Consider the following 229,611-nt stretch of genomic DNA (forward strand, 5'->3'; position numbering starts at 1 on the left):
TCGGACTATATGTCGTGAACACTCTGTTCACGCTGGGATATTTCATTCCTCAGAATATCCTCCTGATCGGGGATAACTACACAGCCCAGCAGGCCTCCTCAATCAGGGCGACTTGGTTAGCGCTGCATTTCCCCCGCGTTGTCATTGCCGCGGCGGTGCCGGTCTACGCACTTCTCGCTATCATCCGGCGGGCAGAGGAAAGATCGCAAGAGCGTTCATAACGCCCTTCGCCTCCTACCCCTCTCGGCTAACAAAGGTCTACCTGCTGTGGACCCAACGGTGGCGCGCCAGCGGCACCGTTTTGGCATGATGACAACCCTGTAAACAGGCGATCACCTTGGGACTTTCTGCAAGTCAAAGGAGCGATCTGCAAGTCATCACTCGTGGAACAGATCGGTGAAACCAGCCACGGTTGGATAGACCCATTACAAACCAAGGAGCTATCACAATGTCCAATCTCAAAGCCATCCTCGCCGGTTTCGGCCTTGCAGCAATCACGTCGCTTCCTGTCGCCGCCCAGGACCGCTTCCCCGATCAAATGGTGCGCACACCAGTGGAAGATATCAATTGGCAGCCTTTGTTCCCAGGGGTCGAGGCCTATACGCTCTACGGTGGCCTTGATCAGGGCACGCCGACGGTCTTCGTCTCCCGCACGGACCCCGGGCAATCTATGGCAATCCCGCACACGCATTCAGACGGGTATTGGGGCTTCATTCTCGCCGGCAAACATCAGCATTGGGAACTGTCTGAACCCGATCAGGGGCCGATCCTCACCGCAGGATCAAGCTGGTACCAACCCGCCGATGTCCCCCATGCAGACCTTTGCGTCGGACCGGAGCCATGCATCACGCTCGTGATGTTCGACCAACAGGCCGATTTCATCCCGGCCCAATAGCACACAGATGGCCGCGTTCGTCCCGCCGATCACGGGAACGCGGCCTGCCATCGTCAGTCTCATATGCGCTCTGCCTACGCTACGAACTGAGCCCAAGCGCATTGGTGATCGCTAGATCCCGTTTTGCCGCAAGAGCCATGAGCCGCAGCCCCTAGCTGGCAGCCGCGCGCAGCACTTCCCTGAGGTAGGCAGCCTCCGCCGGATCATAGGCGTTGCCCTCTTCATCAACCAAATCATGGAACCAGATCGACCGATCCGCCACGCCGCCATGCTGCGCCACAAGGTCCGCCGGCCACGGAAGGTTCGTCTGCGTCCGCCCCTTGACGAACCCCCATTGAAAGCACCCGATATTCCGCGTCTGAAAGACAGTCAGCTGATCGTCGATCTTGCTGCCAACAGGCCGCGCCATCCACTCCGTGCACAGCATCGGGCGGTCAAACTCCGCAAGATAGGCGATAAAGCGCTCCACATTCTGATTGTCCCAATAGGCATGGAACGTCACGATATCCGACAGCGCCAGCGCCGCCTGATCGATCTCGGTCTGATAAGGCGCGTCGGTTGACCCCGGCAAAGGCGTCACCCACGCCGCCACGGTCAACGGCTGCACGGGGTTTTCCGCCCGCGCCCACCTGAAACAATCCTTCATCAGCGCAAAGCTCCGCGCCGAAAAGTCAGGCCTGTAAGTGTCCGATGCATCAGGCCCGAAAACCATGCGATTGCCCGGCTCGTTATACAAATCCCAGAAAAGCACACGGCGATCCGCAGCATGTGCGCGCATGATATCGCGGACGTAGCCCTCAAATCCCGCCCATTCAGAGCCATCAAGCAAGGCCGCCCGCCCCGGGCTGGCAACCGCGCGGCTGTTATGAACGTTGGGGATCGGGTCTGGCTGCGGGCCGTAAGTCGGCTCCGCCCCACCAAATCCGCAATCGTCAAAGAAACAAGGCACAGTCGAAAGGCCCAGCGCGTGCGCCGTCTCCAGCACCCAATCGAGCCGCTCTAATAGTCCGGCGCGGTCATGCTTCCAGACAAGATAATGCAAATTGACCCGCAGCGCGTTGAAGCCAAAACCTGCCGCCCAGCCCAACTCACGCCTGATCGTTTCTTTGTCGAAAGTATCCTCGTGCCACACCTCGAGGAAATTCACCGCCGTGGACGGTAGAAAGTTGAAACCACAGATCCAGCCGGTGTCCTGCCACCAATCTTGCGCTCTCTGGGGCGTCCATCTTGTCACGGCAATTCCTCCTTCAAGGTGGAACGCCAGCCCGCCGGAACGGGCTGGCGTCAGGTCTTAGCGGTCCAGAAGATCCTGCACTTCGGCCTCTGCATCAGCCAGCGCCATGTCGACAGACTTGCCGGTGAGCCAGATCGCCTGAAGCTCGCGGTTCAGCACGTCCTGAATGGCGCCATAGCGCTCGCTCGGTGGCGTGTCGCGGGCGATGGCGGCGGTGCCGGTGTACTCATCTCGGTGCGGCAGGGTCGCATAGTCGGCGCTTTCCAGAACCGAATTGCGTACAGCCATGTGGCCGGTACGGGCCCAGTCGATGTTGTGGTCGTTGATAAAGGCCAGAACCTTCAGCGCAGCCGCATAGGCTTCCGCGTCATTTGCCTTCAGGCTGGCAGGGATCGCCCACATATGGCTGTCGGCCCATGTTGCGCCGGTGTCGAACAGCGTCGGGAAGTCGGCAACATAGTAATTGTCGAGCGCGACCTCTTCTTTCGCGGCTTCCGCGTCATAGAAGTCAACAACCCAAGTACCGTTGACGAGAATCGCCGCTTCACCATTGAGGAAGGCCTGCTGGCTATCCGCATAGTTCAGCTGCGGGTTGGCCACGCCTGCGTCAAACAGCTGGGTGATTGCCGTAACGGCATTGCGGGCCGCGTCGTTGTCGATGGTGGCGGTGTCGCCGTCAAAGATGTTCGCGTCCTGCTGCCACATCAGCGCCAGCGTCAAACGCACCCCAATCGGGAACTGCGCAAAGTCGGCGGCGAGGTAGTCCTGCCCGGTTGCCTCTTTCACCTGCTGCGCATGCGCGAGCAGCTCTTCCGGCGAGGACGGCAGAACAGGCTTGCCGTTTTCAACCAGCCCAGCTTCCGCCATCAGGTCCATGTTGACGTGCCAGAGGTTCGCGTGGAAATCCATCGGCACACCGTAGATGCCGCCGTTGAAGCTGACCGCATCCAGCGCCGCCGGCGCCCAATCAGCCGTGTCGATACCTGCAGCCGCAAGATCGTCAGACAGGTCAGCCAAAGCGCCCAATCCGGCAAACTCGGGGATCCGGTGCCGGTGCATCACATGCACATCCGGCGGCGTGCCGCCCGCATAGGCAGCTTTGATCTGGTCATAGTAGTTGCCCCAATCGGTCGGCAGCGTATTGACCGTTACGTCATCAATCTCGGCGCTTGCCGCGTTGATGATCGACTGGATGATGCAAGCCTCACCAACGCTCGCCTTGGTGTCGGTTCCGGCGTCTTCACACGCACCGAAAAAACGGCCCAACGTCACTTCTTGGGCCATCGCGCCGGTGGCGATGGTGGCAGCCGCAGCCGCCGTCATAAGCACATATTTCATGGTATCCTCCCTGGATTGTGCAGATTAGCCCTTGCTTCCCCCGACGGTCATGGCTTGCACCACATACCGTTGGAAAATCAGGAACATGAGAACAACCGGAAGCGAGGCGATAACACCCGAGGCCATGACACGGCCCAGCCCTTCCGATTGCGCGAAATTCGATTGAATGCTGGCAAGCCCCAGCGTGATGGTGAAAAATTCCTGCCGCTGCGCGCTGACCAGCGGCCAGAGGTAGTCGTTCCACGCATACAGGAATGTCAGGATCGCCAGCGTCATCATCGCAGGCCGCGCCAACGGCAACATGATGTACCAGAAAATCTGCATCCAGCTAACGCCATCAAGCCGCGCGGCTTCTTCGATATCCTGCGGGATCGCTCTGAAGAATTGCATCATCAGAAAGACCCCGATCGGCACGGCCATGCGCGGCAGGATCAGCGCGTGATAGCTGTTGTGCCAGCCAAAATCAGCAAACATCGTGTAAAGTGGAATGAACACCGCCTGCTCCGGCACCATCAGCCCGACCAGACACAGCACCGTAATCGTCCGCTTGAACGGGAAGTCCAACCGCGCCAGCACATAGCCCGCAGTTGTCGAAACAAGCAGCACACCCGCTGTCATCCCCGCCGCCACGATGAGCGAATTCAGGAACCAAACCGGCGTCTGTCCAAAGGCAAACAGTGCGGCGTAGTTTTCCGCTGTGAACGGGATCGGCACCAACCCAAAGAATGTGGTCGAGGTTGTCCGCGCCAGCAATTCGTTCGGCTGGAACGATAGCGACACCATCCAGATCGTCGGCACCAGCCACAAAAAGGCAGGAATACCTAGCGCCATGACGAGCCATGCGTAATGCCGGTTCATTCCGTGTCCTCCCGCCCCAGCACAAATTGCAGGAACGAAAACCCGCCCATGATCACGAAGAGGAACACCGCCATCGCGCTCGCCCGCCCCAACTCGCTGTCGCGGAACGCGGTCTGGTAGATGTACCGCACCAGCACTTGCGTCGTGTCATTCGGCCCGCCCTGCGTCATCAGATGCGCCTGCCCGAACACTTGGAATTGCAAGATCACCTGAAGAACGACCACCAGCGTGATCGTGCGCTTGAGGTTCGGCAGCGTGATGAACCAAAACGCCTTCGCGCCAGTCGCATTGTCGAGCGCAGCGGCCTCGTAAAGGTCTTTAGAGATATCCTGTAAACCCGCGAGGAACAGGATCATCGCAATGCCAAGGCTCCACCAAATCGTCGTGATGACAATCGCCGCCATCGCAAACCGCTCATCGGTGAGCCAGACGATTGGTGAGCCGCCAAACACATCCGTGACATTGGCAATCAACCCTTGGCGTGGCGAGAACATGATCTGCCAGATCAGCGTCACCACCGTGACGGAGAGGATCTGACTCAGGAAGAAAACCGTACGATAGACCGTCATCGCCTTGGTTTCGCGGTTCAACGCCGCCGCCAGCAGCAAGGCGATGACCGTGACACCCGGCACCGTCCACGCAACAAAAACCAGCGTATTGCCAACCGTCGGCCAGAACCGGCGGTCATACCAACGGCCCCCTTCGCCGGGATGAAATCCGGGTAGGACAAAGAACAGGACAGACGCCATCGCCAAGGCAATGGACGTCACCCTGCTCACCCGACTCATCCGGCGAAGGAAGATCGACGCACCAAGGCCAACCAGCCCCAGCAGTTGCAGCGCGGGGTTGGCGATTGCCCCCCACTCGATATTCCGGCCCCACATAACACGCTCGTAATTACGCAGGCCGACGAATTCTTTCGCATCTGGATTGAATGCCACCGCCAGCAGGTTCCAATCGTGCAGCGATATCCAGACGCCACGGAAGAAGGGATAGACAAGAAACAGCGCATAGGTCAGCAGGAACGGCAACAGCAGCACAAATGCTGCCTGCCTCTCCGTCATTCGACGCCGCGTTCTCTGTACTAGAGCCATTTCCCCTCCTCCAACGACGGGCGCGAATCTCACCCAATCGTTGCTAAAATTTATTAGCAATATTTATTAGCGGGATGCAAGTGTGTAGTGTGTCCCCATGAACGACCACACCGACAGCCCCGCTCCGCGCGTCACGATGAAAGACATCGCCCTCAAGGCAGGCGTGTCACAATCCACCGTGTCCTTTGTCCTCAACGGGCAGGAGAACATGCGCATCAGCGAAGAAACCCGCAAACGGGTGACAGACGCCGTGGCCGAGCTGGGCTACCGCCCACGCGGTGCGGGTCGCCCACCGAACGATACCGGCGTACGGGTGATCGGCCTGATGTTCGACGAGATCGCCACCAGCCCCTTCGCCGCGATCTCCATCGAGGGCGTTCAGGAAGCCGCTTGGAAGGAAAACGTCATCGTCGAGGTCGTCATGACCGGCGGCAACAAGGATTACGAGGCATCTGTCCTGCGCAAATGGGCAGCAGACCGTGTCGAAGGCGTCGTCTACGGCTCGATACTCACCCGCGAAGTCACACCCTCCGACATCCTCGCCAAGCACCGTGCCGTCCTGCTCAATTGCTACGATGCGCGCGGGCTTTTCCCCTCCGTGGTGCCCGCCGAACGCCGCGGCGGTCAATCTGCAACCCAGATGTTGATCGAGACAGGCCACCGCAAAATCGCTTTCATCACCGGCGAGAACTGGATGGAAGCCTCCGATCAGCGTCTCGAAGGCTACGAACGCGCCTTGCGAAACGCCAAGATTCCGATTGATCCGAACCTGATAGTCGAAGGCAACTTCCTCCCCAGTGGCGGACGCACCGCAACCCTGCGCCTCCTTGATGGCCCCGTGCGCCCTGATGCGATCTTCTGCGCAAACGATCTGATGGCCGTGGGTTGCTACGAGGCCCTCAAAGAACGCGGCGAAACGGTCGGCGAATCCATCGCCGTAATGGGCTATGACGATCAGGAAATCGCCCAACACCTCTCTCCGGCGCTCTCAACCGTCCTGCTGCCACATCGCGAAATGGGCAGCTGGTGCGCGCAGTTTCTCCTCGCACCCGCGGCAGAGCAAATCACCCATACACGGATGGAATGCCCCGTCGTCGTCAGGCACTCGCATACCAACGCCTGACACCGCCCGATCCGGCGACAAACCCTCCGCAGCGGGGCCACAGAGGCTGGCCGACCCCACGTCAAATACTACCTTTGGATATATGAAGAACCAAAGGAGGTATATTTTCGTGGATTTGTTCCAGAATTTCCATAAGGTTAATGAGCAATTCGGACCCCAATAATTCTAGATGCCCAAGACCCCAATTTCAGCCCACGGTGAGAAGAACCAAATCGAACTCGATGTCAGCATAGATGGTCGCACCGAAAAAATCGCTTGCGATACGCTGGTCATCGCGTGCGAACCGCGCAACCTGCGCACCAAGATCTCCTATTCCGATGATGAGGTCGCGCTCCTGAGTAGCCTCCATAACTTCACCTTCCACACGTCACTTCTGAAGGTGAAGGTCAAAGACAGGCAGATGAAGCATGGCGTAATTTTCGCGGCCGAACCGCTGTCCAAAATGCGCGGTCACATCTACGGCTTCCGCAACGAAACGGCAAAGTCCCTCGGCTTGGATTTCGCCAATTCCGTCGAGTATAACTGGGTCACAGTCTACCAGCTTTTCGGAGAAACAACGACACCTCCAACCGAGGATGACTTCCGTAAGCTGCTCGCAGAAGAGATCGCGCAGCTCAGCTGGTGGCCCTTCGAGCGCAGCTGCGATGGCCTCCAAGAGACGGTCCTGACCCCGTATTTCGACCATTTCCACGGCGATCAACTGGTGAACCAAAACCCTTGGAACTGGCACAAGATTCAAGGCGATAACAACACGATCTACGTCCACGCCGCGACCTGCTTCGAGTCCGTCGTCCACTGTTGGTATTACATCAACTGGCTCTTCGAAGGGCATGATGGCGGGCGCGCCATCTTCCCCGAGGACAAATCAACGTCCATCGTCATCCTTGGCGCCGGTCCTAGCGGCCTGCTCACGGCAGAAGCGCTCAAGCACCGCCATTACACAAATGTCAGGGTGCTCGAAAACACCAACCGCATCGGTGGCAAAACCCACACCGTGCCGGTCAAGCAGTACGGCAACTTGGGTAAAGCAACCACGCTCTATTGCGAATTGGGCACCTGCTACCTCTCTCCCCATTACGATAAATTCGTCAAAAAGATGCACCATTATCTGGATGGCAACACCCAGATCGGCTTCGGCGGTGAAGACGGCACCTTCCGTGGCATCCTGACCGAAGGTCAGTTCAGCGAGCATTTCCGTAAGACCTACGACCCCCCAAAGATGATGCCCTTCCCCAAATATGTCCTCTACAAAGCGGCCGACTGGCTGAATGTCAGCCCGAGCCACACAACGGTCATCGAAGACGCAATCAAAGCCGCAGCCGTGAATTACGAGCGCCTTTACTGGGAGTACTTTGACGAGGCATGGTTTAGTGGCCCGCACTACCCAATGCCCGCAGAACCGCCAGCCGATTTCCTGCGTGACTACGGCCACAAGTCCTTCGAGCAGTTCCTTATCGAAAACCACATGGGCGTTCTTCTGGGGATCATGCAATACGCCTACTCGGTTCAGGGCTATGGCACATTGAACGACATCCCCGCCTATTACGGTCTGTTGTGGATCACACCCGATATCATTGCCAAAGCGCAGGCTGGCGACGGGAAAACCACGCTGATCACCGCATGGTCGCGCGGCTGGGGCGATCTGTGGGAGCAGATGAGCGCCCATCTGGATATCACGCTGAACGCCGAGACGACGCACATTAGAAGGCATGCGCATGGACAAGCGTGAAACCATCATCGTCGCCGCCGATATCGTGGGCTACTCGCGCCTCGTCGCGCAAAGCGAGGAAAGCACCATCATGCGGATGCGCGCCCTCTATGACGAGGTAATCTCTCCGGCGATTACCTCTGCAGGTGGCCGCGTGATCAAGAACCTTGGCGATGGACTTCTTGTGGAGGCCAATTCAGCCGCAGCCGCGCTTGCAGCCTCGCGCCAAATTCAGGAGAACGTGACCAAGGCCCAAGAAACCATCCCCAGCGACGAGCGGATCAGATACCGCATCGGGATCAACGCAGGCAGCGCTTATTTCACGGAGGACGATGTCTTTGGCGATGTCATCAACATCGCCGCGCGCCTCGAAAGCCTCGCCAGACCGGGAGAAATTTGCGTCTCGCAAGCCGTCTACGCCCAGTTGAGCGACGATCAAACCACCCCGCTGCTTCCTCTCGGTCCACAATTTGTCCGCAATATTCCGGTGCCGGTCGAGGCATGGCGCCTCCCCAGTCCCGAAAAAGACGCCGCCGCGCCCGAACAAACCGGCAGCCACACAGCGCCAACGATTGCGGTTCTCCCATTCGAGGCGTCCTTTACGAACGAAGATCTTCGGTTCTTGGGCGACGGGCTGGCGGAGGAGCTGACAACCCAGCTCTCGCGCTTCCGCTTTCTGTTTGTCATCGCCCGCAACTCGGCCTTCACCTTCCGCGATCGGCAGAACGACCTTCAATCCGTCGCCCGCGAGCTTGGCGTTTCCTATCTGGTCACGGGCCGCGTGCGCACCGCAGGATCTCGGGTCAGGGTGCATGTGGATCTTATCGACGGCAAAACCGGTGCGCAGGTCTGGGCAGACAGGCTGGACAGCGAGATCGAGGATTTATTTGAACTGCAAGACGAGCTGACGCGGGCAACCCTCAGCAATGTCGTTCCCGAGTTGGGCGCAAACGAGCGGGCATTATCCCTGAAAAAGCCAACCGAAAGCCTTAACGCTTGGGGCCTCTGCCAGCGCGGTATGTCCGAACAATTCAAATACACCGACCAAGGCGTCACCGACGCTTTCAAACTGTTTACTGAGGCCATCGAAGCCGACCCGAAATTTGCCCTCCCCTATGCCCTTCTGGCGCGGTGGCATGTCGCCCAAGTCACCACGGGGCGTAGCGAAAATATTCCACTCGAAATCCAGAAAGGCTACGCCCGCGCAACCGAGGCGTTGCAGCTCGACGACCGGCTTGAAGACGCCCACGCAGCCCTCGGCGCGATCCTCGGCATCATGGGGCAGGATGTCGAGGCGTTGAAATCTCTCGATCGCGCCGAAGCGCTCAACGGTTACAGCCCCTATGTGTTCTATACGCGCACCTATGTGCATCTCTTTCAGGCGCAAATTGACTGCGCCGCGATGGAAAAGGCCGCCCTCGGGGCGATCCGCGTCAGCCCAAAAGACCCCATCGCTTGGGCGCAATATTTCATGCTCGGCACAGCCCGCTGGAACTATGATCTCCGCAATCCCGCCGATGGCACACAAGACGCGCTAGATCAGGCGTGTAGCTACTCGAACTGCGAGTTCTTCGTCTACATGATCGCAGCCAAATTCCATGTCCGTTTCGGTGACATTACCGTCGCGCGCCATTATCTCGAACGCGCTCTGGCAAAGAAGAAAGACCTCAGCCTCAAAATGTGGCGTACTTTCTTCCCCTTCCGCGCATGGCCCGCAATGATCGCGGAGACAGAACCCGAGCTTGAAACACTCGTCAGCTTCAGTCTGCCGCGCGAATAGCTGGGCCTTTCGCCCTGTGCGGCCGGTCACCCCTCACGCATCGGCGCGGAGCGCTCGATGATCCAGTTCAGAAACATCTGCGACCCGTAGCTGATCGGCCCCTCGGCGCAGGTCACATAAATCGCCTGATCCGTCCGCTTATCGAGCGGTAACGACCTTACAAGCCGCCCGTCCGCCAGATAAGGCGCCGCAAAAAAACCTGACATCAGCGCATGCCCCATGCCATGAGCCGCCAGTTCCAACGCCGCAATACTCTGATCCACCGTCAGCGCAGGCGTACGCGCAGGCGGCTGCACCTTCTCTTGGCGGAAAAACTGCTGCCAGTTATCCGCCACGCCAATCACCTCGATCAACGGCGCATCTTGCAGTGCTTCCAGCGAGTTCCCTTCGGGTCGCAAATCCGGGTGGCACACCGGAATGACCGGATCACGACAGAGCAACACAGCCCGCTGCCCCGCCCACTCCCCATTGCCAAAGCGGATCTCGATATCCAACTGGGTCGATTGAATGGCGCTGGCCCATGTCCCCATATGCAGCTGGATATTCACCTCCGGATGGTGCGCACGGAAATCGGGCAGCTGTTTCAGCAGCCACACCTGCGCAAATGTCGGCAAACAGCGGATGCGCACCGGCCGCGTATCCTTCGCGCCAAATGTATTTTGCGTACCAAGCCGCAGCGTCTCGAACGCCTTGATGACCCACGGCAGATACAATTCTCCCATTGTGGTCAGTTCCATCGGCCGCTTCTTGCGGGAAAACAACTCATACCCCAGATGCTCTTCAAGCGATCTGAGCTGATGGCTCACAGCGGCAGGTGTCAGCCCCAACTCGCCACCCGCGCTGGAGAAGTTGCCCGTCCGCGCCGCCGCTTCAAAAGCCCGCAGCCATGGCAAAGGGGGGAAGTCACTCATATCGCTGCCTCACATTTCAAATTTTTCCACACTTATATCAAAAAATTATTTTCTTAAGGAATGCCAGTTCTTCGTGGCAAAAACGCCACCAGAGGCTGATGAGGACAGCATGGAACACTTCGATTACATCATCGTCGGCGCAGGGTCCGCAGGCTGCGTTCTGGCCGAAAGGCTCAGCGCTTCGGGCCGCCATAAAGTGCTCGTTCTCGAAGCAGGCGGCCCCGGTCGCTCGCCGTGGATCAGCCTGCCGTTGGGCTACGGCAAGTCCTTCTACGACCCAAAGGTCAACTGGCAGTACGAGACAGAACCCGAAGAAACACTGGCTGGTCGCCGCAGCTACTGGCCGCGCGGCAAGGTCGTTGGCGGCTCCGGCGCGATCAATGCAATGGTCTATGCGCGCGGGCTTCCAAATGATTTTGAGGATTGGGAAGCAGCAGGCGCCACCGGCTGGGGCTGGGAAACCGTCCGCCAAACCTATGAGGCCATCGAAACCCGTGTCGCCGCAGACGGAACGCGCAGCGGCTCCGGCCCCCTCCATGTGCAGGACGTCTCCGATCAAATCCACCGCGCCAACCGCCATTTCTTCGCAGCAACGGCGGAACTTGGCCTGCCCCGCACCGATGACATCAACGGTCCAAACAACGAAGGCGCAGCCGTCTACCAGATCAACACCAGCGGCGGTCGCCGGATGCATTCGGCGCGCGCGTTTCTAAAACCCGCCCTCAAGCGCCCCAATGTCACGCTGATAACCGGCGTGCTGGTCGAACGCATCGTTTTTGAGGGCACCCGCGCGGTCGCCGTGCAGGCCACCAAAGGCGGGCGCAGCATGACGCTAAAGGCTGGCCGCGAGATCATCCTCTCCGCAGGCTCCGTCACCTCGCCACGCCTGTTGCAGCTGTCCGGGATCGGCCCCGCAAACCTGCTCAAGTCTCACGGCATCATGCCGCTGCTGGATGCCCCGCAGGTTGGCGGCAACCTGCAAGACCACCTTGGCATCAACTATTATTTCCGCGCCACCGAACCCACGCTGAACAACGTCCTGCGCCCGTTCACCGGCAAACTGCGCGTGGCGCTGCAATACGCCCTCACGCGGCGCGGCCCGCTGGCCCTTTCGGTCAACCAATGCGGCGGCTATTTCCGCTCCGATCCAAGCCTGCCCCACCCCGACCAGCAGCTCTATTTCAACCCCGTAACCTATACCACGTCGCCGGATGGCAAGCGCACCGTGGTGCAGCCCGATGCCTTCGCTGGTTTCATCATCAGCTTCCAGCCTTCCCGCCCCACCAGCCGTGGCCGCATCGACATCAGCAGCGCCGATCCGTCCGCAGCGCCCAGCATCCGCCCGAATTCACTCGCCACCGAGGAAGACCGCGCGCAGGTGATCGCAGGCGGCCGCCTTTGCCAGCGCTACATGGCGACCGCCGCGCTGCAAGGCTTGGCGGATGGCCCCGTCGGCCCCGATCTCCGGCAGATGGATGACGCCACCATCCTCGAGGATTTCCGCGAGCGCTGCGGCACCGTCTACCACCCGATCGGCACCTGCCGCATGGGGTCTGACGCGCATCAATCTGTCGTTGATCCACAGCTGCGAGTGCATGGCATCCACGGCCTTCGCGTCATAGATGCGTCCGTCTTCCCCAATCTCACCTCGGCCAACACCAACGCGCCGACCATGATGTTGGCGCACCGCGCCGCCGACCTGATACTGGAGGCCCAATGAGCACACCCTATTCAATGTCCGGCGCGGTGCCGGTCGCCAATGACCGCAGCCAGCATGACACCGGCCCCCGCATCCAACGGATCGAAACCTTCTGCACGCCCCTGATCGGCTTCGTCCGCGTCACCGCCGAGGATGGCACGACAGGCTGGGGGCAGGTTTCCACCTACAGCAGCGATCTGACCTGCGAGATTCTTCACCGTCAGGTGGCCCCATGGGCACTCGGGCGCGGCATGGATGCGCTTGAGGATGTCATTTCAGAGATCCCGCTGCGCGAACACAAATTCCCCGGCACCTATCTGCGCCGTGCGATGGCCGGCCTTGATACCGCCGTCTGGGACTGGCGTGGCAAGGTCGCTGAACAGCCCGTCGCCGTGGTCATGGGCGGCACCGCTGGCCCGCTCCGCGCCTACGCGTCCTCCATGCGCCGCGACATTACGCCGGAGGATGAAGCAGACCGCCTGAAAAAGCTGCGCGATACCTTCGGCTTTCATGCCTTCAAAGTGCGCGTCGGTGCCGAATGCGGCCAAGACCGCGACGAATGGGAAGGCCGGACCGAGGCGATAATCCCCACTATCCGCAAGGCGATGGGGCCAGATGCCGCCCTCTTGGTTGACGGCAATTCCGGCTTCGGCCCCGCCCGCGCGATCGCGGTGGGCCGGATGCTCGAAGCCAATGGCTACGAACATTTCGAAGAACCCTGCCCCTATTGGGAACTGGAACAAACAGCCGAAGTGACCCGCGCCCTGTCGATCAACGTCGCGGGCGGCGAGCAGGATTGGGATTTGCAGCAATGGAAACGCATCATCGCCATGCGCGCGGTTGATATCATCCAACCCGATGTCCTCTATCTCGGCGGCATGACCCGCAGCATGGAGGTCGCTCGCATGGGCCACGCGGCGGGCCTGCCCTGCACCCCGCATGCGGCAAACCTGTCGCTGGTGACGATGTTCACCATGCACCTGCTGCGGGCCGTTCCCAATCCGGGCCTTTACCTTGAGTTCTCGATTGAGGGTGATGACTATTACCCTTGGCAGCGGGAGCTGTTCCTCAACGATCCCTTCATCATCACCAACGGTCAGGCCACCGTGACCGATGCCCCTGGCTGGGGCGTCGAAATCAATCCCGAGTGGCTCGCCAAATCCGCCTATAAATGCAGCGAGGTTTCCGCATGACATCCATACAGCTTGCACAAGATTACCTGAACGGCACCTCCCTCGATCTCCCGAACGGGCATTTCATCGACGGCAGGTTCGTCTCCGGCAACGGCCAGCAGATGGAAAGCTTCGATCCCGGTCTGGGCAGCGCCTTCGCCACCTTCGCCATCGGCGGCGCGGACGAGATCGACGCTGCCCTCACCAGTTCCCGCAAAGCGTTTGAGATGTGGCGGCGGGTCAAGCCCTCTGAGCGCACAGCGATCCTTCTGAAATGCGCCACCGCGCTGCGGGCAAATGCCGACCGCCTTGCCGTGATCGAAACCGTCGACAGCGGCAAAACATTGAGCGAGGCGATGGGCGACGTCCAAGGCTCCGCCCGCCTGTTCGAATACTACGCTGGCGCGGCGGATAAGCTTGATGGCCGCTCCGTCAATCTCGGCCCCGACTACACCGCCTTCACCCGTCGCGAGCCGGTCGGCGTCACCGCGCATATCATCCCGTGGAACTACCCCACCTCCACCTTCGCCCGTGGCGTCGCACCCGCCTTGGCCGCTGGCTGCACCGTTGTCGCGAAGCCCGCTGAAACCACGCCGTTCACCGCGCTCGTCATGGCCCAAATCTTGACCGAGGCAGGCGTCCCCGAAGGCGTGATCAACGTTGTCACTGGTCTGGGCCGCGACGCAGGCGATGCGCTGGTGCGAGATCCGCGCGTCAACCATATCACTTTCACCGGCTCGGTGGGCACAGGCATCGCCGTCACCCAAGCCGCCGCCCCCAACATCACCCGCCTGACCCTCGAACTGGGCGGCAAATCCCCCCTCGTTGCCTTTGCCGACGCTGATCTCGAAGCCGTCGCCGCAAACGCCGCCTCAGCCATCTTCTCCAACGCAGGCCAAATTTGCTCCGCTGGTTCGCGCCTTATTATCGAGCGCAGCATGCGTGACGACCTGATGGATCTGCTCCGTGAAAAGGCCGCGGCCGTTACCTATGGGCACGGACTCCGTGACCTGAACATGGGCGCGATCAATTCCGACCTGCACCTTGGCCGGATCGTGTCTCATGTGGATGCCGCCAAAGCGCGCGGCTGCAACATCATCGCAGGCGGCGCAGTCACCCACGACCCCGAAACCGGCAAAGGTTGGTTCTTCGAGCCGACCGTCATCGCCGATCTCGCCGCCGACGATCCCGCCGTGCAGCAAGAGATCTTCGGCCCCGTCCTCTCCGTCCAGCTCTTCGATACCGAGGATCAGGCGATCCAGCTCGCCAACGGCACCGATTTCGGCCTGATGGCCAGCGTTTTCACCCGCGACGTCGGCCGCGCCCTGCGCATGGCGCAAGAGATCGACAGCGGCCAAGTCACCGTGAATGATTATTGGGCTGGCGGCGTGGAACTCCCGTTCGGTGGCAACCATAAATCCGGCTATGGCCGCGAAAAGGGCATCGAAGGGCTCGACGCCTACACAACCAGCAAAGCCGTCACCATCAAGAATTCCTGAGGCAAAGCGCCGATGGCGGATGCGGGGTCATTGACCCCGCGCCCTAGCCCGTAAACATCTCCCGATAGGTATCGCGCAGAATGTTCTTTTGCACTTTGCCCATCGTATTGCGCGGCAATTCATCCACAAGGATCAATTTGCGCGGATGCTTGAACCGCGCCAGCGACTGGCGCACCGCCTCCATCATCGCCTCGGTATCGGGCTGCGCTCCGCGCTCCGGCACCACAATGCCCAAGACCGTCTCCCCGAAATCAGGATGCGGAACCCCCACAACAGCGCTTTCCAGCACACCCGGCTGCTCATCCAGCACCAGCTCGATCTCTTTGGGGTAAATGTTGTAGCCGCCCGAAATGATCAGGTCTTTGTTCCGTCCCACGATGTGAACATAGCCATCCGCGTCAATCCTGCCGAGATCACCAGTGATGAAGAACCCGTCATCGCGCAGTTCCGCGGCGGTCTTTTCCGGCATCTGCCAGTATCCTTTAAAGACATTCGGCCCCCGCACCTCGATCTGCCCCACCTCGCCATCGGGCAAGGTCGCGCCATCCGCGGGGGTCGTGATCTTCAGCTCCACTCCCGGCAGCGGGAAGCCAACCGTCCCCGCCCGCCGCTCCCCGTCATAGGGGTTGGAGGTGTTCATATTGGTTTCGGTCATCCCGTACCGTTCAAGAATACGATGCCCCGTCCGCCCCTCGAACTGCACATGCGTCTCCGCCAAGAGCGGCGCCGAGCCCGAAACGAAGAGCCGCATATGCGCTGTCAGTTCCTTGGTGAACCGCGCGTCGTCCAGCAGGCGGGTGTAAAAGGTCGGCACACCCATCATCGTCGTCGCGCGTGGCAGCAGGGCAATAACCTGCTCAATGTCGAATTTTGGCAAGAAGATCATGCTTCCACCGGCAATAAGCGTCACATTTGTTGCAACAAAAAGCCCATGCGTGTGGAAAATTGGCAAGGCATGCAACAGCACATCATCCGCCGTGAAGCGCCATTCGCGCACCAAAGTCTCCGCGTTGGACAGCAGATTGCCCTGCGTCAGCATCGCGCCCTTGGAGCGCCCCGTCGTCCCCGAGGTGTAAAGGAAAGCCGCCAGATCATCGACCGTCCGATCAACGGTCGCGAAATGTGGCGGCATCAGCGCGGCCTGCTCCGACAGCGAGCCTGATCCATCCGCGTTCAGCGTCTCCAACCGTGCGTCCTGCGCTTTTGCGACGGGCGCGAGGGTCTTTTCACTGCTGCCATCACAAACGACCAGCTTGGCACCGCTGTTTTCGATGAAATAAGTCAGCTCGTCGACCGTATAAGCCGTGTTCAACGGCAAAAACACCAACCCCGCCTGCGCACATGCGGCATAAAGCGCCAGCGCCTCGGGTGATTTCTGGATCTGCGCCGCAACGCGGTCGCCTACCTCCAGCCCGATCTGCGTCATCGTATGCGCATACCGCGCCGCCATTTCCAAAAACGCCTGATAGGTCAGCTCAGAACCGTCAGCCAGATGCAGGAACGGATCGGTCTTTCCCGCATGCGCGCCAAAGAGGGTGTCATAGAGAGGGTTTGCCATCTGATTGCCTTTCCTAGACTTGGCTTGGTGCGCTGGCACCGGCGATTTTCGTCACCTCGGCCGTTGCGAGGACGGCATTAGTGGTCGCGTATCGCTCATGGTTCTGCGCGACAGCGTTAAGGTCATAAAGGTAGTTCACCATCGTGCCGCCCGAGTGCGCCCGCCCCTTGTCAGAGGCATCGGCCTCCGCATGCACCGCATGGACCTTTGCCCCGTTCCCAAGGTGAAAGCGTGCCACAGGGTCAAAGGGCAATCCGCCCCTACCCTTCGCGTGCAAAAGGTAGTGCGCCGCCATCTGCCGCATCGCTTCCGGTGCGTTAACTGGCATTTCCAGCCCTTCCTGCTTCGCCCACGCCGCAAGGCCCGGGATCGGCGAGAGTGTCACGAATGTGGTCAGCCCGCGCAGATCGGCAGACAGGTCCGCGGCCACCTGCTTGATCAGCGAGTTGCCGAACGAAATACTGGCCAACCCCCGCTGGCAGTTGGAAATCGAATAAAACACCGCCGTATCCGCATCCGCAGCGGCCATCGGCGCGCGATCCTCCGCCAAGAGGTTCTGGATCGACCCCGGTATCCCCTTGGTCAGCGCCACTTCGACAAAGATCAAAGGCTCATCAGGCATCGAAGGATGGAAGAAGGCAAAGCACCTCCTGTCGCTCGGCTCCAGCCTGCGCCGCAGATCATCCCAAGAGGCAATCGCATGCACGGCTTCGTAGGCAATGATCTTCTCCAGGATATGCGCCGGACTTTCCCAACTGATCGGCCGCAGCACCAGAAAGCCGCGATTGAACCACGAGGCGAAGAGATGCCGAAAATCCAGATCAAGCGCCGCCAATTGCGGCTCCTTCGCCCCCAGCCGCAACAACTCAGCCCGCATCCGAACAAGCTGCCCAGTCGCGCCTGGCACACGGTTCAGCCGCCGGATCAGTTCCTGCCGCTGTGGTTCGGTCGCTTCCGCATAGGCGCGGTAACTTTCCTTTGACGGGGCGCGCTCATAGGCATCCAGCGTTGTGCGCACCAGCTCCGGATTAATATCCATCCCCTCCGCCACTGTACGAAAGAAGGCGAGCTTTTCCCCGTCGCCGAGGTCTTCGAACCGCGAGAGTATCTCCCCCGCCAGCGCCAGCCCCGAGGTTTCGCCCGCAGACCCGACCAGTTCCTCTGCCAGCTCCGCCAAGGGTCGGCTCCCCAACTCGACCGGCGCCGCCCTGCGGTAGCGCCGCTCGAAAACGGTGGACAAGAGATCGGCAAGGATCGTCATATCGCCGTTCCCATCACCAGATTAGGCAGCCACGTCGCCAATCCGGGGAAGATGCACAGCAGGACAATCGCCAGCACCATGCAGGCCACGAAGGGCAAGGAGCCGAGCAAAATGGTCCGCAACGAGATATCCGGTGCGATGCCGTTGATAACGTACAAGTTCAGGCCAACCGGCGGCGAGATCAGGCCGATCTCCATGTTGATGGTCAGCACCACCGCAAACCAGATCGGGTCAAACCCAGCCGTGGTGATGATCGGCAGCAGAATCGGCGCCGCCATCAGGATTACCGCAACCGGCGGCAGGAAGAATCCCGCCACCAACAGGAACACATTCACCGCCCCCATCAGCACCCAGCGGTTCACGTCCAGCGTGCCGATCCACTCGGCGATTGACTGGGTGATGAACAGCGACGACAGCATGAAGGAGAAAACCCCCGCCGCTGCAATGATAAACAGGATCATCACCGATTCCTTGGTGCTGTCGCGCAGGACAACCCACAGGTCTTTCGGGTTCCACAGCTTGTAGATGATCATCGCGATCAACAAGCACAGCAATGCACCCACAGCAGCCGTTTCCGACGGCGTCGCGATCCCGCCATACATCGCGTAAAGCACACCAATGATAATCGCGAGGAAGGGCAGCACGCGCGGCAAGATCTCGAACCGCTCCGCCCAGGTATAGCTGCCCGCGCCCAGCGTCGCTGCATCACCCGAACGCCAAGTGGAGTAAAGCGACCACGCCATGAACAGGCCCACAAGCATCAATCCGGGGATCACACCAGCAAGAAACAGACGCCCAATCGAGGTTTCCGTGGCAATCCCGTAAACGATCATCGTGACCGACGGCGGGATCAAGATACCCAGCGTGCCACCAGCGGCAATCGAGCCAGCGGCCACGCCATCAGGGTATCCCCGCTTGCGCATCTCTGGGATGCCCATCTTGCCGATGGCCGCACAGGTCGCGGGCGACGAGCCCGACATCGCGGCAAACAGCGCGCAGGCACCAAGGTTCGAGACAACAAGCCCGCCGGGGATCCGCGTCAGCCAGCGCTCAAGCGCTTCGTACAAGTCCGCGCCCGCCCGCGTCGAGGCGATAGATGCCCCCATGATGATAAACATCGGGATCGATAGCAGCGCGAAATTATCCAGCTTTCCGAAAAGGATTTCGGGCATCAGTTCCACTGACCGCATGCCATCAAAGGCAAACAGGAAAAGACCCGAGACGATCAACAAACCGATGGCAACCGAAACACCGGAAAAGAGCACGACAATAGTTGCAATAGCGACAATTGCGCCAAGAAGTAGCGGGTCCATCAGTTGTCCTCCAGACCGAAAGGCCGATCCACACCGAGGATCACGGCAACGAGGTCAGCGATAAGTTGCAAAAGGAGAAGCGCGAAGCCGATTGGCAACGAGAGGTAAGGCTTCCACAAGCGAACACCCCACACCGTGTCCGAGCGCCAGTTTCGCTCATAGGCGAGGTGCCAGAATTCATAAGCGTACCACAGCATCACCACGACAACCGCGATTGACATGAGCGAGGTCAGCACACTCATCCAAAACCGCGCCCGCGACCGCAGCATCAGCGGTACAAGATCAACGTTCACATGGCCCCGCAACCGCTGCACATAGGGCAAGCCAATGAGCGTCGCCCCGACCATAAGGTAAATCACCGCTTCCGTCTGCCAAATGGTCGAGCCATTCAGGACGAAGCGCACAAAAATCATCTGTACAGTAATCGCGACGGCCGAAACGATCATCGCGGCGGAGGCCCATCCGGCCAAGGTTGATATCGCAGCAACGCTCCTGAGGAACAGATTATCCCCCGTCTGCGCTTCGGCTGCTGAACTGTGCCCAGCCATGGCAATCTCCAATGTTCTTGCAGTTTCATTGGCCGCGCCGTTCGGGCGTCGGCGTCATCAGAACGGGCGGCCGGATCATCTCCGGCCGCCGCGCTTGGATCACTCCACAGCGAGCGCCAGATCAAGCAGCGCCTGACCTTCGGGATAGTCCTCCACGAAGGATGCGTAGGACGTCTCGGCAGCAATTGCGCGCCATGCCGCGAAATCTTCCGCAGACATTTCCGCAATCTCCACACCGGCGTCCGCAAAGACTTGCGCAGATGCCGCATCTTCACCGATTGCTTCTTCCAGATAGAAGGCCTGCGCCTTCGCAGATGCGGCCATCAAGGCTTCCTGCTGCTCGGCAGTCAGGCCATCAAAGGTCGACAGGTTCATCAACAGCGGCTGATACATGAACCACAGCGCCGAGTCCCCCGCAGGGGTGTAGCACGAAACCTGCTCGTAGATCCGATAGGACACGAAGGACGAAGACGACGTGTTTGCCGCATCCAGAACGCCAGTCTGCATCGCGTTGTAGATCTCCGAGGACGCCATCGACGCAATCGATGCGCCAGCGCCCGCCAGCATCTGCTCGAACGCGCGGCCCGCCGCGCGGGTCTGCAATCCGGCAACGTCATCCGGTCCGGTGATACAGCCGTTCACACCGGCAAAGCCACCAGCCAAATAGCCGTGCACCAACACTTTAACGTCATCACCTGCCATGATCTCTTCCAAGGCATCCATGAACGGCGATTCAACCAGACGCGCCGCATGGTTATGGTTTCGCACCAAACCCGGCATAAGGGTAAGATTATAGGCCGGCTGTTGGCCGCCGGCATAGCTCAGCGGCAGGATCGTCATGTCAAGCTGTCCACGGCTGACGGGCGTGTACTGCTCGCGAGCGCGGAACAGCGATTGCGACGGGTAGATCGTGATTTCAAGATCGACGCCAGCCGCGGCAACCTCATCCGCAACCATCTGCGCCACTTTGTGGCGCACGTCCTGAGTCGACCATTGATGCGAAAGACGCAGCTCTGCAGCCTGCACCGCTCCTGCCATCAGCGCCACGGCGGCTGCTGTCATAAGTGTCTTCTTCATTTCTTCCTCCCTTTGATTGAGTCCGATTCGGCACCGGATCGCATCCTTAATTGACTTTTTTGTATCTCAGGTCAATATTTTTGTATACAATATGAGATGCATTGCACAGATTCTCTCGGAGCGGTATAGGCAATTCATGGAACGCAAACGCGCAGATATCATCGCGGAAGAGCTCGAAGGCATGATCTTCGACGGCACTTTCGAAAATGGCGACCGGCTGGATGAAGTCCAACTGGCCGAGCGGTTCTCCGTATCGCGCACGCCGGTCCGTGAAGCGCTGCAAAAGCTCACGCAATCCGGCCTAGCGGAGCAAATTCCCCGCCGTGGCGTGTTTGTGCGTCAGCCTGGGCCGCTGGAATTGATCGAGATGTTCGAGGTAATGGCCGAGCTTGAAGCCGTCTGCGCCCGCCTCGCCGCCACCCGCATATCGGATGAAGCCATCGCCGAACTGCACGCTGCCAATATGCGCTGCAATCAAGCGGTCGAGGCCCAAGACGCCGACCGCTACTACCGCGAGAACGAGCAGTTTCACGGGATTTTGTACAAGCAGTCGGGCAATCGCTTCTTGGAGCAGGAATGCCTTCGCCTGCACCGCCGCTTGCAACCCTTCCGGCGGCTTCAACTGCGGCTTCGGGGCCGCATGCGCCAGTCAATGACAGAACATGAGGCCGTCTTCAAAGCGCTCGAAGCGGGCGATGGCGAGCGCGCTTCCGCCGCGATCCGCGATCACGTCGCGGTTCAGGGCGAGAAGTTCCATCACCTGATTGCAAACCTCAAGCCCGCCGTGAGCTAGGTTCCAGCGGCTCAGTACGCCGCCGTTACAATCATCTCGACCTTCAGATCAGGCCGCGCGAGCTTTGCTTCGCCACAGGCGCGAGCCGGCGCATGGCCTTCCGGCACCCATGCATCCCACACCGCGTTCATCTCGGCAAAATCCGCCATATCCGCAAGCCAGATCACCACCTGAAGCATCTGTTCCGGCGACGATCCTGCCTTTTCCAACAGCGCTTCGATACGGCCAATGCAGTCACGGGTCTGCTCGGCAACGGTCGCGCCTTCACCCACCTGCCCGCAGAGATAAGCAACGCCGTTATGCTTGACGATCTTGCTCATACGCTGGCCGGTTTCGATCCGTTCGATCATTCTTTTCTCTCCTATTCCGCCGCATCGCTGCACGGCGCATCCATCGCGGCCAGTTCCCCCAGCGTCACCGGCTTCAGCGGTGGCCTGATACGATAATATCCTGTTTCATCGGGGCTTTTACGGTTCTCTTCTGCCAGAATGCCCGTAACCGTCAAGCCGCAATAGCGCCCCTGGCACGGCCCCATTCCAGCGCGACCAAAAGCTTTGGTCTGGTTCGGGCCAAGGCATCCGATCTTCGCGTACCCCCTGATATCCCCTGCGGTGACTTCCTCACAGCGGCAAACGATTGTCGCATCGCTGGGCGAAAGCGCCTCCGCAAAAGGCGGGTATGCCGCATCGAGGAACGGGCGCACCGCCCCTGCCTGCGCCAATTTCGCCTGAAAAGGGACCGCCGCCGCATCACAGTCCGCTTGTGACAGCTTACCAATATCCGCCGCGACCTTCAGCGCCGCGATCCGGCCCGCCACTTCCGCGACTTCAGCGCCGCCGATGCCTGCGCCATCTCCGGCGATATAAACACCCTCAACCCCCGTCGCGCCACAGCCGTCAACGACCGGCGCAAAACACTTCTGCTGCGGGTTCCAGCGATGCGGTACATTGAGCGACCGCGCCGCCTGCTGGTTCGGCACAACACCATGATGCAGCATCACCGTGTCACAAGCGATCCTATGGCGACGCCCCTTCGCGCTGAACGCAACAGCCTCCGCTTGGCCCTCTCCGTCGATCCGCAGATCTGTCACACCACGATAGCGCGGCACGTCGGCCTTGCGTATCTCGGCCAACAATTTCGCGCCCTTCAGCAGGTATCGCCAGCCGCGCAACGCGCCGAATAAATGCGCCTGCGCCGTAATGAAATCCCGCATCGTCTGCGTCTCGATCAGGGCTAGCGGCGGCGTCCCCGCCCGCACCATTTGCGCCGCGATCAGGTACAGGAGCGGGCCAGAGCCGGCCAGCACCGCGCGGCGGGCGATAATCCCCGATTGCTTGAGCAGGATCTGCCCTGCCCCTGCCGTCATCACCCCCGGCAACGTCCAGCCAGGTATCGGCATCGGCCGCTCCAACGCACCCGTTGCTAGCAAAATGCGCGCGCCGGTGATCTGCGCGGCTTTGCCGCCTTGCGTATAAGAAACGTAAAAACCGTCCTCAATCGCCCAAGCAACAGCACCCGCAATATGCGTGATACCCGCCTGCGAAAGCCCATCCGTCAGGCGTTTGCCATGCAGGTAATCCGGCCCAAGGATCCGCGCTCGAGCGGCGCTGACCTTCTCTACGTCACGGAAAATCTGCCCGCCCGCGCGGGGCTGCTCGTCCAGCACCACAACCGAAAGCCCGCGCTCGGCCGCCTCTTTTGCGGCCGCCATGCCCGCAGGCCCTGCACCGATGATTATCAGGTCATAGCTCTGCATCGTCACCTCCGGCTGCATGGGCAGGGCGCGCAATCTCCATCCCGTCCGCAACTTCCAGCATGCAGGCCTGTCGCGTCACGCCATCAATCTCCACAAGGCAGTCAAAACACGCGCCCATCATGCAAAACGGCGCACGCGGCGCGCCTGACACTGGCGTCTGCCGGAACACATGCACCCCTGCCGCCAGCAACGCGGCGGCAAGGTTGGCCCCCTCGGTCAGCTCCAGTGGCTGCCCGTCAAAGACGATCCGGACCTTCGGCCCCCCATCAAGCTCAAGAAACGGCAAATCGGTCTTCACTGAACACCTCCAGATCAGGCGCCGCCTCGGTGCCTTCCAGCCATTCCGGCAACAGGCGCGCATGGGCCGCCGCAAGCGTGATCCCGCTATGGCAGGTTACAAGATAGGCCCCCGGCAGCTCCGCGCTTTCTTGGTAGATCGGCAACCCGTCGGGCGAAAGCACCCGCAGCGCCCCCCAACTGCGCACCAGTTGCGCCTTGGCGAGCGCCGGATAGGCCGCAATCGCATCCGCCGCGAGCCCCGATAGCCCCGATTGGGTCACGCGGTCGTCCGTTCCGACTTCTTCATTCGTTGCGCCAATCTGGATACCACCTTCATCCACCTGCCGCGCGATCAGCGAGGGGCGGTTGATCAGCTTCGGCATTTTTTCGGTGATCAGCACCTGCCCCCGCTGCGGCCGGATCGGTGCCTTAAAGCCCAGCTTCGGCCCAAGCACCGCCGCGCCCAGCCCCACAGACAGGATCACTTTCGCCGCTTGCAGAACAGTTCCATCACTGCATGTGACACGGAAGCTGTCCGGCTTCGTCACGTCGGTGACGGTCTTGCCGTTCAACACCTGCCCACCCATGCGGCGCACATCATCCGCCAGCGCCGCCAGCAGCTTCAGCGGGTTCGCATGCCCGTCCTGATGGTGCAGAATAGCGCCTACCACCTTCGGCCCGATATGCGGCTCTTCCTTGCGCAAGGCGTTGTGACCCAAAACCTCGTAAGGGTAATCGCCGCCCAGCTGCTCTTTCAAAACTTCATATTTCGCCACCGTTTCCTGCAAACTCTCTTCCGAGAAATGCAGATCATACCCGCCGCGCTGCTCCAACGGCACGGCTTTGCCGGTATTGCTTCCCAGCTCATTGGCAAAATCGGCCCAGATCGCTGCGGATTCCTGCGACCAACGCGCATAGCGCGGCTGTTTCATCCCCTTGGACTGCACCCAGACAAGCCCGAAATTCCCGCGGCTGGCCCGAAACGACCCGTCATCCCCGTCGATCACGATGACACGCTTGCCGCGTTTCAGCAGACCCCACGCAACGGAGAGGCCGACAACACCGCCACCGATGATCGCATAATCCGCTTCCATCGTGCTCTCTCTCCGGTTGGGGTTTCATAAAAACAGGGCGGCAAACACCGCCGCCCTGCCCTGTTCAAATGGCTTACTGGGCCAGTTGGTCAAGGATGCCCTGACCCCACTCGGCGCCCACATCCTGCAACACTTCCGGCCAGACCTCGGCACGGACCTTGCCAGCCATCGCGGCCATCTCGGCGTCAGAAAGTTCCACGATGGTCGCGCCCAGCTCGTCTGCGAGGCGCTGCTCCCACTTGCCCTGATCGGCCTCTGCCACGGTCCAGCGCTGCGCTTCGAAATCAGCCGCAGCCGCCTTAAGCGCCGCTTGATCGTCGGCATCCATCGCCGCCAGCGACTCGTTGGAGATGATCATGTACCACACCTCGAAGTGTGTATTAGCGGGGATATAGGCCTTGGTCACGTCGCGGAACGAGGCGTAGTAGCCTTCCGCACCGGAGCCGATCACGCCATCAACAACGCCGGTCTGAATCGCGGTAAACGCTTCCGAGAACGGGATCGGCGCAGGGATATAGCCAAGCGCTTCGCCGGTCAGCTGGAAGGATTTGATGCCCGGCACGCGCACCTTGATGCCGTTGGACTGCGACGGATCACCCGGGTTCACCGGATCGGTGTTCAGGGAGATACCGCCAAAGTACACAGGGTACGCCGCCAGCATGGTGATGTCCTGCTCGGAATACAGTTCTGCCATCACGTTGCGCACAGGGCCGTTCGGGCCATAGGCGGCGCGCGCCTCATCCCAGCTGTTAGCAAGGTAAGGGAAAGAGCTGATCTGCATACGACGGTCAGCCGCCGTGGCTGCAGGCTGCGTTGCCATGTCAATCGCACCAACGCTGACGCGCTCTTGCACGGTCGTGTAATCGCCCAGCGCCGAGGCGGGGAAGATTTCGATATTCACGTCGCCGCCTGTGGCTTCGGCCACCGTGGCCGAGAAGGCACGCAGTTCCACGTCAATGGTGGCGTCCTGCGGGCGCACATGGCTCATCTTGAGGTCTTGTGCGCTGGCCATACCGGAAAGCGCGATCAGCGCTGCGGCAGCGGTGCCGGTCAAGAAATGTTTCATTTGGGTTTCCTCCGTTGGATTAACTTGGTTTGGATTAGTAGCCGAACAGGCGCGGCAGATAGAGCGACAGGTCGGGCCAGAGAGATGTCAGAAAGACGACAGGCACATAGCCGGTCACGATCAGGACCATTGCAGGCGGGATCACTTTTGTGACCTTCACCTTGCCGATCCGCGCGCCCAGATACAGGATCGAGGCATAGGGCGGCGTGACCCCGCCCATCGCGGTATTGACGCCCATGATGGCGGCAAATTGCACAGGGCTCACCCCGATCGCATTCATCAAGGGCAGCAACAGCGGCGCAATCAGAATGATCGCGGTCACGTCATTGACCACCATGCCCACAAGGAACAGCAGAATGTTGATCAGGATCAGCAGCAGAACCTTGTTTTCGGTGATTTCAAAGATTGAGCTGACAAGATTTTGCGGGATGCTTTCGTAAACGAACATCTGCCCGAGGATCATCGAGAACAGGATCATGATCATGATCGCGCCCACCGCCGTCGCGGCTTCCTTTCCCGCAAACAGGAAGTTCTCCCAGCGCAAACCCTTGTAGATGAAAAAGCCCACAGGGATCGCATAGATCACCGCCAATGCGGCGGCCTCCGTCGGGGTCATCACCCCGCCATAAATCCCGCCGAGGATCATCACCGGCATCAACAGCGCGGGCGTCGCGTTGAAGCCCCGCTTCGCCACTTCGCTCGACAGTTCCTTGAAGGTCGGCTTCTCGTCGAGCTTCAGGTCGAACTTGCGCGACATGAACAGGTTCACCACCGAGAAATTGAACATGATGAACAGCCCCGGCCCCAGCGTGGCAAGGAAACAGGCAAGGATCGACGTATCCGTCACCCAGCCATAAACGATCATCGTCACCGACGGCGGGATCAATAGCCCGAGGATCGACGAGTTGGCGATCAAGGCAGTCGCATATTCACGCGGATAGCCGCGCTTCTCCATTTCCGGGATCAACAGCGGACCGATAGCGGCAATACCCGTCAGGCCAGAGCCCGAGATCGCACCGATCACCGCGCAAGACACCGCCGCAACCACGCCCAATCCGCCCCTGATATGGCCGATAAAGGCGTTCACAAACCGCAAGAGCGAGGCCGCAATCCCGCTTTCCGACATTATCGTTCCCGCCAGCACAAAGAGCGGAATCGCCAGCAAAACCGGATTCCCCATCTGCTGGAAGCCCCAGAGCATCATGCCCTTCATCGTCACGTCACCGATGAAATACATCACCATCAGCGCGGCGCCAAAGCAATACGGCAGCGGCACGCCCAAGGTCAGCGTCAGCACCAGAACGGCAATTGCCAGTAGCGCGATCTCAATCATTGGGCATTTCCTTTCGCCAGATCACGCACATGCCCCAGCAGGTGCCACGCAGTGTAGACCATCATCAGCGTCAGCCCGATCACCAGCGCCACGTCAGAGTAAAATGTCGGGATGTAGAGCGTCGGGCTTTCCTTCCAGACCCGCCACGCATAGCGCGTGTAGTCCCACGCCCATGACAGCAGCCACAGCCCAACGATCAGACTTATGACCTCGCCGATAATCGCCAGCACCTTGTGCTGCACATCCGTCGTAAGCCAGATTTCCAGCACATTCGCGCGGATATGGGTGTTCTCGCGCGAGGCATTGATCGCGCCGAACATATAGAGCCACAGCGTCGGATAGAGCATCGTCTCTTCCAGCCCCATTACGGGGATCTGTAAGACGTAGCGCGTGATCACCTGCACGAACTGTCCCAACGCGACAATAAGGATCAGCGCGGTCAGCAAAAATTTCGAGAATGTATCCATGTCCCCCCCGTGGCGGCGATCGTCCGCACGCCATGCATCAACGAAACAGTGCCTTGATCATAAAATCAATTTGATAATATCTTTGATCCCATCAATTGGATTTATACCCATGCATCTTTCCCTTCGACAGCTCACCACCTTTCGCGAGGTCATGCGCTCAGGCTCGATCAGTCAGGCCGCACGCAGCGTCGGGCGCACGCAGCCTGCGGTTTCGACGATGATACAAACACTTGAGGCACAACTTGGCTTCGCCCTGTTCGATCGGACCCAAGGCAAACTGACCCCAACACCCGAGGCCCGTTTCTTTCTGGAAGAATGCGAAGACATCCTCGCCCGCGTCGAACGCACCGAACGCACCCTCCAGCGCATCAGCGCACTCGATTCCGGCAAGTTGCGCATCGCTTGTCATCCGGCGGCATCGAGCGTGTTTCTTCCCCGCCTGCTGACCGACTTTCTACGCGACAAAGAGGCGCTCGACGTCTCGCTCATCATGCGCTCCTCCGACCTGATCGAAGAACTCGTCGCTTCCCAGCAGTTCGATATAGGCTTTTCAGAAACCCCCGCGCCCCGCGCCTCGATCCGGCAAACCGATTTCGAGCTTGAATGCGTCTGCATCCTGCCTGCCGATGATCCCTTGGCACAGGCCGAATTCGTCACCCCCGCCCATCTTGATGGTCGCCCGATGGCGGTGCTGTTTGATGAGCACCAAACAGCCCTGCAAACCGAAGCCGCCTTCAAGGCAACCGGCCACCACTTCAATAAGCGGCTGGAATTACGGACCTTTCTCCCCGGACTTCAGTTCGTCAGCGCGGGGCTGTGCGTGATGATCAGCGATATGATAACCGCCTATAGCCATCTGCTTCAGGCGCCCGACCCAAAACCCCTCGCGATCCGGCGCTTCAGCCCAAAAATCTCCAACAGCGTGTCGATCCTGACACCGGCTTTCGCGACCCAGTCTTTGGTCAGCGCGGCCTTCATCACCAAGCTCGAAGCCGAGGTCCGCAAGATGCAGAGCGATATCGCCAAAGCGCTCGATGCCTGACACGAGCGCTCACGCAGCGCTCTCCGCCTCCGGCAATTGCGCCAGCAACCATGACCGAAACCGCAGCGCCTCCGGTTTCTCCGCATTGACCGACAGGTAATACCCCTCCTGACCGGCAATCGCGCCCTCATGCGCCCGCACCAACACGCCAGTTTCCACCGCATGTTTCGCCAAAAGCGCACTGACCAAGGCCACGCCGTTGCCATGCGCGGCCAGTTGCAGCGCCATCCCGTAGCTATCGACAAAGATCTCAGGCCGCATCACGCGGCCCATCTCCGCGCCCCACGCCCGCCATCCGCTCGATGTCCCCACCGCCTCGATCAGCGGCAACTCTTCCAGTGGGCCTTCCAGATCGGGCGATTTCAGCGCCACAAGCCGGTCAGGCTTGAGCCGTTCCGCATTGCCGCCAACTTGTTTTGCCGATCCAAAGCGGATCTCCACATCCGCCCGCGCATTGTGAAAATCATCCGGCCAGATCGCGCTCAAGAACCGCACCTGCACCTCTGGGTTCAACGCGGTGAACTCCGGCAGGCGGGGCGAGATAACCCATTGCGCGATACTGATCGATGCCGCGACCGTCAGCAGCCGGTCCACCGGCCCCGCATCATATACTTCCGTTGCATCCGCCAGCGTGCCCAGCGCCGCTTCCACCTGCGGCAACAGCCGCCGCCCGTGATCTGTCAGCGAAAGACCCCGCGCATGACGGGTGAACAGCGCCACCCCAAGCCGTGTTTCCAGCGCCTTGACCTGCTGGCTCACCGCCGATTGCGTCATCGCAATCTCTTCCGCCGCAGCGGTAAAGCTCAGGCGTCGCCCCGCCGCCTCAAAAGCGCGGAACCATGTCAGGGGAGGAAGGGATTTCGCCATGATAGAAGTAAGCCATTAGTATTCGTAATACCTAAGCGCTGAATTACTTCGTTTGTCAAAAAAATTGCAGCACCGGATAACGGCAAGGCGACGAATAGGAGAACAGAATGCTGCCCGAAATCCGTAAAATCGTGACCTATGACGAAGAGGTTCTGATCGAAGGCTTCCGCGCCGCCGACAAACCGTGGCGGATGTTCGCGGTGGCCGCTGTTGTGCGCAACCCGTGGGCTGGCCGCTACGTCGAAGACCTGAAGCCCGAAATTCAGGTCTATGGCCCTATCCTCGGCGAAATGATGACCGACCGGATGATCGCCCTCGCTGGCAGCGGCGAGGCGATCGAAGCCTATGGCAAAGCCGCTGTCGTCGGAATTGACGGCGAGATCGAACATGCCTCCGGCCTGATCCATACCCTGCGTTTCGGCAATTTCTACCGCGAGGCCGTGGGCGCCAAATCTTACCTCGCCTTCACCAATACGCGCGGTGGCGCCAACACCCCGATCATGGTGCCTTTGATGGACAAGAACGACGCTGGCCGCCGCTCGCATTACCTGACCATCCAATTCGCCATTCCCGATGCTCCGCGCAATGACGAGATCGTCGTCGTCCTCGGCGGCGCGACAGGCGGCCGCCCGCACCACCGCATCGGTGATCGCTATCAGGATTTGAAGGATCTCGGGCATGATCTGGACAACCCGGCAGCGGTCTGAGGCCGTAGGCCAGCCCGCCATCAACACGGGCAGCGGCCAGCCGGTTTTGCTGATCCACGGCGTTGGCCTGCGGGCCGAGGCGTGGAACCCGCAAATCGACGCACTGGCGGTGCGATATCACGTCACCGCCGTTGATCTGTTAGGCCACGGCGCTGCGCCCCTGCCCTCAAACCCGTTGGCGCTGGTCGATTACACCGATGCGATCGCGGCAGGCATAACCGCGCCCGCGCTCGTCATCGGCCATTCGATGGGCGCGATGGTCGTCCTCGATCTCGCCACCCGCTACCCGCATCTCGTGCGTGGTGTCGCCGCCCTGAACGCCGTTTTCGAACGCCCGCCAGAGGCCGCCCGCGCCGTAAAGGCCCGCGCCGCGCAGCTTGACGGTATCACCACCGCCGATCCCGAAGGCACGCTCCAACGTTGGTTCGGCAGCACCACTTCGCCCGAACGCACAGCTTGCCAAGATTGGCTCACCAGCGTCGATCCCGCCGCCTACCGCGCCGCCTACCGCGTCTTTGCGCAAGCGAACGGCCCCTCCCGCAGGACACTACAGTCATTGCACTGCCCCACCCTTTTTATGACCGGCGCGGACGAGCCGAACTCAACCCCCGCCATGTCGCAGGCCATGGCCGATCTCGCCCCACATGGGCGCGCACTGATCCTTGATGATGCCGCCCATATGATGCCGATGACTCATGCTGCGCAGGTCAGCGCCGCCCTTCTGGCCTTCGCGGAAGAGGTGTTGCCATGACGCAGCTTGATCCCCGCGCCCTGCGCAGCGCCTTTGGCAGCTTCATGACCGGCGTCACCGTCGTCACCAGCCGTGATCCCTCGGGCAAGCCGGTCGGCTTCACCGCCAATTCCTTTTCTTCCGTCTCGCTCGACCCGCCGCTTCTGCTGGTCTGCCCCGGCAAGTTCCTATCCTCCTACGAGGCCTTCGCCCAATGCAGCCACTTCACCGTGAATATTCTGGCAGAGGGTCAGGAGGAGGTGTCCAACACCTTCGCAGGCTACAAAGGCGACCGCTTCGCCAAGGTGCCGCACCACTTTGATCTGCATGACATGCCGCTGAACGAAGGCGCTCTGGCGCAGTTCTCCTGCACCACCAATCAATCCATCCCGATGGGCGATCACGCCATCCTGATCGGCGAGGTCAAGGATTTCACCCATAACGATGGGCTCGGCCTCGGTTATGCGGGCGGCAAATATTTCAGCCTCGGCCTCGAACGCGCAGCACTTGCCCCAGCGGCGGGCGAGGTCGTCTACGGCGCCATTATCGAACAGGATGCGCACATCCTTCTGGAAGAAACGGCTACCGGCTTCCGCCCGCCGCAGATCACCAGCCAGAGTCGCGGCAACCTGCGCGATGACCTGCATAAAGCGCTACAGGCGCAAGGCGTCACCGCCGAGGTCGAAGCCGCCTATTCCGTTTTTGACGATACCAAAACCCGCACCCATTACGCCTATTTCCTCGCCACCGCCGCGTCGATCTCCGCCGAGTGCCCGCTGGTCAAAATCCCAACCCGCAGCCTCCCCTCGCTGCGCTACACGCATCCGTCAATCGGCCAGATGATGACCCGCTACGAGATCGAATCCCGCACCCGCAGTTTTACCCTGTACCTCGGCAATACCGAGGCAGGCGACGTTCACAGTTTACAAACAAGGACCTGATCGATGGAGTTTTCGCTTTTCGCCCATATGGAGCGCATGACACCGAACCGCTCTCATGAACAGCTCAACGCCGATTTCATCGAACTGTGCAAAATGGCCGACGATGGCGGCATGCGCGCAGTCTGGACAGGCGAACATCACGGGATGGATTTCACCATAACACCCAACCCGCTTCTGCCGCTGATCAACATCGCCAACCACACCAAGAACCTGCGCCTTGGCACCGGCACGGTGATCGCCCCATTCTGGCACCCGATCAAACTGGCGGGCGAAGCCGCGTCCGCTGACCTGATCACCGGCGGCCGGATCGAGCTTGGCATCGCACGCGGCGCGTATTCCTATGAATATGAGCGCCTGATGCCCGGTCTTGATGCATGGGAAGCAGGCCAACGCATGCGCGAAATGGCCCCATTGCTGCCCAAGCTCTGGGCCGGCGATTGCGCCCATGAGGGCGAGTTCTTCAGCTTCCCTGCCACCACCTCTGCGCCCAAGCCCCTGCAAGAGAACGGCCCACCGATCTGGATCGCGGCCCGCGATCCCAACAGCCACGAATTCGGCGTCCATAACGGCTTCAACATTCAGGTCACGCCGCTCTGGCAGGGCATGGAAGAGATCGAAACCCTGATGAGCCGCTTCAATGCCGCCTGCGACAGCTACTCCGGCCCGCGCCCGAAGATCATGCTGCTGCACCACACCTATGTCGGCAAGGACGACGCCGATGTCGCCCACGCTGCGCAGGAATTGTCCCAGTGGTACTGCTATTTCGGCGCATGGTTCCAGAACAAGCGCCCCGTTTCACAAGGGCTCATTCAGGAACTCACTGCCGATGAAATGGCCGCCAACACCATGATGGCCCCCGAAAACCTCCACCGTGACTTGACGATAGGCACCGCACAGGATGTGATCGACCAGATCAAACGCTACGAAGACTTGGGCTATGACGAGTTTTCGTTCTGGAACGACAACGGTATGAGCTTCGAGCGCAAGCGCGACAACCTCGCCCGCTTCATCGACGACGTCATGCCCGCCTTTCAATGAGGACACCAATGAGCCAGAAACCACATTACCAGCTCTTTATCGACGGCGCGTGGGTCGATGGCGCAGACGGTCAGGTCATGTCCTCGCAAAACCCCGCCACCGGCACGGATTGGGCCACCTTCGCCTGCGCCGCGCCTTCGGATGTGGAACGCGCCATCTCCGCCGCGCGGCGGGCGCTCGGTGATCCCGCATGGCGCGACATCACCCAAACCCAGCGCGGCAAGCTGCTCTATCGTCTTGCTGACCTGATCGAAAGAAACGCCCAGCATATCGGCGCGATCGAGACGACAGACAGCGGCAAGCTGCTGGCAGAAACGGCGACCCAATCCGCCTATGTCGCGGATTATTACCGTTATTATGCGGGCCTCGCTGACAAGATAGAAGGCGCTGTCCTGCCGATCGACAAGCCTGATATGCATGTCTTCACCCGCCGCGAACCGATCGGCGTGGTCGTGGCGATCGTGCCGTGGAACGCGCAGATGTTCCTCACCGCCACCAAGCTCGGCCCTGCCTTGGCCGCTGGCTGCACCGTGGCCCTGAAAGCATCAGAGATCGCGCCAGCGCCGATGCTCGAATTCGCCAAACTGATAGAGGAGGCAGGCTTCCCGCCCGGTGTCGTGTCAGTCATCACAGGCGACGCCGAAAACTGCGCAATCCCCCTCACCCGCCACCCCGATGTCGACCGCATCGCCTTCACCGGCGGCCCCGAAACCGCCCGCCATGTGGTCCGCAATTCCGCCGAGAACTTCGCGGTCACGACGCTGGAACTTGGCGGCAAATCCCCGATCATCGTGTTCGAGGATGCCGATCTCGATGGCGCCGCAAACGGGCTGATCGCTGGCAATTTCGGTGCCTCCGGCCAAAGCTGCGTCGCCGGGACGCGCGGCTTGGTGCACCGCTCCATCCTTGAAAAGCTCGCCACCCTGATCGAAGAAAAGATGCAAGGCGTGGTGATTGGCGATCCACTATCATCCGACACCCATATCGGACCGCTCTGCACACAGGCCCAAATCGCCAAGATCGAAAGCACCCTTGCCGCAGCCACGGCAGGCGGCGCGCGCATCCGCTTTGGCGGCACCCCGCTGGACCGCCCCGGCAATTTCATGGCACCAACGCTCGTCGAATGCGCCGACACCAGCACCGAAACGCTGAAGATCGAGATGTTCGGCCCCGTGATGTCGCTCCTGCCCTTCGATACCGAGGAAGAAGCCATCGCCATCGCCAACAGCACCCCGTTCGGGCTTGGCTCCGGCGTTTTCACGCAAAATGTCGCGCGGGCGCATCGGGTGTCGGCACGGCTCAAGGCCGGTATCTGCTGGGTGAACACCTACCGCGCGGTGTCCCCCATCGCGCCCTTCGGTGGCTTCGATCAATCCGGCTACGGGCGCGAGGCAGGGCAGGAAGCAATCCTTGATTACACCCGCACCAAAACCACTTGGATCAACACATCCGACAAGCCGATGGCCAATCCGTTTGTCATGCGGTGATCGCTGGCGCCGTGGTGCGCCAGCCCCTCACGCCGCCGCGCGCGCCGCCTGCACCCACTGATCCAGCGCCACAATCTCATCCGCGCTCAGCCGCAGCCCCAGCTTGTTGCGCCGCCAGACCACGTCATCGGCGCTGCGGGCGTATTCCTTGTCCATCAGCCAGCGCACTTCCGCCTCTGTCAGCGTCGCGCCAAAATCCTCGCCCAGATCAGCCACCGTGGTGGCCGCGCCCAGAATATCCCGCGCCTCGGTGCCATAGGCGCGCACCAGCCGCCGCGCCCAACGCGCGGTCAGAAACGGGTAACTTGCCCGCAATTCCGCGATCAAGGCGTCAACCCCATCCACCGGAAAGTCCCCACCCGGCAGCGGCACACCCGCCGTCCACGGGCCTTTCGCAACGTCCAACTCACCCGCGATCTTTTCCAACGCGCTTTCGGCTAGGCGCCGGTAAGTGGTGATCTTGCCGCCAAAAATATTCAGCACCGGCGCCCCCGCGCTGCGATCCACCTTCAGCGTATAGTCCCGCGTCGCCGCCGTCGCGCTGCTCGCCCCGTCGTCATAGAGCGGCCGCACACCAGAATAAGTCCAAACGACATCATCGCGCGTCAGCGTCTGGCGGAAATACTGATTGGCAAAATTCAACAGATAGTCCTGCTCCGCCTCGGTGCAGACAGGTTTCTCCGACGGGTCACTGTGCTCCGCATCCGTGGTGCCGATGAGGGTAAAATCCGTCTCGTAGGGGATGGCAAAGATGATCCGCCCGTCGGTTCCTTGAAAGAAGTAGCATTTCTCGTGATCATAAAGCCGCTTCGTCACAATGTGACTGCCCCGCACTAGCCGGACCCCTTCGCGCGAATTTAGCCCGATCTTGCTCTGAATCACATCGCCCACCCACGGCCCTGCGGCATTCACCACCATCCGCGCGCGGACCTGCCGCACCGCGCCCGTCTCCGTGTCGCGTGTCTCGACATGCCAAATGCCGTTCTCGCTCCGCGCCGAGGTCACTTCCGTCCGCACCAGCACTTCAGCGCCCCGCGCCTCCGCATCCCGCGCATTGAGCACAACCAGCCGCGAATCCTCGATCCAGCAATCGGAATACTCGTAGGCCGTCTCGAACCGTGCTTCCAGCGGTGCGCCTTCTGGCGCGGCCTTGAGCTTCAGCGTCGCTGTGGGGGGCAAGATCTTCCGCCCGCCCAGATGATCGTAGAGGAATAAGCCAAGCCGGATCAGCCATGCGGGCCTGCGCCCCTTCATCCACGGCATGATCACGCCCAGCAGCTTGGAGGTCGGCGTATCGGATTCAAACCGCATGTCCTTGTGATACGGCAGCACGAAGCGCATCGGCCAACTGATATGCGGCATCGCGCTCAGCAAAACCTCCCGCTCGATCAGCGCCTCCCGCACCAAGCGGAACTCGAAATACTCCAGATAGCGCAACCCGCCGTGAAACAGCTTGGTTGATGCCGAGGAGGTTGCCGAGGCGAGGTCGTTCTTCTCTGCCAGCGTCACCGACAGCCCCCGCCCCGCCGCATCCCGCGCGATGCCGCAGCCATTGATCCCGCCACCAATGACAAAAAGATCACGAATATCCGTCTCAGCCGATGAATTCACGCGCGCCTCCAGCACCGTTTTCGCAGCGTCTTTCTCAAATTACGAAGCAAAACGCAATCAATTTATGTTCGTTTAAGTTCTCTTTGGCGCATTTCGCGCGATTTCGCAGACCGAAAACTTTACTTCGCGCATATTCGCTGCAACAGTCGCGCGGCAAACGGTCAGGAGCCCCCATGTCACAATCCTTCCGGCAACCGGAAATCCTCGAAATTGCCCGCCGCGAAGGCAAAGTCACCGTCGAAGGGCTCGCCGCGCATTTCGGTGTCACCTTGCAAACCATCCGGCGTGACCTCAGCGACCTTGCCGAAGCAGGCCGCCTTGAGCGGGTCCACGGCGGCGCGGTGCTTTCTTCTGGCACCGCCAATATCGGCTACGCTGAACGCCGCGCCCTGAACAAGGACGCCAAACGCGCCATCGCCCGCGCCTGTGCGTCCGAGGTGCCCAACAACTGCTCGCTGTTCCTCAATATCGGCACCTCGACGGAGGCCGTGGCAGAGGCGCTTCTGGATCACCAGAACCTGCTCGTCGTCACCAATAACATGAACGTCGCCACGATCCTCGCTGCCAACCAAAGCTGCGATGTCATCGTCACCGGCGGCCAACTGCGCCGCGCCGATGGTGGTCTGGTCGGCAACCTCGCCGCCGAGACGATCCGCCAGTTCAAATTCGATCTCGCCGTGATCGGCTGCTCCGCCCTCGACAAAGAAGGCGATCTTCTCGATTTCGACATTCAGGAAGTCACCGTCAGCCAGACGATCCTGCGCCAATCGCGCAAGACCCTCCTCGTGGCCGATCACACCAAGTTCACCCGCAGCGCCCCTGCGCGGATCGCCTCGCTGGCCGATCTCGACACGCTGTTCACCGATGCCCCCCTGCCCGCGCCTTTGGCGCAGTCCTGCCGGTCATGGGGCACCCGGGTGGTGATTACCCCCTAGCTATTCCGCGTTGTGGCAGGCCACCCGCGCCGCGCCGATCCCGCGCATTTCAGGCTGTTGCTTCTTGCAGATATCGGTCGCCATCGGGCAACGCGGGTGAAACGCACAGCCGCTCGGTGGGTTGATCGCATCGGGAATCTCCCCTTTCGGCGGCTCTACTTCGCGGCCAAACCCGTCCATCTTGGGGGCCGCATCAAACAACATTTGCGTATAGGGGTGGCGCGGCGTTGCAAACAGTTCGTCCCGTGGCGCCTCCTCTACCAAGCGGCCCAGATACAGCACCCCGATCACATCAGCCATGTGCTGCACAACCGTCAGGTCATGGCTGATGAACACATAGGTGAGGCCGTATTCCTCGCGCAGATCGCTCATCAGGTTCAACACCTGCGCCTGCACCGAGACATCCAGCGCCGATGTCGGTTCATCGCACACGATCACACGCGGTTCCGAGGCCAGCGCCCGCGCGATACAAATCCGCTGCCGCTGCCCGCCCGAAAATTCGTGCGGAAATTTCTCCGCATCCTCAGCCGAAAGGCCGACCTGCTCCAACAACCGCTCCGCCACGCCCGCCGTTGGTTTCTTCCGCACGGCGAGCGGCTCAACGATAATATCACGCACCCGCCAACGGGGATTGAGCGATGCATAGGGATCTTGAAAGATCATCTGGATATCGCTGCGCACGCGCTCGATCCGCGCCGCATCCTGTTCAGAGGCAAGGTCGATACCGTCGATCTCCACCGCCCCCGTGCTCGGGTTCAAAAGCCCGACAATCATCTTCCCGATCGTCGATTTTCCGGAGCCGCTTTCACCCACAAGCGCATAGACGGACTTCTCCGCCACATCGAAACTCACATCCGCTACAGCCGTCAAATGTCGCTTCGGCAGGCGCTCCACCACGCGGTTCAGCCACGGCTTCGACACATCGAAAACCCGCCCCAGCCCTTGAATGCGGATCAATGGCATCATGCCTCTTGCTCCTTCCTGGCGTCCAGCGGGAACCAGCACGCAGCGCGCCCCGCCCCATCCGAAATATGTGGCCCTGGGTTCATCCGGCATTTGTCCTGCGCATAATCACACCGTGGATGAAACGCACAGCCGTCCGGCAAGTTGCCCAAACGCGGCATTGATCCCGGAATTTGCCGCAACCGCCGGCGTCCTTGGCTCGCCAATGGCGTCGACGCCATCAGGCCTGCGGTATAGGGATGCGACGCCCGCGTCAGCACCTCCCGCACCGGCCCCAGTTCGGCCAAACGCCCCGCATACATCACCGCCACGCGGTCTGCGGCCTCGGCGATCACGCCCATGTCATGCGTCACAAGCATCACCGCAACGCCACGCTCGCGGCACAACCGCTTCAACAACGCAATGATCTGCGCCTGCACCGAAACATCAAGCGCCGTGGTCGGTTCGTCGGCAATGACCAGCTCCGGCTCGGCGCATAGCGCCAAGGCAATCACGACGCGCTGCCGCATCCCGCCTGAGAACTCATGCGGATAACTATCGATCCTGTCCCGCGCAGCCGGAATGCCCACTTCCTCAAGCCCCGCGATCGCCCGCTCCCGCGCCTCGGCGGCAGTGACTGGCAGATGTTCGAGGATCGTCTCGGTCAATTGATCGCCAATTGTCAGCAACGGGTTGAGCGATGTCAGCGGATCCTGAAAAATCATCCCGATCCGCCGCCCCCGCAGCTTCCGCATCGGCGCGCCACTCAGCCCGTCAATGCGCGTGTCGCCAAGCCATATTTCTCCGCCAGTGATGCGTGCGGGGCGGTCCAGCAGGCCGATCACCGCATTGCCGGTCATTGACTTGCCCGCGCCACTTTCCCCCACAACACCAAGGATTTCACCCCGCGCGATATCGTAGCTCACCCCGTCCACAGGGCGCAGTACACCGCGGCGGGTCGGAATTTCGACCACAAGATCGCGTACCGAAAGAACCGTCTCGCTCATTATCTCAGCCTCGGGTTCAAAGCGTCGCGCAACCAGTCTCCCAACAGGTTGACCGACAGCGCCAGCGCCAACAGCGTCGCCGCTGGGAATAGCAAAATCCACCACTCACCCGAGAACAGGAATCCCTGCCCGATACGGATCAACGTCCCCAACGATGGCTGGGTCGGTGGCGCGCCCACGCCGAGGAATGACAGCGTCGCCTCCGCGATGATCGCCAACGCAAGGCTGATCGTCGCGATCACCAGCACAGGGTTCAGCACGTTGGGCAGGATATGGCGCAGCATGATCGCAAGCGGCGCGCGGCCAATCAGGCGGGCCGCCTGCACATATTCCTTGTTCTTCTCAACGAGCGTCGCGCCCCGCACCACCCGCGCGAACTGCACCCAGTCACTCAGTCCGATGGCGAGGATCAGCACCCAAATCGCCATCTGGTCGCGGTATTCAGGTGGCGTAATCCCCTTCGCGATCCCGAAGATCAGCATCGCCACAAGGATCGCCGGAAAGGTCAGCTGCACGTCTGCCACCCGCATGATGACCGTTTCGGTCCAGCCACCCAGATAGCCGGCCAGCAGGCCCAGCACCACGCCCAGCACAAGCGCCAGCATCACCGCCGCAAAACCCACAAACAGCGAAATGCGCATGCCAAACAGGATCGTGGAGAACACATCCCGCCCCTGATCGTCGGTGCCAAGCCAGAAGGTTTCGCCGGTAAAGGCGTTCGGCTCCATCGGCGGGGTGAACCCGTTCATCAGGTTCAGCGTCGCTGGGTTGAACGGATCAAACGGCGCTATCAACGGCGCGAAAACCGCCGCCAGCACCATCAGCAAGACCACGCCAGCCGAGGCCAAGGCCACCGGCGCATGGCGGAAAGAATAGACGAAATCACTTTGCCAGATTTCTGCCAGCCGCCGCCGCATTGGGGAGGACGTCGTTCCACTCATTTTCCCGCACCTCCCGAACGATCCACCCGCAAGCGCGGATCAATGGCAAAATACAGCAGATCAACAATCAAGTTGATCCCCACAAACATCACCGAAATCAGCATCAGATAAGCCGCCATCACGGGGATATCGACGAACTGGATCGCATTGATGAACAGCAACCCAACCCCCGGCCACTGAAAGACCGTCTCGGTAATGATCGCAAAGGCGATGATCGAACCAAGCTGAAGGCCGGTGATCGTAATAACCGGGACCAGCGTGTTCTTCAGCGCATGGCGGAAATTCACCGCCCGCTCCCGCAGCCCCCGCGCCCGCGCAAACCGGATGTAATCCTGCCGCAGCACTTCCAGCATCTCGGTGCGAACAAGCCGCATGATCAGCGTCATTTGATAAAGCCCCAGCGTGATCGACGGCAGGATCAGCGCCTTCAGGCCCGACAACGTCAAGAAGCCGGTCGTCCACCCGCCAACATCCACCACCTCGCCGCGCCCAAAGCTGGGCAGCCAGCCCAGTTCCACTGAGAACAAGTAAATCAGCAATATCCCGATCAGGAAGGTCGGCAATGATACCCCGACCAAACTGAGCGTCATGATCACACTGGCCGAAAATCCGCGTCGTCGGATAGCGGTAAAGACGCCAAGCCCGATCCCCATCACCAGCGCCATCATCCCCGAAACCGCTGCCAGCTCCAGCGTTGCGGGCGCGCGTTCCATTAGGATCTCCGATACGGGCCGCCCTTGCCGGTAACTCAAGCCAAAGTTGCCCTGTGCCGCTTCTTGCAAGAAACGCCAGTACTGAACGGGAAACGGCAGATCGAGCCCCAGCCTATCGCGCAGCCGCTCGATATCAGCCTGCGTGCGCTCCTGCCCAAGCATGTTATCGACCGGATCACCGACGTAACGGAACATTGCAAAGGCAACCAATCCAACGATCAGCAGCACGATCGCTGATTGGAAAACGCGTCTGAGAACATAGGCGAGCATGGGACCCCGAATGGTTGCCCGCCCGCGCGGGTTTTACGGCCGCGCGGGCGGGTTAAACACAAAGAGAGACGGCGCCTCAGCGCCGCCCCATCCTTATCAGTTCATGGTGAAGAACTTCATCTTCGGATCGTCTTCCGGGCTCACTTCGATGCCCACGGCATCGGTCATACCCCAGTTCAGCACCTGATGGTGGATCGGGATATAGAGCTGGTCGTCCTGAACATGATCCCAGATCGCCTGAATGGTAGCGTTACGGGCGTCCAGATCCGTTTCCGAAGCAAGGCTCTGGATCATCGCATCCACCTCGGCATTCGCGTAGCCAGTACCGTTCCAGCTGCCGCGCTCGTCGCCACGGGTATGAACAAGGAAGTTGAAGATGTACTCGGAGTCATATGTCGGCACACCCCAGCCCAGCATGTAGAAGTCCGTCTGATCATTGGTGATGAGCGGGAAGTGCTGCGCCTTCGGCTTCGCATCGAGGTTCACGGTGATGCCGATCTGCGCCAACATACCAACCGTGGCCTGACAGATCGCCTCATCGTTGATGTAGCGGTCATTCGGGCAGTCCAGCTGGATCGAGAAACCGTCCTCATACCCCGCCTCGGCCATCAACGCCGTCGCCGCTTCAATATCGGTTTTCGACGCGGCATCCATTTCGGCGGTCCAGCCGTTCACGAAGGGCGGCGCGATCATACCAGCCGGCTCCGACTGGCCGCGCATCACCACCTGCTTGATGGCATCGCGGTTGATCGCCATGCTCATCGCGCGGCGTACCCGCACATCGGCCAGCGGGTTCGCACCTTCAACGTTGTCGTTGGCGATGTCATCCGCGCCTTGGTTCATCCCGAAGAAGATCACGCGGTTTTGCGGTGCGGTCTTCACGGTCAGCCCGTCAGTGCTTGCAACACGGTCAAGGTCTTGCACCGGCACGTCTTGAATGAAGTCCACTTCACCCGACAACAGCGCCGCAACGCGGGTCGCAGCGTTCTGGATCGGGGTGTAGACGATTTCCGTCACTTCGAGCGGGAACTCCCCCATGCCCCAGTAGTCGGGGTTCTGGGTCAGCACCGTCTTTACGTCCGGCTCACGGCTAACAAGCATATACGGGCCGGTGCCGTTGGTGTTGGTTGAGGCATAGGTCGTCTCGCCACCTTCAACATCCTGCACATCAACAGCGCCATTGGCCTCGGCCCAGCCGCTGTCCATCATGAACAGGTTCGTCAGGTTGGACGAAAGGATCGGGTTCGGACCATCCGTCACGATCTCAACCGTGTAATCATCCGCCGCCCGCACTTCGACGATCGACGTCAGCAATTCTTTCATGTCCGAGTTCTCGGACTTCGCGCGATTGATCGAGAACACAACGTCCTCGGCAGTGAAATCCGCGCCGTCATGGTACTTCACGCCTTGGCGGAGGTTAAAGACCCAGACATTCGGATCATCAGCGGAAGGCGCCCAATCGGTCGCCAATGCGGGCTGGAACTGTCCGGCCATATCACGAATGATCAGCGGCTCGTAAATCTGGTGGGCAAGCGTATGGGTCGGCCCTTCGTTCTGCGCATGCGGGTCCAGCGTCAGCGAATCGCCCGCGCGCGCCCAGCGCAACGTTTCAGCCGATGCGCCCACGGCTGTCGTGGCAAGCAAAGCCACTGCAAGTAAACCTGTGCGTGTTTTCATTAAATCGTCTCCCCTGGTGAAGGCCATTTTTTTGACCAATTGGACAGCAAGGTAATCAGCCCTGCATATGGGTCAACCCATCTTCATGAAAACCAGACGCATTTCGCCTCTGCACAACGCTATAGAACGCAGCGTCACATATTCAGAATGCTCATGCAGGTTGCGCCAACCCCCTCAATCCACTGATTTTTCAACTCACAGGCGCTACAATGAAGCTCAACTCAAAGGTGCAAATAGCAGCCTCCCCAGCGCCTCCCGCGTTGGAGACGCCGCCAATTATTTCGCAAATCACTCTATTGGTTTCGCTCCGCGTAGTGAGGCAAGGATCACTTTGGTTCCAAGCCCCGCTCGACACCAAGACGGTCCGCGCCCTCTGCGTCAGCCGCCCTTCAAACGGTTCATCAGGTACACTTCTGCCCCCGGCGGGATCGGGACATGCCGGCCAACATGGATCTCTCCATCCACCGCGACGGATACCCCTTGTGCGATGATCGGCTCCAGCGCCGGATGCGCCGCTACCAGCGCATCCAACATTTCTCCGATGGTTTCGGCTTCAACCTCAACGACGAGCTCATCACCCACGAAGCGGCGCATACCGGACCAAAGGTTCACCTCAACCATTCCGCTGCGCCTTCATCGCGGCAAGAACGCTCGGCGGGTTCATCGGCAAGTCACGCAACCGCGTGCCAGTGGCCGAATGGATCGCATTGGCAATTGCCGGCAGTGGCGGCGCGATGCCTGTCTCGCCAACCCCGCGTACCCCGAACGGGTGGCCCGGGTTCGGCACTTCCACGATCACCGTGTCGATCATCGGCAGGTCAGAGGCCACAGGCACGCGATAATCGAGGAACACGCTGTTTTGCAGCCGCCCGTCATCGCCATAGACATAGCCCTCATTGAGCGCCCAGCCGATGCCCTGCGCCGCGCCGCCCTGATACTGCCCTTCCACATAGGCAGGGTGGATCGCGCGGCCCGCATCCTGCACCACCAGATAGCGCAGCACCGTCGTCCGGCCGGTTTCGGGGTCCACTTCCACATCGACCACATGGCAGCCGAAGCTCGCGCCATAGCCGCTCAGGTTGCCCTCGTGGTGGCCCGAAATCGGGCCGCCGGTATCGCCCATGTTGCCCGCAATCTCGGCGATGCTCATCGGCGGGAATTTACCTGCATTTGGCCCTGCGGGTCTTACAGCGCCGTCCACCCATTCAACGGCTTCAGGGTCGATCCCCCATTCCACCGCCGCACGGCGGCACATTTCCTTGATCGCCGCGTTGCTGGCTTCCACTGCGGCCTTGCCGGTGGCAAAGGTCGCGCGGCTGCCGTGGGTCGGCTCGTTGACGCCCAGCGCGCCGGTTTCAACGATGTTCACCCGCACGTTCTCGTAGGGGATGCCAAACGTCTCCGCCGTCATCAGCGCAATCGAGGCACGGCTGCCACCGATATCGGGCGTACCGGCAGAAACCGTCACCGTCCCGTCCTCCGAAAGCGCCACCGTCACGGACGTCTCGCCGCCGTGGTTGAACCAGAAGCCCGCCGCCACGCCGCGCCCTTGGTTCGGGCCAAGCGGTGCAGAAAGGTTCGGATGTGCCTTCGCGGCTTCGAGCGTTTCCACAAGGCCGATTTTCTTGAATTTCGGCCCGTAGCTCGATTTGTCGCCTTCCCGCACGGCGTTCTTGAGGCGCATCTCCAGCGGATCAAGGCCCAGTTCACGGCACATCTCGTCGATCAGGCTCTCCACCGCGAACGCCGCCATCGGCGATCCCGGTGCGCGGTAGGCCGCAGCCTTCGGGCGGTTCGCCAGCACATCATAGCCGATATGCATGACCGCCGGCATTTTGTACGGCGCAAAGGCACAATCCAGCGCCATATCCACCGGCGCTCCCCAGAACGCGCCACCCTGCATGCGGAATTCCACATGCCCTGCGGTCAGCATCCCGTCCTTGCTCATGCCGATCTTCACATCCATAGAGGCCGAGGCAGTCGGCCCCGTCGCCCGCAGCACTTCCGAACGGCTCATCACGATCTTCACAGGGCGGCCACCCGCCTTGCGGCTCAGCGCCAGCGACAGTGGCTCCATAAAGATCGTCGTCTTGCCGCCAAAGCCGCCACCGATCTCCGATGGCGTCACCCGCAGTTGCGACTTTTCAAGGCCCAGAACATCGGCACACATCTTGCGAATGTACCACTGCCCCTGCGTGCATACCCACATCTCGCCCTTGCCATCGGCACCAAGCTGCCCGAGGCAGGCATGCGGCTCGATATACCCCTGATGGGTGGCTTCGGTCTTGTAAGTCTTTTCCATCACCAGATCGGCAGCCGCAAATCCGGCCTCCAGATCGCCGCGCCCGTTCTCGAAATACCGCACCACGTTCGGCGGCATCCCTTCGGGTACGCTGGGCAGCGCCGCCCCTTCGCGGATCACCACCGCATCAGGCTTGATCGCTTCGTCCACGTCCACCACATGCGGCAGAACCTCGTACTCGACCTCGATCAACCGCGCGGCTTCCTCGGCCCGCAGCTTCGATGTGGCAGCAACGGCAGCAACGGCATGGCCGTCATAAAGCGCCTTCTCGCCCGCCATGGTGTTTTCTTGCAGGTCCCACTCGTCGCCGGTCAGGCCGGTGGGGAAATCGGCGCGCGTCACCACCGCTTTGACGCCGGTAAGCGCCTCGGCCTTCGAGGTGTCGATCTTCACGATCCGCGCATGTGCATGCGGCGAGCGGACAACAGCGCCCCACAGCATACCAGGTGCAGAGATATCCGCGCCGTAACGGGCGCGGCCAGTGACCTTGTCCAGCCCGTCAGGGCGATCAGGACGTGTACCAACAAGCCGATACTGGTTGAATTCGTCTTTCGCCATCACACTGCCTCCTGCCGCATTTCGGCTGCCGCATCCATCACGGCCCGCACGATCTTGTCATAGCCCGTGCACCGGCACAGGTTGCCCGCCAGCCAATAGCGGACTTCGGTTTCGGTCGGGTCGGGGTTCTTCTCCAAAAGCGCCTTCGCCGCAACGAGGAACCCCGGCGTGCAAAAGCCGCATTGCAGCGCCGCATGTTCAATGAACTTGCGCTGTAGCGGGTGCAACTCATGGCCCTCTGCCATCCCCTCGACAGTGCCGATCTCGCGGCCCTCGGCCTCGATCCCCAACACGAGGCACGAGCAAACAAGCGTGCCGTCCAGAGTCACCGAACAGGCGCCGCAATCGCCAGTGCCGCAGCCTTCTTTGGTGCCGGTCAGGTCCAGCTGGTCGCGCAAACAGTCGAGCAACGTCTCGCGCGGATCGGCAAGAAACTCAACCCTGTCGCCATTGACAGTGGTGCTAACGTGGATCTTGCTCATACCTTCTCTCCTTTCGCGCGGGCATAGGCCACCAGCGCCACGCGCCGTGCCAATACGCCCACAACTTCCGTTCTGAATTCGGTGGTGCCGCGCTTATCGCTGATCGGGCTTGCCGCCGCGCTCACCGCTGCCGCCAGCGCCGCAAGCGCCGCGTCATCGAGCGTGCTGCCGATGATCGCGTCAGCGGCGTCCTTCACCAGCCGGATCGTCGGCGCCACCGCGCCGATGGCAACCCGCGCTTCGGTCACGGTATCGCCCTCAACCCGCAGGTTAATCGCACAGCCAGCCACCGCGATGTCCATCTCGGTCCGTGGGATAAAGCGCTGATAGGCATCACCGCCCCCCGCGCCACGCGCCGGAAGGCGCACTGCGGCAATCACTTCGCCCTTGGCCAGCGTTGTCTTGCCGGGGCCTGCGGGGATTTCTTCGATCGGCACCACGCGGCTGCCCGAGGGGCCAACGATCTTCGCCACAGCACCAGCCGCCACCAATCCGGGCACTCCGTCCGCCGCAGGCGAGCCGTTGCACAGGTTGCCAGTGAGCGTCGCCCGCCCCTGTACCTGCGTTGAACCAACAAGCTCCATACCTTCCACAACACCGGGCCAATCGGCACAAAGCGCCTCATGCGCACCAAGCCGCGCGCCAGCCACGGCGACGCCGATTTCCCAGCTGCCATCCTCGAGGCGGGTAATATCATTGACGCCCGCGATGTGCTTGAGATCAATCAGATCGTCCGGCGTCACAATCCCCGCGCGCATCTGCACCAGCACATCGGTGCCACCGGCCATGAACCGCGTGACGCCTTCGGCCTTTTCCGCGATTGCGGCAGCTTCTTCGAATGACTTTGCTGCGTGATACCGCATCGTCTCTCCTATCGCTAAATCTTCTGCGGCTACCAGCAGCGGTACCGCCTCGCCTCCTGATGGGGCAGCTAGAGCACCCCATTTCGCGGTCAATAAATCCACTCTCGCAGAACTCCGCAACCGCTTCCAGCGACAACGGACGGTTTCTCGGCGTCAATTTCACCAAAAACCCGATTTCCCCCACATATCGCCCAACCAAACACGCCACCGCACCCTTTGAAAAGCCCCTCGCATTAGCCTTCAGCAATAACGGACCGCTTGCCATACGCCCGGTTCCGGTGTTGATGATCTCATGCGTATCGCCAAGGCCCCTTCAATCCTCGAAACCGTCGCCATTTCGGCCCTGCTGATGGCGACCGTGGCGCTTTCGATCGATGTGTTGCTCCCCGCCCTCGGCCCGATGGCGACCGAGCTGGGCGTAGATGCGGGCAACAGCCGGCAATTGATCATCACATTCGTCTTTCTCGGCCTTGCGGCGGGACAGCTGGTTTTCGGGCCACTCTCCGATAGCATCGGTCGTCGCCCCGCCATCGCTATCGGCGTCGGGCTGTTTGCCCTCGGCGGCCTAACATGCGCGCTTGCACAAAGCTTCGAGATGCTCCTCGCAGGGCGTTTCTTGCAAGGCATCGGCGCAGCCGGCCCGCGCTTGGTGACGACAGCGATGATCCGCGACCGTTACTCGGGGCGCGAAATGGCGCGTATCATGTCCTTCGTGATCGGCATTTTCATTCTGGTCCCGGTGATCGGCCCGTCAATTGGCCAAGCGCTGTTGCTCTTCCTGCCGTGGCGTGGCCTGTTCAACCTGTTGTCGGTGGTCACGGTGCTCGGGGTTGTCTGGCTTTACTTGCGCCAGCCCGAAACCCTCGTCGCCCCGCGCTCCTTCCGCCTCACACCCATCCTGCGCGCCTTTGTCGAGGTGCTGCGGGACCGCTGCGCCATGGCCTACAGCTTCGCCAGCGGGCTGTGCTACGGGGCCATCATGGGCTACGTCAACTCTTCACAACAGGTGTTTCAGGAGTTTTACAGCGCGGGCGCGCTCTACTCGGTCCTGTTCGGGATCGGCGGCGCCTTCATCGCATTGGCGACGATCTCCAACTCCCGCCTCCTCACCTATTTCGGGATGGAGCAAGTCTGCCGTGCCGCGATGCTCCTGCTTGTTGCGCTCAGCCTTGGCTTCCTCGCGCTGCTCTTCAACACGCCGCAACCGCCGCTTTGGCAATTCATGGCGTTCACCGCGCTCGCGATGTTCTTCCTTGGCCTGACCTTCGGCAATATCCAAGCCATCGCGCTGGAAAACCTCGGCCATATCGCCGGCCTGGCCACGGCCATCTTCGCGACGATCTCGACCCTCAGCGGCATGGCCGTCGCCAGCATCATCGGCCTCAATTTCAACATGACCCTCTTCCCTATTATCTTCGGCTACCTCGGCGCGGGCGTCTTCGCCTATCTCTTGATGGTCTGGGTCGCCCCTTCCGCGAAGCTCGGCGCAGAAGTCTAATCGGGCGTTCTCAGTCCTCCAGCGGCTCCAGCAACTCCGGCCCGCTGGCGCGGTTGGAGTTCACCGCCTTGCCCACCCGATAGGTCCGCACCACTCCCTCGGAAGGGGGCTGCATCAACAGTGCCGCGCCGTGACCCTCCTCGCCCAGCCACTTGCCCCAATCGCCTTCCTCCAAAATCACCGGACTGCGGTGATGGATGCGGGCAATCTCGCCCGTGGCTTCGGTCGTCACTACCGCACAGGTCGTCAGGCGTTGCCCGTCGCCCTCCCAATCCTGCCAAATACCGGCAAAGACCATCGGCGCCCCATCCGCCCGCTGCACGAACCACGGCAGCTTCTCACCGCCATCCGGCCGCTCCCATTCATAAAACCCCGCCGCAGGGATCAAACACCGCCGCGCACGGCACGCCGCCTTAAAGGCAGGCTTCTCGGCAATCGTCTCCGCCCGCGCGTTGATCAATAACGGCCCGCCATTCGCCGCCTTGTACCAATGCGGGATAAACCCCCAGCGCATCGGCCGCAGCCGCCGCACCGTTGTCTCCGATGTCACCACCGCCACCGATACCGTGGGGCAGACGTTATAATTCGGCACATCGGGTAAATCATTCGCCATCGCCGCGCCAAAAAGCTGCGCCATCGCGTCATGCGGCAAAAGCGTCGCCATCCGCCCGCACATCTACTTGCGCCACGCTTTGCACGCGATCTCGATCCGCGCATCCATCATCGACATCTCTTTCATGATATCCCGCCGCCGCGTCCGGTCGCCGGTTTCCCTCAGCTCTTCCCTGAGCTTCTGCAATTCCCGCGACAACGAGACAAACTCCGGCACAGCGCCGTTTTCCTTCACCAAACGGTGCAACAGCGCATTCTCTGGGTCGTCGCACTCCGGCAGCGGCTTGCCCGCGCCGGGCAAGTCGTCAAAATCGCCGCGCGCCTCGGACTCGGCAATACGGGCATTGATCAGGTCAATCAGCGGATGGTCCATGCATCAATTCTAAACCAGCCTGCGCGCAAAAGAAACGCCCCCGCCGTTGCCAGCGGAGGCGTTATTGATAAGGTGCGACCCTTAGTTGCCGATCACCGTGATCCGCCCGTCCGTGTAGGGCGTGTAGGGTGCATTCTCGGCCATGTATTCCGCCGTCACATCGGCCAAATCAGGGCCAAAGTCATAGGCGTTCATCGCATCGCGGAACATCGCGTAACCATCACCGCCATTGCGCACATAGTTGTTGGACACCACGCCATAGGTCGCCGCCATATCAATCGGCGCACCGCCAACCATGACATCGCTCACGCGCGCGCCCGGCTCCTGCGAGAGGTCAACCGTAAACGAAATCCCCGCCACTTGCGGGAAGCGCCCAGCGCCGTCCTCTACTTCGCTCACGCCATTCTCAAGCGCTGCGACGATGGTTTCGCCCGTCACTTCGAATGTCGCCAGCGTGTTCTGGAACGGCAGCACAGTCAGCACCTCGCCCATCGTCACTTCGCCCGCGTCGATCGAGGCACGGATACCGCCACCGTTCTGGATGGCCACCTGCACGCCCTGATCGGCCACACGCGCCAGCATCGCATCGGCAATCAGGTTACCCGCCGCGCATTCCATCGCACGGCACACCGAACGGTCGCCCTCAATGGCATCAGCAGCTTCCGCCACAACCATGTTGCGGATCTCGTCCAGCGGCTGCGCCAGTTCAGCAATCCGCGCAACGGTATCGCTGTCCTCGGCAACCTCGGCATCCATGATCAGCGGCCCGCCTGCGGCGCTAACGATCTCACCCGCGTCATCAAAGACCACATTCAACTCGCCCAAGAACTTGCCATAGGCATAGGCCGAGATGATCGCGGTATTACCCACCATGGTCGGGTATGGGCCTTCCGCGTCCTCGTCATTGCTGTTGAGGTAGGTGTTCGAATGCCCGCCCACGATCACATCAACGCCGGTCGTATTGGCGGCAACTTCCTGATCCACGCCGTAACCAGAATGCGAAAGTACCACGATCTTGTTCACGCCCATCGCGGTGAGCTTATCCACTTCGCCCTGCACTGCCGCCGCCGGATCCGTGAAGGATACATTCGGTCCGGGGCTTGCCAGCTCGTCGGTATCTTCCGGCGTCAGGCCGATCATGCCGATCTTCTCGCCGCCGACTTCGACCACAGCCGATTTCTGCAAGGCACCGGCAAGCAATTCCTCACCGTCGAAATCCGCGTTCGACATCAGCACCGGAAAGTTCACGCTGTCCATGAAGCCGCGCAGCACTTCCGGCCCGTCGTCAAACTCGTGGTTGCCCACGGTCATGCCGTCATAGCCGAGCTTGTTCATGAACTCGGCCACCATCGCGCCCTTGTAATAAGTGTAGAACAGCGTGCCTTGGAACTGGTCGCCGCCATCGACAAGGATCGAGTTTTCGGCCCGCGCGCGCGCCTCTTCCACGGCGGTCACAAGCCGCGCCGTCCCGCCAAAACACTCGCCCGCCGCGTTGTCTTCGGCAGAGCAGCCGGAGTCGAATCGGCTGATCGGCTCGAATCGGGCATGGAAGTCATTGGTGTGCAAAATCGTCAGCGAGAAATCCGCCGCAGCAGCCCCCGCCGTCAGCGCCAATGCAGCGCCCGTCGTCATCAAAGTTCTCATCATTTTGGAATCCCCCAGTTGGAATGCGCACAGCTTACGCGGTTTTACTGTTCGGTCAATTTTAACCTAAGGGTAAACTATACGCATGTTTCGTAACGTTTTGTTAACGTTGCTGCAGGTGCGATATGCATAAGTTGTGCATCAGTTGTGCATGGATTGTGCATCGCTGTTTTTACCCGATCTTGACCGCAGCGCTGCATGGCGGCATCAGGGGGCATGCTGATTTACAAGATATTCCGCGCGCCCGAATGGGCTGCACTTCAGGCCCAAGGCGAGACGCTCGGCGCCCCAATCGACGTGACCGATGGCTACGTCCATTTCTCCACCGCCGAACAGGCCGCAGAAACCGCTGCCAAGCATTTTGCAGGCGAGGACGGACTGGTTCTTTTGGCGCTCGACAGCGCGGCACTCGGTGACGATCTGCGCTGGGAACCATCGCGCGGCGGGGCGCTCTTTCCGCATCTCTATCGGCCCTTGCAGATGGCCGATATCCTCTGGAGCATGCCGCTCCCGCTCGTTGATGGGCAGCACCAATTTCCGAAAGACATGGCATGAGAGCGCTCGAAAATATCGGCCTGAAATTCCTGCGCAGCGTCGACCCTGAAAAGGCGCATGGCCTCGCGCTGACCGCGCTACAAACGGGCCTCGGCCCGCGCTCCGGCCCCGTCACATCGCCACGCCTTCGCACGCAGTTTTGCGGCATGGACCTGCCCAACCCCATCGGCCTCGCCGCCGGATTTGACAAGAATGCCAACGCCTTGGCCCCACTCGCGCGCTGCGGCTTCGGCTTTGTCGAGGTGGGCGCCGCCACCCCGCGCCCGCAACCGGGCAACCCCAAGCCGCGCCTGTTCCGGCTCTCTGAGGATCAAGCCGCGATCAACCGTTTCGGCTTCAACAATGACGGGATGGAGGCCATCGCCGCGCGTCTCGCCAAGCGGCCCGCGGGCAGCATCGTCGGCCTCAATCTCGGCGCCAACAAGGACAGCGCCGACCGCGCATCCGACTTCGCCAAGGTACTCGCCTGCTGCGGCCCGCATATTGATTTCGCAACGGTGAATGTCTCCTCCCCCAACACCGAGAAGCTACGCGATCTTCAAGGCGCTGCCGCGCTTTCCGCGCTCCTCGCCGGTGTGATGGAGGCCAACGCCGGTCTGATGAAACCTTTACCTATTTTCCTCAAAATCGCCCCTGATCTCGATGATCGGGAGCTGGCCGAGATCGCCACCGTAGCCGAACAATCCGGCCTCGCTGCCATCATCGCGACCAACACCACGCTGTCCCGCGAAGGCCTCTCTTCGCCGCACCGCAGCGAAACCGGCGGCCTCTCCGGCCAGCCCCTATACACAAAGTCCACCCGCGTTCTTGCAAAGCTGGCGGGCCAGACAAGCCTTCCCCTGATTGGGGTCGGCGGCGTAGCAACGGCAGAGCAAGCCTACGCCAAGATCCGCGCCGGCGCCTCGGCGGTGCAGCTCTATACCGGCCTTGTCTATGGCGGCATCAGCCTCGCCAATGACATCGCCCAAGGCCTCGACGCGCTGCTCAAGCGCGATGGTTACGAAAACGTTAACGCCGCGGTCGGCACAGATCGGGAGCAATGGCTGTGACAACCATCTGGCACAATCCCCGCTGTTCTAAGTCCCGCCAGACCCTCACCCTGCTGGAGGAGAACGGCCACATCCCGACCATCCGGCTCTACCTGAATGACACCCCCACAAAGGCCGAGATCGAGGCCGTACTCGCCGAACTGGGGCTATCCCCGTCAGACCTGCTACGCAAAGGCGAAAAGCTCTATAAAGAGCTGCAACTCTCCGGTGCCAGCGAGGATCAGATCCTTGCTTCAATGGTCGAACATCCGGTTCTGATCGAACGCCCGATCGTGCTCCACAACGGTCGCGCCGCCATTGGCCGCCCGCCCGAACAGGTTCTCGCGCTGTTCAGCTAGCAGCGACAGAGGCCTCTAGCGCCCGATAGCGCCACGCAAGCGTACAAGCCCGCGCCACGAAACTGATCATCAGCGCCGCCCACAGCCCCGTATTGCCCAGCGACGGGACCAACGCAGCCGCACTGATCGCGTAGATGAAGGTGGAAACCAGCATCATGTTTCGCATGTCCCTTGTCCGCGTCGCCCCGATGAAAATACCGTCCAAGATCCACGCCGCGAACCCCACCAGAGGCGCGGCAATCATCCACGGCAAATAGGCCCGCGCCGCAGCACGCACCGCGTCCGCCGTGGTCATAATGTCAACGATCCAGCCCCCCAATACCGCGAAGCCAATCGCCAGCATCAGGCCCGTCAAACCGGCCCAAAACGCGCTGAGCAGTGCCGCCCGCCGCAGCCGCTGCCGGTTCCGTTGTCCCAGCGCTTGGCCCACCAGCGTCTCGGCTGCAAAGGCAAAGCCGTCCAAGCCGTATGAGGTGATATAGAGGAATTGCAACAGCACTTGGTTCGCCGCCAAGGTCACATCGCCAAAGTCGGATGCGAGGAACAAAAAACTGATGAAGATGCCCTGTAACAGCACGGATCGGAACAGGATGTCCCCGTTCACCCGCCACATCTGCCCCAGCTTGTCTCGCGCGAAAAGCACCGCAGGATCTGCCCACCCCTTCGGCGTAAAGACCTCCCGCGCGAACCAAAGCCCCAGGAGAACGCCACTCCATTCCGCAATCACGGTCGCCGCCGCGACCCCACCGACGGAAAGTCCCAACCCAAGCACAAAGACAAAATCCAAGAGGATATTCAGCCCATTCATGGCAACTTGCAGCACCAGAACGGCGCGTGTCCGTTCTTGCGCGATCAGCCATCCGGTCAGACCGTAAACAGCAATCGCCGCCGGCGCTGACCACACACGAATAGAAAGATACTCCCGTGCAAGGCTTTCAACCTCGTCGCTGGCTGGGGCCAGCCAGAAGGCCGCTGAAAATAACAGCGATTGCAGCAGGATAATCACCGCCCCTGCCGCACCAGCAAAGAGCAGCGCCCGCAGCAGTAACGCACGCACCTCCACCGCGTCGGCCCGCCCAATGGCCTGCGCGGCGAGGCCCGTCGTGCCCATCCGCAGAAAGCCGAAAATCCAGTAAAGGCCGGAAAGGATGATCGCGCCGATCCCAACCGCGCCAATCGGCGCCGCTTCTCCCAACTGCCCGATCACGCCGGTGTCCACGGCGCCCAATATTGGCACCGTCGCATTAGAGAGCACAATCGGCAGGGCAATAGTTAGCACACGGCGGTGCGTGAGTTTATCGGGCATCCCGTTCCGGCATCAGAAAATGCCCCGTCGCCTGCGCAAACAGCCGCGAGCGGTTATCCTGCCACCCCTCGACATGCACGCTCGCATAGCGCCGCCCAGAGCGGTTCACTCGCGCCCGCGCATAGGCATCGCGCGGCAGGCCCGCACGCAGGTAGTCAACGGTAAAATCGATGGTTTTCGGCATACGCGGCAGATGGTCGCCCACAGGCAAACCTTTATTCTCGGGGCTCTCCATCTCCTCCCACAGCAGCTGCCATGACAGCTCGATAATCGCAGATATTTCGAGGAATGAGGCCGTCGCACCGCCATGTAAGGCAGGCAGCATGGGGTTGCCGATCAAGGACTCGCGATAGGGCAAAACCGCAGTCAGTTCGTCGCCGTGGCGCTCGAATTCTATGCCCATGAACTGCACATAAGGAACCGCCTCAACCAAGCGTCGCAGCGCTTTGTCCCGCCGTTCCTTGACCACCTGCACCGGTTCTGGCCTTTTCATCGCGGCATCCTCCGTTCCACGCTAAAGGTCGCGGCAACCGTCGCAACTGGCGTTTCACCTTCGCCGTCATGCGCAGTTGCCCTGACAAAAGCCACGCTTTGTGTCACATGATAGCATTCTGCGCGGGCGATGATGTCCTTCCCCACCGTGGCAGGGCGCATATAATCGATGCGCAAATCCAGCGTCGCCGTGCCGGTGACGGCCTCAGGGTGGATCAACACGGCAGTCCCACAGCAGGTATCCATCAAAGCCGAAACAGCGCCTCCGGCAATAACCCCTGTATCCGGCTGGCCCACAAGCTCTTCGCGATACGGCATCCACATTTCACAAACATTGCCTTCGAGGCTCACAAGCTCAAGGCCCAGCGCCCGTGAAAACGGCAGCGCCGAGACGAACTGTCCGGCAATCTTTAATTTACGCGCGTCATCCATAGTGGTCATCTGCATCCTCCGCGCGGCAAACTCGCTCCTCACCCGTTTGGCTGCAAGTGCTAATTCGGTGTCAGCAATCTCGGGTCACCATAAAACGCGCCGCGAAACGTAGGTGAGGAGGTGAAGAAAGGGTTAACATCCATCGTGCAAAAGAGCGGCCTGATGACTTTTGCAACTCGCGCGTTTAACAGCTTCGACATGCTGCCCCGCGCGGTGACATCATCGTTCAAAAGCACTTCTCGGTTGAAGCTCAGGCGCCTCGCAGCTACCTTCCCGCTTAGTCAATATGAGGACCAGATGGAAACTGAGCGCCTGTCATTCAAAGAAATGTGCGAACGGTTTGACGTAACCCCCCGCACTTTGCGCTATTACGAGTACATTGAACTTCTCACTCCGGAACGAAAAGGCCGCAGCCGCTTCTACGGCCCGAAAGAAATCGCGCGGATGACCCTGATCCTACGCGGCAGACGGTTCGGTTTTCAGCTTGAGGAAATCCGCCAATGGCTCCTGATCTATGAAAGCGAAGGAACCGAAGCCCAGATGCAGAAATGGATTGAACTCGCGGACAGGCAGATCACCCAACTCGAAGATGAAAAGACACAGCTCGAACAAACACTTGCCGAGCTGAAAAACCTCCGCGACCAGACCCTCCGCACTCTCTCGTGACCCTATGAAAGACTACTGACGCGACGTTACGCTTACGTCAACGTCAATTGTAAGTTTTACTCTCCCCCAAGGCGACTACCTGTCACTGTCCAAGGGAGGTTTACCAATGAGCGAAGAGACTTTCACAATCAGTGAATTGTGCGATGCCTTCGACGTAACCACCCGCACCTTGCGGTTTTACGAGTCAAAAGAACTCCTTTCGCCAGCGAGAATCGGTCAGAAGCGTATCTACTCCCGCAAAGATCGTGCTCGGCTGAAACTGATCCTGCGGGGCAAGCGCTTCGGGTTCTCGCTCGAAGAAATCCGACAATTGCTTGAGCTATACCATAGGGGTGATCAGCAACTGACTCAACTCGAGCAAACTTACGAGCTTGCCACCCAACACCTTAAAGAGATGGAAGAAAAGCGCACCGAACTGGATCTCGCCATTGAAGACCTGCACCAGCAAATGCGCTGGTGCGAAGACCGGATCGCCACCCTCAAGAAAGGTTCCGCGGCTTAACTGCCGTTTGTTTCGACGGAGATTACCCGATGCCATCCTACACTGCCCCGATCAAAGACCTTCAATTCGTGCTGCACGATGTCTTGAAAATCAGTGAGCAGCCGATCGACGGCTTTGACGAACTCGACCGCGACTTCACCGCTGCTGTCCTCGAAGAAGCTGGCAAGCTCGCCAGCGAAGTCTTGGCGCCGCTCAACGCCGTTGGTGATACCGAAGGCTGTACCCTCGAAAACGGCACGGTTCGTACGCCGACGGGCTTCAAAGCCGCCTTCGATCAAATGCGCTCCGGTGGCTGGACCTCTGTTGACTGTGATCCAGCCTATGGCGGGCAGGGCCTGCCCTATGCCCTCCACACAGCGACGCAAGAGCCTCAGGTTTCGGCCAACATGGCATTCAACATGTACCAAGGCCTCACCCATGGCGCCTACTCCGCCATTTGGTGGCACGGATCGGAGGCGCAAAAACAGACCTATCTGCCCAGGCTCACAACCTGCGAATGGACCGGCACCATGAACCTTACCGAGCCGCATTGCGGCACGGATTTGGGCCTCATGCGAACAAAAGCAGAGCCGCACGATGACGGAACTTACCGGATCACAGGCCAAAAGATCTTCATTTCGGCAGGGGATCATGACCTCGCCGAAAACATCATCCACCTCGTGCTCGCCAAGATCCCCGATGGGCCGGACGGCATTAAAGGCGTATCTCTCTTCATCGTTCCCAAATTCCTCGTCAATGAGGATGGCAGCTTGGGTGATCGCAACGCGGTTTCTGTTGGCAAGCTGGAAAAGAAGATGGGCATTCACGGCAACGCGACCTGCGTGATGAACTATGATGGTGCGACGGGCTTCCTCGTTGGCGAAGCACATAAAGGCATGCGGGCCATGTTCACCATGATGAACGAAGCCCGCCTCGGTGTAGGTCTGCAAGGCTACGCCCAAGCCGAAGCGGCCTATCAAAATGCTTTGATTTACGCGAAAGAACGTCTGCAAGGGCGCGATGTCATGGGCGCGAAAAACCCGGACGGCCCTGCCGACCCTCTGATCGTTCACCCTGATATTCGTCGCAATCTGATGGAGCAGAAAAGCTTCATCGAAGGTGCGCGCGCACTAACCGTTTGGGGTGCCTATCTCATTGATCGCGCACACCGCCTAAATGACGAGGCAGCAGACGGCCTGATTTCGCTCCTCACCCCAGTCATCAAAGGCTTTCAGACTGACCTCGGCTTCCAAAGTTGCGTGCAAGCACAGCAAGTTTATGGCGGGCACGGCTATATTGAGGAAACCGGCATGTCCCAGTTCGCCCGCGATGCCCGTATCGCCATGATTTACGAGGGTGCAAACGGCATTCAGGCGCTCGATCTGGTCGGCCGGAAGCTCGCACAAAGCGGCGGCAAACACATCATGGCCTTCTTTGAACTGGTCAAAACGGAGTGCAAATCCCACGCAGATGATCCACGCATGGAGCCTTTCGTTGAACCGCTTAAGACAGCCTCCAAACAACTCCAGCAAGCCGCCGCATATTTTATGCAAGCGGGCATGAAGAACCCGAACAATGCGCTGGCCGGCTCATACGACTTTATGCATTTGATGGGCCACGTCTGCCTTGGCCTGATGTGGACGCAGATGGCTAAAGCCGCCTACAGCGCCCTTGATAGTGGCGAAGAGGATACTGATTTCTTTAATGCCAAGATCAAAACCGGCCAGTTCTACATGGCACGCCAGCTTCCCGCATGCGCGGCACATCTCGCCCGTATTGAAAGCGGCGCTGAAACAGTCATGGGTCTGGAGGAGGCCCAGTTCTAAGGGCCAATCCATCAGAGCGAAAAGGAAAAGGTGACCACATGCCAAAACGCTTTCGACTGACCAGACGCTTCCCCGTGGCGATGACCGAGGACGGCTACCGGCGTTTGAAGCGCTTTGCAGAGGAAACGGGACTCGAAGAGGGTGAGGCACTGTCTTTTCTTTTCGAGAACTTCAACAGCGTGATCAACGAAGACACCTTCTCCCACCGGCTCAACCTGTTTTTGCGTGAGATCGAGGCGCGCAAGAAATGATCCACCTCGACCAAATACCTTGGGTGGGGCTAGAGGGCGTTTTGGCCCCGCAAACCCAACTAACGCACTGGCACTGTACCCGAAATTCTCATCCCCCGGCGCGAAGGAACGAAGATGACTGACGCATTCATTTACGACGCTGTTAGAACCCCGCGTGGAAAAGGTCGCAAAGACGGCAGCTTGCACGAGGTAACGTCCGTCAGGCTCAGCGCCCAAGTGCTCGACGCACTTCGCGAGCGCAACAACCTCGACGGCCATGCGGTCGAAGATGTCATTTGGGGCAATGTCACGCAGGTTGGTGAGCAAGGCGGCTGTCTCGCACGCTCCGCCGTTCTCGCTTCTCAACTGGATGAATCCATCCCAGGCCTCGCGATCAATCGCTTCTGTGCCTCGGGGATGGAGGCCGTCAATCTTGCCGCAAACCAGATCAAAGGCGGCGGCGGTGAGGCCTATATCGCTGGCGGCGTAGAGATGATGGGCCGCGTTGCGATGGGCTCGGACGGCGCTGCGATCGCCGTGGACCCGTCCCTCGCGATGGAAACGTACTTCGTCCCGCAAGGCATTTCCGCTGATATAATTGCAACCGAATACGGGTTTTCACGCGATGATGCCGATGCCTTGGCGGTAGAGAGCCAGAAGCGCGCCAAAGCAGCGTGGGATGATGGCCGGTTCGCGCGGTCCATCATCACCGTCAAGGACATCAACGGCCTACCGATCCTAGATCATGATGAATACATGCGACCGGAGACGGACATGCAAACATTAGGCGCTCTCAAAGCCTCCTTCCGCGAAATGGGCGAGGTCATGCCCGGTTTCGACAAGGTCGCGCTGATGAAATACCCCCATCTTGAGCGAATCAACCATATCCACCACGCGGGCAATTCCTCTGGCATCGTCGACGGCGCGGCGGGGCTCTTGATCGGCAGCAAAGAGTTCGGCGAAAAGTTCGGCCTAAAGCCCCGCGCCCGCATCCGCGCAACCGCCAAGATCGGCACAGATCCAACAATCATGCTTACTGGCCCCGTCCCCGTGACCGAGAAAATCCTCGCCGACAATGGCATGGCCATCTCAGATATCGACCTATTCGAAGTGAATGAGGCATTCGCATCCGTGGTGCTGCGCTTCATGCAGGCCTTCGATGTCGATCCCTCTTTGGTTAACGTCAACGGAGGCTCGATCGCTATGGGTCATCCCTTGGGCGCGACTGGCGCAATCATCCTTGGCACCCTGCTCGACGAGATGGAACGCAGCGACAAAGAGGTCGGGCTCGCAACCCTCTGCATCGCATCCGGCATGGGTGCCGCGACCATCATTGAACGCGTGTAATCCGGTGGCATCGGCACACCTTCGCGCCAAACGATCAATCCCGATTTTAGGGCAGCACACCGCGCCTTTTTTCGGAAAAGGAGACACAAATGCCTGATTTTTCAATGACCACTGACGGTGACGGCATTGCCACCATCACTTGGGATGTCCCCAACAAATCAATGAACGTCCTCTGCCTTGAGGGATGGGACGAGCTAGACACATTGGTTACATCCGCGCTCGAGGATCAGAACACCAAAGGCATCATCATCACCTCTGGCAAGAAGGACTTCGCCGGAGGTATGGACTTGAATGTCATTGCCAAGATGAAAGACAGCGCGGGCGATGATCCGGCCGCGGGTTTGATGCAGGGTTTGATGAAGTCCCATGCCATCCTTCGCAAGATTGAACGCGCGGGAATGGACCCCAAAACCAACAAAGGCGGTAAACCTATTGTCGCAGCCCTCCCTGGAACCGCTCTTGGCATCGGTCTTGAAATTCCCCTTGCCTGCCATTTCATCATCGCCGCAGATAATCCAAAAGCCAAGATCGGCTTACCAGAGATTAAGGTTGGCATCTTTCCCGGCATGGGTGGCACCACGCGCCTCGTTCGGAAAATGGGCGCAATGGCAGCCTCTCCGATCCTGCTTGAAGGCAAGCTCTTCTCACCGCAAAAAGCTGTTTCGGCAGGCTTGATCAACGAATGCGTTCCCCCTGAAAAGCTGCTTGAGAGGGCAAAGGAATGGATCTTGGCAGCGTCAGACTCAGACCTGCTCAAACCTTGGGATGCCAAAGGATACAAAATACCGGGTGGTGCGCCTTATCATCCAGCAGGCTTTATGACCTTTGTCGGCGCCAATGCGATGGTTCACGGTCAGACCCAAGGCGTTTACCCCGCCGCCAAGGCTTTGCTTTCGGCAGTTTATGAGGGTGCGCTTGTCCCCTTTGATACCGCATTAAAGATCGAGGCCCGCTGGTTCACCCATGTTCTGATGAACCCAAGCTCCTCTGCGATGATCCGCTCGCTGTTTGTGTCAAAAGGCGCTTTGGAAAAAGGCGCGAACCGGCCCGAGGCCCCAAATCAATCCGTTTCGAAACTCGGTGTGTTGGGCGCAGGCATGATGGGTGCAGGTATTGCCCTCGTCGCAGCACAGGCTGGGATCGAGGTTATCCTCCTCGATCAAACCGTCGAAGCGGCCGAGAAAGGCAAAAGCTACAGCACCAGCTACATGGACAAAGGGATCAGCCGGAGAAAGTCGACGCTAGAGCAGAAAGAGGCGCTCTTGGCACGCATTACGCCCACGTCAGACGCCAACACCCTTTCTGAGTGTGATTTGATTATCGAGGCCGTCTTCGAAGACCCTTCAGTTAAGGCGGAGATCACCAAGCGGGTGGAAGCTATCATCAGTCCCGATTGCATCTTCGCAACAAACACCTCGACACTGCCAATTACCGAACTAGCAGGCGCAAGTGAGCGACCCGAAAATTTCGTCGGAATTCACTTCTTCTCGCCGGTTGAGAAGATGCTGCTGGTGGAAATCATCAAAGGCAAAAAGACAGGCAATCGCGCTATCGCCAAGGCATTGGATTTTGTTCGCCAAATTCGAAAAACCCCGATCGTGGTGAACGATGCGCGCTTCTTCTACGCAAATCGCTGCATTATTCCCTACCTCAACGAGGGCATCAGAATGGTGCGAGAAGGCGTGGAACCGGCCCTGATCGAAAATGCGGCAAAGCTCGTCGGCATGCCGCTTGGCCCTCTTCAGCTTGTTGATGAAACCTCAATCGACCTTGGCGTGAAGATCGCCAAAGCGACGCGCAGCGCGCTAGGCGATGCATATCCCGATCAACAAGTCGACGACGTTCTGTTCTGGCTGGCTGAACAGGGGCGGTTGGGCAGAAAGTCTGCAGCAGGCTTCTATAGCTATGACGAAAAAGGCAAGCGCACTGGTCTTTGGGAAGGCCTGAAAAACAGGTTTGTTCCCCTCGACGAGCAGCCCGACCTTCAGTCTGTACAGGAACGCCTGTTGTTTGCCCAAGTGTTGGAGGCCGTGCGCGCACTGGAGGATGGCGTGCTTACGGATGTGAGGGAAGGCGATGTGGGCGCTATTCTGGGCTGGGGCTTTGCACCTTGGTCCGGTGGCCCATTCAGCTGGCTCGACATCATCGGCGCGCCCTATGCCGTCGAAAGATGCCAAGCCCTATCTCAGGAACACGGGGCGAGATTTGCGGTCCCCGAATTGCTGCAACAAATGGCGGATAAAGGCACACAATTCTACTCAACAGGTGCAGGGGAGAAAATCGCCTCCTAATGCACCGAAATCGTAGATGACAAATTTGACCTCGAAACCAAGTTCCGAGGTTGAGTTTTATGTTCTCAGTTTTGGCTCAAAGTATTGAGAGCATTTGTCTGGCAGCCTATACACACACTCAATATGTGGGCACTCTGCCCCAAAGCGCCCCGAAAGCACAGTAACGCATCAAGGACTTCATCGGAGAAAAGTCACGGATGGCACGGCGCAGAAAAACCGCACTCAAGAAGTTCGAGCGCCTTGAAAGCCTCGCTTTATGGAGAAGTGAACCCGATGCGCACCGCCGAGAGGTGACGCTGTCATTCGGGATGTCATCTCTCATCATCACCGACCATGCAGAGCGTCCGCTCGGCCACTGGTCACTCGCCACAATCGAGCGCTTGAACCCTGGCGGATCACCAGCACTCTATGCGCCGGACTCCGAAGCCAGCGAGACACTGGAAATCGAAGATAATTTGATGGTCGAAGCCATAGAGACCGTCAGAAAGGCGATAGGAAGAAAGCGCCCCAAACGTGGCCGCCTTCGCCTGACGATCGCATTAAGTGCAAGTGTGCTTATCTTCGCAGCCGTGTTTTTAGCCCTACCGAAAACGCTTCGCGACCAAGCTTCGAGAAGCTTGCCAAGCGCGACTCGCGCAGAAATCTCGCAGCTCATAAAAGAAGAACTCTGGAAAACGAATGGCCGCCCATGTAGCACTGCATTCTCAAAAAATGCGATTAGTCGCCTTCAAGAACGCTTGTTTGAACCGTTCAGCTCGAACCAGATCACCTTTGTAAAATTTGCAGGCGACGACGTATGGGAGCTGCCAGACGGAACATTCGTCGTTGGCTCAGCCTTGGTGGAAGATTTCGATACCCCCCACGTCGTTGCAGGGTTCATCGCGGCAGCGATTCTTGAGGCAGAGCGCACACCTGCAATTGACGCTTTTGTTAACAGTTTACGCATTTTTGAACTCATCGATCTGCTGACCTCAGGCACCGTCTCGGGTCAAGCCGCCTCTCGCTTCGCGCTGCAGATGATCACCGCGCCAAGCGGATTGAAAGTTGACGACGCATTTGTCGACTTCGCTCAGGAAAAAGAACTCGCGCTATCGGCCTTGATCGGCGCGGTAACACCTTTGGAGGGCAGTTCGGAAGTTCTCAACGAAGCAGTGAACAACAATCAAGCTATAGCAACGCCCATTATGAGTGATGGCGATTGGGTCGCGCTACAAGCAATTTGCGAGGACCGCACCTAGCGCACGAACGCATCACGGAACCCGGCCGCGCGAATGCGCGACAGGGCGGATGAAACGTCGGACAGGGCAACCGGCCCAGCGGCAATCACCGCAAGCGACCGCCCGTTGCGCTCCATTTGATCTCGCTCAGTGGATAGCCCCAAGTCTTGCAACATTGCTTCGGTTCGTTCCGCATTGGCTGCTACTCCGAAAACCCCGACTTGAATGTATTTCACTCTGTCGCCGGATTGTACGTTCTGCGCAGTTGATCCGGTGGGAATTCCCCTTTGAGTGTTTAGACGTCCATCATTCCAAACCGGTTCATACCCTTCAGGAACCGCTGCGCTCTGAGGTTGCGAGGTAGTGGTGGAATTGCCGCTTAAGAGAGGCATGTGAGCTACAGCTCTTTTACCGTGTTGAGACGGTTGAGATGCATAGGGACGCTCGGCCTGCGGTACACAACGATAAGGCACCCCGTTACCGCCCCGAAAATACTCGTCGATTGTTCCAATCACGTAGCGACATGCACCTACCCCAGCAACAGCAACAGGAACTGCTTCTGCCGCGGCGGGAGCCGAAAGGCGCGCTGGCGCTACAGGGGAAATCTCCTCCTGCATAGGAGTTTGCGCCCCGATCGAAACCACACGGAAACGGCGATTTGGTCCAACGTTCCCGCAATCCAAAGCCGCTCCCGATTTCAAGATATAGTTCCGCCCTGTCGCATTCGTATCGGCACAAATTTGCGCCAATGTAAGCATATTGCCCCGCTCTAAGGCAGTTTCTGGCATTGCTGTGGTTGCTGGTGCAGCTTCGGGTTGCTGCACTTGTAAAGGCGCTGAAGGCGCAGTTCCAGCAGCCACCGGCTTTTCTTCTTCCGTCCCACAATCCACCGGCTCTCCGGTTTCTTCCACGCGGTATCCTTGCTGGATGCCAGTCTTCCCGTCACAAACGTCGGAAAGCCTAAGTGAAGAGATTGCCGCCGCGGGTGCATCCTGTTCAGGCACTTCCACGGCAGGCACCTTTGCTACGTCCGACGCCGCTTCAGTTCCCAGAGAAACAACCTGCGTCAACTGGGGGATCTCAATTATCAGATCGTCCGGGATCTCGGGTGACAGGGCAGTTCTCTCATCTGTGGTCAGCGACGGCTCGAAACCACACATTGCTTCCCTTGCTCGATTGACGCGCGGAACCCACGATACAACACCGCCGATCCCCGCACGGACAAACACGCAGCCTTCACTGTCGACGTATTGGCTCGCGGTATAGCCTTCGGGAGGAAGTTCCGCTGGTTGTCGTTGGGTTGTGAACTGAGCGCTCGCGCCAGTAGCTACCCCGCTTACGACAAAGGACAGCGCAACCAAGAGGCGATACATCGACAAAACCTTCCCTCGCTAGAGACTGTTTGAAGATGCATGACAATCGCAAAACTGTAAAGGAAAACCCCTCTATCTTGTGCCGAAAATGCGATCTCCCGCATCCCCTAGTCCTGGCACAATATATCCGTTGCTATTGAGCATTTCGTCCACAGCGGCAGTGATCACAGGTACATCAGGATGCGCAGAAGCCATGCGCTGAACCCCTTCCGGTGCAGAGAGGAGGCAAATAAATTTCAGATCTTTGGCCCCTTCCCGCTTAAGGAGATCAATCGCCGCGACGGCCGAATTGCCTGTCGCCAGCATCGGATCGACGACAAAAACCGTCCTTTCACCGAGATTAGGAGGCGCCTTGAAATAATATTCGACAGGTTCAAGCGTCTCTTCATTCCTGTACAGCCCAACAAATCCTACGCGCGCAGTCGGGAGGATACTCAAGAAACCGTCCAGCATACCGTTTCCCGCCCGTAAGATCGAAATCAAGGCCGGTTTCCTGCCGGACAAAAGCGGCGCCTCGGTTAACTGGATCGGGGTTTCAATAGGCTTTTTGACAACCGGCATATCGCGGGTGGCCTCAAAGGTCAGAAGCTGACCTATCTCCCCAACGAGCGCTCTAAACTGCACCGTTGGCGTGTCCTGCTGCCGCAACAATGATAGCTTATGTTGCACAAGCGGATGATCCACGACCGTTAAGTGACTCATTGACCCTCCTCCATTCGCTTGATCACCCTCACTCGCGTTTCATCATCGCAGAACGCGGCATTCATCGCCGTCCTGTTCATCTCGTGGAAATCGTTATCGGCCCAGCCAAAGATCTGCGAAAGTTTCTGGTACTCGTAGCTCATATTGGTTTTGAAGAACGGAGGATCATCAGTTGAAATTGTGACTTTCACACCGGCATCGCGGAACTTGGCAATAGGATGTGAAGCCCAGCCTTCGCTCGCTCGCAAGATGACATTCGACCCGGGGCAAACTTCTAGCACAATTTCCCGATCAACCAACTCTCGGATCAAATCGTCGTCCTTGATTGCATTGATCCCGTGGCCGATCCTTTCCACACCAAGGTCACGGATCGTATCACGCACCATATCAGCGCCGCCCCACTCCCCCGCATGACAGGTCAATCGCAACCCTGCCTCTCGCGCCATATCGAACGAATACGCGAAGTCACCCGGTCGGCCCGCCAGCTCTCCGCCCGCCATGCCGAAACCTGTTAGGAAGTTTGATCGGGTTTCCGCAGCGCACAGCGCAGCATTCTTCGCTTTTTCGGGCCCAAAATGCCGAATGCACGTCACAATCCCGCGCAGTGTGATCCCGAAATCACGCTCAGCTTGGATCGCTGCGTCCTCAATTGCAGCAAGATAGTCCCGCCAAGCGGCTAGATCGGAACCGCCACAAAAATCGGGGCTCAGAAATGTTTCAGAGTAGATCACGCCGTGCTCGGCGCTTTGTTCGAGAACGGCCAATGTCAGCCGCCGGAAATCTTCAGGAGTTTGAAGGGTGGCGCATGCCGCTTCATAGACCTTCAAGAAATGATCAAAGTCTCTGAAATCATAATCTCCAGTTTCGGTAAAAATACCGCCGATATCCATATGCTTTTCGCGCGCCAATCCCGAGATGAATGCGGGAGGGGCCGCACCTTCCAAATGCAAATGCAGTTCGGCTTTTGGCATATCTCTGAACTTCATAGAAAACTCCTCCCTTGACCGCGACGTGGAATGTTCAAAAACGCGGCAACCGAAGCGGCAACGTCTGAGAAGGCTCTTCGTCCGATAGTTCCGGCTCCGGCGCCCAGCACCAATATCGGCACCTGCTCCCGCGTATGATCCGTGCCAAACCAAGTCGGATCATTTCCGTGATCTGCGGTTACGATGAGCAGGTCATCGTCTCGCAACCTTTCATGCAGCTTGGCGAGAACGCTGTCGAACCATTCAAGATGTCCCGCATATCCGGCAACATCGCGTCGGTGGCCATACTCACTGTCAAATTCAACAAAATTCGCAAATACAAGGGCGCCGTCCTCGGCCCCCTCCGCCAAGGACAGTAGATGATCGGCCAGCTCAGTATCCTTGCCTTGAAGCGCCTCTGAAATTCCCTGCATTGAAAAAATATCGCCTATTTTTCCAACTGCGTAGACTTTCCGTCCCTGTCCAATCACCCAATCACAAAGCGTCGGAGATGGCGGCGCGATGGCAAAATCTTTACGGTTCGGTGTCCTCGAGAATGGCTCGGTTACGCCGTCACCAACAAATGGCCTCGCGATAACGCGACCAATGCGCATCGGGTGCACGACTGATGCACAGGCGCGACAAACCTCATAGAGTCGCTCCAACCCAAAATGGTCTTCGTGGACGGCAATTTGCAGGACGCTGTCGGCCGATGTGTAACAGATCGGCATTCCTGTCTCGATATGTTGCCTTCCGAAACGATCGATGACTTCCGTTCCGGACGCATGGCAGTTTGCCAAAATGCCCGAGGTGCCTGCTGCACGCGCAATTGCATCACTCACTTCAGACGGGAATGACGGCACCTCCTGCGGAAAGTAGCCCCATTCCCACGGCACCGGAACACCCGTCAATTCCCAGTGACCTGACGGTGTGTCCTTCCCTTTTGAACTTTCAATACCACTTCCCCAAAGTCCAACAGGGTCAGTCGCACCAACAGCGCCGGCGGGCATTCCACTCGCCAACTCCAGTGCATGATACAGTCCCATTCGCGCCAACATCGGGAGCGTTAATGGACCAGATCGACCGACTTCAGCCTCTCCGTTTGTGCATGCTTCATAGATGTGGCCAATCGTGTTCGCTCCGTTATCGGGCTTGCCGTCATTAAAGAACTGATCGGCGTCCGGTGCCCCCCCGATACCCACACTGTCCATTACAACCAGAAACGCGCGCCCCATCTAAAGGTCCCATTCATATGTCAAAGGTGGAATTTCCGACCGTTCACCAATCTCGCACGCCTCCAAGATTGCCTTCGCGGCTGCCTGCGCCTCATCTTCCGTGCGCACATGTACACAGCAAAGCCGATCACCAGACGAAAATGACCGACCAAGCGGTGCAAACGCAGAGATGCCAACGGAGTAATCTATCCGATCCGTTTCGACCTTGCGCCCAGCGCCAAGAGTGACATTCGCGCGCCCCAGTTCCTGCCCATCAATTGATTTCAGGTAACCGGGGTGAGGCACGATCACATCGCGCACCACCGGAGCGCCGGGGAGATAGTCGCGCCACCGCTCGCAAAAATCCATCGGCCCACCCAATGCCGCGATCATTGCTGCGAACCGCTCCATCGCCTTGCCGGAGTCAAGAGAGCGGCTAATCCGGCTTTCCGCCTCCTTCTCGGACATTTCGTCGCTCGCCAATGCACGACCTCCAAGCGTGACGACCAATTCCCGCAAACGGGGCGCGGCATCTCTTGCACCGTTTAACACACGCATGCATTCAGCGATTTCCAACGAATTTCCCAATGACGGGGCAAGTGGTTGCGACATGTCAGAGATAATAGCCTCTGTCCGGCAGCCTGCATTGTTTCCAGTTGTGACAAGCGCCTCGGCCAGCGCCTTGGCCTCTTCGAAATTGGTCATGAAGGCGCCGGTTCCGCATTTGACGTCCAAGATCAACACATCCGGACTAACCGCCAATTTCTTTGACAAAATCGACGCGCAGATCAGATCGATGCTTGGAACAGTCGCGGTTACGTCTCGCACGGCGTAGAGACGCCGATCTGCTGGCGCGATGTCGTTCGAGGCACCCGCAATGATACACCCGCAGTCTGCCACGATAGACTTGAGACTTTCCGTCGAAACGGTCGTCGAAACGCCCGGTATTGCCTCAAGTTTATCGAGCGTCCCGCCTGTATGACCGAGACCGCGCCCCGAAATCATAGGAACGTAAGCGCCACATGCTGCCAAGGCGGGGGCGAGGACAATCGATACACAATCGCCTACACCCCCAGTCGAATGCTTGTCGATGACCGGGCCAGGGAGGTTCCACTCAATTACTTGCCCCGAATCCCGCATCGCAATGGTCAAAATGGCACGATCTTCTTCTGACAGTCCTCGCAAAACGGTCGCCATCGCGAAAGCTCCGGCCTGAGCATCGCTGACAGCGCCGCTCGCAAGCCCTTTGGCAAACCATTGCAGCTCATCAATGGTCAAAGGCGCGCGATCCCTGACCCGCGCGAGGATCGACTGCGCATCCATGGTATCAGCTCCGCGCCATATGCTCCGTCGAGAATACACTTGGCAAAAGCTCTCCAATGGTTGTTTCGATCAGCAGACCGTCCGTCGTACCAAGAACGACTTTCGTATCAGCCTTACCGAATTCAGCCAGCTTTTGACGACAACCGCCGCATGGGCTGACAGGGGTCGGGCTATCCGCAATGACAGCAACTTCCTGAATGTCGAGGTCACCTGCGGCCACCATTGCCGCAATTGCCCCCGCCTCAGCGCAGGTTCCTTCGGGGTAGGCCACGTTCTCCACATTGCAACCAACATGGACTGTGCCGGAACTGGCACGCAGTGCCGCACCCACCTTGAAGTTCGAATATGGCACATAAGCTCGCTCGCGCACCGCTCTTGCATCATCCATCAATGACATCGCCACACCTTTTGACCAATTACTCAAATTTAATGAGATCGTGGCGCAACTCACCAATAATAACAACCCATAGAAAGGGTCGAGCGGCACGGCCAGACTCACCGATCTCCACACGCAAAAGCGAAAGCCCTTTTCCTCGGAGCTAGATTAGTTTAACATTAAACAATCCATCAATGGAGGCCAATTTTGACCGATCAAACGAGAGAAGCGCTCCGCCAGGCTGCGCTTGAGTACCACCGCTCGCCGAAACCCGGAAAATTGGAAATTCGCGCCACCAAACCGCTTGCGAATGGCCGCGATCTGGCACGCGCCTATAGCCCAGGGGTGGCCGAGGCATGTATCGAAATCAAAGCCAACGAAGACGCTGCACGAGATTATACCGCACGCGGAAATCTGGTGGCAGTCGTCTCGAACGGAACCGCTGTGCTTGGCCTCGGTAATATCGGCGCACTTGCCTCCAAGCCTGTGATGGAAGGCAAAGCGGTTCTTTTCAAAAAATTCGCCAATATCGATTGTTTCGATATCGAAGTGAACGAAACGGACCCTGAAAAACTTGCTGACATCGTTTGCGCGCTTGAGCCAACCTTCGGCGCGATCAATCTTGAGGACATCAAGGCGCCGGACTGCTTTATCGTAGAAAAAATCTGTCGCGAACGGATGAAAATTCCGGTCTTTCACGATGATCAACACGGCACGGCGATTGTTGTAGGAGCCGCTGTGCGAAACGCGGTCGAAATTGCAGGCAAACGATTTGAGGATATCAAGGTCGTCTCAACCGGAGGCGGCGCCGCAGGAATCGCGTGCCTAAACATGCTGCTCAAGCTGGGCGTGCGGCGCGAGAACGTATTCCTCTGCGATTTGGAAGGGCTTGTCTACGAGGGCCGTGTAAAGGACATGACACCGCAGAAAGCGGAATACGCACAAGGAACGACGCCCGCAAAGCTGATCGATATCATCGACGGCGCAGATCTGTTTCTAGGCCTCTCTGGACCAGGGGTTTTGACGCAGGAAATGGTCAAGGAAATGGCCGGCAGGCCAATCATCTTCGCGCTCGCAAACCCAAACCCGGAAATCACCCCCGAACTGGCGCGAGAAGTCGCGCCGGACGCAATTATTGCGACAGGCAGGAGCGATTTTCCAAACCAAGTGAATAACGTCCTTTGCTTCCCGTTCATCTTCCGAGGTGCGCTTGATGTTGGCGCCACCGAGATAAACGACGAAATGAAGATTGCTTGCATAGAAGGCATCGCAGCGCTCGCGCGCGCCACGACCAGCGCGGAAGCGGCCGCTGCATATAGTAGCGAACAGCTCACATTCGGACCGGAATACCTGATCCCCAAGCCCTTTGATCCAAGGCTTATGGGCGTTGTTGCCACTGCGGTTGCGCAAGCGGCGATGCAGTCGGGCGTGGCGCTTAGACCGTTGCAAGATATTGCCGCCTACAAAGCGCAATTGGACAGCTCTGTCTTTAAATCCGCGCTGCTGATGCGTCCGGTTTTTGATGCAGCACGTCAATCTGCCCGCCGGATAGTATTCGCCGAAGGCGAGGATGAACGCGTGCTGCGAGCCGCTCAGGCAATCATGGAAGAAACAACCGACGCGCCGATCCTGATTGGACGACCAGAAGTGATAGAAGCACGCTGTGAGCGCGCGGGCCTGAAAATAAGGCCAGGCATTGATGTACAGATCGTCAATCCAGAGAACGATGCCCGATACCGTGATTATTGGAGCACCTATCACCAGCTCATGGCGCGACAGGGCGTCACCCCAGATCTTGCAAAAGCGATCATGCGGACCAACACAACGGCCATCGCCGCTGTCATGGTACACCGAGAAGAAGCAGATAGCATGATCTGCGGAACCTTCGGGCAATTTCTGTGGCACCTGAACTATGTTTCTCAGGTACTTGGCCGAGATGGCCGGCATCCAGTCGGCGCACTTAGTATGATGATCCTCGAGGATGGGCCGCTATTCATCGCTGACACGCAGGTACACCCCAACCCGACGCCTGAGCAAATTGCCGAAACCGTTACCGGCTGCGCACGGCATGTGCGGCGCTTTGGCCTGACACCACAAATCGCGCTCTGCTCCCATTCCCAGTTCGGCAATCTAGATTGTCAGACGGGACGCCAGATGCGCAAAGCGCTAGAGATTTTGGACTCGCAACCACGCGACTATCAGTACGAAGGTGAAATGCATGTCGATTCCGCACTTGATGTGGAATTGCGCGAACGCATTTTCCCTGGCGGTCGTTTGAGGGGGCCAGCGAATGTGCTTGTATTTGCAAATTCCGACGCCGCATCCGGCGTTAGAAACGTTCTCAAGATGAAAGGTGGCGGCCTCGAAGTCGGGCCGATCCTGATGGGCATGCAAAACAAGGCACATATCGTCACCCCATCGATCACAGCGAGGGGACTGCTCAACATGTCAGCACTGGCTGGCACGCCAGTTGCGCATTACGGCTAGATGGAATCAGACAACAGATAAGGGTCCGGCGTTTTGCAAAAGGGGTGACGGCATCGCACGGAAATGCGAACGCAGTTACATTTTGCAAATATTTGCAATTATGACAGGCAAATAAGTGCAAACTTTTGTCGCAGTCGCGCGGGTTTGCAATTTGAAAACTTGCTCGCTCCCGCGCCTCTCCTTAACACCGTAGGGGAATAGAGGAGGACACGATCATGGGCTTCAAAGACGTATACGCGTCATGGCAGCGGAATCCCGATGCCTTTTGGATGGAACAGGCACAAGCCATTTCGTGGGACAAACAGCCTACGAAAGCTCTTTTCGACGAAAACAAGCCTCTCTACGAGTGGTTCTCTGATGGCATGGTCAACACCTGCTACAACGCAGTCGACCGGCATGTAGAAGCAGGGCGCGGCGATCAGTCCGCTATCATCTACGACAGCCCAATCACAGGCACCAAATCTAATATCAGCTACAGCGAACTACAGACCCGCGTGAGCACGCTTGCGGGTGCGCTGCGCGCCAAAGGTATCGAAAAGGGTGACCGCGTCATCATCTATATGCCGATGGTGCCGGAAGCTCTGATTTCAATGCTTGCAGTGACACGAATCGGCGCGATCCATTCGGTGGTATTTGGTGGGTTCGCGGCAAACGAGCTTGCCGTTCGCATCGACGACGCAACCCCAAAAGCAATTATTGCGGGTTCCTGCGGGATCGAGCCGGGAAGGATAGTGGCCTACAAGCCGCTGCTCGATGGCGCAATTGAAATGGCGACGCACAAACCCGAGTTCTGCGTGATCCTGCAACGGGAGCAGGCAGCAGCGGACCTTATCGCCGGACGTGATTTCGAATGGGAAGCATTCCAGCAAGGCGTTGCACCCGCTGATTGCCTCCCGGTAGAGGGCAACCACCCTGCCTATATTCTTTATACATCCGGTACGACTGGCGCTCCCAAAGGGGTGGTTCGTCCGACCGGCGGCCATCTGGTTGCGCTCAACTGGACCATGAAGAACATCTATAATGTCGATCCCGGTGATGTTTTCTGGGCGGCATCGGATGTCGGTTGGGTCGTCGGGCACAGTTACATCTGTTACGCGCCGCTGATCCACGGCAATACAACGATTGTATTTGAGGGTAAGCCTGTTGGCACACCTGATGCGGGCACCTTCTGGCGCGTGATATCAGAATATAACGTCAAAGCCTTCTTCACGGCACCGACGGCACTGCGCGCCATCAAACGCGACGACCCGCAAGGCGAAATGATCAAAGGCTACGATATCTCGCAACTGAAAGCGCTTTATCTCGCCGGGGAGCGGGCGGACCCCGATACGATCGAGTGGGCGCAGCGTGTCATGGGCGTCCCCGTCTATGACCATTGGTGGCAAACCGAAACGGGCTACACCATTGCAGGCAATCCGGCAGGGATTGAGGCGCTGCCTGTTAAAATAGGATCGCCGACTGTCGCTATGCCCGGGTACGACGTTCAGATCCTCGACGAAGGTGGTAATCCCGTTTCCAATGGTGAGCTTGGCGCCATCGCAGTCAAACTCCCCCTGCCCCCGGGTACGTTGCCAACGCTATGGAATGCCGATGATCGCTTCCGCAAATCTTATTTGACCACTTTCCCAGGCTATTACGAAACCGGCGATGCCGGCATGATCGATGAGGACGGCTACCTTTACATCATGGCCCGTACCGATGACGTTATCAACGTTGCCGGTCACAGGCTCTCGACCGGCGGCATGGAGGAAGTCCTCGCAAGCCACCCAGACGTGGCCGAATGCGCGGTGATTGGCGTTGCTGATCAGCTTAAGGGTCAGCTCCCAATGGGGTTTCTCTGCCTCAACAAAGGATGTGAAAAGGATCACGCCGATATCATCGCTGAATGCGTGAAACTGGTCCGCGAAAAAATCGGACCTGTCGCGGCCTTTAAATTAGCTGTCGTCGTCGACCGACTACCCAAGACCCGCTCAGGAAAAATACTGCGGGGCACAATGGCGAAGATTGCAGATAACGAAGGCTTCAAGATGCCGGCCACCATCGACGATCCGGCGATCCTTGATGAAATACGCGCGGCGGTACAGTCTTTGGGATACGCGCAAGGCAGCTGAATCTCCTTTGAGCGGCGGCGTTTCCGTTGTTTACTCTGATTATGTTACGGAGGGGCAAACCATGGAAACGCTTTTAATGACAATTCATTTCTTATCGCTAGCGGTAGGAATTGGCGGTGGCGTCGCAACTGCTATTGCGGGGGCACAGTCAGCAAACGAGGAACCAAGCAGCGCGATGGCGCTTGCAAAACTTCAATCCCGCGTTGGCAATGTAGGATATGTCGCGCTGATATTGCTCTGGGTTACCGGCATCTGGATGGTATTTGCCAAATACGGTGGATTTGGCGAGCTTACCGCCAGCTTCAACTTGAAAATGCTCGGTGTTCTTGGCCTCACCGGGGCATTGACTGGCATTCAGATTACCAAGCGCCGCGCGATCGCGGCTGGAAAAGCACCAGACCCAGCGCGGATGAAGATGATGGGTCAAATCGCTCTTTTGTCGGCTGTATTCACCGTAATCATGGCAGTCGTCACATTTGGCTAGTGAAAGACAGCCATGGCTCAGGCAAATTGTTCTTGAATGAGCCGTTCTTCCAACCCGTGGCCTGGATCGAAAAGAATTTGATGCCTGATTGTCGGCTCTGACCGGATTGTCACTGTAGCGACATTCCTAACGGAACGACTATCCGCATCTGCCATCACCGGGCGCTTTTGTGGATTGATCACCTCAAAACGCACCTCTGCGGACTTGGGAAGTAAGGCTCCGCGCCAACGCCGCGGCCGGAAAGCCGCCATCGCCGTCAATGCGAGGACATCCGCGCCAATCGGTAAAATCGGGCCGTGAGCGGAGTAATTATAAGCGGTAGAGCCCGCAGGAGTAGCGATGAGGGCTCCGTCACAAACCAGTTCCTGCATGCGGAGCCGCCCATCAACATAGATCCGCAATTTTGCTGCCTGCGGCCCCTCACGCAGCAGCGAGACTTCGTTAATGGCTAGAGCCGCTGCTTGGCGTCCATCAACGCAAACTGCGTCCATGCGCAGAGGGTTTAGCACGGCGATTTCTGCGGCTTCCAGCCGGTAGAGAAGGTCGTCTTCATGGTATTCGTTCATCAAGAAACCGACCGTGCCACGGTTCATTCCATAGACAGGCACATCAAATTCTTGTGTGTCATGCAGCGTCTGGAGCATGAAGCCATCCCCGCCCAGAGCTACGATTACTTGCGCCTCTTCAATGGGATAATTGCCATATCTCTCGATCAGAACGCTTTTGGCATCCTGCGCAATTGACGTATCTCCTGCGGTAAAGGCAATCTTCTTCATCTTGCTCCATTCTGAGCGAAAATGTTTCTCGTACCATCTTGCTAACAAATCTCTCAGATTTTGCTAGCCACCTTTGCTCTGATCCACCTCAAACACTGCGGTCACCATGATCAACAATTGTTGCCCTTCAGAAAGAGACGCGACAAATTGCTTCGCTTCTCAAGAAGAATATGACGTTTTCGAGGGTTCACCTCTCCCATCAATGCCCCTAATGATCCGTCAACGAAACCCCTCATGAGAGGAACCGACATGAACGCCACGACCCGTGATTCCGGCTTCTTCACCGAAAGCCTTTCTTCCCGCGATCCAGAATTGTTTGGTGCAATCCGCTCCGAATTGGGCCGCCAGCGCGACGAAATCGAGCTGATCGCTTCTGAAAACATCGTCTCTGCCGCCGTCATGGAGGCACAAGGGTCGGTAATGACAAACAAATACGCCGAAGGGTATCCGGGGCGGCGTTACTACGGTGGCTGCGAATATGTGGACGTCGCAGAGAACCTGGCAATCGAACGTGGATGCGAACTGTTCAATTGCGCATTTGCCAACGTACAGCCAAACTCCGGCTCACAGGCAAACCAAGGCGTGTTCCAAGCGCTTCTTCAGCCCGGCGATACGATCCTGGGCATGAGCCTCGACGCAGGTGGCCACCTGACGCATGGCGCACGCCCGAACCAGTCGGGCAAGTGGTTCAATGCTGTTCAATACGGTGTTCGCCAACAAGATAGCCTAATCGACTATGAACAGGTTCAGGCTCTCGCAACCGAACACCAGCCCAAGATGATCATTGCCGGTGGTTCTGCCATTCCGCGTATCATCGACTTCGCGAAGATGCGCGAAATCGCCGACAGCGTTGGCGCATATCTGCTGGTTGATATGGCACACTTCGCAGGCCTCGTTGCCGCTGGACTGTACCCATCTCCGTTCCCGCATGCGCATGTCGCCACGACGACCACCCACAAGACCCTGCGCGGCCCCAGGGGTGGCGCGATCTTCACAAACGATGAAGCAATTGCGAAAAAAGTGAACTCGGCGATTTTCCCTGGAATTCAGGGCGGTCCGCTGATGCATGTAATTGCAGCAAAGGCAGTTGCTTTTGGTGAAGCGTTGCGACCTGAATTCAAGCTCTATCAGGAGCAGGTCATCAAGAACGCTCAAGCCCTTGCAGATCAGTTGATGAAAGGCGGATTGGATATCGTGACTGGCGGTACTGACAGCCACGTCATGCTGGTCGACCTGCGCCCCAAGGGCGTCAAGGGGAACGCCACTGAAAAGGCACTTGGTCGCGCGCATATCACCTGCAACAAGAACGGCATTCCGTTCGACCCCGAAAAACCGACCGTCACATCGGGTATCCGCCTTGGATCGCCAGCTGGCACCACGCGCGGTTTTTCTGAAGCAGAGTTCCGCCAAATTGCTGACTGGATCGTCGAAGTGGTGGATGGGCTTGCAGCCAATGGCGAAGAGGGCAACGCAGAGGTGGAGGCGAAGGTACGCAGCGAAGTGCAAGCACTGTGCGCTCAGTTCCCGCTCTACCCGTCACTTTGATCAGCTCGAGTCACTTGGTATAGGGGCGCTTCGGCGCCCCTTTTTTCATTAGACTGGAACATAATTGGCAAGCTGGATGAGTCTAGGCACATGCTGAACGTCGTACAACAAACTCAAAACGGTCGTCCGAAGCTGCTAGTCGTACATGGGCTGTATGGCTCTGCGCGCAATTGGGGGATAATTTCAAAGCGTCTATCGGATATTCGCGATGTGAGTGCGGTCGACATGCGCAACCACGGATACAGCCCATGGTTCGATAGCCATACATATCATGACATGGGCGATGACCTCGCAGAGGTTGTGAGCAAGATGGGCGGCCCCGTCGATGTCATCGGGCATTCAATGGGGGGAAAGGCTGCTATGATGCTCGCGCTCACGCGGCCCGAAATGGTGAACAAACTCATTGTCGCAGACATCGCCCCAGTAGCTTACTCGCACAACCCAGTCGAAAATATTCTCGCCATGCGGAGGGTCGATCTTACAAAGATCGAACGACGTGCTGACGCTTTAGAGCAACTTACCGGGCTTGATCAGGGCTTGGCCGAATTCTTTCTGCAAAGTCTGGACATGAAAGAGAAACGGTGGCGGCTTAATCTCGATATTCTCGAAAAACATATGTCTGATATTGTTGGCTGGCCGAACCCAGACGGGACTTTTATGGGGGAAACCTTCTTCCTATCAGGGGCGCTTTCAAACTATGTCGAGCCAAACCATAAAATGATTATCAAAGACCTATTCCCAAAGGCGCGATTTGCGCGTTTGAACGGCGCAGGGCACTGGCTCCATGCCGAGAAACCCAGAGAATTCGAAGCGGCAGTCCGAGCGTTCCTTCAAATGAGCTGAACTTCCGTTCGCAATCCATTCTTATGATCCAACTGGTGTAATCTAACGTATACTTTGCATTCTATATTCAAAGGCGCTCTAAATGAACAAATTGTCCTTTTCTGCTGCCGGCTTCTTGCTAAGCGCAATCACTTCCGCGCAGGCACACACGCCCATCATAGATGATGGCGCCAAAACATTGCGCGATCCGATGGTGATCGAAGATCCAGAGCATTCGAAGGCGATCTTTTCCACATTGCAAGGTGACGCGCAGTACTATCGCTTCAGCGCGACGGACAGTTTTGATTTTTATGTCGGGATTACCGCGCCCAAACTGGATGCCTGCGACCTGCAACGGACTTTCTCTTTCGACATTTTGAACGACCGGCTCGAGGTCATTGACAGCCGAGACGGAGACGATTTCGATTGGTGGCCGTGGTATGAAGAGTATGGCAAGACTTGGTATTGGGTTGGCCCAGAAATAGGCGAGGATTTTGGCTCCACGCAGCAATTGCCGGCAGGCACATATTATGTGCGCGTCTACAACGACACAAATCTTGGAGAATATGCGCTCGCAATAGGTGACGAAGAACGCATGGGAATCGGCACCATGTTACGCCTGCCCGGAACCCTTAGAACGATGCGCAATGTTTACTGGGACGACAGTGAATGTAACTAAAGCATAAGGCGGGAAGTGCTTCCCGCCTTATGCTTTTGAAGTTAGCTGTCCATTTTCAATGCACTAATGAATGCCTCTTGCGGAATATCGACCTTACCGAATTGCCGCATCTTTTTCTTCCCAGCCTTTTGCTTGTCCAACAGCTTGCGCTTGCGCGTGGCGTCACCACCATAGCATTTGGCTGTTACGTCCTTCCGCAACGCCGAAAGGGTTTCGCGTGCGATGACCTTGCCGCCGATTGCTGCCTGAATCGGAATCTTGAACATGTGGCGCGGGATCAGGTCTTTCAGCTTTTCACACATGGCGCGACCGCGCATCTCCGCACGATCCCTATGCACCATCATTGAAAGAGCGTCGACCGGCTCGTCATTGACCAAGACCTGCATCTTGACGAGATTATCCTGACGATACCCTGTGAGGTGATAATCGAAAGAGGCGTACCCTTTAGTGACCGACTTCAGCCGGTCATAGAAATCGAAAACCACCTCGTTAAGTGGCAGGTCATATACAACCATCGCGCGGCTACCCGCATAGGTTAGATCCTGCTGGATACCGCGACGGTCCTGGCATAATTTCAAAACATCGCCAAGATATTCGTCGGGAACCAAAATAGTTGCTTTGATACGCGGTTCCTCGACGTGGTCGACATGCGTAAGATCGGGCATATCTGCTGGATTGTGAAGCTCCCGCTGAGTGCCGTCCTTCATGAAGATATGATAAACCACGGACGGTGCCGTTGTGATCAGCTCGATATCGTACTCACGCTCGATACGGTCTCGGATCACTTCCAGATGCAAAAGACCGAGGAACCCGCATCGGAAACCAAAACCGAGTGCGGCGGAGGTTTCCATTTCGAATGAGAAACTCGCATCGTTCAGCGCCAGTTTTTCGATCGCATCCCGCAAATCCTCGAATTCTGCGCTATCGACGGGGAAAAGCCCGCAGAACACCACCGGCACCGAAGGTTTGAAGCCCGGCAGCGGGGTTTCCGCGCCCTTTTTCTCGTGGGTGATTGTATCGCCGACCTTGGTATCGCGAACCTGCTTGATCGAAGCAGTTAAGAAACCGATTTCCCCTGGACCGAGTTCATCCACGTTCTGCATCGCAGGTCGAAATACGCCGATTCGGTCAACGCCATATGATGCACCTGTTTGCATCATCTTGATCTTGTCGCCCTTCTTCAGGACACCGTCCATGATGCGAACAAGAACGACCACCCCAAGATAGGCGTCATACCAGCTATCGACCAGCATTGCCTTCAGCGGAGCATTCCTCTCCCCTTTCGGCGCAGGCAGTTTCTTGACAATAGCTTCGAGCGTTTCCTTGATACCGACACCAGTTTTCGCCGATACGCGGATCGCATCCATTGCTTCAATGCCGATCACATCCTCAATTTGCTCTGCAACGCGATCGCATTCCGAAGCCGGCAAATCGATCTTGTTCAGGATCGGTACGATTTCGTGATCCGCATCAATTGCCTGATACACGTTAGCAAGTGTTTGCGCCTCGACCCCTTGGGTGGAATCAACCACCAGCAATGATCCCTCAACCGCGCGCATGGAACGGGAGACCTCGTAAGTGAAATCGACGTGTCCTGGCGTGTCGATCAAGTTGAGAACATACTTCTCGCCATCTTCAGCAACGTAGTCGATCCGTACTGTATTGGCTTTGATCGTGATGCCGCGCTCACGCTCGATGTCCATCGCATCAAGGAGCTGTTCCTTCATATCCCGATCTTGAACGGTGCCCGTCGACTGGATCAAACGGTCAGCGAGCGTCGACTTTCCATGATCGATGTGAGCGACAATCGAGAAGTTTCTGATATGAGCAAGATCGGTCATTTCATTCCGGATGCTGGCAAAAGACTATCAGGCTGAATGCAGCGCATCGCGTGTTATTGCAAGGGGTTTAGAGCGAATAGGCGAAAGACAGTGCGGTATTCAACGATAGGCAGCAACCAGACCCGCTATGCACTTCTTGATCAATACAATGCAGCCTTCAAAATCCAACGTGTAGTAAGGGTCAGGGATTTCGCACTCATCGTCAGGGCTAAAATCGGTCAATAATCGAATTGGTGGTCGATCCGTCCCGGGCGCAAGTGCTTCGATCGCTGCGCGGTTCTTTTCGTCCATGGCGATAATGAGATCAAAGCGCCCTAAATCGGCCTTTACCAGCTGGCGCCCGCGCAACTCATCCATATGAAGGCCGTGCTTTCGTGCGGCCTCCCTCATGGGGCCATACGGCGCTTCTCCCACATGCCAATCGGAGGTGCCCGCACTATCGATCGTCCAATTCGGTGCAACTTCGCGCGCCACAGCCTCAGCCGTTGGCGAGCGGCAGATATTCCCTAAACAGACAAAAAGAACGCGCATCGATACCAAACTTAATGATCGTGAGCGCCTTGATGCTCACTGTGCCCGTCTTCACCGTGAGACATATGTTCCTCCATGGCACCATGCCCACCACCAGCGTTTGCAGCCATTACCTCGACCTGTACGAGAATCTCAGTTCCGTCGTCGAATACCAAAGTAAGCGGGAACTCGGTGCCAATTTCATATTCAGAGCCGACACCCATCAACATGATGTGGTCGGCACCACGAGCGAGTTCGGCCGTGCCACCAGCGACGACCGGAATTCCACCCTCGATGCGCATCATTCTCATCACACCATTTTCATCTTCTATGTTGGTGTGCAATTCGACACGCGCGGCCACGTCGGAAGACACGGCAAGCAGTCTCCTATCTTCATCTGAATTGTTGTGAATGACCATGAAAGCGGCCCCTGCCATCGCCATTGCACCACTTGAAACAGCATAAGGATGGTGCACGGTAAGCGTGTCGGCGGATTGCGCATGAGCGGAAACCGAATAAACCGCCAGAGCGATGATAATGGATAGAGGCTTCTTAAACATGAAAAACTCCTGATGTTTCCCGCATGCGTATGCCGATCCCGGATCATAGGGACGATGACACATCGTCGCGCACAAAACAAAAGGCCCGGCGTTAAGAACGTCGGGCCCCAAAAAAACCTAACCAAAAATGGTTATGCGCCGGCTTGTGCCTTGGCGATCTCTTTCTTGACTTTAAGAGCGGCCGCGGACAGTTCGTTATCTTTCGCTTTTGCAAGGAAAGCATCGAGGCCACCGCGGTGGTCCACGGTCCGCAGAGCAGCCGAGGATACACGGAAGCGGAAGGAGCGGCCGAGCAGATCAGACTGAAGGGTCACATCCTGAAGGTTGGGAAGAAAGCGACGCCGTGTTCTGTTCTTGGCGTGGCTGACATTGTTGCCAGTCATCGGGCCTTTGCCCGTCAATTCGCATTTGCGCGACATAGGAAATTCCTTTTTGTTTTTTCCGGCCACCAGGGCTGGTTGGGTAAATGGGCAAACGCCCAGCGCTCAAAGAACTCAAGCACCTACAGGCGGCGTGAAATAGGGGCAAAGGGAGATGCAGTCAAGCATTATTGGACTCAATGAACTGACGCACAATTTTCGCGGCTGCCTGCGCCGGCGCAGCCTCGCCCCGCGCTACCGCGCCCTCCTCCTGCGCCAAAACGGTCGCGAGGTTTGGATCTCGAACAAGTTCTTCAAGCAGTTGCGATCGCACTTCCTCAGAGAACCAATGCAATGCCTGCGCCTTGCGGGTCGTCTCCCATATTCCCTTTTCGCGCCGCCAATCGGCGAGAGCCTGAATTTCACCCCAGACCGCTTCCAGACCCTGCTCCTCGATAGCGGAAACGAGCAGCGCCTTGGGGAAGCCTTCAGGGTCTTGTGGTCGTTTCCTCAATAGTCGGAGCGCGCCAGAATAATCAGCGCACGTCCGTTGCGCCTGTGCGCGCAGATCCCCATCCGCCTTATTGACCAAAATAAGATCTGCAATCTCCATTATGCCGCGCTTGACGCCCTGCAATTCGTCACCCCCAGCCGGAGCAAGCAAGAGCAGGAACAGGTCCGACATTTGGGCAACCATGGTTTCAGATTGGCCCACTCCGACTGTCTCGATCAAAATAACATCAAAGCCAGCCGCTTCACACAAATGCACCGCATCACGCGTCCGCCGCGCGACGCCACCAAGCTGCGTTTGTGACGGAGAAGGGCGAATGAACGCATGTGGCTCACGCGAAAGCAGCGCCATGCGCGTTTTGTCTCCGAGGATCGAGCCGCCACTACGGCTGGATGAAGGATCGACGGCCAATACAGCGACCCGCAAACCCTGCCGGACAAGAAACAGACCGAAGCTCTCAATAAATGTCGATTTCCCTACGCCGGGCGTGCCTGAGAGCCCGATCCTGAGTGCTTGGCGTCCTGTTCCACATGCTGCAAGCAAATCAAGGGCTTGCTGGCGATGATCGGAACGCAAACTTTCAACGAGCGTAATCGCACGCGATAGCGCACGGCGGTCTCCGTTTCGGATTTTTTCAGCAATTGCGGCGAGTTCTTTCATACTTGCTTCATATCGTCTGTCCTGCGCATGTCCAGCCAAAGGGTTTAACTTGACGAGAACATCGAGCATATCAATTTGCAGTCCATGACGCATTTTCCACATCAAATAACCTCGTGGTTCACCGCGCAAGGTTGGGACGTACATCCCCACCAGCGCGCTGTCTTTGAAAATGCGCATGAGCGATCTGTCCTGCTAATCGCGCCCACGGGTGGCGGAAAGACAATGGCGGGCTTCTTGCCGACTTTGGCAGAGTTACTGCACAATCAGCAAACCGGCCTTCACACAGTTTATGTCTCCCCCCTGAAAGCCCTCACAGCGGATATCCAAAGAAATCTGCTCAAACCTATCGAATTCCTTGGTCTTGATATCCGCGTCGAAGATCGGACGGGTGACACCTCGCAAACGACCAAACGGCGCCAGCGGGTAGATCCCCCTCACATCTTGCTGACGACACCCGAAAGCCTCGCTCTCCTGTTATCCTACGAGGAAGCACCAAAAATATTCGCGACGGTGAGACGGGTTATCATCGACGAAGCCCACGCCCTCAGCGAAAGCAAACGCGGCGATCAACTGATGCTCGCACTCTCGCGGCTCCAGGCCATTTCGCCCCAGATGAGCCGGATCGCTCTGTCCGCCACCGTCGATCAACCAGAAGCGCTGGCGGCGGAGATTGCGCCGTCACCGGCCCAAACAAAAGTCATTTTCGCCGATCCCGGTCCCGCTCCCGACATTCGCATGCTGACCTCAGAGAACCGCGTGCCTTGGTCGGGCGGCGGGGGACGCCACGCGATTCCGGATATTCTCGATGAAATCAGCCGACATCAGACGACACTGATTTTTCACAACACACGCGCACAGGCAGAAATCTTTTTCCACCATTTGTGGATGGCGAATGAAGATGATCTCCCAATCGGCATCCATCACGGAAGCCTGTCGAAATCCGCCAGGGCAAAGGTCGAACAGGCGATGGTCAACGGCCAAATGAGGGCCATCGTTTGCACGGGCTCGTTAGACCTCGGCATTGACTGGGGGAATGTAGATCTTGTCATTCAGGTGGGGGCACCCAAAAACATCAAGCGACTTGTTCAGCGGATTGGACGTGCAAATCATCGCTACAACGCCCCTTCCAAAGCGATAATAGTACCCGCAAACCAGTTCGAAGTCGTGGAATGCATCGCTGCACTCGATGCCGTTAGGGACAGCGCGCTGGACGGAACAGCAAAAGCGGCGGGGCCATTGGATGTTCTCTGCCAACATATTCTGGTCCGCGCATGTTCGAGCCCTTTCGATGCGAATGACCTGTTCGAAGAGGTCACAACGGCCGGCGCGTATAAAGGTCTAGATCGAAAGGCATTTGACGATTGCCTAAACTTTTGCGCGACCGGCGGATATGCGCTCCGCGCTTATGACAAGTGGAAGCGTCTGAGGCAGGATGATCACGGAAACTGGTCCCTCCGCGACCCGCGAACCGCCGCAATCATTCGCATGAATATCGGCACCATCCAAGACACTGACACCCTGAAGGTGAAGATGCGCGGTGGCGGACAGCCACTCGGTGAAGTCGAAGAGGCCTTTGCCGCGTCGCTCACACCTGGAGACACTTTCTTGATTGGCGGAAAGATTGTCCGCTATGACGCCTTGAAAGAACTCACAGTTCAGGTGAGTAGTTCAGCTTCGAAATCGCCAAAAGTAGCGGTATTCAACGGAACAAAGTTCGCTACATCTCTCCAGCTCTCAGAGGGAATATTGAAGATTCTCAATAATCCCGAGCGGGCTGATCTTCCGAAAAAAAGTAAAGAATGGCTAAAACTGCAGGCACAGTTTTCCAAAATCCCACAAGCAGCCGAATTACTCGTTGAGAGTTTCGAGCATGACGGCCGTCAGCACAACTGCCTCTACGGCTTCGCAGGTCGAAATGCCCAACAGACCCTCGGCCTGCTGTTGACACACCGGATGGAGCGAACGGGACTGGCCCCGCTTGGCTTCGTCGCGACTGACTATGCCACTTTGATATGGGGTTTGGAGCGTGTTGAAGACTGGTCCAATCTGCTCTCCGATACTAACCTTCGTAGTGATCTGGAGGGCTGGTTGGCTGGTAATACGGTGATGAAACGCACCTTTCGTTCCGTCGCTACGATCTCCGGCCTGATCGAACGGAACAGTCCGCAGCAACGTAAGTCCGGGAAACAAGCCACATTCTCAAGCGATATCTTGTACGATACGTTGCGAAAATATGACCCTGAACATCTCTTGTTAAGGATGACCAGGTCCGAAGCTGTAGCTGGTCTTGTCGACTTTGGCAGGATTGAAGAAATGCTGCACCGCACCAAAGGTGCCATAAGGCACATGCACCTCGAACGGGTCAGCCCACTTGCCGCACCGCTGCTGCTTGAAGCGGGGAAAATTCCAATTCATGGTGAAGGGCGCGCACGCCTAGAAGAACGTGAAGCTGAAAAACTCCTTCGTGCGGCAGGACTCGGATGACGACAATGACCTTGACGAGCCAGTGCGCTCAAAAATCATGACAGGCTATCGCTTTCAACTGAATGACACACTTCTCGAAGCCCAGAACAGTGGTGCGCTTTGGGTTGAGAGATTACAATTGCTTTGCGTTTCCGATCTGCACTTGGGCAAATCCGACAGGCTCGCCCGTAGTCGTGGCGTCCTGCTACCTCCGTATGAGACGATGGAAACGCTTAGTCGCCTAGCAGATGCCATAACGCTATTTGACCCCAAAATTGTGGTCTGTTTGGGCGATAGCTTCGATGATCCACTGGCCGAAAACAGCCTATCTGAAACAGAGCGCGATACCCTCGCAACTCTTCAGGCAGGGCGCGAATGGATTTGGATTGCCGGCAATCACGACCCCGCTCCTGTTTCAGTCGCAGGCCAAAGCAAAATTGCCTACTCGACGAGCGGGCTGACTTTCCGGCACGAAGCGACTGATAACGCTTTTGAAATTTCAGGGCATTTTCACCCCAAGCACAAAGTGCCTTCGGGGCGGCTCCGCCCGGCGTTCATTCATGACACCACCCGGCTCATAATGCCCGCTTTTGGTCTATATACTGGAGGACTGCCGGTGAAAGCCCCGGAACTACAAAAGTGGTTCCCGAGCGGTGGTATCGCCGTTCTATGCGGCGGCTCAAGGCCCCTTCCGGTCCCGTTCTGAGATACCAAAGTGCGCAACCAAGGCCGTGACAGTTTCGTGATATTTCTTGCCGACGGGTACGACGTCATTCGACGAAAGACGCACGATCCATTTCCCCTCGGATTTCTCAAAGTCTTTGATCGCGGAATTTGCAGCCCAATGCGAGCGATGCACCTGGGTACCTTCGACACCGTCCATCTCATCAATCGCATCAGACAGTCGCATTAACAAGCGATGGGTACTGCCATCATCGAGCCGAACAATCACATAGTGATCTTCGCTGCGGATATGGATGATGTTTGCCGTCGCGTCATCGGGCAACCTTTGTTTCAACCGGATAAGTTCGGGCCTGAACCCTGCAACGCTACCCGCAGATGACCCGTTCAAATCAAATAGAAGGATACGCCCAACTGTCAGAGCAACCCCAATGGCCAATACCAGAATGAACACTTTCTGGAAAAACGAAGGTGAAAGTGAAGCAACAGGAAGTACAACAGCACTGAAGCCAACGAATACAGGTGTACAGATGAGCGAAAACACAAGCAGCGTAAGCAGGTCACGCACCCAACGGGAGGACGACGAACCAAGAACTCCCTCTACAGATCGAGAAAGGATCAACGCGATCAGCGTACCCGCCGCACAAACTGCGCACCAGTAAGCGAGACGTACGGGCCAATCCAATGCCTGATAGGAGCCGAATGGCCCAGACACCCCAATAGCGGCGCCCGTGATCGTGGCGGCGGCCACAGCGCGCACAGGTCCTGCTTTTCGAAGAGACACTACTGATTGCATCAATTGTCTCAAGATGGTCCCCCGCCGCAACAAAATTTGCGTGTCCCCTACCCCATGAAGATAGGGGGCCCCGCAGAATTTTCTACCACTATGCGGTTAGGCCCTCAGGTTCTGCCAGGTCGTTTGCGCGGCAGCAGGCGGTAAGTGTGTTAGCCAGAAGACAGGCAATGGTCATCGGCCCCACACCACCGGGAACGGGTGTTATGGCGCCGGCAACAGCGGCACAGCTTTCGTAGTGACAATCACCGACGAGACGCGCTTTGCCTTCGGCGCCTTCAATACGGTTAATACCAACGTCTATAACGGTCGCACCTGGCTTGATCCAATCTCCAGTAACCATTTCGGGGCGACCTACCGCGGCAACAACAATATCAGCTTGGCGCACGACCTCAGGTAGATCCTTCGTGCGGCTATGTGCAATTGTCACTGTGCAGCTATCGCCGAGCAGCAATTGAGCCATAGGCTTGCCAACAATGTTCGAGCGGCCGACAACGACTGCACTAAGCCCCGACAGTGAACCGTGATGTTCACGCAGCATCATCAAGCACCCAAGCGGGGTACACGGGACCATGGATTTCTGTCCTGTACCGAGCAGACCGACATTGGAGATATGGAAGCCATCTACATCCTTGGCCGGATCGATGGAATTGATCACCAAATCACTGTCAAGGTGAGCAGGCAAAGGCAGTTGGACCAATATGCCATGCACATCTGGGTCATTATTCAGTTTCGCAATGAGCGCGAGGAGATCCGCCTCAGACGTATCAGCGTCAAGCCTGTGCTCATATGAATTCATACCGACTTCAACAGTCTGTTTGCCTTTCGAGCGGACGTAAACTTGGCTCGCGGGATCTTCACCGACCAATACAACGGCCAGACCGGGCGTGATCCCATTTTCGCTTTTCAGCTTAGTAACATGCGCCGCGACTTGCTCTCGCACACCTGCGGCAAATTTTTTGCCATCAATAACCGTCGCACCCATCATCAAACCTCCGTTTTAGCGTAAGCGTCGCTGTATGCTTCCATCTGAAGCCGCGTCGCATGAATTGCGTTGCGCATAAGAACTGCAACAGTAACTGGCCCCACGCCTCCAGGCACCGGCGTCAACCATCCCGCTACCTCGGCACAAGACACGAAATCGGCGTCACCGACTGTCTTACCGTCGACACGGTTGATGCCGATATCAATCAAAGCAGCACCAGGTTTGATCATGTCGCCAGTGACCAAACCGGGTTTACCAACAGCGACAAAAACCGCATCCGCCGCCCGCGAATGCATAGCCACGGATCGTGTCATGTGGTGGCAGACCGTGACCGTTGCCCCAAGCCCCATAAGCAGGAACGCGATCGGCTTACCGACAATCTCAGAATGACCGATGACCGTAACGTCCAGCCCTTCGATCTTCAGGGGCAATGTCTTGAGGAGCTCAACGGCCGCAACAGCGGTGCATGGTCCCAATTGCAGATCGTTATAAACAATATTACCGATCGATGCGGGGTGCATCCCTTCCACGTCCTTTAAGGGATGGACGGCTTTTTGAAGGGTCTTGACTGGAATATGTGAAGGGAGTGGACGTTGAACGATAATCCCGTTCACACGCGGATCAGCGTTAAGGCCTTGCAACACACCAACGAGTTGCTCCATTGAAATGTCATTCGGGTAATTGCGTGCCTCGAATTGCACGCCTGCGCTTTCGGCGCTTCGCTGTTGGTTCCTGACATAAATTTCAGATGCCGCAGCATCGCCAACGGAGATCGACACCAACCTCGGCTGCCAACCCTTCGCTGCGAGTTCCGAAGCCTCTTTGGCAATCTCCTGCCGCATTTCGGCGGCAATCGACTTACCGTCTATCAGTGCAGCGCGCATTATTTCGCCCTCTTGTCAGATTCGCCCAAAACCCGCTCTTCGCGCGAAATGGACCACTCGATAAGTTGCCTCCAAAGTGTCTCCGCAAACTCGGGATCGAACCCCTTCGAATCTGCGTGTACCCGAACCAGTTCGACGACTTCTTCAACCCTTTCGGAAATACGGGCAGGCAACCCAGCGGCAGCTTTAATTTCAATCGCCCGGTCAATCATTTCGGCTCGTTTCGCCAGAAGCTCGATCAGGCCCAAATCAATTCGATCAATCTCAGCACGCAATTCCGCCATTGAGGCGATCTGTTCGGTGCTTTTCATAATAACCTCCGAAAGGGTGCGGGCATGGAAGTGTCCATGCCCGCTTGGAGGACAGAGTTCAAGGGATCAGAAGAGGCCTTCGATATCGCCATCAGCATTTAGCTTGATGTTTTCTGCGGAAGGAACCCGCGGCAGACCGGGCATGGTCATGATCTCACCGCAGATCACTACAACGAAGCCAGCACCAGCGGACAGGCGTACTTCTCTTACCGGTACAGTGTGCCCAGTCGGCGCACCACGCCAATTCGGGTCTGTCGAGAAGCTGTATTGGGTTTTTGCCATGCAGATCGGGAGGTTCCCGTAGCCCTGATCTTCCCACTCACGCAACTGGTCGCGGATCTTTTTGTCAGCGATAACTTCATCGGCATGGTAGATCCGCTTTGCGATCGTATCGATCTTTTGGAACAACGGCATGTCGTCCGGATAGAGCGGCGCGAAGTTGCCCATGCCTGCATCAGCGATTTCTGCAACCCGCGTGGCAAGATCGACCGTGCCTTCCGAACCTTTGGCCCAGTGCTGGCAGAGAATTGCCTCAGAACCCTGCTCGGCAACGTAGGCCTTTACCGCTTCAACTTCGGCGTCGGTGTCAGTCACGAAGTGGTTGATCGCAACGACAACCGGCACACCGAAGGATTTCACATTGGCGATATGGCGACCAAGGTTCGGGCAGCCTTTCTTGACCGCGTCCACGTTTTCCGCGCCAAGGTCAGCCTTGGCGACGCCACCATTCATCTTCATGGCGCGAACGGTCGCGACGAGAACAACCGCATCAGGTGCCAAGCCAGCCTTGCGGCACTTGATGTTCATGAACTTTTCAGCCCCGAGGTCAGCACCGAAACCAGCCTCAGTCACCACATAATCTGCGATTTTGAGGGCAGTCGTCGTTGCCGTTACCGAGTTACAGCCGTGTGCGATGTTGGCAAACGGACCGCCGTGAACGAAGGCAGGGTTGTTTTCCAAGGTTTGCACGAGGTTCGGTTGCATCGCGTCTTTCAGCAGTACAGTCATCGCGCCATCCGCCTTGATGTCGCGGCAGTACACCGGCGTGCGATCACGGCGGTAGGCTACGATCATGTCGCCAAGGCGGCGCTGGAGATCTTCGAGGTCTTTGGCAAGACAGAGGATCGCCATAACTTCGGAAGCAACCGTAATGTCGAAGCCTGCCTCGCGCGGGAAGCCGTTTGCGACGCCACCAAGCGACACGTTGATCTGACGGAGTGCCCGGTCATTCATATCGACCACGCGCCGCCAAGCCACGCGGCGAATATCAATCTCCAGCTCGTTGCCCCAGTAGATATGGTTGTCGATCATCGCGGACAGCAGGTTGTGTGCCGACGTGATCGCGTGGAAGTCGCCGGTGAAGTGAAGGTTCATGTCCTCCATCGGCACAACTTGTGCATAGCCACCACCAGCGGCGCCGCCCTTCATACCAAAGTTCGGCCCGAGCGATGCCTCGCGAATACAGATCGCCGCTTTCTTGCCGATACGGTTCAGACCGTCGCCAAGGCCAACGGTCGTTGTCGTTTTGCCTTCCCCAGCAGGGGTTGGGTTGATCGCTGTGACGAGGATCAATTTGCCGTCTGGACGATCCTGCACGCTATCGATGAACGCTTGGCTAAGCTTCGCTTTATCATGGCCGTAGGGAAGAAGATCGTCGCTACCGATCCCGAGTTTGGCGCCAATTTCTTGGATGGGTTTCTTATTCGCGGCGCGGGCAATTTCGATGTCGGTCTTGAAGCTCATTTTGCTGGTCCCTGTAAAAAGTGAGCACACGGAAACTTTCGCGCATGCGTTGGCACAGCTTTAGCGGTCGCGGAACGCGTCAGGCACCGCATTTCCGACATTTTCGCCACTGGAATCGTCGGCGACAAAGACTGTCGTTTCTGAAAGGAACGGTTTGTCGCCTATGGCTGCCAAGGGCGCTGATCAGGGGTGAATACCCGCAACGACTGACCCAGCCGTAAAGTTCCGGGGCATTCCACCCATGCAGTAACTCCTCGACGGTGCTTCGCTGCGTTTTTGAAGGCGCCACCTTTTCCTGTGAACACCGCTTCAATCGTACGACCGGGGAAGTGGCAGGGGCGGTTTTGCATATCGACCGTAAGGGTCGCACCATCCGGCGCCTGAAGGCGCGTCGATGGCGGCAAATGAGAGAAATCAGGTATACCTGCAACAACAATCGTGGCGCCCAGCCAAGCTGGATCTATCCGCTCTAGCCCCATTTCTTGTGCGATAAGAGCCAGCTCATCCTGACAAACGATTGATATTTGGCGGGTATTCGCAATCGTCGTGCCTTTCGTCGGATATAGACCGAGCACACGAGAACATGACGGGCGCTGCTCGCCACCATGCACGGAGCCCTCTATGCCCGCAAAATCGACAGCCAGTGAGGGGAAGGCCCGCGTCTCAATCTCTGGCGTAACACGTTCTGGAACAACTCCGAGCCAGGTGATGGTGCCTATGAAATCTGTGAGGACAAGAGCTGGCATATTCGCAATTCCGAAAAACTCATCGCCGAGGCCCGCACACATGGGCGGGAAAAAAATCAAAGCCGGCGCGATAGCACCGGCTTTTAATGGCTCAGTTTAAGAAGATGGTTCAGGCTCTAGATCGCCCCCACCTGATTTTGGCTTTTTGGCCTTCGTTTTAGGAATAGAAACGACCGAAGTTGAACTTCCGCTGTCTGACGGCTCTCCGTCTTCGGGCCCAGACTGCGGAGGGTCGCCCCTCATTACGCGCTCGATCTCTGCACCAGTAAGAGTTTCATATTCGAGCAAACCTTCGGCCAGCCGCTCCCACTCAACCTTTTTGTCACGCAGGATCCGAAGCGCATGTTGATAGCCTTCTTCGACGAAGCGTTTGACCTCTTCTTCAATCAACTCTTTCGTATGGGCCGATACCGAGAAGCCTGGCGTCTGACCGGAGTAGCCCTCGTGAGCTTCTGAGTAGTCGATATTGCCAACCTTGTCAGACATTCCCCAGCGCAGCACCATCGCACGCGCTAACTGACTGGCCTGTTGGATATCGCCGGCAGGACCGTTCGAAACCTCGTCTTCACCATATTTCAAGACTTCCGCGGCCTTGCCCGCCATCGTCATCGCGAGTTTCTCTTCGCATTCCGAACGATGCCAGTTCAACCTGTCAATCTCAGGGAGGCTCACAACCATGCCCAACGCACCACCGCGCGGAATAATCGTTGCCTTGTAGACAGGATCGCATTTCGGCAGTGACAGACCAACCACGGCGTGACCCGCCTCATGGTAGGCTGTCTTTTCCTTTTGCTCGGGTGTCAGGACCATAGAACGCCGTTCCGCGCCCATCATCACTTTGTCTTTCGCGTTTTCGAAATCCACCATCGTCACAAACCGGCGTCCGACACGGGCGGCCATCAACGCCGCCTCGTTCACAAGGTTCGCTAGGTCCGCACCGGAAAAGCCGGGTGTACCACGGGCGATGATCCGCAGATCAACATTCGGTCCGAGGGGCGTCTTGCGGGCATGCACCGCAAGAATTTTCTCGCGGCCTTTGATGTCGGGATTCGGCACCGTCACCTGACGATCAAAGCGTCCCGGGCGTAGCAACGCCGGATCGAGCACATCGCGACGGTTCGTGGCCGCGATAATAATGACGCCTTCATTGGCCTCAAAGCCGTCCATTTCCACCAAAAGCTGGTTAAGCGTCTGCTCGCGCTCGTCGTTGCCGCCACCAATGCCGACGCCACGCGCACGACCGACTGCGTCGATCTCGTCAATGAAAACGATACAAGGTGCGTTCTTTTTCGCCTGCTCAAACATATCGCGCACGCGGCTCGCACCTACACCCACGAACATCTCAACAAAATCGGAACCCGAAATCGTGAAAAACGGTACACCGGCCTCGCCCGCAATGGCGCGCGCCAGAAGGGTTTTACCCGTTCCGGGAGGGCCAACAAGCAGGGCACCCTTGGGAATTTTGCCGCCAAGACGGGAAAATTTTTGCGGGCTGCGGAGAAACTCGACAATCTCCTCAAGCTCTTCTTTGGCTTCATCGATACCTGCCACGTCGTCAAAGGTCACACGCCCTTGTTTCTCGGTCAGCAGCTTCGCCTTCGACTTGCCAAACCCCATAGCACCGCCACGGCCACCACCCTGCATACGGTTCATGAAGTAAATCCAAACCCCGATCAGAAGTAGGAAAGGAAGAAGCGAGAGGATGAAAGCTTGGAAAGTTGACGTCTCTTGGCTCTCGGCCCGAACCGGCACACCGCCATCGATAAGCTGCTGCGTCAGCTCGGCGTCTTCCGGTTTGATCGTTACAAAAGAACGTCCGTTCTCGTCGCGGTATTCAACGCGCTCGCCATCCAACGTCACCTCGGCGACGTTGCCAGCCTCAAGAGCCGAAACAAACTGTGAGTAGGTGCGGGTACTGCTTTGCATATTGCTCTGCCCGCCGCTGAACACGTTGAATAGTGCCAGTACAAGCAAGAACAGAACGACCCAAAAAACGATATTGCGCGCGTTGCCCAAGGGGAACTCCTCATAATCGGTTTGCCCGCGTCAGAGTCGCAGGCACCCTCCTAAAATAGAGATCAAGTCCGGTTGTTCAATGCGCTTCCACAAAGGTGATGAAATCCGCGACAATCTGCGCGCTCCATCCCGCTGAAAAACCGGCAACCGGCGCCGAGATCATTGTTTCGCCGTCCCATATAGCGGGAGATGACAGAATAGACACCCATGGCAGCCCCTCAGAGCGCCAATCTGGGCAATTCTTTATGCCATCTTCGCCTAAAACTCGAATTTCAAGACCGTCCCGATGTGGGCCAGTGAATTTCCATCGGTTGTCCCACAGTTTATCGCTGGCGCAAACCGTCCCGCGAACCGAAGAAAACTCCCGCGCGATCCGAAGGGTCTTTTGATCGGCGGTTATCACACAACCACCCAGTGTAGATTTCCAATTATCTTCTTTGACGTTCAACAAGGCTGCAACCGAAGCATACCTCGGAGGATATTCAGCGTTCGATACATACCTTATTGCCATTGCTAACAGCCTACGACGCAGCTCAAACGGGGCCGACGCGAAAGGGACGCGCGAAAAAAGGACATCACCCCGGTCATCTGTAGCGCAAGACCGCGCAAGTCCGCTCGTTTCATTCCGGACGATGTCTCGACTGTCTGCCAATGCGAAAGCCGAATCCGAGACGACTTCCGCCGACAACCCGTAACCTTCGAGGATATCCAACAGTCCTCGCATTTTGACACGATCAAACCGGAGGTCATGATTGCTCGGATCTTCGATCCATCCTCGTCCACACGCCTTCAGGTACGAACGCAGAACCGACCGACTCTCCCGCAGGAGAGGGCGAGCGAACGTAACACCGTTTCGGACAAATCGGTCTGGCATTGCTGCAAGCCCGTCAATGCCAGCACTGCGGGACAGGTTCATTAAGAAAGTTTCAGCCACATCGTTTGAAGTATGCGCGAGAAGCACAATATCACGCGACATCTCAAGCGCCCAATCAGCAAGCAATCGATAGCGGGCCACGCGCGCTGCGTTCTGCAGGTTCCCGTTATTTTGAGTGCCGTCCCAATAAAGAACTTGGTGCGGGATCTCCATATTTTCGCAGACACTTGCCACAAATTCGACTTCAGAGGCGGCCTCTGTGCGCAGTCCGTGATTGACTGTTACCGCAGCAAGGTCCACGTCCCCGCCGCCCCACTCATGAAGCAAGTTCAATAGAGCCATTGAATCTCCGCCACCGGACACCGCAACTCCGATGCGAAGGCCTTTAAGCCCGCTCAGTTCTAAAGCAGCACGCGTTACAAAGCTGGAAGGAAACCCACCCTGTACTTTTTCCTGAGTCACTGACAGCCAAGGACCTGCATGACAGATCGCGCGTCCACGACAGCAGGATGGTTGGGAAAACGCACCTCGACTTCAGAGAGGGTCAAGCATGCATCTTGAGCCTGCCCAATCTCACCGAGCATAAAGCCCAACTTGAACAAAGCATCTGGCGCCACATCCCCGCCTGGATCTACCGAAAAGGAAGCGAGATAGGCTCGCGCCGCATCCGTAAGACGCCCCAGGGCCTCAAGCGCCTCCCCGCGAAAATAATCTGCCTGCGCCGTTAGCGGTCCACCTGGATAGGCCTCCACAAAATCGGCGAAAGCCATTGCTGCGCCTTCAAGGTTGCCTTGCTCCAAAGCTGTGCGAGCCGCATCAAAATCAGCTTGTTCCCCAACCGCCAATGCGGGGCCGTTACTTTCCACCGTTGGCAGGGGCTGTGGCACTTCGGCGGCGCTGTCAACACCCCCTAACGACGGCGTTTCTCCAAGCGATGCGATATCGCAGTTTGGCTCAAGTTCACAAAGGCGAAACTCAAGGTCCCCGACACGGTTCGTACCATCCACGGTGATGCGGTTGATCCGCAACTCCAACGCCTCAGTTTTTGAGGTCAGCCGCTCTACTTCCGATTGGATCGAGTCGAGCCTTTCCAAGGGGGAACCGGTTCCCGACGTCGATGCCGCTCCGCCCGTTGTGGAAAGCTCCGTACGGAGGCGCTGAAGCTCCACATAAAGAATAGTCAATTGCTGGCGGATGTCCGCGAGTGTCTCATCCGTCGATTGCGCCGAAACCGGCAGGCCGACGCATAAAACAGCAGCAATAACTACGGATCGTAAAAACATAACTGTCCGCTATCCCAGTGCCGCGATGGAAATAACCGTCACTGCGCGCCGGTTTTGAGCATAGCAGGCTTCCTCGGAGCAAACGGAAATCGGGCGTTCCTTCCCGTAGGAGACCGTTTGGATACGGGAAGCAGCAACTCCGCCAGTGATCAGATATTCACGCACCGCATTGGCGCGACGGGCACCGAGAGCAAGGTTGTATTCCCGCGTTCCCTGTTCGTCGGCATGTCCTTCAATAACAGCGGCATAATCAGGGTTTTCCATCAGCCATGAAATCTGGCCATCGAGGACAATTTTCGCTTCCGCTGAAAGGGTGGACTCGTCAACCGCGAACAATACGCGATCACCAATCCGCTCATTGAAGAAAGCGGGGCTGGTTGGATCATCGACAGAGCCGAGCGGCCCGAAGCCACCGGCACTTCCGTTGAGGTCAACTGAATCACCCCCAAAACGATTGGGGTTAGTACAAGCGGCCGTCGATAGGGCCAGTACGATGAGCGTGGCTTTGGTCAGGCTGTTCATTGGCTTTGTCCTGTATGTTGTGATGCCTGTTTTCTTCAGATTAGCATCAAATGGAAACTTGTGGAATGCCGTTCAAATTCAGTTCTGAAGCGGCCCCCATGAAGGATCGGAGGCGGCTGTAGCCGTCGGGACCTGCCTCAGGTTTCGACCACTCACATCCACCGAATAAAGTGCGGGAACCCCTTGAGCGCCACGGGTTTCACGGAAAAACATGATCACGCGGCCATTGGGTGACCATGTGGGCCCCTCATCGAGGAACGACGCCGTTAGCAATCTTTCTTCGCTTCCGTCGGTGCGCATGACACCGATATGAAAACGCCCCGCGTTTTGCTTGGTGAAGGCAATCAGGTCACCGCGAGGCGACCAGACGGGTGTGCCATAGCGTCCCGCACCCGAAGATATCCTGCGCGCCTCACCACCATCCGCGCTCATGATATAAAGCTGAGGCGAGCCGGATCTATCGGACTCGAAGACGATACTGCTGCCATCCGGCGAAAAACTGGGAGCTGTTTCAATCGAGGGTGCAGCAGTCAATCGCGTATGCTGACCAGTCGCGAGATCAGTGCGCCAGATGTCGGTATTCCCGCCATTGGCAAGACTGTAGATCACCTGGCGACCGTCGCGCGAGAAACGGGGCGAGAAAGCCATTTCACCTGTTTGAGTGGCCAGCTGGCGCGGCGCGACGTTGGATACCTCAAGCACGTTGATCCTCGGGAAGCCACTTTCGAAGCTCGTATACAAAACCCGATCACCCGTTGGCGAAAACCGTGGAGCAAGGACGAGGCCGGCATTCTCGGTCAGGTACTGAACATTCGCTCCATCAAAATCCATGATTGCAAGCCGCTTTTGGCGATTGTCCTTTGGGCCAGACTCCGCGACATAGACCACGCGGCTATCAAAATACCCTTCCTCGCCGGTTATCCGCGAATAGACTTGATCGGCCACGCGATGCGCCAAGCGACGCCAACCAGAGACTGAGGAGACAAGCTGCATACCGCTGCCCATTTCCTGACCGAGGAACACGTCGTAGAGCCGGAATTTGACGACGACCTGATCACCATTCAGGGCAACGGCACCGATCACCAGCGCCTGTGCGTTGATTGCCCTCCAGTCTGGGAAGGCAACAGCGTTGGTGAACGCTTCGTGCTGACTGATAAAGGCCGATGATGGTATCTGGCGGAACAGTCCAGTTCCCACCAGATCGTCAGCTATGACACGGCTTATATTCTGCGCCATTTCAATCGAAGCGACACTCTCTGCTTGGAAGGACGGAAGCGCAAACGGTAAAGGCTCGATTACACCGTCCGTAATCGTCAGGCGAAGCGGTCCATTTTGCGACCATGCCGGCAAAGCCGCGCAAATCAGCATGAGGACGACCAAGATTTTCTTCATTCTACCGCTCCCGTCTCTTTCGGCCTTCGCACACTCGTGCCGAAAACCTTTCTGATAGTCGATAACACGGCGCGATCTGCCATGCATAATTGAACTTTATTCGATGGTGTTGCGTTCTCATCATCTCAACCTCATCGTAGAGGGGTCGAATGTGACCTCAACATCGCGCCACCGATCATACTTATCTGCTGGCAGATCATAGCCTGATGCGCCGCAACGTAGGATAGCGCGGCGGGCCGACTGGAACGCCGCTAGCGCTTGCTCATCGCTTCCGCCAGTTGCACCAACCAGACGAATATCTCCTTCAATCCTGCCTTCCTGACTGAGCGAGAAGCCAACAGTGACTGTTACGCGGGTCCATTCCGCACCAACATCAACGTTCCAGCACCGCGCAATTGACCTGCGAAATGCGTCTTCCTCGGCCCCCGTCATCGGTGGGCCCGATGGAACCGGTGCCGAAGCTGTCTCTTCGGCGACGGCATCCGCTACGGCCGAAGCGACATCGCTAGCGTTGGACGTTTCCGACTGATCTGTGGGTGGTGCAGGCCGTGTCGGGCGCGCACGAGGCAGAATTGTTGTCTCTGGCGCGCCGGACGGTGTCTCTGCCTCGGTGACAATTTCTGTCGTTGCTTCCTCTGGGGCAGTCGCTTCGACAGGCTCGGCATCCGCTTCAGCCTCTGCCGTTTCAGAGGGCTCGGCACTTTCCTGAACAGAGTCGTCAATCAAAGCATCCTCCGGTGGCGCAGAGATCGGCTCCGGCGCGATGCGCGGTGCTTCGCGTGGCGTTGGCGTGTCTGAGGGCGGCAAGTCAGGTGCCGAGGGTGGCTGGAAATCCGGAAGCTGCGGGATCGTATCGGCGACCGCGACGTCCTCGTCCAGAGGCGTCAAAGGTGCAGGAGGTGGTGCCTCCTCGGCAGGAACCTCTACAACCTCCGGCTCGGTAAGAGTAACATTTTCATCCGAAACTTCCGGCGCGACCGGCGGCACATCCTCAACGGCTGGATCGATGGCGAGGTTCGGCGTGTCGGTGACTGCATCGGGCGTCGTTGCCCTTACAATCGCCTCAAACTCTTCACCGGAAACCACGGAAATTTCTGTCACCTCAAACGGCAATGGCTCGTGTTGCAGCCCCCAACCAACAATCAACCACAGCAGCAACGCTGCATGCATAAAGGATGAAATGTAGGCGCCTATGCTCACTTGGAGCCCCTATTCCGCACCTGTCACCGGTTCGCCGTCCAGCGACGGACCGCCAACATCTGTCACAAGACCGATATTTCCGAAGCCGCCTGCGTTCAACGCGCCCATGATTTGTGCGACACGATCCCAAGCATTCTTTCCGTCCGCCCGCAAATAGATGCGATCACTCGAACGTTCGGCGGCTATGGCGCGCAACTTTCCAACCAGTTCTTCCTCAGGGGTTGGGGTGTTCTGGATCGACACAGAACCGTCATCCGCGATGGTCACGGTAAGAGGTTCTTCCTCATCAGTGGGCAACGCGGTCGCTTCGGTTTTCGGCAACTCCACAGGTATGCCGACCGTCATCAAAGGTGCCGCAACCATGAAGATGATTAGCAACACCAACATCACATCCACAAAGGGTGTTACGTTGATTTCGGCCATCGGCTGGGCACGACTATGACGCCTGCGCCTGCTGCCTCCGCCACCATCTTTCTTCAGGACGCCGGCACCCATATCAGCTGTCCAACTGACGGGAGAGAATGGTATGGAATTCGTCGGCAAATGCCTCGTAGCCTGCAATGATCCTGTCGCTGTCGGCGGAAAGCTTGTTGTAGAAGATGACAGCAGGGATCGCGGCAAGCAATCCAAGACCAGTAGCCAGCAGCGCTTCGGCAATACCCGGGGCAACGACTGCAAGGTTCGTGCTCTGCGCCTCGGCGATCTCGATGAACGCATTCATGATGCCCCAGACCGTGCCGAAAAGGCCAACGAAGGGCGCGGTAGAGCCAACTGTTGCCAAGATCGGTAAACCTTTTTGCAGACTCGCTGCCTCCTTCGCGATAGCCACATCCATCGATCGGTCAATCCGCGCTTGAGCACCCGCGATCAGCGCGCCGTCTTGCCGATGGCTGCGGCGCCACTCCAGCATACCGGAAGCAAAAATTCTCTGTGATGGGCCTGAAGGAGACGGACCGACTTCGTCAAAAAGCTCGTCGAGCGGCTCACCAGACCAAAACGCCCGATCAAAAATTGCAGCTTCAGCGCGGGCTTTTCGGAATTGCAAAAACTTATCTACGATCACCGCCCAGCACCAAACCGATGCAACGAGCAACATAATCATCACGAGTTTGACAATGATCGTAGCGCGGGCAAACAAGGCCCACATCGTATAGTCGGTTGCGACGTCCATTTTACTGCTCTTTGTTTTGGCGTATTCCCGCCTCTTAAAAAGGGGATACTCCAGCTTTATCCAGAAATCCAATGAAACGCACATCACATCGGCGTTTCAATGCGAAATCCTAGGCTAATTTTGAGCGGAGAACCGCCGGAATGCGGCTCGGAGCCCCGTTCGCGGCAAGCGCTACGAGCGTCACCTGTGCAGAGAACAACATTTCGCTGCCACGGGTTACTTCCTGAGTGAGGACTATGCGCGCGCCTGTCGCCTTTTGCACCGTAGTTGCGACATCGAGCATATCGTCAAAAACGGCTGGCGCGATGAAATCCGCTTCGACACGCCGTACCGCAAACACGATTCCGTCTTCGGCCCTCAACCTTTTTTGGTCAATTCCGTGGTGCCTTGCCCATTCTGTCCGAGCGCGCTCGATAAAACGGAGATAGTTCGCGTAGTAGACGATACCCGCCATGTCGGTATCCTCATAGTATACACGACATCCAAAATGGTGGGTCATCGTGACAACTCCGTTCTTGCAGACAGCCGATAGGCGTGGGCGTCGTCATTTGCTGAACAAGGCATCATCGGATCATAAGCTGCGCGGATTAGATCAGCCAGATCCGGTCGAAGCACCGCTGACCCCGATACTGTGACAAGCGGCGAACGCTCCTTAAAAGCGCGGTCAGACCAAAGAACGATCATCTGGACGGCTTCGTTCAAAGCGATTGTTTCGGCAGGCAACTTCGACAACTCCGCATCCATGCGGACAAATGCAAAACACGCCCGAATTGCCGCCTGATCGTCAAATCGAAAGGTGCGGTAGTGGTTGGCACGCATGTCATCAAGCCGCGCAACCAATGCATCCAAGCCCGGCACCATTTCCTCAAGATTGGGAACGTCCAATAGTTCCTTCCAATCCCGAAGGAAAAAGATCATCAAATTCGCACCCAGCTCTGGATCAGTCTCGGCCATTTTATGGTTCGCCAGTGTGACGACCGCCTCTACGGCTCCTTTGATGATTTCGAGAGTCTTTTCCTCAACTCCGAAAACCACTGGAACGATCGGGCGCCCCCACCGCGCAAACAGATATTGCCCATCCGATTTCCGAAAATAGCTCTGGACGTCCTCCGGCGTCATGCATTCTCCCCTGCTCTGCGCAAGCGAACGGCGAGCCCGATCGCCCCAACGCTCTGAAACAATTATCCGAACAAGTCCCTATCGTCAGTTCGGGGCGCTGTCAGCCCCAGATGCTGCCAAGCTTGCCGCGCCAGCATCCGCCCACGGGGCGTCCGTTGGATCAAACCCTGTTGGAGCAGGTAAGGCTCAATCACCTCTTCCAGCGCATCCCGGCTTTCCGACAAAGCCGCCGACAGAGTTTCGATCCCGACAGGACCACCGCCATAGCTTTCCGCAATCAAACTCAGGTAGCGCCGATCCGCACCATCCAAACCCAGATGATCGACACCCAATCGGTTCAGCGCTCGATCGGCGATTTCCCGCGTGACGCGGCCATCACCTTCGACAATCGCGAAATCTACGACGCGCCGCAGCAAACGCCCCGCGATGCGGGGCGTTCCTCTTGCGCGTCGAGCAATCTCCATTGCGCCGTCATCGTCCGCCGGACATCCGACAAGCCGCGCACCGCGGGTCACGATCTGATGCAGTTCATGAACGGTATAGAATTGCAAACGCGTCGGAATGCCAAAACGGTCCCGTAATGGAGTCGTCAACAGCCCGAGCCGCGTGGTCGCACCAACGAGCGTAAACGGCTGCAATTCTATTCTGACCGTTCGCGCCGCCGGCCCCTCGCCAATTACCAAGTCCAACTCGAAGTCTTCGAGCGCTGGGTAAAGTACCTCTTCGACGGCAGGGTTGAGGCGGTGAATTTCGTCAATGAAAAGCACATCGCGCGCCTCGAGATTGGTCAAGATCGCGGCAAGGTCACCTGCCTTGGCAAGCACCGGCCCAGAGGTCATGCGGAAATTGACGCCAAGCTCACGGGCAATGATCTGCGCGAGCGTCGTTTTCCCTAGCCCGGGTGGACCGTGAAAAAGTGTATGATCCATCGCCTCTCCGCGACGGCGTGCGCTTTCGATAAACACCCGCAAATTCGCCCTGGCATCAGCCTGCCCGACGAATTCATCCAAGCTCTGAGGGCGCAGCGCGCGATCTGTGTCTTCAGGCTGGCGCTCTGGGCGCAGGGTTTGATCGGGGTCACTCATAGCCGCGCATTATCCCTTTGGTGCCAGGAGGCGCAAGGCGATGCGGATCAGAGCGGCAGTATCCAAATCGCGGTCATTCGACAAAGCCTCCGCTACAGCGCCCGCCGCTTCTCCAGGTGCATAACCCAAGTTTTGTAACGCCGATAGCGCTTCAGCCTGAGCCGGGCTTCCCGCTCCACCGGATCGCGGACTTTTCGAGGTGGGCGTCGTGGGTGCGGTTTCAACGACGGCATCTGCATCCGCAACAACTTCCCCTCCCATCAACATGACGGACGGCGCCTTGTCTTTCAGTTCCATGATCACGCGCTGCGCAGTTTTGGGACCGACGCCTTTCGCCTTGGCAACTGAATTCCAGTCGCCCAGTGCAATTGCCCGCCCGACACCGTCTTCACCAAGTGCTCCCAAGATAGAAAGCGATGCTTTGGCGCCAATGCCCTGAACACTCGTCAAAAGCCTGTGCCACTCTTTTTCGATGAGCGTTTCGAACCCGAAAAGCTGCATCAAATCCTCACGAACGAGAAGCTCGGTATAAAGCGTGACGGCTTGCCCTTCTCGGGGAAGTGCTGCGCGTGTGCGTTCAGAGACATGTACGATGTAACCCACACCGCGCACATCAATCATGACGTGATCACTCGCACGATAAGCCAGAGTTCCGGTCAAACGTCCGATCATACCGCAGCCCTTTTCAACGCATTGTCCAAATGTCCGGCGGATTGACAATGATGCGCGTGGCAAATTGCAATCGCCAAAGCATCGGCAGCATCAGCTCCATTGATTTCCACGCCAGGCAACTGAAGTCGCACCATGTGCTCGACCTGCTTTTTGTCGGCATGGCCCACGCCAACGACCGCCTTCTTGACCGCATTAGGCAGGTATTCTCCCACACGAATAGAGAACTGCGAAGGAACGAGAAGCGCGATCCCGCGCGCCTGCCCCAATTTCAGGGTTGCAACGGCGTCCTTGTTGACGAACGTTTGCTCGACAGCCGCAAGTTCGGGTCTGAATTCCTCGAAAACCTCGGTCAATGCGAGATGCAAAGACAACAAACGCTCCGCAAGATCGGCGCCCGCAGTGCTTGTTATCGTCCCGTTGGCGATATGCAAAAGGCGCGAACCACGCGATTCGATCACGCCCCAACCCATTTTTCGCAGGCCGGGATCAATTCCGATGACACGCATACTCGCCTCTCAGTTCTTATTTTGGGAAACAATTAGCACAAAACGCGAACACCCACCAAGGTGTAATTTTACCCGTGACTGCCTAATGCGTCACCGAACAGGTCGGAATTCGCCTCTCCAGCACACAAAAGCGACGGTTTTGAGCCATCTGGAAGCCCTTATTTTTATGGCTTCGGCGAAAAATGTCGTCATGTTCAAATCGCATACGACCTATGCAAAAACGACACTGGTTTTTCACTCTCAAGCCCCCTACTTGCCCTGCCAGAACAAACATTGCTGCATTGCAGCGCGCAAGAAAGGACACGGCCATGGTCGCCATCGATACCTCCCGCTCTCCGGCGCCGCACATCGCGGGCCGCTTTATCTCTTCCTTGTTTGAAATGGCTAATACTATTTCCACTTGGCGGAATGCGAAAATCACACGCGATGTACTCTCCAAGCTCAGCAACCGTGAGCTGGACGACATCGGCCTCACCCGCGCCGATATCGATGCGATTGCGTACCGGATCGGCCGTTAATTACGGCCTACAACAACAAAAGGCGGCGCTACTCAGTAGCGCCGCCTTTTTTGTGCTTTGGATTATCTAAAAGAGCGTTCTGAGTTCTTCCACCAGCATACCTGTCAGCGGATCGACCTGCATCACCCAAGCGCCGACTTTCTCAGCGGCGGTTCCATCCGCCAGCTTTCCGACGCGGTCTTGATAATTGCCCTCGCCCAGATAGCTGATTAAGAAGACCTTGAAGGCAAGCAAAGCTCCGAAAAGCACCAGTGTGCCGCGCAGAGGGAACACATAGCGCCGTCGAGAAACGGCCCCGACGATCAACCCGCGTTCATCAACGATCACAACGCGCGAACGACCACTTTTATTAGGATCAGAGGTTATCGCCTGCAGCCGGCGATCAAAATCAACTTGTGATTGGGACATAACATTTCCCCGTACAGAGCCCCCACTCCGACAAGGCATTTCTGTCGCATAATTGTGGCAATATTATGGCAGCAGGTGAAAAATACCTAACTTTGCCTTCTCAACGTCAAATTGCTCCATTCGCCGATCTCCTCACGATGGAGGAGCTCGAAGCCTCGCTCACCATAACAATCGATAATTTCGTCGGCCTGCTCATTTAAAAGCCCAGAAAGTATTGCGATGCCTTGCGGGGCGATGTGCCGCGCCATCTCAGGTGCCAGATGGATCAACGGCGGTTTGAGAATATTGGCAAATACCAAATCGAATTGCGATGCCGCCGCCAATTCCTCATGCTCGAAACCGGCCGCTTCGATGCAAGTGACCTTTCCTTCCATCTGATTGGCCGCAAGGTTTGCAACCGCGACCTCGATCGCAACCGGATCGATGTCAGAAGCCCAATGGCTGGCATCAGGCCACGTCTTTGCCGCCGCCATCGCAAGAACGGCAGTGCCGCAACCTATGTCCGCGGTCCTATTGGGGCTAAAGCCATTCTGGATCAGCCTATCCAAAGCGTTCAGACAACCCAGCGTCGTACCATGATGTCCGGTCCCGAAAGCCATCGAAGCATCAATCAGGAGCGGGACAACATCATCGGGAACATTCTCGGCGTCATGACTGCCATAGACGAAGAAACGCCCAGCGCTGACTGGCGAAAGTTCACGTTTCACCTTTGCGACCCAATCGGTTTCGGGAATTTCAGAAATCACAAATTCACGCGCACCATGCAGACTGGACAGTAAGAAGAGGCCTGCAATATCCGGCGTTTCGGTAAAATAGGTCGTCACCTCATAGAGGCCAGAACCATCCTCGATCTCATATGTGCCGACCCCGATCGGCTCAGGGGCCAACGATTCACATGCCTCTGCCAGTTTTTGGGCCGACTCGAGACTGTCCGTGACAGCGATTGCCGAAAAAGTTGTCATTACGAACTCCTATTGTGCCGGCATGGGCAAAGGTCGGCTGAAGATGGTTTCCCGCCCTGGCACCGGGTGCCGCGGAACCAACAAGGCTAAAATCAGTGAAATGCAGGCCATGCATGCGGCCAAGACAAAGACGCTGGAAGGTGACGAAAGCCACAGATAACCCAAGAGTGCGGGAAGGAACACGGCGGCAATATGGTTGATCGTGAAGGCCACGGCAGCGGTTGGCGCAATGTCCTTGGGGTCAGCGATCTTTTGAAAGTAGGTCTTGAGCGCGAGCGACAGAGCAAAAAAGATATGATCAACAACGTAGAGTGCGGACGCGATCAACACCCCCCAACCGAACCAGTACAAGCCGCCGTAGGAAACGAAAACCACGATCAGGCCGGCATATTCAAAAACCAAAGCCCGCCGCTCGCCAAACAGCGTCACGACGCGACCCATCATCGGCGCAAAAACCATGTTGGAGAGCAAGGTAATTAGGAACAGCGCAGTGATTTCGTGCACTTCTAGACCGAACCGCTCAACCATCATGAAGCCAGCGAAGACGACAAAAATTTGTCGCCGAGCGCCCGACATGAATTGTAGAGCGTAGTAGAGCCAATAACGCCGCCGCAGGACAATCCGTTTTATCTGCGGCTCCGGCGACTCGAATTGCGGGTAAAGAAGAAAACACGCCACAGCAAGTAACGCAGTGGCGCCACCTGAAACCCAGTAGACCAATTCAAAAGAGAGGTCGAAAGCACGCCAAGTGGAAACGATCAACACATAGGAAAGCAAGGTTGCGGCCGACCCTGCCGCCATAATCCAACCCAACATCTGTGGCGCACGACGTTTATCAATCCATTGAAGTTGAAGCGACTGATTAACCGTTTCGAAGAAGTGAAAACCGATAGAAGAGAGCATGGTGATCGTCAGGATACCGCCCAAACTGGGAAATTGCGCCGTCAAGGCCGTTGCGACGCCTAAAAGAATGAGCGACACCAGCCCAAGTACCTGCTCCTTCATAAACAGCAACAGACCAATCACGCCGATAGCTAGGAAGCCGGGGATTTCGCGCACTGTGTGGAGCCACCCGATATCCGAACCGTCGAAGGCAACCACTTCGATAACAAAATTGTTGAGCAGCGCCGACCATGTAGAAAATGCAATCGGCATGGCCGCAGCCATCAGGAAAAGGAGCGCAAGTGGACGCCGCCATGCTGTCAGGGTGGCCGCTTCTGGGAGAGTCATGGTTTTCATGTGGCACCCATAAGCTTCAACCCGCGACGACACCAGCAAAACTAATGGAAGCTCTGCGGGTCTATATCTATGGTCATCCGGACAGAATTGGGAATGCGCACCTGCCCGACCCATTTCAAAATCGCTGTTTGCAGCGGCGTGCCTTTGTCAGCCTTGACGAGCATGCGCACTCGATGCCGCCCGCGGATGCGCGCAATGGGCGCCGGCGCGGGCCCAAAAAGCTGAGCGCCAACAGCATGCAATGGTGCCTGATTGCGCGCAAGAAGACCTCCGAGATCAAAGACTTCCTGAATATCAGGTGACGACAAGATGATCCCGACCATGCGACCATAAGGCGGCACACCTGCTGTACGCCTTTGCGCGGCTTCGGCGCTCCAGAATCCATCTTCGTCGCCGGACAAGATCGCCCGCATAACCGGATGCTCTGGTTGAAAGGTCTGGAGGACAGCTTCACCCGGGATATCGGCGCGCCCTGCCCGACCTGCCACCTGTCGCATGAGTTGGAAGGTTCGTTCTGCTGCACGAAGGTCTGAGCCTTGTAGCCCAAGATCTGCATCGATTACACCGACCAATGTCAGCAGCGGAAAGTTGTGACCCTTGGCGACCAATTGCGTCCCGATGATCACGTCAGCCTCACCCGCCGCAATCGCCTGAATATGTTCTTTCAAGGCGCGCGCGGACGCGAAGCGATCCGATGACAGCAGTGCAATTCGCGCGTCGGGGAATGCTGCCGCAGCCTCCTCGGCGAGCCGCTCGACGCCAGGGCCGACCGGCGCAAGGCGGCCTTCGACTTCGCATGACGGACAGACATTTGGCAGCGGCTTTGTTTCTCCGCATTGATGGCACATCAACCGTTTCAGGAACCGGTGCTCAACCATGCGAGCATCGCAGTGATCGCAAGCGATCTGATGCCCACAAGCGCGACAGATCGTGACCGGCGCGTATCCCCGTCGGTTCAGGAACAGCAGCGCCTGCTCGCCCTTTGACAAACGGTCAGAGACCATCTGCCGGAGCGAAGGTGAAATCCATGTTCCGGTTGGAACGTCTTCGCCCCGCATATCAATTGCGGACATTTGGGGCATCACCGCAGGGCCATAGCGGTTGGCCAGCACCAGCTTGCCGTATTTCCCCGCCTCGACATTGGCCCAACTTTCCAGTGAGGGCGTGGCGGAAGCCAGCACGACCTCACCGCCGAGGATGGACGCCCTCAAAACAGCCATATCCCGCGCGTTATAGAGAACGCCATCCTCTTGCTTGTAAGAGCTGTCATGCTCCTCATCGACAATGATCACGCCTAAATCCCGAAACGGCAGAAACAACGCCGAACGTGCACCAACCACAATCTGCGCATCGCCGGTGGCGACCATCTTCCAGCAACGGCGACGCTCAGTCATGGTAACACCCGAATGCCACTCTGCCGGCAGTGCGCCAAAACGCGCCTCAATACGTTTGATGAACTCAGCCGACAGCGCAATCTCGGGCAGGAGGACAAGCGCCTGCCGACCCACGCGGAGCGCCTCAGCCACGGCTTCGAGATAAACCTCTGTCTTGCCCGAGCCTGTCACACCTTTTAGCAGCGTACCGTGGTAGTCATCCGATCGCACTTGAGCACACAAAACGTCTGCTGCTTCACGCTGCTCAGAGCTCAGTTCCTTTTGAAAATAATCCGGATCAAGTAACGGAAATGGCTGGTCGCGCGGCGCTTCACGCTCTTCTAACGCACCAACTTTCGCCAGGCCTTTCACGACGCTTGCACCGACGCCCGCAAGATCGGCCAATTCGCCCAAAGTAAACGGCAGGCCACCATGTTCCTCCAAAACGTTCAACACACGCCTACGCGCGTCAGTCATTTTTTGAGGGCGGGTATGGCCCAGCGCATAGATTTTGCGTGCCGATGGTGTCTCGGTCAGCCCCGGTGCGCGGGTGGCCAGTCGCAACATCGCATGCAAGGGGGTAAGCGTGTAAGAAGCGGCACGCTCCAAAAAAATGCGCATTTCTTCGCGCAGCGGAGGCACATCCAAAACGGCGTTAACTGCGCGTATCTTGGATGGATCGAAACCGCCCTGCCCCTTTCCCCAAACGACGCCGATCACCTTCCGCGGCCCTAGCGGCACCTCGACAAACGCACCGATAGCGCAGCCTCCTTCTGGGGCGCGATAATCCAGCAATCTGTCTAACGGTTGCGTCGTTAGAACAGATACCAGTTCATCCTGTGAGAAAAAGTCAGACACGTCTTTCCAAGCGCGAAGAACAAATTGTCCTGAATGACTATCCCGCAACAACTGCGCCGCCAACCCCGACTGAGTGTTGAAAAACCTTCCGGTCAAGGATTCCCTTCTGCTATAAGTGGCAAAACAAGGTCGCCAGAAGAGGCCCGCATGACGAGCAGCACCGCAATCGAAGACGTTCTCAGAGAAAAGATCCTGAAGGATCCGGAGACGTTGCTAGAAGACGCCGACATCATGAACGCGCTTGTCGCGGCCAATGAAAAGTCGCTCGGCGGAAACATCGTAGACCTGCGCGGCATAGCCATGCAACGGCTCGAAGCGCGACTTGATCGCTTGGAGGATACGCACCGTTCGGTGATTGCGGCGGCTTATGAGAACCTCGCAGGGACCAACCAGATTCACCGCGCGGTTCTCAGGCTGCTTGAGGCGACGCGCTTCGACACTTTCCTGAGCGATCTTGGCGGTGATGTTGCAAATATTTTGCGCGTGGACTGCGTGCGCTTGGTGCTCGAAACCGAGTCCGACAGCGAAGACCCCGTTATCCAAAAAATGGGCGACGTCCTTTCTATGGCAGAAACCGGCTTTGTGAATGCCTATCTGCGCCGTGGGCGAAATGGACCTGTTCGGCAAGTGACCCTACGCCAGATCAAAGCCGAGGATGGTGGCGTTTATGGAGACAAGGGTGACTACATCCGCTCCGAAGCTTGCTTGCGGCTCGACCTCGGCGCGAAACGCCTCCCCGGAATGCTCCTCTTGGGGGCGGAAGACCCGCATCTTTTCACACCACAGCAGGGGACGGACCTTTTGACCTTCTTCGCAGGGGTTTTCGAGCGGTCCATGCGGCGCTGGCTTGGTTGAACGCCACCTCCCTCCACAACTGACCGATACGCTTGCGGACTGGCTCCGGCATCAGGTCGCGCTGCGCGGTGTATCGGAAAATACGGTGCAAGCGTACCAGCGTGATCTGTTGGGTTTCTTCGGCTTCCTGACTGCCCATTTGGGCACTGGCTTCGGGCTGCAAACGCTCAGAACGCTTTCCGCAACCGACATTCGCGCATGGATGGGGCACGAACGCCGCAGGGGCGTGCAGCCACGATCGATGGCGCGTAGCCTCTCTGCCGTGAAATCCTTTTATCGTTGGCTTTCGGAGCGCGATTCGTTTGATGCGACGGCGGTACTGTCGATTCGCGCACCGCGCTTCAAGAATGGCCTGCCGCGCCCGCTGGATGCCGATGCGGCGCGCGAGGTACTTGATCTTGTCGATCAACAATCTGATGAACCGTGGATTGCCGCGCGTGACACGGCAGTCATCACCATGCTCTATGGATGTGGATTACGAATATCCGAGGCTCTTTCGCTCACCGGAGCAGATACTCCGCTTGCTGATGTCTTGCGGATCATCGGAAAGGGAGGAAAGGAACGATTGGTTCCGGTCCTCCCTGTAGTGCAACAGGCCGTTGCCGAGTATGTGCGCTTGTGCCCTTATCAGCTGACGCCGCAAGAACCCCTTTTCCGAGGTGTGCGCGGAAAGGCACTTTCGGCGCGTCAGATCCAGAAGGTTATGCAGCAGGTCCGAATGCAGTTAGGCCTCCCCCCAACCGCCACGCCACACGCGCTGAGACACAGCTTTGCCACGCATCTTTTGGCCGCGGGCGGGGATCTGCGTTCGATCCAAGAGCTTCTTGGCCATGCCTCCCTTTCGACAACACAAACCTATACGGCTGTCGATGTCGAACACCTGATGGACGTTTATCAAAAATCGCACCCAAAAGCGTGAAATTGCGGGTTTCATTTCGCGTGGTAATCGGACATCACAGTTAGATGAACATAAAAACCAAAGCGCTCGCGGTTCACCTGCTCACCGGCAGTGGGGCCGTTTTTTCGATGTTAGCAATGCTCGCTGCTGTGCAGGAAGCATGGAGCCTGATGTTTCTCTGGCTGGTGATCGCCTTTTTCGTTGATGGTATCGACGGCCCCCTTGCACGAAAATATCACGTCAAAACCAATGCGCCGATCTTTGACGGCGTGCTGCTCGACCTCATCATCGACTATCTGACCTATGTGTTCATCCCCGCATATGCCCTTTTTGCCTCCGGCTTATTGCCGGGATGGACGGGCTGGTTTGCGATCATTGTCATTACCTATGCGAGTGCTCTGTATTTTGCCGATACGCGCATGAAGACAAAGGATAATTCATTCTCCGGCTTCCCTGGATGCTGGAACATGGTCGTCTTGGTGCTGTTTGCGTTGCAGCCAAGTTTTTGGATCAGTCTGGCGTTGGTCACGGTCCTTGCTATCGCGATGTTCCTGCCAATCAAGTTCGTGCATCCAGTTCGGACGCAACGCTGGCGGATCGTGACGCTACCGATGGCCATTTTGTGGACTGCCCTTGCAGGCTGGGCGGCGTGGATCGACTTCCATCCGGAGAGCTGGGCCCATATCGGGTTGGTTATCTCGTCGCTCTATCTGGTCTTTGCAGGCGCGGCCCAACAGCTCATTCATGGCGTTGACGGCTAGGCGCTAGACGCGCGTCAGGATCAATCCAGACACGACGAATAGCGCTGCGAAGACTTTGCGGCGGTTCATCTTCTCAGAAAAGAAGAACCAGCCGAAAAGCACCGCGAAAAGGATCGAGGTTTCCCTCAGTGCAGCAACCAAGGCGATAGGCGCTTTGGTCATTGCCCAAACTGCAATGGCGTATGCACCGTACGACGCCAGCCCAGCCAAACCGCCGACGAGCCAATCCCGACGTGGAGCGATGAAGACGCTTCTGCCTTTGATTGCCAGACATGTCAGCGAGAAAAAGATGACGTCGAGGACGAAGAGCCACGCGACATAGAGCAAGGGATCACCGGACGCTCGTGCGCCCATGCCATCGACAATTGAATAACCGGCGGTGGCCATTGCTGACCCCAGCGCCAAGGGCACGAGCCGGATATTTTCGGCATCAGAGATAACCCCGCGCGACATCATCAAGATGCCAAAGCCGAGCAAGAGGATCGCGAATGCCTCCAACCCCGTCAGGACATCGGGCAAGAAGGCGAAGCTGACAACGGCCACCATCAACGGCGCGGCACCGCGTGCGATAGGATAGACGCGGCTGAGGTCGCCGTGATCGTAGGCGTAGGCGAGGAACAGTTTGTAGGCCGAATGGAACACGCCCGATGCGATGAGCCACGGCCAGGCAGCACTGACAGGAAGCGGGCTGGAGAGGATAAATGGCAATGAAGCCAACGATTGAGCGACGGTTAGGATGACCATGCCGGAGAGGCGTGAACCGCCCAATTTGATCAGCGCGTTCCAGCTTGCATGGAGGAACGCCGCGAACAGGACCGCGAAAAAGATCGTCAACGACATTGCCGCCCAACATCAGAAAAATGAAACCGATGCGCGCAGGATGGCATGGATACAAATAGAAACGTTAGCGGAAAGTTATAGCTCAGATCGCAAACTGAAAAGTGTCTGCCGGAGGGCGCGAGCGCTCCGGCAAGGATTTCTTAACCCAATGCAGCGTCACAACGCCCGCAGACACCCGTATGGGAATGGGTGCCGACCTCTGGAAGAATTTTCCAGCAGCGCTGGCATTTGTCACCATCGGCCTTTTCGAACACCACGCCGATGCCATCGACCTCCGGCAAGCGGAAAGCCTCGGCCGGAGCCGGATCGGTGGATACTGAAATGCCAGAGGTGATGCAGATGTCTTCGAACGTGACGGTCTTGAGCACCTCGGCGGTATCGGCATCGACATGCACGACAGGCGCGGCTTCAAGCGAGGCACCGATGACCTTCTCCGTGCGTTGAACTTCGAGCGCGCCAGTGACAACACGCCGTGCGCGGCGGACCTTACCCCATTTCGCAGCGAGGCTGGCGTCGAGCCAGTCGCGCGGTGTTTCGGGGAAATCGACCAGATGCACCGAGCTGCCGTCACCCGGGAAACGCTCCAGCCAGACCTCTTCCATCGTGAATACGAGCACCGGCGCGAGCCATGTCGTCAGACGGTGGAACAGGAGGTCCAGCACCGTGCGGGCGGCACGGCGGCGCGGCGTGTCGCCATCGCAATAGAGCGCATCCTTGCGGATGTCGAAGTAGAATGCCGAAAGATCGACCGTCGCGAAGTTGAAGATTGCTTGGAACACGCCTTGGAAATCATAGGCGGCGTAGCCCTCGCGGACGACCTTGTCCAACTCGGCCAGACGGTGAAGCACCCAGCGCTCCAGTTCCGGCATATCTGCTGCGGCTGTTCGGTCAGCTTCGGAGAAATCAGCGAGGCTGCCGAGCATGAAGCGCAGCGTGTTGCGCAGACGGCGATAGCTGTCGGCGGTGCCTTTGAGGATTTCCGGTCCGATCCGCTGGTCAGCCGTATAATCGGCCTGAGCCACCCAGAGACGCAAAATATCCGCGCCATATTGCTTGATCACCTGCTCTGGCACGATCGTATTGCCAAGCGACTTGGACATTTTCATGCCCTTTTCATCGAGCGTGAAGCCGTGGGTCACAACATTGCGGTACGGGGCGCGGCCGGTGGTGCCAACCGATTGCAGAAGCGAGGAATGGAACCAGCCGCGATGCTGGTCGGTGCCTTCCATATATACATCCGCGATGCCGTCTTCGGAGCCGTCTTCACGATCCCGCAAAACGAACGAGTGCGTGGAGCCGGAATCGAACCACACATCAAGGATGTCGAAGACCTGATCATAGTCATCAGGGTTGACGATACCGCTGAGGAACCTCTCCTTGGCCCCATCGACGTACCAGCAGTCTGCGCCTTCGGCCTCGAAGGCCGCTGCGATGCGGGCATTCACCTCCGTATTGCGCAGAAGGAAATCCGCGTCGGTGGGCAGTGCGCCTTTCTTGGTGAAACAGGTGAGCGGGACACCCCATGCACGCTGGCGCGAGAGAACCCAGTCAGGCCGTGCCTCGATCATCGAATAGAGACGGTTGCGGCCGGATTGCGGGGTCCACTTGACGTTGTCGATCTCGGTCAGTGCCCGCTCGCGAATGGTTTTGCCGTGCATATCCTGACCGTCGCCCACGGGCTTGTCGATCGCGGCGAACCATTGCGGCGTGTTGCGGAAGATGACGGGCGCCTTTGACCGCCACGAATGCGGGTAGGAGTGCGTCACGCGGCCACGGGCGATGATGCCGCCTGCCTCGACCAGCTTTTCGATCACGGCAGCGTTGGCTTTGCCTTCCTTGCCTTTGCGGTCAAACACCTGAAGCCCTGCAAAGAACGGCACATGGGGGAGGAATTCACTTTCCTCGCCCACGTTATGGGTCATGCGGTCCATCCAGTTGCGCTTGACGAAGGCTTCGTAGTCGTCCGCGCCGTGGCTCGGCGCGGTGTGGACAAAGCCAGTGCCTGCGTCGTCGGTGACGTGATCACCGTCGATCATCGGAACATCGTAATCCCAGAAGCCATCCGCGCCGTCGATACCGTTGAACGGGTGAGCGAGGATCATGCCTTCGAATTCGCTCGCGGCCACTTCGCGCACGCGGGTGAATTCGGTTACGCGGGATTTGCGCAGCGCATCTTCGGCCAAGGCATCGGCAAAGAGATACAGCTCGCCCGGCTTGGTCCAGCTTTCGTCCTGCGTGGCGTCGACGCGGTAGAGGCCGTAGGAGATCGCCGCGTTATAGGCGACCGCCTTGTTGGACGGGATCGTCCAAGGCGTGGTAGTCCAGATCACGACGCGGGCGTTAGTCAAATCACCCGAGCCATTGCGCGGGGCGAACGGCACCCAGATCGTGTGGCTCTTGTGATCGTGGTATTCAATCTCGGCTTCGGCTAGTGCGGTCTTTTCGACCGGCGACCACATGACGGGCTTGGAGCCTTGATAGAGCGTGCCGTTCATAAGGAACTTCATGAATTCCTCGGCGATGACACGCTCGGCGTGGAAATTCATTGTCAGGTAAGGATCGGACCAGTTGCCAGTGATGCCGAGGCGCTTGAATTCTTCACGCTGGATATCGACCCAGCCTTCGGCGAACTTGCGGCATTCCTGACGGAAATCGACGACGTTCACCTCGTCCTTGTTCTTGCCCTTCTGGCGGTATTGCTCCTCGATCTTCCATTCGATGGGAAGACCGTGGCAATCCCAGCCTGGGATGTAGCGGGCATCGAAACCCATCATTTGGTGCGAGCGGACGATCATATCCTTGATCGTCTTGTTCAGCGCGTGGCCGATATGCAGGTGGCCGTTGGCGTAGGGAGGGCCATCATGGAGCGTAAAGCTCTTGCGGCCGGTCTTTTCGCGCAGGCGGTCGTAGACGCCGATCTCATCCCAACGGGCAAGCCATTCCGGCTCGCGCTTGGGCAATCCGGCCCGCATCGGGAAGTCGGTCTTGGGGAGGTTCAGCGTTTCTTTATAGTCGGGAGTGTCGGCGCACATTTTTGGCGTCCTTTTACATCTCGTGAATCTGTGAGCGAATGGCGGTGCGAAGCGTCATACACCTTTGCCCGGCGTCCCTTGTATCAAGGCGCCGGGTTAATAATTCGAATTATGAACGTGCCGATCAGGTCCATAGGCGCCTTATAGGGCGGGGCATCCGAAGGGTAAAGTGCTCTCCCGCCGGGGTTGATTTTCAATTGCACTCGACACGAAAAACCTGTGAAATAGGGGGCGCTGAAGAAGGTAAGGTATGAAGTCGAAACCCCGCTTTCCCATTTCGCAGGAAGAGGTCGGCATTTTTGTCGAGAGGCTTTATATGCGCATTTCGGAAGATCCGGTGCTTGCCCCGATCTACAACAGGCATATCGAAAGCTGGCCGAAGCATATCGAACGGCTGACCGCGTTTTGGGAAAATGTCATTTTTGGCAACGGATCGGACAGCGCGAGCCCGCTGATCAAGCACCTGAGAACAGGGGAAATCCGGCCGGAGCATTTCGAACGGTGGCTGGGTATGTTCCGCAAGGCGGCCGAAGACTCGCTCTCACCAATCGCTGCATCCGCGTGGGAGTTGCTCGCCGAGCGCTTGAGCACCGCCTATGAGCGCAGCGCCCAGCATAACATGAGCGCAATGGCATTCGGTCATCGTGAGGACTTGGAAAACAGTCCCGACACCGAGCGCCCGACAACACCCGAAACCGACGGGCGCGACCCGACCTGAAACGGCATAGGTCGACAGACCTCCATTGCCGCGATGCCGACACGCGCAGTCAGCGCGCCATTGATCACGCCCTCACCAAAGCGGCGCGATACCTTCGTCAACAATCCACCGCCAGCGACCGAACCGATCAAATCGTCCCCGATCGCGATTGCCCCGGTCGCGACGAGATGGGAAAATACCGCGCGATAGAGCCGCCAACTGCCAACGACACCGCTACGGCCGCCGTAGATTTCGGCAATGCGGCGGATCATCGACAGGTTCGTCAGGAGCGCCACAGCCACATCAGCAAGCGCCAAGGGGATAAGGGCAGTGGCAGCGGCGACCTTACGGCTGGCAGTTTCGATCTCCTGCCGAGCAAGGGTGTCGAGGGGCATCAAAAAGCCCCGCTCGACTGCCGCCAAGACCGCATCGGCATCAACCGCGTCTGTGAGGGCGCGGGTCGTATCGGCATGCTGCCACGCCAGTTCGGGACGGCCCCGATAAAGATGCATGACCCTTTCCGCGCTGTTCCGCGCGGCGGGAACATCGGACAGCGATAGCGCCTCGTCTACCGCATGGCGAAGATCATCGATCTTTCGCAAGCGCCCAAGTGCCACCATCTCGCGCAGTAGCACGAACAAGGCCAACACCACGATCACCGCGATCAGGCCGCCGACCACTGCACCAAGGGCCGGTGAACGGGCGATGGATGCCATCAGAAAATCCCATGCCCAGAGGCTGACAGCGAGGCTGACCAAAATGCCAATAGCCGCCGTGAGAAAACCCATGACGCGGCCGCGCGGTGGGCGCGCAGGCATGGCTTGCCTTGGCACCCCTTCCGCAACCTCATGACCGAGATCAGAAATCGGATCAGCAGTAGAAGGATCGAGTTGGGCAGTCGGATCAAGATCCTGAAGCAGCGGGCCGCGCGCTTGTTTTTCTTGGGTCATGTGCAGTCCTCGGTCACAAAAGCGTTGGCGCGGGTGCGTGTCATAGGCGATCCCCCAAAAGAAATTCGCATGCTTTATCAAGCCGGATATGAGGCGGGCCGCCGGTGGTGCTTTGGGTCAGCGGAGCGGGAGCGAAGGAGACGTTGGAAAAGGAACGATCCTTCCACGACGCGCTACGCCGCGCGGCCTCGGCCAACAGCGTTTGCGGGTTTTCGGGCAAGTCACCGGCGTGGAAGGCAACCTGCTTGCCGCCATCCACGATGCGACCTTTGACTACGGCGATATTCGCGCCGCTTGCGTCGGCAACTTCGTCTTCCACCGTGGTACGAAGCGCGGCAATCGACATCGCGGCGGTATCGGCACCAGCAAAGCGGGCGCGGGCACGGGCGTCTTGCAATAAGGCCTCACCCAATGCCGTGAGCGCAGGATGGTGGCTATGGTGCAGGTGGTCTGCCTTGGTGACGGCGAAGAGAATCTTCTCGACGCGGGAAAGTCCGATCAACCTTCCAAGCCGACCAGTGCGCCCGGGCTTGAAGGCTTCGAGCACCTTGCCCATCGTCTTGCGCAGATCGTCGAGCGCGGCGGGGCCTTGTGCGAGGGCACCCAGCGCATCGACCAGAACGATCTGCCGATCTATGCGGGAAAAATGATCGCGGAAGAAGGGCTGAACGACCTTCTTTTTATAGCCTTCGAAGCGGCGTTCGAATTCGCGGTAAAGGGAGCCGCGCTGCCCATTCGCGGGCGCTGGCAGGGGCGCGAAGCTGAGCATGGGCGAGCCTTCGAGATCACCCGGGAGCAGGAGCCGCCCCGGACCACAATCGGCAAAACCTGCCGCTTGCAGGGCGCGTAAATGGGCGCGGAAGGCTTCAGAAATTTCGGTCAGGCGGTCCTCTGAAGGTGGTGGCGCGTCGGGAGAAAGGGTTTGAAGGAGTTCCTGCACTTTGCCACCCTCTGGGGTGCGGGACAGGCCGGCGATGACCTCTTCGGACCACTGGGCGTAACTCGTTGACAAGAGCGCCAGATCAAGCAGCCATTCGCCCGGATAGTCGATGATATCAATGTGCAAGGTGCGCGGCGCGGAGAGGCCCGACAAAAGCCCGCGCGGCTGGATCTTTAGCGACAGGCGCAATTCGCTGATACGGCGGGTGCCTTGGGGCCAGTCGGGTGCATCGCCGGTAAGCGTGGCGAGGTGTTCCTCGTAACGGAAGCGCGGGACGGACACCGCGGGCCGTGGCTCCAGATAGGCGGCGAGCACCCTGCCCTCGGCGGCGGAAATCAGCTGCGGCATGCGGCCGGTATTGAGCAGATTAGCGACCAAAGAGGTAATAAAAACAGTCTTTCCAGAGCGCGAAAGCCCCGTTACGCCAAGGCGGATCGTATTGCTTGAGACACGCTCAACAGTGCTTTCCGCGAGGTGCTCTGCGCGGCGCAGGATGCCATCGGCCAAATCAGTTATGTTCACGCGCGTCTCCTTTGTCGCCCTCCCAAGATAGGGGTTCGCGACGGCAGTTTGTAGGCTTGTGATCTTGATGAGTTTGCCGGAGTGGGATACCGGCTGAATATGCCAAGATATGCTTTGAAAATCGAATACCACGGTACCCCTTTCGCGGGATGGCAGCGGCAGGCGGATCAGCCTTCGGTGCAAGGCGCGATTGAAGCGGCCTTGGCGAAGCTGGAGCCGCGCGCTCATACCATCGCGGCGGCGGGGCGGACGGATGCCGGTGTGCATGCCACGGGGCAGGTTGCGCAGTGCGATATGGAAAAGGAATGGGACCCGTTCCGGCTGTCGGAGGCGCTGAATTTCCACCTCAAACCGGAGCCTGTGGCGATCCTTGATTGTGCGCGGGTGACGGATGATTGGCATGCGCGGTTCAGCGCGGTGGAGCGGCGCTATATGTTCCGCCTGATCAGCCGCCGTGCGCCGCTGACACATGACCGCAACCTCGCGTGGCGGGTCAATCATATGCTCGATGCTCAGGCCATGCAGGAAGGCGCTAACCATCTGATCGGGAAGCATGATTTCACCACCTTCCGCTCCTCGATCTGCCAAGCAGACAGCCCCGTCAAGACGCTCGACGCGCTAGAGGTGGAAACGCGGCAGGAGGCGGGGCAGACGGAGTTCCGGTTTCATGTGCGGGCGCGGTCTTTCCTGCATAATCAGGTGCGTAGTTTTGTGGGCACCTTGGAGCGGGTCGGCGCGGGAGCTTGGGCGCCGGAGGATGTACGCTTGGCGCTAGAGGCGCGTGACCGTGCAGCCTGTGGGCCAGTGAGCCCGCCAGACGGATTGTACCTTGTTGGCGTCGGTTATCCGGACGACCCGTTCACCCAATAAAATTAACCCCTTTTTAACCACGAAAACGGCGTCGATACAGATGATTTGCGTTGTGGTGCCGTTTTGCCGTGTGACCAGACCATTGTAACAGAGCGATCATAATAAATTGTTTCGGGAGCGGTGTGCAGGGCGCGGGGCGTGGCGGATCATCCTTTCAACTTTAAATTCACGAACTTAGTCCGTTTCCAAGGAAGGGTGCGGACCGTTTCGGCAAATCAACGCCGATGGCGTTTCAGGCATTCAAGCGGGCATGGAAACAGGCTAGATTAAGGGGGCACAACCGATGCACAAGTGATGCACAATCCATGCATATCGCAGGTGCAGAAACTTTAACGGGATCTAAACGTGACCACCCGCAAACGCCTTCGCCCCGCCGCCCGTATCGCCGCCCTGACACGCGGCGCTGTGCTGGCTGTGGCAATCGGCGCGACGACCGCCACAACAGCACAAGCAACGGCGCTCGAATTCCGGCTCGACACGGGGAGTGACGCCACACTCGAAGCGGCGCTGGAACAAGGCTCGCTGCTCGCGAGCACGATGGCGGATGCGCAGGCGGCGGCATCGGCGCAAGACCTGATCGCGGCCGCGCAAGCGGATTACCAACGGCTGATCGCGGTGCTCTACGAGGCGGGCTATTTCGGTGCTGAACTGTCGATCAGCATCGACGGGCAGGAGGCGGTGACGCTTTCGCCACTGGACCAGACGCAGCGCATCGACGAGATCACCATAACGGTTGATACCGGCCCCGCGTACCGCTTTGCCGAAGCCACCATCGGCCCGCTGCCGGAAACGGGCGGTTCCCCTGCTCTGCCGGACGGGTTTGCCAGCGGCGCGGTGGCGGGAACGGGCGTGATCCGCGCCGCAGCAAAGGCGGGAGTCGCCGCATGGCGGGCGGCGGGGCATCCGCTGGCGCGGATTGCGGCGCAAGACATCACCGCCCAGCATCAGGACCGCACCCTCTCCGCCCGATTGACGCTGGAGGCGGGACCGGCCGCCGAGATCGCGCAGCCGGTGATCGGGGGCAATATGGCCACGCGCAGCACCCGCATTGCCCAGATCGCGGGCCTGCGGCAGGGGAACAGGTACGACCCGAAGGCAATCGACCAAGCTGCCGCGCGGCTCAGGGACAGTGGCACCTTCCGCAGCGTGGTGATCAGCGAAGGCGAGGCGCTGGATGCCAACGGACAACTGCCGATAGACATTCAAGTGAGCGAGCAACTGCCCCGCCGCTACGGGCTGGGCGCGGAAGTATCGACTGCCGAAGGGCTGACGCTGAGCGGCTTCTGGATGCATCGCAACCTTTTGGGCGGGGCCGAAAACCTGCGGATCGACGCCGAGATCGCGGGGCTGGCGGGCGAAACTGGCGGTATTGATACCTCTATCGACGCGACGCTGCGGCGACCGGCGACATTCACCTCGAAGATCGACATGGTGGCGAGCGCAGAAGTTATGCGGCTTGACGAGCCGGACTTCCGGCTGGACCAAATGCGCGCCGGCGTCAGCTTTGAACGGGATGTGACCGCGACGCTGACCCTTTCGGCGGGCGTCAGCGCGGCAACAGCGCGGGCCACCGAAGGGGCAACAAACCGCAGTTACAGCTTTGCGGCGCTGCCGATTAAAGGCCTGTGGGAACAGCGCGACGACCGCAATACGCCGCGTGAAGGGCTATTTGGCACGTTGGAGATCACGCCTTTTGCCGGTGTGGGTGATCTGGACAGCGGCCTGCGGCTGTTTAGCGAGGGGCGGTATTACCTGCCGTTGGGAGATGCGGCGCGGCCACAAGTGATGGCGCTGCGGGCACAAGCGGGTGCGGTGATGGGCGCGGACGCGACGCGCGCACCGACGGATTACCTCTTTCACAGCGGGGGCAGCGACACGGTGCGCGGCCAGCCCTATCAGGCGCTGGGTGCTGATCTGGCGGGTGACGGCGCCAGCGGTGCGGGCGCGTTTGCCGCGCTCAGCGCGGAATGGCGGCAGCCGCTCAACGGTGCGTTTGGCATGGTTGGCTTTGCCGATATTGGCTGGGTGGCGGCTGACGTGACCGGCAGCAACAGCGATTGGCATGCCGGTGCGGGGCTTGGCCTGCGTTACGATACGGGCATCGGGCCGATCCGGCTGGACGTGGCAACCCCGCTGGGCAAGGGCGAGACGGGCAAGGGCGTGAGCCTTTACGTTGGCATCGGGCAGGCCTTTTGATGCGCGGTGCGATGCGCTTTTTGTTGATGCTCTGGTTGCTGGCGCTGCCGCTCGCCACGCTGGCCCAAGAGAGCGACGACAAGGGTTTTCTGACGCGGTTGATCGAGGACAGCCTTTCGGGTGAGGGGCGGCGGGTCGATATCACGGGTTTCAAAGGTGCGCTCTCTGCGCGGGCGACGATCGAGCGGCTGACCATCGCCGATCAGGACGGCATCTGGCTGGATATGCGCGAGCTGGTGCTCGACTGGGAGCGCAGTGCGCTGCTGTCGCGGGCGCTGCGGGTGCGCGAGCTTTCGGCGGGGCGGATTGACCTGATCCGGCGCCCCCTGCCCGCCCCTGATGCGCTGCCCTCGGCGGAAGCGCGGGCGTGGCGCTTGCCGGAACTGCCGGTGAGCGTGGAGATCGGACAGCTGGCGGCTGAAGAGATCACCCTTGGCGCAACCGTGTTGGGCGAAGCTATGGCGCTGCGGCTGGACGGGCGCGGCAGCTTGGCCGCTGGTGTGCTGGACGTGGCGTTGGAAGCGGAGCGGCGCGACGGGGCGTTGGGGCGGTTTGACCTGACGCTGCTGCGCGACGAAGCGAACGATGATCTGGCGGTGAACCTTGTGCTGAGCGAGGGCGCGGGCGGGATCGCGGCGCGGGCGCTGGACCTGCCCGGACTGCCGCCGGTCGCGTTGACGGTGGCGGGCACGGGGCCGGTGGCAGATTTCAACGCCGATATCGCCTTGGAAACCGATGGCACGGCGCGACTGACCGGCGCGGTGGGCGCACGGCGCATGGCAAGCGGCGCAACGCGGCTGCGGCTAGCGCTGGCGGGCGACGTGCGGGCGCTGGTCGATGCGGAGTATCATCCGTTCTTTGGCGACGAGAGCGGGCTGGACGCCTTGGTCACGCGGCATGTGGACGGGGCGACGGATATCGAGCGGATCGCGCTGCAAACCGGGGCGCTGCAATTGAGCGGCGCGGCGGCGCTGGACGCCGATGGCTGGCCGCGCCGGATGGTGATGAGCGCCGCGCTGGATGGCGCAGCGGCGGACGGGCCGTTGCGCCTGCCCTTTGCGGCGGCGGATACGTCGGTTGAGGGCGGCACGGTGGCGCTGGCCTTTGACGCGGCGCGGGGCGAGCGCTGGACGCTGAACGCGGCGCTGGAAGGGCTGGAAAGCGACGAATGGCGGCTGCCGGTCCTATCAATGACCGGCGGCGGGCGGATCGCGGGGCTGGAGAGCGCCGACGCGGCCGATCATCTGTTCACCGCCGATCTGGAATTGACGGCAGAGGAGATGCAGTTCGCCGATGCGGCACTTGGCGCGGCGCTTGGAAAGGCGCTGGCGGGGCGGCTGGTGATGGAGCGGCAGGGCGACGGGCCGTTGAGCCTGCCGGTGATCGCGCTCAACGGACCGGATCTGGCGCTCGACGGAAGCGCGGCGCTGGATTTCGCGCCGCTGGTGCTGACGGCAACGCTGCAAGCGAGCAGCGCGGATTTTGGCCGGTTCAGCGGGCTGGCGGGGCGGCAACTGGGCGGTGGCGGCGATCTGGCGGTGAACGCCCGCTATGAACCGAGCGAGGGTGCGCTGGCGGTTGATGTTTCGGGCCGGACGCGAAATCTGTCGCTCGATCAACCTGAGATCGACGCCCTGTTGCGCGGGGCGGGAACGCTTGATCTGGCGTTGGAGCGGGATACCGAGGGCACACGGCTGACGGCCCTCGAGATACGCACGGGCAATGGCGCCGTGACCGGAAGCGGCGGCCTGTCGGAAGCCGCAAGCGCGGCGGAGATCAGTGCGCAGTTGGTGGACATCGGGCTTTTGGTGCCGGAACTCAGCGGGCCTGCGTCCTTTGGTGTGCAAGCGATACGCGACGGAGCAAGCGACCCTTGGGCAATCAGCGCGGGCGGTGAAGGGCCGGGCGGAATCACGATCGCGGCCGAAGGCACATTAGCCACCGATATGAGCCGCGCGACAGGCACTTTACGCGGGCGAGCGCCGCTGGGGCTGGCGAACCCGTTCATCGCGCCGCGCCGTGTGGGCGGCATGACCCGCTATGACCTGCGCATCGACGGGCCGGCGACGCTCGCATCATTGGCGGGCGACATCACGGTTGAGGGCGGGCGGCTGACCGCGCCGACATTTGGGCAGGCGCTGGAGGACATTAGCGGTACCATTCGCCTGCAAAACGGGAATGCGGACATTGACCTTTCGAGCACGCTTGCGCCGCAATCCGGCAATGTGCTCCTTTCCGGCCGGATCGGGCTGGCACCGCCCTTTGCGGCTGACCTGAACGCGCTGCTGGACCGCCTGATCGTCCGCAATCCGGCGCTTTATGAAGCGGTTGTCGATGGTAGTTTGCAGCTGCGCGGCCCGCTCAACCGGAGCCGCCTGAGCGGCGATATCCGTGTGCCACAGGCAGAGCTGCGCGTGCCATCATCGCCCATCGGCGCGGTGGGTGCGCTGCCGCAGGTTCGCCATCAGGGTGCGGATGCGGGCATTCGCCAGACGCTCGAACGCGCGGGCCTCACGCTGGACGGGACGGAAGCCATGAGTGACAGCGGCCCCCGCACCGGCGGCGGGGTGACGATAGACCTGAGCATCGACGCGCCGCAGCGCCTTTTCGTGCGCGGGCGCGGGCTTGATGCGGAGCTGGGTGGCAGGCTGACCCTGACCGGCAATGGCAATCAGGTGATCCCGCAGGGGCAGTTTAACCTCATTCGCGGGCGGCTGGATATCCTGCAACAGCGCTTCACCCTCACCGAAGGGGCGGCGCGGGTGGAGGGCAATTTCCTGCCCGTGTTGCGGCTCGTGGCGAGCACCACCACCCGCACGGGGCTGGAGGTGAATATCATCGTTGAAGGCCCGGCCGACGCGCCGGATATCCGCCTGACCTCGGTGCCGAACCTGCCGCAGGATGAAATACTTGCGCAGCTCATTTTCGGGCGGGACTTCTCGGAGATCACGCCGCTACAGGCGGTTCAGCTTGCCAGCGCCGCCAGCACATTGGCGGGACGAAGCGGCGGACTGTTGGATCAAATCCGCAGCGGAATCGGGCTTGATGATCTGGATGTGATCACCAGCAGCAATGGCGCGGCGGCGGTGCGGCTGGGACAATATCTGGGGGAAAACCTCTATACCGGCGTGGAGATCGGCAGCGATGGGCGCAGCGCGATCACGCTGAACCTCGACATCGCCCCCGGCGTGACAGCGCGGGGCAGCACAGCAAATGATGGTAAAAGCAGCCTCGGGATCTTCTTCGAGAAGGATTACTAGGCGCACCGCTGTTGGCGCGCGGCACGAAATCGGCCTATGCTGGGCCATGCAGAACCTCCGCACCGCCCTCCCCGATGACGCCGACCGCTGCTTTGCCATCGAGCAAGCGGCCTATGAGGGGGACGAGGCGGCGACGCTTGCCAAAATTGCCAAACGGATCGCGGACTACCCTGAGGGGTTTCTCGTGCTGGAGGATGGCGAGGAGATCGCCGGATTTATCAATTGCGGCTGCGCGCGTGTGGTCGATATGGCTGATGAGGCCTTCAAGGAGCTGCGCGGGCATGACCCTGATGCGCCGAATGTGGTGATCCTGTCGGTCGTGGTGGACCCGTCGCGACAGGGGCACGGCCTCGCGCGGGTGCTGATGGAGGCGTTCGTCGCGCGGATGCGGGAGATGGGAAAAGGCCGCATTTACCTGATGTGCAAGGACCAGCATGTGCCGCTTTATGAGAAGCTCGGCTATGGCTACCTGCGCCCGTCGGCCTCTGACCACGGCGGGATGCGCTGGCATGAGATGGCGATGGCGCTGTAGTGGCGGGCGTTAGGCTTTGGCTGCAATGATGTCGTGGTCCCAAGGCTGCGCCGATCCGGTGAAGATCGACCGCGACGGGGTATAGGCGGTCGGATCATCGAGCGAAGCGGCGTGGACGAACACCTTGCCGGAAAGCGTATCGAAGCGGCGCGTGAGTTGTGACCCGCAGTCGGGGCAGAAGCCGCTCAAGCTGCGCCCGCCGGTATCGCCGGTCATTTCAAAGACCTTGCAGGCGTCGGTGATCTGAAACGTTGCCTCGTCCAAGGGCATCATGTCGGCGTGTCCGGTGCCGGTGAGTTGCTGGCAGTCACGGCAATGGCAGCGGATCATCGGAAATGCGGCCAAGGTGCCACTGTAGCGGACCAAGCCGCATTTGCAGCCGCCGGTTAAATGCTGTGTCATGATAGGCTCCTTCTCCCCCACGGATGGGCCACCAATCGCCCAGTTCAGCCTGACGCTTTTGCGATGATCGGTCAACTTTCAGGCGTATACGGAAGGGAGCGGGCCTTCAGGAATCGTCTTGGAAAATCTCCTCAACGGGGCGGTCAAACAAGCGGGCGATTTTGAGTGCGAGGGATAGCGAAGGGTCGAACTTGCCCTTTTCGATGGCGATGATCGACTGGCGGGACACCTCCAGACGCGCTGCCAGATCTGCTTGCGTCATGCCCTGCGCACGGCGCAGATCGACGAGGTTGTTCTTCATGTGAGGCGCAGCCGACCGACGATCAAGCCGCCCATGTAAGTGAGCGCCATGAGCGCAACCAAGGCGGCGGCGTTGATCGGGGGGATGACGTTATACTGGCCCAGAACGCTGGCGATGGAGAAGGCCACGATGGTCACGCCCACGGAGAGGGCGAGCGCTTCAAGCTGGATTTTCCGCTCCATTTCGTCGAGCAGGCGCAGGAAGCGGCGATAGGAAAGGATCAGGCAAAGGCCACAGAGCACATGCAGCGCCAACAGCGCGAGAGCCACCAAGGAGAGTCCTTGCTTTTCGCCAATACCAAGGAGCGACAGCGCGAGGAGGCTCAGCATCCAGCCAAAGGCCCAAAGATTGACCCGATTGGCGTTGCGCTTGTCTTTTTCCGGCAAGCCCCTGACGAGGATCGCATCCAGAAAGCGGTTCATGATCATGCTCCATATGTAAACTAAACTTTACATATGAATGCGGGCCACGAATGTAAAGTTTTATTTACATCACGGTTTGATATGCGCGCGGCCTATGCCTCGACCGCGAGCACCTCTTCGACCTCGTGGAAGGGGCAGGCAACGGTGTGGGCATTGCCGAGATCGAGCATTTCGGGGAGGGCGGCCGCGCAGAAGGCTTGCGCCTTTGGGCAGCGGGTGCGGAACACGCAGCCGGAGGGCGGGTTCAGCGGTGAGGGCAGTTCGCCTTCGATCACCATGCGGGGGCGGGCCTTTTCCAACACCGGATCGGGAACCGGCACGGAGGAGATCAGCGCTTGCGTATAGGGGTGCTGCGGGCGGGTGGTGAGGGTGCGGGCATCGGCCTGTTCCATCACGCGGCCAAGATACATCACCACGATCTGATCGGAGATATGCTTCACCACCGAAAGGTCATGCGCGATGAAGATCATCGACAGGCCCATGTCGCGCTGCAACTCCATCAAGAGGTTCACGACCTGCGCCTGTACGGAGACATCGAGCGCGGAAACCGGCTCGTCGCAGATCAGGAGCTTGGGTTTGAGGATCAGGGCGCGGGCGATGCCGATGCGCTGGCACTGGCCGCCGGAGAACTCATGCGGATAGCGGTTGATCAGGTTGGGAAGGAAGCCCACGCGCTCCATCAACTCGGCCACGCGGCGCTTCACTTCCTTGCGCGGGGTCTTTGGTTCATGGGTGATCAGCGGCTCGGCGATGATCTCGCCCACGGTCATGCGCGGGTTGAGCGCGGCGAGCGGATCCTGAAAGATCATCTGAACGTTGCGGCGGTGACGGCGGCGGGCTTTAGGGGACATTGTGGCGAGGTCTTGGCCCTCGAACAAAGCAGAGCCGCCGGACATCGGCACGGTGCCGACGATGGCGCGGGCCAGCGTGGATTTGCCAGAGCCGCTTTCACCGACGATGCCGACACACTGCCCTGCGGGCAGATCGAAGCTGATGCCGCCAACGGCGTGGAGCTTCATCGGCGGGGTCCACGGCCATGCGCCCTGACGGCGGATATCGAACGTCACCTGAAGATCGCGGACGGAGAGGATCGGATCGGTGGCCATTACGCGACCTCCTTGACGTTCAGGTGGCAGGCGCGGCGGCGGTTGCCGTCAAAGCCCTCAAGCGCGGGGCGGTTAACGGGGCATGTCTCCATGGCCTGATCGCAGCGCGGCGAGAAAGGACAGCCGGCGGGCAGGCGCGACATATCCGGCGGCTCGCCTGCGATGGTTTGCAGGCTGTCTTCGTCGCGGTCGAGGCGCGGAACGGCCTTCAGCAGGCCGCGTGTATAAGGGTGCGAAGGCGCGGCAAAGACATCGTTCGTCGGGCCTTCTTCCATGATCTGGCCGCCATACATCACGAGCGTGCGGTCACAGAAGCCCGCGACGATGCCAAGGTCATGCGTGATGAGGATCACGGCGGTGCCGAACTCGGTGCGGATGTCGCCCAAAAGCTCCATGATCTGCGCCTGAACGGTCACATCCAGCGCGGTTGTCGGCTCGTCCGCTATCAGGAGGCGCGGGCGGCAGAGGAGCGCCATCGCGATCATGATGCGCTGGCGCATACCGCCGGAGAACTCGTGCGGGAAGTTGGTGATGCGGTTGCGGGCATCGGGGATGCGCACCGCGTCGAGCATACGGACCGCCTCGGCAGTGGCCTCCTTGCGGGACATGCCTTTGTGCAGTTGGAGCACCTCTGTCATCTGGTCGCTGACGCGCAGATACGGGTTCAGCGAGGTCATCGGATCCTGAAAGATCATCGCGATTTCTTGCGCGCGGACGCGGTTCAGCTCGCGGTTGGAGAGCTTCAGCAACTCTTGCCCATCGAAACGGACGGTGCCGGTGGCGGCGCCGTTCTTTGCCAGCAGACCCATAGCGGCGAAGGCTGTCTGGCTTTTGCCGGAGCCGCTTTCGCCCACCACGGCGAGGGTTTCGCCCGCGTCGATGCCCAAAGACACGCCGTTGACCGCGTTGACGGGGCCATCGCCGGTTTGGAAGGTCACTGTGAGGTTTTCAATCTCGAGCAGGCTCATGTCAGCGGTCCTTCGGGTCGAGTGCGTCGCGCAGGCCATCGCCGACGAAGAAGAAGGCAAAAAGCGTGACGAGGAAGAAAAAGAGCGGGAAGTAGAGCTGCCAGATCACACCGTATTGCATCTGGCCTGCGCCGGCGGAGATCAGTGCGCCGAGCGAGGTGTTCGGCTCCTGCACGCCGAGGCCGAGGAAGCTGATGAAGCTTTCGGTCAGGATCAGGCCGGGGATCAGGAGCGTGGCGTAAACCACGACGATGCCCAAGAGGTTTGGCACGATGTGGCGCAGGATGATCGTGAAGGGACGGACGCCTGTGGCGACGGCAGCTTCGACGAATTCCTTATTCTTGATGGTCAGGGTCTGACCACGGGCGATGCGGGCCATATCGAGCCATGAGATCAGGCCGATGCCGACAAACAGCATGAAGATCGAGCGCCCGAAGATCACCAGCATCAGGATCAGCACGAACATGAAGGGGATCGCCATCAGGATATCGACGATCCGCATCATGATATTGTCGATCCGGCCACCGAAATAGCCCGCCACCGCGCCGTAGAGCGTGCCGACCACAACGGCGATCACGGAACCGACAACGCCAACCATGATCGAGATACGGGTGCCTTGCACGGTGCGGGAGTAGAGGTCGCGGCCCAGTTCATCGGCCCCGAAATAGTGACCGTTGGCGATGGAGGGCGCGCCCTTTTGCGCGATCTGGCCCATGATGCCCCAGTCGATCTCTTCGTTGTTCCATACGGCAATCAGGTCGCCAAACAGGGCGAAGATGCCGATCAGGATGAGGGTGATCAGAGCGCCAACGGCGGCTTTGTTCTTGAGGAAACGGTCAGCGGCATCGCGCCAGAGGGAGCGGCCACGGACCTCGGCCACTTGCGCAGCTTCGAGGAGGTTATCGGCGGTTTGCTTATTGGGAAACATTTGCGCGCCCTCCCCTTAATACCGGATCTTCGGGTCGATCCACGCATAGAGGATATCGACCACGAGGTTGAAGAAGATCGTCAGGACGCCAACGAGGATCGTGATGCCCATGATCACCGAGTAATCGCGGTTAAAGGCGGAGTTGACGAAATACTGACCGATGCCGCCAGTGGAGAAGTAGATATCCACCACCACCGAGCCTGTGACCATGCCCACAAAGGCCGGCCCGAGGTAGGAGAGCGTGGGCAGAAGCGCCGGTTTGAGTGCGTGGCGCAGCACGATGCGGCTCATTGGCAGACCCTTGGCGCGGGCGGTGCGGATGAAGCCGGAGTTCATCACCTCCAGCATGGACGAACGGGTGATCCGCGCGATCGACGCCATGTAGGAGGTGGAAAGCGCGATCACCGGCATGATGACGTAATTCCATTGGCCGCCGTTCCAGCCGCCACCGGGCAACAGGCCGAGCCAGAGGGTAAAGACGAGGATGAGGATGGGCCCCATCACGAAGTTCGGCAGCGCCTGTGCGCCTATAGTGAAGCCCACGGCAAGGTAATCGAGCCAGCTGTTATGGCGGAGTGCGGCGGCGATCCCCAGTGAGACACCAACGCCCACGGCGATGATGAAGGACCAGAACCCATAGGTGAGCGTGACGGGGAAGCCCTGTGCGATCACATCATTCACGGTGCGGTCTTTATACTGGAAGGAGGGGCCGAAATCGAAGTGGACGACCACGTTCCAGACATAGATGACGATCTGTTTCCACAGCGGTTGGTCGAGCCCGTATTTCGCCTCGATATTGGCGAGCACCTGCGGCGGCAGCGGGCGTTCGGAGTTGAACGGGCCACCGGGTGCGGAATGCATCAGGATGAAGGAAATAATGATCAGCACCAGAATGGTGGGGACGGCAACCGCGAGGCGCCGGGCGATATAGCTATACATGGGGCAAGGTTCCGCACATCGGATGCAAGTTGCCGCGCCCCCCGCAAAACAGGGAGCGCGGCATATTTCTCAGGCCGCTTTAGTTAGCGACTTTGTAGAGGTTCTTCGAGTACCAGTTCTGCTCGACGTTGTTGACCGGCCAGTTGGCCACGTCATCGTCCAGCATGTAGACGCCGGTGTAGTGGTAGATCGGGATGATCGGCACTTCCTCTGCGGCGATCTGCTCGACGCGGGTGTAGATCTCTGCACGCTCTGCGTCAGAACCGGCCGTTTTCGCAGCGGCGAGGATCTCGTCCACCTCGGCGTTGGCATAGCCAGCGTCGTTGTAGCCGGAACCGGAGTCCAGAAGATCGAGGAAGGTCGAGGCTTCGTTATAGTCACCACACCAGCCGGCGCGGGAGATTTCGAAGTCGCCGTTTCCGCGGGCTTCGAGGAAGGTCTGCCATTCCATGTTGGCAATGGTAACTTCCATGCCGAGCGTCTGCTTCCACATCTGGCTGATCGCGATGGCGATCTGACGGTGACCCTCGGAGGTGTTGTAGAGGATCTCGGTGGTGATCGGGTTATCCGGACCGTAACCTGCTTCGGCCATCAGCTCGACAGCCATTGCGTTGCGCTCGTCCTGCGACATCGACGCAATCGGCACATCCGGCACGTTGAAGCCAGCGGTGGTTTCAGGCGTGAAGGTGTAGGCAGGGAACTGGCCGCCTGCGAGCACGTTCTCGACGATCACATCGCGGTTAACCGCGAGCGAAAGCGCCTGACGGACGCGCTGGTCTTGCGCCCATGCGGGGCCGTCTTCGCGGACGTTGACGTTGTAGTAGTAGGAGCACAGACGCGGGAAGCTCAGGGCTTCATCCGGATATTCCTCGGACAGACGCGGATACTGGCCGGTCGGCACTTCGGTGCGGTCCAGCTCGCCTGCGAGGTAACGGGTCAGAGCGACGTTATCGTCGTTGATCACGAGGCTCACGACCTTGTCGATGATCGTGCTGTCGTTATCCCAATACATTTCGTTGCGCTCACGCACCATGCGCTCCTGCGGGACATGCTCGGTGAGAACATACGCGCCGTTGGAGACGATGTTCTCAGGGCGGGTCCATTCGGAGCCATGTGCTTCGACCGTGGCCTGATGCACGGGGAAGGTCGTGGCATGGGTGGTCATCTGCGCGAAATACGGCAGCGGGGTGGTCAGCTGTACGACGAAGGTGTGGTCGTCGGGTGCGGAAACGCCGAGCGTATCGAGCAGTGCGTCGCCTGCGAGCACATCATCGACGCCTTCAATCGACATCAGCGAGAGGAACCACGAATAGGGCGATGCCAGTTCAGGATCAGCCGCGCGGCGCCATGCGTAGACGAAATCATTAGCGGTGACAGGATCGCCGTTCGACCACTTCGCGTTGTCGCGCAGGGTGAAGGTGAAGGTCATGCCGTCGTCGGAAATCTGGTAGCCGGTGGCGACACCGGGGACGAGGTTGCCCTCTTCATCCTGATTCATCAGGCCTTCGAACAGGTCGCGGCCCACTTCGCTGCCGGACACGTCTTCGATCAGGCCGGGGTCGATGGAGGGGGATTCGTCCAGCACACGGTAGGTAAAGGTCTGGTCGCTGGCGAGCACTTCGCCGGTTTCGGGATGGGTCGCATGGGCGTCTGCGTAGGCAAAGCCTGCACCCATCACCATCACCGCGGCGGTTGTCGCCATTAGGGTTGTCTTGAATTTCATGAGAAGTTCTCTCCCTGATTTGGGCCTCTTTTCGGGCCGCACGAGTTGTCGTCGCTCGCGAATGCGCGAGCGCGTGAACACATCCTTTTTCCAAGCGATCAAAAATTCAAGAACTATCCTTATTGACGCCACGGCACCTCGTTCGGTTAGGCTAAAGCATGAAATTTGATCATATTAATGCGTGGATGCGCCCCGATGCGCATGATAATTCGGCGGCGGAACGGGCTCGCTATCAGGCGCTTGCGCCCTAGTTTGCCTAACAGACGTAGCGAAGGAAGCGAATCATGGAAACTGCCCTACATCTGGAAAACCGCGACAAGCTGCCCGACGCTTTGCGCGTGTTGCTGGACGAGTTCCCGCGCGAGGGCTGGGCGGCGGAGCGGCATTTTCAGGGGTTGGTGAGCTTCTGGCTTGACCGCCACATGATGTTTCGGCGGCTGCTGGCAGAGATGACCCGCGAGACGGAAGCGCTGCTGGATCGCAGCGCCGATCCGGAGCATTTTGCAGGGCGGTTGTCGCGCTACGGCTCAATGTTTGTGAACCAATTGCACGGGCATCACCAGATCGAGGATATGCATTACTTCCCCGTTCTGGCGAAACAGGAGAGCCGGATCGCCAAGGGTTTTGACATTCTGGACCATGACCATCACGCGCTGGACAGGCACCTGAACGATTTCGTCGGCGCCGCGAATGGCGTGCTGCAACTGGTGCCCGAACGGGAGAAATTACAGACCGCGGCGGGCGGCTTCCACACCGCTGTGACGGGGATCGGGGCGCTGTTGGAGCGGCATCTGACCGATGAAGAGGAATTGGTTGTGCCGGTGATCCTCAAACACGGTGCAGGCGCACTGGAATAAGCGCAAAACCGTTTTCACATTTGATCATTTTTTGAGGCTGGGTCACAATGGGCCATTGAACAGAGGAGTGCCGTCGCGTGGACGCCAAGACCCCGAAGACCCCAGAGCATGAGCTTGTGTACCGCAAGCTGCGCGAGATGATCCTGTGTGGCGAGCTGGAACCGGGGCAAGCGGTGACGATTCAGGGGCTGGTTGCCGATCTGGGCGCGGGCATGACGCCGGTACGCGAGGCGATCCGGCGGCTGACGGCGGAAGGCGCTTTGGAGTTTCAGGGCAACCGGCGGGTTTCGGTGCCGGTGCTGACGCGGGCGCAGGTGGACGAGATGGCCTTTGCGCGGCTGGCGCTGGAACCGCAATTGGCGGCATGGGGCGCCGAGAAGGCCACTGCTGAAGATATCGACGCGCTCACCGCGATCGACACCCAGCTTAACCGTGCCATCGAGCGCGGCGATGTGCGGGAATACATGTGGTCGAACCACCAGTTTCATGCGCGGCTTTACCGGCTGTCGGGAGCGAAGGTGATGATCGCTCTGTCAGACATGCTGTGGCTGCGGATGGGGCCATCGCTGCGGGTGATCTGCGGGCGCTATGGCACATCGAACCTGCCGGATATGCATGAAGGCGCGCTAGATGCCTTGCGGCGCGGCGATGCAGAGGCCGTGAGCGCGGCGATCCATGCGGATATTGCACAAGGGATCGAGCAGATACGCCAATCAATGGATGAAGGCTGAGCGGCGGCTAAAACCTATCGCGCAGCGAGAACCACAGCATTGCCAGCACCAGAAGCGGCGACCGCAGCGCGGCCCCACCGGGGAAACGCGGGCTGGGCACGCGGGCCATCAGATCAAAGCGCTCCGCTTGACCCGCGATCACATCCGCGCCGATCTGACCGGCCAGTGTCGCCATCGCGACGCCGTGGCCCGAATAGCCCGAGAGCGAGAAGATATTGGCCCCGCGCCGCGCGAAATGGGGCATCCGGTTCATGGTGATGCCAAGCGTGCCGCCCCATGCGTAGTCGATCCGCGCATCGCGGAGCTGAGGGAAGATTTCGAGCATCGGCTTGCGCACCAGCGCGGTGATATCGGCGGGGAAACGGTAGCCGTAGCTTTCGCCGCCGCCGAAGAGCATGCGGTTATCCTCTGACAGGCGGAAATAGTTGATCACGAATTTGCTGTCGGCCACGGCGTGACCATCGCGGATCAGGCCACGGGCGGTGCTGTCGTCCAGCGGCTCGGTGGCGATGATGTAGTTATTGATCGGCATGACCCGCGCGGCGGTTTGGCCGTCGAGCCGGCCGAGGTAGCCGTTGCAGCCCAAGATCACATGCTGGGCGCGGATGCTGGCGCCGCTGTCGGTGGTGACGGTGGCGGGCTGACCATCGGCAATCGCGGTGACGCGGCTAAGATCGTGCATCCGTACCCCTGCCGCCGCACAGGCCCGCGCCAGCCCGAAGGCGAAGCGCAGCGGGTGGGTATGGCCGCCGCCCATATCGAGAAAGCCGCCGTGATAGGCGGGTGAGCCGACATGCGCGCGCATCGCGGCGGCATCCAGCGGCGTGATCTGATCATAGCCATAATGCTGCGCGAGGTGGTCGGCATAGGCGTGGCTCTCGGCCACATAACGGCGGCGGTGATCGGCGCTGATGATACCGGGGGTCCAGCCCGCGTCAGGGGCGTGGCGGGCGATCAGGTCGCGGACAAGGGCCACGCTTTCGAGCGAAATATCCCACAGCGCGCGGGCGTGATCGCGGCCCAGCATCTTTTCCAACTCGTCCTGATGCAGGCGCTGGCCGGTGCCGACCTGCCCGCCATTACGCCCCGACGCGCCGAAGCCCGCGCGGTGGGCATCGAGCAAGATCACATCATAGCCGCGCTCGGCCAGATGCAGGGCGGAGGACAGGCCGGTGAAGCCGCCGCCGATGACGCAGACATCGCAGGCCATTGCGCCCCGCGCCGGAGGGTTTTCCGGCGGAGGCGTGGCGGTAGCTGCGTACCACGAGGCGGGGTATTGCCCCGCGGCATCATTGGCGGTGAGCAGGTCCACTGGATCAGGACGCTGGGACGAGAAGGCCGTCGGCTTTCAGCCCTGCGTAGGTTTCGTCGAGCGATTTGACGGCGCGGGCCATCAGCTCGTCGACTTCCGCGCGGGTGATCACCAGCGGTGGGCAGATGATCATCCGGTCGCCGACGTGGCGCATCACGAGGTTATTGGCGAAGCAGCGTTCGCGGGCGCGGTAGCCGACGGTGCCGACGGGCGAGGCGAAGGCCGCGCGGCTCTCCTTGTGCGGGGTCATGGCGACGGAGCCCATGAGGCCGACGATCTTTGCCTCACCGATCAGCGGGTGATCTTCGAGCTGTTTCCACTGTTCATGCAGGTAGGGAGCGATCTCGGTCGCGGCGGTTTCGACGATCTTTTCCTCCTCCAGAAGGCGAAGGTTTTCGAGCGCGACAGCGGCGGCGACGGGGTGGCCGGAATAGGTGTAGCCGTGGTTGAAATCGCCTGCATTGTCGATCACGGAGGCGACCTCATCGGATACGACAGACCCGCCTATGGGCTGGTAGCCGGAGGAAAGCCCCTTGGCGATGGTGATGATGTCGGGGCGGATATCGTAGGTTTGTGAGCCGAACCAGTTGCCGGTGCGCCCAAAGCCGCAGATCACCTCATCAGCGATCAAGAGAATGTCATACGCATCGCAAATGCGCTGGATTTCGGGCCAGTAGGTGCTGGGCGGGACGATGACACCCCCTGCCCCTTGGATCGGTTCAGCAATGAAGGCCGCGACGCGGTGTTCGCCCAGCTCGTTGATCGCTTGCTCCAGCTCGCGGGCGCGGGCGAGGCCGAACTCCTCTGGCGACATGTCACCGCCCTCGGACCACCAGTTGGGCTGGTTGATGTGGTGGATGTTCGGGATCGGCAGACCGCCCTGCGCATGCATGCCGCCCATCCCGCCAAGGCTCGCGCCGCCAAGGGTGGAGCCATGATAGGCGTTCTTGCGGCTGATCACGATGTTCTTTTCAGGGTGGCCTTTTGCGGCCCAGTAATGGCGCACCATACGCAGGTTGGTGTCGTTCGCCTCGGAGCCGGAACCGGCGAAGAACACATGGTTCAGATCACCGGGGCAAAGCTCGGCCAGCTTCGACGCCAGCGCGATAGCGGGAACGTGGGTCGTCTGAAAGAACGTATTGTAATAGGGCAGCTCAGACATCTGGCGGGCGGCGACCTCGGCCAGTTCCTTGCGGCCATAGCCGACATTGACGCACCAGAGGCCCGCCATGCCATCGAGGATGCGCTCACCATCGCTATCGGTCAGGAAAACGCCATCGGCGCGGGTGATGACGCGGGCGCCTTTTTTCGCAAGCTCGGCACCTGCAGTGAAAGGGTGCATGTGGTGCGCTGCGTCGAGGGCTTGCAGCTCTGCGGTGGGCATATGGTTCGAAATAAGCGTCATGGCAGGCTCCTTGGCACGCGACGCCCGGTGATCCGGGAATGGTCAGAAACGGACCCCGCGCCATGACACTGGCGGCCACAGCAAAAGGCGGGGCATTGAGGGTGAGCATATGAAGCGGCGGGTCACTGTCAACTATTTTTGATCAAATTATGAGCAGAAGCGATTTTCGGGGGAGCAGTTGGCTGAAATTTGCGCCGAAACCGGCAGAAATCACCCCCTGCGCCTGTAAAATAGATTGGCGTTGGCATGCGCTTTCGTGTTGAGATTCGGATCGCGGAGTACCGCGAACGATTCGGGGAAACTTTCAGTTAAAATGAGCAGAAGCATAGATTTGCCGCTGAATTCACGACGAGGTTCGCATCGTAAATCCTGCTTCAAGTTGCCTATCTCGAAGGAAAAATCCCTCTGTCACATGCGGCGCTCCACCAGAGATGAAAACAAAGAGTTGCCATGAAGGAAAATTTTGATCAAATTTACCTCATGGCGCAACAAGACGCAAAATCCAACTAGGGAGAAACAATGATGAAAAGATCATGGCTACCGGCCGCGGCGCTAATGGCGCTTGGCGCGACCGCCGCGACGGCCGAAGAGGTCCGCGTATATAACTGGTCGGACTATATCGACGAAGCCTTGCTTGAGAAGTTCGAAGCCGAGACGGGCTATGACCTTGTCTATGACGTGTTCGACTCGAACGAAGTGCTGGAAACGAAGCTGCTGGCCGGTGGTTCCGGCTATGACGTGGTTGTCCCGTCGGGCACCTTCCTGCAACGCCAGATTCAGGCAGGCGCATTCCAAGCGCTCAACAAGGACATGCTGCCGAACCTCGCAAACATGTGGGATGTGGTCAGCTCGCGCACCGATCAGTATGACCCGAACGGCGACTATTCGATCAACTATATGTGGGGCACCACCGGCATCGGCGCCAATGTTGGCAAGGTGCAGGAACTGCTCGGTGAAGATGCGCCGATCAATTCGTGGGCGCTGGTGTTCGATCCGGCGAACATGGAGAAGCTCGCAGAATGTGGCGTGCATTTCCTCGATGCACCGGCGGAGATGATCCCCGCCGCGCTGAACTATCTGGGCGAAGACCCGAACAGCCACGACCCGGATGTAATCGCGAAGGCGGAAGCGGTGTATGAGGGCGTGCGCCCCTATATCCAGAAGTTCCACTCTTCCGAGTACATCAACGCACTCGCCAATGGCGAGATCTGTGTTGCTGTCGGCTGGTCTGGTGACATCCTTCAGGCACGCGACCGTGCGTATGAGGCCGATAACGGCGTCGAGATCGCCTATAACGCGCCGGTCGAAGGGGCGCAGATGTGGTTCGACCAGATGGCCATTCCGGTTGATGCGCCGAACGTTGAAGGCGCGCATGCGTTCCTGAACTTTATCATGGATGCGCAGAACATGGCGGATGCATCGAACTACGTCTATTACGCGAACGGCAACCTCGCCTCGCAGCCGCTCCTGCTGGAGGACGTGATCGGCGATCCGGCGATTTATCCGGATGCAGCAACGCTCGACAACCTGTTCACCACGACGCCTTATGACGCCCGCGTCCAGCGGACCGTCACGCGGCTCTGGACGAAGATCAAGTCCGGCACCTGATGATCAGGCTTGGCCCGCGATACATATCGCGGGCCACCTCCCCGACAAGGCAAGTATTGATGGCCTATGACTATGAAGCGCTCTATCGTGAAACGCCTGATGCATTGGGGCCACCAACGGCGCGTGTTCTGGCTTTGATCGAGAAACACATTCCGTTGGGTGCGCATATTCTGGATGTTGGCTGTGGGCAGGGTCGCGATGCTGTTCCGTTGGCGAGACAGGGATTCAGGGTAACAGGCATCGACATTGCACCGTCGGGGGTTGCCGCACTCAATGAAATTGCTGCGCGGGAGGCTTTGCCCCTTTGCGCGATGGAAGCCGACATTGCGGATTGGCGACCCGAAGAAACCTACGACCTGATCCTTTGCGACCGCACGCTGCACATGCTGGCGGAGCTGGCACGGCATAGGGTCTTTGCGCGCCTGATCGGCGCGACCGCCGAAGCGGGCCATCTTTTGGTCGTCGACGAAGCGCCAAATATCGCAGGATTGCGCGCAGAACTCGACAGATGTGACCGCAGTTACATGATCAAACATGAGATTAAGGGCGACCTGCTCGTCCGGCTTGAGCCATAGGATGACATGATGAACCAGACCGTCTTTGCCCCTTGGGAAGACCAGGATGTGACGCCGCTGATCCGGTTTCGAAATGTGACGAAAAGGTTCGGAGATTTCACCGCGATTGATGCGCTGGACCTCGATATTTATGAAAAAGAGTTCTTTGCCCTGCTCGGCCCGTCGGGTTGTGGCAAGACCACGTTGATGCGGATGCTTGCCGGTTTCGAAACGCCGAGCGAGGGCGAGATCACGCTGGCAGGCAAGAACATCGTGCCGGTACCGCCGAACAAGCGGCCGGTGAACATGATGTTCCAGTCTTATGCGCTGTTTCCGCATTTGAGCGTGTGGGACAACATCGCCTTTGGCCTGCGCCGCTCGGAGATGCCGAAAGACGAGATCGGCCCACGGGTGGAGGAGATGCTGCGGCTGACGCGGCTGGAAAAGTTCGCCCGCCGCAAACCGCATCAGATTTCTGGTGGTCAACGGCAGCGGGTGGCATTGGCGCGCAGCCTTGCGAAAGCGCCGAAGCTGTTGCTGCTGGATGAACCCCTCGGCGCGTTGGACAAAAAGCTGCGGCACGAGACGCAGTTCGAGCTGATGGATATTCAGGAAAAGACCGGCACGACATTTGTGATCGTCACCCACGATCAGGAAGAGGCGATGACGGTGGCGAGCCGTGTGGCGGTGATGGATCACGGCAAGCTGATGCAAGTGGCGACCCCTGCCCGCATCTATGAGACGCCTGCGAACGTCTATGTCGCGGATTTCATCGGTGAGGTGAATATTATCGAGGGCAATGCGACCCTGACGACCGGCAACGGGTATGACATCGCGTGGGCCGAAGGCCAGCCGGTGATCCATGCTGAACGGAGCGACCCGCTGGAGAAGGGCGCAAGGGTGAGCTTTGCCATCCGGCCCGAGAAGATCAACGTCACCGCCGAAGAGCCGACCGACCGGCCCAACAAGATGCGCGGGCGCATTCACGATATTGCCTACCTTGGCAATATCTCGACCTATCACGTTGAGGTGGGCGGGCAGATCATCAAGGCGCAGATGACCAATAACCGCCGCCTGGCGCGGCGGAGTTTCACATGGGAAGACGAGGTCTGGCTGTCGTTCACTGACACGGCGGGCATCGTGCTAACAAGCTGAGGAGGCGGAGATGAATTTCAGACGTCTGTTCCTCATCGGCCTGCCATATCTATGGCTTTTGGCGCTGTTCCTGATCCCGTTCGGGATCGTGTTGAAGATCTCGCTCTCGGACATCGCGCTGGCGATCCCGCCCTATACGCCGACGCTGGATTTCAGCGAGGGGCTGGCGGGGCTTGGGCGGTTTTTCGCGGCGCTGGATTTCGAGAACTTCACATGGCTGACGCAGGACGAGCTGTATTGGCGGGCCTATCTTTCGAGCCTTCAGATCGCGGTGATTGCCACACTGATCACGCTGGTTGTGGGCTTTCCCATTGCCTATGGCATGGCGCGGGCGCCGGATGAATGGCGCCCGACGCTGATGATGCTGGTGATCCTGCCGTTCTGGACCAGCTTTCTGATCCGTGTCTATTCGTGGATGGGCATTTTGGGCCGCGAGGGCGTGCTCAATCAGGTGTTGATGTGGACCGGCATCATCAATGAGCCGCTGACGATCCTGAACACGAATACCGCCGTCTATATCGGCATCGTTTACACCTATCTGCCGTTCATGATCCTGCCGATCTACGCGACGCTGGACAAGCTGGACGTCTCCTTGCTGGAAGCAGCGGAGGATCTGGGCTGCACGCGAACATCGGCCTTTTGGCTGGTGACGTTGCCACTGGCACGACCGGGGATCATCGCGGGCTGTTTTCTGGTGTTCATCCCGACTCTGGGCGAGTTTGTGATCCCGTCGCTGTTGGGTGGCTCGGACACGCTGATGATCGGCAAGGTGTTGTGGGAGGAGTTTTCCGCGAACCGTGACTGGCCGGTGGCCTCGGCGGTGGCGGTGGTGCTGTTGCTGATCCTGATCATCCCGATTGTGCTGTTCCAGCGGAACCAGCAACGGCAGGCGGAGGCAGAGCAATGAGACGGTTCAGCTGGTTCAACGCGACATCGCTGACGCTGGGGTTTGCGTTCCTCTACTTCCCGATGGTGATCCTCGTGATCTACAGCTTCAACGAGTCAAAGCTCGTGACCGTCTGGGCGGGGTTTTCCACGAAATGGTATGGCGAGCTGTTGCAGAACGAAGCGTTTCTGGATGCGGCATGGGTGACGGTGCGGGTGGCGGTGGTTTCCTCGACCATTGCGACGGTGCTGGGCACGATGGCGGCCTATACGCTGGTGCGGGCGGGGCGCTTTCCGGGGCGGACGCTGTTTTCAGGCATGATCTATGCGCCGTTGGTGATGCCAGAGGTGATCACCGGCTTGTCGCTGCTCCTGTTATTTATCGCCATCGGGCTGGACCGTGGTGTGACGACGATCGTGCTGGCGCATACGACCTTTTCGATGTGCTATGTCTCGGTTGTGGTGTCGTCGCGGCTGATGAGCTTTGACCGCTCGTTGGAGGAAGCGGCGCTCGACCTTGGCTGCACGCCTTGGGATGCATTCCGCAGCGTCACGCTTCCGATTATCGCGCCTGCGGTGATTTCGGGCTGGCTGCTCGCGTTCACCCTGTCGCTGGACGATCTGGTGATTGCGTCTTTCACCTCCGGCCCGTCATCAACGACGCTGCCGATCAAGATCTTTTCGGCGGTGCGGCTGGGGGTTTCGCCGGAGATCAACGCGCTGTCGACGATCATGATTGGGATTGTCGCGGTTGGCGTGATCTCTGCCTCGCTGATCACCAAGCGCACGGCGCTCAAGCGGGAGCGCGAAGAACGGCAAGCGGGGCGATAAGACTTAGAGCGCGGGAAGCCAGACGGTGAAAACCGTACCCGCGCCCTTGGTGCTATCGACCGAAATCTGACCGCCGACACGGGCGACGAGCTTATTCGAGACTGAAAGCCCGAGGCCGGTGCCTTCGCCGCGTTTCATGGTGAAAAACGGATCGAACACCCGCTCGGCGGTTTTGGCATCCATGCCGCAGCCATCGTCGGTGACGGTGATCTCGACGCCCTGACGCGCATCTTTCGCCGCATCACGGCTGGCAACGGTGATATGGCCGCCGCCGCTGCAGGCCTGCACCGCGTTGATGGTCAGATTGATCAAGACCTGCTGGAGTTCAGTCTGGTTCATCGGCACCTGACGAGTGGCGGCGAGATCGACGGCGTAATGCACCGCGCCCGCGTTGAGGTGGTGCTGGATAAGGGGGCGAAGTTCGGAGATCACGCCGTTGACTTCCAGCCCGTTGCCATCCTCGGCGTATTCTTCGGGGCGGGCGAATTGCAGGAGCTTGCTGACCAGAATGTTGATGGTCTGAATCTGCTCAAGGATCAGCTTGAACTCGGTTTTGAACGGGTCGGCCTGTGCGCCCAATTCGCTGTAAATCACCTCAAGATTGCCTTGGATCACCGCGAGGGGGTTGTTGATTTCATGGGCGACGCCGGCGGTGATCTCACCGATGGCGGCGAGTTTTTCGGAGACGACAAGCTGGCTGGTGGTGATCTTCAGTTGGCGGTTGGCTTCTTGCAAATCACGGGTGCGGGCGGCGACGCGGGTTTCCAGCTCTTCTGTCCATTCCCGGAGGCGCTGTTCGCGGTCTTGCAGACGGTCGAGCAATTCGTCGAGGTGGCTGGCAACGCGGCCGATCTCGTCATGCCCCAGCCCTGCGCCGGTACGGGCGGCAAGATCGCCTTCCTCCACGCGGGTGATGGTGGTGTTCATCTTTTCCAGCGGGCGAAAGATGCTGCGCGCCCACCACAGTAAGAGCGGAACAAAGACGATCAAGCTCAGGCCAAAGCCGATGACGACCTGCCAGATGGTGCGGGTTTTGGCGGCGGAGAATGGTGCCTCGAGGAAGCCCACATAGAGCATACCGATGCGTTGGCCAAAGCTATCGACGATGGGTTCGTAGGCGGAGACATACCAGTCGTTGACCACGAAGGCGCGGTCCAGCCAGACGCGGCCCTCATCCAGCACGCGGGCGCGTACAGCGGCAGAGACGCGGGTACCCAAGGCACGCTCGTCATCGAACATCCGCACATTGGTGGAGACGCGCACATCTTCGAGGAACAGCGTGGCAGTGCCGGTGCTGCCTTCGGTGAGGCTTTCGGCGGGGTAGACCAGTTCGTTGATCTCGTCGATGAAGCCAAGATTGCGGTTCAGGAGAACCCCGCCCACAAGAGCGCCATCGGCAGCGGGGGCGGCGGCGTGGATCACCAAGCCACGGGTTTCGACGGTTCGGTCGGTGGGGACGGCGGCGGGCGTTTCGATCAATGGCAGGCGGGCGCGAGCGGCCAGCCCCTCGCCAAAGCGGGCGAGATCCTCCCCCGTGAACAGATCAATGGCAACACGCGGTTGCCCCGCGCCAAGGGCGGTGTCGATCACCGGCCATTCATCCAGCACGCTATCGAGCGGCACGTTTGGCGCGGCGGCGTAGACGCGGCCATTCTGCACAAGATAGAGAAAATCAAGCTTTTGACGGGCGCGTTCCTGCGCGAGGAAGATACGCATGGCGGCGCGGTTGCCGCTGTCGATCTGACGTTGGAAAGCGACCGACTGGCCCAGCGCATGCAGCGCGGCAACGCGGGAATCCATAAGCCCTGCAAGGTGTTGGTGGGCGATGGTCAACTCGCCATTGACCTTGGAGATCAGCGCCTCGTCAAACCGGCTGGACCAATTCACCCCTGTAATGCCCAGCAGGAGCGGCAGCACGACCATGATCGGCAGGAGCGCGAGCGCGAGGAGCCGGAAACGGACCGTCTGCCAGAAGCGGGCGGCGGTGCTGCCTGTCAACGCGGGATCAGACATCCCACATGGCGCATTTGCGGTCGATCGTCTTGCGCGAGACGCCCAAGCGCCGCGCGGCCTCGGCACGGTTGCCACCGCAGGCTTCGAGCACGGTCATGATATGGCGGCGTTCGACCGCATGCAGCGATTCCGTCGGGGTATCGGGGCCGTGGCTTTGGCCATCATCTGTGAACTCGGGCGGGAACTCACCAAGGATCAACGAACGTTCGATCAGGTTGCGCAATTCGCGGACATTGCCGGGCCAGTCGTAACGGGCAAACTTCAGCAAGACAGTCTCGGACAGCGGCAGCGGGGAAACAGCGAGATCACGCGACAGGTTGCCCATGAACAGCTCCGCCAAATCGGCGATATCGCCCACCCGTTCGCGCAGGGGCGGCATGTTCAGCTCAAGCACGTTGATCCGGTGATAGAGGTCTTCGCGGAAGCGGCCATCGGCCACGGCGGCGGAGAGATCGGTGTTGGTTGCGAACATGAACCGCAGGTTCAGCGGCAATTCGCGGTCAGACCCGAGCGGGCGAATGCGGCTATCCTCCAACACGCGCAGAAGGGTCGCCTGAACCGGCCAAGGCAGTTCTGCGATTTCATCAAGGAAGAGCGTGCCGCCATTGGCGAGAGACAGAAGGCCATCCTGCCCCTTTTCGCCATCGCGGATCGAGCCGAACAGCTCGAGCGCGGCGCCTTCGGGGGTGATATTGGCGCAGTTGATCGGCACGAAGGGCTTTGACGCGCGGTCCGACAGGCTGTGCAGGGTACGGGCGGCGATTTCCTTGCCGGTGCCGCTCTCGCCGGTGAAGAGGACGGGCGTGGGCATCCGCGCGGCTTTGCCGATGGCTTCGCGCACCGCTTCGAGGCGTGGAGAACCGCCGAGCAAGCGGCCACGGGCGGCTTCGGTGCCGACCTTCAGCTCGTATTTCAGCAGGGAGTTCTCGCGCCGGAGGAACTTTTGATCCATCGAGCGGCGGATGGCATTGAGGATCTGATTGGAGCGAAAGGGCTTCAGCACCAGATCGGACGCGCCGACGCGCAGCGCGTGAATGGCGGTGTCGAGGTCGGCATAGGCGGTCATCAACACCACTTCGGCAAAGAAGCCGACGCGGCGCTGATCGGCCAGCCAATCCAGCCCGGACTGGCCCGGCATGACGTTATCGAGCACCACAAGATCGAAGTGCTGGGTATCGAGCAAGCGGCTGGCGGCTTCGGTGCTTTCGGCCTCCTCGACCTTGCGGCAGAGCGGGGTCAGCGTGCGGACCAGAAAGTTCCGCATGCCGGGCTCATCATCGACAACCAGAACCGAGATATGCCTGAAGGCTGACCCCAGATCGGATGTCTCGGAAACAGCGCGCTGCTGCTCGGCTGTTTCAGTGCCGCTGCTCATTTCGGCCAAGGCTCCTCCGCTCAGTCAAGGCGGACCGATGGACCGCTTGTTTTTTCCTGAGCCGAGAAACCCGTGTAGTCAAGGGCGCGGTCAGCACCGTAGGCCACGACGAAGATGGCGACAAAGGCAATCCACATGCTTTTCATCTGCGTCGTCTCCTATTCCGCTGGCGTCGAGGCGGCGGAGTCCTTGGACTCCTTGGCTTTCAGCTCTTCGAGCCAGAGGCTGTGATGCTCTGCGGCCCATGTCTCATCGACCTCGCCTTTACCCATCGCATCAAAAGCGCCTTCCATGCCGATGGAGCCGATGTAGATATGCGCGAGGATAATCGCCATGAACACAAAGGCAACGATGGCGTGCCAGAGCTGGGCGAGCTGCATTTCCTCATGTGGCATCAGCTCGGTCTTGAGGGGGTCCATGCCGAACCATCCGGGTATGCCAAGGGCATTGAGCTTTTCGAATGTGGCGGCGAACATCGGGAGTTCGAACGGAAACAGGAGCGACAAGCCGGAGGCCGAGATAGACACACCGAGCACCACCACGGCCCAGAAGATGATCTTTTGACCTGCGTTGAACTTCTTTGCCGGAGGATGCACGCCCTTGGAGAAAAGGCCACCCCCGACGGCGATCCATTTCAGATCGAGCCGGTTGGGGATGTTGTGGCTGATCCAAAAGACCGTGACCATGATCAGGCCGAGCATGAAGGCCCAAGCGACGTTGTTATGCACCCATTTGCCGGCAATCGCGATGGGGGCGAAGGCTTCGTGGCCGATGAGCGGGATGATAGCCACTCGACCGAAGAGCTGCACCAGCCCTGTCACGCCGAGGAGAATAAACGATCCAGCGAGGAGCCAGTGACCGAAGCGTTCGATGGCGCTGAAGCGCAGCACCTTGCGGCCGCTGAGCGGATGATCGGTGCGGATCCGGCCGCGCAGGGCGAGGAATACCGCCAGAAACGCGATCATGCCCAACATGAGATAGCCGCCATAGGTGCGCAGCGGTCCTGCTCGCCACGCGAGCCATGTCATTCCTGAATCCTGCATCACCACATCCGCCGCAGGGCTGCGCGACGACACAGAAAGCGTGGCATCGTTATAGCGCAGCGCGCGCCAGAGGGCGGGATCGGAGGTAATGCCGAGGGTGCCGAGCTGCTGGACGAAAGCGGCTTCGTCCGCGTCGGGGCCGGTCAGCGTGTCGCGGAACGACATATCAATCGTTTCGCCGCGCTGACGGGCAAGAATATCTTCTAGAGTTTGCGCGCCGCCTGTGGCTGCGCGGGGGTCGGTGGGGGGTGTCTCTGCGTCTTGGGCAATCGCGGCCGCGAGAGGCAGCCAGATCAGCACCGAGAGAATAGCAATCAGTCTGGAGAGGGTCATCGCCGTGTCCCGTTATCAGATGGTGTCACCGAAAAACGTCCCCGCACTGTCAGAGAACCCTGCGGCGGGGGGAGAATACGAAGAGAGCGTCAGGGCCACGTTGTGCGCGGCCCTGACGGTTTGATTTTAGTTGGCCTTTTGCTCGTAGGCTGTACCCCAGCCCCAAGCGCCGGTGCCGAAGCCACGGGCGACGACGCGCTCGCGGTAGATCGCGGAGACGACATCGCCGTCACCAGCGAGAAGTGCCTTGGTGGAGCACATCTCGGCGCAGATCGGCAGCTTGCCTTCAGCAATACGGTTACGGCCGTATTTGGCGAACTCGGCGGTGGAGTGATCCTCCTCCGGCCCACCGGCGCAGAAGGTGCATTTGTCCATCTTGCCACGGCTGCCGAAATTGCCTGCCTGCGGATACTGCGGCGCGCCGAAGGGGCATGCGTAGAAGCAGTAACCACAGCCGATGCAGAGATCCTTGGAGTGCAGGACGATGCCATCGGCTGTCTGGTAGAAGCAGTCGGTTGGGCAGACCGCCATGCAGGGCGCATCGGAGCAGTGCATACACGCCACCGAGATCGAGCGCTCGCCCGGGGTGCCGTCATTGATCGTCACCACGCGGCGGCGATTGATGCCCCAAGGAACTTCGTGCTCGTTCTTACAAGCGGTCACGCAGGCGTTGCATTCGATGCAGCGTTCGGCGTCACAGAGAAATTTTACTCGTGCCATTTCCTATCTCCTCCTTACGCTGCCCAGATCTTGCAGAGCGTTGCTTTGGTTTCCTGCATCTGTGTGACCGAGTCATAGCCGTAGGTTTGGGCCGTGTTGCTCGATTCACCCAAGACATAGGGATCGGCGCCTTCGGGGTATTTGTCCCGCAGGTCCGCGCCCTGATAATGACCGCCGAAGTGGAAGGGCATGAAGGCAACGCCCTCGCCTACCCGCTCAGTGACCATTGCCATGACCTTGACCTTGCCGCCTTCTGGCCCTTCGAGCCAGACCTGATGCCCGTCACGAACGCCCAAGTTATTGGCGTCGCGGGGGTTGATCTCGACGAACATGTCTTGCTGCAATTCGGCAAGCCACGGGTTCGAACGGGTTTCGTCTCCGCCGCCCTCATATTCCACCAGTCGGCCTGAAGTCAGGATCATTGGATATTCTTGGCTGAAATCCTGATTCTGGATCGAGGCGTACATCGTCGGCAGACGATAGAACTTGCGGTCCTCGTAGGTCGGATAGTCGGCCACGAGGTCGCGACGGTTGGTGTAAAGCGGCTCGCGATGGAGCGGCACCGGATCGGGGAAGGTCCACACAACGGCGCGGGCCTTGGCATTACCGAAGGGCGCACAGCCGTGCAGGATCGCCACCCGCTGGATACCGCCGGAGAGGTCGGTCTTCCAGTTGGTGTTCGGGCCTGCCACCGCGTCGATTGCGGCGCGTTCCTCTGCGGTCAGGTCGCTGTCCCATCCCAGATCCATCAGCATTTGCATGGTGAATTCGGGATAGCCGTCCTGAATTTCCGCACCCGGGTTGGAAACACCTTCCGCAAGAAGGTTGTCGCCATCGCGCTCCACGCCGTAACGGGCGCGGAAGCACAGGCCGCCTTCGGCCACGGGCTTGGACATATCGTAGAGGTTCGGCGTGCCAGGGTGGCCCATTTCGGGCGTGCCCCATGCGGGCCACGGCAGACCGTAGTAATCCCCGTCGGCAGGGCCACCGATGGCCTGCAGCGTCGTCCGGTCGAACGTGTGCTGGTTGGCCATGTGCAGCTTGAGCCGTTCAGGCGACTGCGCGGTATAGCCGATCGTCCACATCCCGCTGTTGATCTCGCGCAGGGTGTCTTCGATGTTGGGCGTGACGCCGTCATCCTCGATCGCGATGTTGCGGAACAAGCGGTCATGGAAGCCGAACTTCTGCGCGAAAAGACCGATGATTTCGTGGTCGGTCTTGGACTCGAATAGCGGATCGACGACTTTCTCGCGCCACTGGATCGAGCGGTTCGATGCGGTGACCGAGCCGTAGGTTTCGAACTGCGTGGTGGCTGGCAGCAGGTAGCAGCCATCTGTCCGGTCATGCAGCACGGCCGAAACGGTCGGGTATGGGTCGATCACGACAAGCATGTCGAGCTGTTCCATCGCCGTTTTCATTTCGGTCATGCGGGTCTGCGAGTTGGGCGCATGGCCCCAGAGCACCATGGCGCGGACATTGTCCGGCTGATCCATGTTGTCCTTGTCCTCAAGAACACCGTCGATCCAGCGGGAAACGGGGATGCCGTTCGAGCCCATCAGCTCTTCGGAGCCGAACTGACCCTTGAGCCAATCCAGATCCTCGCCCCAGACGCGGGCCCAGTGCGCCCACGCGCCCGGTGCCAGACCGTAGTAGCCCGGCAGGGTGTGGGACAGAACGCCGAGGTCGGTGGCGCCTTGCACGTTGTCGTGGCCGCGGAAGATGTTGGTGCCGCCGCCAGAGGTGCCCATGTTGCCCAGCGCAAGTTGCAGGATACAGTAAGCGCGGGTGTTGTTGTTACCGTTGGTGTGCTGCGTGCCACCCATACACCAGATCACGGTGCCGGGGCGGTTGTTCGCCATAGTACGGGCGACGCGCTCGAGCTGCGAACCCGGCACGCCGGTGACGCGCTCGGTTTCCTCGGGCGTCCACTTCTTCACCTCTTCCTCGATCTGGTCCATCCCCCAGACGCGGGTGCGGATGAACTCTTTATCCTCCCAGCCGTTCTCGAAGATGTGCCACAGGATGCCCCAGATGAGCGCCACGTCCGTACCCGGACGGAAGCGGACATATTCATCGGCATGGGCTGCGGTGCGGGTGAAGCGCGGGTCGCAGACGATCAGCGGCGCGTTGTTTTCCTCTTTCGCCTTCAGCAGGTGCAGAAGGGAAACGGGGTGTGCCTCAGCAGGATTGCCACCGATAACGAAGATCGCACGGCTGTTGTGGATGTCATTGTAGGAGTTGGTCATGGCGCCGTAGCCCCATGTATTGGCAACCCCTGCCACGGTCGTGGAGTGACAGATCCGCGCTTGGTGATCGACGTTATTCGTGCCCCAATAGGCCGCGAACTTACGGAACAGGTAGGCTTGTTCGTTGTTATGCTTGGCCGAGCCGAGCCAGTAGACGCTGTCCGGGCCGCTTTCGCCACGGATCTTCATCATGCCGTCGCCGATCTCGTTGATCGCCTGTTCCCAGCTGATGCGCTTCCACTCGCCGTTTTCTTTCTTCATCGGGTACTTGAGGCGGCGTTCGCCGTGGGCGTGTTCGCGCACCGCGGCACCCTTGGCGCAGTGAGCACCGAGGTTGAAGGGGCTGTCCCAACCTGGCTCTTGCCCGACCCAGACGCCGTTTTTCACTTCAGCGATAACCGTACAGCCGACCGAGCAGTGGGTGCAGACGGACTTTACCGTTTGAACCGCGCTATCGACAGCCGTTTGTGCCGCAGCGGCCGTTACTGTGCCGCCGAGCGCACCGACGCCAGCCAGACCACCGATGGCCAGACCGGAACCGCGCAGGAAGGCGCGACGATCGACCGATTTCTCTCCCACGGACCGCAGCAGCGATGGGCGCTGCCCTGTCCGCGATACTCCGCTTGTCTTTCTTTTTAGCATATTCTCATCCCTTGATGAACCGGCGCGAGGCCGCCAGTTGGGGCCTCAAAAGCGGGCCGTTTCGTAAAACGCCCGAATATGGGCCGTGTCCTGAATCCGCGTGGTATCCGTGAACTCCGCCTCAACGGCGGCAGCTTCGGTTCCGGCGGCAGCGGCGGCGGCTGCGACAGGCGCAACGCTCGCGGCTTTGAGAAAATTGCGGCGGCTTTTATCCGCTTTTTCTACTGGTTTGGTCATCGGGTCAGGTCCCTCCCTTTTGTGGCGCGACAAGGCGCCGATTTGGTTGCCGGTACACCGGCCAATTCATTCGTCCCCTCCAACGAGACGAAATGCATCTGCTTCGATCTTCATGAATGCGCGCCCGACGGTGCCGACCGGCGCATAAAGCACCGAAGTCTTGGCCCCTTCGAGGTCGCTGAAAAAGTGTTGCGCCCAAGGCGCGATGTGACGGTTAAAGAATTCACGCTGGCGCGAGAGTGACTGCACCGCCCCAAAACGGCCGGTGATAAGGCCGGACATCATCTCCATCAGGCTGGCGACGTTATCTTCCGGCTCGAACACATTGGGCGCGCGGGTGATGCCAAGGCGGAGCATGTCCTGACGCAAGGCAGCCAGCGGCTTTTCATTCAGAAAGCCCGTCATGTAGTAGCTGGCATAGGGCAACAGCTCGCCGCGCCCCAAGCCGATGAAAAGGGCGTTGAATTCGCGCTCGGCCGCGGGGACGGATGTTTTTCCGGCCAAACCGGACAGCACGACGACGGCCTTGCCCAGATCAGTGTCGTCTCCGGACAACGCAGCCGTCTGCGCCAGAAGCTGCTTGGACGGAGGCGCGGCCAGAAGCGCCGAGAGGTAGCCGTAGAGATCGGCGCGCAGCTGATCTTCTTCGGTGATCCTCGGGGTCTGCATGGCGGCTTGGGTCAAGTGCGGTATCTCCTCATTATCCGCTGAACGCGAAGCGCATGTGGCGGCGCGGCGGCGTGGCCGGTTCGGCCATGTCATCAATCTGATCGGCGTCGGCCTGCAACGCGGGCTCTGCATCCGCCAGAGTTGGAGTGACGGGTTGCAGGGTGTCATCCTCGGCGGCGGGCTGTGCTTCTTCGGCGGCCGGTTCAGCGGCCAGTTCAGCGGCAGGGGCATCGGCCAGAACCGCACCCTCAGCGGTGTCGTCACTGGTGAAGCGCTCGATCATGCCCTGCCCGACCTTATAGACGGTACGCATATCGGGGATCACCATCGCGGCATCGGTAAAATCTTGGCCGTAATCAACAAGGCCGTCGACATTGGCGAGCGTCGGGTTGCTGAGCCAAAGGCGGCGCAGGGCCTTCTGGCGCAGGCGCTCGGGGACAGCTTTGGCCATGAAAGCGCGGAAATCATCACCGGCGCCGAGGGTATCCGGATCGGGAAGGTCCAGCTCGCGCAGGATCTCCGCGTCTGACTTTGCCTCGGTCTCGGCTCTCTCGGCGGCCTCACGGGCCGCAGCGGCACGCGCATCTTCGGCGGCGGCTTCGGCCTCGACCGCGGCTTTACGGCGGGACCAGAAATCAGCGGTACGGGTCAATGGACACCTCCCGAACGCGATTTTGGCGCACGATAGACATCGGCGGTTTGACGGATGCGCGGATCGCCGATGCCATCCTCGACCAGATCAACGCGCTTGCGGTCACGCTTCCGCTTGATGAACGGCTCGTGGACATGATGGGCGTCGCAGAACTGCTGCACCCATGCGATGAGGCCTGCGGGCATTGGCACCTGTTCGATCAGCCCTTCGCCACTATCGGCGTGATCCTGCGCCTCATAGGGTGAGGCAGTGACTTGGAAGGCTTTCCACGGCATCACGGCATCGGGGGAGATATCCTCCCGTAGAACGACGGTGACGCTCGGCACTTTGGCGGAAAGGCCGGTGAGATAAGCCTCGGTATCGGTGGACCACAATTCAAGCGGCAGGGTGGCTGCGTGAAACTCGACTACCTCCCCTTCGCGGCGGAGTTCTTTCCACTGTGCATCGGGGGCTCCGGGGAGGACGGCAACGACTTTCCACGCATGTTTCGCCCAGCGGGTCACACCAGGTGACCTGCGAACGACGATACCGACCGGAATCGATGCGTGGCTTAACGCCATCAGGTTTAGTCCTCCCTTCGTCGGAAAGCCCGACGCTCCTGTGGCTAGTTTGCGAAGCAGTTGCCGCCCCGCTCAACAAGTTTTTGCGCGAATCGGTTTTTTCTTCTGACCAATTCGATGCGTTCGGACATTTTGTCCAATTTGAACCCCTTCGCGCATGGAGGTGCTGGCCAATGTGTCCCGCGCCGTTTTCCTGATTTTTTTAGTCGGTTTAATTTCATGATTTTTCGATGCGAATCACGGATTCGGCACCGCTTTCCGGCTTTACGGGGGCGGGAGTTTCATGCCTAGCTTGGCCCTGTCGGGGGAGGAACCGACGCGGGAGGACATGGGAAAATCATGACTAAGCGATTGATTTTATGTGATTGTGAAGGTTCGCAAAAGATTGACGCGCAAGGCTTGGGTGCTGCGACGGGGCTGTCATGCAGCCGTGTTCACAGCGGCTTGTGCACCCGCGAGATCGAAAGCGCGGCGAAGTTGATCGCGGAGGGTGACGCTGTCGTTGCCTGTGGGCAGGAACAGGCCCGCTTCACCGAATTGGCCGAAGAGCTGGGCGTGGACATTCCGGCGTTCGTTGACCTGCGCGACCGTGCCGGATGGACCGACGATACAGCCAACCTGCAGCCCAAAATGGCCGCCTTGGCAGCCGAAGCGCTGCTGCCCGCGCCCGCAGTCAAAACGCTCGATGTCACCTCTGCAGGGGCGTGTTTGATCGTCGGCAAAGGGGATGTGGCCTTTGCCGCCGCCGAGCAACTGTGCGGCGTATTGGCCGTGACGGTGCTGCAAACGGATGATGCCGCGCCGACGGTGTCGCGCGAATATGAGGTGATCCGTGGAGCGCTGACCGGCGCCAAAGGGGCGCTGGGGCGGTTCCATCTGAGTCTTGATGCGTTGCAGATGATCGCACCGGGTGGGCGGGGTGAATTGAGCTTTACCGCGCCGCGCGATGGTGGCGAGACGGAATGCGACCTGATCCTTGACCTGTCGGGCGGCACGGCGTTGTTCCCCGCGCCGCACAAGCGCGATGGCTACCTGCGCGCCGATCCGGGAAACCGAGGTGCGGTGGCGGAGGCGATTTTCAATGCGGGTCAATACGTCGGCACGTTCGAAAAGCCGGTGCATCTGGCCTTTGACGAATTACTTTGCGCCCATAGCCGCGCGGGGCAAACGGGCTGTACGCGGTGCCTTGATGTCTGCCCGACCTCGGCGATCATGCCAGCGGGCGAGCATGTAGAGATCGACCCTTATATTTGCGCCGGATGTGGCGCTTGTGCAGCGCTCTGCCCCTCTGGCGCGATCACCTATGATGCGCCGCCGGTGGATAACCTGATCGCGCGGATGCGGGTACTGGCAGATACCTACATCGCCGCAGGTGGCACGGCGCCGCGCCTGTTGATCCATGACGAGACAAATGGCGCGGAAATGATCCGCCTCGCCGCCCGCTTTGCGCGCGGCCTGCCCGCCGATGTGATCCCGCTGGAGGTGCCTGCCCTCTCGACCGTAGGGCATACGGAAATCCTCGCCGCGCTGGTCGCGGGCTTTGTTGAGGTCCGCATATTGCTGTCGCCTCGCAGCGAGCGCACCCCACTGGAAGAGCAGATCGCGCTTGCCGCTGCGTTGGGTGCAGGCGAGCGGGCGGAGCTGCTGGATGTTGATACACCTGATGCGCTCTGCGACGGGCTGTTTGGGAACAAGCCCGCGCCGCTGCGCGTCGAGCCGGTATTGACTATGGGCAGCCGCCGCCAGATCACCCGCACCGCAGCGAAGGCATTGAACGGGGTGCAAGAGGCGCCAATTCCGCTGCCGGATGGCGCACCCTATGGGGCGGTGCTGGTGGATACGGACGCCTGCACGCTGTGCCTGTCCTGCGTGTCGCTCTGCCCGAGCGGTGCGCTGATGGATAACGAGGACATGCCGCAGCTGCGCTTCCAAGAGGATGCCTGCCTGCAATGCGGCGTTTGTGCCAGCGCCTGCCCTGAAAAGGCGATCACCTTGGCACCTCAGATGGACCTCAGCGATGCGGCGCTCGGCCAGCGGGTGCTGAACGAGGAGGAGCCGTTCTGCTGCATCGAATGCAGCGCGGCCTTTGGCGTGAAATCGACGGTGGAAAAGATCGTCGAGAAATTGGCGGGCAAGCACAGCATGTTTGCCGACTCAGACGCGGGCAAGCTGATCCAGATGTGTGACAATTGCCGGATCAAGGCGCAGTATCACAGCACCTCAGGCCCGATGGCGATGGGCGAGCGGCCACGGGTGCGCACCACTGACGACTATTTCAGCAAGCGCAAGGATCACTGATGCTGCACCGGCGCGCCGAGATCAGCAGGCATGACGCTTGCGGCATAGGCTTGGATGGCCTCGACCTCCTCGAATGTCAGTTCGACGGGGACGATCGGCGACGGGCGCTCGGCATCGAAGGGCGGGCTGATGCCATCGACCAAAAGAAAGGCCGGATGGGGATTGAGCGCGAAGAACACAACGAAGCGTTCCTGCCAATCCGGCAAAGCCCGCAGCGCCATGAAAGATGGCGTGGAGCCGATACCGATATTACGCGCCTCGGGGTCGGTGCGATGGCAACGACCACAATGCAGTGCGGCCAGTTCCGCCCCTGCGGAAACATCCCCTTCGAAGGTGTAGAGCACTTCTTCGATCTCCGGTTCGACGATCTCGAACGCGGGGCCGGAGGCTGGCACGAAGGCGGTGATTGTGTTGGCGCCGACATCGGAAAACAGCCATTCCCCGAACATGAGCGCGGCGGGGTTGTCGCCGCTGCGTGTGACGGCAAAGACCGTTTCGCCCTGTGCCATCAGCGGCGTACCAGCGCCCGTATCAACGCTTATCGCCAGATCAGCCGCGCCGCTCACAAGCTCCGCGCGACGGCTCGTTTTCAGCGAAAAACGCGGCAGGATATAGGCGATCAGGCCGCTATCGGCCAGCTCATCCGCCACGCTCAAGGTAAAGCTGCGGCTGTCCTCTTGCGCGGCCAGCGGGGCGGCCAGCAGGGCTGTGGCGAGACAAAATGCAATGCGGTGCATGGGCGTTCCTTCCGGCGAGAAGGCTACGAGATGCCCGCTGCACCGATCAACCCAAAACCGATTTTCATCAACGGAGGCCATCATGGACGATGATTTCAACATGTCGCTGCGCAAATTCCTCAAGCAAGTGGGCGTGACTTCGCAACAGGCCATCGAAGAAGCCGTACGCGCCGCAGGGCCAGAGGCAGAGGGCAAGGAATTCACCGCGCGGATGGAACTGACCATCGAAGGCCTCGATATGCGGCATGTGGTTGAAAGCACGATCAAGGGGCCATCTGAATGACAGTGACACGGGAAGCCGTTCTGGAGGCGCTGAAAACCGTCGGCAATCCGGCAGGCGAGACGGATATCGTCTCCGCAGGGATGGTCAAAGCGCTGACCGTCGATGGCGGGAATGTGCGCTTTGTGCTGGAGATTGATCCAGCGCGGGCGCAAGTCATGGAAGCGGCGCGCGCGGAGGCCGAAGCCAAGGTGAAGGCGCTCAGCGGGGTAACGACCGCGACGGTGGTGATGACCGCCCATGCCACACCGAAAGCCCCGCCGGACCTGAAGCCGAAGGCCGCTGCACAGCCAAGCGGGCCGGAAAAGATCCCGGGGGTGCAGAGGATCATCGCCGTGGCCTCGGGCAAGGGCGGTGTGGGAAAATCGACCGTTTCTGCCAACCTTGCCACCGCTTTGGCGGCGGAGGGGCGCAAGGTTGGGCTGCTGGACGCTGATGTTTACGGTCCGTCGCAGCCAAGGATGCTGGGCGTGACGGGGCGGCCTGCTTCGCCCGATGGCAAGACGATCCTGCCGCTGCGCAATCACGGCGTGACGATGATGTCGCTCGGCCTGATGACGCAGGAGGATGAGGCTGTCGTCTGGCGCGGGCCAATGCTGATGGGGGCGCTGCAACAGATGCTGTTTCAGGTGCAGTGGGGGGCGCTCGATGTGCTGATCGTCGATCTGCCGCCCGGCACTGGCGATGTGCAGATGACGCTGGCGCAAAAGGCGCAGGTGGATGGGGCGATTGTCGTTTCCACCCCGCAGGATGTGGCGCTGCTGGATGCCCGCAAGGGGATCGACATGTTCAAGAAGATGAACACGCCGATCATTGGCATGATCGAAAACATGTCGACCCATATTTGCAGCAATTGCGGCCATGAGGAGCATATCTTCGGGCATGGTGGCGTCGCGCAGGAAGCGGCGAAGCTGGGCGTGCCGCTGCTGGCGGAAATTCCGCTGCATCTGGACATTCGCACCAGCGCCGATGGCGGGGCGCCGATTGTCGTCTCTAAAAGCGCGTCGCCGCAGGCGGCAGCATTCAGGACATTGGCAAAGACACTGATAGCCGGAGGGAACGCATGACCGCATTGGTGCCGTCATTCCCGCCATTGCTGAAAGGCATGGCAGCGGGACCGGCGAACCCTTTCAAGATCGCCTGTGATCAGGCGCGGCGCGGCGTGGATGCGGGGCTGGTCGCGTGGTCGGCTGGGGAGGACCGCATGCGGGCCGCCTTGGTATTGGCCCCTGACGAACCATTGGAGGCGGCGATGGCGGCCTATATCGCCAGCGGCGTCGGTATGCAGAACGCCTTGGGCGCCCATGCGCCGGCGGAAACGGCAGTGCAGCTTGAGTGGTCCGGCGGGCTGCGGGTGAATGCCGGCTATTGCGGGCGGTTGCGCTGCTTTGCCTCGGCTCGCGACCCGAAGGCGATACCGGATTGGCTGGTGGTGGGTGTTGACCTGACGCTGCGGCTGCCGTCCGACTTCGAGCCGGGTGAGCGGCCGGACCACACCGCGCTGCATCTGGAGGGGTGCCGCGACATTGACACCGTGCTGCTGCTGGAATCATGGGCGCGCCATACGCTTTTGTGGATCAACGAGCTGGACAGCGCGACGGGACGCGCCGCGCTGAACCGCGAATGGGAGGGGCTGGCGTGGAAGATGGGAAAGAGCGTAACCGTCAGTACCCGCTCAGAACGGCATGTTGGCACGTTTCTGGGCGTGGACGAGAATTTTGGTATGATCCTGAAAACCGAGAGTGGTGATACGGAACTGATCCCGTTGTCATCAATGATCGAGGAGGAATGACATGTATCTGGCCCGCGCGATCCATTTCGACGAGAGCGACCGCAACGTCTTTCACAACCCTGCCCGCACCGGCGAATGGGCAATCTCGGGGGGGTTCGAGTTTTCCAACTGGGGGGAGGCGGACCTTGTCGGTAAGGCGCGGCAGGCCTTTGCCAACGGCTGGCTCGGGATCGAAACCTTTGGGCGGGTGACGTTTGTTGCGGTGACGCGGATCGAAGAGGCCGAGTTGGAGCAACTGACCGATACGCTGGCGCAGCATTTCGTCGATGTCTATGGCGCGCCCGATCTGGAGGCGGCGCGGCCTGTGGCACGGGAGGAGTTGGCGCATATGGCGGAGCTATGTGCCGATCATGCGCCCAATACAGTGCTGACGGTGCTGCGGGAACTGACCAACGCGGGCGTCAAGGAGCAGTTCAGGTTTATCGAGGCCAGCGAAGCCGGCCTCGATCAATTCGCGATCCATGGAGAGATCGAGTAAGCGCCTGATTATTCAGGCTGTGCGTTAAAGACGAAAAGCTGTTGGCCCGCGATTTCGTAGCCATTGATCAGCTCTGCGGCGCGGTCGCTGGTGAGCCAGCCTTCCAACGTTTGGGCAAGGTCGTTGCGCACATGGGGGTGCAGCTCGGGGTTCACCGGCAGGTAGGCGTATTGGTTGAACAGCACCGGATCGCCTTCGAAGACAATGGAGAGATCGCCTTTGTTGCCGAAGTTCAGCCAGCTTGCGCGGTCCGACAGGATATAGGCATTCATGCCTGCGGCAGTGTTGAGCGCGGCGCCCATGCCCTGCCCCACGGCCTTATACCAGTCGCCTTCCAGATCGACGCCTGCGGACTTCCATAGACGCAGCTCCATCTTGTGGGTGCCGGAATCGTCACCGCGGCTGACGAAATCTGCCTCGGCACTAGCAATTGCGGCGAGCGCTCCGGTGGCGGCATCGGCTGCGCCGCTGGCTGCGGGATCGTCATTCGGGCCGATGATGACGAAATCATTATACATGATCTCGCGGCGGTGGGTGCCATAGCCACCGTCGACGAAGGCTTCCTCGGCAGCGCGGGAGTGGACGAGAACGGCATCAACGTCGCCTTGTTCACCGAGCTTGAGCGCTTGGCCGGTGCCGACGATCAAGAGCTGCACCTCAATGCCGGTATCGGCGGCGATTTCGGGCAGGAGAACATCGGCAAGGCCGGAATTGGCGAAGGAGGTTGTCACCGCCATTTTCATGGTTTCGGCCTGCGCAATTGTGGCTGTAAGGGCGCATGCCGCCAGCGACAGAAGGAGGGTGCGAGGGGTCATGGGATGAGATCTCCATTGATATGGGCTTGTGCTTCAGGCGTGGTGGGATTGTTGAAAAATGTTGTCGCGTCAGCAGCTTCGACGATCGTGCCTTCGTTGAGGAACAAGACGTCATCTGCCAGCCGCCGCGCCTGCCCAACGTTATGCGTGGACATGACGATGCGGGTGCCGTCGGCTTTGAGCGCTTGCAGGATTGCTTCGATCTCGCGGGTGGAACGGCCATCGAGATTGGCGCTGGGTTCATCAAGGAACAGTAGCTCCGGCGCACGGACAAGCGCGCGTGCCAGCGCCATTTTCTGCTTTTCGCCGCCCGAAAGGACAAAGGCAGGGCGCGTCAGATCACCATGCAGGCCGATGCGGTCGGCCATATCAGCCGCTTGCGCGCGGGCGGCGGCGCGTGACTGGCCGTCGAGCAGCAGGGGATAGGCGATACAATCGACAATCGACCGGCGCATGACGATCGGGGTTTGGAATACGAATGCCTGCTTCCTGCGGGCTTGCTCAAGCGGAACGGCCCAGCCTACGCGCCCCTCTCGCACCCGTTCCAGCCCGTGCATCACCCGCAGGAGCGAGGTTTTGCCGCTGCCGTTAGGGCCAAGGAGGATGGTGCAGCCGGTGGCACCAAGCTCAAGCGAAACGGGGCCGAGGATATGCTTGCCACGTTTGCGCAGCACGACACCGTCGAGGCTCAGTGGAAGGATCGACGCTACCATTGGCTGCTCCGTTCGGTACGGGTGAGCATGTGCAGCGCGAGGTTGACCGCGATGGCGAGGGCAATCAGCACGAAGCCCAAGCCCAGCGCGAGGGCGAAGTTGCCCTTGCCGGTTTCGAGCGCGATGGCGGTGGTGAGGACGCGGGTGGCGTGGTCGATATTGCCACCGACGATCATGATCGCGCCGACCTCGCCGATGGCGCGGCCAAAGCCCGCCAGCGCAGCCGTCAGCAAAGCGCGGCGGGAATCCCACAAGAGCGCCTTGATCCGCTGGGCGCGGGTGGTGTGGAGCGAGATCAGCAGGTCATGATATTCGGACCAGAGATCACGGATCGCCTGATGCGCGATGGACGCGACGATAGGCGTGATGATGATCACCTGCGCGACGATCATCGCAGTTGGGGTGAACAGGAGGCCCAACACGCCGAACGGCCCTGCCCGCGACAGGAGGATGTAAACGATCAGGCCAACGACCACGGGCGGCAGGCCCATCAGCGCATTAAGGAGCGCGATCACCATGCGCCGCGCACGGAAGCGGTTGACCGAAAGCCACGCGCCCAAGGGAAGGCCGATCAGCGCGGCGATGGCGGTGGCCGTCAGGGTGACTTGCAACGAGCGCAACGTGATCTCGACAAGATCGGGATCAAGCCGGAGCACCAGTCGCAGTGCCTCTGCCAATCCTGCCCAAAGATCATTCATGCCGGTGTCCCTGCGTGGTTTTTAAAGGCAGGTAGCACCCATGCCCCAAGGCCAAAATAGACATTTTGACCATTTCGATGCCTCGCATGGGGTCACTTTGTCCGTGCGTCACGGAACGGCATATGTGACCGGCTCCACGACATGGCAGCCCCTACCGTATCGGGGATCTGTTCGGCCAAACCGCCGGACCAATCCTCAAAAAAATCAGCATTCGCACGATTGACGGAGGTTAACACAGGAATACCGGCTTCCAGCGCCATGCCGATGGCGGGGCGGAAACCGCGACCGTCGATTTCCTGTTTGCCGAATTTGTTGATAACGAGGATCGAGGGGCTGGCATCAGCGCGGCGCAGTTCGGTTTCGATCAGGCCAACCGCCTGTTCCAGCCCTGCGGGATCAAGCCTGCACCCGCGCGACAACGGGCCGAGCCGCTGGCTGATGCGTACCTGATCGCCGGAAGTAAGAATGGCGAGGTCCATATCGCATTTCGGGTTATCGGGCGTATCATGATTGATCTGGACCGCGCCCGCGACCGCGATACCTTCTCTCCGCAAGTGGTCGGCCACTTCGGCCAAGAGCCGGTCGGCCGCGCCGCGTCCTTCGGAAATCACATAGCCGAGCATACGCTGTCCCCTTGCAACCGCTTGATCCGAAATACAAGATGCACCGAAACAAGGAAAGCGCCAGTATGAAACCGACCCTGCCGATCCTGCCCGACCCGACCAATACACGCCTGACACGGCGCGTAACGGGCTTTGACCATACCGGCGCGGCGACCGAGATTTCGGTCGTGGAGGAGCGGCCTTTGACGATCTACCTCAACAGTCAGGAGATCGTTACCGCAATGACCATCGGGGATTACCCCGAATATCTGGCGGTGGGCTTCCTGCGCAATCAGGGCATGTTGCGGGCCGACGACACGATCACCGGCATTGATTATGACGACGATCTGGAGGTCGTCGTGGTGCGGACCGAGCGGCAGACCTCTTACGAAGAAAAGGTCAAGAAAAAGACCCGCACATCCGGCTGCGCGGTGGGCACTGTCTTTGGTGATATGATGGAGGGGTTGGAGGGGCTGACCCTGCCACAGGCAGAGGTACGGACAAGCTGGCTCTACGATCTGGCGAAGGAGATCAACACCACGCCGTCACTCTATCTGGAGGCGGGGGCGATCCACGGCACGGTGCTGTGTCAGGGAAATAAGCCGCTCGTCTATATGGAAGATGTTGGCCGCCATAACGCGGTAGACAAGATCGCGGGCTATATGTTCCGCCACGGGGAGCCTGCGGGAGACAAGATCCTTTACACAACGGGGCGGCTGACCTCGGAGATGGTGATTAAGACCGCGCTGATGGGGATTCCGGTGCTCGCGTCGCGCTCGGGCTTTACCGCGTGGGGGGTGGAGATCGCCCGCGATGTGGGGCTGACGCTGATCGGGCGGATGCGGGGGCAGCGGTTTGTCTGCCTTGCCGGTGAAGAACGGCTGATCCGCGATGTCGATCCTACGTCAGTGCCGGATGAGGGGCGCAAGCACCGCCGCAAGAGCGCGGATCATGGCTGAGCGGTTGCCGGGAGTGATCCTTGCGGGGGGCAAAGCCACGCGGATGGGCGGCGGGGACAAGGGCCTGCGCCGGATCGGAAACAAGCGCATTATCGACCATGTGATCGCGCGGCTGGGTGCGCAGTGCGGGCCGCTGGCGATCAACGCCAATGGGGAGGCCGACCGGCTGGCGGAGTTTGGCGTGCCGGTGCTGCCCGATAGCCTGCCCGACCACCCTGGCCCGCTGGCGGGTGTGCTGGCGGGGCTGGACTGGGCAGCAGAACTGGGGGCGGAGGCGATCATCACCGCTGCGGCGGATACGCCGTTCTTCCCTGCCGACCTTGCGGAGAAGCTCCAAGGCGCGGCGGGGCCGGAAGGGTTGGCGCTGGCCGCCTCACCGGGGCCGGAGGGAAAGATTTTCCGCCAGCCGACGTTCGGCCTCTGGCCCGTGACGCTGCGGGATGATCTGCGGGAGGCGCTGAAGGGCGGCCTCCGCAAGATCGTGATCTGGACCGAGGCGCATCACGCGGGCAGCGCGGTGTTTGAGGCGGACGGCTATGACCCGTTCTTCAACATCAACACGCCGGACGATATTGCCGAGGCAGAGCGGATCGCGGAGCGCGTGGCATGAGGATTTATGGCGTCACCGGATGGAAGAACACCGGCAAGACGGGGCTAGTGGAGCGGCTTGTCACCGAGATCACGGCGCGGGGGTTCTCCGTTTCGACATTGAAACACGCGCATCATGCGACCGAGATCGACCAGCCCGGGAGGGACAGCTACCGCCACCGCGAGGCCGGTGCGCGGGAAGTGCTGGTGGCATCGCCCAACCGCTGGGCGCTGATGCATGAATTGCGCGGGGCGGATGAGCCGCCGATTGAGGATTTGCTGGCGAAGATGTCGCCCGTCGATCTGGTGATCATCGAAGGCTATAAGCGCGGCCCGCACCCGAAGGTGGAAACGCATCGCGCGGAGGCAGGGCGCGATTTGCTGGCGCCGGAGAACCCGACGATCCGCGCGGTGGCCTCGGACAGCCGCCATGACGGGCTTTCGGTGCCGGTGTTTGACCTGAACGACACCAAGGCGATTGCAGATTTCATCCTTGCGGAGGTGGGGCTGTGACGCTGGCGCGGGTGTTGACGCTGGACTGGTCTGCGGCGGGCGCGCCGAAGCGGGGGGCGGATTCGATCTGGATCGGGGATACTGACGCGCATGGCACCGCCACCCATAACCTGCCGACCCGCGCAGATGCGCTCGATTGGCTGGAACGCCGGATCGCGGGGGAAGCTGGCACGGTGCTGCTGGCCTGTGATTTTTGCTTTGGCCTGCCTGCGGGCGGGGCGCGGGCAGTGACGGGCGACGACACCGCGCTGACGCTGTGGGGGTGGTTTGCCGCGCGGATCGAGGATGGCGCTGACAACCGCAATAACTACCGCGCAGTCGCTGCCGAAATGAACCGCCGGTTTGGGGGTGATGGGCCGTTTTGGGGTAACGGGGCGAAGGAAGACATCCCCAATCTGCCGCGCCGGAAGCCAGCGCTGCCGGAAGGCATAGCGGATTTCCGCAAGGCGGAGCTGGCTGACCAAACCGCAGGGCAGCGCCCGATGAGCCCGTGGCAGCTGGCGGGCGCGGGGGCGGTGGGCGCGCAGAGCATTCTCGGCATCGCGGCGCTGGAGCGTTTGCGCGCGCAATTGGCAGCGGCGGGGAAACGGGTCGCTGTGTGGCCCTTTGAGCCGGTGGATGGGGCCGATGTGACTTTTGCCGAGGCGTATTTTTCCCTCCTTGCGGCGGAGGTGGCGGCGGAGGTCAAAGCGGGTGCGGTGCGGGATGAAGCACAAGTGCGGCTGCATGGGCAGGCGTTCTATGCGCTGGCGGAGGGCGGCGGGCTTGAGGGGCTGTTGCGGCCCGATGCACCTGCCGAAACGCTCCGTAGCGAAGGCTGGTATCTTGGCGCGGGGCACGCGGATGTGCTGCGCCGCGCGTTGCCTGCGGTGCTGACACCGCCGCGCCTGCGCAACGATTGCTTTGCGATGCCGCAGGGCGTGGACTGGGTGCCTGTCGATACTGCACTCGCGGCGCTGGACGCGGCATTGGTGCCGATTGTGACCACAAAGGTGCGCAAGACACATGAGGCGCTTGGCGCGGTGTTGGCGGCGGATACCGTGGCCCGCCGCGCCAACCCGCCGCGCCCAAACTCTGCGGTGGACGGCTATGGCTTTGCCCATGCGGCGAGGGGCAGCGGGGTGCAGACAATGCCGCTGGTCACTGGCCGCGCGGCGGCAGGGCAGCCTTTTGATGGGGCGGTGCCAAGCGCCATGGCGGTGCGCATTCTGACCGGCGCAATCCTGCCCGATGGGGTGGATACCGTGGTGCTGGAGGAGGACTGCGCCACCGATGGCGCGCGGGTGAGCTTTGACGGGCCAGTGAAGGCGGGCGCGAATACACGCAAGGCAGGCGAGGACATGGATGCGGGCCAGCCCGCCCTGCCCCGTGGCCACAAGTTGCGCGCGCCCGATCTGGCGCTGCTGTCTGCGCTCGGTATCGGGGAAGTGGAGGTCTATCGCCAACTGCGTGTGGGGGTGCTCTCAACTGGGGACGAGATTATCTCGCGCCCTGATCTGCCCGCAGAACCGCATCAGATATATGATGCGAACCGGCCTATGCTGCTCTCTCTCGCGGCGGGCTGGGGGTATGAGGCGGTGGATTTGGGCCATGTGAAGGACCGCCCCGCGCAGATCGCCAAACGGCTCGATGCGGCGGCGGCGAAGGTCGATGTGATCCTCACCTCGGGTGGCGCATCGGCGGGGGATGAAGATCACGTCTCGCGGCTGTTGCGGGAGCGCGGCACGCTGAGCAGTTGGCGCATAGCGCTGAAACCGGGGCGGCCACTGGCGCTGGCACTGTGGAACGGTGTTCCGGTATTGGGATTGCCCGGTAATCCGGTGGCGGCGCTGGTGTGTGCGCTGATCTTCGGGCGGCCTGCGTTCTCAAAACTTGCGGGAAGTGGATGGGCCACGCCGCAGGGCTTTACCGTTCCGGCGGCATTTGAGAAGGCCAAGAAACCGGGGCGGCGGGAATTCCTGCGCGCGCGGCTCAATGCCGATGGCGCGGCGGAGGTCTTTGGCTCGGAAGGGTCAGGCCGGATCAGCGGGTTGAGCTGGGCCGAGGGGCTGGTGGAACTGCCCGATGGCGCGGTAACTGTGAAAAAAGGCGATCCGGTGCGGTTCCTTCCCTACAGCGGCTTTGGCCTGAACTAAGGCGCGCGGCGGATCAGGTAGGCTCGGGCGGCACCTTCATCGCTGCTGCCCAAAAGCTCGTGACCGGATTCATTGCAAAAGTGCGGCACATCCACCACCGCGGCGGGATCGTCGGCCAAAAGGCGCAAGACCTGCCCCGGCTGCATCTCCTTCAGGCGCTTACGCGCCTTGAGCACCGGCAGCGGGCATAGAAGGCCCAGCGCATCAATTTCCTGATCCCAATTCATGGCGTCAGAGATAGGCAAAACGCCGCAAACTGTCTATGGCCCGCATGCGATCCATGGCAGATATTTACCAAGCAAAATAGGCTATTTCGATAGAGATTCTCTATCAAGCGACGGAATAGCCGAATTGAATGGACAAAGGCGACCTGCGATGACCCGCGCAGGCACAGCGGATGGAGAGTGATCATGGCGCTCGATGACAAAACCGGAATCTGGAAATCCGGCAAAGGCAAGGGGCGCAGGACGCCCAAAGGCCGGCAATTGGAAGATGGCGCTTGGGACGAGGTGCGCGCGCTACTAGGCGACCGCCCGCGCAACCGTGACCTGCTGATCGAGTTCCTGCATCTTATTCAGGACGCATACGGCCACCTTTCCGCCCCGCACTTGCGGGCACTGGCGGAAGAAATGCGCATGTCGATGGCCGAGATCTGGGAAGTGGCGACTTTTTACGCCCATTTCGACCCCGTGCGCGAAGGGGAAACCCCGCCGCCGGACCTGACGATCCGCGTCTGCGAGTCGCTTTCGTGTGAGCTGGCGGGAAGCGAGCAATTGATCGCCGCGTTGGAAAGCGGCATGGACCCTGCCAAGGTCCGCGTTTTGCGCGCACCCTGCATGGGCCGCTGTGACACCGCGCCGGTGCTGGAGATCGGCCACAAGCATATCGACAACGCCACGCCCGAGAAGGTTGATGCTGCCATCGCCGCTGGCGATTTCCATGCGGAGATCCCCGCCTACCAAACGCTCGACGCCTATAAGGAAGCAGGCGGCTATGCGGTGCTGGCGGAGCTGCGCGCCAATGGCGACTGGGAAGCGGTGCAAGAGAAGGTGCTGTCCTCCGGCCTGCGTGGCTTGGGTGGTGCGGGCTTCCCCTCCGGCAAAAAATGGGGATTTGTCCGCGCCAATGAAGGGCCGCGCTATCTGGCCGTGAACGGTGATGAGGGCGAACCGGGGACGTTCAAAGACCGCTACTATCTGGAGCGCACGCCGCACCTGATGCTGGAAGGCATGCTGATCGCGGCTTGGGCCGTGGAAGCGGAGAAGTGCTTTATCTACATGCGCGACGAATATCCGGCGGTGCTGCACATCCTCGCCACCGAGATCGCCGCGCTGGAGGCAGCAGGCATCGTGGAGGTGGGCTATATCGACCTGCGCCGTGGCGCGGGCGCCTATATCTGCGGCGAAGAGAGCGCGATGATCGAATCCATCGAAGGCAAACGCGGCATCCCGCGTATGCGCCCGCCATTCGTGGCGCAGGTGGGTATCTTTGACCGCCCCACATTGGTGCATAACGTGGAAACCCTGCACTGGGTCGCGCGGGTGTGCCGCGAGGGGGCGGAAATCCTGTCTTCGGTCGAAAGGAACGGCCGCAAGGGGCTGCGCTCCTATTCGGTTTCGGGCCGCGTGGCGAAGCCGGGGGTTTACCTGTTGCCCGCAGGCTCGACCATCAGCGATGTGATCGACGCGGCGGGCAGAATGGCCGAAGGTCACAGCTTCAAAGCCTATCAACCGGGAGGGCCATCCTCGGGGCTGCTGCCTGCGTCGATGAACGACATTCCGCTCGATTTCGACACGTTGCAACCGCATGGCACCTTTATCGGGTCGGCGGCTGTTGTTGTGCTCTCGGACAAGGACAAGGCGCGGGATGCTGCGCTGAACATGCTGCGGTTCTTTGAGAGCGAAAGCTGCGGGCAATGCACGCCGTGCCGCGTCGGCTGCGAAAAGGCCGTGAAGCTGATGCAGGCGGATCGCTGGGACCAAGACCTACTTGCCGATCTGTGCACGGTGATGGCCGATGCCTCGATCTGTGGATTGGGGCAAGCCGCGCCGAACCCGATCAAACTGACCATGAAACATTTTGCGGATGAGGTCTGAGCCATGAGCGAGCCGATCAAATTCACCCTCGACGACCGTGACGTGACCGCCGCTGAAGGCGAAACCATCTGGGATGTGGCCAAGCGCGAAGGCAAGACGATCCCACATCTGTGCCACAAGGACCAGAACGGCTACCGCCCTGACGGTAACTGCCGCGCCTGCGTGGTGGAGATCGACGGCGAGCGGACGCTGGCGCCCTCCTGCTGCCGCGCACCCTCAAACGGCATGGTCGTCAAGACCGAGAGCGAGCGGGCCGTGAAATCCCGCCAGATGGTGATGGAGCTGCTGCTGGCAGACCAACCTGAGCGCGAGGCGGCGCATGATGCCTCCTCCCACCTGTGGGATATGGCCGAGGCCAATGGCGTGAGCGAGAGCCGTTTCCCGACGCTGGAAGCGGAGCGCATTCCACTGCTGGACGACAGCCATGTGGCGATGCGCGTCAACCTCGATGCCTGTATCCAGTGCGGGCTGTGCGTGCGCGCCTGCCGCGAGGTTCAGGTGAACGACGTGATCGGCATGGCGGGGCGTGGGCATGACGCCTACCCGACCTTTGACCTTGCCGATCCGATGGGCGCATCAACCTGCGTGGCTTGTGGCGAATGTGTGCAGGCCTGCCCGACAGGGGCGCTGATGCCCGCCACGGTGCTGGACGATGCGCAGCAGGGCGATAGTGCCGACTATGATGAAGAAGTGAAATCGGTCTGCCCGTTCTGTGGTGTGGGATGCCAAGTTTCGCTGAAAATCAAAGACAACAAGGTCAAATATGTGGAAGGGATCAATGGCCCTGCCAACGAGGGGCGGCTCTGTGTTAAGGGGCGTTTCGGCTTTGACTACATCCACCACCCGCATCGCCTGACCAAGCCGCTGATCCGCAAGGAAGGCGCGCCGAAGGGGCTGAATGTGGACCCTGCGAACCCGCTGACCCATTTCCGCGAAGCAAGCTGGGAAGAGGCGCTGGATCGTGCGGCAGGTGGCATGCGCGACCTCAAAGCGGCGCATGGTGGGCAAGCGGTGGCGGGCTTTGGCTCGGCCAAATGCACCAACGAGGAAGCCTATCTGTTCCAGAAGCTGATCCGGCAGGGCTTTGGCCATAACAACGTCGATCACTGCACCCGTTTGTGCCACGCCTCATCGGTGGCGGCATTGATGGAAAACGTAGGCTCGGGCGCGGTGACGGCGACCTTCAACCAGATCGAAAACGCCGATGTGGCGATCGTGATCGGGGCGAACCCGATCGAGAACCACCCCGTTGCAGCGACCTATTTCAAGCAGTTCACCAAGCGCGGCGGCAAGCTGATCGTGATGGATCCGCGCGGCGTCGGCCTGCGCCGCTTCGCGACGCATATGCTGCAATTCCGCCCCGGTGCGGATGTGTCGATGCTCAATGCGATCATGCATGTGATCGTCGAGGAGGAGCTTTACGACCAAAGCTACATCGAGAAGTTCACCGAGAACTGGGAAGCAGAGAAAGCGCACCTGAAGGACTTCTCGCCCGAGAAGATGGAAGGCATCTGCGGCATTCCCGCCGAGACATTGCGGCAGGTTGCGCGTGATTTTGCCACCGCCAAGGCGGGGATGATCTTTTGGGGCATGGGCGTGAGCCAGCACATCCACGGCACGGACAATTCGCGCTGCCTGATCAGCCTTGCGCTGATGACGGGCAATGTCGGCAAGCCGGGCGCGGGCCTGCACCCGCTGCGCGGCCAGAACAACGTTCAGGGTGCCTCGGATGCCGGTCTGATCCCGATGTTCCTGCCTGATTACCAAAGCGTGACCGATGATGGCGTGCGCTCGGCCTTTACCGATATTTGGCAGAGTGGCGATTTCTCCAACGAGAAGGGCCTTACCGTCACCGAAATCCTTGATGCGGTGCATGCGGGGATGGTGAAGGGGATGTATATCCTCGGCGAAAACCCTGCGATGTCTGACCCTGATGTGACCCACGCGCGCGAGGCATTGGCGGCGCTGGAGCATCTGGTGGTGCAGGATATCTTCGTGACGGAAACGGCGAACTATGCCGATGTGATCCTGCCTGCGGCGGCGTTTTATGAGAAGGCCGGCACCGTCACCAACACCAACCGGCAGGTGCAGATCGCGCGGCCTGCGGTGACGCCTCCGGGAGAGGCGCGGGAGGATTGGGCGATCACCGTGGCACTGGCCAACAAGTTGGGGCTTGGGTGGGACTACAAGCACCCGTCCGAGGTGTTTGCCGAGATGAAAAAGGGCATGAAGTCGCTCAACAACATCACTTGGGACCGTTTGGAGGCGCAAGGCGCTGTGACCTATCCGTCGCTTTCGCCGGAAGATCCGGGCCAGCCAATTGTCTTTGGGGATGGGTTCCCCCGCGCGGAAGGCCGCGCGCGGTTCACCCCTGCCAGCGTGATCGCGCCGGACGAAACACCGGATGCCGATTACCCGATGGTGCTGACCACGGGCCGCCAGTTGGAGCATTGGCACACGGGCTCGATGACGCGGCGCTCGAAGGTGCTGGATGCGTTGGAGCCGGAGGCCAACTGTTCGCTGAACCCATCGACCCTGCGCAAGCTGGGTGTAGAGCCGGGTGGCTGGGTGACGTTGGAAACGCGGCGCGGATCGGTGACGCTGCTGGCGCGCGCGGATCGCGCTGTGGCGCCGGACATGGTGTTCCTGCCCTTTGCCTATGTGGAAGCGGCGGCGAATATCCTGACCAACCCTGCGCTGGACCCGTTCGGGAAGATCCCCGAATTCAAGTTCTCTGCCGTGCGGGTGCGCAAGGCCGAGGGAGTGATTGCCGCCGAATAAGCCACGTTAAAAGCGCTTTTGCCATGAAAGGACCAGTCCGGTATCGGTCTGGTCCTTTTCATGTCCGAAGTTCAGCGAGTGGTAGCCGCCGATCAGCATGGAAGCGTCATCATCCAGTGCAAGCTCGTAGGCCAGAGTGAGGTCGATCTGGCGGGCTTCAGGGGCGAGGTCGATTTCGATCGTGTCATAGCTGTAACCGGAACCGCTGGCCTGACGCGCGACCGGCACAGGGAGGCGGGCGGTTCCGCCTGCCGCGCCGAAGGGCATTCCGATAGCGAAGGAAAGCTGGTCGTTCCGGCCAGTGGGGACGACCGCCGCCAGCTCGAAAGCGGAAACCGGAACCGGCCCAAGATCACCACCGCCGAGGGTGCGTGCATCGGGCGCGGCGAGGCCCACCTGCCCCGAGAGGCTGAACCGCGCGCCGGAGGGCGCGGTTTGTTCCCAGCCGATATCGAGCGCGGCCAAGGCGCTGCCAGAGCCTGCGGTGGTGGCGAAGCCAAGAATGCCGCCACTGTCATGACCGATGGTCGCGCCAAGCGACAGGGCGCCGCTGCCCTGTTCCGCAAAGGACAGCGCAAAATCGGGGCTATCAGGGCGATAGGTGGCGGTGATCTGGCTGCCCTGCCCCTTAAGCGCCACTTCATAGCCGCCCAGCGCCGCGCCGAAATCGCCCGACGGGCCGGAGAAATCCGCCAGCTGTTGAACACGGTACGCGCCGGTGGAAGGCGCGCGGCTTTGGGCAACGAGGCTATCGGCTTGCAGTTCGAAATCCGCATCAAGCGCGTCTGACGCCAACACCGTGACGCCATGCAGCGCCTTGGTCGCCGCCGCGCCAAAGGCGCTGCCGGTGCGTAGGATCGGGGTGTCTTGCTCGATCACCTCGCCATTGGAGAGCGCGATCACGTTGCCGCCGATGGGCAAGAGAGCTGCGCGGACATCAAGGAAGCCGTGACCGTAGGTTTCGTTGTAGCTGTGGGAAACCCCGTTGCCGAAATCGAGCGTGCCATCGACCTCTGTGAAATAGCTGTTATCGGCAGAAGCGAGGAGCCGCTTGCGCAATTGCTGAGGTGTGTGATCGGGGAAGGCTTGGGCGAGAAGAGCGAGCGCGCCACTGACCGTGGGCGTGGCGAAGGAAGTGCCGGTTTGCCGTACATAGTCGTACTCGTGCTGATCGTTGTAGCTGGCGCTGTACCATGTGCCATCTGCGGTAATGCACCACTTTGCGGCTTCCAGACATGCGGATGAGATCAGATCTACCGACAGGATCCGTTCATCGTTGAAGGTGGGCATACCGTTGGCAACTGCAATCCAACTACTTTCCAACGCCGGATTCTTAGCCGGAAGGCCGGCGAGAATATCGGCGGAAGTTGCGGACGTTTCATTGTCGAGCGCCCAAACGACCACGCCGACTTCAGCGAAGTCTATAAGGGCTTGATAATATTCGTCGCCCTCGTAGCGCGCTACAAATGCATCGCCTAGCCCTGAGCTTGCCACGTCGAGGCCGACGTAACCCCAACTATTACTTTGCACAATTGCGCCGAGCGCAATTGCTTCACGTGTCGCTTCGGTTAGGGTTTCATAATTATTGTAATCGCCTAATGCTAGTTTCGCACCAGGAGCGACACCGACCATCACTCCTGCGGCATCACCGGCAAGAACTGAAGCCACAGCGGTGCCATGCGATTTGAAAGAATTATTCCCGTCTGGCGACGGCACGTAGACCCGATCGCCATCGACAACTTCCAATCCATCAGCACCGTTTAGAAAATAAAAATCCTTCCCCGCAAAAGCTGGATGATCGATGTAGAAACCGTCATCAATAACGGCAATGACGATTTCCTTTCCACCATCACCACGCGTGCTGCCATCCAGCCCGGCGGCATGGGCATATTCGATGCGCGATGCGGCAAGCGGATAGACGTCATATCCACCCTGCTTGTAGTCCTGCACCGTGTATTGACTATCCCGTTCGCGCAGATTGCGGGCAGCGGTTTCGAAGGCGTCCCATGCAGTAACGAACCCTTCGGAAAAGAAGGACGTCTCCCAGCTCGGGTCATCTGGGACGACCGGCGGGTCGGGATCAGGGGTCGTGCTGTCCTGACAGGCGGAAAGCAGAACGCCGCAGACCCCCAACAGGAGCCATGCTGCCTTCTGCCCATTATGTTGCTGTCTGATCATCCGGCCCCACCGCATGCATGCTGTCTATAGCTACGCCAGTTTCCGAGAAATGTTAGACCTTCTTCAAGCCATAAAGCGCGCGGGCGGCTCATTTAGGCGACAGTATGCAACCGGGAGGCGCAGAGACGGCCGCTTCGATTGACCCAACGCTGCGGGGCTGATACGCCGAAAAGACTTTGTATTCAGTCGACATTACCGAAGGCGCGTTAGATGCATGTTGCGATAATCATGGACGGAAACGGCCGCTGGGCAACCGAGCGGGGCTGGCCGCGGGTTATCGGGCATCAGCATGGCGTCAAACGGGTCGAGGATATTGTGCGCGCGTCACCGGGCCTTGGGGTCAAGGCGCTGACGCTTTATGCCTTCTCCACCGAGAACTGGAAGCGCTCCACCACCGAAGTGGAAGCGCTGTTCAAGCTGATGCGCATGTATATCAACCGTAAATCCAAGGAACTGCTCCGACAGAATGTGCGCGTGCGGTTCTTGGGGCGGCGGGACAAACTGTCACCGGAGGTGCTGGCGCGGGTTGCCCATGTGGAGCGCCTCACGAAGGAATGTGACGGGCTGCAACTGAATATCGCGGTGGATTATGGCGGGCGGGACGAGATCGTCCGCGCGGCCAAGACCATGGCCGAGAAAGCACTGGCGGGCGATCTGGGGCTTAACGATTTCACTGAAGAGGCGTTCCAGCTACACACCGATCTGCCGGATCTCCCCTCGCCCGATCTGATCATCCGCACCGGCGGGGACAAGCGGCTTTCGAACTTCATGCTCTGGCATGCCGCTTACAGCGAGTTCGACTTCCTGCCCGTGCTATGGCCGGATTTCAAACCCGCATTACTGGAAAAATCGCTGGATGATTTCCGCAGCCGCGACCGGCGGTTTGGCGGGGTCAAGGTTGAAGGCCCGAGCGCCTAGGACGTGCGACCATCCAGCGCCCTACCGCCGAGATCGGCAAGGATCGGGCAATCAGGGCGGTTATCACCGGCGCAAGCGCTGACCAGATGCGAAAGCGTTTCGTGCATCGCCTGTAATTGGGCGATCTTCTCCTCGATCTGGCCGAGGTGCTGCTGTGCTACCTGTTTGACCTGTGCGCTTTCGCGGGCGTTGTCTTCATAAAGTTCCAGCAACGTGCGGCAGTCTTCAATGGAAAAGCCCAGCGCTCGGGCGCGGCCAAGGAAGGCGAGCTTGTGCAGATCGCTTTCGCGGAAGCTGCGGTAGCCGTTTTCGCCGCGCTGGGGGCGGATCAGGCCGATATCCTCATAATAACGGATAGTTTTTGCCGGAAGGCCGGAGCGGGTCGCGACCTCGCCAATGGTCATATGGGGGGCGGTCATTGGCTGGCCTCCATCGCAGGGCGCACGCGGCGCAGGCGGAGCGCGTTGGTCAGCACAAAGACAGAGGACAGCGCCATCGCGCCAGCCGCCAGCACGGGTGACAGGAGAACACCGAGCGCGGGATAGAGCACCCCTGCCGCAACGGGGATCAGCGCGGTGTTATAGCCGAAGGCCCAGAACAGGTTCTGCCGAATGTTGCGCATGGTATGAGCGGAGATATCAATCGCGTTCACCACGCCACCAAGATCACCGGACATCAGCACCACATCGGCAGACTCGATGGCGACGTCCGTGCCGGTGCCGATGGCGATACCGATATCGGCATGCGCGAGCGCGGGGGCATCGTTGATCCCGTCACCGACGAAGGCAAGCGCCTTGCCTGACTGGCGCAGGCTATCGATCGTTTCAACTTTACCGCTGGGCAAGACGCCGGCGACGACGTGATCTATGCCCAGTTCGCGGGCGATGGCATCGGCGGTTTCCTGTTTGTCGCCGGTAATCATCGCGACCTCCAAACCGCGTGCCTTTAGCGCCGCGATGGCGGCGCGGCTGGAGGGTTTGATCGGGTCTGCCACGCCAACGATCGCCGCCGCCACGCCATCAACCGCCACATAGAGCGCGGTGCGGCCCTGTTCGGCCAGTGCGGTTTCGCGGGCGCGGAGGGCGGTGAAATCAACCCCTTCACGGGCCAGCAGACGATCAGCGCCGACGAGCACCGTGCGCCCGTCAACGAGGGCCTGCACACCATAGCCGGTAATCGTGCGGAAATCCTCCATTTCGCCCTGCGGCAGTGCCTTTGCCTCCGCCGCGCGCAGGATGGCCTGCGCGATGGGGTGTTCGGAACGGGATTCGACGGTTGCTGTCAGGCGCAAGACCTCGTCCGCGTCAAAGCCGTCAGCGATTTCCAAATCGGTCAGCTCGGGGCGGCCTTCGGTGACGGTGCCTGTCTTGTCCATCGCCACGACACCGACAGAGGACAGCGCTTGCAGGGCATCGCCCTTACGGAAGAGCACGCCCATTTCGGCGGCGCGGCCGGTGCCGACCATGATCGACGTGGGCGTGGCGAGGCCCATCGCACAGGGGCAGGCGATGATCAGCACCGATACGCCCGCCACAAGCGCAAGCGTCAGCGCCGGATCGGGGCCAACGAGGAGCCAGATCAGCACGGTCAGCAGCGCCACCGACATCACCGCGGGGACGAACCAGAGCGTGATTTTATCCACCAGCCCCTGAATGGGGAGCTTGGCGCCTTGCGCCTCTTCGACCATGCGGATGATCTGGGCGAGGACGGTATCCTGCCCGACGACAGTGGCGCGAATGGTCAACGCACTCGGGCCATTGACGGTGCCGCCAGTGACGGGCGCGCCGACACCTTTTTCGACAGGAACCGGCTCGCCGGTGATCATGCTTTCGTCGATATGACCATGGCCCTCGACCACCTCACCATCCGCGGCGATACGTTCGCCGGGGCGCACGAGGATCAGATCGCCAACTTGCAGCGCCTCGGTAGGGACATCTTTGGCCTCGCCGTCCACGAGAACGCGGGCGGTTTTGACCTGAAGCCCAACCAGCCGCTTGATCGCAGCGCCAGTGCGCCCCTTGGCGCGGGCTTCGAGGAAACGGCCAACGAGGATCAGCACCACGATCACGGCTGCCGCCTCGAAATAGACGGCGCGTACCGCTTCAGGCAGCAGCGCGGGCGCGAAAGTGGCCACGAGCGAATAGAGATAGGCAGCGCCCGTACCGACGGCGACGAGGCTATTCATATCGGGTGCGCCGCGCAGCAGGGCTGGCATGCCTTTGAGATAGAACATCCTGCCCGGGCCAAGGAGCACGGCGGTTGTCAGGGCGAACTGGATCAGCCAGCTGGCCTGATGGCCGATGGTGTCTCCGATCAGCATATGCATTCCGGGGATCATGTGAGCGCCCATTTCGAGCACGAAAACCGGCAGGGCCAAGGCGGCGGCGATCCATGCTTTGCGGGCGATCTCCTGCGCTTCGGCGTCTTTGCGCGCGGCTTGATCCTGCGCCACGCCACCGCCGCTAATGACCTTCGCCGGATAGCCAATGGCGGCCGATGCGGCGATCATATCGGCAACCGTGACCGCGCCTTCGGCATAGCGGATTGTTGCCGTCTCAGAGGCGAGATTGACCGAGACGTCGAACACACCGGGAAGTGCTGCGATGGCTTTATCGACGCGCCCCACACAGGAAGCGCAGGACATCGACTCGATGCTGAGGATGACCTTCTCCTCCCGCGCAGGGTAGCCGAGCGCGGCCAGCCGCGCCACGGCGGCGGAGACAGTCTCAGGGCTGTCGGCCTTAAACCGAGCGGACTCGGAGGCCAGATTGACCGCAATATCGGAAAGGCCCGTGACCTCGTGCAAGCCCTTGTCCACCCGCCCGACGCAAGAGGCGCAGGACATGCCTTCGACCGAGAGAGATATGTTTTGCGCGGCTGCCATGACTGACTCCTTTCTCGCTTGCCTGTCACATAAGGGTTCCAGTCACTGGAAGGTCAAGACCTCTCAGCGAGATAATCCGAAATCTGCGTCATGCGCGGCTCTTGACCTTTTGCAGGAGGTCGCATCTGAGTGGCGCAAAGAGGAGTTTTGTCATGAATTTTTATGTTCCCGACATGAGCTGTGGCCATTGCAAGGCCGCGATCGAGAAAACCTTGATGGCGCTGGACCCGATGGCGGGAATTGCCTTCGAGATGGATGCGCGCAAGATTGACGTTGCGATTGCGCTAGACACCGATGCGGTGCTCGGTGCGCTGAAGGATGCCGGATACACTGCCGAAGCTGTTTAGGGGGCGACCATGAAGTTTTTTCGCTACGGACCAAAGGGCGCCGAACGCCCCGCCCTGCTGGACGCAAACGGGATCGGGCGCGATCTGTCGTCCTTGATCGATGATTTCAGCGGTGCGCACCTGCATCCGTACCGCTTACGGCAACTGGCTGAGGTTGATGCCAGCCGCCTGCCGGAAGTGCCGGACGACGCGCGGATCGGCGCGGTTGTTCCCAGAGTGGGGAATTTCATCGGTATTGGCCTCAATTTTGCCGACCATGCTGCCGAGAGCGGCATGGAGGCACCGAGCGAACCGATCCTGTTCAACAAGGCGCCTTCATCCCTAGCAGGGCCGAATGATGTGCTGGAATTACCGGCCGAGGCACAGAAAGCGGATTGGGAGGTTGAGCTTGCGGTGGTGATCGGCGCACCGGCTTACCGGATCACAAGGGAAGAAGCGCTTGCGCATGTCGCGGGTTTTACGATCTGCAACGATATATCGGAGCGGGCCTTTCAGATCGAGCGGTTAGGCACTTGGTCAAAGGGCAAGGGGCTGCCGGGCTTTGGGCCGCTTGGCCCATACCTTGTGACCCCCGACGAGGTACCAGATCCACAAGCGCTGAAGATGTGGCTCACGCTGAACGGCGAGACGATGCAGAACGGATCGACCGCGACGATGATCTTTCCGGTCGATGAGCTGGTGTCCTATTGCGCGCAGTTCATGGCGCTTGAACCAGGTGACGTGATCACCACCGGCACCCCGCCCGGTGTGGGCATGGGAATGAAACCGCAGCGTTACCTACAGGCTGGCGATGTGATGGAGCTGGGCATCGAGGGGCTCGGCACCCAGCGGCAGATCTGCATCGCACGCGCGGATTAATCCGCAAAGGGGCGCGTAGTTTTCAGCGCGGCGAAGGGGCGGGACAGACCCGGAAGCATCGGATACACCGCCGCTTGCAGCGCGTGGTAGATATCCGGTTTGCCATGAAACTGCGTGGCGGTTGGCGCGCCAGCGGCATCAATTTCATGGAACCACCCGCCGTGGGTATGGTCGATGAAATGCGCAGCGGCAAATTGCCAGAGCTTGCGATACAACGCCTCATCCTCCTCGGTGGGGGACAGTTTGATCAGAACGGCCAATGCGCCGATGGCTTCGGTCAGGGGCCACCAGTAGCGATCCGCGATGGCCGGTCTTGCATCGAAATCGAGCGTGTAGACGATGCCGCCTTTCTCGGTGTTCCAACCATCCGCCAGCGCCTGCATGATTAGCGAGCGGGCGATTGACGGGCTGTTATCGTCGGGGCGGCCCGCAAGCTCCCAGTGCTGCAAAAAAAGCCGCGCCCATTCGAACGAGTGGCCCGGGGTTGTGCCGGCGGGGCGGAACATCGGGTCGCCCGCATAGGCGCGGTCGACCTCCCATGTTTCGGTGTAGTGTTCGGGGATATGCCAGCCGTTTTGCGGCGCGGCTTGATGCACAAAGAACTGCAATATCTGTGATGCGCGGTCCAGATAGATCTGTTCTCCGGTTGCCTCGAACGCGGCGAGCAGGGCTTCGGTGCCGTGCATATTGGCGTTCATTCCGCGATAGGTCGAGAATGGCGTCCAGTCCCGCGCCCACTCATCACAGAAACGGCCGTTCTGCGGCTCCCAGAAACGCGCGTCGAGCACCTCGCTCACATCAGCGATCAGGCGCGCGGCATCCGGATGGCCGACACTGGCCGCGCTGGCGCCTGCCAGCAGCACAAAGACATGGCCATAGGCGAGCTTGCGATCATCGACGACACCGTTGCCATTAACGGCCCAAAGGTAACCGCCATGCACCGTGTCGCGATGGTGGTTCCACAGAATGGTCATTCCTGCATCTATGACGTCGTCGCAGCCGGTGAGGCCCCCCGCCTGCCCCAAGGCAAAGGAATGGATCATCCGTGTGGTTGCATGCAGCTCTTGCACCGGGTCGGGAAGCGGTGTGCCGTCGGTATCCAAGGTGGCGAACAATCCGCTCGGCAGGAGAGAGGCACGGTGAAAAGTCCAAAGTTTCCGGGCTTGTTCGCGGAGCCATGCGGTATGGGTTTCGGAGCTAAGCCAGTTGCCGGATGCGGGGTGGGATTGGAAATGTGTCATGACCGTCGATGCGTATTGGATGTGGTTGACGCCCCAATGACGGATGGAGGGCGGCACGTCAAAGCCCTAAACGATCAGACGATCCTTTACCTTATAGAGTTACCGCTTATGCGTCCGTATATTTTTTTCTGATGGTACGGGTAATGATAGGCGCGATTATAGGTCAAATCGATACGCTTTCATCACGCTCCCGCAGATCGCTGAGCCTATAAAAAAGCGGTGCGGCCATAGCGGAGGAGGCTGGCACGCAAACGGCGCGGTCCTGTTCAGGCGCGCGCCGCGGGACAGATACACAAGCTGCTTCAAGCGATCCGTTTTTCCGGGATCGCAGCTGCCGGTGCCGCTAGCAAACGATAGACAAGTTCGGAATGTGAGCCGGTTCCCGTCTTTTGATAGATGTGGCGTAGATGGGTGCGCAACGTGGACTCCGAAATGCCCAGCTCATCCTGCGCAGCTTCATTTGAATAGCCGCGGCTGAACATCAGGCACAGGCGGAACTCGGCGCGGCTCAGGCGCGCGGGGTTTTCATGGCTGAGGATCGGCGTCGCGATGTCCATCACCGGCTCGGCCGCCTTACGGCGCAGAATGGCCTCCGTCAGCAAACCCGGCTTGCGGTTGCGCCATGTACGGACAAGCGTATCGACCGTGAGGTTAAGCACGGCGTGGCTGTCGTGCTGCAACTCGTGAACGAAGTGAAATTCAAGGAATTCAACGGCTTTCTCACCCACCGAGACAGGAACAACAGCGAGTTCCGTGAAGCGGCGACGCGCTTGAAACTGGCGCAGGCCTCCATCGGTGTCGTCATCCATCATCGACGACATCCAGATGCTGCCCGCCTTCGGGAATTCAAAATATTTACCAAGAACATCCTTCGCAAAGGAGCGCGACAAACGCGGCAATTGCGAACGGGCAGGAAGCGTATCATACACAATCGCCCGCGCCTCACCCCCTGTTCCACGGGTGTAGCGGGCCAATGCGATAGCCTCACACTCAATCGCCTCAGCAAGTTGGCTCAATGCCGACTCGAATGTTGCCGATCCTTGCAGGCACTCACACCAAGCGGCGATTGCACCTATGATATTCAGTCCCTCAATTCCGGAACCTGAACTAGAATTTCTCAAGCCCACCGACCCAACCATGGCGGCCCCCACAAATAAAATACTCGTTCATCGCTCGACTAAGAAAACCGGCCCCAACGCCAATGTAAAAATTCTTTTTAATATTCTGGTATTTTCCCCATCATACCTGCGGTTGGGCTGATTGTGTCAACACTGAGGCAGAATTTGGGCAGGCAATGCCCCTTATTGCAACTTAAAGTGGTGTTTTTGGCGGGTTTCATTTCCGACTCAAGGTCAAAAAGAGAGCTAGGCACCGATTGTTTCAACCTTGAGTGGTCATTTTTGCAGGAAAAACAGTCGATTCTAAGAATCAACCAACTGCTGCAAAACTCCGGACGAAGCGGATGGCAATCGGCCCGAGCGTGATCAGCAAGAGCGCCGGCATGATGAAGGCCGCAAGCACCGCTGACATTTTGACCGGCAGCTTGTTCGCCATCTCCTGTGCTTTCGTCTCGCGATATTCGCGCATTTCGTCGGCATAGGTCGTCAGGGCTTGCGCCATTGACGTACCGAATTGCATGGATTGCTGCACCACATTGGCGAAGGCAAAGACCATCTCGACGCCAGTGCGTTCGGCCATGCCGCGCATCGCCTCGCCACGCGCGCGGCCTGCGGCAATCTGCCGTTGTACAGTGAGGAACTCTGCCGCGATGTCCGGCGAAATCAGGGACAGCTCGTTGCCAACGCGGGTCATCGCGGAGTCAAAACCAAGACCGGCCTCCAGTGATACCTGCATCAGATCAAGCGCGTTGGGAAAGGAATCGGTGATCCGCTGCTGCCTTTCGGTAACGCGAGAATTGAGCCACAGAACGGGGAGATAGTAGCCAACCGCCACCAACAAACCGAGGATTTGAAAGACTTCGAGCCGCGTTAATTGCGAAAGCCCGACAAGACCGGGCAGCGTAACACTGGGCACGGTGCTGATTTGATACAGCACCAGAAAGATCGCTGGCCCGCCAAAGCCAAGAAAAACGCGCACAAGAAGATAATTGCGCAGCGCCGACGGGCGGGAGAAGCCGCCTTGCTCCAACCGCAGGCGCAACGCGCTGCGCCGCTCGGCCTCACTCGGCACGAAGGACCTGAGCAGACCTGTCGGGTCTGCGTCAGCGGCCTTCAGAATACCAAAATCAGCGCGGCGTTCACGGTGCGATGCCACTTGGGCGATCCGGTCGGCAGCGGGATTGCGATCCCGATAGAGCGAGATCAGGCTCCAAAACACCATCAGGACGCCAAGGCCAATTCCCGCGATGATGACCTGATTAATGGTCAGACCGAATTGAAGAGAGAGCCTTTCAAACCATTCCTGCATCACTGTCTCCAAATTCAAACGCGGATATTCACCAACCGACGCAAAACAATAATATTCATCACGACCAAGAACCCGATCGCACCCATCAGCGGCGGATAGAGCGGATCGTCACTCACGCTGGTGTAAAAACCGGGCGCCATGACCGAGGCCGCGCCGTAGATGCCCATTGGCAGCAGCGACAGAATCCAGCCCGAAATGCGCCCCTCCGAAGAGATCGCCTGGATCTTGTTGCGCATGGAGATGCGGCTGCGGATAACCCGCGACAGTACCGAGATCACGCGCGCAAGATCGCCGCCCGTCCCGTATTGGATGCCGATGCTGGCGGAGAGATATCGGGCATCTTCCGCATCCACCCTTTCGGCGAATTCGGCAAAGGCATCGGGCAGATCATCACCAAAGCTCACCTGATCGAACACGATACCGAATTCAGTGCCGATCGGGTCAGGCATTTCATTGGCGACCGCGCCAATGGAGGTGTTGAGCGGGTGCCCCACGCGCAAACCGCGCGCCATAAGGTCAAGCGCATCCGGCAGCTGGTGGATCAATTTGGTGCGCCGCCGGTTACGGGCCTGTTTGACCAGAAAAATCGGAATCCCGAAAGCGACCAACAGCCCTGCCAGTGCGGCGATCCCCCCATCGACAATCGCGGACAGCACGATGGCAATCAACAGCGCTCCGCCGGTGCATAACATCAGGAATTGCCCAAGCCGCATGGCGAGTCCCGCCTGTTGCAGATCCTTCGAGAGCGATCCAAAAATCGGGATCCGGAGGCCTTGGGACGCGTTCACTGGGGTGAGTACGGCCAGCACCTCCTCGGTCGTGGCGCCTTTGGCGAGCAACTTAAGGCGACGGCTACGCGCCTCGTTGCGCCCCTCGTTGCGGCTGAGCAGTTGCCCAACCCCTGTCACAGCGAAGAACACACCCACGGCCAAACCGATGTAAACGAGGTAGATGACCTGCTGGCTTTCGAGAAGCGCTTCCATGTATTATCTGCCGCCTTTGTTGTTGTTGAAGCCGACGAGCAGATCCTCGACCCCCGCTGCGACGAGGGCATCATAGGCTTGCGGACGAATGCCCGTCGGAATGAACTCTCCCAGCACCTCGCCATCATCAGAGACGCCCATTTTGCGGAAGATGAAGATGTCTTGCATGGTCACAACATCGCCTTCCATGCCGGTGATCTCGGAGATGCTCATCACGCGACGCTTGCCATCGGCGAGGCGCAACAGTTGCACGACGAAATGCAGGCCAGAGGCGATTTGCGAACGGATCGCGGAGAGGGGCATATCAACCCCCATCGTGGTGACCATCTGCTCGACGCGGCCCAGCGCATCGCGGGCGGAGTTGGCGTGCACGGTGGTCATCGAACCGTCGTGGCCGGTGTTCATGGCTTGCAGCATGTCAAAGGTTTCCGCGCCGCGGACCTCGCCCACGATGATGCGGTCGGGGCGCATCCGCAGAGCGTTACGCACCAGATCGCGCTGGTTGACCGCACCATTACCGGATGGATTGGGCGGGCGGGTTTCAAGCCGGACAACATGAATCTGCTGGAGCTGCAATTCGGCGGCGTCTTCGATGGTCACGATACGCTCGTGATCGCCGATGCTGGCCGACATCGCGTTGAGCATCGTGGTTTTACCGGAGCCGGTGCCGCCGGAGATCAGGATATTCATCCGCGCCCGCACCAAGCCGCGCAACAGACCGGCGGCCTGCTCGGACAATGCGCCCGCCTGAATCAGGCGGTCCATCGTGTAGGGCATCTTGGAGAATTTCCGGATCGACATGGACGGCCCGTCGATCGCGCAGGGACGAATGATCGCGTTCACGCGGCTGCCATCCTCAAGGCGGGCATCGACCCAAGGCACGGATTCATCGACGCGGCGGCCGATGCGGGTCACGATCTTGTCGATGATACGGAGGAGATGCTTTTCGTCGCGGAAGCGGGTCTTGGTCAATTCGAGCCGCCCTGCCCGTTCGACAAAGACCTGCTTATGGCCGTTAACCAGAATATCATTGATCGTCGGGTCTGCCAGAAGCGGCTCCAAGGGGCCAAGACCCAGCACCTCATGGAGCAGTTCGTCGACCAGCCGCTGAAAGTCGTCACTCCTCAGGGGTGTCTTGATCTCGGCCAGAACCTCGCGCGCCAGCGCAGTCACCTCGCGGCGGAGGTTTTCAGGTTCGATCTTATCGATCACCGAGTAGTTTAACCGCTCCAGAAGTTCGTCGTGAAGTTTGCTCTTCAACTCAAGGAACTTGAGGAGCTCCTTATCTTCACGATCAGATTTTTGCGGCGCGGGGGCCGGGGGCGCTGCATCGACGGTTTTTAGAGCGACAACCTTGGACTTATCACCGGAATCTTGCTTGCTGAATTGCTTGAACATTTTTTACTCCTTCACGACCTTCGGCTGTTTCTTTGTCTCTTCCAGCGTCTTCCGCGCCGAACGGCCGAGACGTGAGATGGATTTGTTGAGTGCCGAACGGCGCGCGACCTTCGACACCGGCGCACCATGATCGATGGCCTTACCCGCTGCGCGCGGATCTTCGGGGAGCCAATGCATAAGCGAGCGTTCCAATGCTTTTTCGGCGGCTTTGTGATGCCGTCGCTTAAAGAGTGGTTTCGCTTCCCTATTGACTACAATCTGCACCTCGAGGTCGTTTTTTTCCTCGGTGTAGAATCTGATGAGCCTGTGTGCCTGACGGATGGAGGGAACCGAGGTATCGGTCACCATCAACATTAGATCCGTTTCCTGGACCAAGGGCGAAAGCCAATCGACCAACGCGCGGGGCAGGTCCACGACGATGTAATCGAAACGCAGTCGCAGATTGGCAATTAGCGCCTTGAGCTGTTCGGGCTTCAATGCATCCAAGGGGGCAAACTGATCGGGGGCGGCCAGCACGGCCAGACCGGAGTCCATCCGGTGGACGGCCTCTTCAATGACGAAAGCATCGGGAACATCCCCGTTCATGGCCAGATCGAAGAGCAGCTCGTTGGCTTCCAGATCCAAAGCGGCGGCGATGGTGCCGAACTGGATATCGAGATCAACCAAAACGACCTTATTTGCCTCCGTGCGGGAAAAACGGCTCGACCGTTCCTGCAATTGGTCGGCAAGGTTGGCCGCGACCGTGGTTGAGCCGATGCCGCCCAGCGATTGCGTCACCGCGATGATCCGCCCACGCCGCAGATGCGGATGCGTCTGCGCCGCTTCGCCGGAACGGGCTTCGGCCGACAGGGATTTGGCATAGGAAAGAAGCTGCTCGTAGAGATCATCAGGCGTGATGCTATCGGGGATCACCTCCGTGACGCCCGCATTTCGCAGGCGGAAAAGGTCTGAAACTTTCATCGTTTCGCTGGCGATGGCCACGAGTTTCGCGCTTTTGCCTTCCGCCTTCATGCCGCTGATGGCTTTCAGATCGGCATCGTCCACGCTGCCAGCGTGGAAAACGATAATGTCGTGACTCTTTGCAAGGGCGACGCCATTTCCGTTGACCTTTGCGAGATGTTCGGCGCGCTTTGTAATACGCAGGCCTTTGCGCTTCTCCAGACCCTCGGCAGCAGCGACTGCCTCGCCGTCTTGCGGCGCGAGTAGGGCAATTTTAATCGCTTGCTCTTTCATCGAATTATATCCTCAAAATTAACCATCTGTCCCAAGCGCCAAATCTTCGCCGGGTATGGACGTACTCATTGCTGGAAATGGAATCGTCGCGCTCCATCCGTCGGCGGCGCTGCTGTCACCGCTGGCAAGCGCCATCAGCCCGCCAAGCGGAGAAATGAAACCGAAACTGACTCCTTGTAATTCGACTGTCACGATCGGGACGTAAGGCCCACCAAGGAAGCCCAGATCGATGTCTCGTGAATAGGTGAACTTCAAATTCGAAATCGTCGTCCCCGGCGGCAATGTCAGCTGAATGCGGTTCCAGATCTCGAGCGCGGTCGCATTCGAACTATCGCCTGTGCAGCTGATATCTCCGGGATTGCTACAGACATTGGCCCCGCCCGAACACTTTTTCCCGAAGCGGGGCGGGGTCACATTCGGGTCAATGGTGCCGCGCGTGTTATGCGTCGGAACATCAGGGCAGGCTGCTGCGCGAACGGTGGCGATCCGCGCGGCAAGGTACATCGCCTTTTCAGCGGTCGCGATGTGAAACGCCAACCGACCAAAATCAATCATGCCGAGGAAAATCAGCAGGAATACCGGCAGGACCAGACCCAGCTCAACCATGGTTGCGCCTTGTTCGTCCCGCTGGAAGCGTGTGCGTATGCCGTTCATCCACGTCATATCCCGAACACCCGGCTTTGATCGAAAATGGAGGTCGTGAACGTCACTGGCTGGGTACCGCCCAGCGCGATCAGTGGCGCGAAGGGGATTTCGAACCGGACATCTGCCGTGACCACGGCAACGGCGACCGGAGAGTTGCGGTAATTCCCGCTCTTGCAGCTATGGGTCACGCTCACGCTGGTCACGGTTACGCCCGGAATAAAGGGGGAGGCACCGTCCAGCGTCAGTTTAATGATGTTTTCCGCGTCGGACTGGAATGAGGCGAGTGACGTTCCCGCCGAACAGGTGTTGCGCGGTGCGACCCGTGAAACGTAACGCGCGGCATCGCGCACCCCAGCGGAGACGTTCTGATAACCCCAGAAAATCCGCGCGCCTTCGATGGTCACGCCGAAGAGGATCACCAGCATTGGAAGCAGCAAGCCGAATTCGACCAAGGCCGCGCCATCTTCGCGGCGCTGGAAGCCGCCTAAGCGATGAAGGATATGTTTGATTGCCCCCATCCCGCTCACCTGTACAGCTGCACAATATCGTGGAAGACACCGCCTGCGACGCTGGAACCACCACTCGCGGAGCCAACAACCTCGGCCCAGAGATCGAGCGTTGGCGGCGAGTTTCCGTCCGAACCGACAGGCTCCGTCAGGAACAACTCGAAGAACTCCTCCACGGGGACGTTACTTGTCGCGCCGTTGATCGGATTGGCGGCGCAATCCACACCTGCGGCAAAGACATTCCGGCGGCGCACATCAGAAGATTGCTGGTTCGAGCATTCAGGGCGGCCGGTTTCCGAGAGCCCTGCGGGAAGGATCGCCGTGCTGCTGCCTGCCCCGCCGGAATTGGCGATTTCGGCAAGGTAGTATTGGTAGCGCGTTGCATTCGCGCCGGGTGCCCAAAGCGGCGCGCCGCCATAATTCACATTCTCATAAGTGATGCGATCGGTGGCCCAGTCGCCATCGCCGATGCGGTTGCCATGATCGCAAGTGCCAAGCGCGAAACACGCATCGCGCGGCAGGCTCATCGTATCAGGCGAAGGCTGTTCGTTACCGCCGATGCATGAGCCGCCACCGTTTGGGATGACACCCTTGATCACATTAGGGGCGGGTGCATAGTCCGGATCGTTGACCTTTGATTGCAACGACGTGCGGAAGATATCGAAACGCACGTTGAACGCAGCATCCGCCAGGCCCACTCTCTGACCCGGTTCCATATCGATGCCGCGCTGGGCGAAACATTCAGTAATCGTGTTTTGCACCGCCAGAAGGCAGGTATAGAGGTTCGCCCCGGACAGGCCGGCGCACGGGCCTGCAAGATCAAATGCGAGAGAGCTCGGATCAACGAAACCGAAGTCACCCGGCCCCCATGCGGCACCGGAGCCGCCCGACCGCAATAGAAGCTGCGTTCCGATATTGTCCTCAGCTTTGAAGGTGCCGCTTGGCAGGCAGAACATGAGCGGCGTGACATCACAGGCGTAGGAAACAAAGCCCGCGATTGCGGTCGCTGAAACTACCGGATCAGTGCTCGTCTGCCCCAAGAGCGATTTCATGGCCGCGCCGAAGGTCAGGCCAACGGTCGATTGCATCGTGGTGGCCTGCACATAGGCCGCATCTTCGGATTCGGTCGTGGTGCTGCTTGCCACGGCGTTGTCATCAGCAGGCAGATCGGTGAGGAAAACGAGCGTGTAATCCGACTCGCCAAAGAGTGTATTGTCACCGCTGCCCAAGATCTTTTGATCGGCAATCAGGTTGGCTGCGGCGGCTTGTGCGCGGGTGATCGCATCTGATCCGCCATCCAGCTCACCCGCAGCGGCGAGCGCGATTGAATCGGCATAGCCCTGCAAATCAGTTTGGGTGACGCCCACGCGACCAAGATCAAAAGACAGAGCGATCAAGCCGATCAGCACCACCAAGGCGGCGGCAACGATGATGATCAGCGCGCCTTCCTCGTCTTCCGCGAAATCTCTTATGGTGCGGTTGGGTCCCATGATGCTGTGCGCCTGTCCTTCTCAAACTCGGCCTCAGTTGTTTTCCTGAACGGTGACTTGCGTGCCGCGACGGATCACGATCGTCGGCGGGCGATCGAGATCAGGAACAGGCGAGAGATCCTGCAAGACATCGCTGAGGCGGGTGGATTGCAGGGGGCCATCTTCAGAGTCGTTGAAGTTGCGAAGCGTCAGGCTCAGGCGACCGGCCTGCTGGGCCAGCGCCAACGTCTGGCTCTGTTCGGGCGAGACATCGACGGTAACGGTGCGGGCGATCTCTGGCGTATCGGATTGCTCGTCCGATCTCTGGTCGACGCCGATGACGCGGATATTTTGCATGATCGTCACCGCGCGCAGATCCGTGCCGCGACCTTGCGTCAGCACGATATCCACATAATCGCCCGGAGTCACAAAGCCGCCAACTGCTGTTTCGGCGCTGACGCGGATCGCCATCGCGCGGCGGTTCGGGCCGAGCGTTTGGACGATGGTGACTTTTTCGCCGTAGTCGGAAACCTTACCAGCAAGGATCAATTCGCCTTGCGATATGGCGCGGCGCGCGCGGCGCGGCTCGCCGCCATCTTGTGGCAAAAGTGATGCGTAATCAGAATAGATGCCTTCGGGGACCGAATTGGCAGGCCATTCGATCGTTGTCAGCATATGGGCCTCGATCGGTTGACCGAACGGGATATCGCGGGAGGCAACAATGACTTCAATCAGTTGCTGCTCTTCAACCACGACTGGTTGCGCTGTCTGGGTCTCGACGAAATCGCGCGCGAGATATGCCGATCCTCCGGCGATACCTAGGCCAACGATCGCAGTCATTACAGACATCATGTTCATGGGGGCATCCTCGGGGGTAACTTACGCGCAACGCAAAATTGCAGAGGTCAAGAGAGAGGATCCCGCAAAAACGGGGTACAAACACAACAGGTCACGAAATCAATTGGGACCCTCTCGCTTGGTGCTTGGCGAGCCGAGCCCGCCAAGGGCTTTCATACACACACCTATTAGGGTGGAAATTAGTTTACGGTACCAGCGCTGGTTCCAGTAAATGCAGTGATGACACTGTTAAAAATGCTGTTCACTTCACCGCCGAGTGTCGTGACAACGACGAGGCCGATGGTGAAGACGATAAGCAGCGCCACGCCATATTCGACCATGGTTGCGCCGCTTTCATCACGGCGGAACGTTTGCGCATATGCCTTGGCATGTGAAATAAGTTTGGTAATCATCTTAAGCTCCTGTTCGCTTTTCTGCGCCGCGTGTCACGGCACTCCCAACCGCCGAAAAGAACTGGCTCTTTCTCAGCTTGCATCCAATGTACGATTGGGAATCACCAAAAGGCGTCGTCCAAACAGAGGATATTTACAACCTAGAGTTGTGTTTTTTGTCAGGTAAGCTTTTGTTATCGGAATTGTGCTCATGAATTCGCAGGGGATTCGCAGAGAGGGCCTCGCAGCGGTGGCGCCCATTAGCGCCGCACTCAGGAGTTTTCAGAGGCCGCTGGCGGATGCAAGGAACCGCTGGGACAGAGGCAGGCTGGCGGCGCCCAGGGATCGCGCATCCGGCCCGATTGTCCCCTCCATCAGAGTGGGGACCACGAGGCCGGCCCAATCGACAATTGCGAGTTCTTTCTGAACCCGCGCCACGAGGTCACCCAGAACATCGCGCGGCAACCAGCCGTCGATGACCGCCACCTCAAAATCAATCACCGCACAGGAGGCCCCGATAGCCAGCGCCAAGCCGCGCGCAGCCTCCGCGAGCCATGGGTCCAGATGGGCGGACGACACAGACCACTCCGTGGCATCGACCCAAAGCGGGGACGGATCCTCGCCAGCCGCGATGATCTTGGCCTCAAGCCCTGAGAGCGAAGCCATATCGACAAGCTGCTGCACGCCACTTGCCGTCGGGATCGGCATTGGGCCGATGGCCCCCGCATTGCCAGTCGGTCCGGTAAACAGGCTGCGGTTAATGACGATGCCGCCGCCGATGAAGTGACCGACATAAAAATAAAGAAATTCGGACGGATAATCGCGTTTACCAAAGACCTGCTCAGCCCCGCATGCGCAGGATGCATCGTTTTGGAGATAAACGGGAAAATCAAAGAGCGCGTCCAGTTCGGCGCGAATGTCACGGGTGCGCCATTCGGCCATGTTCTCGGGGGGGACACCAACGATCCGCGCCCATTCCCAAAGGTAGCCGGGGATGGCAATGCCCATGCCGGCGACACGGCCGCGCAAGGCAGGATCAAGACGCGATGAAATCGCGCGCACGGCGTCGAGAACAAACGACATGGTGCTGTCCGGCTCGGGATAGGCATAGGGCAGATGCACCCGATCCAACACATCGCCAAGGAAATTGACCAACAGGAGATCGGCGCTGCGGCGCCCGACTTTCAGCCCGAAGAACAAAGCGCCATTTGGGGAAAGCCGCATCGGGATCGAGGGTTGACCGACCTTCCCCCGAACCGGCTCGCCACGCTCCAGAAGGCCGTCATTCTCCAGCTCGCGCATGATGACGGAAGCGGTCTGCGCCGAAAGCCCCGTGAGCCGCGCAATGTCGGCTTTGGCCGCTGATCCCAGATCGCGAATCTGTGACAGGATCAAACGCTCGTTATGGGCACGCAGGCCCGTTTGGTTCGAGCCAAGACCGCTGCGCCCGCCAGTCGTATCCGCCAAACCCTCGTTCATGTTCACCATCGCTTTCGCCTCCTCCCCTATAGGAGAACTCTTCAGAAATAATCCACACCTCAATTAATAACGCAAGTTTATTTATTTATTGACGCGGTCGGCGAATCCTGTTTGTTTGCACGCATTCCAAGGCGATATCCGCTTTGGCGTATTGACCGAATGGTCCTGATTTCTTGGGAGGAAATTATGAAAAAACTACTCGCAGGCTCCGCGCTCGCTCTTGTCGCATCGGCAGGGGGCGCATTCGCCGCAGGCCACGCTACGACCGCGTGCCTGATCACGAAAACCGACACCAACCCCTTTTTCGTCAAGATGAAGGAAGGCGCCGAAGCCGCAGCCGAAGAGCATGGCATCAACCTGATGACCTTCGCCGGCAAGATCGACGGTGACGTCGAGAGCCAGGTCGCAGCCGTGGAGAGCTGCATCGCGGCTGGCGCAAGCGGTATCCTGATTACCCCTTCGGACAGCCGTGCGCTGGCACCTGTTGTCACGCAAGCGCGCGATGCGGGCGCTCTGGTCATCGCTCTCGACACTCCGTTCGAGCCTGCTGATGTTGCCGACGCGACTTTCGCAACCGACAACTTCCAAGCCGGTGTTCTGATCGGTCAGTGGGCAGCGGCTCAGCTGGGTGATGATGCAGCCAACGCAAAAATCGGCCTGCTTGACCTCAATGCTTCTGAAGTATCAGTGGACTATCTCCGCGATGGCGGCTTCCTGCACGGGTTCGGCATCGACATCAAAGACCCGACCGACATCGGCGACGAAGACGATCCGCGCATCGTCGGCCATGACGTTACCAACGGTAACGAAGAAGGCGGCCGGACCGCGATGGAGAACCTTCTCCAGATCGATCCGGAGATCAACGTTGTCTACACGATCAACGAGCCTGCTGCGGCTGGTGCTTATGAGGCGCTGAAAGCCTTTGGGCGTCAGGATGACGTTCTGCTGGTGTCTGTCGATGGCGGCTGCCCGGGCGTTCAGAACGTTGCTGAGGGCGTGATCGGTGCGACTTCGATGCAGTTCCCGCTGCTGATGGCATCGCTCGGCGTCGAAGCGATCAAGAACTGGGCCGAGACTGGCGAAAAACCCGCCAACTCCGAAGGCTTGGACTTCTACAACACGGGCGTCGAGTTGATCACGGATCAACCGGTTGACGGCATCCCGTCGCTCTCCTCCGCCGAAGGCCTGGAGAAGTGCTGGGGCTAATCCCTGCCATGTTTGGGGAGGGGCTTTGCGGCCCCTCCCCTTTTCTCTTCTCGATAATACTTTGACCGAAAAGCTCGCTTCGCACAGACTGGAGGCGAGGAGGGACTTTCATGACAGATACACCCAAATCGAAGTCCGCTGGGCAGGAATATGAAAAAGTTCTTTCCGGCAGTGACACGCGGGTTGCCGAATTCGAGGAACATCGGCGAACGCCTCTTCAGCAGGTCCAGCATATCCTGCATTCCAACCCCACGCTGGTGCCTGTCATCGTTTTGGCGTTGAGCCTTGCCGTGTTTGGCCTGATCGCCGGTTCGCGGTTCTTCTCCGCGTTCAATCTTTCGCTCATAATGCAGCAGGTTTCGATCATTGGCATTCTTGCAGCAGCTCAATCATTGATCATCCTGACGGCAGGCATCGACCTATCGGTCGCCGCCATCATGGTGCTGATGTCCGTGATCATGGGCAAGGTTTCGATTGATCTGGGCCTGCCGACGGGACTGGGCGTGCTGGTCGGGCTTGCTGGTGGCGCCGCCGCTGGCTGGATGAACGGGCTGCTGATCACGAAGGTGAAACTACCCCCATTCATTACGACGCTCGGAACGTGGTCCATTTTCTTCGCGCTCAACTTGTGGCTTTCCGGCGCGCAGTCGGTCCGCAGCCAGACCATTGATGCAGAAGCGCCAATGCTCAAATTCTTTGGCCAATCCTTCGCTCTCGGCGCGGCGCGTATCACCTATGGTTCGCTGCTGATGGTTCTTGTGTTCGTCGTGCTCTGGTACATGCTGAACAAGACAGCTTGGGGCCGCCATGTCTATGCGGTTGGCGACGACAAGGAAGCCGCCGAACTTGCCGGTATTCGCACGGACCGGACGCTGATGTCCGTATACGCACTGGCTGGAACGGTCTGCGCGATTGCGGGCTGGGCCTCCATCGGGCGGGTCGGTTCGATTTCACCTCAGTCGTTTTATGAGGGCAACCTGCAATCCATCACCGCCGTGGTGATCGGAGGGATTTCGCTCTTTGGCGGCCGTGGCTCGATTATGGGCGCGTTGTTTGGCGCGCTGATCGTCGGGGTTTTCCAATCCGGCTTGAGGATCGCAGGCGTGGACGTGCTGTGGCAGGTCTTTGCGATCGGCTGGCTCATCATTATCGCGGTCGCTATCGACCAATGGATCAGAAAGGTGTCGGCATGAGCACGGAACCCATCCTCAAAGCCCGCAACCTCGTTAAGCGCTACGGGCGTGTCACGGCGCTCGATCATTGCGATTTCGAGCTTTATCCGGGAGAAATCCTTGCCGTCATCGGAGACAATGGCGCTGGCAAGTCCACGCTGATCAAGGCGCTTTCCGGTGCGGTCGTGCCGGATGAAGGCGAGGTCTACCTCGAGGGCAAGAAGGTGAATTTCCATTCGCCCCTCGAAGCACGCGATTCTGGCATCGAGACAGTCTACCAAACGCTCGCGCTGTCCCCTGCCCTGTCGATTACCGACAATATGTTCGTGGGGCGTGAAATTCGCAAAAAATCCTTCATGGGAAAGTATCTGAAGATGCTCGACCGTGCGGAAATGGAGCGGATTGCACGCGACAAGCTGTCGGAGCTGGGACTGATGACAATCCAGAACATCAATCAAGCAGTCGAGACGCTCTCCGGCGGGCAACGGCAAGGGGTTGCCGTGGCGCGGGCGGCGGCGTTCGGCTCGAAAGTGATCATCCTAGACGAACCGACAGCGGCGCTTGGCGTCAAGGAAAGCCGCCGCGTGCTGGAGCTGATCCAAGATGTCCGCTCACGCGGGATCCCGATCATCCTGATCAGCCATAACATGCCGCATGTGTTCGAGGTCGCTGACCGGATACACATCCACCGGCTGGGCCGTCGGCTCTGCGTCATTGACCCGAAGAACCACTCGATGTCGGATGCGGTCGCATTGATGACGGGTGCCAAGGAGCCGGAAGATGCTGCAGCCTGAGTTGTTCAGATCGGCGGAATTTGCCGATCTGATCGAGAAGATCCTCGCCCTGCCGCGCACTGATGGCCGGTTGATGGTGGCGGTATCGGGCGCGCCCGCTAGCGGGAAATCGACCCTCGCAGAATTCATCGCGAATGCGCTTTCGGCGGCGGGGCGGCAGGCACGCTATGTGCCGATGGACGGCTTCCACCTCGACAACGGGATCCTTGATGCCCGCGGATTGCGGGCGCGTAAAGGCGCGCCCGAGACATTCGACGCCGACGGTTTCGTGGCCCTGATGCGCCGGATGAAACGCGGGGGCGATGTTGCCTATCCGATGTTCGATCGTAGTCGCGATCTGGCAATCGCGGGGGCAGGCGTGATCGAAGCGAGCACGGATATTGCGGTCGTAGAGGGCAACTATGTGCTGCAAAACGAAGCCCCGTGGGCAGAGTTGGCAGAGGTTTGGGACTTGTCAGTCTATCTCGACGTGCCGGAAGAAACCCTGCGCCAGCGTTGCATCCAGCGCTGGCTCGACCACGATCACACCCCCGAGGCCGCGGAATTGCGAGCCGAGGGCAATGATATGGTCAATGCCAAACGGGTGATCGAGAACCGGCTTCCGGCAGATGTGACCATCCGCAGCGAAGAGAACGCCTAGCTGATCGACCGGATCACCGGAAATGCCGCGCGGAATTCGGCATATGCATCCTCAAACGCTGGGCGCAATGCCTCCTCCGGCATGATGACGCTGCCGATTTCGGGTGGCGTCATGACCGCATTAACAGCCGCACCGCTATCGGCCACAAGCGCCAGCCGCGCAGCGCCAAGGGCCGCACCGAACTCGCCGCCCTTGGGCAAATGCAACGGCACGCCCAGCACCGTCGCGAGGAGCTTCAGCCAATAATCCGATGCCGTGCCACCGCCGATTGCCGTGAGCGCATCAAGCCGCGCACCTGTGCCGCGCAAGGCTTCGAGGTTGTCACGCAGGCCAAAGGAAACACCCTCGATCACCGCTTGCGTCATATCGGCCTGCGTGGTGCCCGCCGAAAGGCCCGTAAAGCTGCCGCGCGCACCAGCATCGTTATGCGGGGTACGCTCGCCTGAGAGATAGGGCAGAAATTTCACAGCGGACGGCGGGCGCAGCTCATCGCCCAATGAGGCCGTCAGCGCGGCGGGGCTTTGGCCCGTGATCCGCGCCAGCCAGTTGAGGCTATCGGTGGCAGAGAGCATCACGCCCATCTGGTACCAACGTTCCGGTACGGCGTGGCAAAACGTGTGCACCACGCTGGCAGAATCGGGATGGTACCCGTCCCGCGCGGCCAGCAAAACGCCCGAGGTGCCGAGCGAGACAAAGCCCTGCCCCTCGACCATTGCGCCGATACCGCAGGCCGCAGCCGCGTTGTCACCGGCGCCACCGGCCACCGTCACCGCTTCGGACAGCCCCCAGCGGCTGGCAAGATCGCCGCGCAAGGTGCCTGCGGGGGCCGAACCTTCCACCAGATCGGGCATCTGGTCGCGGCGCATTTGCCCTGCCTCCAAAAGACGCGCTGACCAATCACGGGCGCCGGTATCAAGCCATGAGGTGCCTGCACTATCGGACATATCCGCGACGTAGCGCCCAGAAAGATAGAAATTCAGATAAGCGGCGGGCAGGAGTACCTTTGCCACTTTGGCGAAGATCTCTGGCTCGTTCTTTTGCACCCAGAGGAGCTTTGGCGCGGTGAAACCGGGAAAGACAATATTGCCAGACAGCGCCTGCACATCATTGGTGGCATCAAGCGCAGCGGCCTCTTCATGGGCGCGGGTGTCGTTCCACAAGATGCAAGGGCGCAGCACCGTGCCTTCGCGATCGAGCAAGGTTGCGCCATGCATGTGGCCCGCGACGCCGATGCCTTTGACCTGTGCAAATTCTGGATAGCGCTGGCGCAATTCGTCGATCACCCCTTCAAGGGCGACGATCCAGTCGGCGGGGTTTTGCTCTGACCAGCCGGTATGGGGATGGGCGACCTCATAATGCCGCTCGGTGGCACCGATGGGGGCGCCGTCTTCAGTCACCAAGAGCGCCCGCAAGCCGGAGGTGCCAAGATCCAATCCCAAATAGCTCATACGTTCCGCTCCCGTTCCTGTGCCATTTCACTTTGTCTAACGGGTCGCGGCGGTGACGCCAAGCAATCGCTGATTAGAGCGCGGCAAGGCGCGTGGTTTGATAGTCAGACATCCCCCAACGGGCGACCAATTCGCGCACGCGCGCCTTCGGCGGCTCCGTCAGCGGATGCGCGGCGATGGCGTTTTCGCCAGCGCTGCCGGCATGGGCATCTTTGTCAAAGCCGTGCATTGCGGCTGCGAGGTGTTGCTCGGGAATGCCGCAATTTTGCAGGAGCATGCGGGTCTGTGCCGCTCTGTCCTGCGTGAGATCGGTGTAATGCAGCGGTGCCACGCGCATACCGCCTGCTGCGGCATCCAGATAGGCTTGCATACGGACCGCCCAGCCCAGCGCCATGAGCTCTATCGCGCCGACCTCTTCATCTGCGGCAAAGTAACGATCAAGCGCTGCCTCGGGCGCGTTTATCGTCGAGAGGTAATAGATGACGCTCCAGTCAGGGCTGCCGCGCTTGGGGTCTTTCACACCTTGCAGGCGCTGTGCGAAGCGATAGAGCGAATTCACATAGCCAACGCAGTCACGATAGAGAAACACCGCGCGGGCATCGGGGAGTGCAGCAACGTAGGACGGCGCTTGGATCATCATTTCGCTGCGGGGCTTCAGCACGATTGTGTGCGGATCTGTGCCTTCCGGCGGGCGGCAGGTCAGGCGGGCGCAAGCAGCGATCAGGGTTTGCAGGCGCTGTTCATCCAGATCGAAGCGGGCAAAGGCGAGGTTGGTGAACCACTCAGGCTCCGAGAGGCTCCAGACGCCGTCGATCTGCGCGAAAATGCGTGAGGCCAAGGTCGAGCCGCACCGACCCGTCGACATCAGCAGCACAAGGTTACGCGGTGCAGGCACCTGTGCCGCGAGCGTGGGCAACGCATCCAGCGGCACCAGCGCGACGCGCTGCGCATGGGCAAATTGCGCGGCATAGGCGAAGGGTGCCTCTGCCAGATTAACGCGGCTGGGCAGCTCGACAAAAACGGCCTGATCACCCGCGATATCGAGGCAATAGAGCGACCAATTCGGTTCAAGAACAATATCGGTCGCCACCTGCTCCGCAGGGCCGAGGGTGAACTGTTCGAGGTGCCGCACATCGGCGGGAAATGCCTCAGCGCGATCAAGGATCGTGGCAATAAGGGCCGGCATATCAATACCTTGCAAGAATAGCGTGCAGAAACGCTATCACAGGTTGTGCGCTGCGCCTACAAAAATACCCTTCGCCTAGTCAGTGGCCTTGGCCGCCCAAAGCGCGCCACGGCGGATGATTTCAGTGACTTGCGGCACTTTCAGATCATCCAGCTCGTGACCAATGGAACAGTAGAACACGCGCCCCTGATCCCAGCGCCGTTTCCAGACAACGGGGATCACTGTGCCTTCGATCCACCAGAGATGCTCACCGCTGAAAGTGGTAGTGGCGAGCACTTCGTTCGAAGGATCGACGAGCATGTAGTATTGCTCTGACCGCAGGCGGAAGCTCTTGATCCCCTGCATGATCGGATCGGCTGGGCGGGTGACCGTCACGTCATAATCGATGTAGTCCTCGACCGGCTGGAGGTTATCCGGCCACCCCGGCGGATGCGCGACGAACTGCCCGCCAATCAAGAAGTGATAGGTGGGGCGGTCGCGGAATGCATCGCCCATGTGGCCGTGCCAGCCCGCGATGCCGCAGCCGTTGGAAATAAGTTGCAGGAGGCCATCCTCCTGAGGCTTGGTTATATTGCCAAACTCGGCCTGATGGCCGGAGCGGGCAGAGGACCAGATCGGCGTGATCAGATCAAGATCGGCAAGGCGCTCGGGCTCCTCCAGCGGCGCCAGCGTGTCATAGACATCGACCTCGAAGCCGTTATCGCGCAGGAGCGCTTCGTACCAATCGCTGAATGCTGTGGGGGTGTGGCCTTCCCAGCCGCCGACGAAAAGTGCTGCCTTCTTCATGGTGTGTCCTTCCTCATGAAATTCAGGATCGAAGCCATATCGCGCACGGCATAGCCTGCGGCCTCGGCTTCTTTGAGCTTGTCCAATGTGACCATACCTTGCGGCATCGCGACGCCAAAATGCTGCGCGAGGGCAGCGGTGACTTCCATATCCTTGCGCGCAAGTGCCACAGTGAAGGTCACGTCATGCGCCGCTTCATCAAGGTAGAGCGGGCGGCGGTATTTCAGCATCGGGGCGGCGGCGGCAGAGTTTTCGATCACGTCAAAGGCGCGGGCGGCCTCGATGCCAGCGGCCTCGGCTAGTGTGAGCGTTTCCGCCAAAGTCTGGTTGAGGCCGTGGATGAGCGAATTCACCGCGAGCTTCATCACAGCGCCTGCCGCTGGCGCCCCAAGGCAGATCGTGCCTTTCCCCATTGCCTCAAACAGCGCCGCGAGGGGGGCGGCTTCGTCATCTGTGCAGCCTGCCATAATCAGGAGCGCGCCATCGGCGGCGGCTTGCGTCGCGCCGGAGACCGGAGCGTCAAACACTCTCACGCCTTCGGGGGCGGCGGCGATAAGTAAGTTGATATGATCGGGGCTCATGGTGCCCATTTCGATACATAAGCGCGGGCCACCCGCCGCAAAGAGGCCATCCGGCCCGATGTGAACGGCCTCCGACGACGGATCATCGGCCAGCATGGTCACAACGACATCGCTTGCCTCGGCTAATTCTTTGGGGGTCTGAGCATGGGCGCAGCCGAGCTCTATGGCCAGCTGCGCCGCTTTTTCTTCGGTACGGTTCCAGACCGTGAGGTCAAAGCCCGCCGACGCGATATTGGCTGCCATATGCCGCCCCATGCGGCCCAGTCCGGCAAAGCCAATACGCATTTAGGCCACCTTGCTTGGTACGATCCCCGAGATGGCCTGAACGAGCGAGTCCTCGGTCACTTCCTCTGCCGTGAACTCGCGCATGACCTGCCCGTGATACATGGCAACGATCCGGTCGGAGACGTGCAGCACTTCGGGCATTTCCGAGCTGATCACGATGACGGCGTAGCCCTGCTTTGCCAGTTCACGGATCAGGTTGTGGATCTCGGATTTGCTACCCACGTCAATACCGCGGGTCGGTTCATCCACGATAAGCACGTTGGGCTTCATCGAGAGCCACTTGCCGATCACGATCTTCTGCTGGTTACCGCCCGACAGGTTGCCGACAGTCTGCCGCCAGCTTGGGGAACGGATATCGAGCCGGTCGCGGTACTGGTCGTAGATCGCAATTTCGGCGCCATCTGATACGAATGGCCCTGCCGTAAGGTCATCGACCTGCGGGAGGGTCATGTTATCGCGGCAGTTCATACCAAGAACGAGGCCTTGGCCTTTGCGGTCCTCGGGCACGAGCGAAATGCCGTGGCGGATCGCATCAACAGGAGAGGTAATCTTAACCTCTTGGTCGCCGAGCATAATGCTGCCTGCATCTGCGTCACGCAGGCCAAAGATCGTCTCTGCGATCTCTGTCCGGCCGGCGCCAACAAGGCCGTAAAAGCCGACGACCTCGCCACGATGGACCTTGAAGCTCACGTCTTTGTAGAGATTGCCGCAGGAAAGGCCACAGACTTCAAGCGCCACTTCACCCAGTTCAGGCGCTTGGACATTGCGCGTCAGATCAAGGCTGCGCCCGATCATCAGCTTGGTGACTTCATCCTCGTTGGTGTCCTTGGTAAACAAGGTGCCGCGATACTGACCATCGCGCAGAACGCTGATGCGGTCCGAGATTTTGAAGATCTCTTCCATACGGTGGGAGATGTAGATGATGCCCACGCCCTGCTCTTGCAGGTCTTCGATCACGTCGAAGAGCACGACCTTCTCCGCATCGGTCAGCGAGGCCGTCGGCTCATCAAAGATCACGGCTTTTGCATCAACGGTCAGCGCGCGCGCGATTTCGACCATCTGCTGATTGGCGATAGAGAGATCGCCAACACGCGTTTTACCATTGAAGCTCACGTTCAGCTTGCCGAGGATCGCATCCGTTTCCTTGTAAAGCGCGTCCCAATCGACACGGCCAAAGGATTTGCGCGGCAATTCACCCAGGAAGATGTTTTCGGCGACTGTCAGTTCGTCAGCCAGCGAAAGTTCTTGGTGAATAAAGACCACGCCCTTGCTCTTGGCATGAAGCGGCGAGTGCATCACCGTTTCCTGCTCTTCGATGTAGATGGTGCCTTCGTTCGGTTGGTAGATGCCGCCCAAGACTTTCATCAGGGTCGATTTACCGGCGCCATTTTCACCCATAAGGGCATGAACCTCGCCGGGAATGACTTCGAAAGAGACGCCGTCGAGCGCCTTCACACCGGGAAAGGCTTTGACGATATTTTCGAGGCGGAGAGCTGGTTTCGTATCGCTCATGTCTTCAACTCCTCTTTGCCTTTCGCGTTCAACTGACGATCAAGGAACAGTACCGCGATCAGGATCAGACCAATCACAAGGTTCACCGTTTCGGTATCGGCACCGATATGGCCCAGCCCCTTGCGCAGAAGCTGAATGGCAATCACACCGCCCAAGGTCGATATGATCGATCCATAGCCGCCAGTCAGCTTGGTGCCGCCCAGAACGACCGCGGTGATCGCCCACAGCTCATAGAGCATGCCGTCGTTGGGGTTTACCGAGCCGGATTCGGAGTAGAAAACCACCGCGCTCAGCGCCGCAAGGAAACCGATGATCATGAAGTTGATCAGGAAGTGCGGCCCGACGCGGATACCGGCATTAACGGCGGCTTCGCGGTTGTTGCCAATGGCGTAGGCGTTCCGGCCATGCACCGTCTTGTTCATCACGAACCAGAAGACCAAAACAACTGCGCCGAGGAACCAAGTCGCCGTGTGCAGACCTAGGAATTGCGCTTCGGCAAAGTCCACGAGGGTCCAGTTCAGGTGGGAGGTCGGCTGTTCGCCATTGTACATGAACACAAGACCACGGAAGCCGAGCATTGAGCCCAACGTGACGATGAAGGCGTCAACGCCGGTTTTCCAGACGATGAAGCCGTTGATTGCCCCCAAAGCGATGCCCGTCAGCAGCGCCAGCGCCCAGCCAACGAAGATGACGCCATCACCGAGGCCGGCGAAGATCGGCCATGTCATGGAATCCAGCAGGACGATGGCGGAGATTGCAAACGTCGCGCCGACGCTCAGGTCGATGTTGCCGTTGACCATGATGATGGTCATCCCGACAGCAATGATCCCGATGGGTGCGGACTGCTTGAGAAGAAGCAGCATGTTATCGAAATCCATGAACGCCTTTTCCGACAGGGAGAGGAATTCACCCGCGACGGAGAAGAAGATCAGCTCCACCACGATAAAGGCCCAGATGGCGCCCTGTTTGATCAGGTTTGCCCGTGTTTCGCTATTCATGACGCTCTCCCTCAGGCAATCGGTGACAACAGGCGGCCACGCTTCGCAGCGATGTCGAGCCACACGGCGAGGATGATGATGACCCAAGTCACAACATACTGGACGTAGAACTCCAATCCGACGAGCAGCAGGCCATTCTGGATGAAGCCGAGGATCAGCACGCCGATCACGGTCTTGAACACGGTACCAGAGCCACCCAAGAGCGAGGCACCACCAAGGATAACAGCGGCGAGCACTTCAAGCTCCATGCCCTGCCCGACGGTGTTTTGGCTGCCCAGCGAGCGGCTGGCTTGGATCAGTCCGGCTGTAGCGACGCAGAAGGCCGAGATCATGTAGGTCATGAACACAACCCGCGCGCGCGGAATGCCCGAGAAGGTCGCGGCGGTGCCGTTGCCACCCACCGCGTAAACCTTCCGCCCGAAGGGGGTGCGGGTCAAAATAATCGACAGGACGATTGCCAAAACCGCAAACATAATGATCGGGACCGGAATACCAGCGATCGAACCCTGACCAAACACACTGAACCAAGTGCCTTCCTTATCGGCAATGTCCATGTTCTTGCCGCCCGAGTAGGTCAGTGTCAGGCCGTGAATGGCGGAGAGCATGCCTAAGGTTACAATCAGTGAATTCAGCTTCAAATACCCCACAAGGAAGCCGATGAAGGCCCCGAGGCAGAGCGTCATCGCAAACATCGCGGGGATTGCGAGCGTCGGTCCTAACTTGTCATGCAGGTCCAAGACCACAATCGTAGAGAACGACATCATCGACCCCACCGAGAGGTCAAGGTTTCCGCCGATCACCACGAAGGTCACACCCAAGGCCATGACCCCAAGAATGGCGGATGACCGGATCACCCCGAATACGTTATCAACAGCCAGAAATCGGTCATTCGCGATCGCGAAACCGATCATGAACAGCACGAAAGCCACCAAAATCCCCTGACGGGCCAAAAGCCCGCCAACTGATTTCTTTGTCAGCTCAGCCATAAAATCTTCCTCCTCCCGAGTGGTCTGTAAGATCAGACCAAGGTCATTCCACCGTCGATCATTACGATCTGGCCGGTCATGTAGTCACTGTCTTTGGACGCAAGGAACGTGGTCGTTCCGGTAATGTCGTCCGGTCGTGCGACGCGCCCCCTCAGGATCTCGGCAGAAAACTCCTCCATCGCCTGTCCTGGGCGTTCGGCGGCACCGATGGCCATGAGGTCGCGGTCGACCTCTTCCCACATTTCTGTGGCCACCACGCCGGGCGCGAAGCCGGTGACGGTGATGTTGTGCTTCGCAAGATCCCGCGCACCTGACTGCGTCAAGGAAACCACGGCCCACTTCGAGGCGCAATAGGGAGCAACGTTATCGAAACCTTGGCGGCTGGCGATCGACGCGGTGTTAATGATCTTCCCGCCTGTGCCTTGGGCGATCATTTGCTTCGCGGCTTCCTGCATGCCGATCATGCAGCCGAGCCCGTTGATCCCCATAATAAAATTCCAGTTATCCTCGGTTACATCGAGGAAATTCATCGGCTTGTTGACGCCGGCATTGTTGAATTTGACGTCGAGCTTGCCAAAGACGGAAACCGCATGTGCGATCATCGCGCGGACCTGTTCACGGTTGGTCACGTCGACGGCAGCATGGGTAATCTTGACGCCCGCCTCTGCGGCACGCGCTTCATTTTCGGCAACGACCTGGGCGACTTTTTCCGCGTTGATATCAGCGAAACAGACATCTGCACCTTCGTCGATCAACGCCTCTCCGATGGCGCGTCCGATACCCTGAGCAGCACCCGTTACGATGCATGAACGTCCCTGAACACGCCCCATCGCTACCTCCAATAATGTCGTAAAATCAAAGAATGGGGTGCCCTTTGACGGGCACCCCACTGCTCTGGGAGAGTATCAGAATACCGGCTTGGTGAACTGATCCATGTTGTCCTGAGTGATCTTCGGAGTGTCGAAGTAGTTCAGGAACGGCAGCTCTTCACCATTGAGGAGGTCAATAGCGGTCTTAAGAGCGGCTTCAGCGTCGTCAACCGGCGACTGGTAGATGGAACCCCAGTATTCGCCAGCGGCCATTGCTTCGTAGCCAACTGCGAAGTTGGTTGCGCCTACGAAGATGATGCCTTCGCGGCCAGCAGCGCGTGCTGCGTTCAGAGCGCCAACGCCCATGTTGTCGTCGCCAGCATAGACGCCGTCGATGTCGTCATACTTGACGAGGAAGGCTTCCATGACCTGCTGGGACTTCTCGCGGTTCCAGTCGCCCGGCTGCTGGTCGATCTGCTCGACGTTCGGGCAAACTTCCGGCAGGCGGTCGTTGAAGCCCTTGGCGCGCTCGATAGCAGTGGTGTAGCCCGGCTGGCCAGTGATGTGCACAACTTTGGCTTCGTTTTCGATGCCCATTTCCTTGAACTTGTCACACATGATCTCTGCGGAGCGGATACCCTGTGTGATGTTGTCCGGACCGGAGAAGGAAGCGACGAAGTCGAAGCCGGCTTCTGCGATGTTGGAGTTGGTGACAACGACCGGGATATCGGCCTGATGCGCTTTACGCACAGCGGGGATAACGGCTTCACCGTTGGTCGGCCAGATGATGATCGCGTCAACTTCCTGCTGGATCAGGTCTTCCATCTGAGCGATCTGGCGGGCAACGTCGCCGCCAGCGTCCAGAACAACAACCTCTACGTCGGGGTTGGCTTCTGCTGCTGCGATGAAGGCTTTCTCGTAGGTGGTCTGGTAGCTGTCGACGCCCACGTTGTTCTGAGTGATGCCGATCGTGTATGTTTCAGCTGCGGCTGCGGTACCGATCATCGCGGTGGTGCAGACGAGTGCTGCTTTTGTCAAAGATTTCATTTGGGTTCCTCCCGTAGAATTCAGTTCACGATTGCAATCGCCCTCTTCTGCGATGGGGGAATCGCCCCCGCTGCAATCTGCCAATATCCATCGCGGATTTTTTGAGACAACCTCCTGTCAAATTTGTTCATTTTGAATATTCTGATATTCATTTTGGATATCTGCCCCCTGTGGTATGGATATCAACTTGGACATTTTAGGAGCGCGAATGTGAGTCGTACCAGCCTGCCTCAGCCCAAAATATTCATAGCGGACAAAATGAACACGCAGTCGAGGACACATACTATCCAGTCTGGATACAGTTCGGATGTACACCGAGCTGGCCCAGAGCTTGAGACGGTTGTGTCTTTTCTCGAACAGCTGTGCCTTGAGGTGGACAGCTCGCTCGATCCGACAGCGCCAAATCCGTACCTCAACATGAGCCTGCATCTGCTGCGCAGTCATTTGGACGGGCGCATCGTAACAGCCTCCTCGCTGGTTGCTGCATCTGGTGTGCCGTATGCAACGGCCACGCGCCGCCTCGCAGAGCTGCAAGCCTCGGGGCTGATAGAGCAGCGCCCGCGCACCCGTTCGGGCAAGAGCTTCTCGCTTCATCCCAGCGAACAGATGTTGACCCGCTGGAGCGAGTTGGCCGACCGCCTCAACAGGCTCGGCAACAGCATTTTTGGCAAATCCCGCAGCAGTGCGGAAACGACTGACTACTATTTTGGTGGTTCCTACCAACCCGGTCAGGGGCTGATCAGCCCGCCACAAGTCATGCCATCGCCACTAAAGCTACAAGGCGGATTGCGGATACTGGTACATGGCGATCCGACCTTCATGGTGATGGAGAACCTCAAGCGTCAGTTCGAGCAATTGATCGGCACCAAGATCAATCAACGCGCGTTTTCGATTGACCGCCTCCGCGAAGAGGCGCTCCGCAACGCGACCCGCACCACCAGCCGCTATGATCTGATTGCCGTGGATCTGCCTTGGCTGGGCGAGTTTGTCACCAAGGGGATCGTCAAGCCGCTGAACGAAGTGATGGATGTGGATCGCCTCGACCCGAGCGATTTCCATACCGCCGGTTGGCGCGCCGCGCATTGGGATGGCGTGCCTTATGGCGTCCCCAGCCAGACGACGCCGGAGCTGATGTTCTACCGCCGCGACTGGTTTGCCGAAGCCGGACTGGCCCCGCCGACAACAACGCAAGCGGTGCTGGAAGCCGCGAAAGTGCTGCATGATCCCCGTCACGGGCGCTACGGCGTTGCGTGGAATGCCGCGCGCGGAACGGCGTTGGGCCATACGTTCATGATGACTTGCGCCGATTTCGGCCAGCCCATCGTCAACCTGCCCGAAATCGCTGGCGGCTACGACGCGGACCACCTGAACCGTGATGATCTGCGCCCGACGATCGACACCGAGCGCGGTCGCGAGGCCGCCGAATATCTGCTGGCACTGCTGGATTACTCGCCGCCCGACATCCTGTCGATGTCATGGTACGAGCGGGTGCGCCCCTATGCGGCGGGCAAGATCGCGATGGCTTATGGCTACACGCTGCTGGCGCCGTATTTCGAGCTGGACCCAAGCTCGCCCGCCTATGACAACACCGGATACCTGCCGCACCCGCACGGGCCAAGCGGCGCACCGATTGCGCCTGTCGGAGGCTACATTTTCTGCATTCCGGCAAACCTCGCTCAGGAGCGCGTGGCAGAAACGGTCGAGGCGCTGACGGCCTTCACCTCGCCAGAATCGCAAAAGCTTTATGTTCAAAACGGCAGCCGCACGGCGCCCCGCTACTCGGTGGGTGCCGATCCGGAAGTGCGCCGCCTGTCTCCGATTTTCGAAACGGTGGACCAGATGTCGTGGCGCGACGAACTGCAATTCTGGCCGCGCCCGCCAATTCCGCAAATCTCGGACATCATCCAGATCTGCGGCCACGAAATCCACGACATGCTGCGCGGTGTACACAGCCCGCGTGAAGCGCTCGCCCGCGCACAAGCGCGTGCGGAACAAGCAATGATGAAGACGGTCACTTAGGGAGGATACCATGGACCCCAATCGCCTTAACGGAAAGAACATCCTGATCACCGGCGCTGCCCGCGGCATGGGCGCGGCCAATGCCGAAGCCTTCGCTGCGCAGGGCGCCAATGTTTGTGTTGGTGATCTCGATCTCGACGAAGCGCAGAAAGTCGCAGATGCCATCAATGCCAAAGGCAATGGCAAGGCGATTGCGGTCAAGATGGACGTGACCAAGCGCGACGACAACGCCGCTGCGGTGGCTGCCACTGTCGAAGCCTTCGGCAGCATCAATGTTGGCCTTTTTAACGCTGGCCTGAACAAGCCCCGCTTCTTCATGGATATCGATGAAGATAACTGGGACATGATCATGAACGTCAACACCAAGGCGATGTGGCTCGGCATGCAGGAAACTGCCAAGCAGATGATCGCTCAAGGCCCGATGGAAGATCACCCCTACAAGCTGATCAACGTGGGCTCCATCGCCAGCCGCAAGCCGCTGGTTGATGTGACGGTTTACTGTACCTCGAAGTATGGCTGCCTCGCGCTGACCGAATGTGGCGCGCTGGGCCTTGCCGAGCACAACATCACCGTCAACGGCTATGCGCCGGGCGTTGTTGTGACCCCGCTTTGGGAACAGCTGGACAAAGACCTCGTCGAGATCGGCTTCAAGGAGCGCGCAGGTCAGGCTTATGACGACATCGTCGCCAACAACCTCGTCATCAAGCGCGTATCCTACCCCAATGACATCGTCGGCACCGCGTCGTTCCTTGCATCGGACGACAGCGATTACATGACCGGCCAGATGATCTCGATCGATGGTGGCTGGGTCACAAAGTAACCCACTGCCCTTGCTTAATCAGGCGGGCCGGTAACGGCCCGTCGCCTCTTTTAGACTAGCACACCCTCAACATGCGGCCCGCCGCAGAAGGAGCAACTCATGTCACGCGCACTTATGCCGAACCTCCTGACACCTCAGGATCTCGAACCCAACTGGGAATGGCGGGACCGTCTCCCCGCTTGGGGTCACATGTCTGTCGATTTCGAACGCCGGATCGACCATGACCGCCTGCGTCGCTACCGTTTGGCGCGGACCCGCCAAGCGCTTCAGAACTCGAACGCCGGCACGCTGCTGTTGTTCGATGTGAACAACATCCGCTACGTCTCCGCCACCAAGATCGGTGAGTGGGAGCGGGACAAGATGTGCCGTTTCTGCCTGCTGACCGGCGATGACAGCCCCTATGTGTGGGATTTCGGCTCCGCTGCGGCGCACCACAAGCTGCACTCCGACTGGCTTGAGCCGGATCACTGCCTTGCTGGCGTTGTTGGCATGCGCGGCACGATCCCGCCCGAGTTCGGCCTGATGAAGAAATACGCCAAGCAGATCGCGGGCCTGATCCGCGACGCCGGCATGGGCGATATGCCGGTCGGTGTGGACTACGCCGAAACCGCGATGTTCCACGCCCTTCAGGAAGAAGGCCTGAACGTGGTCGACGGCCAGCAGATCATGCTCGCCGCCCGTGAGATCAAGAACTGGGACGAAATCCAGCTTCTGACGCAGGCTGCCTCGATGGTCGATGGCGTCTATCACATGATTTACGAAGAGCTGAAGCCGGGCGTGCGCGAGAACGACATCGTCGCCCTGTCGAACAAGATGCTCTACGAGATGGGCTCGGATGACGTGGAAGCGATCAACGCCATTTCCGGCGAGCGCTGCAACCCGCACCCGCACAACTTCTCGGATCGTATGATCCGCCCGGGTGATCAGGCGTTCTTCGATATTCTGCAATCCTATCAGGGCTATCGCACCTGCTACTATCGGACCTTCAACGTCGGTCGTGCAACGCCCGCGCAGAACGATGCCTATGTGAAGGCGCGCGAATGGATCGACGCTTCGATCCAGATGATCAAACCGGGTGTCACCACCGATAAGGTGGCCGCAGTCTGGCCGACCGCGCAAGAACTGGGCTTCGCCAGCGAAGATCAGGCCTTTGGTCTGCAATTCGGTCACGGGCTGGGCCTTGCGCTGCACGAGCGCCCGATCATCTCCCGCGCGGTCAGCATGGACCACCCGATGGAGATCCAGACCGGCATGGTGTTCGCGCTGGAAACCTACTGCCCCGCCGCCGACGGCTACTCCGCCGCGCGGATCGAGGAAGAGGTTGTCGTGACGGAAACCGGCTGCGAGGTGATCAGCCTCTTCCCCGCCGAAGAACTGCCGATCGCCAACCGCTACTAAGACCACTGGCCGGGCGCGAAAGACGCGCCCGGCAAACTCTTCCCAAGGACATTGCCATGAGCCCCGCCAAAAAAGCCAAGACCAACACGGAAGACTATCTGCGCATGTATCGCCAGATGGTGCGTATCCGCTCCTTCGAGGACAACGCGAACCAGCTGTACCTCTCTGCCAAGATGCCTGGCCTGACGCATATGTATTCCGGCGAGGAAGCCGTTGCCGTGGGCATTTGCGAGGCGCTGACCGACAGTGACCGCATCACCTCCACCCACCGTGGCCACGGCCATTGCGTCGCCAAAGGCGCGGAGTTCAAAGAAATGTTCTGCGAACTGCTGGGCAAGGAAGAAGGCTATTGCCGCGGCAAGGGCGGCTCCATGCATATCGCGGACCAGAGCCACGGCAACCTTGGCGCCAACGCCATCGTCGGCGGCTCGATGGGCATCGCCACCGGCTCCGCGCTGCGGGCAAAGCTGCAAGGCTCCGATGATGTGACCGTCTGCTTCTTTGGCGATGGCGCCACGGCGCAAGGCCTGATGTACGAAGTGATGAACATGGCCGCGCTGTGGAACCTGCCTGTCATCTACGCGTGTGAAAACAACGGCTATTCCGAATACACCCGCACCGATGAAATCGCTGCCGGTTCGATCACCGCGCGCGCTGAGGCGTTCGGCATGGAAGCGTTCCAGATCGACGGGCAGGACGTGCTCGCCGTCAACGATCTGGCGCAGAAGCTGGTGGCCCGCTGCCGCAAGGGCGAAGGCCCGTTCTTCATCGAATTGATGACCTACCGCTATCACGGCCACCACGTTGGCGACATCAACCGCGAATACTACCGCTCCAAGGACGAAGAGAAGGATTGGAAGGAAAACCGTGATCCGATCATCCGCTTCCGCGGCTATCTCGTGGAGCAAGGCATCGCCACTGAAGAAGAGATCGAAGCGATGAACGCCGAGATCAAGGCGGATGCGGAAGCCGCCGTCGAATATGCGCTGAATGCAAAATACCCCGATGCGTCCGAAGTGGACATGCATGTGTTTGCGGACTGAGGAGAGACAAGATGAGAAGCATTACCCTTTCGCAGGCCGTCAACGAAGCACTGGCCGAAGAACTCCGCCGCGACGAAACCGTCTTCATCATTGGTGAGGACGTGGCCGAAGCAGGTACGCCGTTCAAGATCCTCTCCGGCTTGGTCGAGGAGTTCGGCACCGACCGCGTGATCGACACGCCAATCGCCGAGCCGGGTTTTATGGGCATGGCCGTAGGTGCGGCAATGACCGGCTCGCGCCCTGTCGTTGACCTGATGTTCGGCGACTTCATCTTCCTGATCATGGACCAGCTCTGCAATCAGGCTGCCAAGACGCACTACATGTCTGGCGGTAAGCTGAACGTGCCGCTGGTGGTGCGCACCAACCTTGGCGCGACGCGCCGTTCGGCCGCGCAGCACAGCCAGTCGCTTCAGGCGCTCGTTGCGCATATTCCGGGGCTGAAGGTGGCGCTGCCTTCCTCAGCTTATGAAGCCAAAGGCCTGCTCAAGACAGCGATCCGCGACAACAACCCTGTTGTGATCTTCGAAGACAAGCTGATGTATCAGGACAAGGCCGAAGTTCCCGAAGAGGAATATCTGATCCCGTTTGGCGAAGCCAACATCAAGCGCGAAGGCTCCGACATCACCCTGATCGCAACCTCGTCGATGGTGCAGGTTGCCGAAAAAGCTGCCGAGATGTTGGCCGCTGAAGGCATCAGCGCCGAGGTCATCGACCCGCGCACGATTGTGCCGCTGGACGAGAAAACGCTCGTTGAAAGCGTCAAGAAGACCTCCCGCGCCATCGTGATCGACGAAGGCCACCAGAGCTATGGCGTGACCAGCGAGATCGCATCGCGCCTGAACGAGAAGGCATTCTACCACCTTGATGCGCCGGTGCTGCGGATGGGTGCGATGGATGTGCCGGTGCCGTTCAGCCCCGCACTGGAAGACATCACCGTACCGACGCCAGAAGGCGTTGTGGAGAATGCGCGCAAGCTGTGCGCAGGGGAGATGATCAATGCCGCATGACGTCATCATGCCGGCTCTCGGCATGGCGCAAGACAGCGGCGTGCTCGTGCGCTGGATCAAACAGGCAGGTGAGCCTGTCGCGGAGGGGGATGCGCTCTTCGAGGTGGAAACCGACAAAGCCACGATGGAAGTCGAGGCACAAGCCGCCGGCTTCCTGACCAACGTCACCGCGTCCGAGGGGCAGGATGTGCCCGTGGGCCGAGTGATTGCGCTGATCTCCGAAACCGCCGAGGGCAGCACGGACGCTCCGGCGACCGCGGCGCCCAGCGCCGACGCAGCGCCTAGCGCGGACGCAGCGGCAAGCGATGTGCCCGAAGGTAACGCGGTGATCATGCCCGCACTGGGCATGGCGCAGGACACCGGTCTGATCGTTAGCTGGCAAAAAGAGCCAGGCGACAAGATCGCCGCGGATGATGTGCTGTTCGAAGTGGAAACCGACAAGAGCACCGTCGAAGTTCCGGCAGGGCAAGACGGCTATCTGGCCGCGCTCCTTGCCGAAGCCGGTGACGATGTGCCGGTGGGTGAAACGGTGGCGATCATTTCCAGTGACGCCCCAGCCAACCCGATGCGCCGCGCTTATGCGGCTGGTGCGGCGGCTCCTGCCGCGCCCGCACCGGCAGAACCGGCTCCCACGCCTGCAAAGGCAGAAGCCACTCCGGCACCCGCTCCGGCACCTGCAAGAGCGCCTGCGCCAGTGGTGAGCGGAGGCAAAGTTCTCGCCTCACCCAAGGCACGCCGCTTGGCGGCTGAACGCGGATTAGACCTGAACCGGCTCGTGAGCGAAGGCTATCCGCAGCCTTATCACGTCAAGGATCTCGACACCCTCGCCGCGCTTCCGGCACCACAAACGCAAACCGCTGCTGTGGCCGGTGTCGCTGCTGCCGCGCGCCTTACCGCGCGTGCAGAGACAGACGGCTTCGCCGCTTTCGCTAGCTGGGCCGCGTCCGAGGGCGGCCTCACCGATGGCGACAGCCTGCTGGCCGGTCTTGGCGCAGCGAGCCTGCGCGGTGATACAGCTGATCTGGTGGTCGCGGTTGAACGTTTCGGCCAAAGCCGCCAGTATGTGAACCCTGATCTTCCGCGCCTTGGCGCGGCGGCAGCCTCCGAGGACGAAGCCCAAGCGGATCTGATCATCCGTGACATCCGTGGCTCGCGGATTACCTCCGTTGCGACCGGTGCCGAGGCGGCACCAGTTCTGACCATCGGCAACGATGGCGACGGGCTGTCGATCACGCTCGAATACGGCGGCGGCCAGCTTGCTCCGGCAGCAGCCATCGCCCTGATTTCCGAATTCGCAGGCCGCATGGAAATGCCCATGCGCCACCTGCTCTGACCTGAAAGGCCGATCCCATGGATTATACCGATCTCTACATCAACGGCAGCTGGAGCAAAGGCAACGGCGAGCGGTTTGACGTGATCAACCCCGCCACCGAAGAGGTGCTCGCCTCTGTCGCCTCCGCAGATATCGCCGATGCCGATGCCGCGCTCGATGCCGCCGAAGCCGCGATGGCCGACTGGGCCGCTCGCACGCCGCGCCAACGCTCTGAGGTGCTGCGCAAGGCATGGGAGCTGATGACCGCGAAGCTCGACCATTTCGCGCATCTGATCACGCTGGAAAACGGCAAAGCCCGCACAGACGCGATGGGCGAAGCGACCTATGCCGCCGAGTTCTTCCGCTGGTTTGCCGAAGAAGCTGTTCGTGCCGATGGCCTGATTACCCATGCGCCCGCCTCCGGCGCACGGATCATGGTGCAGCACAAGCCTGCGGGCCTCGCTGTGCTGGTCACGCCGTGGAACTACCCCGCTGCGATGGGCACCCGCAAGATCGCTCCAGCGCTGGCCGCTGGTTGCGGTGTGATCATCAAACCTGCCTCCGAGACCCCGCTGACCATGCTGGCGCTGATGCCGCTCTTGGAAGAAGCAGGCGTTCCGGCTGGCCTCGTCAACGTGCTGCCTTCGAAGCGCACAGGCGCGCTTGTCGACCATATGCTGCATGACCCGCGCGTGCGCGTTGTCAGCTTCACCGGCTCCACTGGCGTCGGTCGCAAGCTGCTGCATTCCGCTGCCGATCAGGTGTTGAAACCGGCGATGGAGCTGGGTGGCAACGCGCCTTGTATCGTATTTGACGATGCCGACATGGATACCGCCATCGAAGGCACCATGCTCGCCAAGATGCGCAACCTCGGTGAGGCCTGCACGGCCGCCAACCGTATCTATGTGCATGAGGACGTGGCGGAAGAATTCACCCGCCGCCTGACCGAGCGCATGGAAGCGCTGAAAGTGGGCGACGGAACTGACCCGAGCGTCGATGTTGGCCCGCTCGTCAATGCCGACACCCGCGACAAGGTCGCCGAGTTCGTGGCTGATGCTGTCGCCAAAGGCGCAAAGGTCGAATGCGGTGGCTCGACCCCGAACGGCAAGGGCTTCTTCTACCCGCCGACCGTTCTGTCGAACGTGCCAGAAAACGCAGAATGCGTGCGTGACGAGATCTTCGGACCAGTAGCCGCGATCCAGACCTTCACCGATCAGGAAGACGTGATCCGCCGCGCCAATGATACCGAATACGGGCTTGTTGCCTATGTCTTCTCTGAGGACTTCAAGCGCGCGCTTCAGGTTTGCGAGCGGCTGGACTACGGCATGGTCGGGCTGAACCGTGGCCTCGTCAGCGATCCGGCAGCGCCGTTCGGCGGCACCAAGCAATCGGGCCTCGGGCGCGAAGGCGGCCATGAGGGCATGCTCGAATTCATGGAAACGCAGTACATCTCTGCAAGCTGGTAGGGGCGAAAAATGTCCGAGACAATAGCCTCCCCCTCTGTGCGCGTTCTCGCGCAGGAAAAGGGGATTGATATCGACGCGCTCGCCAAGAAGCTGGGCCGCACGACCATCGGCCGTGAGGATCTGGAAGGCACCACCACCCCTGCGGCAGCGGCGGCGGCACCTGCGGCGGGGACGTCCTACTGGAACGTCGATCACAGCCAGTACGGGCCGGTGACAGAGGAGCCGATGAGCCGTTTTGCCAAGGTCGCCAGCGCGAACCTGTCAGCGGCCAACCAGCTCATCCCGCAAGTGACGCACCATGACCGCGCCGATGTCTCGGGCATCGAAGCGCTGCGCAAGGCATGGAAGGGCGAGGCCATCGCGCGGGGTGTCAAGCTCACCGCGCTGGCGTTCCACGTCAAAGCACTGGCGCGCGCTTTGCGGGAGTTCCCGCGCTTCAACGCCTCGCTGTCGGCGGATGGCGAAACCCTTTACCTTAAGGACTTCGTACATATCGGCATCGCGGTGGACACGCCGCACGGGCTGATGGTGCCGGTGATCCGCGATGCGGACCGCAAAGGACTGTGGCAAATCGCGGCAGAGATCACCGACCTCGCCAGCCGCGCGCAGGCCCGCAAAATCGCACCCGACGAGATGGGCGGCGCTTCGATGTCAATCTCCAACCTCGGTGGCTTGGGCGGCACGGCTTTCACGCCGATCGTCAATCCGCCGGAAGTGGCGATCCTCGGCATCACCCGCACCGAAACCATCACCGTATGGGACGGCGACACGCCGCGCCCCGTGCCGATGGTGCCGCTTGATCTGAGCTATGATCACCGTGTGATCAACGGGGCGGATGCCGCCCGTTTCATGACCTATCTGGCAGGCTTGATCGCTGATCCGCGCCGGATGATGATCTGAACCTGACAAGCCTCTGGCGGGTGCGATCACCTGCCAGAGGCGCTACACCTGTCGCCCCACCCGCCCAACAACAAGCGGCATGACGACAGAAAGCACCAATAATCGAAACACATGATGCCCCGCAACGAACGTGGGGTCATAGCCGAGCGAGAGCGCAATCGCCGCCATCGCCTCGACCCCACCGGGCGCAAATGCGACGGTGAGCAAGCCAGGTGGCACGCCCAGCATAAGCAGGGCAACCCCAGCCCCCACCAAACACATGCCAATCGCGACCACCGTGAGCATCAGGCCGGGCAGGATATAGCGGCCAAGCTGCCGCGCAGGGACGGAGGCAAAGCGGCTGCCGATTAGGATACCCATCGCCATCAGTGCGGTCACGGCCATCGCATCCGGCAAACGGCCCGGCGTAAAGCCGCTGCCATGTCCCGTCGCGCTGACGACCATCCCTGCGATGAGCCATGCCGCAGGCACCCCGATCCGCGCAAATACAAGCGCCATTGGAACGGAGAGCAAGACCGTGCCCAGAAGTGACGACAGGCCCATCACATTTTCGGGCAGAACGCTCACCCCTGTCGCCCCAAACACAACGCTGATCAGCGGCGGTACGCAGAGGGTCAGGATCAGCACACGGATCGACTGGATCACAGCAATCGCCGGCACATCCCGCCCCGAGGCCAGCGCGATACCGAGCACATAGCTCAGATGCCCCGGCGCGGCGGCGAGCATGGCTGTTTGCCGATCGTAGCCGAAAAGCCGCTGTAGCAGTGCTGCACTGGCAAACAGGATCGCCAACACGCACAGGGTCAGGATGGCGAGGCTTAAGGGCCAAGCCAGCATCCCTTGCAGCACTTCCGGCGTGACCGCTGTGCCGATGTTGATGCCAAGGCCCAGAATGCAGGCATTGCGCAGCGGGACGGGCAGATCGGCTTTCAGCCCCGCAAGCGCCGCAAGGGTGATCCCCGCTGTCGCGCCGGTGAGCGGTGCGGCAGGAAAGCCGATCCACAGGAAGACCATGTAGCCCAGCCAAGCGCAGAGCGCCGCAATCGCCAAATCACGCGCCTTAGTCACCATCATATGTCCATCGGTAATGCGGCGGCGTTGGGCCTTTGTTCCGCCCGCCTTGCTCCGTCTGCTCCCATGCATGGGCCAATATCCCCACCGACCGCGACAGGCAGAAAAGCCCGCGCGCCAACGGCGGGGCGAAGCCCAGCTCGGCATAGATCACCGCCGTCGCGCCATCAATATTCATCGGCAAGGGCTGGCCCTTGCGCTGCGTGATCTCGGCCTCTACTCCGCGCCCGATTTCCATGAAGCGGCCTTTGCAGGCTCCAGCGGCAACGGCCTCTTCCACCAGCGCCATGAGACGCGGTGCGCGGGGGTCGACGGGCTTGTGGAAGCGATGCCCGAAGCCGGGGATGATCTTGCCATGCGCGCCGATCCAATCATCCAGCGCGTCGGGCAGCGGGGCGTTTGACGCCTCAATGAAGTGATAAAGCTCCACCGCCTGTTCGCCCGCGCCGCCATGCACGTCGCCCAGCATATTCACCGCGCTCGCCATCGCGTTGTTCAGCGGCAAGCCGCAGGTCACGGCCATCCGCGCTACCGCGATGCTCGGCGCTTGCGGCCCATGATCGACGGCAGAAACCAACGCCGCCTCGAAGAGCCGCGCCTGTGCTGGCGTCGGTCGATCCCCGCGTACCAGCAGCCAAATCATCTCGGCAAATGAAACGGTGCCAATGAGATCCTGTATCGGCTGCCCACGGAGGTGAATCCGTCCCGGCTCCATGTCGATGATGGAGGTGCGCCACCAGTCCGCCACATCGCTCATATCACGCCATCCTTTCTCAATTCTGCGATTTCGTCCGCGCTGAGGCCAAGAGACTGCCAGATCTCGTCGTTATCCGCGCCCAATGCGGGGGGCGGGCCAGAGGGCTGCGGGCGTTTGCCGCCGATCATGGCGGGGCTTCCCGCCAATGCAAGCGTTTCTGCCCCGAACGGAACCTGCGCGATCAATCCCCTGCCCAGCATTTGCGGGTCGTCTAGCGCCTCCGGCACGGAGAGCACCATTCCCGCCGGAACGCCTAGCGCGTTCAACTCGCGCACCCAATCGGCAGCCGGTCGCTGGCGCAGCGTATCCTCCAGCGCTGCGCGTAGCGCATGGCGATTGCGCTTGCGCTTGCGATCCTCGCGTGTGCGGTAATCTGCGTGCGTCAGCAAATCTTCGCGGTCCAGATGGCGGGCAAGGTCCTCCCATTGGCTATCACGATTGGCGGCAATGTTGATGGGCTTGTCGGCTGTGATGAACGTTCCGGAAGGGGCCGAGGTCGTATTCTCGTTGCCGTGGGCGGCGGGGAGCACGCCGCCGATCAGGTAATTCGAGACGACCCACCCCATTGTGGAAATCACTGCCTCTGTCATCGCGATATCCAAAAACGCGCCGCGCGGGCGCGCGTTCAGCGCCGCGGCGATGCTGAAAGCAGCCGTCATGCCGCCAATCGTATCGGCCAGCGGGTAGCCTACGCGGTAAGGGGCGGTTTCTGGTCCGCCAGTGATCGCCATAACGCCTGACATCCCCTGAACGATCTGGTCGTAGGCGGGATCATCCTTGCGTGGGCCATCCTGCCCGAAACCGCTGATCGCGCAGTAGATCAGGCGCGGGTTAACCTCTTTTAGCGCGTCATAATCCAACCCCAATCGCGCCATCACACCGGGGCGAAAATTTTCCACCAAGACGTCAGCGCTTTCGACAAGGCGTTTTAGAAGCGCCTTGCCCTGCGGGGATTTCATATCCAGTGTGACGGACTTTTTGCCCGCGTTCTGCGCCAGAAAGCTGATCCCCATGCCCTGTTTGTTGCGCTCGGGGTCAGCGCCCAGCACCCGCGCAAGATCCCCCAAGCCAGGGCGCTCGACCTTGATGACCTCCGCTCCCATCAGAGCCAACTGGTAGCAGCAATAGGGGCCGGCCAGAACGTTGGCCAGGTCAAGAACACGCACCCCCGCTAAGGGATCAGTCACCGTCGGCCACTCCTTTTGCACGGGCGCGGGCGCGGCGGGCGCGGTAGCTTGGCACCACCACCAGCAGTGCCGCGATCACCAACAGGCCCAGCGTCATCGGGCGTTCAAGGATGAAACCAATCCCGTCATAAAGCTGCATCGAGCGGCTGAAATTATCTTCCAGCATCCGGCCAAGGATGAACCCGATCAGGAGCGGCGCCAGCGGATAATCGGCAAAGCGCAGGATCGTCGCACAGATGCCAAATCCAACGAGGATCAATAATTCGGTCGCGTTATTCTGCCCGATATAGCTGCCCATCAGCGTGAAGAAGAGGATGAACGGGATCAGGTAGTTACGCGGGATTTGTAGCACCTTGGCGATGTAGGGAATCAGCGGCAAGTTCAGGACCAAAAGGATCAGGTTGCCGATATACATCGAGATGATCACCGCCCAGAAGATCTGCGGCTCGTCGATCATCAACCGTGGGCCGGGATCGACATTCAGCGCGATCAGCGCACCCAGCAGAATGGCCGTGGTGCCAGAGCCGGGGATGCCGAGCGTCAGCAGCGGCACGAAAGAGCCGGTGCAGGCCGCATTATTTGCCGTTTCCGGCGCGGCCAAACCTTTGATCGAGCCTTTGCCAAACTCCTTGCGCTCTTCCTCGGTGGCCAGATTACGCTCGACGGCATAGCCAAGGAAGCTCGCGATTGTCGCGCCCGCCCCCGGCAATACGCCAATGAAGAAGCCTTGGATGGACTGCCGCCCGATCACTGGTGCAATTTTGCGCGCCTCTGCGCGGGAGATCCGCAGGTTGGAGATTTTTCCGCCGTCATCGCCGGTTTCAGACCGCCCGGGATTGAGGACAAGGAACATCGCCTCCGGCAGGGCGAACATCGCCATCGCAAGTGTAATGAAACTAAAGCCCGATTGCAGGTCCATCAGCCCCATTGTGAAGCGTGGCATATTGAACAGCGCGCCCTCGCCGACCGTTGCCATGATCAGGCCCAGCAGGGTCATCAGCACCGCCTTGGCAACATTGCCAGTCCCCGCAAAAGCGGCGATTGCCGAAAGGCCGACCACCATCAAAGCGAAATATTCAGCGGAGTGGAACAGAAGCGCCACGGTCGAAAGCGCGGGCGCGAAAATCATCAGAAGCACCGCGCCAATCGACCCGCCCGCAAAGGACGCGATCGCGGCGATGGTCAATGCCTTACCAGCCTTGCCCTGACGCGCCATTGGGTAGCCATCGAAGCTGGATGCCACTGTCCCCGCGACACCCGGCGCATTGAGCAGGATCGACGACGTTGAGCCGCCAAAAATCGCGCCGTAATAGACCCCTGCCAGCAGGATCAGCGCGGCGGACGGATCACCAAGCGTGATCGCGACGGGGATCATGATGGCGATGATCGACATCGGGCCAAGACCCGGTAGCATGCCGATGAATGTACCAATCAGGCAGCCACCGATCACCATCAACAAGTTTTGGATGGAAAAGGCCGTTTGCAGCCCGATCAATAGTCCTTCAAGCATCTCAGACCCCCAAGAAGAACGGCAGAGGCCGCAGGAAGATCCCCAGCACCTCTTGCACCAGATACCAGACCGCGCCTGTGGCCACCAAAGCGACAGGGATCAGGATATGGAATTTGCGCTCGCCGAGAATGGCGGCCCCCAAGACGAGAAATAGCGTTGTTGACGCGAGGAAGCCGATAGGCCGCAGCGCCAGCGCGTATGCTGCCATCAGCGCCAGCAGGAAAAGCGCCTTACCGAGGTGGTAGTCTTGCAGACGACGGTAATCAATGTCGGGAGTTTTCTCTTCGCCGCTGGGCTTTTCCAACCCGAGCAGGATGATCAAGCAAGTGCCCACCGCCAGTACCGAAAGTGCCTTCGGGAAGGTGCTGGGCCAGATCGGGTTGCGCTGCATGAACGGCGGCAACAGATGATCCATCGTAAAGAACGCTGCATAGCCGTAGGCCAGTGCAATCGCGAGAATGATAAGCGCGATCCAGCGATCAAGTGCCATTGGTGTGTCCCCCCTGTTGGTGTTCGGGCCCGACAAGGGGCCCGAACAATTCGTCTCGCGGTAGAAGCTTACAGGAAGCCCAGCTCGCGCATCAGATCGCCGATGACCTTTTCCTGCTCTTCAAGGAAAGCACGGAAATCATCACCCGGGTTGTGGATGTTGACCCAGCCGTTGCGGGCGCGAACGGCTTCCCACTCAGGGGTGTCGTACATCTTGGCAAGCGCCTCTTGGTAGGCGGCGATCTCTTCGTCAGAGAGCGTCGGCGCACCGAAGAAACCACGCCAGTTGATGAAGGTCGTGTCGATGCCTTGCTCCTGCATGGTGGGAGCCGCGTCATAGGCAGGCACACGCTCATCGGAGGTAACGCCGATGATCTTCACTTCGCCAGCTTCCGCCAGTGCAACCGCTTCCGAGAAGCCAGTGGACAGCGCCTTGATTTCGCCCGAGAGCAGTGCGGCCATTGCGTCGCCACCTGCATCATAGGGGATGTACTTAACAGCGGTCGGATCTTCACCCGCGGCTTGGAATGCCATTGCTGCGACGAGGTGATCCATACCACCCGGGACCGAGCCACCGCCAACAGCGGTGCCGCTCATATCAGCGCGGTAGGCATCCAGCAGGCCGGCCATATCGTCAATATCACTATCCGCTTTCACCACCATCGCGGCATAGTCGCCGATGGTGCCAGCGATCAGCGAAAGATCACGGAACGACTGCGGGAAAACGCCAGTCAGCGACCGGATGACGATCGGGGTCGAGTTGACCATCAGCGTGCCGTGGTTCGATTCAGCGTTCTCGATCAGGTAGGCAATCGCCACACCGCCGCCGCCACCGGACATGTTTTCATAAGACGCCGAACCGACGATGCCTGCATTGGTGAGCGCCTCACCCGTGCCGCGCGCGGTTCCGTCCCAGCCGCCACCGGCGCCGCCGGGGATCAGGAAGTGGATGCTGTCGAGCACTTGATGGCCAGCCGCAAAAGCGGAGCCGGACATGGAGACAGCCGCAACAGCGGCGAGAAGGGCGCGACGGCCCATTTTGAATGTCATAAGTTTTCCTCCCATTTGACATCAGCGACCGAAGCCGCCCATGAATTGGGAACCTGACGACGAAAGCTGACACAAACCTGACACCCGCCACAGAAAAGCGAAACGGATGCGATTTCTCCTGATCGAAGACAACGAAGAGCTGGCCGCAGCCGTCGTCGACCGTCTGTCGCTGGACGGGCATGTCGTCGATCACGCGGCTGATCTTTCTACCGCATCCGACTTCACATCCGTCACGTCTTACGATCTGATATTGCTCGATATTATGTTACCTGACGGCGATGGTCGCTCATTTTTGAACAGTCACCGGAACTCGAAAAACAGCACGCCTGTGATCGTCCTGACGGCGCGATCCGAAGTCTCGGATCGGGTTGGGATGCTGGATTCCGGCGCGGATGATTTCATGGTGAAACCCATCGACTTCTCGGAACTTGAGGCCCGCTGTCGGGCAGTCCTGCGGCGGCGTGGTGGCAAATCGACGAACAGAATCACCGTCGGCGATCTGACATTTGATTCCCTCGCTGGCACTCTCGAAACCCCTACCGAAGTGGTCCAGCTGCGCCCCCGAGAACTGCGCCTGATCGAGATTTTAATTAACGCACCCGGGCAGATATTCTCCAAAGGCGCGCTGGTGGACAGGCTGTTTTCCTATGATGAGGATGTCTCGGAAAACGCCATCGAGGTCTATATCGGCCGTCTCCGGCGGCATCTGTCGGCATCGCGCACCGAGATCGTCACGGTGCGCGGGCTTGGCTACAAATTGGACGCTTCATGAGCGTTGCTGTGACCCAAGGCTCGCTGCGGCGAAAGCTGACGATCATGCTGCTTTCTGGCGCAGGTGGGTTGGCGCTGCTGGTCTACTTCGTGGTGCAATCGGTTGCCCGCGAAATCGCACAGGAAAGTCAGGACAACGTGCTCGCTGCATCCGCTTTGTCGATCCTCGATAGCGCGCGGGTCGTCGAAGGCGAGATCACCATCGACTTCCCCTACGCCTCGCTCTCCATGCTCGATACGGTCAGCAACGAAAGGGTTTTTTACCAGATCCAGCTGGATGGAAAGTTCCTGTCCGGTTACGAAGATCTCCCCCAGCCAGAGCCACTTTCCAGCGGGGTGACGCGCTTCGGTTCGGATGCATATTTGGGCGAGGCAGTGCGCATCGCCACCGCCTCACGCGGCCTGTCGACGGATGCGGGTGCCTCCACGCTAGAGGTATCGGTGGCGCAAACGCGCTCCAGCATGAACCAGACCCTTGCCCGCATTTCGCGCATGGCAATGGCTATTGGCGGTGGCTTCTTCTTGGTGGCAGCGCTCCTTTCGCTGTTGATCTCCCGCAGCACGATCCGCCCTCTTGCGCGTCTTGCCGCCTCGGTCACGCGGCGCGGCCCGAAGGATTTGCGCCCTGTTGCCGCGCCGGTTCCCACTGAGATGGCCCCGTTGGTGGATGCGCTCAACACCTTCATGGGCCGCCTGAAGCGCTCGCTTTCACGCTCTGAGGAATTTATCGCCGAAGCGGCACATCGGGTGCGCACGCCCCTTGCCATCGTCCGCACCAAGGCGGAGATCACTTTGCGCCGCGTAGAGAAGCCCGAAAATCGCGCAGCCATCCGCGATATGATCCGCGCCATAGACGAAAGCTCCCGCACAGCGGGGCAGCTTTTGGATCATGCGATGGTGACGTTCCGCGCGGATCATCTCCTCGACGAGGAGATCGACCTTGCCGCGCTGGCCAGCGACACGATCGAGAGCCTGCGGCCTGTCTCGGAACTGAAGGAAATGGAAATCCACGCCTCATTCGACGCCAGCCCGCATATCCGTGGCGATGCGATCTTGTTGCAAAACGCGCTCCGCAACCTGCTCGACAACGCGATCAAATATGCCCCCGCAGGCGGCACGATCCGTGTGCATGTCTCGGCCAGCGACAAGAAATCAATCCTCACCGTGCAGGATACAGGGCCGGGCTTTCCTCAGAACGACCTCGGCCAATTGCGGGACCGTTTCGCGCGCGGAACCAACGCCAGCGGCACCATTGGCTCTGGGCTGGGGCTTACGATCGTTGAAGATGTGGTCAGTGCCCACGGCGGTGCAATGACCTTGGAAAACAGTGCAGGAGGCGGCGCATGCGTCACCCTATCCTTTCCCTTATCCTGATCCTTATCGCCAGCGCGGCGTCTGCGTTCGAGATCGAGGATCATGCTGTCTTTGGCGACGAAGGGGGTGCCGAGCGCATCCGCATTCTCTCCACCGCCGATATCGGTTTCTTTGAGCCGATGATCACCTCTTACCTGAGCGAACGAAGCGGCATTGCCATCGATTACACGGTCGCAGGATCGACGGATGTGATGCGGGCAATCTACGAGGAGAATGCTCCGTTCGATCTGGTGATCTCCAGCGCGATGGACCTGCAAACAAAGCTGGCAAATGACGGGCGTGCTCTACAACATGTGCCGCCCGCATCCGTCTCGCTGCCGGAATGGGCGGTTTGGAACAACATGGTGTTCGCTTTCACCCAAGAACCCGCCGCTGTCGTTATTTCAAAAGCCGATTTCGAAGGCCAACCGATCCCCTCAACGCGGCAGGAACTGATCGCCGCCCTGCGCCGCGCGCCCGAACAGTTTCGCGGCCGGATCGGCACCTATGATATTCGCAGCTCCGGCCTTGGATACCTGTTTGCCACCCAAGATGCCCGCACCTCCGAGACATTCTGGCGTCTGACCGAGGTGATAGGTGCGCTCGGGGCGCAGCTCTATTGCTGCTCCTCCGAGATGATCGACGATGTGGAGAGCGGTAAACTCGCCATCGCCTATAACGTGCTGGGCAGCTACGCCGCCGGTCGCGGCGAGAACGAAAACTTCGCCACGATCCTGCTTTCGGATTTTACCACCGTCATGCTGCGCACGGTTCTGATCCCGTCGACCTCGCAGCGGCCGCAGATCGCCGCCGATTTCATCGACCACATGCTTTTGCAGACCTATGGTGAGGGTGTATCACCGCTTGCAGATGCCGTTCCGCGCGGGCCTGTGGAAGATGCGGCGCTCCATCGTATCCGGCTTGGGCCGGGGTTGCTGGTGTTCCTTGACCAGTTCAAGAGCCGGCGCTTCCTGTCCGAGTGGGAAAACGCGATTGTTCAGTAGCGACCAGCAGCGCCATCCTGCACGCATGGACAAAAGCCGCAGCATCGGAGACAAACCCCCCTGACGAAAGGGACAAGGCGCGACGCATGACAGAAACCACCGATATCCTGATCATCGGCGGCGGCATAATCGGCATGGCGACCGCACTTGAGCTGCAATCCCGCGACCCTGCGGCGCGGATCACGGTGCTCGAAAAGGAGCCAACGCCCGCGACCCACCAATCGGGCCATAATTCAGGCGTGATCCACGCCGGTGTCTACTATGCGCCCGGAAGCATGAAGGCACGGTTCTGCCGCGAGGGCGTGCAAGCGACCGAGGCATTCTGCACAGAGCATGACATTCCGTTCGAGCGTTTGGGGAAGCTGATCGTCGCCACGGACGAAACGGAGCTTACGCGGATGCAGGCGCTCGGCGAGAGGGCGCGGCAGAACGGCATCGTGATCGAAGATGTCGATGAAGCAAGCCTGCGGCGTATGGAGCCACACATAAACGGGGTCGCCGCGCTCTATTCGCCCAGCACCGGCATCACCGATTACAAGCGCATTGCCGAGGTGATGTCAGCCCTGTTCATCGCGCGCGGTGGTAATGTCCGCTTCGGGGCGCGGGTCGTCTCAGGCGAAGAACGAGGCGGCTCCGTATCGGTCACAACCGCGCAGAAACGGTTTGAAGCAGGCCGCGTTGTCACCTGCGCGGGGCTGCACTCCGACAGGATAATCCGCGCCTTCGGGCAGCAACCGGGCTACCGTGTTGTGCCCTTCAGGGGCGAATTCTTCCGCCTGTTGAACCAGCCCGATGATCTGGTCAGTCACTTGATCTATCCCGTACCTGACCCTGCACGCCCGTTCCTTGGTGTGCACCTCACCCGAAAGATTGCGGGCGGTTTCACCGTGGGGCCGAATGCCGTGCTTGCCTTCAAACGCGAAGGGTATCGTCTCAGCGATATCTCCCCGCCGGATATGCTCGATACGCTGTCCTATGGCGGCTTTTGGCGGATGTTGGCGCAGAACCCGGCGTCAGCCGCCTCCGAACTGACCGCATCAGCCTCCAAACGCGCCTACCTCAAGCGTATCCACAAATATTGCGACCGTATCGCGCTGGGTGATCTGGCCCCCTACCCCGCAGGCGTACGGGCGCAGGCCGTGGCACCGGATGGCAAGATCATCGACGATTTCCTGTTCGTGAAAACCGCGCGCTGTTTGCATGTGGGCAATGCCCCATCACCAGCGGCAACCGCCGCCGTCCCCATCGCGCGGCATATCGCAGACCAGTTGTTGGATCAGGCCGCCTGAGAGGAAATCTAGCCGCGCGAGGGGGCTGCCCCAGCCGCTAGCCGATATGCACTTTCACAGGCGACGCTACAAACATCCGGTTCAGCGCCGCACGCAGATTATCCATTGAAATCGGCTTGGACAGGTAGCCATCCATGCCAGCGTCAAGGCAACGCTCCTGTTCATCGCGCAATGCATTGGCCGTAACCGCGAGGATCGGGATACGCCCACCGCCAGCAGCCTCCCGCTTGCGCAGTTGCGCTGTCATCTGGAAGCCGTCCATGACCGGCATGTGGCAATCGGTTAGAATGACGTCAAACTCATGCGCCCCCGCAAGGGCAAGACCCTTCTCGCCGTTCTCGGCCGTCAGCACCTTGTGCCCCAAACGCTCCAGCTGCGCCGACATGACTTTAAGATTGATCGGGTTGTCCTCGACCAGAAGGATCAATCTTTCGCCGGCATCGTTCGCCTTTTGCGCTACTTCTGCGGGTTCGGCGCTCTTGCGTTTGCTTCTGCCTGTCAACTCGGTGATCCCGCCAACGAATTCAGACGGCAGCATCGGGAAGCGCTGAATGCTATAAGTATCCGCGCCATGACGGCTGGCGAGGTCGGAGCGTGATGCCTCCGCCAACAGTAACCGTGGACTGAACCCCTCCTGCAAAATCCGGTTTCTCACTGCGGCGTTATCTGTCGCGTCTTTTTGCGCGATCAAGACAACCGGCTCGCCTTTCGGGGCCTTGAGCGCCTCCAATAGCCCCTAGATATCCGTGGCTTCCACAAGGTTCGAGCCATTGACGTCGAGGAATTGGCCGATGGAGGCACATGAGCCCTGATCGTCCGCAAATGAGATCACCGTCAGACCGGAAATATCAGGCATCTCCATCGTGACTTCGATTGGCTTGAACGGGAGCTTTACCTTGAAGGTGCTGCCCTCGCCCTGCTTGCTGGACACGCTGATGGCCCCGTCCAGCAACTCCACAAGATTGCGGGTGATCGCCAATCCCAGACCAGTGCCGCCGAACTCGCGGGTTGTCCCCTCTTCGGCTTGCGTAAATGGGCGGAACAGCTTCGATTGCACCTCTTCGGTCATCCCGATCCCGTCATCCCTGACGGTGAACTCGATCACATCCGGCGACAATAGTTCGACATGCAATTCGACAAAGCCCATGCGCTCGGTCTTGCTGGCCGCAAATTTGACGGCATTGCTCAGAAGATTCAGGAGGATCTGTCGCAGGCGCACCGGATCGGTTTTCATCGCGCCCATAACATCAGGCGTCAGCGATAGATGCAGGTTTACCCTCTTCTCCTGTGCGATCGGGCGTATGACATTGCAGATCGCCTCGAGGAATTCGATGGTCCTCACCTTGGTCTTGCTGACATCAAGCTTGCCCGCCTCGATCTTCGAGAAGTCCAGAATATCGTCGATGATATTGAGCAACGCACCGGCACTATCCGTGATCGTCTTGATCATATGGGCCTGTTCCTTGTTCAGGCCGGTTCCTGCCAGAATTTCCGCCATGCCCAAAACGCCATTCATCGGGGTGCGGATTTCGTGGCTCATGTTGGCGAGGAAGGCAGATTTTGAAATATTGGCCGCCTCTGCTGCGACTTTTGCCTGTTCGATTTCCGCCTGAACAGCCTTCTGCTGCGAGATGTCGGACAACAGCACGATATGGCCCACATGCGCCAAACGCCGCTCGGTTGCCAAGAACCAGCGTCCATCTTGGCGCTGAAGTTCGAAGCTCGCGGATTCCCGACGGTGAATCTCCATCCGCTCCTCGAACCACGCCTCCCCCCGCGCAGTTGCTTCAGGCGACAGCCCGTGATCAGCGAGCGCGCGAATATGCTCTTCAAAGTATCGCCCGGGTTTGATCGTGTCGATGACGGGTGCATTCAACTCCTGGTAGGCTTGGTTGGTCATCAGGAAGCGGTCCTCATCATCGAGCACGGCGCCCGGCTGCTCCATCGTCTCGACGACCTCGGACAAGACCCGCAGTTTCTTGCTCGCCTCTTCACGTTCGCTGACGTCAAAAACCGCCGCTGTGAAAACCCGCTTGCCGTCCTGCGACCACGAGCCAATCCAAAGCTCCACCGGAAAGGTTGTGCCGTCTTTGCGCTGTCCCTCGATTTCGCGGAAGTTCTTTGTCTCGAACGACTGCTCTTGCGCGACGGCTTTGCCGAAGCGCGATCGATGCGCGGCACGATGCTTCTCCGGCATAATGATTGAAACAGGCGCCCCGAGCGCCTCTTCTTCGGAATACCCAAAGATGCGGGCAGCGGCCGAATTCCATGAAATGATCTTTCCATCGGAATCCGCAGAAATGTTACCTGCAGGAACCGCTTCCGAAATTGCCTGCATCCGCGAGCGGCTCCTGTCCAACGCGGCACCTGCGAGCTTCCTGTCGGTCACGTCAGTGCGGATCGCGATATACTGGAAAGGGACACCCGCCTCGTTCAGGAATGGGACAATCGTTGACTGCACCCAGTAATAGACACCGTTCTTTGCGCGGTTGCGGATTTCGCCATTCCACGGCGATCCGGCTGCGATCGTCCTCCACATATCGGCAAAAAACTCTTTGGAATGATAGCCCGAGTTGATGATGCTGTGGCTCTGTCCGATCAATTCTTCCTGCGAATAGCCGCTGATCTCGCAGAACTTTTTGTTGGCGTAGGTGATGATGCCGCGCCTGTCCGTGATCGAAACAATCGCATGTTCGTCCATTGCATCTTTCTGGAAATTCAGATGCTGCGCCAGCACGCGGCCGTTCGCGATTTCCCGTTGGAGCGTGTGCGCGGTTTGCACATAGCGGCTGAGCGTCGTGGCCAACAGTGTCGTCAAAATGGCGAGGACAGAGATGATCCCCACGCTCCACGCCATCACGTTAGGCGAAAACCCGTCAGGCACCATTTCGTGCCCTTCCGGTGGGAGAAATACCGTCGCAAACATCGCCGCATAGTGCATGCCAGAAATGGCGATCCCCATCACCGCGCCCGCGACAAGTGACGTCGTCATGCGCCTCGCGTCAGGGAAGATCAGACGAACCGCAAATTTGGCGTAAAGAGCAATCGTCGCCAGAAACACCGCGCAAAGCAGCGACAAAAGGAAAAGTGGCAAGTCGTAATACATCATCATATCGGTGCGCATCGCGGCCATGCCGGTGTAATGCATGGCCCCAATGCCCGCGCCCATCAGCACGCCGGCAAAGATGAGTTTCCGGTGATTGATAGTGTCAGCCGACGCAATCCACAGCACCAGCAGACTCGAGAGGATGGCTGGGATTATGGAAAGGACCGTCAAAAACGGTTCATAAAAGACCTGCGCCGGCATTTCATGCGCCAACATCCCAAGGAAATGCATCGCCCAGACGCCACCCCCCATGGAAACCGCGCCAGCCAACACCCAAAGCAGCTTGCCCGATCTCGCAGGGATCGAACCCAGCCGCACGGACACTTCCATCGCAACAAACGATGCCAAGACCGCGATCACCACCGAGAACGCAACCAAGGGCATGTTATAGGTGCCCTCGATCAGCGCCTCCAAGTTCTGGCCGGGTTGAAGAAACTGAAAATGATGCAGGGTCGTGTCCTCGGGTCCGCTATCATGTGAAAAGACGTTCGAAGAGTGAAACGGCCAATCTGCCATGTTCTCTTACCCTAGCGGAGCGCTATAGCCTTAATCCCCGAGCGGTACCCATTCGTAGAAGGCGAGAAACACCATCGGCGAAAGCGCCTGGGACCAATGGCCTGAAAGGCTTTGCCATGGGGGATACTGCGAGAAAATTGCCGCGCGCCGAGCCGAAAAAAGTATTTATTTTCAGTTCCCTAGAGAGAATAAAAGCGGAAGGACACATAGCCCATCCGCTTTTATTTCACTGTCAAAGTTCCGACATTCGCCCTCCCGACTGGTGCCGTCGCAGGCGCTGGGCTGACGGTTTTCGTTCGAAGTTCTTCAATTCTACCCCATGAAACGAGGATCGCCGGTCGCCCACGCGACACCGTCACCGCGGTCCATCTCTGCGATCAGCGCCATGTCACTTGCATCAATTTCAAAACTAAACAGGTCCAAGTTCTGGCGCATCCGCGCGGGGTTCAGGCTTTTCGGCAGCACACCGAACCCCATCTGCACGCCCCAGCGCAGAAGCACTTGCGCTTCCGCCACGCCATACTTGGCCGCCATCGCTTTGAAGGGCGATTCCGCGTCCGCACTGGCGGCTTTCATCTCTTCTGTCTTGGCGCTGCCCTGCCCCGGCTCGACCCGCCACGTTGAAAGCGGCACCAGCGAACTATAAGCAATCGGCGCAATCCCGTGCGTGGCCATGAAAGCCAGAAGCGCCGGTTTTTGCGACCACGGATGCAACTCGATCTGGTTATACTCCGGCATCGTGAGTCCCGCCGCGGCGATTTCCTCAATATGTGACTCCGTGAAGTTACTCACGCCAACAGACCTGGCGCGACCTTGCGCCTTCAGATCCAGCAGCGCACGCCATTCGTTCAGCCGTTCCGCGCCACCTGAAGGGGCGTGGATCAGGTAGAGGTCCACATAGTCCAGCCCAAGCGCGGAAAGGGACGCCTCAAACGCCGCTATGGTTTCATCATACCCCTTGGGCGCGTCCCCCCAAGCCGCGTTCCCCGGCCAGAGCTTTGTGGTGACGAATATATCACCGCGCTCCAAGCCACAGGCGGCAAGACCACTGCGGATCCCTTCCCCGACGCCGTTCTCGTTATGATAGCCGGCGGCGGTATCAATATGGCGGTAGCCCGCCTCAATCGCTGCGGCAACAGCTTCTGGCGCGGCCGCGTCATCGATCAGGTAAGTACCGAAGCCCACAAAGGGCAGGCCGGTGGCAGTTTTCGGGGTGCTGGTGGCTGCGTCTTTCATTGGGATTCTCCTGATTGCGGCTCGGTAGAGCGACTTGACGATTAGGAGAATTGATACACTCTCATTACTCAACAATCTTGCCATATCCTCTCCAAAAGATGCCAGATAATCCAATAGATCAGATTTTCGTTCATCTTATAAGGGGATGTGATATGTCGAACTTGCCAGTCGCCGAGGAACCACGATGCCACTCTCGCCACTCCGTATCGCGCAGGAAAACGCCCTCTCCACAGGGCAGGACGGCGTGTCGCCACTCGGCATCGGAGAGGCGGTGATCCTGCGGCGCAGCGCCCCGTCCGAGATCGAAGGCACGCTTTACAGGCCGCTCCTTTGCCTGATCCTACAGGGCGCGAAGGATGTATACGCAGGGGCGATCTCTGTGCATTGCCCCGCTGGTAATGCGATCATCGTCAGCCACGAGTTGCCCGTGCTGTCGCGCATCACACAGGCATCGGCTGGACAGCCCTACACGGCTTTCGTTTTGCCATTGGACCTCGCGCTCCTGCGTGGGTTTTACGATCTCGTACCAGATTTCCCCGATGACGCGGAAAATGCGCCCGCGATGACGACCCATCCGGCAGAACCCGCGTTGCTCGATGCCATCGCGCGGTTTATCGCCCTGTCACAGGACCGGAGCGAAGCGCCTCTTCTTGGGCCGATCCACATGCAGGAAATCCACGCAAGGCTGCTTTTATCACCACAGGGCGCGCTGCTGCGGCGGTTCCTGCGCCGTGAAGACCCGTCAAAGCAGGTCACGCGCGCAATCGCCTCTATCCGCGCCTCGATCGACGGCCCGCTTTCCGTAACGACGCTCGCCGATCACGCAGGCATGAGCAAGTCGTCCTTCCATGCACATTTCAAAGCGGTGACAGGCCTGACGCCCGGCCAGTATCAAAAGGATGTCCGGCTGCTAGAGGCCCAGCGCCGCATCACCGAGGGCAATGACGCGATATCAGCCATCGCCTTTGATGTGGGCTATGAAAGCCCTGCCCATTTTAGCCGTGATTACACCCGCAAATTCGGGCGCTCCCCGCGCGACGACCGCGCGGCGCGGCGGCAAGTGCTTGAAAGCGCTCCCGCCGGATGAAAATTGGCTGCGAAGGGATCAAGGGGCAATGGAGAAGCCATTCCCACCCTTCACAGCGCCGATAGGGAGGGCGACGCAAACCGCCACCCTCCTGCTATCCCAACTTACTTCAGGTAGTCCAACCAAGGGCTCTGCTCTGCGATCATGTGATCAACAAGATCAGGAATACCCTTTGAAACAGTGACCACCGGATCAACCAGCAGCGCTTCCACAACCAGCGACTTCTTCTTCTGCAAGATCGCTTCAGCTGTCATGTTGTGGATGCCGATCTGGTTCGACAAAAGCCCGCGAATACCGGCCGGAATATCCAGCTTGATCCCGTGGACGCCCTTTGTATCCACCATCGCCGGCACTTCCACGGCCAGCCAGCTGGGCAAGTCAGCGATGAAACCGTCATTGGGAATGTTCACGGCAGCCTCTTCGTAGGCAACGCCGGAGACAATTCCATCCATGATCGGTACAACGCGCTCGTGCAGCTCGGCTTTGATCGTCGGCGTGATCCGGCCAAGGTAGTTACGGTAGTAGGTATAGAAATCCAGAATGCCGCGATGATCCGAGCAATCATGCGCCCATTGGATATACTCGCCAAAGTGGCTGTCATAGGTGATTGGGAGCATGCCGAAGTTATCGAGGATCGCCTTGAACAGCCAGCGGTCTGACCAGGGGCGCACATCCTTGATGTGGCTCAGGTCAATATCCATCCAACCTTCGGTATCGACCGCTTTACCCGTCTCCCGCGACGCGGTGAGAATTTCCGAATATCCCGGCTGCTTGCCAAAGTAGCCTTCGGCGCGGGTGCGCACATCGTCATAGGCATCCTTGCCGCTGTCCACATAGGTCACTTCAGTCATCACCGAAAAATGGTTCAACCCGCCCGCACGGTAGCGAATATTGTCGCGCGGCTGCTCCAGCATCGGCGGCAGATGGCGCTCAAGGGAGGCGATCTCATGGCACATACCGATGAACTTGATCCCTGGATAGGCGCGATGCACGGTGGTGGTGATGCGGCTCATCGGGTTTGAATAATTGAAGATGGTCGCGTCGGGCGCGTGCTCCATCACCTTACCGCAGATCTCGAGGATCGGCGGGATA

Annotated in this window: 215 protein-coding genes (2 of these 215 cut by a window edge); 82 read left to right on the forward strand and 133 right to left on the reverse strand. The window is 59.6% G+C overall.

Going from position 1 to position 229,611, the window contains the following annotated elements; translation table 11 throughout:
* On the forward strand, positions 1–221 hold the end of the coding sequence (locus tag AB1E42_RS12045) for a hypothetical protein (protein ID WP_368344477.1). The gene continues 271 nt to the left of window position 1, outside the view; the window shows 221 of its 492 coding nt (coding positions 272–492); its start codon lies beyond the left edge, outside the window; the stop codon is at positions 219–221.
* 227 nt (positions 222–448) lie between these two features.
* On the forward strand, positions 449–895 hold the full coding sequence (locus AB1E42_RS12050) for a cupin domain-containing protein (protein WP_368344478.1): 447 nt from the start codon (positions 449–451) through the stop codon (positions 893–895).
* A gap of 151 nt (positions 896–1,046) precedes the next feature.
* Here the strand turns inward: AB1E42_RS12050 and AB1E42_RS12055 are convergent, their stop codons facing one another.
* The 4 genes from AB1E42_RS12055 to AB1E42_RS12070 are packed head-to-tail and all read right to left on the reverse strand — an operon-like array spanning position 1,047 to position 5,419.
* Positions 1,047–2,129, reverse strand: a complete 1,083-nt coding sequence (locus AB1E42_RS12055) for a hypothetical protein (protein WP_368344479.1) — start codon at positions 2,127–2,129, stop codon at positions 1,047–1,049.
* 57 nt (positions 2,130–2,186) lie between these two features.
* Entirely contained in the window at positions 2,187–3,467 is a 1,281-nt protein-coding gene (locus AB1E42_RS12060; protein WP_368344480.1) for an extracellular solute-binding protein, read from the reverse strand.
* Between the two features lie 24 nt (positions 3,468–3,491).
* Entirely contained in the window at positions 3,492–4,325 is an 834-nt protein-coding gene (locus AB1E42_RS12065) for a carbohydrate ABC transporter permease (RefSeq protein WP_368344481.1), read from the reverse strand.
* Positions 4,322–5,419 (reverse strand): carbohydrate ABC transporter permease, encoded by a 1,098-nt coding sequence (locus tag AB1E42_RS12070; RefSeq protein WP_368344482.1) that lies wholly within the window; start codon positions 5,417–5,419, stop codon positions 4,322–4,324. Before AB1E42_RS12070 ends, AB1E42_RS12065 begins: the two co-directional genes overlap by 4 nt.
* Positions 5,420–5,516: 97 nt before the next feature.
* Between AB1E42_RS12070 and AB1E42_RS12075 the strand changes: the two genes are divergently transcribed.
* From AB1E42_RS12075 to AB1E42_RS12085, 3 genes are all read left to right on the forward strand, one after another.
* Complete coding sequence (locus AB1E42_RS12075) at positions 5,517–6,542, forward strand: LacI family DNA-binding transcriptional regulator (RefSeq protein WP_368344483.1); 1,026 nt, start codon at positions 5,517–5,519, stop codon at positions 6,540–6,542.
* Between the two features lie 169 nt (positions 6,543–6,711).
* Positions 6,712–8,271, forward strand: a complete 1,560-nt coding sequence (locus tag AB1E42_RS12080; RefSeq protein WP_368344484.1) for an FAD-dependent oxidoreductase — start codon at positions 6,712–6,714, stop codon at positions 8,269–8,271.
* Positions 8,258–10,030, forward strand: coding sequence for an adenylate/guanylate cyclase domain-containing protein (locus tag AB1E42_RS12085; protein ID WP_368344485.1), 1,773 nt, complete (start codon positions 8,258–8,260; stop codon positions 10,028–10,030). Before AB1E42_RS12080 ends, AB1E42_RS12085 begins: the two co-directional genes overlap by 14 nt.
* Before the next feature lie 26 nt (positions 10,031–10,056).
* Here AB1E42_RS12085 and AB1E42_RS12090 read toward each other — a convergent pair whose 3' ends face one another.
* Positions 10,057–10,941 (reverse strand): LysR substrate-binding domain-containing protein, encoded by an 885-nt coding sequence (locus AB1E42_RS12090; protein WP_368344486.1) that lies wholly within the window; start codon positions 10,939–10,941, stop codon positions 10,057–10,059.
* Between the two features lie 109 nt (positions 10,942–11,050).
* Here AB1E42_RS12090 and AB1E42_RS12095 point away from each other — a divergent pair, with 109 nt between their 5' ends.
* From AB1E42_RS12095 to AB1E42_RS12105, 3 genes are read left to right on the forward strand one after another with little or no spacing between them, the layout of a single operon-like run.
* Positions 11,051–12,661, forward strand: coding sequence for a GMC family oxidoreductase (locus AB1E42_RS12095; RefSeq protein WP_368346427.1), 1,611 nt, complete (start codon positions 11,051–11,053; stop codon positions 12,659–12,661).
* Positions 12,658–13,833: a mandelate racemase/muconate lactonizing enzyme family protein gene (locus AB1E42_RS12100; RefSeq protein WP_368344487.1), complete on the forward strand. Its 1,176-nt coding sequence runs from the start codon at positions 12,658–12,660 to the stop codon at positions 13,831–13,833. Before AB1E42_RS12095 ends, AB1E42_RS12100 begins: the two co-directional genes overlap by 4 nt.
* A complete protein-coding gene (locus AB1E42_RS12105) occupies positions 13,830–15,311 on the forward strand; it encodes an aldehyde dehydrogenase family protein (protein WP_368344488.1) in 1,482 nt (493 codons plus the stop codon). The genes AB1E42_RS12100 and AB1E42_RS12105 overlap by 4 nt, the downstream gene beginning before the upstream one ends.
* Positions 15,312–15,354: 43 nt before the next feature.
* Here AB1E42_RS12105 and AB1E42_RS12110 read toward each other — a convergent pair whose 3' ends face one another.
* The 5 genes from AB1E42_RS12110 to dctP (AB1E42_RS12130) all read right to left on the reverse strand — a co-directional run bounded on the left by AB1E42_RS12110 (position 15,355) and on the right by dctP (AB1E42_RS12130) (position 21,068).
* Entirely contained in the window at positions 15,355–16,869 is a 1,515-nt protein-coding gene (locus AB1E42_RS12110) for a malonyl-CoA synthase (RefSeq protein ID WP_368344489.1), read from the reverse strand.
* A gap of 13 nt (positions 16,870–16,882) precedes the next feature.
* A complete protein-coding gene (locus AB1E42_RS12115; RefSeq protein ID WP_368344490.1) occupies positions 16,883–18,130 on the reverse strand; it encodes a malonyl-CoA decarboxylase in 1,248 nt (415 codons plus the stop codon).
* The gene (locus AB1E42_RS12120) at positions 18,127–19,443 is read right to left on the reverse strand and encodes a TRAP transporter large permease (RefSeq protein WP_368344491.1); all 1,317 of its coding nucleotides are present in this window, start codon (positions 19,441–19,443) and stop codon (positions 18,127–18,129) included. Before AB1E42_RS12120 ends, AB1E42_RS12115 begins: the two co-directional genes overlap by 4 nt.
* Positions 19,443–19,991 carry a TRAP transporter small permease gene (locus tag AB1E42_RS12125; protein ID WP_368344492.1) on the reverse strand — a complete coding sequence of 183 codons (549 nt, stop codon included), beginning with the start codon at positions 19,989–19,991 and terminating at the stop codon, positions 19,443–19,445. The genes AB1E42_RS12120 and AB1E42_RS12125 overlap by 1 nt, the downstream gene beginning before the upstream one ends.
* 99 nt (positions 19,992–20,090) lie before the next feature.
* Positions 20,091–21,068 (reverse strand): TRAP transporter substrate-binding protein DctP, encoded by a 978-nt coding sequence (gene dctP, locus AB1E42_RS12130; RefSeq protein WP_368344493.1) that lies wholly within the window; start codon positions 21,066–21,068, stop codon positions 20,091–20,093.
* A 136-nt stretch (positions 21,069–21,204) separates the two neighbouring features.
* On the opposite strand from dctP (AB1E42_RS12130), the gene AB1E42_RS12135 reads away from it, so the two are divergent.
* Positions 21,205–21,861, forward strand: a complete 657-nt coding sequence (locus tag AB1E42_RS12135) for a GntR family transcriptional regulator (protein ID WP_368344494.1) — start codon at positions 21,205–21,207, stop codon at positions 21,859–21,861.
* Between the two features lie 11 nt (positions 21,862–21,872).
* Here the strand turns inward: AB1E42_RS12135 and AB1E42_RS12140 are convergent, their stop codons facing one another.
* From AB1E42_RS12140 to AB1E42_RS12170, 7 genes are all read right to left on the reverse strand, one after another.
* The gene (locus tag AB1E42_RS12140; RefSeq protein WP_368344495.1) at positions 21,873–22,211 is read right to left on the reverse strand and encodes a RidA family protein; all 339 of its coding nucleotides are present in this window, start codon (positions 22,209–22,211) and stop codon (positions 21,873–21,875) included.
* A gap of 11 nt (positions 22,212–22,222) precedes the next feature.
* Positions 22,223–23,617 carry an NAD(P)/FAD-dependent oxidoreductase gene (locus tag AB1E42_RS12145; protein WP_368344496.1) on the reverse strand — a complete coding sequence of 465 codons (1,395 nt, stop codon included), beginning with the start codon at positions 23,615–23,617 and terminating at the stop codon, positions 22,223–22,225.
* Positions 23,604–23,915 (reverse strand): (2Fe-2S)-binding protein, encoded by a 312-nt coding sequence (locus tag AB1E42_RS12150; protein WP_368344497.1) that lies wholly within the window; start codon positions 23,913–23,915, stop codon positions 23,604–23,606. Before AB1E42_RS12150 ends, AB1E42_RS12145 begins: the two co-directional genes overlap by 14 nt.
* A complete protein-coding gene (locus AB1E42_RS12155) occupies positions 23,890–24,990 on the reverse strand; it encodes an NAD(P)/FAD-dependent oxidoreductase (RefSeq protein ID WP_368344498.1) in 1,101 nt (366 codons plus the stop codon). Before AB1E42_RS12155 ends, AB1E42_RS12150 begins: the two co-directional genes overlap by 26 nt.
* 73 nt (positions 24,991–25,063) lie before the next feature.
* Entirely contained in the window at positions 25,064–26,056 is a 993-nt protein-coding gene (gene dctP / locus AB1E42_RS12160) for a TRAP transporter substrate-binding protein DctP (protein ID WP_368344499.1), read from the reverse strand.
* A 34-nt stretch (positions 26,057–26,090) separates the two neighbouring features.
* The gene (locus AB1E42_RS12165; RefSeq protein WP_368344500.1) at positions 26,091–27,389 is read right to left on the reverse strand and encodes a TRAP transporter large permease; all 1,299 of its coding nucleotides are present in this window, start codon (positions 27,387–27,389) and stop codon (positions 26,091–26,093) included.
* Positions 27,386–27,856: a TRAP transporter small permease gene (locus tag AB1E42_RS12170; protein ID WP_368344501.1), complete on the reverse strand. Its 471-nt coding sequence runs from the start codon at positions 27,854–27,856 to the stop codon at positions 27,386–27,388. The genes AB1E42_RS12165 and AB1E42_RS12170 overlap by 4 nt, the downstream gene beginning before the upstream one ends.
* A 109-nt stretch (positions 27,857–27,965) precedes the next feature.
* On the opposite strand from AB1E42_RS12170, the gene AB1E42_RS12175 reads away from it, so the two are divergent.
* Positions 27,966–28,898: a LysR family transcriptional regulator gene (locus AB1E42_RS12175; protein ID WP_368344502.1), complete on the forward strand. Its 933-nt coding sequence runs from the start codon at positions 27,966–27,968 to the stop codon at positions 28,896–28,898.
* Between the two features lie 9 nt (positions 28,899–28,907).
* Here the strand turns inward: AB1E42_RS12175 and AB1E42_RS12180 are convergent, their stop codons facing one another.
* Positions 28,908–29,765, reverse strand: coding sequence for a LysR family transcriptional regulator (locus tag AB1E42_RS12180; RefSeq protein ID WP_368344503.1), 858 nt, complete (start codon positions 29,763–29,765; stop codon positions 28,908–28,910).
* A gap of 107 nt (positions 29,766–29,872) precedes the next feature.
* On the opposite strand from AB1E42_RS12180, the gene AB1E42_RS12185 reads away from it, so the two are divergent.
* From AB1E42_RS12185 to AB1E42_RS12205, 5 genes are read left to right on the forward strand one after another with little or no spacing between them, the layout of a single operon-like run.
* On the forward strand, positions 29,873–30,472 hold the full coding sequence (locus tag AB1E42_RS12185; RefSeq protein WP_368344504.1) for an amino acid synthesis family protein: 600 nt from the start codon (positions 29,873–29,875) through the stop codon (positions 30,470–30,472).
* Positions 30,444–31,223: an alpha/beta fold hydrolase gene (locus AB1E42_RS12190; protein WP_368344505.1), complete on the forward strand. Its 780-nt coding sequence runs from the start codon at positions 30,444–30,446 to the stop codon at positions 31,221–31,223. The genes AB1E42_RS12185 and AB1E42_RS12190 overlap by 29 nt, the downstream gene beginning before the upstream one ends.
* A complete protein-coding gene (locus AB1E42_RS12195) occupies positions 31,220–32,143 on the forward strand; it encodes a flavin reductase family protein (RefSeq protein WP_368344506.1) in 924 nt (307 codons plus the stop codon). The genes AB1E42_RS12190 and AB1E42_RS12195 overlap by 4 nt, the downstream gene beginning before the upstream one ends.
* Before the next feature lie 3 nt (positions 32,144–32,146).
* Entirely contained in the window at positions 32,147–33,181 is a 1,035-nt protein-coding gene (locus tag AB1E42_RS12200) for an LLM class flavin-dependent oxidoreductase (RefSeq protein ID WP_368344507.1), read from the forward strand.
* Between the two features lie 8 nt (positions 33,182–33,189).
* Positions 33,190–34,668, forward strand: coding sequence for an aldehyde dehydrogenase (locus tag AB1E42_RS12205; protein ID WP_368344508.1), 1,479 nt, complete (start codon positions 33,190–33,192; stop codon positions 34,666–34,668).
* A gap of 27 nt (positions 34,669–34,695) precedes the next feature.
* Here the strand turns inward: AB1E42_RS12205 and glpD are convergent, their stop codons facing one another.
* Positions 34,696–36,294: a glycerol-3-phosphate dehydrogenase gene (glpD, locus tag AB1E42_RS12210; protein WP_368344509.1), complete on the reverse strand. Its 1,599-nt coding sequence runs from the start codon at positions 36,292–36,294 to the stop codon at positions 34,696–34,698.
* 158 nt (positions 36,295–36,452) lie between these two features.
* Here glpD and AB1E42_RS12215 point away from each other — a divergent pair, with 158 nt between their 5' ends.
* The gene (locus AB1E42_RS12215) at positions 36,453–37,214 is read left to right on the forward strand and encodes a DeoR/GlpR family DNA-binding transcription regulator (RefSeq protein ID WP_368344510.1); all 762 of its coding nucleotides are present in this window, start codon (positions 36,453–36,455) and stop codon (positions 37,212–37,214) included.
* On the opposite strand, the gene AB1E42_RS12220 is transcribed toward AB1E42_RS12215, so the two are convergent.
* From AB1E42_RS12220 to AB1E42_RS12260, 9 genes are all read right to left on the reverse strand, one after another.
* Positions 37,215–38,177, reverse strand: a complete 963-nt coding sequence (locus AB1E42_RS12220; protein WP_368346428.1) for an ABC transporter ATP-binding protein — start codon at positions 38,175–38,177, stop codon at positions 37,215–37,217. It lies immediately after the preceding gene.
* Positions 38,177–39,163 carry an ABC transporter ATP-binding protein gene (locus AB1E42_RS12225; RefSeq protein ID WP_368344511.1) on the reverse strand — a complete coding sequence of 329 codons (987 nt, stop codon included), beginning with the start codon at positions 39,161–39,163 and terminating at the stop codon, positions 38,177–38,179. Before AB1E42_RS12225 ends, AB1E42_RS12220 begins: the two co-directional genes overlap by 1 nt.
* Positions 39,163–40,104 (reverse strand): ABC transporter permease, encoded by a 942-nt coding sequence (locus AB1E42_RS12230; protein WP_368344512.1) that lies wholly within the window; start codon positions 40,102–40,104, stop codon positions 39,163–39,165. The genes AB1E42_RS12225 and AB1E42_RS12230 overlap by 1 nt, the downstream gene beginning before the upstream one ends.
* Complete coding sequence (locus AB1E42_RS12235) at positions 40,101–41,087, reverse strand: ABC transporter permease (RefSeq protein WP_368344513.1); 987 nt, start codon at positions 41,085–41,087, stop codon at positions 40,101–40,103. The genes AB1E42_RS12230 and AB1E42_RS12235 overlap by 4 nt, the downstream gene beginning before the upstream one ends.
* A gap of 96 nt (positions 41,088–41,183) precedes the next feature.
* Complete coding sequence (locus AB1E42_RS12240) at positions 41,184–42,764, reverse strand: ABC transporter substrate-binding protein (RefSeq protein ID WP_368344514.1); 1,581 nt, start codon at positions 42,762–42,764, stop codon at positions 41,184–41,186.
* Positions 42,765–43,142: 378 nt separating this feature from the next.
* Positions 43,143–43,385 (reverse strand): MoaD/ThiS family protein, encoded by a 243-nt coding sequence (locus AB1E42_RS12245; protein WP_368344515.1) that lies wholly within the window; start codon positions 43,383–43,385, stop codon positions 43,143–43,145.
* Positions 43,378–45,624 carry a xanthine dehydrogenase family protein molybdopterin-binding subunit gene (locus tag AB1E42_RS12250; protein WP_368344516.1) on the reverse strand — a complete coding sequence of 749 codons (2,247 nt, stop codon included), beginning with the start codon at positions 45,622–45,624 and terminating at the stop codon, positions 43,378–43,380. Before AB1E42_RS12250 ends, AB1E42_RS12245 begins: the two co-directional genes overlap by 8 nt.
* Entirely contained in the window at positions 45,624–46,106 is a 483-nt protein-coding gene (locus AB1E42_RS12255; RefSeq protein WP_368344517.1) for a (2Fe-2S)-binding protein, read from the reverse strand. The genes AB1E42_RS12250 and AB1E42_RS12255 overlap by 1 nt, the downstream gene beginning before the upstream one ends.
* Positions 46,103–46,969 (reverse strand): xanthine dehydrogenase family protein subunit M, encoded by an 867-nt coding sequence (locus AB1E42_RS12260; protein ID WP_368344518.1) that lies wholly within the window; start codon positions 46,967–46,969, stop codon positions 46,103–46,105. Before AB1E42_RS12260 ends, AB1E42_RS12255 begins: the two co-directional genes overlap by 4 nt.
* Positions 46,970–47,261: 292 nt before the next feature.
* Here AB1E42_RS12260 and AB1E42_RS12265 point away from each other — a divergent pair, with 292 nt between their 5' ends.
* Positions 47,262–48,467, forward strand: coding sequence for a multidrug effflux MFS transporter (locus tag AB1E42_RS12265; protein ID WP_368344519.1), 1,206 nt, complete (start codon positions 47,262–47,264; stop codon positions 48,465–48,467).
* A gap of 10 nt (positions 48,468–48,477) precedes the next feature.
* Here the strand turns inward: AB1E42_RS12265 and AB1E42_RS12270 are convergent, their stop codons facing one another.
* The 3 genes from AB1E42_RS12270 to AB1E42_RS12280 form a co-directional block, all read right to left on the reverse strand.
* The gene (locus tag AB1E42_RS12270; RefSeq protein WP_368344520.1) at positions 48,478–49,143 is read right to left on the reverse strand and encodes an SOS response-associated peptidase; all 666 of its coding nucleotides are present in this window, start codon (positions 49,141–49,143) and stop codon (positions 48,478–48,480) included.
* A complete protein-coding gene (locus AB1E42_RS12275) occupies positions 49,144–49,452 on the reverse strand; it encodes a DUF1992 domain-containing protein (protein ID WP_368344521.1) in 309 nt (102 codons plus the stop codon). It abuts the gene before it with no gap.
* Between the two features lie 81 nt (positions 49,453–49,533).
* Positions 49,534–51,099, reverse strand: coding sequence for a bifunctional UDP-sugar hydrolase/5'-nucleotidase (locus tag AB1E42_RS12280; RefSeq protein ID WP_368344522.1), 1,566 nt, complete (start codon positions 51,097–51,099; stop codon positions 49,534–49,536).
* A gap of 213 nt (positions 51,100–51,312) precedes the next feature.
* Here AB1E42_RS12280 and AB1E42_RS12285 point away from each other — a divergent pair, with 213 nt between their 5' ends.
* From AB1E42_RS12285 to arsC, 3 genes are read left to right on the forward strand one after another with little or no spacing between them, the layout of a single operon-like run.
* Positions 51,313–51,651, forward strand: coding sequence for a DUF952 domain-containing protein (locus tag AB1E42_RS12285; protein WP_368344523.1), 339 nt, complete (start codon positions 51,313–51,315; stop codon positions 51,649–51,651).
* Complete coding sequence (locus AB1E42_RS12290) at positions 51,648–52,700, forward strand: quinone-dependent dihydroorotate dehydrogenase (protein ID WP_368344524.1); 1,053 nt, start codon at positions 51,648–51,650, stop codon at positions 52,698–52,700. The genes AB1E42_RS12285 and AB1E42_RS12290 overlap by 4 nt, the downstream gene beginning before the upstream one ends.
* On the forward strand, positions 52,691–53,038 hold the full coding sequence (gene arsC / locus AB1E42_RS12295; protein WP_368344525.1) for an arsenate reductase (glutaredoxin): 348 nt from the start codon (positions 52,691–52,693) through the stop codon (positions 53,036–53,038). The genes AB1E42_RS12290 and arsC overlap by 10 nt, the downstream gene beginning before the upstream one ends.
* Here the strand turns inward: arsC and AB1E42_RS12300 are convergent.
* From AB1E42_RS12300 to AB1E42_RS12310, 3 genes are read right to left on the reverse strand one after another with little or no spacing between them, the layout of a single operon-like run.
* Positions 53,031–54,344: an MATE family efflux transporter gene (locus AB1E42_RS12300; RefSeq protein WP_368344526.1), complete on the reverse strand. Its 1,314-nt coding sequence runs from the start codon at positions 54,342–54,344 to the stop codon at positions 53,031–53,033. The genes arsC and AB1E42_RS12300 overlap by 8 nt on opposite strands.
* On the reverse strand, positions 54,334–54,837 hold the full coding sequence (locus AB1E42_RS12305) for a PaaI family thioesterase (RefSeq protein ID WP_368344527.1): 504 nt from the start codon (positions 54,835–54,837) through the stop codon (positions 54,334–54,336). Before AB1E42_RS12305 ends, AB1E42_RS12300 begins: the two co-directional genes overlap by 11 nt.
* Positions 54,834–55,268: a PaaI family thioesterase gene (locus tag AB1E42_RS12310; protein WP_368346429.1), complete on the reverse strand. Its 435-nt coding sequence runs from the start codon at positions 55,266–55,268 to the stop codon at positions 54,834–54,836. Before AB1E42_RS12310 ends, AB1E42_RS12305 begins: the two co-directional genes overlap by 4 nt.
* Positions 55,269–55,565: 297 nt before the next feature.
* Between AB1E42_RS12310 and AB1E42_RS12315 the strand changes: the two genes are divergently transcribed.
* The 7 genes from AB1E42_RS12315 to AB1E42_RS12345 all read left to right on the forward strand — a co-directional run bounded on the left by AB1E42_RS12315 (position 55,566) and on the right by AB1E42_RS12345 (position 63,347).
* Positions 55,566–55,934: a MerR family DNA-binding transcriptional regulator gene (locus AB1E42_RS12315; protein ID WP_368346430.1), complete on the forward strand. Its 369-nt coding sequence runs from the start codon at positions 55,566–55,568 to the stop codon at positions 55,932–55,934.
* A gap of 106 nt (positions 55,935–56,040) precedes the next feature.
* Entirely contained in the window at positions 56,041–56,436 is a 396-nt protein-coding gene (locus AB1E42_RS12320) for a MerR family DNA-binding transcriptional regulator (protein ID WP_368344528.1), read from the forward strand.
* Positions 56,437–56,465: 29 nt separating this feature from the next.
* Complete coding sequence (locus AB1E42_RS12325) at positions 56,466–58,241, forward strand: acyl-CoA dehydrogenase C-terminal domain-containing protein (protein ID WP_368344529.1); 1,776 nt, start codon at positions 56,466–56,468, stop codon at positions 58,239–58,241.
* 38 nt (positions 58,242–58,279) lie between these two features.
* Entirely contained in the window at positions 58,280–58,492 is a 213-nt protein-coding gene (locus tag AB1E42_RS12330; protein WP_368344530.1) for a hypothetical protein, read from the forward strand.
* A 114-nt stretch (positions 58,493–58,606) separates the two neighbouring features.
* On the forward strand, positions 58,607–59,818 hold the full coding sequence (locus AB1E42_RS12335) for an acetyl-CoA C-acetyltransferase (RefSeq protein ID WP_368344531.1): 1,212 nt from the start codon (positions 58,607–58,609) through the stop codon (positions 59,816–59,818).
* Positions 59,819–59,907: 89 nt separating this feature from the next.
* Positions 59,908–62,109, forward strand: a complete 2,202-nt coding sequence (locus AB1E42_RS12340) for a 3-hydroxyacyl-CoA dehydrogenase NAD-binding domain-containing protein (protein ID WP_368344532.1) — start codon at positions 59,908–59,910, stop codon at positions 62,107–62,109.
* 197 nt (positions 62,110–62,306) lie between these two features.
* Positions 62,307–63,347, forward strand: coding sequence for a hypothetical protein (locus AB1E42_RS12345; RefSeq protein ID WP_368344533.1), 1,041 nt, complete (start codon positions 62,307–62,309; stop codon positions 63,345–63,347).
* On the opposite strand, the gene AB1E42_RS12350 is transcribed toward AB1E42_RS12345, so the two are convergent.
* From AB1E42_RS12350 to AB1E42_RS12375, 6 genes are all read right to left on the reverse strand, one after another.
* Positions 63,344–64,687 (reverse strand): SPOR domain-containing protein, encoded by a 1,344-nt coding sequence (locus AB1E42_RS12350; protein WP_368344534.1) that lies wholly within the window; start codon positions 64,685–64,687, stop codon positions 63,344–63,346. The genes AB1E42_RS12345 and AB1E42_RS12350 overlap by 4 nt on opposite strands.
* Positions 64,688–64,771: 84 nt before the next feature.
* Positions 64,772–65,401, reverse strand: a complete 630-nt coding sequence (gene upp, locus AB1E42_RS12355; protein ID WP_368344535.1) for a uracil phosphoribosyltransferase — start codon at positions 65,399–65,401, stop codon at positions 64,772–64,774.
* Positions 65,398–66,387, reverse strand: coding sequence for an adenosine deaminase (locus AB1E42_RS12360; protein ID WP_368344536.1), 990 nt, complete (start codon positions 66,385–66,387; stop codon positions 65,398–65,400). Before AB1E42_RS12360 ends, upp begins: the two co-directional genes overlap by 4 nt.
* Positions 66,384–67,601, reverse strand: coding sequence for a phosphopentomutase (locus tag AB1E42_RS12365; protein ID WP_368344537.1), 1,218 nt, complete (start codon positions 67,599–67,601; stop codon positions 66,384–66,386). Before AB1E42_RS12365 ends, AB1E42_RS12360 begins: the two co-directional genes overlap by 4 nt.
* Positions 67,602–68,903: a thymidine phosphorylase gene (locus AB1E42_RS12370; RefSeq protein WP_368344538.1), complete on the reverse strand. Its 1,302-nt coding sequence runs from the start codon at positions 68,901–68,903 to the stop codon at positions 67,602–67,604.
* 4 nt (positions 68,904–68,907) lie between these two features.
* Entirely contained in the window at positions 68,908–69,300 is a 393-nt protein-coding gene (locus tag AB1E42_RS12375) for a cytidine deaminase (RefSeq protein ID WP_368344539.1), read from the reverse strand.
* A gap of 186 nt (positions 69,301–69,486) precedes the next feature.
* Here AB1E42_RS12375 and AB1E42_RS12380 point away from each other — a divergent pair, with 186 nt between their 5' ends.
* From AB1E42_RS12380 to AB1E42_RS12390, 3 genes are all read left to right on the forward strand, one after another.
* Positions 69,487–71,766, forward strand: coding sequence for an NADP-dependent malic enzyme (locus tag AB1E42_RS12380; RefSeq protein WP_368344540.1), 2,280 nt, complete (start codon positions 69,487–69,489; stop codon positions 71,764–71,766).
* A 215-nt stretch (positions 71,767–71,981) separates the two neighbouring features.
* Positions 71,982–73,877: a propionyl-CoA synthetase gene (locus AB1E42_RS12385; RefSeq protein ID WP_368344541.1), complete on the forward strand. Its 1,896-nt coding sequence runs from the start codon at positions 71,982–71,984 to the stop codon at positions 73,875–73,877.
* A 76-nt stretch (positions 73,878–73,953) separates the two neighbouring features.
* The gene (locus AB1E42_RS12390; protein ID WP_368344542.1) at positions 73,954–74,361 is read left to right on the forward strand and encodes a hypothetical protein; all 408 of its coding nucleotides are present in this window, start codon (positions 73,954–73,956) and stop codon (positions 74,359–74,361) included.
* A 17-nt stretch (positions 74,362–74,378) separates the two neighbouring features.
* Here AB1E42_RS12390 and AB1E42_RS12395 read toward each other — a convergent pair whose 3' ends face one another.
* Positions 74,379–75,137, reverse strand: coding sequence for an NAD kinase (locus tag AB1E42_RS12395; protein WP_368344543.1), 759 nt, complete (start codon positions 75,135–75,137; stop codon positions 74,379–74,381).
* Positions 75,138–75,386: 249 nt separating this feature from the next.
* On the opposite strand from AB1E42_RS12395, the gene glyA reads away from it, so the two are divergent.
* The 3 genes from glyA (at position 75,387) to AB1E42_RS12410 (ending at position 78,183) form a co-directional block, all read left to right on the forward strand.
* Entirely contained in the window at positions 75,387–76,682 is a 1,296-nt protein-coding gene (glyA, locus tag AB1E42_RS12400; protein WP_368344544.1) for a serine hydroxymethyltransferase, read from the forward strand.
* A gap of 90 nt (positions 76,683–76,772) precedes the next feature.
* The gene (locus tag AB1E42_RS12405) at positions 76,773–77,525 is read left to right on the forward strand and encodes an alpha/beta fold hydrolase (RefSeq protein ID WP_368344545.1); all 753 of its coding nucleotides are present in this window, start codon (positions 76,773–76,775) and stop codon (positions 77,523–77,525) included.
* Positions 77,526–77,607: 82 nt separating this feature from the next.
* Positions 77,608–78,183, forward strand: coding sequence for a hypothetical protein (locus AB1E42_RS12410; RefSeq protein WP_368344546.1), 576 nt, complete (start codon positions 77,608–77,610; stop codon positions 78,181–78,183).
* 41 nt (positions 78,184–78,224) lie between these two features.
* On the opposite strand, the gene lepA is transcribed toward AB1E42_RS12410, so the two are convergent.
* From lepA to meaB, 5 genes are all read right to left on the reverse strand, one after another.
* The gene (gene lepA / locus AB1E42_RS12415; protein WP_368344547.1) at positions 78,225–80,024 is read right to left on the reverse strand and encodes a translation elongation factor 4; all 1,800 of its coding nucleotides are present in this window, start codon (positions 80,022–80,024) and stop codon (positions 78,225–78,227) included.
* Positions 80,025–80,123: 99 nt separating this feature from the next.
* Positions 80,124–80,555 carry a low molecular weight protein-tyrosine-phosphatase gene (locus tag AB1E42_RS12420; RefSeq protein ID WP_368344548.1) on the reverse strand — a complete coding sequence of 144 codons (432 nt, stop codon included), beginning with the start codon at positions 80,553–80,555 and terminating at the stop codon, positions 80,124–80,126.
* Between the two features lie 11 nt (positions 80,556–80,566).
* Entirely contained in the window at positions 80,567–81,094 is a 528-nt protein-coding gene (locus tag AB1E42_RS12425; protein ID WP_368344549.1) for a copper chaperone PCu(A)C, read from the reverse strand.
* Between the two features lie 131 nt (positions 81,095–81,225).
* On the reverse strand, positions 81,226–81,513 hold the full coding sequence (gene rpmB / locus AB1E42_RS12430) for a 50S ribosomal protein L28 (protein WP_368344550.1): 288 nt from the start codon (positions 81,511–81,513) through the stop codon (positions 81,226–81,228).
* Between the two features lie 121 nt (positions 81,514–81,634).
* A complete protein-coding gene (gene meaB / locus AB1E42_RS12435) occupies positions 81,635–82,624 on the reverse strand; it encodes a methylmalonyl Co-A mutase-associated GTPase MeaB (protein ID WP_368344551.1) in 990 nt (329 codons plus the stop codon).
* Positions 82,625–82,708: 84 nt separating this feature from the next.
* Here meaB and AB1E42_RS12440 point away from each other — a divergent pair, with 84 nt between their 5' ends.
* Positions 82,709–85,108 (forward strand): ligase-associated DNA damage response DEXH box helicase, encoded by a 2,400-nt coding sequence (locus AB1E42_RS12440; RefSeq protein ID WP_368344552.1) that lies wholly within the window; start codon positions 82,709–82,711, stop codon positions 85,106–85,108.
* Entirely contained in the window at positions 85,068–85,793 is a 726-nt protein-coding gene (gene pdeM / locus AB1E42_RS12445) for a ligase-associated DNA damage response endonuclease PdeM (protein WP_368344553.1), read from the forward strand. Before AB1E42_RS12440 ends, pdeM begins: the two co-directional genes overlap by 41 nt.
* Here pdeM and AB1E42_RS12450 read toward each other — a convergent pair.
* The 19 genes from AB1E42_RS12450 to ruvC form a co-directional block, all read right to left on the reverse strand.
* Complete coding sequence (locus AB1E42_RS12450; protein ID WP_368344554.1) at positions 85,767–86,528, reverse strand: LytTR family DNA-binding domain-containing protein; 762 nt, start codon at positions 86,526–86,528, stop codon at positions 85,767–85,769. The two genes, pdeM and AB1E42_RS12450, sit on opposite strands and share 27 nt — an antisense overlap.
* A 124-nt stretch (positions 86,529–86,652) precedes the next feature.
* Positions 86,653–87,546, reverse strand: a complete 894-nt coding sequence (folD, locus tag AB1E42_RS12455) for a bifunctional methylenetetrahydrofolate dehydrogenase/methenyltetrahydrofolate cyclohydrolase FolD (protein WP_368346431.1) — start codon at positions 87,544–87,546, stop codon at positions 86,653–86,655.
* Between the two features lie 2 nt (positions 87,547–87,548).
* Complete coding sequence (locus AB1E42_RS12460; protein WP_368344555.1) at positions 87,549–88,430, reverse strand: bifunctional 5,10-methylenetetrahydrofolate dehydrogenase/5,10-methenyltetrahydrofolate cyclohydrolase; 882 nt, start codon at positions 88,428–88,430, stop codon at positions 87,549–87,551.
* Positions 88,430–88,741, reverse strand: a complete 312-nt coding sequence (locus tag AB1E42_RS12465) for a chorismate mutase (protein WP_368344556.1) — start codon at positions 88,739–88,741, stop codon at positions 88,430–88,432. Before AB1E42_RS12465 ends, AB1E42_RS12460 begins: the two co-directional genes overlap by 1 nt.
* A 66-nt stretch (positions 88,742–88,807) precedes the next feature.
* Positions 88,808–90,484: a formate--tetrahydrofolate ligase gene (locus tag AB1E42_RS12470; protein ID WP_368344557.1), complete on the reverse strand. Its 1,677-nt coding sequence runs from the start codon at positions 90,482–90,484 to the stop codon at positions 88,808–88,810.
* A 161-nt stretch (positions 90,485–90,645) separates the two neighbouring features.
* Positions 90,646–91,230 (reverse strand): sulfurase, encoded by a 585-nt coding sequence (locus AB1E42_RS12475; RefSeq protein ID WP_368344558.1) that lies wholly within the window; start codon positions 91,228–91,230, stop codon positions 90,646–90,648.
* 96 nt (positions 91,231–91,326) lie between these two features.
* Positions 91,327–93,246, reverse strand: a complete 1,920-nt coding sequence (gene ftsH / locus AB1E42_RS12480; RefSeq protein WP_368344559.1) for an ATP-dependent zinc metalloprotease FtsH — start codon at positions 93,244–93,246, stop codon at positions 91,327–91,329.
* Between the two features lie 76 nt (positions 93,247–93,322).
* Positions 93,323–94,462 carry a tRNA lysidine(34) synthetase TilS gene (tilS, locus tag AB1E42_RS12485; RefSeq protein WP_368344560.1) on the reverse strand — a complete coding sequence of 380 codons (1,140 nt, stop codon included), beginning with the start codon at positions 94,460–94,462 and terminating at the stop codon, positions 93,323–93,325.
* A gap of 116 nt (positions 94,463–94,578) precedes the next feature.
* Positions 94,579–95,403: a tol-pal system protein YbgF gene (ybgF, locus tag AB1E42_RS12490; RefSeq protein ID WP_368344561.1), complete on the reverse strand. Its 825-nt coding sequence runs from the start codon at positions 95,401–95,403 to the stop codon at positions 94,579–94,581.
* 9 nt (positions 95,404–95,412) lie between these two features.
* The gene (gene pal / locus AB1E42_RS12495; RefSeq protein ID WP_368344562.1) at positions 95,413–95,925 is read right to left on the reverse strand and encodes a peptidoglycan-associated lipoprotein Pal; all 513 of its coding nucleotides are present in this window, start codon (positions 95,923–95,925) and stop codon (positions 95,413–95,415) included.
* 78 nt (positions 95,926–96,003) lie between these two features.
* Positions 96,004–97,317 (reverse strand): Tol-Pal system beta propeller repeat protein TolB, encoded by a 1,314-nt coding sequence (gene tolB / locus AB1E42_RS12500; protein ID WP_368344563.1) that lies wholly within the window; start codon positions 97,315–97,317, stop codon positions 96,004–96,006.
* A gap of 120 nt (positions 97,318–97,437) precedes the next feature.
* Positions 97,438–98,517 (reverse strand): hypothetical protein, encoded by a 1,080-nt coding sequence (locus tag AB1E42_RS12505; protein ID WP_368344564.1) that lies wholly within the window; start codon positions 98,515–98,517, stop codon positions 97,438–97,440.
* Positions 98,518–98,526: 9 nt separating this feature from the next.
* Positions 98,527–99,012 (reverse strand): ExbD/TolR family protein, encoded by a 486-nt coding sequence (locus AB1E42_RS12510; protein ID WP_368344565.1) that lies wholly within the window; start codon positions 99,010–99,012, stop codon positions 98,527–98,529.
* A gap of 1 nt (position 99,013) precedes the next feature.
* Complete coding sequence (tolQ, locus tag AB1E42_RS12515) at positions 99,014–99,688, reverse strand: protein TolQ (protein ID WP_368344566.1); 675 nt, start codon at positions 99,686–99,688, stop codon at positions 99,014–99,016.
* A gap of 109 nt (positions 99,689–99,797) precedes the next feature.
* Positions 99,798–100,187, reverse strand: a complete 390-nt coding sequence (gene ybgC / locus AB1E42_RS12520; RefSeq protein WP_368344567.1) for a tol-pal system-associated acyl-CoA thioesterase — start codon at positions 100,185–100,187, stop codon at positions 99,798–99,800.
* A complete protein-coding gene (locus AB1E42_RS12525) occupies positions 100,184–100,807 on the reverse strand; it encodes a hypothetical protein (RefSeq protein ID WP_368344568.1) in 624 nt (207 codons plus the stop codon). Before AB1E42_RS12525 ends, ybgC begins: the two co-directional genes overlap by 4 nt.
* 62 nt (positions 100,808–100,869) lie before the next feature.
* Positions 100,870–101,892: a Holliday junction branch migration DNA helicase RuvB gene (gene ruvB / locus AB1E42_RS12530; RefSeq protein ID WP_368344569.1), complete on the reverse strand. Its 1,023-nt coding sequence runs from the start codon at positions 101,890–101,892 to the stop codon at positions 100,870–100,872.
* Between the two features lie 9 nt (positions 101,893–101,901).
* A complete protein-coding gene (ruvA, locus tag AB1E42_RS12535) occupies positions 101,902–102,564 on the reverse strand; it encodes a Holliday junction branch migration protein RuvA (RefSeq protein WP_368344570.1) in 663 nt (220 codons plus the stop codon).
* Complete coding sequence (ruvC, locus tag AB1E42_RS12540) at positions 102,561–103,070, reverse strand: crossover junction endodeoxyribonuclease RuvC (RefSeq protein WP_368344571.1); 510 nt, start codon at positions 103,068–103,070, stop codon at positions 102,561–102,563. Before ruvC ends, ruvA begins: the two co-directional genes overlap by 4 nt.
* Positions 103,071–103,378: 308 nt before the next feature.
* Between ruvC and AB1E42_RS12545 the strand changes: the two genes are divergently transcribed.
* Positions 103,379–103,588: a DUF1127 domain-containing protein gene (locus AB1E42_RS12545; protein ID WP_368344572.1), complete on the forward strand. Its 210-nt coding sequence runs from the start codon at positions 103,379–103,381 to the stop codon at positions 103,586–103,588.
* A 66-nt stretch (positions 103,589–103,654) separates the two neighbouring features.
* On the opposite strand, the gene AB1E42_RS12550 is transcribed toward AB1E42_RS12545, so the two are convergent.
* The 4 genes from AB1E42_RS12550 to AB1E42_RS12565 form a co-directional block, all read right to left on the reverse strand.
* Positions 103,655–103,996, reverse strand: coding sequence for a hypothetical protein (locus AB1E42_RS12550; protein WP_368344573.1), 342 nt, complete (start codon positions 103,994–103,996; stop codon positions 103,655–103,657).
* 86 nt (positions 103,997–104,082) lie between these two features.
* Complete coding sequence (locus tag AB1E42_RS12555; protein ID WP_368344574.1) at positions 104,083–104,958, reverse strand: 50S ribosomal protein L11 methyltransferase; 876 nt, start codon at positions 104,956–104,958, stop codon at positions 104,083–104,085.
* 9 nt (positions 104,959–104,967) lie between these two features.
* Positions 104,968–106,197 carry an MFS transporter gene (locus AB1E42_RS12560; RefSeq protein WP_368346432.1) on the reverse strand — a complete coding sequence of 410 codons (1,230 nt, stop codon included), beginning with the start codon at positions 106,195–106,197 and terminating at the stop codon, positions 104,968–104,970.
* Between the two features lie 41 nt (positions 106,198–106,238).
* Positions 106,239–108,428 (reverse strand): primosomal protein N', encoded by a 2,190-nt coding sequence (locus AB1E42_RS12565; RefSeq protein WP_368344575.1) that lies wholly within the window; start codon positions 108,426–108,428, stop codon positions 106,239–106,241.
* A 147-nt stretch (positions 108,429–108,575) separates the two neighbouring features.
* On the opposite strand from AB1E42_RS12565, the gene AB1E42_RS12570 reads away from it, so the two are divergent.
* Genes AB1E42_RS12570 through AB1E42_RS12580 form a run of 3 tightly spaced genes read left to right on the forward strand, consistent with a single transcriptional unit; the run spans position 108,576 to position 110,942 of the window.
* The gene (locus AB1E42_RS12570) at positions 108,576–109,283 is read left to right on the forward strand and encodes a DUF484 family protein (protein WP_368344576.1); all 708 of its coding nucleotides are present in this window, start codon (positions 108,576–108,578) and stop codon (positions 109,281–109,283) included.
* On the forward strand, positions 109,276–110,202 hold the full coding sequence (locus tag AB1E42_RS12575) for a tyrosine recombinase XerC (RefSeq protein WP_368344577.1): 927 nt from the start codon (positions 109,276–109,278) through the stop codon (positions 110,200–110,202). The genes AB1E42_RS12570 and AB1E42_RS12575 overlap by 8 nt, the downstream gene beginning before the upstream one ends.
* Before the next feature lie 44 nt (positions 110,203–110,246).
* Complete coding sequence (locus AB1E42_RS12580) at positions 110,247–110,942, forward strand: phosphatidylcholine/phosphatidylserine synthase (RefSeq protein ID WP_368344578.1); 696 nt, start codon at positions 110,247–110,249, stop codon at positions 110,940–110,942.
* A 3-nt stretch (positions 110,943–110,945) separates the two neighbouring features.
* Here the strand turns inward: AB1E42_RS12580 and AB1E42_RS12585 are convergent, their stop codons facing one another.
* Entirely contained in the window at positions 110,946–111,782 is an 837-nt protein-coding gene (locus tag AB1E42_RS12585; protein WP_368344579.1) for an EamA family transporter, read from the reverse strand.
* Between the two features lie 140 nt (positions 111,783–111,922).
* Entirely contained in the window at positions 111,923–114,814 is a 2,892-nt protein-coding gene (gene ileS, locus AB1E42_RS12590) for an isoleucine--tRNA ligase (RefSeq protein ID WP_368344580.1), read from the reverse strand.
* 250 nt (positions 114,815–115,064) lie between these two features.
* Between ileS and AB1E42_RS12595 the strand changes: the two genes are divergently transcribed.
* Complete coding sequence (locus tag AB1E42_RS12595; RefSeq protein ID WP_368344581.1) at positions 115,065–115,532, forward strand: group III truncated hemoglobin; 468 nt, start codon at positions 115,065–115,067, stop codon at positions 115,530–115,532.
* On the opposite strand, the gene AB1E42_RS12600 is transcribed toward AB1E42_RS12595, so the two are convergent.
* Together AB1E42_RS12600 and AB1E42_RS12605 are read right to left on the reverse strand one after the other, a co-directional pair.
* Positions 115,454–116,461 (reverse strand): YcjF family protein, encoded by a 1,008-nt coding sequence (locus AB1E42_RS12600; RefSeq protein ID WP_368344582.1) that lies wholly within the window; start codon positions 116,459–116,461, stop codon positions 115,454–115,456. The two genes, AB1E42_RS12595 and AB1E42_RS12600, sit on opposite strands and share 79 nt — an antisense overlap.
* 40 nt (positions 116,462–116,501) lie before the next feature.
* Entirely contained in the window at positions 116,502–117,923 is a 1,422-nt protein-coding gene (locus tag AB1E42_RS12605) for a YcjX family protein (protein WP_368344583.1), read from the reverse strand.
* A gap of 99 nt (positions 117,924–118,022) precedes the next feature.
* Here AB1E42_RS12605 and truA point away from each other — a divergent pair, with 99 nt between their 5' ends.
* The 4 genes from truA (at position 118,023) to AB1E42_RS12625 (ending at position 124,781) form a co-directional block, all read left to right on the forward strand.
* A complete protein-coding gene (truA, locus tag AB1E42_RS12610; protein WP_368344584.1) occupies positions 118,023–118,793 on the forward strand; it encodes a tRNA pseudouridine(38-40) synthase TruA in 771 nt (256 codons plus the stop codon).
* A 345-nt stretch (positions 118,794–119,138) separates the two neighbouring features.
* A complete protein-coding gene (locus tag AB1E42_RS12615; RefSeq protein ID WP_368344585.1) occupies positions 119,139–120,989 on the forward strand; it encodes an autotransporter assembly complex family protein in 1,851 nt (616 codons plus the stop codon).
* The gene (locus tag AB1E42_RS12620) at positions 120,989–124,249 is read left to right on the forward strand and encodes a translocation/assembly module TamB domain-containing protein (RefSeq protein WP_368344586.1); all 3,261 of its coding nucleotides are present in this window, start codon (positions 120,989–120,991) and stop codon (positions 124,247–124,249) included. The genes AB1E42_RS12615 and AB1E42_RS12620 overlap by 1 nt, the downstream gene beginning before the upstream one ends.
* Positions 124,203–124,781 (forward strand): GNAT family N-acetyltransferase, encoded by a 579-nt coding sequence (locus AB1E42_RS12625; protein WP_368344587.1) that lies wholly within the window; start codon positions 124,203–124,205, stop codon positions 124,779–124,781. The genes AB1E42_RS12620 and AB1E42_RS12625 overlap by 47 nt, the downstream gene beginning before the upstream one ends.
* 9 nt (positions 124,782–124,790) lie before the next feature.
* Here AB1E42_RS12625 and AB1E42_RS12630 read toward each other — a convergent pair whose 3' ends face one another.
* The 8 genes from AB1E42_RS12630 to AB1E42_RS12665 form a co-directional block, all read right to left on the reverse strand.
* Complete coding sequence (locus AB1E42_RS12630; RefSeq protein ID WP_368344588.1) at positions 124,791–125,183, reverse strand: GFA family protein; 393 nt, start codon at positions 125,181–125,183, stop codon at positions 124,791–124,793.
* A 106-nt stretch (positions 125,184–125,289) separates the two neighbouring features.
* Positions 125,290–125,484, reverse strand: a complete 195-nt coding sequence (locus AB1E42_RS12635; protein ID WP_368344589.1) for a helix-turn-helix transcriptional regulator — start codon at positions 125,482–125,484, stop codon at positions 125,290–125,292.
* Entirely contained in the window at positions 125,481–125,906 is a 426-nt protein-coding gene (locus tag AB1E42_RS12640; protein ID WP_368344590.1) for a hypothetical protein, read from the reverse strand. The genes AB1E42_RS12635 and AB1E42_RS12640 overlap by 4 nt, the downstream gene beginning before the upstream one ends.
* Before the next feature lie 92 nt (positions 125,907–125,998).
* Complete coding sequence (locus AB1E42_RS12645; protein WP_368344591.1) at positions 125,999–127,012, reverse strand: ABC transporter ATP-binding protein; 1,014 nt, start codon at positions 127,010–127,012, stop codon at positions 125,999–126,001.
* Positions 127,012–127,980 (reverse strand): oligopeptide/dipeptide ABC transporter ATP-binding protein, encoded by a 969-nt coding sequence (locus AB1E42_RS12650; RefSeq protein ID WP_368344592.1) that lies wholly within the window; start codon positions 127,978–127,980, stop codon positions 127,012–127,014. Before AB1E42_RS12650 ends, AB1E42_RS12645 begins: the two co-directional genes overlap by 1 nt.
* A 1-nt stretch (position 127,981) precedes the next feature.
* Complete coding sequence (locus tag AB1E42_RS12655) at positions 127,982–128,908, reverse strand: ABC transporter permease subunit (RefSeq protein ID WP_368344593.1); 927 nt, start codon at positions 128,906–128,908, stop codon at positions 127,982–127,984.
* 15 nt (positions 128,909–128,923) lie between these two features.
* Positions 128,924–129,847 (reverse strand): oligopeptide ABC transporter permease OppB, encoded by a 924-nt coding sequence (oppB, locus tag AB1E42_RS12660; protein WP_368344594.1) that lies wholly within the window; start codon positions 129,845–129,847, stop codon positions 128,924–128,926.
* A gap of 79 nt (positions 129,848–129,926) precedes the next feature.
* Positions 129,927–131,570: a peptide ABC transporter substrate-binding protein gene (locus AB1E42_RS12665; protein ID WP_368344595.1), complete on the reverse strand. Its 1,644-nt coding sequence runs from the start codon at positions 131,568–131,570 to the stop codon at positions 129,927–129,929.
* A gap of 284 nt (positions 131,571–131,854) precedes the next feature.
* Between AB1E42_RS12665 and AB1E42_RS12670 the strand changes: the two genes are divergently transcribed.
* A complete protein-coding gene (locus tag AB1E42_RS12670; protein WP_368344596.1) occupies positions 131,855–132,427 on the forward strand; it encodes a hemerythrin domain-containing protein in 573 nt (190 codons plus the stop codon).
* Positions 132,428–132,504: 77 nt separating this feature from the next.
* On the forward strand, positions 132,505–133,158 hold the full coding sequence (locus AB1E42_RS12675) for a GntR family transcriptional regulator (protein ID WP_368344597.1): 654 nt from the start codon (positions 132,505–132,507) through the stop codon (positions 133,156–133,158).
* Positions 133,159–133,165: 7 nt separating this feature from the next.
* On the opposite strand, the gene AB1E42_RS12680 is transcribed toward AB1E42_RS12675, so the two are convergent.
* Together AB1E42_RS12680 and AB1E42_RS12685 are read right to left on the reverse strand one after the other, a co-directional pair.
* Complete coding sequence (locus AB1E42_RS12680; RefSeq protein WP_368344598.1) at positions 133,166–134,470, reverse strand: NAD(P)/FAD-dependent oxidoreductase; 1,305 nt, start codon at positions 134,468–134,470, stop codon at positions 133,166–133,168.
* A gap of 4 nt (positions 134,471–134,474) precedes the next feature.
* Positions 134,475–135,875 carry an aspartate aminotransferase family protein gene (locus AB1E42_RS12685; RefSeq protein ID WP_368344599.1) on the reverse strand — a complete coding sequence of 467 codons (1,401 nt, stop codon included), beginning with the start codon at positions 135,873–135,875 and terminating at the stop codon, positions 134,475–134,477.
* Positions 135,876–136,397: 522 nt separating this feature from the next.
* Here AB1E42_RS12685 and AB1E42_RS12690 point away from each other — a divergent pair.
* From AB1E42_RS12690 to AB1E42_RS12710, 5 genes are read left to right on the forward strand one after another with little or no spacing between them, the layout of a single operon-like run.
* A complete protein-coding gene (locus tag AB1E42_RS12690; RefSeq protein ID WP_368346433.1) occupies positions 136,398–137,483 on the forward strand; it encodes a polyamine ABC transporter substrate-binding protein in 1,086 nt (361 codons plus the stop codon).
* A 59-nt stretch (positions 137,484–137,542) separates the two neighbouring features.
* Positions 137,543–138,058, forward strand: a complete 516-nt coding sequence (locus tag AB1E42_RS12695; protein ID WP_368344600.1) for a class I SAM-dependent methyltransferase — start codon at positions 137,543–137,545, stop codon at positions 138,056–138,058.
* 9 nt (positions 138,059–138,067) lie between these two features.
* Complete coding sequence (locus AB1E42_RS12700) at positions 138,068–139,192, forward strand: ABC transporter ATP-binding protein (RefSeq protein WP_368344601.1); 1,125 nt, start codon at positions 138,068–138,070, stop codon at positions 139,190–139,192.
* A 10-nt stretch (positions 139,193–139,202) separates the two neighbouring features.
* Entirely contained in the window at positions 139,203–140,099 is an 897-nt protein-coding gene (locus AB1E42_RS12705) for an ABC transporter permease subunit (RefSeq protein WP_368344602.1), read from the forward strand.
* Positions 140,096–140,908 carry an ABC transporter permease gene (locus tag AB1E42_RS12710; protein WP_368344603.1) on the forward strand — a complete coding sequence of 271 codons (813 nt, stop codon included), beginning with the start codon at positions 140,096–140,098 and terminating at the stop codon, positions 140,906–140,908. The genes AB1E42_RS12705 and AB1E42_RS12710 overlap by 4 nt, the downstream gene beginning before the upstream one ends.
* 3 nt (positions 140,909–140,911) lie before the next feature.
* Here AB1E42_RS12710 and AB1E42_RS12715 read toward each other — a convergent pair whose 3' ends face one another.
* The 10 genes from AB1E42_RS12715 to AB1E42_RS12760 all read right to left on the reverse strand — a co-directional run bounded on the left by AB1E42_RS12715 (position 140,912) and on the right by AB1E42_RS12760 (position 151,398).
* The gene (locus AB1E42_RS12715; RefSeq protein WP_368344604.1) at positions 140,912–142,921 is read right to left on the reverse strand and encodes a cache domain-containing protein; all 2,010 of its coding nucleotides are present in this window, start codon (positions 142,919–142,921) and stop codon (positions 140,912–140,914) included.
* Complete coding sequence (locus AB1E42_RS12720) at positions 142,914–144,296, reverse strand: sigma-54-dependent transcriptional regulator (protein WP_368344605.1); 1,383 nt, start codon at positions 144,294–144,296, stop codon at positions 142,914–142,916. Before AB1E42_RS12720 ends, AB1E42_RS12715 begins: the two co-directional genes overlap by 8 nt.
* Before the next feature lie 20 nt (positions 144,297–144,316).
* Positions 144,317–144,442 carry a hypothetical protein gene (locus tag AB1E42_RS12725; RefSeq protein ID WP_368344606.1) on the reverse strand — a complete coding sequence of 42 codons (126 nt, stop codon included), beginning with the start codon at positions 144,440–144,442 and terminating at the stop codon, positions 144,317–144,319.
* 12 nt (positions 144,443–144,454) lie between these two features.
* Positions 144,455–145,672, reverse strand: a complete 1,218-nt coding sequence (locus tag AB1E42_RS12730) for a formate dehydrogenase subunit gamma (RefSeq protein ID WP_368344607.1) — start codon at positions 145,670–145,672, stop codon at positions 144,455–144,457.
* Between the two features lie 126 nt (positions 145,673–145,798).
* The gene (gene fdh3B, locus AB1E42_RS12735) at positions 145,799–146,392 is read right to left on the reverse strand and encodes a formate dehydrogenase FDH3 subunit beta (RefSeq protein WP_368344608.1); all 594 of its coding nucleotides are present in this window, start codon (positions 146,390–146,392) and stop codon (positions 145,799–145,801) included.
* Positions 146,393–146,406: 14 nt separating this feature from the next.
* Positions 146,407–149,280, reverse strand: a complete 2,874-nt coding sequence (locus tag AB1E42_RS12740) for a formate dehydrogenase subunit alpha (protein WP_368344609.1) — start codon at positions 149,278–149,280, stop codon at positions 146,407–146,409.
* Positions 149,281–149,325: 45 nt separating this feature from the next.
* Positions 149,326–149,517 (reverse strand): twin-arginine translocation signal domain-containing protein, encoded by a 192-nt coding sequence (locus AB1E42_RS12745; RefSeq protein ID WP_368344610.1) that lies wholly within the window; start codon positions 149,515–149,517, stop codon positions 149,326–149,328.
* A 66-nt stretch (positions 149,518–149,583) separates the two neighbouring features.
* Positions 149,584–150,186: a molecular chaperone gene (locus AB1E42_RS12750; protein ID WP_368346434.1), complete on the reverse strand. Its 603-nt coding sequence runs from the start codon at positions 150,184–150,186 to the stop codon at positions 149,584–149,586.
* 31 nt (positions 150,187–150,217) lie between these two features.
* Positions 150,218–150,838 (reverse strand): DUF3306 domain-containing protein, encoded by a 621-nt coding sequence (locus tag AB1E42_RS12755; protein WP_368344611.1) that lies wholly within the window; start codon positions 150,836–150,838, stop codon positions 150,218–150,220.
* Complete coding sequence (locus tag AB1E42_RS12760; RefSeq protein ID WP_368344612.1) at positions 150,835–151,398, reverse strand: DUF3305 domain-containing protein; 564 nt, start codon at positions 151,396–151,398, stop codon at positions 150,835–150,837. The genes AB1E42_RS12755 and AB1E42_RS12760 overlap by 4 nt, the downstream gene beginning before the upstream one ends.
* 339 nt (positions 151,399–151,737) lie before the next feature.
* Here AB1E42_RS12760 and AB1E42_RS12765 point away from each other — a divergent pair, with 339 nt between their 5' ends.
* The gene (locus tag AB1E42_RS12765; RefSeq protein ID WP_368344613.1) at positions 151,738–153,696 is read left to right on the forward strand and encodes a 4Fe-4S binding protein; all 1,959 of its coding nucleotides are present in this window, start codon (positions 151,738–151,740) and stop codon (positions 153,694–153,696) included.
* Here the strand turns inward: AB1E42_RS12765 and AB1E42_RS12770 are convergent.
* Positions 153,690–154,433, reverse strand: coding sequence for a hypothetical protein (locus AB1E42_RS12770; RefSeq protein WP_368344614.1), 744 nt, complete (start codon positions 154,431–154,433; stop codon positions 153,690–153,692). The two genes, AB1E42_RS12765 and AB1E42_RS12770, sit on opposite strands and share 7 nt — an antisense overlap.
* An 82-nt stretch (positions 154,434–154,515) precedes the next feature.
* On the opposite strand from AB1E42_RS12770, the gene AB1E42_RS12775 reads away from it, so the two are divergent.
* Genes AB1E42_RS12775 through AB1E42_RS12790 form a run of 4 tightly spaced genes read left to right on the forward strand, consistent with a single transcriptional unit; the run spans position 154,516 to position 156,983 of the window.
* The gene (locus tag AB1E42_RS12775) at positions 154,516–154,716 is read left to right on the forward strand and encodes a DUF6494 family protein (protein ID WP_368344615.1); all 201 of its coding nucleotides are present in this window, start codon (positions 154,516–154,518) and stop codon (positions 154,714–154,716) included.
* Complete coding sequence (locus AB1E42_RS12780; protein WP_368344616.1) at positions 154,713–155,780, forward strand: Mrp/NBP35 family ATP-binding protein; 1,068 nt, start codon at positions 154,713–154,715, stop codon at positions 155,778–155,780. The genes AB1E42_RS12775 and AB1E42_RS12780 overlap by 4 nt, the downstream gene beginning before the upstream one ends.
* Complete coding sequence (locus AB1E42_RS12785) at positions 155,777–156,505, forward strand: DUF4444 domain-containing protein (protein WP_368344617.1); 729 nt, start codon at positions 155,777–155,779, stop codon at positions 156,503–156,505. The genes AB1E42_RS12780 and AB1E42_RS12785 overlap by 4 nt, the downstream gene beginning before the upstream one ends.
* Before the next feature lies 1 nt (position 156,506).
* Positions 156,507–156,983 carry a DUF6505 family protein gene (locus tag AB1E42_RS12790; protein ID WP_368344618.1) on the forward strand — a complete coding sequence of 159 codons (477 nt, stop codon included), beginning with the start codon at positions 156,507–156,509 and terminating at the stop codon, positions 156,981–156,983.
* Between the two features lie 8 nt (positions 156,984–156,991).
* On the opposite strand, the gene AB1E42_RS12795 is transcribed toward AB1E42_RS12790, so the two are convergent.
* From AB1E42_RS12795 to AB1E42_RS12810, 4 genes are all read right to left on the reverse strand, one after another.
* A complete protein-coding gene (locus AB1E42_RS12795; protein WP_368344619.1) occupies positions 156,992–157,798 on the reverse strand; it encodes a substrate-binding domain-containing protein in 807 nt (268 codons plus the stop codon).
* A complete protein-coding gene (locus AB1E42_RS12800) occupies positions 157,795–158,511 on the reverse strand; it encodes an ATP-binding cassette domain-containing protein (protein WP_368344620.1) in 717 nt (238 codons plus the stop codon). Before AB1E42_RS12800 ends, AB1E42_RS12795 begins: the two co-directional genes overlap by 4 nt.
* Complete coding sequence (locus AB1E42_RS12805; protein ID WP_368344621.1) at positions 158,505–159,209, reverse strand: ABC transporter permease; 705 nt, start codon at positions 159,207–159,209, stop codon at positions 158,505–158,507. The genes AB1E42_RS12800 and AB1E42_RS12805 overlap by 7 nt, the downstream gene beginning before the upstream one ends.
* 92 nt (positions 159,210–159,301) lie before the next feature.
* Positions 159,302–159,832 carry a DUF2478 domain-containing protein gene (locus AB1E42_RS12810; protein WP_368344622.1) on the reverse strand — a complete coding sequence of 177 codons (531 nt, stop codon included), beginning with the start codon at positions 159,830–159,832 and terminating at the stop codon, positions 159,302–159,304.
* A 65-nt stretch (positions 159,833–159,897) separates the two neighbouring features.
* Here AB1E42_RS12810 and AB1E42_RS12815 point away from each other — a divergent pair, with 65 nt between their 5' ends.
* From AB1E42_RS12815 to AB1E42_RS12830, 4 genes are read left to right on the forward strand one after another with little or no spacing between them, the layout of a single operon-like run.
* On the forward strand, positions 159,898–160,770 hold the full coding sequence (locus tag AB1E42_RS12815) for a formate dehydrogenase accessory sulfurtransferase FdhD (RefSeq protein WP_368344623.1): 873 nt from the start codon (positions 159,898–159,900) through the stop codon (positions 160,768–160,770).
* On the forward strand, positions 160,763–161,380 hold the full coding sequence (mobA, locus tag AB1E42_RS12820) for a molybdenum cofactor guanylyltransferase MobA (RefSeq protein WP_368344624.1): 618 nt from the start codon (positions 160,763–160,765) through the stop codon (positions 161,378–161,380). The genes AB1E42_RS12815 and mobA overlap by 8 nt, the downstream gene beginning before the upstream one ends.
* Positions 161,377–161,871 (forward strand): molybdopterin-guanine dinucleotide biosynthesis protein B, encoded by a 495-nt coding sequence (gene mobB, locus AB1E42_RS12825; RefSeq protein ID WP_368344625.1) that lies wholly within the window; start codon positions 161,377–161,379, stop codon positions 161,869–161,871. The genes mobA and mobB overlap by 4 nt, the downstream gene beginning before the upstream one ends.
* Positions 161,868–164,006, forward strand: coding sequence for a molybdopterin-binding protein (locus tag AB1E42_RS12830; RefSeq protein WP_368344626.1), 2,139 nt, complete (start codon positions 161,868–161,870; stop codon positions 164,004–164,006). The genes mobB and AB1E42_RS12830 overlap by 4 nt, the downstream gene beginning before the upstream one ends.
* On the opposite strand, the gene AB1E42_RS12835 is transcribed toward AB1E42_RS12830, so the two are convergent.
* Positions 164,003–164,233 carry a sulfurtransferase TusA family protein gene (locus tag AB1E42_RS12835; protein WP_368344627.1) on the reverse strand — a complete coding sequence of 77 codons (231 nt, stop codon included), beginning with the start codon at positions 164,231–164,233 and terminating at the stop codon, positions 164,003–164,005. The genes AB1E42_RS12830 and AB1E42_RS12835 overlap by 4 nt on opposite strands.
* 183 nt (positions 164,234–164,416) lie before the next feature.
* Between AB1E42_RS12835 and AB1E42_RS12840 the strand changes: the two genes are divergently transcribed.
* Together AB1E42_RS12840 and fdhF are read left to right on the forward strand one after the other, a co-directional pair.
* Entirely contained in the window at positions 164,417–166,102 is a 1,686-nt protein-coding gene (locus AB1E42_RS12840) for an NAD(P)H-dependent oxidoreductase subunit E (RefSeq protein ID WP_368344628.1), read from the forward strand.
* A 3-nt stretch (positions 166,103–166,105) separates the two neighbouring features.
* The gene (gene fdhF, locus AB1E42_RS12845; protein WP_368344629.1) at positions 166,106–168,883 is read left to right on the forward strand and encodes a formate dehydrogenase subunit alpha; all 2,778 of its coding nucleotides are present in this window, start codon (positions 166,106–166,108) and stop codon (positions 168,881–168,883) included.
* Between the two features lie 6 nt (positions 168,884–168,889).
* Here fdhF and AB1E42_RS12850 read toward each other — a convergent pair whose 3' ends face one another.
* Positions 168,890–171,061 (reverse strand): S8 family peptidase, encoded by a 2,172-nt coding sequence (locus tag AB1E42_RS12850; protein ID WP_368344630.1) that lies wholly within the window; start codon positions 171,059–171,061, stop codon positions 168,890–168,892.
* 210 nt (positions 171,062–171,271) lie between these two features.
* Between AB1E42_RS12850 and uppS the strand changes: the two genes are divergently transcribed.
* The gene (gene uppS, locus AB1E42_RS12855) at positions 171,272–171,979 is read left to right on the forward strand and encodes a polyprenyl diphosphate synthase (RefSeq protein WP_368344631.1); all 708 of its coding nucleotides are present in this window, start codon (positions 171,272–171,274) and stop codon (positions 171,977–171,979) included.
* Here uppS and cueR read toward each other — a convergent pair.
* Positions 171,976–172,383 carry a Cu(I)-responsive transcriptional regulator gene (cueR, locus tag AB1E42_RS12860; RefSeq protein ID WP_368346435.1) on the reverse strand — a complete coding sequence of 136 codons (408 nt, stop codon included), beginning with the start codon at positions 172,381–172,383 and terminating at the stop codon, positions 171,976–171,978. The genes uppS and cueR overlap by 4 nt on opposite strands.
* Before the next feature lie 11 nt (positions 172,384–172,394).
* Complete coding sequence (locus AB1E42_RS12865) at positions 172,395–174,863, reverse strand: copper-translocating P-type ATPase (RefSeq protein ID WP_368344632.1); 2,469 nt, start codon at positions 174,861–174,863, stop codon at positions 172,395–172,397.
* A 152-nt stretch (positions 174,864–175,015) separates the two neighbouring features.
* Here AB1E42_RS12865 and AB1E42_RS12870 point away from each other — a divergent pair, with 152 nt between their 5' ends.
* Together AB1E42_RS12870 and AB1E42_RS12875 are read left to right on the forward strand one after the other, a co-directional pair.
* Positions 175,016–175,210, forward strand: coding sequence for a heavy-metal-associated domain-containing protein (locus tag AB1E42_RS12870; protein ID WP_368344633.1), 195 nt, complete (start codon positions 175,016–175,018; stop codon positions 175,208–175,210).
* Between the two features lie 9 nt (positions 175,211–175,219).
* Entirely contained in the window at positions 175,220–176,068 is an 849-nt protein-coding gene (locus tag AB1E42_RS12875) for a fumarylacetoacetate hydrolase family protein (protein WP_368344634.1), read from the forward strand.
* Here the strand turns inward: AB1E42_RS12875 and AB1E42_RS12880 are convergent.
* The 12 genes from AB1E42_RS12880 to AB1E42_RS12935 all read right to left on the reverse strand — a co-directional run bounded on the left by AB1E42_RS12880 (position 176,065) and on the right by AB1E42_RS12935 (position 188,687).
* Complete coding sequence (locus AB1E42_RS12880) at positions 176,065–177,366, reverse strand: AGE family epimerase/isomerase (protein ID WP_368344635.1); 1,302 nt, start codon at positions 177,364–177,366, stop codon at positions 176,065–176,067. The two genes, AB1E42_RS12875 and AB1E42_RS12880, sit on opposite strands and share 4 nt — an antisense overlap.
* A 245-nt stretch (positions 177,367–177,611) precedes the next feature.
* Entirely contained in the window at positions 177,612–178,325 is a 714-nt protein-coding gene (locus AB1E42_RS12885) for a response regulator transcription factor (RefSeq protein WP_368344636.1), read from the reverse strand.
* Positions 178,326–178,737: 412 nt separating this feature from the next.
* Complete coding sequence (locus tag AB1E42_RS12890) at positions 178,738–179,736, reverse strand: type II secretion system F family protein (RefSeq protein WP_368344637.1); 999 nt, start codon at positions 179,734–179,736, stop codon at positions 178,738–178,740.
* 14 nt (positions 179,737–179,750) lie between these two features.
* Entirely contained in the window at positions 179,751–180,719 is a 969-nt protein-coding gene (locus AB1E42_RS12895) for a type II secretion system F family protein (protein ID WP_368344638.1), read from the reverse strand.
* 3 nt (positions 180,720–180,722) lie between these two features.
* A complete protein-coding gene (locus AB1E42_RS12900; RefSeq protein ID WP_368344639.1) occupies positions 180,723–182,117 on the reverse strand; it encodes a CpaF family protein in 1,395 nt (464 codons plus the stop codon).
* 3 nt (positions 182,118–182,120) lie between these two features.
* Positions 182,121–183,350, reverse strand: coding sequence for a CpaE family protein (locus AB1E42_RS12905; protein ID WP_368344640.1), 1,230 nt, complete (start codon positions 183,348–183,350; stop codon positions 182,121–182,123).
* Positions 183,351–183,368: 18 nt separating this feature from the next.
* Positions 183,369–184,004 (reverse strand): TadE/TadG family type IV pilus assembly protein, encoded by a 636-nt coding sequence (locus AB1E42_RS12910; protein ID WP_368344641.1) that lies wholly within the window; start codon positions 184,002–184,004, stop codon positions 183,369–183,371.
* Between the two features lie 5 nt (positions 184,005–184,009).
* The gene (locus AB1E42_RS12915; protein ID WP_368344642.1) at positions 184,010–184,513 is read right to left on the reverse strand and encodes a TadE/TadG family type IV pilus assembly protein; all 504 of its coding nucleotides are present in this window, start codon (positions 184,511–184,513) and stop codon (positions 184,010–184,012) included.
* A gap of 5 nt (positions 184,514–184,518) precedes the next feature.
* Positions 184,519–185,991 (reverse strand): pilus assembly protein TadG-related protein, encoded by a 1,473-nt coding sequence (locus tag AB1E42_RS12920; RefSeq protein ID WP_368344643.1) that lies wholly within the window; start codon positions 185,989–185,991, stop codon positions 184,519–184,521.
* Positions 185,992–186,024: 33 nt separating this feature from the next.
* Positions 186,025–186,828 (reverse strand): Flp pilus assembly protein CpaB, encoded by an 804-nt coding sequence (gene cpaB / locus AB1E42_RS12925; RefSeq protein ID WP_368344644.1) that lies wholly within the window; start codon positions 186,826–186,828, stop codon positions 186,025–186,027.
* A gap of 179 nt (positions 186,829–187,007) precedes the next feature.
* A complete protein-coding gene (locus tag AB1E42_RS12930; RefSeq protein WP_368344645.1) occupies positions 187,008–187,220 on the reverse strand; it encodes a Flp family type IVb pilin in 213 nt (70 codons plus the stop codon).
* A 261-nt stretch (positions 187,221–187,481) separates the two neighbouring features.
* Positions 187,482–188,687, reverse strand: a complete 1,206-nt coding sequence (locus AB1E42_RS12935) for an ROK family protein (RefSeq protein ID WP_368344646.1) — start codon at positions 188,685–188,687, stop codon at positions 187,482–187,484.
* A 177-nt stretch (positions 188,688–188,864) separates the two neighbouring features.
* On the opposite strand from AB1E42_RS12935, the gene AB1E42_RS12940 reads away from it, so the two are divergent.
* The 4 genes from AB1E42_RS12940 (at position 188,865) to AB1E42_RS12955 (ending at position 192,490) form a co-directional block, all read left to right on the forward strand.
* The gene (locus tag AB1E42_RS12940) at positions 188,865–189,884 is read left to right on the forward strand and encodes a sugar ABC transporter substrate-binding protein (protein ID WP_368344647.1); all 1,020 of its coding nucleotides are present in this window, start codon (positions 188,865–188,867) and stop codon (positions 189,882–189,884) included.
* Between the two features lie 110 nt (positions 189,885–189,994).
* Positions 189,995–191,077: an ABC transporter permease gene (locus AB1E42_RS12945; RefSeq protein WP_368344648.1), complete on the forward strand. Its 1,083-nt coding sequence runs from the start codon at positions 189,995–189,997 to the stop codon at positions 191,075–191,077.
* Positions 191,074–191,850 carry an ATP-binding cassette domain-containing protein gene (locus AB1E42_RS12950; RefSeq protein WP_368344649.1) on the forward strand — a complete coding sequence of 259 codons (777 nt, stop codon included), beginning with the start codon at positions 191,074–191,076 and terminating at the stop codon, positions 191,848–191,850. Before AB1E42_RS12945 ends, AB1E42_RS12950 begins: the two co-directional genes overlap by 4 nt.
* Positions 191,837–192,490, forward strand: coding sequence for a nucleoside/nucleotide kinase family protein (locus tag AB1E42_RS12955; RefSeq protein WP_368344650.1), 654 nt, complete (start codon positions 191,837–191,839; stop codon positions 192,488–192,490). Before AB1E42_RS12950 ends, AB1E42_RS12955 begins: the two co-directional genes overlap by 14 nt.
* On the opposite strand, the gene xylB is transcribed toward AB1E42_RS12955, so the two are convergent.
* The 9 genes from xylB to AB1E42_RS13000 all read right to left on the reverse strand — a co-directional run bounded on the left by xylB (position 192,487) and on the right by AB1E42_RS13000 (position 202,128).
* Positions 192,487–193,938: a xylulokinase gene (gene xylB, locus AB1E42_RS12960; protein ID WP_368344651.1), complete on the reverse strand. Its 1,452-nt coding sequence runs from the start codon at positions 193,936–193,938 to the stop codon at positions 192,487–192,489. The two genes, AB1E42_RS12955 and xylB, sit on opposite strands and share 4 nt — an antisense overlap.
* 73 nt (positions 193,939–194,011) lie before the next feature.
* Positions 194,012–195,124 (reverse strand): hypothetical protein, encoded by a 1,113-nt coding sequence (locus AB1E42_RS12965; protein WP_368344652.1) that lies wholly within the window; start codon positions 195,122–195,124, stop codon positions 194,012–194,014.
* A gap of 75 nt (positions 195,125–195,199) precedes the next feature.
* The gene (locus AB1E42_RS12970) at positions 195,200–195,910 is read right to left on the reverse strand and encodes a ThuA domain-containing protein (RefSeq protein ID WP_368344653.1); all 711 of its coding nucleotides are present in this window, start codon (positions 195,908–195,910) and stop codon (positions 195,200–195,202) included.
* A complete protein-coding gene (locus AB1E42_RS12975) occupies positions 195,907–196,776 on the reverse strand; it encodes an NAD(P)-dependent oxidoreductase (protein ID WP_368344654.1) in 870 nt (289 codons plus the stop codon). The genes AB1E42_RS12970 and AB1E42_RS12975 overlap by 4 nt, the downstream gene beginning before the upstream one ends.
* The gene (locus AB1E42_RS12980; protein ID WP_368344655.1) at positions 196,777–198,288 is read right to left on the reverse strand and encodes a sugar ABC transporter ATP-binding protein; all 1,512 of its coding nucleotides are present in this window, start codon (positions 198,286–198,288) and stop codon (positions 196,777–196,779) included. It abuts the gene before it with no gap.
* The gene (locus AB1E42_RS12985; RefSeq protein ID WP_368344656.1) at positions 198,285–199,286 is read right to left on the reverse strand and encodes an ABC transporter permease; all 1,002 of its coding nucleotides are present in this window, start codon (positions 199,284–199,286) and stop codon (positions 198,285–198,287) included. The genes AB1E42_RS12980 and AB1E42_RS12985 overlap by 4 nt, the downstream gene beginning before the upstream one ends.
* A gap of 11 nt (positions 199,287–199,297) precedes the next feature.
* Positions 199,298–200,272 (reverse strand): ABC transporter permease, encoded by a 975-nt coding sequence (locus tag AB1E42_RS12990; protein WP_368344657.1) that lies wholly within the window; start codon positions 200,270–200,272, stop codon positions 199,298–199,300.
* Positions 200,273–200,304: 32 nt separating this feature from the next.
* Positions 200,305–201,102, reverse strand: coding sequence for an SDR family oxidoreductase (locus tag AB1E42_RS12995; RefSeq protein WP_368344658.1), 798 nt, complete (start codon positions 201,100–201,102; stop codon positions 200,305–200,307).
* A gap of 75 nt (positions 201,103–201,177) precedes the next feature.
* Positions 201,178–202,128, reverse strand: coding sequence for a sugar ABC transporter substrate-binding protein (locus AB1E42_RS13000; RefSeq protein ID WP_368344659.1), 951 nt, complete (start codon positions 202,126–202,128; stop codon positions 201,178–201,180).
* Positions 202,129–202,386: 258 nt separating this feature from the next.
* Here AB1E42_RS13000 and AB1E42_RS13005 point away from each other — a divergent pair, with 258 nt between their 5' ends.
* The 8 genes from AB1E42_RS13005 (at position 202,387) to AB1E42_RS13040 (ending at position 212,093) form a co-directional block, all read left to right on the forward strand.
* Complete coding sequence (locus tag AB1E42_RS13005; RefSeq protein WP_368344660.1) at positions 202,387–204,147, forward strand: extracellular solute-binding protein; 1,761 nt, start codon at positions 202,387–202,389, stop codon at positions 204,145–204,147.
* A gap of 10 nt (positions 204,148–204,157) precedes the next feature.
* Complete coding sequence (locus AB1E42_RS13010; RefSeq protein WP_368344661.1) at positions 204,158–204,967, forward strand: SDR family NAD(P)-dependent oxidoreductase; 810 nt, start codon at positions 204,158–204,160, stop codon at positions 204,965–204,967.
* 99 nt (positions 204,968–205,066) lie between these two features.
* The gene (locus AB1E42_RS13015) at positions 205,067–206,365 is read left to right on the forward strand and encodes a M24 family metallopeptidase (RefSeq protein WP_368344662.1); all 1,299 of its coding nucleotides are present in this window, start codon (positions 205,067–205,069) and stop codon (positions 206,363–206,365) included.
* Between the two features lie 56 nt (positions 206,366–206,421).
* Positions 206,422–207,408 (forward strand): thiamine pyrophosphate-dependent dehydrogenase E1 component subunit alpha, encoded by a 987-nt coding sequence (locus tag AB1E42_RS13020; RefSeq protein ID WP_368344663.1) that lies wholly within the window; start codon positions 206,422–206,424, stop codon positions 207,406–207,408.
* 11 nt (positions 207,409–207,419) lie between these two features.
* The gene (locus tag AB1E42_RS13025) at positions 207,420–208,415 is read left to right on the forward strand and encodes an alpha-ketoacid dehydrogenase subunit beta (RefSeq protein WP_368344664.1); all 996 of its coding nucleotides are present in this window, start codon (positions 207,420–207,422) and stop codon (positions 208,413–208,415) included.
* A complete protein-coding gene (locus AB1E42_RS13030) occupies positions 208,405–209,748 on the forward strand; it encodes a biotin/lipoyl-containing protein (protein ID WP_368344665.1) in 1,344 nt (447 codons plus the stop codon). The genes AB1E42_RS13025 and AB1E42_RS13030 overlap by 11 nt, the downstream gene beginning before the upstream one ends.
* Positions 209,749–209,765: 17 nt before the next feature.
* Complete coding sequence (locus AB1E42_RS13035) at positions 209,766–211,193, forward strand: NAD-dependent succinate-semialdehyde dehydrogenase (protein WP_368344666.1); 1,428 nt, start codon at positions 209,766–209,768, stop codon at positions 211,191–211,193.
* Positions 211,194–211,202: 9 nt separating this feature from the next.
* Entirely contained in the window at positions 211,203–212,093 is an 891-nt protein-coding gene (locus AB1E42_RS13040) for a 2-oxo acid dehydrogenase subunit E2 (protein ID WP_368344667.1), read from the forward strand.
* A gap of 42 nt (positions 212,094–212,135) precedes the next feature.
* Here the strand turns inward: AB1E42_RS13040 and AB1E42_RS13045 are convergent, their stop codons facing one another.
* The 6 genes from AB1E42_RS13045 to AB1E42_RS13070 all read right to left on the reverse strand — a co-directional run bounded on the left by AB1E42_RS13045 (position 212,136) and on the right by AB1E42_RS13070 (position 218,157).
* Positions 212,136–213,167 (reverse strand): AbrB family transcriptional regulator, encoded by a 1,032-nt coding sequence (locus tag AB1E42_RS13045; RefSeq protein ID WP_368344668.1) that lies wholly within the window; start codon positions 213,165–213,167, stop codon positions 212,136–212,138.
* Entirely contained in the window at positions 213,154–213,921 is a 768-nt protein-coding gene (locus AB1E42_RS13050; protein ID WP_368344669.1) for a citryl-CoA lyase, read from the reverse strand. The genes AB1E42_RS13045 and AB1E42_RS13050 overlap by 14 nt, the downstream gene beginning before the upstream one ends.
* Complete coding sequence (locus AB1E42_RS13055; protein ID WP_368344670.1) at positions 213,918–215,108, reverse strand: CaiB/BaiF CoA transferase family protein; 1,191 nt, start codon at positions 215,106–215,108, stop codon at positions 213,918–213,920. Before AB1E42_RS13055 ends, AB1E42_RS13050 begins: the two co-directional genes overlap by 4 nt.
* Positions 215,101–216,618 carry a tripartite tricarboxylate transporter permease gene (locus AB1E42_RS13060; protein WP_368344671.1) on the reverse strand — a complete coding sequence of 506 codons (1,518 nt, stop codon included), beginning with the start codon at positions 216,616–216,618 and terminating at the stop codon, positions 215,101–215,103. The genes AB1E42_RS13055 and AB1E42_RS13060 overlap by 8 nt, the downstream gene beginning before the upstream one ends.
* 1 nt (position 216,619) lies before the next feature.
* Positions 216,620–217,108 carry a tripartite tricarboxylate transporter TctB family protein gene (locus tag AB1E42_RS13065; protein ID WP_368344672.1) on the reverse strand — a complete coding sequence of 163 codons (489 nt, stop codon included), beginning with the start codon at positions 217,106–217,108 and terminating at the stop codon, positions 216,620–216,622.
* Between the two features lie 68 nt (positions 217,109–217,176).
* Positions 217,177–218,157, reverse strand: a complete 981-nt coding sequence (locus AB1E42_RS13070) for a tripartite tricarboxylate transporter substrate binding protein (protein WP_368344673.1) — start codon at positions 218,155–218,157, stop codon at positions 217,177–217,179.
* A 106-nt stretch (positions 218,158–218,263) separates the two neighbouring features.
* On the opposite strand from AB1E42_RS13070, the gene AB1E42_RS13075 reads away from it, so the two are divergent.
* From AB1E42_RS13075 to lhgO, 4 genes are all read left to right on the forward strand, one after another.
* Complete coding sequence (locus AB1E42_RS13075) at positions 218,264–218,929, forward strand: response regulator transcription factor (RefSeq protein ID WP_368344674.1); 666 nt, start codon at positions 218,264–218,266, stop codon at positions 218,927–218,929.
* Positions 218,926–220,302, forward strand: a complete 1,377-nt coding sequence (locus AB1E42_RS13080; protein ID WP_368344675.1) for a sensor histidine kinase — start codon at positions 218,926–218,928, stop codon at positions 220,300–220,302. Before AB1E42_RS13075 ends, AB1E42_RS13080 begins: the two co-directional genes overlap by 4 nt.
* Positions 220,272–221,285, forward strand: coding sequence for an ABC transporter substrate-binding protein (locus AB1E42_RS13085; protein ID WP_368344676.1), 1,014 nt, complete (start codon positions 220,272–220,274; stop codon positions 221,283–221,285). Before AB1E42_RS13080 ends, AB1E42_RS13085 begins: the two co-directional genes overlap by 31 nt.
* An 86-nt stretch (positions 221,286–221,371) precedes the next feature.
* Positions 221,372–222,574, forward strand: coding sequence for an L-2-hydroxyglutarate oxidase (gene lhgO / locus AB1E42_RS13090; RefSeq protein WP_368344677.1), 1,203 nt, complete (start codon positions 221,372–221,374; stop codon positions 222,572–222,574).
* Positions 222,575–222,611: 37 nt separating this feature from the next.
* Here the strand turns inward: lhgO and AB1E42_RS13095 are convergent, their stop codons facing one another.
* The 3 genes from AB1E42_RS13095 to AB1E42_RS13105 form a co-directional block, all read right to left on the reverse strand.
* Positions 222,612–223,304, reverse strand: coding sequence for a response regulator (locus tag AB1E42_RS13095; protein ID WP_368344678.1), 693 nt, complete (start codon positions 223,302–223,304; stop codon positions 222,612–222,614).
* 6 nt (positions 223,305–223,310) lie between these two features.
* On the reverse strand, positions 223,311–226,196 hold the full coding sequence (locus AB1E42_RS13100; RefSeq protein WP_368344679.1) for a PAS domain S-box protein: 2,886 nt from the start codon (positions 226,194–226,196) through the stop codon (positions 223,311–223,313).
* 312 nt (positions 226,197–226,508) lie between these two features.
* A complete protein-coding gene (locus AB1E42_RS13105) occupies positions 226,509–227,432 on the reverse strand; it encodes an aldo/keto reductase (RefSeq protein ID WP_368344680.1) in 924 nt (307 codons plus the stop codon).
* A gap of 184 nt (positions 227,433–227,616) precedes the next feature.
* On the opposite strand from AB1E42_RS13105, the gene AB1E42_RS13110 reads away from it, so the two are divergent.
* Positions 227,617–228,519 carry an AraC family transcriptional regulator N-terminal domain-containing protein gene (locus tag AB1E42_RS13110; protein ID WP_368344681.1) on the forward strand — a complete coding sequence of 301 codons (903 nt, stop codon included), beginning with the start codon at positions 227,617–227,619 and terminating at the stop codon, positions 228,517–228,519.
* A 104-nt stretch (positions 228,520–228,623) separates the two neighbouring features.
* Here AB1E42_RS13110 and AB1E42_RS13115 read toward each other — a convergent pair whose 3' ends face one another.
* Positions 228,624–229,611, reverse strand: partial view of a hypothetical protein gene (locus AB1E42_RS13115; RefSeq protein WP_368344682.1) — the 3' portion only. It continues 368 nt past the right edge of the window; the window shows 988 of its 1,356 coding nt (coding positions 369–1,356); its start codon lies beyond the right edge, outside the window — the gene reads right to left on this strand; it ends in the stop codon at positions 228,624–228,626.

Origin of the sequence: Pelagovum sp. HNIBRBA483 (assembly GCF_040931995.1) — a bacterium.
Lineage (GTDB): Bacteria > Pseudomonadota > Alphaproteobacteria > Rhodobacterales > Rhodobacteraceae > JAEPMR01.

Bases quoted from the DNA above. Each gene is read 5' to 3' on its own strand.
- AB1E42_RS12215 (WP_368344510.1), top strand. From the start codon at position 36,453: ATGTCACAATCCTTCCGGCAACCGGAAATCCTCGAAATTGCCCGCCGC.
- AB1E42_RS12910 (WP_368344641.1), bottom strand. From the start codon at position 184,004: ATGAACGGCATACGCACACGCTTCCAGCGGGACGAACAAGGCGCAACC.
- glyA (WP_368344544.1), top strand. From the start codon at position 75,387: ATGAACGCCACGACCCGTGATTCCGGCTTCTTCACCGAAAGCCTTTCT.
- AB1E42_RS12275 (WP_368344521.1), bottom strand. From the start codon at position 49,452: ATGGACCATCCGCTGATTGACCTGATCAATGCCCGTATTGCCGAGTCC.
- AB1E42_RS12645 (WP_368344591.1), bottom strand. From the start codon at position 127,012: ATGGCCACCGATCCGATCCTCTCCGTCCGCGATCTTCAGGTGACGTTC.
- AB1E42_RS13030 (WP_368344665.1), top strand. From the start codon at position 208,405: ATGCCGCATGACGTCATCATGCCGGCTCTCGGCATGGCGCAAGACAGC.
- AB1E42_RS12700 (WP_368344601.1), top strand. From the start codon at position 138,068: ATGAACCAGACCGTCTTTGCCCCTTGGGAAGACCAGGATGTGACGCCG.
- AB1E42_RS12145 (WP_368344496.1), bottom strand. From the start codon at position 23,617: ATGCAGAGCTATGACCTGATAATCATCGGTGCAGGGCCTGCGGGCATG.
- AB1E42_RS12905 (WP_368344640.1), bottom strand. From the start codon at position 183,350: ATGAAAGAGCAAGCGATTAAAATTGCCCTACTCGCGCCGCAAGACGGC.
- AB1E42_RS12995 (WP_368344658.1), bottom strand. From the start codon at position 201,102: ATGGGGCGTGTTCAGGGACGTTCATGCATCGTAACGGGTGCTGCTCAG.
- dctP (WP_368344499.1), bottom strand. From the start codon at position 26,056: ATGAAACATTTCTTGACCGGCACCGCTGCCGCAGCGCTGATCGCGCTT.
- AB1E42_RS12385 (WP_368344541.1), top strand. From the start codon at position 71,982: ATGGGCTTCAAAGACGTATACGCGTCATGGCAGCGGAATCCCGATGCC.
- AB1E42_RS12665 (WP_368344595.1), bottom strand. From the start codon at position 131,570: ATGAAATTCAAGACAACCCTAATGGCGACAACCGCCGCGGTGATGGTG.
- AB1E42_RS12870 (WP_368344633.1), top strand. From the start codon at position 175,016: ATGAATTTTTATGTTCCCGACATGAGCTGTGGCCATTGCAAGGCCGCG.
- AB1E42_RS12935 (WP_368344646.1), bottom strand. From the start codon at position 188,687: ATGGTGAACATGAACGAGGGTTTGGCGGATACGACTGGCGGGCGCAGC.
- AB1E42_RS12070 (WP_368344482.1), bottom strand. From the start codon at position 5,419: ATGGCTCTAGTACAGAGAACGCGGCGTCGAATGACGGAGAGGCAGGCA.
- AB1E42_RS12120 (WP_368344491.1), bottom strand. From the start codon at position 19,443: ATGGACCCGCTACTTCTTGGCGCAATTGTCGCTATTGCAACTATTGTC.
- AB1E42_RS12630 (WP_368344588.1), bottom strand. From the start codon at position 125,183: ATGACACAGCATTTAACCGGCGGCTGCAAATGCGGCTTGGTCCGCTAC.
- AB1E42_RS12245 (WP_368344515.1), bottom strand. From the start codon at position 43,385: ATGGTTGAGGTGAACCTTTGGTCCGGTATGCGCCGCTTCGTGGGTGAT.
- AB1E42_RS12690 (WP_368346433.1), top strand. From the start codon at position 136,398: ATGAAAAGATCATGGCTACCGGCCGCGGCGCTAATGGCGCTTGGCGCG.
- rpmB (WP_368344550.1), bottom strand. From the start codon at position 81,513: ATGTCGCGCAAATGCGAATTGACGGGCAAAGGCCCGATGACTGGCAAC.
- AB1E42_RS12365 (WP_368344537.1), bottom strand. From the start codon at position 67,601: ATGGGGCGCGCGTTTCTGGTTGTAATGGACAGTGTGGGTATCGGGGGG.
- AB1E42_RS12720 (WP_368344605.1), bottom strand. From the start codon at position 144,296: ATGAGCAGCGGCACTGAAACAGCCGAGCAGCAGCGCGCTGTTTCCGAG.
- AB1E42_RS12465 (WP_368344556.1), bottom strand. From the start codon at position 88,741: ATGAAAAGCACCGAACAGATCGCCTCAATGGCGGAATTGCGTGCTGAG.
- AB1E42_RS12580 (WP_368344578.1), top strand. From the start codon at position 110,247: ATGAACATAAAAACCAAAGCGCTCGCGGTTCACCTGCTCACCGGCAGT.
- AB1E42_RS12950 (WP_368344649.1), top strand. From the start codon at position 191,074: ATGAGCACGGAACCCATCCTCAAAGCCCGCAACCTCGTTAAGCGCTAC.
- lepA (WP_368344547.1), bottom strand. From the start codon at position 80,024: ATGACCGATCTTGCTCATATCAGAAACTTCTCGATTGTCGCTCACATC.
- AB1E42_RS12330 (WP_368344530.1), top strand. From the start codon at position 58,280: ATGCCAAAACGCTTTCGACTGACCAGACGCTTCCCCGTGGCGATGACC.
- AB1E42_RS12895 (WP_368344638.1), bottom strand. From the start codon at position 180,719: ATGGAAGCGCTTCTCGAAAGCCAGCAGGTCATCTACCTCGTTTACATC.
- lhgO (WP_368344677.1), top strand. From the start codon at position 221,372: ATGACAGAAACCACCGATATCCTGATCATCGGCGGCGGCATAATCGGC.
- tilS (WP_368344560.1), bottom strand. From the start codon at position 94,462: ATGGCTCTATTGAACTTGCTTCATGAGTGGGGCGGCGGGGACGTGGAC.
- AB1E42_RS13080 (WP_368344675.1), top strand. From the start codon at position 218,926: ATGAGCGTTGCTGTGACCCAAGGCTCGCTGCGGCGAAAGCTGACGATC.
- AB1E42_RS12180 (WP_368344503.1), bottom strand. From the start codon at position 29,765: ATGGCGAAATCCCTTCCTCCCCTGACATGGTTCCGCGCTTTTGAGGCG.
- AB1E42_RS12715 (WP_368344604.1), bottom strand. From the start codon at position 142,921: ATGTCTGATCCCGCGTTGACAGGCAGCACCGCCGCCCGCTTCTGGCAG.
- mobA (WP_368344624.1), top strand. From the start codon at position 160,763: ATGGCTGAGCGGTTGCCGGGAGTGATCCTTGCGGGGGGCAAAGCCACG.
- AB1E42_RS13100 (WP_368344679.1), bottom strand. From the start codon at position 226,196: ATGGCAGATTGGCCGTTTCACTCTTCGAACGTCTTTTCACATGATAGC.
- AB1E42_RS12670 (WP_368344596.1), top strand. From the start codon at position 131,855: ATGGAAACTGCCCTACATCTGGAAAACCGCGACAAGCTGCCCGACGCT.
- mobB (WP_368344625.1), top strand. From the start codon at position 161,377: ATGAGGATTTATGGCGTCACCGGATGGAAGAACACCGGCAAGACGGGG.
- AB1E42_RS12600 (WP_368344582.1), bottom strand. From the start codon at position 116,461: ATGACCCAAGAAAAACAAGCGCGCGGCCCGCTGCTTCAGGATCTTGAT.
- uppS (WP_368344631.1), top strand. From the start codon at position 171,272: ATGCATGTTGCGATAATCATGGACGGAAACGGCCGCTGGGCAACCGAG.
- AB1E42_RS12405 (WP_368344545.1), top strand. From the start codon at position 76,773: ATGCTGAACGTCGTACAACAAACTCAAAACGGTCGTCCGAAGCTGCTA.
- AB1E42_RS12110 (WP_368344489.1), bottom strand. From the start codon at position 16,869: ATGGCAAACCCTCTCTATGACACCCTCTTTGGCGCGCATGCGGGAAAG.
- AB1E42_RS12550 (WP_368344573.1), bottom strand. From the start codon at position 103,996: ATGTCCCAATCACAAGTTGATTTTGATCGCCGGCTGCAGGCGATAACC.
- AB1E42_RS12685 (WP_368344599.1), bottom strand. From the start codon at position 135,875: ATGACGCTTATTTCGAACCATATGCCCACCGCAGAGCTGCAAGCCCTC.
- AB1E42_RS13020 (WP_368344663.1), top strand. From the start codon at position 206,422: ATGAGCCCCGCCAAAAAAGCCAAGACCAACACGGAAGACTATCTGCGC.
- xylB (WP_368344651.1), bottom strand. From the start codon at position 193,938: ATGAGCTATTTGGGATTGGATCTTGGCACCTCCGGCTTGCGGGCGCTC.
- AB1E42_RS12875 (WP_368344634.1), top strand. From the start codon at position 175,220: ATGAAGTTTTTTCGCTACGGACCAAAGGGCGCCGAACGCCCCGCCCTG.
- AB1E42_RS12795 (WP_368344619.1), bottom strand. From the start codon at position 157,798: ATGACCCCTCGCACCCTCCTTCTGTCGCTGGCGGCATGCGCCCTTACA.
- AB1E42_RS12165 (WP_368344500.1), bottom strand. From the start codon at position 27,389: ATGATTGAGATCGCGCTACTGGCAATTGCCGTTCTGGTGCTGACGCTG.
- AB1E42_RS12140 (WP_368344495.1), bottom strand. From the start codon at position 22,211: ATGATCGAACGGATCGAAACCGGCCAGCGTATGAGCAAGATCGTCAAG.
- AB1E42_RS12965 (WP_368344652.1), bottom strand. From the start codon at position 195,124: ATGCCGGCCCTTATTGCCACGATCCTTGATCGCGCTGAGGCATTTCCC.
- AB1E42_RS13015 (WP_368344662.1), top strand. From the start codon at position 205,067: ATGTCACGCGCACTTATGCCGAACCTCCTGACACCTCAGGATCTCGAA.
- AB1E42_RS12190 (WP_368344505.1), top strand. From the start codon at position 30,444: ATGATCTGGACAACCCGGCAGCGGTCTGAGGCCGTAGGCCAGCCCGCC.
- AB1E42_RS12725 (WP_368344606.1), bottom strand. From the start codon at position 144,442: ATGAAAAGCATGTGGATTGCCTTTGTCGCCATCTTCGTCGTGGCCTAC.
- AB1E42_RS12230 (WP_368344512.1), bottom strand. From the start codon at position 40,104: ATGAGTGGAACGACGTCCTCCCCAATGCGGCGGCGGCTGGCAGAAATC.
- AB1E42_RS12985 (WP_368344656.1), bottom strand. From the start codon at position 199,286: ATGAATAGCGAAACACGGGCAAACCTGATCAAACAGGGCGCCATCTGG.
- AB1E42_RS12220 (WP_368346428.1), bottom strand. From the start codon at position 38,177: ATGCCATTGATCCGCATTCAAGGGCTGGGGCGGGTTTTCGATGTGTCG.
- AB1E42_RS12800 (WP_368344620.1), bottom strand. From the start codon at position 158,511: ATGGTAGCGTCGATCCTTCCACTGAGCCTCGACGGTGTCGTGCTGCGC.
- fdh3B (WP_368344608.1), bottom strand. From the start codon at position 146,392: ATGGCACGAGTAAAATTTCTCTGTGACGCCGAACGCTGCATCGAATGC.
- pal (WP_368344562.1), bottom strand. From the start codon at position 95,925: ATGAACAGCCTGACCAAAGCCACGCTCATCGTACTGGCCCTATCGACG.
- AB1E42_RS12775 (WP_368344615.1), top strand. From the start codon at position 154,516: ATGGACGATGATTTCAACATGTCGCTGCGCAAATTCCTCAAGCAAGTG.
- AB1E42_RS12370 (WP_368344538.1), bottom strand. From the start codon at position 68,903: ATGGATGCGCAGTCGATCCTCGCGCGGGTCAGGGATCGCGCGCCTTTG.
- folD (WP_368346431.1), bottom strand. From the start codon at position 87,546: ATGGGTGCGACGGTTATTGATGGCAAAAAATTTGCCGCAGGTGTGCGA.
- AB1E42_RS12270 (WP_368344520.1), bottom strand. From the start codon at position 49,143: ATGTGCGGGCGGATGGCGACGCTTTTGCCGCATGACGCGATGGCGCAG.
- AB1E42_RS12655 (WP_368344593.1), bottom strand. From the start codon at position 128,908: ATGTTTCCCAATAAGCAAACCGCCGATAACCTCCTCGAAGCTGCGCAA.
- ruvA (WP_368344570.1), bottom strand. From the start codon at position 102,564: ATGATCGGACGTTTGACCGGAACTCTGGCTTATCGTGCGAGTGATCAC.
- AB1E42_RS12620 (WP_368344586.1), top strand. From the start codon at position 120,989: ATGCGCGGTGCGATGCGCTTTTTGTTGATGCTCTGGTTGCTGGCGCTG.
- AB1E42_RS12225 (WP_368344511.1), bottom strand. From the start codon at position 39,163: ATGAGCGAGACGGTTCTTTCGGTACGCGATCTTGTGGTCGAAATTCCG.
- AB1E42_RS12325 (WP_368344529.1), top strand. From the start codon at position 56,466: ATGCCATCCTACACTGCCCCGATCAAAGACCTTCAATTCGTGCTGCAC.
- AB1E42_RS12335 (WP_368344531.1), top strand. From the start codon at position 58,607: ATGACTGACGCATTCATTTACGACGCTGTTAGAACCCCGCGTGGAAAA.
- AB1E42_RS12390 (WP_368344542.1), top strand. From the start codon at position 73,954: ATGACAATTCATTTCTTATCGCTAGCGGTAGGAATTGGCGGTGGCGTC.
- AB1E42_RS12280 (WP_368344522.1), bottom strand. From the start codon at position 51,099: ATGATGAGAACTTTGATGACGACGGGCGCTGCATTGGCGCTGACGGCG.
- AB1E42_RS12345 (WP_368344533.1), top strand. From the start codon at position 62,307: ATGGCACGGCGCAGAAAAACCGCACTCAAGAAGTTCGAGCGCCTTGAA.
- AB1E42_RS12640 (WP_368344590.1), bottom strand. From the start codon at position 125,906: ATGAACCGCTTTCTGGATGCGATCCTCGTCAGGGGCTTGCCGGAAAAA.
- AB1E42_RS12065 (WP_368344481.1), bottom strand. From the start codon at position 4,325: ATGAACCGGCATTACGCATGGCTCGTCATGGCGCTAGGTATTCCTGCC.
- AB1E42_RS12840 (WP_368344628.1), top strand. From the start codon at position 164,417: ATGGCGCTCGATGACAAAACCGGAATCTGGAAATCCGGCAAAGGCAAG.
- tolQ (WP_368344566.1), bottom strand. From the start codon at position 99,688: ATGGACGTCGCAACCGACTATACGATGTGGGCCTTGTTTGCCCGCGCT.
- AB1E42_RS13070 (WP_368344673.1), bottom strand. From the start codon at position 218,157: ATGACATTCAAAATGGGCCGTCGCGCCCTTCTCGCCGCTGTTGCGGCT.
- AB1E42_RS12890 (WP_368344637.1), bottom strand. From the start codon at position 179,736: ATGCAGGAATGGTTTGAAAGGCTCTCTCTTCAATTCGGTCTGACCATT.
- AB1E42_RS12050 (WP_368344478.1), top strand. From the start codon at position 449: ATGTCCAATCTCAAAGCCATCCTCGCCGGTTTCGGCCTTGCAGCAATC.
- ruvB (WP_368344569.1), bottom strand. From the start codon at position 101,892: ATGAGTGACCCCGATCAAACCCTGCGCCCAGAGCGCCAGCCTGAAGAC.
- AB1E42_RS12185 (WP_368344504.1), top strand. From the start codon at position 29,873: ATGCTGCCCGAAATCCGTAAAATCGTGACCTATGACGAAGAGGTTCTG.
- AB1E42_RS12810 (WP_368344622.1), bottom strand. From the start codon at position 159,832: ATGCTCGGCTATGTGATTTCCGAAGGACGCGGCGCGGCCGACCGGCTC.
- AB1E42_RS12125 (WP_368344492.1), bottom strand. From the start codon at position 19,991: ATGGCTGGGCACAGTTCAGCAGCCGAAGCGCAGACGGGGGATAATCTG.
- AB1E42_RS13040 (WP_368344667.1), top strand. From the start codon at position 211,203: ATGTCCGAGACAATAGCCTCCCCCTCTGTGCGCGTTCTCGCGCAGGAA.
- AB1E42_RS13000 (WP_368344659.1), bottom strand. From the start codon at position 202,128: ATGAAATCTTTGACAAAAGCAGCACTCGTCTGCACCACCGCGATGATC.
- AB1E42_RS12625 (WP_368344587.1), top strand. From the start codon at position 124,203: ATGATGGTAAAAGCAGCCTCGGGATCTTCTTCGAGAAGGATTACTAGG.
- AB1E42_RS12155 (WP_368344498.1), bottom strand. From the start codon at position 24,990: ATGGAAGCGGATTATGCGATCATCGGTGGCGGTGTTGTCGGCCTCTCC.
- truA (WP_368344584.1), top strand. From the start codon at position 118,023: ATGCCAAGATATGCTTTGAAAATCGAATACCACGGTACCCCTTTCGCG.
- AB1E42_RS12300 (WP_368344526.1), bottom strand. From the start codon at position 54,344: ATGCCCGATAAACTCACGCACCGCCGTGTGCTAACTATTGCCCTGCCG.
- arsC (WP_368344525.1), top strand. From the start codon at position 52,691: ATGGCTGTGACAACCATCTGGCACAATCCCCGCTGTTCTAAGTCCCGC.
- cpaB (WP_368344644.1), bottom strand. From the start codon at position 186,828: ATGAACATGATGTCTGTAATGACTGCGATCGTTGGCCTAGGTATCGCC.
- AB1E42_RS12740 (WP_368344609.1), bottom strand. From the start codon at position 149,280: ATGCTAAAAAGAAAGACAAGCGGAGTATCGCGGACAGGGCAGCGCCCA.
- AB1E42_RS12285 (WP_368344523.1), top strand. From the start codon at position 51,313: ATGCTGATTTACAAGATATTCCGCGCGCCCGAATGGGCTGCACTTCAG.
- AB1E42_RS12260 (WP_368344518.1), bottom strand. From the start codon at position 46,969: ATGCGGTATCACGCAGCAAAGTCATTCGAAGAAGCTGCCGCAATCGCG.
- AB1E42_RS12770 (WP_368344614.1), bottom strand. From the start codon at position 154,433: ATGCACCGCATTGCATTTTGTCTCGCCACAGCCCTGCTGGCCGCCCCG.
- AB1E42_RS12255 (WP_368344517.1), bottom strand. From the start codon at position 46,106: ATGAGCAAGATCCACGTTAGCACCACTGTCAATGGCGACAGGGTTGAG.
- AB1E42_RS12305 (WP_368344527.1), bottom strand. From the start codon at position 54,837: ATGAAAAGGCCAGAACCGGTGCAGGTGGTCAAGGAACGGCGGGACAAA.
- AB1E42_RS12105 (WP_368344488.1), top strand. From the start codon at position 13,830: ATGACATCCATACAGCTTGCACAAGATTACCTGAACGGCACCTCCCTC.
- AB1E42_RS12705 (WP_368344602.1), top strand. From the start codon at position 139,203: ATGAATTTCAGACGTCTGTTCCTCATCGGCCTGCCATATCTATGGCTT.
- AB1E42_RS12235 (WP_368344513.1), bottom strand. From the start codon at position 41,087: ATGCTCGCCTATGTTCTCAGACGCGTTTTCCAATCAGCGATCGTGCTG.
- AB1E42_RS12525 (WP_368344568.1), bottom strand. From the start codon at position 100,807: ATGACGCCGGAGGACGTCCAGAGCTATTTTCGGAAATCGGATGGGCAA.
- AB1E42_RS13035 (WP_368344666.1), top strand. From the start codon at position 209,766: ATGGATTATACCGATCTCTACATCAACGGCAGCTGGAGCAAAGGCAAC.
- AB1E42_RS12695 (WP_368344600.1), top strand. From the start codon at position 137,543: ATGGCCTATGACTATGAAGCGCTCTATCGTGAAACGCCTGATGCATTG.
- AB1E42_RS12850 (WP_368344630.1), bottom strand. From the start codon at position 171,061: ATGATCAGACAGCAACATAATGGGCAGAAGGCAGCATGGCTCCTGTTG.
- AB1E42_RS12060 (WP_368344480.1), bottom strand. From the start codon at position 3,467: ATGAAATATGTGCTTATGACGGCGGCTGCGGCTGCCACCATCGCCACC.
- AB1E42_RS13110 (WP_368344681.1), top strand. From the start codon at position 227,617: ATGCCACTCTCGCCACTCCGTATCGCGCAGGAAAACGCCCTCTCCACA.
- AB1E42_RS12240 (WP_368344514.1), bottom strand. From the start codon at position 42,764: ATGAAAACACGCACAGGTTTACTTGCAGTGGCTTTGCTTGCCACGACA.
- AB1E42_RS12990 (WP_368344657.1), bottom strand. From the start codon at position 200,272: ATGGCTGAGCTGACAAAGAAATCAGTTGGCGGGCTTTTGGCCCGTCAG.
- AB1E42_RS12635 (WP_368344589.1), bottom strand. From the start codon at position 125,484: ATGAAGAACAACCTCGTCGATCTGCGCCGTGCGCAGGGCATGACGCAA.
- AB1E42_RS12290 (WP_368344524.1), top strand. From the start codon at position 51,648: ATGAGAGCGCTCGAAAATATCGGCCTGAAATTCCTGCGCAGCGTCGAC.
- AB1E42_RS12710 (WP_368344603.1), top strand. From the start codon at position 140,096: ATGAGACGGTTCAGCTGGTTCAACGCGACATCGCTGACGCTGGGGTTT.
- AB1E42_RS12170 (WP_368344501.1), bottom strand. From the start codon at position 27,856: ATGGATACATTCTCGAAATTTTTGCTGACCGCGCTGATCCTTATTGTC.
- AB1E42_RS12175 (WP_368344502.1), top strand. From the start codon at position 27,966: ATGCATCTTTCCCTTCGACAGCTCACCACCTTTCGCGAGGTCATGCGC.
- tolB (WP_368344563.1), bottom strand. From the start codon at position 97,317: ATGAAGAAAATCTTGGTCGTCCTCATGCTGATTTGCGCGGCTTTGCCG.
- AB1E42_RS12440 (WP_368344552.1), top strand. From the start codon at position 82,709: ATGACGCATTTTCCACATCAAATAACCTCGTGGTTCACCGCGCAAGGT.
- AB1E42_RS12900 (WP_368344639.1), bottom strand. From the start codon at position 182,117: ATGTTCAAGCAATTCAGCAAGCAAGATTCCGGTGATAAGTCCAAGGTT.
- fdhF (WP_368344629.1), top strand. From the start codon at position 166,106: ATGAGCGAGCCGATCAAATTCACCCTCGACGACCGTGACGTGACCGCC.
- AB1E42_RS13085 (WP_368344676.1), top strand. From the start codon at position 220,272: ATGCGTCACCCTATCCTTTCCCTTATCCTGATCCTTATCGCCAGCGCG.
- AB1E42_RS12970 (WP_368344653.1), bottom strand. From the start codon at position 195,910: ATGAAGAAGGCAGCACTTTTCGTCGGCGGCTGGGAAGGCCACACCCCC.
- AB1E42_RS12940 (WP_368344647.1), top strand. From the start codon at position 188,865: ATGAAAAAACTACTCGCAGGCTCCGCGCTCGCTCTTGTCGCATCGGCA.
- dctP (WP_368344493.1), bottom strand. From the start codon at position 21,068: ATGAAGAAGACACTTATGACAGCAGCCGCCGTGGCGCTGATGGCAGGA.
- AB1E42_RS12650 (WP_368344592.1), bottom strand. From the start codon at position 127,980: ATGAGCCTGCTCGAGATTGAAAACCTCACAGTGACCTTCCAAACCGGC.
- AB1E42_RS12555 (WP_368344574.1), bottom strand. From the start codon at position 104,958: ATGACAACTTTTTCGGCAATCGCTGTCACGGACAGTCTCGAGTCGGCC.
- AB1E42_RS13065 (WP_368344672.1), bottom strand. From the start codon at position 217,108: ATGGCACTTGATCGCTGGATCGCGCTTATCATTCTCGCGATTGCACTG.
- AB1E42_RS12080 (WP_368344484.1), top strand. From the start codon at position 6,712: ATGCCCAAGACCCCAATTTCAGCCCACGGTGAGAAGAACCAAATCGAA.
- AB1E42_RS12085 (WP_368344485.1), top strand. From the start codon at position 8,258: ATGGACAAGCGTGAAACCATCATCGTCGCCGCCGATATCGTGGGCTAC.
- AB1E42_RS12195 (WP_368344506.1), top strand. From the start codon at position 31,220: ATGACGCAGCTTGATCCCCGCGCCCTGCGCAGCGCCTTTGGCAGCTTC.
- AB1E42_RS12360 (WP_368344536.1), bottom strand. From the start codon at position 66,387: ATGAAGTTCAGAGATATGCCAAAAGCCGAACTGCATTTGCATTTGGAA.
- AB1E42_RS12475 (WP_368344558.1), bottom strand. From the start codon at position 91,230: ATGCCAGCTCTTGTCCTCACAGATTTCATAGGCACCATCACCTGGCTC.
- AB1E42_RS12560 (WP_368346432.1), bottom strand. From the start codon at position 106,197: ATGAAAACCATGACTCTCCCAGAAGCGGCCACCCTGACAGCATGGCGG.
- AB1E42_RS12250 (WP_368344516.1), bottom strand. From the start codon at position 45,624: ATGGCGAAAGACGAATTCAACCAGTATCGGCTTGTTGGTACACGTCCT.
- AB1E42_RS12790 (WP_368344618.1), top strand. From the start codon at position 156,507: ATGTATCTGGCCCGCGCGATCCATTTCGACGAGAGCGACCGCAACGTC.
- AB1E42_RS12470 (WP_368344557.1), bottom strand. From the start codon at position 90,484: ATGAGCTTCAAGACCGACATCGAAATTGCCCGCGCCGCGAATAAGAAA.
- AB1E42_RS12570 (WP_368344576.1), top strand. From the start codon at position 108,576: ATGACGAGCAGCACCGCAATCGAAGACGTTCTCAGAGAAAAGATCCTG.
- AB1E42_RS12265 (WP_368344519.1), top strand. From the start codon at position 47,262: ATGCGTATCGCCAAGGCCCCTTCAATCCTCGAAACCGTCGCCATTTCG.
- AB1E42_RS12090 (WP_368344486.1), bottom strand. From the start codon at position 10,941: ATGAGTGACTTCCCCCCTTTGCCATGGCTGCGGGCTTTTGAAGCGGCG.
- AB1E42_RS12980 (WP_368344655.1), bottom strand. From the start codon at position 198,288: ATGAGCGATACGAAACCAGCTCTCCGCCTCGAAAATATCGTCAAAGCC.
- AB1E42_RS12375 (WP_368344539.1), bottom strand. From the start codon at position 69,300: ATGTCATTGATGGATGATGCAAGAGCGGTGCGCGAGCGAGCTTATGTG.
- AB1E42_RS13005 (WP_368344660.1), top strand. From the start codon at position 202,387: ATGAACACGCAGTCGAGGACACATACTATCCAGTCTGGATACAGTTCG.
- AB1E42_RS12310 (WP_368346429.1), bottom strand. From the start codon at position 55,268: ATGGATGACGCGCGTAAATTAAAGATTGCCGGACAGTTCGTCTCGGCG.
- AB1E42_RS12205 (WP_368344508.1), top strand. From the start codon at position 33,190: ATGAGCCAGAAACCACATTACCAGCTCTTTATCGACGGCGCGTGGGTC.
- AB1E42_RS12915 (WP_368344642.1), bottom strand. From the start codon at position 184,513: ATGGGGGCAATCAAACATATCCTTCATCGCTTAGGCGGCTTCCAGCGC.
- AB1E42_RS12585 (WP_368344579.1), bottom strand. From the start codon at position 111,782: ATGTCGTTGACGATCTTTTTCGCGGTCCTGTTCGCGGCGTTCCTCCAT.
- AB1E42_RS12460 (WP_368344555.1), bottom strand. From the start codon at position 88,430: ATGCGCGCTGCACTGATAGACGGTAAGTCGATTGCCGCCGAAATGCGG.
- AB1E42_RS12410 (WP_368344546.1), top strand. From the start codon at position 77,608: ATGAACAAATTGTCCTTTTCTGCTGCCGGCTTCTTGCTAAGCGCAATC.
- AB1E42_RS12835 (WP_368344627.1), bottom strand. From the start codon at position 164,233: ATGAATTGGGATCAGGAAATTGATGCGCTGGGCCTTCTATGCCCGCTG.
- AB1E42_RS12425 (WP_368344549.1), bottom strand. From the start codon at position 81,094: ATGTTTAAGAAGCCTCTATCCATTATCATCGCTCTGGCGGTTTATTCG.
- AB1E42_RS12315 (WP_368346430.1), top strand. From the start codon at position 55,566: ATGGAAACTGAGCGCCTGTCATTCAAAGAAATGTGCGAACGGTTTGAC.
- AB1E42_RS12075 (WP_368344483.1), top strand. From the start codon at position 5,517: ATGAACGACCACACCGACAGCCCCGCTCCGCGCGTCACGATGAAAGAC.
- ybgC (WP_368344567.1), bottom strand. From the start codon at position 100,187: ATGACCCACCATTTTGGATGTCGTGTATACTATGAGGATACCGACATG.
- AB1E42_RS12975 (WP_368344654.1), bottom strand. From the start codon at position 196,776: ATGCGTATTGGCTTTGCCGGACTGGGCCGCATGGGGCGGCATATGGCA.
- AB1E42_RS12760 (WP_368344612.1), bottom strand. From the start codon at position 151,398: ATGGCGTTAAGCCACGCATCGATTCCGGTCGGTATCGTCGTTCGCAGG.
- AB1E42_RS12595 (WP_368344581.1), top strand. From the start codon at position 115,065: ATGAAGTCGAAACCCCGCTTTCCCATTTCGCAGGAAGAGGTCGGCATT.
- AB1E42_RS12865 (WP_368344632.1), bottom strand. From the start codon at position 174,863: ATGGCAGCCGCGCAAAACATATCTCTCTCGGTCGAAGGCATGTCCTGC.
- AB1E42_RS12815 (WP_368344623.1), top strand. From the start codon at position 159,898: ATGAAACCGACCCTGCCGATCCTGCCCGACCCGACCAATACACGCCTG.
- AB1E42_RS12395 (WP_368344543.1), bottom strand. From the start codon at position 75,137: ATGAAGAAGATTGCCTTTACCGCAGGAGATACGTCAATTGCGCAGGAT.
- AB1E42_RS12095 (WP_368346427.1), top strand. From the start codon at position 11,051: ATGGAACACTTCGATTACATCATCGTCGGCGCAGGGTCCGCAGGCTGC.
- AB1E42_RS12785 (WP_368344617.1), top strand. From the start codon at position 155,777: ATGACCGCATTGGTGCCGTCATTCCCGCCATTGCTGAAAGGCATGGCA.
- AB1E42_RS12420 (WP_368344548.1), bottom strand. From the start codon at position 80,555: ATGCGCGTTCTTTTTGTCTGTTTAGGGAATATCTGCCGCTCGCCAACG.
- AB1E42_RS12340 (WP_368344532.1), top strand. From the start codon at position 59,908: ATGCCTGATTTTTCAATGACCACTGACGGTGACGGCATTGCCACCATC.
- AB1E42_RS12545 (WP_368344572.1), top strand. From the start codon at position 103,379: ATGGTCGCCATCGATACCTCCCGCTCTCCGGCGCCGCACATCGCGGGC.
- upp (WP_368344535.1), bottom strand. From the start codon at position 65,401: ATGAGTCACTTAACGGTCGTGGATCATCCGCTTGTGCAACATAAGCTA.
- meaB (WP_368344551.1), bottom strand. From the start codon at position 82,624: ATGAAAGAACTCGCCGCAATTGCTGAAAAAATCCGAAACGGAGACCGC.
- oppB (WP_368344594.1), bottom strand. From the start codon at position 129,847: ATGTATAGCTATATCGCCCGGCGCCTCGCGGTTGCCGTCCCCACCATT.
- AB1E42_RS12930 (WP_368344645.1), bottom strand. From the start codon at position 187,220: ATGATTACCAAACTTATTTCACATGCCAAGGCATATGCGCAAACGTTC.
- ruvC (WP_368344571.1), bottom strand. From the start codon at position 103,070: ATGCGTGTCATCGGAATTGATCCCGGCCTGCGAAAAATGGGTTGGGGC.
- AB1E42_RS12320 (WP_368344528.1), top strand. From the start codon at position 56,041: ATGAGCGAAGAGACTTTCACAATCAGTGAATTGTGCGATGCCTTCGAC.
- AB1E42_RS13075 (WP_368344674.1), top strand. From the start codon at position 218,264: ATGCGATTTCTCCTGATCGAAGACAACGAAGAGCTGGCCGCAGCCGTC.
- AB1E42_RS12115 (WP_368344490.1), bottom strand. From the start codon at position 18,130: ATGACGATCCTTGCCGATCTCTTGTCCACCGTTTTCGAGCGGCGCTAC.
- AB1E42_RS12730 (WP_368344607.1), bottom strand. From the start codon at position 145,672: ATGACCCTCTCCAGACTGATTGCTATTCTCTCGGTGCTGATCTGGCTG.
- AB1E42_RS12200 (WP_368344507.1), top strand. From the start codon at position 32,147: ATGGAGTTTTCGCTTTTCGCCCATATGGAGCGCATGACACCGAACCGC.
- AB1E42_RS12510 (WP_368344565.1), bottom strand. From the start codon at position 99,012: ATGGGTGCCGGCGTCCTGAAGAAAGATGGTGGCGGAGGCAGCAGGCGC.
- AB1E42_RS12135 (WP_368344494.1), top strand. From the start codon at position 21,205: ATGGAACGCAAACGCGCAGATATCATCGCGGAAGAGCTCGAAGGCATG.
- AB1E42_RS12780 (WP_368344616.1), top strand. From the start codon at position 154,713: ATGACAGTGACACGGGAAGCCGTTCTGGAGGCGCTGAAAACCGTCGGC.
- AB1E42_RS13050 (WP_368344669.1), bottom strand. From the start codon at position 213,921: ATGAGCGATGTGGCGGACTGGTGGCGCACCTCCATCATCGACATGGAG.
- AB1E42_RS12745 (WP_368344610.1), bottom strand. From the start codon at position 149,517: ATGACCAAACCAGTAGAAAAAGCGGATAAAAGCCGCCGCAATTTTCTC.
- AB1E42_RS13025 (WP_368344664.1), top strand. From the start codon at position 207,420: ATGAGAAGCATTACCCTTTCGCAGGCCGTCAACGAAGCACTGGCCGAA.
- AB1E42_RS12805 (WP_368344621.1), bottom strand. From the start codon at position 159,209: ATGAATGATCTTTGGGCAGGATTGGCAGAGGCACTGCGACTGGTGCTC.
- AB1E42_RS13010 (WP_368344661.1), top strand. From the start codon at position 204,158: ATGGACCCCAATCGCCTTAACGGAAAGAACATCCTGATCACCGGCGCT.
- AB1E42_RS13060 (WP_368344671.1), bottom strand. From the start codon at position 216,618: ATGCTTGAAGGACTATTGATCGGGCTGCAAACGGCCTTTTCCATCCAA.
- AB1E42_RS13045 (WP_368344668.1), bottom strand. From the start codon at position 213,167: ATGATGGTGACTAAGGCGCGTGATTTGGCGATTGCGGCGCTCTGCGCT.
- ileS (WP_368344580.1), bottom strand. From the start codon at position 114,814: ATGTGCGCCGACACTCCCGACTATAAAGAAACGCTGAACCTCCCCAAG.
- AB1E42_RS12920 (WP_368344643.1), bottom strand. From the start codon at position 185,991: ATGGGACCCAACCGCACCATAAGAGATTTCGCGGAAGACGAGGAAGGC.
- AB1E42_RS12100 (WP_368344487.1), top strand. From the start codon at position 12,658: ATGAGCACACCCTATTCAATGTCCGGCGCGGTGCCGGTCGCCAATGAC.
- AB1E42_RS13105 (WP_368344680.1), bottom strand. From the start codon at position 227,432: ATGAAAGACGCAGCCACCAGCACCCCGAAAACTGCCACCGGCCTGCCC.
- AB1E42_RS12765 (WP_368344613.1), top strand. From the start codon at position 151,738: ATGACTAAGCGATTGATTTTATGTGATTGTGAAGGTTCGCAAAAGATT.
- AB1E42_RS12750 (WP_368346434.1), bottom strand. From the start codon at position 150,186: ATGCAGACCCCGAGGATCACCGAAGAAGATCAGCTGCGCGCCGATCTC.
- cueR (WP_368346435.1), bottom strand. From the start codon at position 172,383: ATGACCATTGGCGAGGTCGCGACCCGCTCCGGCCTTCCGGCAAAAACT.
- AB1E42_RS12955 (WP_368344650.1), top strand. From the start codon at position 191,837: ATGCTGCAGCCTGAGTTGTTCAGATCGGCGGAATTTGCCGATCTGATC.
- ybgF (WP_368344561.1), bottom strand. From the start codon at position 95,403: ATGTTTTTACGATCCGTAGTTATTGCTGCTGTTTTATGCGTCGGCCTG.
- AB1E42_RS12945 (WP_368344648.1), top strand. From the start codon at position 189,995: ATGACAGATACACCCAAATCGAAGTCCGCTGGGCAGGAATATGAAAAA.